This is a genomic window from Vibrio sp. CJQ_6, from assembly GCF_043106745.1.
GTDB classification, from domain to species: domain Bacteria; phylum Pseudomonadota; class Gammaproteobacteria; order Enterobacterales; family Vibrionaceae; genus Vibrio; species Vibrio furnissii.
Genome location: NZ_JBICMV010000008.1, coordinates 516443 through 747128 on the forward strand (window position 1 = coordinate 516443; position 230686 = coordinate 747128).

General features: G+C 51.1%; 210 protein-coding genes, 1 pseudogene, 2 riboswitches and 1 other annotated feature (1 of these 214 only partly in view). Of the genes and pseudogenes, 114 read left to right on the forward strand and 97 right to left on the reverse strand.

Annotated features, from left to right (window positions below):
• Positions 1-67: 67 nt before the first annotated feature.
• The 3 genes and pseudogenes from ACF8PK_RS04580 to ACF8PK_RS04590 all read right to left on the reverse strand — a co-directional run.
• Positions 68-181: pseudogene (locus tag ACF8PK_RS04580) on the reverse strand (EAL domain-containing protein); the annotation flags it as partial.
• Positions 182-314: 133 nt separating this feature from the next.
• Positions 315-1703, reverse strand: a complete 1389-nt coding sequence (locus ACF8PK_RS04585) for a carbohydrate porin (protein ID WP_392440279.1) — start codon at positions 1701-1703, stop codon at positions 315-317.
• A gap of 310 nt (positions 1704-2013) precedes the next feature.
• Positions 2014-2943 (reverse strand): aminoimidazole riboside kinase, encoded by a 930-nt coding sequence (locus ACF8PK_RS04590; RefSeq protein ID WP_392440281.1) that lies wholly within the window; start codon positions 2941-2943, stop codon positions 2014-2016.
• Positions 2944-3217: 274 nt separating this feature from the next.
• Here ACF8PK_RS04590 and ACF8PK_RS04595 point away from each other — a divergent pair, with 274 nt between their 5' ends.
• On the forward strand, positions 3218-3592 hold the full coding sequence (locus ACF8PK_RS04595; protein ID WP_086027286.1) for a DMT family protein: 375 nt from the start codon (positions 3218-3220) through the stop codon (positions 3590-3592).
• A gap of 82 nt (positions 3593-3674) precedes the next feature.
• Here ACF8PK_RS04595 and ACF8PK_RS04600 read toward each other — a convergent pair whose 3' ends face one another.
• Genes ACF8PK_RS04600 through ACF8PK_RS04680 form a run of 17 tightly spaced genes read right to left on the reverse strand, consistent with a single transcriptional unit; the run spans position 3675 to position 18983 of the window.
• Complete coding sequence (locus tag ACF8PK_RS04600; RefSeq protein WP_392440283.1) at positions 3675-4904, reverse strand: beta-ketoacyl-ACP synthase; 1230 nt, start codon at positions 4902-4904, stop codon at positions 3675-3677.
• Positions 4901-5626, reverse strand: a complete 726-nt coding sequence (locus tag ACF8PK_RS04605; protein ID WP_238821083.1) for a 3-ketoacyl-ACP reductase FabG2 — start codon at positions 5624-5626, stop codon at positions 4901-4903. The genes ACF8PK_RS04600 and ACF8PK_RS04605 overlap by 4 nt, the downstream gene beginning before the upstream one ends.
• Positions 5623-6087, reverse strand: a complete 465-nt coding sequence (locus ACF8PK_RS04610; RefSeq protein ID WP_004725234.1) for a hotdog family protein — start codon at positions 6085-6087, stop codon at positions 5623-5625. Before ACF8PK_RS04610 ends, ACF8PK_RS04605 begins: the two co-directional genes overlap by 4 nt.
• Positions 6080-7267, reverse strand: coding sequence for a beta-ketoacyl-[acyl-carrier-protein] synthase family protein (locus tag ACF8PK_RS04615; protein ID WP_392440609.1), 1188 nt, complete (start codon positions 7265-7267; stop codon positions 6080-6082). The genes ACF8PK_RS04610 and ACF8PK_RS04615 overlap by 8 nt, the downstream gene beginning before the upstream one ends.
• A gap of 10 nt (positions 7268-7277) precedes the next feature.
• Positions 7278-7892, reverse strand: coding sequence for a DUF3261 domain-containing protein (locus ACF8PK_RS04620; protein ID WP_004725237.1), 615 nt, complete (start codon positions 7890-7892; stop codon positions 7278-7280).
• Positions 7889-10228: an MMPL family transporter gene (locus ACF8PK_RS04625; protein WP_392440286.1), complete on the reverse strand. Its 2340-nt coding sequence runs from the start codon at positions 10226-10228 to the stop codon at positions 7889-7891. The genes ACF8PK_RS04620 and ACF8PK_RS04625 overlap by 4 nt, the downstream gene beginning before the upstream one ends.
• A 2-nt stretch (positions 10229-10230) precedes the next feature.
• Positions 10231-10863 (reverse strand): outer membrane lipoprotein carrier protein LolA, encoded by a 633-nt coding sequence (locus ACF8PK_RS04630; protein ID WP_004725242.1) that lies wholly within the window; start codon positions 10861-10863, stop codon positions 10231-10233.
• On the reverse strand, positions 10860-11306 hold the full coding sequence (locus ACF8PK_RS04635) for a thioesterase family protein (RefSeq protein ID WP_004725244.1): 447 nt from the start codon (positions 11304-11306) through the stop codon (positions 10860-10862). Before ACF8PK_RS04635 ends, ACF8PK_RS04630 begins: the two co-directional genes overlap by 4 nt.
• Positions 11307-11322: 16 nt before the next feature.
• Entirely contained in the window at positions 11323-12867 is a 1545-nt protein-coding gene (gene hutH / locus ACF8PK_RS04640) for a histidine ammonia-lyase (RefSeq protein ID WP_392440289.1), read from the reverse strand.
• The gene (locus tag ACF8PK_RS04645) at positions 12845-14575 is read right to left on the reverse strand and encodes a glycosyltransferase (RefSeq protein ID WP_392440291.1); all 1731 of its coding nucleotides are present in this window, start codon (positions 14573-14575) and stop codon (positions 12845-12847) included. The genes hutH and ACF8PK_RS04645 overlap by 23 nt, the downstream gene beginning before the upstream one ends.
• Positions 14568-14936: a 3-hydroxyacyl-ACP dehydratase gene (locus ACF8PK_RS04650; protein WP_172562298.1), complete on the reverse strand. Its 369-nt coding sequence runs from the start codon at positions 14934-14936 to the stop codon at positions 14568-14570. The genes ACF8PK_RS04645 and ACF8PK_RS04650 overlap by 8 nt, the downstream gene beginning before the upstream one ends.
• Before the next feature lie 19 nt (positions 14937-14955).
• Positions 14956-16341 carry an AMP-binding protein gene (locus ACF8PK_RS04655; protein WP_392440293.1) on the reverse strand — a complete coding sequence of 462 codons (1386 nt, stop codon included), beginning with the start codon at positions 16339-16341 and terminating at the stop codon, positions 14956-14958.
• Between the two features lie 46 nt (positions 16342-16387).
• Complete coding sequence (locus tag ACF8PK_RS04660) at positions 16388-16948, reverse strand: hypothetical protein (protein WP_172561477.1); 561 nt, start codon at positions 16946-16948, stop codon at positions 16388-16390.
• Positions 16948-17205, reverse strand: coding sequence for an acyl carrier protein (locus ACF8PK_RS04665; protein WP_004725256.1), 258 nt, complete (start codon positions 17203-17205; stop codon positions 16948-16950). The genes ACF8PK_RS04660 and ACF8PK_RS04665 overlap by 1 nt, the downstream gene beginning before the upstream one ends.
• Positions 17206-17220: 15 nt before the next feature.
• On the reverse strand, positions 17221-17481 hold the full coding sequence (locus tag ACF8PK_RS04670; protein WP_004725258.1) for a phosphopantetheine-binding protein: 261 nt from the start codon (positions 17479-17481) through the stop codon (positions 17221-17223).
• A gap of 18 nt (positions 17482-17499) precedes the next feature.
• On the reverse strand, positions 17500-18264 hold the full coding sequence (locus ACF8PK_RS04675; protein ID WP_199251383.1) for a lysophospholipid acyltransferase family protein: 765 nt from the start codon (positions 18262-18264) through the stop codon (positions 17500-17502).
• The gene (locus ACF8PK_RS04680; RefSeq protein WP_392440296.1) at positions 18261-18983 is read right to left on the reverse strand and encodes a beta-ketoacyl synthase chain length factor; all 723 of its coding nucleotides are present in this window, start codon (positions 18981-18983) and stop codon (positions 18261-18263) included. Before ACF8PK_RS04680 ends, ACF8PK_RS04675 begins: the two co-directional genes overlap by 4 nt.
• 75 nt (positions 18984-19058) lie before the next feature.
• On the opposite strand from ACF8PK_RS04680, the gene ACF8PK_RS04685 reads away from it, so the two are divergent.
• The 11 genes from ACF8PK_RS04685 (at position 19059) to ACF8PK_RS04735 (ending at position 31983) form a co-directional block, all read left to right on the forward strand.
• Positions 19059-19451: a hypothetical protein gene (locus ACF8PK_RS04685; RefSeq protein WP_041942523.1), complete on the forward strand. Its 393-nt coding sequence runs from the start codon at positions 19059-19061 to the stop codon at positions 19449-19451.
• A 27-nt stretch (positions 19452-19478) separates the two neighbouring features.
• Positions 19479-20549, forward strand: coding sequence for a class I SAM-dependent methyltransferase (locus ACF8PK_RS04690; RefSeq protein ID WP_004725265.1), 1071 nt, complete (start codon positions 19479-19481; stop codon positions 20547-20549).
• An 11-nt stretch (positions 20550-20560) separates the two neighbouring features.
• Positions 20561-21802 carry an NAD(P)/FAD-dependent oxidoreductase gene (locus ACF8PK_RS04695; protein ID WP_392440610.1) on the forward strand — a complete coding sequence of 414 codons (1242 nt, stop codon included), beginning with the start codon at positions 20561-20563 and terminating at the stop codon, positions 21800-21802.
• 550 nt (positions 21803-22352) lie between these two features.
• On the forward strand, positions 22353-23984 hold the full coding sequence (locus ACF8PK_RS04700) for an ABC transporter substrate-binding protein (RefSeq protein ID WP_014204847.1): 1632 nt from the start codon (positions 22353-22355) through the stop codon (positions 23982-23984).
• A gap of 100 nt (positions 23985-24084) precedes the next feature.
• On the forward strand, positions 24085-25005 hold the full coding sequence (oppB, locus tag ACF8PK_RS04705; protein WP_004725271.1) for an oligopeptide ABC transporter permease OppB: 921 nt from the start codon (positions 24085-24087) through the stop codon (positions 25003-25005).
• A gap of 15 nt (positions 25006-25020) precedes the next feature.
• Entirely contained in the window at positions 25021-25923 is a 903-nt protein-coding gene (gene oppC, locus ACF8PK_RS04710) for an oligopeptide ABC transporter permease OppC (RefSeq protein ID WP_004725273.1), read from the forward strand.
• A gap of 30 nt (positions 25924-25953) precedes the next feature.
• Entirely contained in the window at positions 25954-26925 is a 972-nt protein-coding gene (locus tag ACF8PK_RS04715; RefSeq protein WP_004725277.1) for an ABC transporter ATP-binding protein, read from the forward strand.
• Positions 26922-27914, forward strand: coding sequence for a murein tripeptide/oligopeptide ABC transporter ATP binding protein OppF (gene oppF / locus ACF8PK_RS04720; RefSeq protein WP_392440300.1), 993 nt, complete (start codon positions 26922-26924; stop codon positions 27912-27914). The genes ACF8PK_RS04715 and oppF overlap by 4 nt, the downstream gene beginning before the upstream one ends.
• 159 nt (positions 27915-28073) lie before the next feature.
• Complete coding sequence (locus tag ACF8PK_RS04725) at positions 28074-29477, forward strand: O-antigen ligase family protein (RefSeq protein ID WP_392440302.1); 1404 nt, start codon at positions 28074-28076, stop codon at positions 29475-29477.
• 125 nt (positions 29478-29602) lie between these two features.
• Positions 29603-30547, forward strand: a complete 945-nt coding sequence (locus ACF8PK_RS04730; protein ID WP_158140613.1) for a glutathione S-transferase family protein — start codon at positions 29603-29605, stop codon at positions 30545-30547.
• Between the two features lie 158 nt (positions 30548-30705).
• Positions 30706-31983 carry an MgtC/SapB family protein gene (locus tag ACF8PK_RS04735; protein WP_004725288.1) on the forward strand — a complete coding sequence of 426 codons (1278 nt, stop codon included), beginning with the start codon at positions 30706-30708 and terminating at the stop codon, positions 31981-31983.
• Between the two features lie 105 nt (positions 31984-32088).
• Here the strand turns inward: ACF8PK_RS04735 and pta are convergent, their stop codons facing one another.
• Positions 32089-34230, reverse strand: a complete 2142-nt coding sequence (gene pta, locus ACF8PK_RS04740; protein WP_038150995.1) for a phosphate acetyltransferase — start codon at positions 34228-34230, stop codon at positions 32089-32091.
• A 141-nt stretch (positions 34231-34371) separates the two neighbouring features.
• Entirely contained in the window at positions 34372-35568 is a 1197-nt protein-coding gene (locus ACF8PK_RS04745; RefSeq protein ID WP_014204852.1) for an acetate kinase, read from the reverse strand.
• Between the two features lie 349 nt (positions 35569-35917).
• On the opposite strand from ACF8PK_RS04745, the gene yfbV reads away from it, so the two are divergent.
• The 5 genes from yfbV to ACF8PK_RS04770 all read left to right on the forward strand — a co-directional run bounded on the left by yfbV (position 35918) and on the right by ACF8PK_RS04770 (position 41130).
• Positions 35918-36370, forward strand: a complete 453-nt coding sequence (yfbV, locus tag ACF8PK_RS04750; RefSeq protein WP_038150998.1) for a terminus macrodomain insulation protein YfbV — start codon at positions 35918-35920, stop codon at positions 36368-36370.
• Positions 36371-36624: 254 nt separating this feature from the next.
• Positions 36625-37590 carry an ABC transporter substrate-binding protein gene (locus tag ACF8PK_RS04755; protein WP_004725299.1) on the forward strand — a complete coding sequence of 322 codons (966 nt, stop codon included), beginning with the start codon at positions 36625-36627 and terminating at the stop codon, positions 37588-37590.
• A gap of 62 nt (positions 37591-37652) precedes the next feature.
• Positions 37653-38624 (forward strand): ABC transporter permease, encoded by a 972-nt coding sequence (locus ACF8PK_RS04760; RefSeq protein WP_392440306.1) that lies wholly within the window; start codon positions 37653-37655, stop codon positions 38622-38624.
• The gene (locus ACF8PK_RS04765) at positions 38621-39415 is read left to right on the forward strand and encodes an ABC transporter ATP-binding protein (protein WP_014204854.1); all 795 of its coding nucleotides are present in this window, start codon (positions 38621-38623) and stop codon (positions 39413-39415) included. The genes ACF8PK_RS04760 and ACF8PK_RS04765 overlap by 4 nt, the downstream gene beginning before the upstream one ends.
• Before the next feature lie 254 nt (positions 39416-39669).
• Positions 39670-41130, forward strand: coding sequence for a diguanylate cyclase (locus ACF8PK_RS04770; RefSeq protein ID WP_143678848.1), 1461 nt, complete (start codon positions 39670-39672; stop codon positions 41128-41130).
• A gap of 15 nt (positions 41131-41145) precedes the next feature.
• On the opposite strand, the gene dusC is transcribed toward ACF8PK_RS04770, so the two are convergent.
• Both dusC and ACF8PK_RS04780 read right to left on the reverse strand, forming a co-directional pair.
• A complete protein-coding gene (dusC, locus tag ACF8PK_RS04775; RefSeq protein ID WP_041942524.1) occupies positions 41146-42093 on the reverse strand; it encodes a tRNA dihydrouridine(16) synthase DusC in 948 nt (315 codons plus the stop codon).
• Positions 42094-42166: 73 nt separating this feature from the next.
• Positions 42167-42718, reverse strand: a complete 552-nt coding sequence (locus tag ACF8PK_RS04780; protein ID WP_208549980.1) for a type II secretion system protein — start codon at positions 42716-42718, stop codon at positions 42167-42169.
• 163 nt (positions 42719-42881) lie between these two features.
• Between ACF8PK_RS04780 and ACF8PK_RS04785 the strand changes: the two genes are divergently transcribed.
• The 4 genes from ACF8PK_RS04785 to serS all read left to right on the forward strand — a co-directional run bounded on the left by ACF8PK_RS04785 (position 42882) and on the right by serS (position 46995).
• Positions 42882-43502 carry a YecA family protein gene (locus tag ACF8PK_RS04785; protein WP_154180164.1) on the forward strand — a complete coding sequence of 207 codons (621 nt, stop codon included), beginning with the start codon at positions 42882-42884 and terminating at the stop codon, positions 43500-43502.
• A 103-nt stretch (positions 43503-43605) separates the two neighbouring features.
• Complete coding sequence (gene lolA / locus ACF8PK_RS04790) at positions 43606-44202, forward strand: outer membrane lipoprotein chaperone LolA (protein WP_392440309.1); 597 nt, start codon at positions 43606-43608, stop codon at positions 44200-44202.
• Between the two features lie 32 nt (positions 44203-44234).
• The gene (locus ACF8PK_RS04795) at positions 44235-45584 is read left to right on the forward strand and encodes a replication-associated recombination protein A (RefSeq protein WP_014204858.1); all 1350 of its coding nucleotides are present in this window, start codon (positions 44235-44237) and stop codon (positions 45582-45584) included.
• 103 nt (positions 45585-45687) lie between these two features.
• Positions 45688-46995, forward strand: coding sequence for a serine--tRNA ligase (serS, locus tag ACF8PK_RS04800; protein ID WP_014204859.1), 1308 nt, complete (start codon positions 45688-45690; stop codon positions 46993-46995).
• A 208-nt stretch (positions 46996-47203) separates the two neighbouring features.
• On the opposite strand, the gene ACF8PK_RS04805 is transcribed toward serS, so the two are convergent.
• Positions 47204-48571, reverse strand: a complete 1368-nt coding sequence (locus ACF8PK_RS04805) for a Na+/H+ antiporter NhaC family protein (protein ID WP_392440312.1) — start codon at positions 48569-48571, stop codon at positions 47204-47206.
• A gap of 345 nt (positions 48572-48916) precedes the next feature.
• Between ACF8PK_RS04805 and ACF8PK_RS04810 the strand changes: the two genes are divergently transcribed.
• The 9 genes from ACF8PK_RS04810 (at position 48917) to nirD (ending at position 60761) form a co-directional block, all read left to right on the forward strand.
• Complete coding sequence (locus ACF8PK_RS04810; RefSeq protein ID WP_392440314.1) at positions 48917-51532, forward strand: molybdopterin-dependent oxidoreductase; 2616 nt, start codon at positions 48917-48919, stop codon at positions 51530-51532.
• Between the two features lie 16 nt (positions 51533-51548).
• A complete protein-coding gene (gene cobA, locus ACF8PK_RS04815) occupies positions 51549-52454 on the forward strand; it encodes a uroporphyrinogen-III C-methyltransferase (protein ID WP_392440316.1) in 906 nt (301 codons plus the stop codon).
• Positions 52455-52463: 9 nt separating this feature from the next.
• Positions 52464-53417, forward strand: a complete 954-nt coding sequence (locus ACF8PK_RS04820) for a glycosyl transferase family protein (RefSeq protein WP_158140629.1) — start codon at positions 52464-52466, stop codon at positions 53415-53417.
• Positions 53418-53726: 309 nt separating this feature from the next.
• Positions 53727-54311, forward strand: coding sequence for an ANTAR domain-containing response regulator (locus ACF8PK_RS04825; RefSeq protein ID WP_222791364.1), 585 nt, complete (start codon positions 53727-53729; stop codon positions 54309-54311).
• A 366-nt stretch (positions 54312-54677) separates the two neighbouring features.
• Complete coding sequence (locus tag ACF8PK_RS04830; RefSeq protein ID WP_392440611.1) at positions 54678-56021, forward strand: CmpA/NrtA family ABC transporter substrate-binding protein; 1344 nt, start codon at positions 54678-54680, stop codon at positions 56019-56021.
• A gap of 91 nt (positions 56022-56112) precedes the next feature.
• Positions 56113-57081: an ABC transporter permease gene (locus ACF8PK_RS04835; RefSeq protein WP_014204866.1), complete on the forward strand. Its 969-nt coding sequence runs from the start codon at positions 56113-56115 to the stop codon at positions 57079-57081.
• A 12-nt stretch (positions 57082-57093) separates the two neighbouring features.
• Positions 57094-57921 (forward strand): ABC transporter ATP-binding protein, encoded by an 828-nt coding sequence (locus ACF8PK_RS04840; RefSeq protein WP_392440319.1) that lies wholly within the window; start codon positions 57094-57096, stop codon positions 57919-57921.
• Positions 57922-57936: 15 nt separating this feature from the next.
• The gene (gene nirB / locus ACF8PK_RS04845; RefSeq protein ID WP_392440612.1) at positions 57937-60423 is read left to right on the forward strand and encodes a nitrite reductase large subunit NirB; all 2487 of its coding nucleotides are present in this window, start codon (positions 57937-57939) and stop codon (positions 60421-60423) included.
• On the forward strand, positions 60420-60761 hold the full coding sequence (gene nirD / locus ACF8PK_RS04850; protein WP_143678863.1) for a nitrite reductase small subunit NirD: 342 nt from the start codon (positions 60420-60422) through the stop codon (positions 60759-60761). Before nirB ends, nirD begins: the two co-directional genes overlap by 4 nt.
• A gap of 118 nt (positions 60762-60879) precedes the next feature.
• On the opposite strand, the gene bioA is transcribed toward nirD, so the two are convergent.
• Positions 60880-62169 carry an adenosylmethionine--8-amino-7-oxononanoate transaminase gene (gene bioA / locus ACF8PK_RS04855; protein WP_392440321.1) on the reverse strand — a complete coding sequence of 430 codons (1290 nt, stop codon included), beginning with the start codon at positions 62167-62169 and terminating at the stop codon, positions 60880-60882.
• 209 nt (positions 62170-62378) lie between these two features.
• Between bioA and bioB the strand changes: the two genes are divergently transcribed.
• The 4 genes from bioB to bioD are packed head-to-tail and all read left to right on the forward strand — an operon-like array spanning position 62379 to position 66060.
• Entirely contained in the window at positions 62379-63431 is a 1053-nt protein-coding gene (bioB, locus tag ACF8PK_RS04860) for a biotin synthase BioB (RefSeq protein ID WP_055466159.1), read from the forward strand.
• The gene (bioF, locus tag ACF8PK_RS04865) at positions 63418-64572 is read left to right on the forward strand and encodes an 8-amino-7-oxononanoate synthase (RefSeq protein ID WP_392440324.1); all 1155 of its coding nucleotides are present in this window, start codon (positions 63418-63420) and stop codon (positions 64570-64572) included. Before bioB ends, bioF begins: the two co-directional genes overlap by 14 nt.
• A complete protein-coding gene (gene bioC / locus ACF8PK_RS04870) occupies positions 64565-65368 on the forward strand; it encodes a malonyl-ACP O-methyltransferase BioC (RefSeq protein WP_392440326.1) in 804 nt (267 codons plus the stop codon). Before bioF ends, bioC begins: the two co-directional genes overlap by 8 nt.
• Positions 65365-66060, forward strand: a complete 696-nt coding sequence (bioD, locus tag ACF8PK_RS04875) for a dethiobiotin synthase (RefSeq protein ID WP_004725346.1) — start codon at positions 65365-65367, stop codon at positions 66058-66060. The genes bioC and bioD overlap by 4 nt, the downstream gene beginning before the upstream one ends.
• A 66-nt stretch (positions 66061-66126) precedes the next feature.
• Here the strand turns inward: bioD and ACF8PK_RS04880 are convergent, their stop codons facing one another.
• Positions 66127-66294 carry a hypothetical protein gene (locus ACF8PK_RS04880; protein ID WP_004725348.1) on the reverse strand — a complete coding sequence of 56 codons (168 nt, stop codon included), beginning with the start codon at positions 66292-66294 and terminating at the stop codon, positions 66127-66129.
• A gap of 270 nt (positions 66295-66564) precedes the next feature.
• Here ACF8PK_RS04880 and htpX point away from each other — a divergent pair, with 270 nt between their 5' ends.
• From htpX to ACF8PK_RS04925, 9 genes are all read left to right on the forward strand, one after another.
• A complete protein-coding gene (gene htpX, locus ACF8PK_RS04885; protein ID WP_004725350.1) occupies positions 66565-67428 on the forward strand; it encodes a protease HtpX in 864 nt (287 codons plus the stop codon).
• A gap of 256 nt (positions 67429-67684) precedes the next feature.
• Positions 67685-68104: a nuclear transport factor 2 family protein gene (locus ACF8PK_RS04890; protein ID WP_392440328.1), complete on the forward strand. Its 420-nt coding sequence runs from the start codon at positions 67685-67687 to the stop codon at positions 68102-68104.
• On the forward strand, positions 68101-68847 hold the full coding sequence (locus ACF8PK_RS04895) for an SDR family oxidoreductase (RefSeq protein ID WP_392440330.1): 747 nt from the start codon (positions 68101-68103) through the stop codon (positions 68845-68847). Before ACF8PK_RS04890 ends, ACF8PK_RS04895 begins: the two co-directional genes overlap by 4 nt.
• Complete coding sequence (locus tag ACF8PK_RS04900; protein ID WP_158140645.1) at positions 68844-70121, forward strand: NAD(P)/FAD-dependent oxidoreductase; 1278 nt, start codon at positions 68844-68846, stop codon at positions 70119-70121. Before ACF8PK_RS04895 ends, ACF8PK_RS04900 begins: the two co-directional genes overlap by 4 nt.
• Positions 70118-70933 carry a DUF1365 domain-containing protein gene (locus ACF8PK_RS04905; protein WP_392440332.1) on the forward strand — a complete coding sequence of 272 codons (816 nt, stop codon included), beginning with the start codon at positions 70118-70120 and terminating at the stop codon, positions 70931-70933. The genes ACF8PK_RS04900 and ACF8PK_RS04905 overlap by 4 nt, the downstream gene beginning before the upstream one ends.
• Positions 70927-72171 (forward strand): class I SAM-dependent methyltransferase, encoded by a 1245-nt coding sequence (locus tag ACF8PK_RS04910; protein ID WP_392440334.1) that lies wholly within the window; start codon positions 70927-70929, stop codon positions 72169-72171. The genes ACF8PK_RS04905 and ACF8PK_RS04910 overlap by 7 nt, the downstream gene beginning before the upstream one ends.
• Positions 72168-72713 (forward strand): DUF2878 domain-containing protein, encoded by a 546-nt coding sequence (locus ACF8PK_RS04915; protein WP_283513100.1) that lies wholly within the window; start codon positions 72168-72170, stop codon positions 72711-72713. Before ACF8PK_RS04910 ends, ACF8PK_RS04915 begins: the two co-directional genes overlap by 4 nt.
• Positions 72646-73206, forward strand: coding sequence for a chalcone isomerase family protein (locus ACF8PK_RS04920; RefSeq protein WP_172561454.1), 561 nt, complete (start codon positions 72646-72648; stop codon positions 73204-73206). Before ACF8PK_RS04915 ends, ACF8PK_RS04920 begins: the two co-directional genes overlap by 68 nt.
• Positions 73203-73730, forward strand: a complete 528-nt coding sequence (locus ACF8PK_RS04925; protein WP_392440337.1) for a DUF3833 domain-containing protein — start codon at positions 73203-73205, stop codon at positions 73728-73730. Before ACF8PK_RS04920 ends, ACF8PK_RS04925 begins: the two co-directional genes overlap by 4 nt.
• A 136-nt stretch (positions 73731-73866) precedes the next feature.
• On the opposite strand, the gene purB is transcribed toward ACF8PK_RS04925, so the two are convergent.
• The 3 genes from purB to mnmA form a co-directional block, all read right to left on the reverse strand.
• Positions 73867-75237, reverse strand: a complete 1371-nt coding sequence (gene purB / locus ACF8PK_RS04930) for an adenylosuccinate lyase (protein WP_014204882.1) — start codon at positions 75235-75237, stop codon at positions 73867-73869.
• A gap of 168 nt (positions 75238-75405) precedes the next feature.
• Entirely contained in the window at positions 75406-76023 is a 618-nt protein-coding gene (gene hflD / locus ACF8PK_RS04935) for a high frequency lysogenization protein HflD (protein ID WP_014204883.1), read from the reverse strand.
• Positions 76024-76057: 34 nt separating this feature from the next.
• Positions 76058-77176, reverse strand: coding sequence for a tRNA 2-thiouridine(34) synthase MnmA (gene mnmA / locus ACF8PK_RS04940; RefSeq protein ID WP_004725373.1), 1119 nt, complete (start codon positions 77174-77176; stop codon positions 76058-76060).
• A gap of 383 nt (positions 77177-77559) precedes the next feature.
• Between mnmA and ACF8PK_RS04945 the strand changes: the two genes are divergently transcribed.
• Positions 77560-78864: an inosine/guanosine kinase gene (locus ACF8PK_RS04945; RefSeq protein ID WP_004725375.1), complete on the forward strand. Its 1305-nt coding sequence runs from the start codon at positions 77560-77562 to the stop codon at positions 78862-78864.
• Between the two features lie 287 nt (positions 78865-79151).
• Here the strand turns inward: ACF8PK_RS04945 and ACF8PK_RS04950 are convergent, their stop codons facing one another.
• Positions 79152-79556, reverse strand: coding sequence for an H-NS family nucleoid-associated regulatory protein (locus ACF8PK_RS04950; RefSeq protein ID WP_004725377.1), 405 nt, complete (start codon positions 79554-79556; stop codon positions 79152-79154).
• 410 nt (positions 79557-79966) lie between these two features.
• Positions 79967-80149, forward strand: a riboswitch (Lysine riboswitch).
• A gap of 111 nt (positions 80150-80260) precedes the next feature.
• Here ACF8PK_RS04950 and ACF8PK_RS04955 point away from each other — a divergent pair.
• Positions 80261-81856: a Na+/H+ antiporter NhaC family protein gene (locus ACF8PK_RS04955; protein ID WP_392440340.1), complete on the forward strand. Its 1596-nt coding sequence runs from the start codon at positions 80261-80263 to the stop codon at positions 81854-81856.
• Between the two features lie 42 nt (positions 81857-81898).
• Here the strand turns inward: ACF8PK_RS04955 and ACF8PK_RS04960 are convergent, their stop codons facing one another.
• Positions 81899-82840 (reverse strand): sigma-54-dependent Fis family transcriptional regulator, encoded by a 942-nt coding sequence (locus ACF8PK_RS04960; protein ID WP_208549964.1) that lies wholly within the window; start codon positions 82838-82840, stop codon positions 81899-81901.
• Positions 82841-83224: 384 nt separating this feature from the next.
• Positions 83225-83362 (forward strand) — a sequence feature (His leader region).
• Positions 83363-83416: 54 nt separating this feature from the next.
• On the opposite strand from ACF8PK_RS04960, the gene hisG reads away from it, so the two are divergent.
• From hisG to hisIE, 8 genes are read left to right on the forward strand one after another with little or no spacing between them, the layout of a single operon-like run.
• On the forward strand, positions 83417-84313 hold the full coding sequence (hisG, locus tag ACF8PK_RS04965; protein WP_004725383.1) for an ATP phosphoribosyltransferase: 897 nt from the start codon (positions 83417-83419) through the stop codon (positions 84311-84313).
• A gap of 5 nt (positions 84314-84318) precedes the next feature.
• On the forward strand, positions 84319-85611 hold the full coding sequence (hisD, locus tag ACF8PK_RS04970) for a histidinol dehydrogenase (protein ID WP_154180145.1): 1293 nt from the start codon (positions 84319-84321) through the stop codon (positions 85609-85611).
• A gap of 5 nt (positions 85612-85616) precedes the next feature.
• Entirely contained in the window at positions 85617-86657 is a 1041-nt protein-coding gene (gene hisC / locus ACF8PK_RS04975) for a histidinol-phosphate transaminase (protein ID WP_004725387.1), read from the forward strand.
• 52 nt (positions 86658-86709) lie between these two features.
• Complete coding sequence (gene hisB / locus ACF8PK_RS04980; RefSeq protein WP_055466173.1) at positions 86710-87783, forward strand: bifunctional histidinol-phosphatase/imidazoleglycerol-phosphate dehydratase HisB; 1074 nt, start codon at positions 86710-86712, stop codon at positions 87781-87783.
• A complete protein-coding gene (gene hisH, locus ACF8PK_RS04985) occupies positions 87783-88394 on the forward strand; it encodes an imidazole glycerol phosphate synthase subunit HisH (protein ID WP_392440343.1) in 612 nt (203 codons plus the stop codon). Before hisB ends, hisH begins: the two co-directional genes overlap by 1 nt.
• A 48-nt stretch (positions 88395-88442) precedes the next feature.
• The gene (hisA, locus tag ACF8PK_RS04990; protein WP_004725392.1) at positions 88443-89180 is read left to right on the forward strand and encodes a 1-(5-phosphoribosyl)-5-[(5-phosphoribosylamino)methylideneamino]imidazole-4-carboxamide isomerase; all 738 of its coding nucleotides are present in this window, start codon (positions 88443-88445) and stop codon (positions 89178-89180) included.
• Positions 89162-89935: an imidazole glycerol phosphate synthase subunit HisF gene (hisF, locus tag ACF8PK_RS04995; RefSeq protein WP_004725394.1), complete on the forward strand. Its 774-nt coding sequence runs from the start codon at positions 89162-89164 to the stop codon at positions 89933-89935. Before hisA ends, hisF begins: the two co-directional genes overlap by 19 nt.
• Entirely contained in the window at positions 89932-90561 is a 630-nt protein-coding gene (gene hisIE, locus ACF8PK_RS05000) for a bifunctional phosphoribosyl-AMP cyclohydrolase/phosphoribosyl-ATP diphosphatase HisIE (RefSeq protein WP_392440346.1), read from the forward strand. The genes hisF and hisIE overlap by 4 nt, the downstream gene beginning before the upstream one ends.
• A 49-nt stretch (positions 90562-90610) precedes the next feature.
• Here the strand turns inward: hisIE and ACF8PK_RS05005 are convergent, their stop codons facing one another.
• Positions 90611-91303 (reverse strand): pseudouridine synthase, encoded by a 693-nt coding sequence (locus ACF8PK_RS05005; RefSeq protein WP_206752278.1) that lies wholly within the window; start codon positions 91301-91303, stop codon positions 90611-90613.
• A 308-nt stretch (positions 91304-91611) separates the two neighbouring features.
• On the opposite strand from ACF8PK_RS05005, the gene ACF8PK_RS05010 reads away from it, so the two are divergent.
• A complete protein-coding gene (locus ACF8PK_RS05010; RefSeq protein WP_392440348.1) occupies positions 91612-93840 on the forward strand; it encodes an NADP-dependent isocitrate dehydrogenase in 2229 nt (742 codons plus the stop codon).
• A gap of 154 nt (positions 93841-93994) precedes the next feature.
• On the opposite strand, the gene ACF8PK_RS05015 is transcribed toward ACF8PK_RS05010, so the two are convergent.
• Positions 93995-94561 (reverse strand): PadR family transcriptional regulator, encoded by a 567-nt coding sequence (locus ACF8PK_RS05015; RefSeq protein WP_004725401.1) that lies wholly within the window; start codon positions 94559-94561, stop codon positions 93995-93997.
• Between the two features lie 198 nt (positions 94562-94759).
• Here ACF8PK_RS05015 and ACF8PK_RS05020 point away from each other — a divergent pair, with 198 nt between their 5' ends.
• Positions 94760-96034, forward strand: a complete 1275-nt coding sequence (locus ACF8PK_RS05020; protein WP_154180138.1) for an OFA family MFS transporter — start codon at positions 94760-94762, stop codon at positions 96032-96034.
• 13 nt (positions 96035-96047) lie between these two features.
• The gene (locus ACF8PK_RS05025) at positions 96048-97994 is read left to right on the forward strand and encodes an FAD-dependent oxidoreductase (protein WP_392440351.1); all 1947 of its coding nucleotides are present in this window, start codon (positions 96048-96050) and stop codon (positions 97992-97994) included.
• A 137-nt stretch (positions 97995-98131) separates the two neighbouring features.
• On the opposite strand, the gene cspD is transcribed toward ACF8PK_RS05025, so the two are convergent.
• Positions 98132-98353: a cold shock domain-containing protein CspD gene (cspD, locus tag ACF8PK_RS05030; protein WP_004725408.1), complete on the reverse strand. Its 222-nt coding sequence runs from the start codon at positions 98351-98353 to the stop codon at positions 98132-98134.
• Between the two features lie 531 nt (positions 98354-98884).
• On the opposite strand from cspD, the gene clpS reads away from it, so the two are divergent.
• Positions 98885-99205, forward strand: a complete 321-nt coding sequence (gene clpS / locus ACF8PK_RS05035) for an ATP-dependent Clp protease adapter ClpS (RefSeq protein ID WP_038151016.1) — start codon at positions 98885-98887, stop codon at positions 99203-99205.
• Between the two features lie 40 nt (positions 99206-99245).
• Positions 99246-101513 (forward strand): ATP-dependent Clp protease ATP-binding subunit ClpA, encoded by a 2268-nt coding sequence (gene clpA / locus ACF8PK_RS05040; protein ID WP_014204897.1) that lies wholly within the window; start codon positions 99246-99248, stop codon positions 101511-101513.
• 145 nt (positions 101514-101658) lie between these two features.
• Here the strand turns inward: clpA and infA are convergent, their stop codons facing one another.
• From infA to aat, 3 genes are all read right to left on the reverse strand, one after another.
• On the reverse strand, positions 101659-101877 hold the full coding sequence (infA, locus tag ACF8PK_RS05045) for a translation initiation factor IF-1 (protein WP_004725411.1): 219 nt from the start codon (positions 101875-101877) through the stop codon (positions 101659-101661).
• Positions 101878-101958: 81 nt separating this feature from the next.
• Positions 101959-102660 (reverse strand): arginyltransferase, encoded by a 702-nt coding sequence (locus ACF8PK_RS05050; protein ID WP_004725413.1) that lies wholly within the window; start codon positions 102658-102660, stop codon positions 101959-101961.
• Between the two features lie 2 nt (positions 102661-102662).
• Positions 102663-103391: a leucyl/phenylalanyl-tRNA--protein transferase gene (aat, locus tag ACF8PK_RS05055; protein ID WP_143678879.1), complete on the reverse strand. Its 729-nt coding sequence runs from the start codon at positions 103389-103391 to the stop codon at positions 102663-102665.
• Between the two features lie 66 nt (positions 103392-103457).
• On the opposite strand from aat, the gene ACF8PK_RS05060 reads away from it, so the two are divergent.
• Together ACF8PK_RS05060 and aroA are read left to right on the forward strand one after the other, a co-directional pair.
• The gene (locus tag ACF8PK_RS05060; protein ID WP_004725417.1) at positions 103458-103913 is read left to right on the forward strand and encodes a glycine zipper 2TM domain-containing protein; all 456 of its coding nucleotides are present in this window, start codon (positions 103458-103460) and stop codon (positions 103911-103913) included.
• 170 nt (positions 103914-104083) lie between these two features.
• Positions 104084-105364: a 3-phosphoshikimate 1-carboxyvinyltransferase gene (gene aroA, locus ACF8PK_RS05065; protein ID WP_004725419.1), complete on the forward strand. Its 1281-nt coding sequence runs from the start codon at positions 104084-104086 to the stop codon at positions 105362-105364.
• A 36-nt stretch (positions 105365-105400) separates the two neighbouring features.
• Here the strand turns inward: aroA and ACF8PK_RS05070 are convergent, their stop codons facing one another.
• Positions 105401-105649 (reverse strand): YciN family protein, encoded by a 249-nt coding sequence (locus ACF8PK_RS05070; protein ID WP_004725420.1) that lies wholly within the window; start codon positions 105647-105649, stop codon positions 105401-105403.
• A gap of 339 nt (positions 105650-105988) precedes the next feature.
• On the opposite strand from ACF8PK_RS05070, the gene topA reads away from it, so the two are divergent.
• From topA to ACF8PK_RS05095, 5 genes are all read left to right on the forward strand, one after another.
• Entirely contained in the window at positions 105989-108619 is a 2631-nt protein-coding gene (gene topA / locus ACF8PK_RS05075) for a type I DNA topoisomerase (RefSeq protein ID WP_392440356.1), read from the forward strand.
• Positions 108620-108795: 176 nt separating this feature from the next.
• On the forward strand, positions 108796-110463 hold the full coding sequence (locus ACF8PK_RS05080; protein WP_392440358.1) for a GGDEF domain-containing protein: 1668 nt from the start codon (positions 108796-108798) through the stop codon (positions 110461-110463).
• Positions 110464-110813: 350 nt separating this feature from the next.
• The gene (gene glgC, locus ACF8PK_RS05085; RefSeq protein ID WP_392440360.1) at positions 110814-112031 is read left to right on the forward strand and encodes a glucose-1-phosphate adenylyltransferase; all 1218 of its coding nucleotides are present in this window, start codon (positions 110814-110816) and stop codon (positions 112029-112031) included.
• Position 112032: 1 nt separating this feature from the next.
• Positions 112033-113487: a glycogen synthase GlgA gene (gene glgA / locus ACF8PK_RS05090; protein ID WP_158141415.1), complete on the forward strand. Its 1455-nt coding sequence runs from the start codon at positions 112033-112035 to the stop codon at positions 113485-113487.
• A gap of 145 nt (positions 113488-113632) precedes the next feature.
• On the forward strand, positions 113633-114442 hold the full coding sequence (locus tag ACF8PK_RS05095) for an alpha/beta fold hydrolase (protein WP_014204903.1): 810 nt from the start codon (positions 113633-113635) through the stop codon (positions 114440-114442).
• Between the two features lie 41 nt (positions 114443-114483).
• Here ACF8PK_RS05095 and ACF8PK_RS05100 read toward each other — a convergent pair whose 3' ends face one another.
• The 5 genes from ACF8PK_RS05100 to torD all read right to left on the reverse strand — a co-directional run bounded on the left by ACF8PK_RS05100 (position 114484) and on the right by torD (position 118502).
• Positions 114484-114807, reverse strand: coding sequence for a putative signal transducing protein (locus ACF8PK_RS05100; RefSeq protein WP_004725431.1), 324 nt, complete (start codon positions 114805-114807; stop codon positions 114484-114486).
• A 1-nt stretch (position 114808) separates the two neighbouring features.
• Positions 114809-115495, reverse strand: coding sequence for a TVP38/TMEM64 family protein (locus tag ACF8PK_RS05105; protein WP_158107456.1), 687 nt, complete (start codon positions 115493-115495; stop codon positions 114809-114811).
• Positions 115496-115617: 122 nt separating this feature from the next.
• Entirely contained in the window at positions 115618-116208 is a 591-nt protein-coding gene (locus ACF8PK_RS05110) for a TfoX/Sxy family DNA transformation protein (RefSeq protein WP_004725436.1), read from the reverse strand.
• Between the two features lie 117 nt (positions 116209-116325).
• A riboswitch (cyclic di-GMP riboswitch) is annotated at positions 116326-116411 on the reverse strand.
• 159 nt (positions 116412-116570) lie between these two features.
• Positions 116571-117581: an HTH-type transcriptional repressor PurR gene (purR, locus tag ACF8PK_RS05115; protein ID WP_004725437.1), complete on the reverse strand. Its 1011-nt coding sequence runs from the start codon at positions 117579-117581 to the stop codon at positions 116571-116573.
• A 273-nt stretch (positions 117582-117854) separates the two neighbouring features.
• Positions 117855-118502, reverse strand: a complete 648-nt coding sequence (gene torD, locus ACF8PK_RS05120) for a molecular chaperone TorD (RefSeq protein ID WP_004725440.1) — start codon at positions 118500-118502, stop codon at positions 117855-117857.
• A 221-nt stretch (positions 118503-118723) separates the two neighbouring features.
• On the opposite strand from torD, the gene torR reads away from it, so the two are divergent.
• Entirely contained in the window at positions 118724-119431 is a 708-nt protein-coding gene (gene torR / locus ACF8PK_RS05125) for a two-component system response regulator TorR (RefSeq protein WP_041942527.1), read from the forward strand.
• Between the two features lie 96 nt (positions 119432-119527).
• Here torR and elyC read toward each other — a convergent pair whose 3' ends face one another.
• The gene (elyC, locus tag ACF8PK_RS05130; RefSeq protein ID WP_004725445.1) at positions 119528-120337 is read right to left on the reverse strand and encodes an envelope biogenesis factor ElyC; all 810 of its coding nucleotides are present in this window, start codon (positions 120335-120337) and stop codon (positions 119528-119530) included.
• 114 nt (positions 120338-120451) lie between these two features.
• On the opposite strand from elyC, the gene cmoM reads away from it, so the two are divergent.
• The 4 genes from cmoM to mukB are packed head-to-tail and all read left to right on the forward strand — an operon-like array spanning position 120452 to position 127752.
• A complete protein-coding gene (gene cmoM / locus ACF8PK_RS05135; protein WP_392440613.1) occupies positions 120452-121243 on the forward strand; it encodes a tRNA uridine 5-oxyacetic acid(34) methyltransferase CmoM in 792 nt (263 codons plus the stop codon).
• 2 nt (positions 121244-121245) lie between these two features.
• Positions 121246-122583: a chromosome partition protein MukF gene (gene mukF, locus ACF8PK_RS05140; protein WP_014204908.1), complete on the forward strand. Its 1338-nt coding sequence runs from the start codon at positions 121246-121248 to the stop codon at positions 122581-122583.
• On the forward strand, positions 122564-123295 hold the full coding sequence (gene mukE, locus ACF8PK_RS05145; RefSeq protein ID WP_004725451.1) for a chromosome partition protein MukE: 732 nt from the start codon (positions 122564-122566) through the stop codon (positions 123293-123295). The genes mukF and mukE overlap by 20 nt, the downstream gene beginning before the upstream one ends.
• Positions 123292-127752 carry a chromosome partition protein MukB gene (gene mukB / locus ACF8PK_RS05150; RefSeq protein WP_392440365.1) on the forward strand — a complete coding sequence of 1487 codons (4461 nt, stop codon included), beginning with the start codon at positions 123292-123294 and terminating at the stop codon, positions 127750-127752. The genes mukE and mukB overlap by 4 nt, the downstream gene beginning before the upstream one ends.
• A gap of 351 nt (positions 127753-128103) precedes the next feature.
• Here the strand turns inward: mukB and ACF8PK_RS05155 are convergent, their stop codons facing one another.
• The 6 genes from ACF8PK_RS05155 to ACF8PK_RS05180 all read right to left on the reverse strand — a co-directional run bounded on the left by ACF8PK_RS05155 (position 128104) and on the right by ACF8PK_RS05180 (position 134259).
• Positions 128104-129069 carry an alpha-L-glutamate ligase-like protein gene (locus tag ACF8PK_RS05155; RefSeq protein WP_041942528.1) on the reverse strand — a complete coding sequence of 322 codons (966 nt, stop codon included), beginning with the start codon at positions 129067-129069 and terminating at the stop codon, positions 128104-128106.
• Positions 129070-129071: 2 nt separating this feature from the next.
• A complete protein-coding gene (locus ACF8PK_RS05160; protein ID WP_014204911.1) occupies positions 129072-130580 on the reverse strand; it encodes an inactive transglutaminase family protein in 1509 nt (502 codons plus the stop codon).
• Between the two features lie 16 nt (positions 130581-130596).
• Positions 130597-131340: an ATP-dependent zinc protease gene (locus ACF8PK_RS05165; RefSeq protein WP_014204912.1), complete on the reverse strand. Its 744-nt coding sequence runs from the start codon at positions 131338-131340 to the stop codon at positions 130597-130599.
• 110 nt (positions 131341-131450) lie between these two features.
• On the reverse strand, positions 131451-132422 hold the full coding sequence (gene cmoB, locus ACF8PK_RS05170) for a tRNA 5-methoxyuridine(34)/uridine 5-oxyacetic acid(34) synthase CmoB (protein WP_014204913.1): 972 nt from the start codon (positions 132420-132422) through the stop codon (positions 131451-131453).
• 90 nt (positions 132423-132512) lie between these two features.
• A complete protein-coding gene (gene cmoA / locus ACF8PK_RS05175; RefSeq protein ID WP_014204914.1) occupies positions 132513-133241 on the reverse strand; it encodes a carboxy-S-adenosyl-L-methionine synthase CmoA in 729 nt (242 codons plus the stop codon).
• A 151-nt stretch (positions 133242-133392) separates the two neighbouring features.
• Positions 133393-134259, reverse strand: coding sequence for a DUF72 domain-containing protein (locus ACF8PK_RS05180; protein ID WP_392440369.1), 867 nt, complete (start codon positions 134257-134259; stop codon positions 133393-133395).
• Between the two features lie 321 nt (positions 134260-134580).
• Here ACF8PK_RS05180 and aspS point away from each other — a divergent pair, with 321 nt between their 5' ends.
• Positions 134581-136356: an aspartate--tRNA ligase gene (aspS, locus tag ACF8PK_RS05185; RefSeq protein WP_143678888.1), complete on the forward strand. Its 1776-nt coding sequence runs from the start codon at positions 134581-134583 to the stop codon at positions 136354-136356.
• A 130-nt stretch (positions 136357-136486) separates the two neighbouring features.
• Complete coding sequence (locus tag ACF8PK_RS05190) at positions 136487-137065, forward strand: thymidine kinase (RefSeq protein WP_004725473.1); 579 nt, start codon at positions 136487-136489, stop codon at positions 137063-137065.
• A 110-nt stretch (positions 137066-137175) separates the two neighbouring features.
• On the opposite strand, the gene ACF8PK_RS05195 is transcribed toward ACF8PK_RS05190, so the two are convergent.
• From ACF8PK_RS05195 to ACF8PK_RS05205, 3 genes are read right to left on the reverse strand one after another with little or no spacing between them, the layout of a single operon-like run.
• Positions 137176-137808 (reverse strand): YdcF family protein, encoded by a 633-nt coding sequence (locus ACF8PK_RS05195; protein WP_195723468.1) that lies wholly within the window; start codon positions 137806-137808, stop codon positions 137176-137178.
• Positions 137801-138631, reverse strand: coding sequence for an NAD(P)H-binding protein (locus ACF8PK_RS05200; protein ID WP_154181269.1), 831 nt, complete (start codon positions 138629-138631; stop codon positions 137801-137803). Before ACF8PK_RS05200 ends, ACF8PK_RS05195 begins: the two co-directional genes overlap by 8 nt.
• Positions 138628-139518: a LysR family transcriptional regulator gene (locus tag ACF8PK_RS05205; RefSeq protein ID WP_014204917.1), complete on the reverse strand. Its 891-nt coding sequence runs from the start codon at positions 139516-139518 to the stop codon at positions 138628-138630. The genes ACF8PK_RS05200 and ACF8PK_RS05205 overlap by 4 nt, the downstream gene beginning before the upstream one ends.
• An 85-nt stretch (positions 139519-139603) precedes the next feature.
• On the opposite strand from ACF8PK_RS05205, the gene ACF8PK_RS05210 reads away from it, so the two are divergent.
• Positions 139604-140032 (forward strand): PACE efflux transporter, encoded by a 429-nt coding sequence (locus ACF8PK_RS05210; RefSeq protein WP_143678891.1) that lies wholly within the window; start codon positions 139604-139606, stop codon positions 140030-140032.
• Between the two features lie 58 nt (positions 140033-140090).
• On the opposite strand, the gene ACF8PK_RS05215 is transcribed toward ACF8PK_RS05210, so the two are convergent.
• The gene (locus tag ACF8PK_RS05215) at positions 140091-140324 is read right to left on the reverse strand and encodes a TIGR02647 family protein (RefSeq protein ID WP_004725482.1); all 234 of its coding nucleotides are present in this window, start codon (positions 140322-140324) and stop codon (positions 140091-140093) included.
• Positions 140325-140729: 405 nt separating this feature from the next.
• Here ACF8PK_RS05215 and focA point away from each other — a divergent pair, with 405 nt between their 5' ends.
• The gene (gene focA / locus ACF8PK_RS05220; protein ID WP_004725484.1) at positions 140730-141572 is read left to right on the forward strand and encodes a formate transporter FocA; all 843 of its coding nucleotides are present in this window, start codon (positions 140730-140732) and stop codon (positions 141570-141572) included.
• 212 nt (positions 141573-141784) lie between these two features.
• Here the strand turns inward: focA and ACF8PK_RS05225 are convergent, their stop codons facing one another.
• Entirely contained in the window at positions 141785-142585 is an 801-nt protein-coding gene (locus tag ACF8PK_RS05225; protein WP_055466196.1) for an ABC transporter permease, read from the reverse strand.
• Positions 142586-143003: 418 nt separating this feature from the next.
• On the opposite strand from ACF8PK_RS05225, the gene torE reads away from it, so the two are divergent.
• Genes torE through torA form a run of 3 tightly spaced genes read left to right on the forward strand, consistent with a single transcriptional unit; the run spans position 143004 to position 146900 of the window.
• A complete protein-coding gene (torE, locus tag ACF8PK_RS05230; protein ID WP_238825948.1) occupies positions 143004-143180 on the forward strand; it encodes a trimethylamine N-oxide reductase system protein TorE in 177 nt (58 codons plus the stop codon).
• 49 nt (positions 143181-143229) lie between these two features.
• On the forward strand, positions 143230-144414 hold the full coding sequence (gene torC, locus ACF8PK_RS05235) for a pentaheme c-type cytochrome TorC (RefSeq protein WP_392440375.1): 1185 nt from the start codon (positions 143230-143232) through the stop codon (positions 144412-144414).
• A 23-nt stretch (positions 144415-144437) separates the two neighbouring features.
• Complete coding sequence (torA, locus tag ACF8PK_RS05240) at positions 144438-146900, forward strand: trimethylamine-N-oxide reductase TorA (RefSeq protein ID WP_392440377.1); 2463 nt, start codon at positions 144438-144440, stop codon at positions 146898-146900.
• A 31-nt stretch (positions 146901-146931) separates the two neighbouring features.
• On the opposite strand, the gene ACF8PK_RS05245 is transcribed toward torA, so the two are convergent.
• Positions 146932-147696 (reverse strand): ABC transporter substrate-binding protein, encoded by a 765-nt coding sequence (locus ACF8PK_RS05245; RefSeq protein ID WP_242535990.1) that lies wholly within the window; start codon positions 147694-147696, stop codon positions 146932-146934.
• Positions 147697-147903: 207 nt separating this feature from the next.
• On the opposite strand from ACF8PK_RS05245, the gene ACF8PK_RS05250 reads away from it, so the two are divergent.
• Positions 147904-149643, forward strand: coding sequence for a glycoside hydrolase family 36 protein (locus tag ACF8PK_RS05250; protein ID WP_392440380.1), 1740 nt, complete (start codon positions 147904-147906; stop codon positions 149641-149643).
• Positions 149644-149759: 116 nt separating this feature from the next.
• Here ACF8PK_RS05250 and ACF8PK_RS05255 read toward each other — a convergent pair whose 3' ends face one another.
• A complete protein-coding gene (locus tag ACF8PK_RS05255) occupies positions 149760-150959 on the reverse strand; it encodes a putative manganese transporter (RefSeq protein ID WP_392440382.1) in 1200 nt (399 codons plus the stop codon).
• A gap of 182 nt (positions 150960-151141) precedes the next feature.
• Here ACF8PK_RS05255 and ACF8PK_RS05260 point away from each other — a divergent pair, with 182 nt between their 5' ends.
• A complete protein-coding gene (locus ACF8PK_RS05260) occupies positions 151142-152047 on the forward strand; it encodes a manganese-dependent inorganic pyrophosphatase (protein WP_004725500.1) in 906 nt (301 codons plus the stop codon).
• A gap of 88 nt (positions 152048-152135) precedes the next feature.
• A complete protein-coding gene (locus ACF8PK_RS05265; protein ID WP_004725503.1) occupies positions 152136-152525 on the forward strand; it encodes a DUF2750 domain-containing protein in 390 nt (129 codons plus the stop codon).
• Here ACF8PK_RS05265 and ACF8PK_RS05270 read toward each other — a convergent pair whose 3' ends face one another.
• The 7 genes from ACF8PK_RS05270 to pspF all read right to left on the reverse strand — a co-directional run bounded on the left by ACF8PK_RS05270 (position 152526) and on the right by pspF (position 159696).
• Positions 152526-153293 carry a DUF2927 domain-containing protein gene (locus ACF8PK_RS05270; RefSeq protein WP_392440385.1) on the reverse strand — a complete coding sequence of 256 codons (768 nt, stop codon included), beginning with the start codon at positions 153291-153293 and terminating at the stop codon, positions 152526-152528.
• A complete protein-coding gene (locus tag ACF8PK_RS05275) occupies positions 153293-154081 on the reverse strand; it encodes an ATP-binding cassette domain-containing protein (protein WP_154181262.1) in 789 nt (262 codons plus the stop codon). The genes ACF8PK_RS05270 and ACF8PK_RS05275 overlap by 1 nt, the downstream gene beginning before the upstream one ends.
• A gap of 2 nt (positions 154082-154083) precedes the next feature.
• Positions 154084-155073, reverse strand: a complete 990-nt coding sequence (locus ACF8PK_RS05280) for an oligopeptide/dipeptide ABC transporter ATP-binding protein (protein ID WP_038151042.1) — start codon at positions 155071-155073, stop codon at positions 154084-154086.
• Positions 155073-155960 carry an ABC transporter permease subunit gene (locus tag ACF8PK_RS05285; protein ID WP_004725509.1) on the reverse strand — a complete coding sequence of 296 codons (888 nt, stop codon included), beginning with the start codon at positions 155958-155960 and terminating at the stop codon, positions 155073-155075. The genes ACF8PK_RS05280 and ACF8PK_RS05285 overlap by 1 nt, the downstream gene beginning before the upstream one ends.
• On the reverse strand, positions 155947-156909 hold the full coding sequence (locus ACF8PK_RS05290; protein WP_004725511.1) for an ABC transporter permease subunit: 963 nt from the start codon (positions 156907-156909) through the stop codon (positions 155947-155949). Before ACF8PK_RS05290 ends, ACF8PK_RS05285 begins: the two co-directional genes overlap by 14 nt.
• The gene (gene sapA, locus ACF8PK_RS05295; RefSeq protein WP_014204927.1) at positions 156909-158531 is read right to left on the reverse strand and encodes an ABC transporter substrate-binding protein SapA; all 1623 of its coding nucleotides are present in this window, start codon (positions 158529-158531) and stop codon (positions 156909-156911) included. The genes ACF8PK_RS05290 and sapA overlap by 1 nt, the downstream gene beginning before the upstream one ends.
• Before the next feature lie 136 nt (positions 158532-158667).
• Positions 158668-159696, reverse strand: a complete 1029-nt coding sequence (pspF, locus tag ACF8PK_RS05300; RefSeq protein ID WP_392440389.1) for a phage shock protein operon transcriptional activator — start codon at positions 159694-159696, stop codon at positions 158668-158670.
• A gap of 288 nt (positions 159697-159984) precedes the next feature.
• On the opposite strand from pspF, the gene pspA reads away from it, so the two are divergent.
• The 7 genes from pspA to ACF8PK_RS05335 all read left to right on the forward strand — a co-directional run bounded on the left by pspA (position 159985) and on the right by ACF8PK_RS05335 (position 167257).
• Positions 159985-160650: a phage shock protein PspA gene (gene pspA / locus ACF8PK_RS05305; RefSeq protein ID WP_004725518.1), complete on the forward strand. Its 666-nt coding sequence runs from the start codon at positions 159985-159987 to the stop codon at positions 160648-160650.
• Between the two features lie 32 nt (positions 160651-160682).
• On the forward strand, positions 160683-160916 hold the full coding sequence (pspB, locus tag ACF8PK_RS05310; RefSeq protein WP_004725520.1) for an envelope stress response membrane protein PspB: 234 nt from the start codon (positions 160683-160685) through the stop codon (positions 160914-160916).
• The gene (gene pspC, locus ACF8PK_RS05315; protein ID WP_392440392.1) at positions 160909-161298 is read left to right on the forward strand and encodes an envelope stress response membrane protein PspC; all 390 of its coding nucleotides are present in this window, start codon (positions 160909-160911) and stop codon (positions 161296-161298) included. Before pspB ends, pspC begins: the two co-directional genes overlap by 8 nt.
• A gap of 126 nt (positions 161299-161424) precedes the next feature.
• The gene (locus ACF8PK_RS05320; RefSeq protein ID WP_392440394.1) at positions 161425-162465 is read left to right on the forward strand and encodes an efflux RND transporter periplasmic adaptor subunit; all 1041 of its coding nucleotides are present in this window, start codon (positions 161425-161427) and stop codon (positions 162463-162465) included.
• A 1-nt stretch (position 162466) separates the two neighbouring features.
• Positions 162467-163543 carry an efflux RND transporter periplasmic adaptor subunit gene (locus ACF8PK_RS05325; protein WP_232657884.1) on the forward strand — a complete coding sequence of 359 codons (1077 nt, stop codon included), beginning with the start codon at positions 162467-162469 and terminating at the stop codon, positions 163541-163543.
• Positions 163536-166634 (forward strand): efflux RND transporter permease subunit, encoded by a 3099-nt coding sequence (locus ACF8PK_RS05330; protein ID WP_392440396.1) that lies wholly within the window; start codon positions 163536-163538, stop codon positions 166632-166634. Before ACF8PK_RS05325 ends, ACF8PK_RS05330 begins: the two co-directional genes overlap by 8 nt.
• Positions 166635-166696: 62 nt before the next feature.
• Positions 166697-167257, forward strand: coding sequence for a DNA-3-methyladenine glycosylase I (locus ACF8PK_RS05335; RefSeq protein WP_004725529.1), 561 nt, complete (start codon positions 166697-166699; stop codon positions 167255-167257).
• A gap of 102 nt (positions 167258-167359) precedes the next feature.
• Here the strand turns inward: ACF8PK_RS05335 and ACF8PK_RS05340 are convergent, their stop codons facing one another.
• Positions 167360-168565 carry a cystathionine beta-lyase gene (locus ACF8PK_RS05340; protein WP_004725531.1) on the reverse strand — a complete coding sequence of 402 codons (1206 nt, stop codon included), beginning with the start codon at positions 168563-168565 and terminating at the stop codon, positions 167360-167362.
• Between the two features lie 81 nt (positions 168566-168646).
• A complete protein-coding gene (gene cls, locus ACF8PK_RS05345) occupies positions 168647-170101 on the reverse strand; it encodes a cardiolipin synthase (protein ID WP_014204933.1) in 1455 nt (484 codons plus the stop codon).
• 341 nt (positions 170102-170442) lie between these two features.
• Between cls and ACF8PK_RS05350 the strand changes: the two genes are divergently transcribed.
• From ACF8PK_RS05350 to ACF8PK_RS05365, 4 genes are all read left to right on the forward strand, one after another.
• The gene (locus tag ACF8PK_RS05350; protein ID WP_014204934.1) at positions 170443-171777 is read left to right on the forward strand and encodes a sodium-dependent transporter; all 1335 of its coding nucleotides are present in this window, start codon (positions 170443-170445) and stop codon (positions 171775-171777) included.
• A gap of 202 nt (positions 171778-171979) precedes the next feature.
• Positions 171980-173365, forward strand: a complete 1386-nt coding sequence (locus tag ACF8PK_RS05355) for a class II fumarate hydratase (RefSeq protein WP_392440399.1) — start codon at positions 171980-171982, stop codon at positions 173363-173365.
• Positions 173366-173576: 211 nt separating this feature from the next.
• On the forward strand, positions 173577-174272 hold the full coding sequence (locus tag ACF8PK_RS05360) for a TIGR01621 family pseudouridine synthase (protein WP_392440401.1): 696 nt from the start codon (positions 173577-173579) through the stop codon (positions 174270-174272).
• A gap of 8 nt (positions 174273-174280) precedes the next feature.
• Positions 174281-175213, forward strand: a complete 933-nt coding sequence (locus ACF8PK_RS05365; RefSeq protein WP_154181256.1) for a class I SAM-dependent methyltransferase — start codon at positions 174281-174283, stop codon at positions 175211-175213.
• 128 nt (positions 175214-175341) lie between these two features.
• Here ACF8PK_RS05365 and ACF8PK_RS05370 read toward each other — a convergent pair whose 3' ends face one another.
• The 6 genes from ACF8PK_RS05370 to ACF8PK_RS05395 form a co-directional block, all read right to left on the reverse strand.
• On the reverse strand, positions 175342-176235 hold the full coding sequence (locus ACF8PK_RS05370; RefSeq protein ID WP_392440404.1) for a dihydrodipicolinate synthase family protein: 894 nt from the start codon (positions 176233-176235) through the stop codon (positions 175342-175344).
• Positions 176236-176264: 29 nt separating this feature from the next.
• Positions 176265-176891 carry a CDP-alcohol phosphatidyltransferase family protein gene (locus ACF8PK_RS05375; protein ID WP_004725545.1) on the reverse strand — a complete coding sequence of 209 codons (627 nt, stop codon included), beginning with the start codon at positions 176889-176891 and terminating at the stop codon, positions 176265-176267.
• Positions 176884-177531 carry an ATP-binding cassette domain-containing protein gene (locus ACF8PK_RS05380; RefSeq protein ID WP_392440406.1) on the reverse strand — a complete coding sequence of 216 codons (648 nt, stop codon included), beginning with the start codon at positions 177529-177531 and terminating at the stop codon, positions 176884-176886. Before ACF8PK_RS05380 ends, ACF8PK_RS05375 begins: the two co-directional genes overlap by 8 nt.
• On the reverse strand, positions 177497-179197 hold the full coding sequence (locus tag ACF8PK_RS05385) for an ABC transporter permease (protein ID WP_392440408.1): 1701 nt from the start codon (positions 179195-179197) through the stop codon (positions 177497-177499). Before ACF8PK_RS05385 ends, ACF8PK_RS05380 begins: the two co-directional genes overlap by 35 nt.
• Positions 179198-179212: 15 nt before the next feature.
• The gene (locus ACF8PK_RS05390) at positions 179213-180358 is read right to left on the reverse strand and encodes an ABC transporter substrate-binding protein (RefSeq protein ID WP_392440410.1); all 1146 of its coding nucleotides are present in this window, start codon (positions 180356-180358) and stop codon (positions 179213-179215) included.
• Between the two features lie 182 nt (positions 180359-180540).
• Positions 180541-180984 (reverse strand): META domain-containing protein, encoded by a 444-nt coding sequence (locus ACF8PK_RS05395; protein ID WP_014204943.1) that lies wholly within the window; start codon positions 180982-180984, stop codon positions 180541-180543.
• Between the two features lie 201 nt (positions 180985-181185).
• On the opposite strand from ACF8PK_RS05395, the gene ACF8PK_RS05400 reads away from it, so the two are divergent.
• Complete coding sequence (locus ACF8PK_RS05400; RefSeq protein ID WP_004725555.1) at positions 181186-181434, forward strand: DUF1289 domain-containing protein; 249 nt, start codon at positions 181186-181188, stop codon at positions 181432-181434.
• Between the two features lie 51 nt (positions 181435-181485).
• Here ACF8PK_RS05400 and ACF8PK_RS05405 read toward each other — a convergent pair whose 3' ends face one another.
• The 5 genes from ACF8PK_RS05405 to ACF8PK_RS05425 form a co-directional block, all read right to left on the reverse strand.
• Positions 181486-181707: a hypothetical protein gene (locus ACF8PK_RS05405; RefSeq protein WP_038151051.1), complete on the reverse strand. Its 222-nt coding sequence runs from the start codon at positions 181705-181707 to the stop codon at positions 181486-181488.
• Between the two features lie 204 nt (positions 181708-181911).
• Entirely contained in the window at positions 181912-183009 is a 1098-nt protein-coding gene (locus ACF8PK_RS05410) for an ABC transporter permease (RefSeq protein ID WP_014204944.1), read from the reverse strand.
• A complete protein-coding gene (locus ACF8PK_RS05415) occupies positions 183006-183932 on the reverse strand; it encodes an ABC transporter ATP-binding protein (protein WP_392440414.1) in 927 nt (308 codons plus the stop codon). The genes ACF8PK_RS05410 and ACF8PK_RS05415 overlap by 4 nt, the downstream gene beginning before the upstream one ends.
• Positions 183933-183940: 8 nt before the next feature.
• Entirely contained in the window at positions 183941-184885 is a 945-nt protein-coding gene (locus tag ACF8PK_RS05420) for an HlyD family secretion protein (protein ID WP_392440416.1), read from the reverse strand.
• A 262-nt stretch (positions 184886-185147) separates the two neighbouring features.
• A complete protein-coding gene (locus tag ACF8PK_RS05425; protein WP_055466251.1) occupies positions 185148-186404 on the reverse strand; it encodes an aromatic amino acid transport family protein in 1257 nt (418 codons plus the stop codon).
• Between the two features lie 363 nt (positions 186405-186767).
• On the opposite strand from ACF8PK_RS05425, the gene ACF8PK_RS05430 reads away from it, so the two are divergent.
• Complete coding sequence (locus ACF8PK_RS05430; protein WP_143678914.1) at positions 186768-187628, forward strand: DMT family transporter; 861 nt, start codon at positions 186768-186770, stop codon at positions 187626-187628.
• Positions 187629-187709: 81 nt separating this feature from the next.
• Here ACF8PK_RS05430 and ACF8PK_RS05435 read toward each other — a convergent pair whose 3' ends face one another.
• The 6 genes from ACF8PK_RS05435 to ACF8PK_RS05460 all read right to left on the reverse strand — a co-directional run bounded on the left by ACF8PK_RS05435 (position 187710) and on the right by ACF8PK_RS05460 (position 193660).
• Complete coding sequence (locus ACF8PK_RS05435; protein ID WP_238809007.1) at positions 187710-188843, reverse strand: 5-methyltetrahydropteroyltriglutamate--homocysteine S-methyltransferase; 1134 nt, start codon at positions 188841-188843, stop codon at positions 187710-187712.
• A 977-nt stretch (positions 188844-189820) separates the two neighbouring features.
• Positions 189821-189961, reverse strand: coding sequence for a hypothetical protein (locus ACF8PK_RS05440; RefSeq protein ID WP_004725570.1), 141 nt, complete (start codon positions 189959-189961; stop codon positions 189821-189823).
• Between the two features lie 460 nt (positions 189962-190421).
• Positions 190422-190634, reverse strand: a complete 213-nt coding sequence (locus ACF8PK_RS05445) for a cold-shock protein (protein WP_004725572.1) — start codon at positions 190632-190634, stop codon at positions 190422-190424.
• Positions 190635-191068: 434 nt separating this feature from the next.
• Positions 191069-191401 carry a hypothetical protein gene (locus tag ACF8PK_RS05450; protein WP_125894547.1) on the reverse strand — a complete coding sequence of 111 codons (333 nt, stop codon included), beginning with the start codon at positions 191399-191401 and terminating at the stop codon, positions 191069-191071.
• 191 nt (positions 191402-191592) lie between these two features.
• Complete coding sequence (locus ACF8PK_RS05455) at positions 191593-192663, reverse strand: saccharopine dehydrogenase family protein (protein ID WP_392440420.1); 1071 nt, start codon at positions 192661-192663, stop codon at positions 191593-191595.
• A 64-nt stretch (positions 192664-192727) separates the two neighbouring features.
• Positions 192728-193660, reverse strand: coding sequence for an NAD-dependent epimerase/dehydratase family protein (locus tag ACF8PK_RS05460; RefSeq protein WP_392440422.1), 933 nt, complete (start codon positions 193658-193660; stop codon positions 192728-192730).
• A gap of 192 nt (positions 193661-193852) precedes the next feature.
• Here ACF8PK_RS05460 and ACF8PK_RS05465 point away from each other — a divergent pair, with 192 nt between their 5' ends.
• On the forward strand, positions 193853-194359 hold the full coding sequence (locus tag ACF8PK_RS05465) for a hypothetical protein (RefSeq protein WP_392440424.1): 507 nt from the start codon (positions 193853-193855) through the stop codon (positions 194357-194359).
• Between the two features lie 73 nt (positions 194360-194432).
• Here ACF8PK_RS05465 and ACF8PK_RS05470 read toward each other — a convergent pair whose 3' ends face one another.
• From ACF8PK_RS05470 to ACF8PK_RS05480, 3 genes are all read right to left on the reverse strand, one after another.
• Positions 194433-195317 carry a MurR/RpiR family transcriptional regulator gene (locus ACF8PK_RS05470; protein ID WP_392440426.1) on the reverse strand — a complete coding sequence of 295 codons (885 nt, stop codon included), beginning with the start codon at positions 195315-195317 and terminating at the stop codon, positions 194433-194435.
• Positions 195318-195529: 212 nt separating this feature from the next.
• Positions 195530-196309, reverse strand: a complete 780-nt coding sequence (locus tag ACF8PK_RS05475; RefSeq protein ID WP_392440428.1) for a DUF4886 domain-containing protein — start codon at positions 196307-196309, stop codon at positions 195530-195532.
• A gap of 9 nt (positions 196310-196318) precedes the next feature.
• Positions 196319-197362 (reverse strand): porin, encoded by a 1044-nt coding sequence (locus ACF8PK_RS05480; RefSeq protein WP_208549905.1) that lies wholly within the window; start codon positions 197360-197362, stop codon positions 196319-196321.
• 649 nt (positions 197363-198011) lie between these two features.
• Between ACF8PK_RS05480 and dcuC the strand changes: the two genes are divergently transcribed.
• Genes dcuC through ACF8PK_RS05495 form a run of 3 tightly spaced genes read left to right on the forward strand, consistent with a single transcriptional unit; the run spans position 198012 to position 202420 of the window.
• On the forward strand, positions 198012-199373 hold the full coding sequence (dcuC, locus tag ACF8PK_RS05485) for a C4-dicarboxylate transporter DcuC (RefSeq protein WP_055466220.1): 1362 nt from the start codon (positions 198012-198014) through the stop codon (positions 199371-199373).
• Positions 199374-199383: 10 nt separating this feature from the next.
• A complete protein-coding gene (locus ACF8PK_RS05490; RefSeq protein WP_392440431.1) occupies positions 199384-200748 on the forward strand; it encodes an adenylosuccinate lyase family protein in 1365 nt (454 codons plus the stop codon).
• The gene (locus tag ACF8PK_RS05495; RefSeq protein WP_392440433.1) at positions 200741-202420 is read left to right on the forward strand and encodes an NAD-dependent malic enzyme; all 1680 of its coding nucleotides are present in this window, start codon (positions 200741-200743) and stop codon (positions 202418-202420) included. The genes ACF8PK_RS05490 and ACF8PK_RS05495 overlap by 8 nt, the downstream gene beginning before the upstream one ends.
• Positions 202421-202554: 134 nt before the next feature.
• Here ACF8PK_RS05495 and ACF8PK_RS05500 read toward each other — a convergent pair whose 3' ends face one another.
• Together ACF8PK_RS05500 and ACF8PK_RS05505 are read right to left on the reverse strand one after the other, a co-directional pair.
• Positions 202555-203064 carry a GNAT family N-acetyltransferase gene (locus ACF8PK_RS05500; protein ID WP_014204960.1) on the reverse strand — a complete coding sequence of 170 codons (510 nt, stop codon included), beginning with the start codon at positions 203062-203064 and terminating at the stop codon, positions 202555-202557.
• Positions 203065-203066: 2 nt separating this feature from the next.
• Positions 203067-204239 (reverse strand): methyltransferase domain-containing protein, encoded by a 1173-nt coding sequence (locus ACF8PK_RS05505; protein WP_392440436.1) that lies wholly within the window; start codon positions 204237-204239, stop codon positions 203067-203069.
• A 281-nt stretch (positions 204240-204520) separates the two neighbouring features.
• Between ACF8PK_RS05505 and mdcA the strand changes: the two genes are divergently transcribed.
• From mdcA to ACF8PK_RS05545, 8 genes are all read left to right on the forward strand, one after another.
• Positions 204521-206176: a malonate decarboxylase subunit alpha gene (mdcA, locus tag ACF8PK_RS05510; RefSeq protein WP_392440438.1), complete on the forward strand. Its 1656-nt coding sequence runs from the start codon at positions 204521-204523 to the stop codon at positions 206174-206176.
• A 5-nt stretch (positions 206177-206181) separates the two neighbouring features.
• Positions 206182-207045, forward strand: coding sequence for a triphosphoribosyl-dephospho-CoA synthase (locus tag ACF8PK_RS05515; RefSeq protein WP_392440440.1), 864 nt, complete (start codon positions 206182-206184; stop codon positions 207043-207045).
• Positions 207046-207061: 16 nt separating this feature from the next.
• Positions 207062-208216 carry a biotin-independent malonate decarboxylase subunit beta gene (locus ACF8PK_RS05520; RefSeq protein ID WP_392440442.1) on the forward strand — a complete coding sequence of 385 codons (1155 nt, stop codon included), beginning with the start codon at positions 207062-207064 and terminating at the stop codon, positions 208214-208216.
• Positions 208209-209006 carry a biotin-independent malonate decarboxylase subunit gamma gene (gene mdcE, locus ACF8PK_RS05525; protein WP_392440443.1) on the forward strand — a complete coding sequence of 266 codons (798 nt, stop codon included), beginning with the start codon at positions 208209-208211 and terminating at the stop codon, positions 209004-209006. The genes ACF8PK_RS05520 and mdcE overlap by 8 nt, the downstream gene beginning before the upstream one ends.
• Positions 209007-209072: 66 nt before the next feature.
• Positions 209073-210026 carry an AEC family transporter gene (locus ACF8PK_RS05530; protein ID WP_055466227.1) on the forward strand — a complete coding sequence of 318 codons (954 nt, stop codon included), beginning with the start codon at positions 209073-209075 and terminating at the stop codon, positions 210024-210026.
• Positions 210027-210034: 8 nt separating this feature from the next.
• Positions 210035-210664, forward strand: coding sequence for a malonate decarboxylase holo-ACP synthase (locus tag ACF8PK_RS05535; protein WP_392440445.1), 630 nt, complete (start codon positions 210035-210037; stop codon positions 210662-210664).
• A gap of 10 nt (positions 210665-210674) precedes the next feature.
• Positions 210675-211598, forward strand: coding sequence for an ACP S-malonyltransferase (locus ACF8PK_RS05540; RefSeq protein ID WP_392440447.1), 924 nt, complete (start codon positions 210675-210677; stop codon positions 211596-211598).
• A gap of 40 nt (positions 211599-211638) precedes the next feature.
• A complete protein-coding gene (locus tag ACF8PK_RS05545) occupies positions 211639-212577 on the forward strand; it encodes a LysR family transcriptional regulator (RefSeq protein ID WP_082469494.1) in 939 nt (312 codons plus the stop codon).
• 101 nt (positions 212578-212678) lie between these two features.
• Here the strand turns inward: ACF8PK_RS05545 and ACF8PK_RS05550 are convergent, their stop codons facing one another.
• A complete protein-coding gene (locus ACF8PK_RS05550) occupies positions 212679-212879 on the reverse strand; it encodes a hypothetical protein (protein WP_154181234.1) in 201 nt (66 codons plus the stop codon).
• Between the two features lie 150 nt (positions 212880-213029).
• Here ACF8PK_RS05550 and ACF8PK_RS05555 point away from each other — a divergent pair, with 150 nt between their 5' ends.
• Complete coding sequence (locus tag ACF8PK_RS05555) at positions 213030-213899, forward strand: AraC family transcriptional regulator (protein ID WP_055466232.1); 870 nt, start codon at positions 213030-213032, stop codon at positions 213897-213899.
• A gap of 195 nt (positions 213900-214094) precedes the next feature.
• Here ACF8PK_RS05555 and rplY read toward each other — a convergent pair whose 3' ends face one another.
• The 5 genes from rplY to ACF8PK_RS05580 form a co-directional block, all read right to left on the reverse strand.
• The gene (rplY, locus tag ACF8PK_RS05560) at positions 214095-214373 is read right to left on the reverse strand and encodes a 50S ribosomal protein L25 (protein WP_004725590.1); all 279 of its coding nucleotides are present in this window, start codon (positions 214371-214373) and stop codon (positions 214095-214097) included.
• 291 nt (positions 214374-214664) lie between these two features.
• Positions 214665-216011 (reverse strand): ATP-binding protein, encoded by a 1347-nt coding sequence (locus ACF8PK_RS05565; RefSeq protein ID WP_392440451.1) that lies wholly within the window; start codon positions 216009-216011, stop codon positions 214665-214667.
• Positions 216001-216660: a response regulator transcription factor gene (locus ACF8PK_RS05570; RefSeq protein WP_014204965.1), complete on the reverse strand. Its 660-nt coding sequence runs from the start codon at positions 216658-216660 to the stop codon at positions 216001-216003. The genes ACF8PK_RS05565 and ACF8PK_RS05570 overlap by 11 nt, the downstream gene beginning before the upstream one ends.
• A 9-nt stretch (positions 216661-216669) precedes the next feature.
• Positions 216670-217059 (reverse strand): PepSY domain-containing protein, encoded by a 390-nt coding sequence (locus ACF8PK_RS05575; protein WP_004725598.1) that lies wholly within the window; start codon positions 217057-217059, stop codon positions 216670-216672.
• Positions 217060-217139: 80 nt separating this feature from the next.
• Positions 217140-218876 (reverse strand): DEAD/DEAH box helicase, encoded by a 1737-nt coding sequence (locus ACF8PK_RS05580; RefSeq protein WP_055466234.1) that lies wholly within the window; start codon positions 218874-218876, stop codon positions 217140-217142.
• Positions 218877-218962: 86 nt separating this feature from the next.
• On the opposite strand from ACF8PK_RS05580, the gene rsuA reads away from it, so the two are divergent.
• The 3 genes from rsuA to ACF8PK_RS05595 all read left to right on the forward strand — a co-directional run bounded on the left by rsuA (position 218963) and on the right by ACF8PK_RS05595 (position 221695).
• Positions 218963-219664: a 16S rRNA pseudouridine(516) synthase RsuA gene (gene rsuA, locus ACF8PK_RS05585; RefSeq protein WP_014204967.1), complete on the forward strand. Its 702-nt coding sequence runs from the start codon at positions 218963-218965 to the stop codon at positions 219662-219664.
• A gap of 163 nt (positions 219665-219827) precedes the next feature.
• Positions 219828-221036: a Bcr/CflA family multidrug efflux MFS transporter gene (locus ACF8PK_RS05590; RefSeq protein WP_004725604.1), complete on the forward strand. Its 1209-nt coding sequence runs from the start codon at positions 219828-219830 to the stop codon at positions 221034-221036.
• Positions 221036-221695 (forward strand): DUF2913 family protein, encoded by a 660-nt coding sequence (locus ACF8PK_RS05595; RefSeq protein WP_014204968.1) that lies wholly within the window; start codon positions 221036-221038, stop codon positions 221693-221695. The genes ACF8PK_RS05590 and ACF8PK_RS05595 overlap by 1 nt, the downstream gene beginning before the upstream one ends.
• Positions 221696-221831: 136 nt before the next feature.
• Here the strand turns inward: ACF8PK_RS05595 and ACF8PK_RS05600 are convergent, their stop codons facing one another.
• The gene (locus tag ACF8PK_RS05600; protein ID WP_392440455.1) at positions 221832-223268 is read right to left on the reverse strand and encodes a DUF2867 domain-containing protein; all 1437 of its coding nucleotides are present in this window, start codon (positions 223266-223268) and stop codon (positions 221832-221834) included.
• A gap of 100 nt (positions 223269-223368) precedes the next feature.
• Between ACF8PK_RS05600 and ACF8PK_RS05605 the strand changes: the two genes are divergently transcribed.
• The 5 genes from ACF8PK_RS05605 (at position 223369) to nhaA (ending at position 230558) form a co-directional block, all read left to right on the forward strand.
• Positions 223369-224745, forward strand: a complete 1377-nt coding sequence (locus ACF8PK_RS05605; RefSeq protein WP_038151056.1) for an MATE family efflux transporter — start codon at positions 223369-223371, stop codon at positions 224743-224745.
• A gap of 123 nt (positions 224746-224868) precedes the next feature.
• Positions 224869-225540 (forward strand): ABC transporter ATP-binding protein, encoded by a 672-nt coding sequence (locus ACF8PK_RS05610; protein ID WP_004725612.1) that lies wholly within the window; start codon positions 224869-224871, stop codon positions 225538-225540.
• Positions 225521-227974 (forward strand): FtsX-like permease family protein, encoded by a 2454-nt coding sequence (locus tag ACF8PK_RS05615; protein WP_004725614.1) that lies wholly within the window; start codon positions 225521-225523, stop codon positions 227972-227974. The genes ACF8PK_RS05610 and ACF8PK_RS05615 overlap by 20 nt, the downstream gene beginning before the upstream one ends.
• The gene (locus tag ACF8PK_RS05620) at positions 227974-229104 is read left to right on the forward strand and encodes a lipocalin-like domain-containing protein (RefSeq protein ID WP_143678930.1); all 1131 of its coding nucleotides are present in this window, start codon (positions 227974-227976) and stop codon (positions 229102-229104) included. Before ACF8PK_RS05615 ends, ACF8PK_RS05620 begins: the two co-directional genes overlap by 1 nt.
• A 302-nt stretch (positions 229105-229406) precedes the next feature.
• A complete protein-coding gene (gene nhaA, locus ACF8PK_RS05625; protein WP_004725618.1) occupies positions 229407-230558 on the forward strand; it encodes a Na+/H+ antiporter NhaA in 1152 nt (383 codons plus the stop codon).
• 82 nt (positions 230559-230640) lie between these two features.
• Here nhaA and ACF8PK_RS05630 read toward each other — a convergent pair whose 3' ends face one another.
• A protein-coding gene (locus ACF8PK_RS05630; protein ID WP_038151059.1) for an OmpA family protein crosses the window boundary here: on the reverse strand, positions 230641-230686 show its final stretch. It continues 566 nt past the right edge of the window; 46 of the gene's 612 nt are visible here — the last part of the coding sequence; the start codon falls outside the window, past its right edge; it ends in the stop codon at positions 230641-230643.

Genomic DNA, 230686 nt, shown 5'->3' on the forward strand with positions numbered 1-230686 from the left:
AAGACTAAGATTGAGACCAGACCAGACCAGACCAAGACCAAGCTTAAGGATAAGCTCGGCGCCAAGATCAACGGATAAAATTCACCGCAGGCAGGCATTCAAAACCAGGCTTGGCAAACAGATAACCTTGCATCAGGGCCACGCCCGCCTCCTTGAGCCATTGATACTCGGCCAGCGTTTCAATGTCGTAAATCGGCTGTAATTGTTTGCGGTGTTGGTTCTTTTCGGCTCTGCAACGGGCGGTCCCCGTTTTTGAACGCCACAAAAAACCCGGCCGAGGCCGGGTAGATAGAGGCAATGCGATATACGCTGGGCTAGAACCAAGTTTCCATTTGCAAGGCAAAGACGGTTTCGCCGCCACTGCCCATGGTGCTGGCATCGCTGTCGAGGCTCACGGCGTAATCATCCAGCGCACTGCTCCAGTCGACATAGCTCACGGCAAAGCGGATTTCTGGGCGGTCAAAGAAGCCCGCCGAGGTTGCCAGTTTGAAGGTCGGAGCAATCGTCGCTTTGTAGAAGCTGCCTTTGGCTTGGTCGACGCTGTTGTCCAAATCCATGTATTGGTATGTGCCTTCGTATACCATTTCAAAGTTTTGTGTCAGCTCTTGTGCCAAACGCACGTTGACGGAGGCCCATTTGAATTCATCGTTGGTTTTGATGCGATCTTGGCTGTATTCCGCCATCACCGCAGAGGCGATGCGCCAGTGATCCGCAAAGCGGGTCACGCCGTAGCTGAACACACGCATGGCTTTGGCGTCCTCGTTGAGGTCGCCGTTGGAACCGATGCCTTTGAGTTCAGCACCCAGACCCTGACCGACCAACACGCCTGATTTGGAAAAACCGTCACTCAGGCCATAGAAGCTTTGCCCATGGTAGGCAAACAGCGCGTGCACACCGGTTTCTGCGCGTTTGGTTGGTGAGGCACTGTCGGTGTCGCGATTTTGGTTGTCGGATGATGCCATGCCGCTGACCATCACTTGGAAGTTACCGAAACGGTTGTTCATGGTCGCAATGTAGTTTTCGACATCGGTGCTGGAGCTGTCGATTTCGCCAAAGTCGCGGCCATAGATAGAAAAGTTGGCTTTCCAGTGTTGGGTAAACTGCACATCATAAATCCCTGCGCCGGTGCCAGAAAGGAACACGATGTCCGAGTCAAAAAAGTGGATGTCAAAGTTATCGCGATCAAAGCGCTTACCAGCCCACAGCGTCGCGTGTTCAAACGGCCCCGAGAAAGAACTCAAGTTGCTCAGCTCAGCATACACCTGACGCACGTTGAGTTGGCTGTCATCGGCCGTCCATTCGTTGTTGGTTTCAACGCTGTCGGCCAGCATGATGTGAAAGCGCGCGCTTGAGCCGTCGTCCATGGTGCGATTGTGGATCAAGTTGGCTTCGAGATAGTTGTCATCTTCTAAACCAAGGCGGCCCACAGGCGCACCCAGCGCGCCAGCGGCGGTCATGTAAGGCCCAGTGCCGTTGGCGCCGTTGAGATCGTCGTTGACCAATAGGCCGGCGCGAGCGTAACCATGGAATTCAAACGAGGATGCCGTGTCTTGCGCTTGTTGCGCGGTTTGTTCCGTTTGCGCCAGGCGTGATTCCAGATCGTTGATACGCGCTTCCAGCGCAGACAGATCCGAAGTCGCCCAAACCGCAGTGGCAGGGAAGAGGGCAGCGGCAACGGCCAGCGTCAATGCTTTAGTTTTCATTATTCTGTTTCTCCACATTGGATGATAAATTCGAGAGATTTGCAAACGTTCCCAAATAATCGTGCGGCAGCGTGGAATTTTGAATCCCTTTACTCGGCTTTGTTGCACTGTTGACGTCGAATAAAGCCTTTTAAACGGACTCTTTGTGTGAAATGGACTATATCTAACTTTTAGGGAACGATCCCGAATTGTGTGTGAAAACTTTTAGCTGATTCACGATCTGAATGGAATTTGTGATCTGGCAATAGGTGTTCAGTCACGTGCTATGGGCGATAAAAAGGCGAGCACGCGGCTCGCCTGATGGACAGATTCAGCGTGATTCGCTCAGGAAGTGTTGCAATGCCGCTAAATCGGGCAGGGCGGTCATCGCACCCTTTTGCGTGGTAGCCAATGCGCCGCAACCGTGGGCCAAATGGATGGCTTGCGTGATCGCATCGCTTGATTGCCAGTGTTCACTGACGGAGAGTTGATACAGCAACCCCCCCACAAAAGCATCGCCTGCGCCTGTGGTATCCACCGGTTTGACGACTTTGCCGCTCACCAACGTTTGGCTGCTGGAGGTCACCACCAGTGCCCCTTTGGCCCCTTGGGTGATGACCACCAGTGGCAAGGCAAGCGGCGCTAAGGCTTGCAGGCCAAGTTCGATGGATTGAGTGCCGGTCAGTAACATCAACTCATCTTCGGAAAATTTCACCACATCTGCCAACGCGACCGCGCGCATCACCACATCAGTGAGTTGTTCGGGGTTGGCCCACACCTCTTCACGTAGATTGGGGTCAAAGCTGAAAAAGCCGCCCGCTTGTTTGATGCGTTGAATGGCCTCAAACGTACTGCTGCGGCTCGGTTCATTGGCGAGCGCAATGGAGCACACATGTAACCAGTCGCCGGCATGAAACGCAGGAATATCCGTGGGTTGTAGAAATTGGTCAGCGCTGGGTTTGACCATGAACGTAAAGCTGCGCTCACCGCGGTCATCTAAATCGACAATGACTGTCGACGTGCGTTGATCGTCGTCCAAGATCAGGTGTTGGCAATCCACGTGCTCTTGTCTCAGGGTGTGCTGCATAAAGCGGCCAAGGGGATCGTTCCCGACTCGGCCAAAAAATGCGCTGTTGCCCCCCAGACGTGCAATTGCAACGGCGACATTGGCTGGCGCGCCGCCGGGACATTTCAGGTAGTGTGCGTCCCCATCCGGAATTAAGTCGACGACTGCGTCGCCAGTGACCCATACTTTGCTCATCGTATTTCTCCACAAAATTTGCCTCAGTGTAATCCAAGCATTCGTGATGACCAGTGGTAAAGCCGCTTCGCTTGCTATTGTCATGCAGATTTGTGATCCATTGAGGAGAAATAAACCAATCCGGAGGCAATTTAATTTTATTTTCGGTATCGTTCCCAGTTTTGTTGTGGCCGTCTTTTGAATGAGGCCGGTGAATCCGATTGACGATCTGCGCCACTCGGCGCACACTGCGCGCGTTTTCGTGCGTGTTTTTTGGAGTCTCTGCATGTTCGCTATTCCTCCGATGCTGATCACCATTGGCCTACTGCTGATCAGTAACGTTTTCATGACTTTTGCTTGGTATGCCCATTTACGTGAATTGGGACATAAACCGTGGATTGTAGCGGCGCTGCTCAGTTGGGGCATCGCGCTGTTTGAGTATCTGTTTCAGGTGCCAGCCAACCGCATTGGTTACACCGTCATGAACCTCGGCCAATTGAAGATTTTACAAGAAGTCATCACGTTGTCGGTGTTTGTGCCATTTGCCTTGATTTACATGAAAGAGCCGTTTCGAATGGACTTTGTCTGGGCAGGATTGTGTTTGCTCGGTGCCGTGTTCTTTATTTTCCGCCCGCAGATTTTAGAAATACTCAGCCGCGCGGTGGCTTAATATCGTCTTGCTGACGATCAATTGAGACAAAAAAGCCGTCCAGAGGGACGGCTTTTGACCATTGGCGAGTGCGCTATCGGCGTTATTCGGTGTGGCGTTTAAAGATGATCGAGGTGTTGATGCCGCCAAACGCAAAGTTGTTGCTCATGACGTAATCGACGTTCATCTCGCGGCCGCTGCCGGTGATGTAGTCTAGATCGCCGCACTGCGGATCCAGATGGTCGAGATTGAGCGTGGGGTGGAACCAACCCGTGTGCATCATCTCAAGGCTTAACCATGCTTCAATTGCGCCGCATGCGCCCAACGTGTGGCCAAAGTAACTTTTCAATGAGCTGATGGGCACCTTGCCCAGCGCGTTTGCGGTGGCGTTACTCTCGGCAATGTCACCGCGGTCGGTGGCGGTGCCGTGTGCCGACACATAACCGATTTTGGCCGGATCCAATTGCGCATCACGCAGCGCCATCTCCATGCAGATCTGCATGGTTTCCATTTGCGGCTGGGTGACATGCGCTGCATCGCAGTTGCTGGCAAAACCAATGATTTCGGCATAAATTTTTGCGCCGCGCGCTTTGGCGTGTTCATATTCTTCCAGCACCAATGTACCAGCGCCTTCACCAATCACCAAGCCATCGCGCTCGCTGTCGTATGGGCGCGGTGTGGTTTTGGGGGCGTCATTGCGCAGGCTTGTGGCAAATAGGGTATCAAACACTGCCGACTCGGTTGGGCACAGCTCTTCGCCGCCGCCTGCGACCATCACGGTTTGGTAGCCATGTTTGATCGCTTCGTACGCATAACCAATCGCCTGACTGCCAGAAGTACAAGCGCTGCTGGTGGGAATCACACGACCGCGCAGGCCGAAAAACAAGCCAACGTTCACCGCGGCCGTGTGCGGCATCATCTGCACGTACGTGGTGGCGGTAATCGCTTTGGTGGTTTTCTCATTCAGCATCACCCCAAAGGCGCCAATGGCGTCGGTGCTGCCGGTAGACGAGCCATAGGCGATGCCGGTTTCACCGTTGGTTAATACGTCGTGACCAATCAATCCAGCTTGCATTAGCGCGTTTTCAGTTGCGACGGTGGCCAGTTGCGAGACGCGGCCCATGCCCCGTACCTGTTTGCGCTTGTAATGTTTGGGCAGTTCGAAGCCCATCACTGGCGCGGCCAGTTTGGTGTTCAACCCTTCATATTGTTCGTAGCTTGGCATGTACTGCGTGGCGTTTTGGCAATCACGCAGCTTGGGTTCAATGGTGTGCCAATCGTTCCCGAAAGCAGTAATACCGGACATCCCGGTGACAACAACGCGACGGCTCATAGCAGACCTCCATTGACTGAAATAACCTGACGGGTGACGTAACCCGCAATATCCGACATCAAGTAGCTCACCAAACCGGCCACTTCTTCGGGTTCACCCATGCGGCGCAGCGGTACTTGAGGTAGGGCGTGCTCTTTGACGTGATCGTCGATCATGCCGGTATCAATCAGGCCCGGCGCGACACAGTTGACGGTGATTTTACGCTTCGCCAGCTCCAATGCCAGTGCTTTGGTCGCGCCAATGACGCCCGCTTTTGCAGCGCTGTAGTTGGTTTGACCGCGGTTACCCATGATGCCGGATACGGAAGCCAGCGTGACGATGCGGCCCCCTTTGCGCAGTTGCACCATCGGCATCACGCACGGGTGGAGCACGTTGTAGAAGCTGTCGAGGTTGGTGTGGATCACGCCATCCCACTCTTCTTCGGTCATGGCCGGGAAGGCGGTGTCCCGGGTGATGCCGGCATTGTTCACCACACCGTAGTAGGCGCCGTGTTGTTCAATGTCGAGTTCAATTTTGTGGCGACACATGGCGCGATCACTGATATCAAATTGGATCAAACGGCCCTGTCCGCCGTTTTGAAAAATGGTGTCGAGCGTGTCTTGTGCGCCTTTTTCATCGCCCATGTAATGGACAACGATAGTAAAGCCATCCTTTGCCAACTGAATTGCAATGGCCTTGCCGATGCCTTTACTGGCGCCGGTGACGAGAACTTGTCGGGTCATGCGTGACTCCTGATTTTCATTTCTTGTAATTTTTCTTCTGATGGCACGTACACATTAAGCTGGCACTGTGCCACTAACTGACCCTGATACTCAAGACGAGCTGAGAACACGGCCATGCCGTGATCTTCCATGACTTGCTCGGCATGAATATCCAACGTTTGTCCCTGAGAAAAATGATCGCACTCTGCTTGGTAACGGCGACTGCCGAGCAGAAATCCGATCGGTGGTTCGGTTCCTTTTTCAAGGGCATGGAAACCGGACCACGCAGCGATGGATTGAGCCATAAACTCAATACCGACATAAGCTGGAATGGTTTGCGTCGCCTGATCAAAAAACATCAGGTGATCGCCGATGTCGACCTGACAATGAATCGACTCCGCACCGATGGTGAGCGCGCGATCGACCAGAATCATGGGTCTGGCGTGGGGAAGCAGTTGCTCTATGGCTGGGTATTCACGCATTGACGTATCCAAAAATCAAACTGATATTGTTGCCTCCAAAGGCAAACGAGTTACTTAAAATGGCTTTTCCTTGCAGCGTTTGGTCAGACTCCACCAAGGTGATGGCAATGTCTGGCGCTTTGTTTTGGCAACGCTGTTTGGGGAGCGGCAAATCGTAACGCAAGATGTGCCAAGCGATGGCCGCTTCCGTTGCGCTGGCTGTGCCCAGCGTGTGGCCGGTGAGCGGCTTGGTGGAACTCACTGGCACGCCGTCGCCAAACAAACGGAATATCGCTTTGCTCTCCATGCTGTCGTTCAGCGGTGTCGCGGTGCCATGGGCGTTGATGTAACCAATGTCCTGTGGCGTTAAACCGGCATCGGTCAGCGCTTTTTGCATCGCCTCATACGCGCCGAGGCCTTCAGGGTGCGGCGCAGAAATATGGTGCGCGTCGGAGCTGTCGCCCACGCCAAGCAAGGCGATGTTGCTGGGCTCGCGGCTGAGCAGCATCAACGCGGCCGCTTCGCCGATGTTGATACCATTGCGATCCGCGCTGAAGGGCTGGCAGAGTGTGTTCGACAGCGCTTCCAACCCGTTAAACCCGTTGAGCGTGAGTTTGCAGATGGTGTCGGCGCCACCGACAATCACCGCTTCAACCAAGCCGGCTTTGAGCATGCGCTTGGCGCTGATAAACACGCGGCCGCTGGAGGAACACGCGGTCGAAATAGCGTAGCACGGGCCGGTAATCCCAAAGTAATCGGCAATAAAATCGCTGGTGTTGCCGAGTTCTTGTTTACGATAGTGATAATCAGCAGGGAAATCGCCTTGGTCGAGTTTCTGCGCGTAGGCGTGTTCGCCGTCTGAGATCCCTGAGGTGCTGGTGCCGACAATCACGGCAATGCGGTCGGCGCCAAAGCGCGTGATGGCATGGCGCACACTGGCTTCGATTTGCTGTAACGCTGACAGCGCCAGTTGGTTATTGCGCGACGCGTGACGTGCCAATGTGACGGGAATCTCGGGCAGAGATTCGGTCACGCGACCAATAATGGTGGCGGTACCAGTGTTGAGGATGGTGTCGTCGCGCAGCATGTGCGCGCCATGGCCACTGGCCAGCGTGCTGTGAATTTGTGCGGTTTCACATCCCATTGCGGAGTGAAAGCCACAGTCATGAATGAAAATTGGAAACGAAGCATGCGAATTCATCATGGCTTATCTACTGTTGTGCTGCGGTTGGTGTGGATTGAAGCGTCAGCGTCTGAATCGTGATGTCGTAATTCAGAGGCAGATTTTTAAACTGAATGTCACCACTGAGCGGTGTGTCGCCAGCGTAGGTGATAGCCAGAATGGTTTCACCGTGTTCATTGATGACGAGGCGCTGATTCGCCTCATCAATCATTCGCCACCTTACCTGATTTAATGGGGCTTCCCAAGCATTTCGCGGCCAGAGCGTGATCATCAGGTTAAATAGTACCTGTTCTGGCTTGGGCAGGCTATTTTCTAACCCAGAAAGGACTTGAGTTTGGATTTGATCCCCGTCGTAGTCCAGCGAAAGAATACGCGTTCCCCACGATGAAAACCCCGCAAGCAGTACCTGCTGATCGCTCACTTGCAGTTGCACGGGCAACTGTTGGCTTTGCACGTTGCCATGTTCATCCTGCCAGCGGGCAGAAATGAGTTGGCTGGCCGTCAACGATTGACCAAGTTGCGACGGCTTTGGCAGTGCCGCCCAGACATCAGGGCCGATTTCGACCTCAGTGGTGCGGGTGTGAGGCTGCAAACTACAAGCCGTCAGCCATAGGCTGATGCACGCGGTGAAGAACCATTTCATGCGTCATGCTCCGATAAATGAGAGGGTTGAATCGCCAAAGGTGACAGCAACCAAGCCACAAAAATACCACTTAACGTCGTTACCCCAAAGCTGTGAATGGCGTGCGTCTGGCTCAGGGCCAGAAGGCCAAACGACAACAACGTGGTGGTGGCCGAGAGGGTGATCGCCAGTAACGTGCTGTGACTGCGCGCTTGCTCGGCAAAGAACAGCGTGTAGTCGATGCCGATACCAATCACCAACACCAAAGCCAGCAGGTTAAACAAGTTGAGCGCTGAACCGGTCATCACGGTCACAGCGAGGCCAACCATGCACGCAATCACGCACGGGAACAGAATTCGCAGCGCGTGTTGCCAGCGATAACGCCAGACCAACAGCAGTGCAATCCCCGCCAAGGCTGCCGCCAACAGTTCCATGACTTTACCGCGGTATTCGCCAAACAGTTGAGAAATTTCCGCCGCTTTGTCGAGGTAGGCGAGCTGCGCATCCTGGTTGGCAAATTGCTGAATCACATCGGCCTGCTCAACGCCTTTGAGCATCACCACTGATGCCACCGCATCGCCCACATGGCCCAAGTAGAGAAACCGCACCGGTTCGGACACGCTGGCGTTAAGATAATCGTGTAACGACACGGGCTGTAATGGGTCGCTCAACGTCGGTTGATGCGCCAGTTTCAGGCGCTGAGTCAACTGCGGCGCATGATGCTGATAGAGCTGCTCAACCAAGGCGAAATCACTTTGCTGGCGCTGTTGTGACGCCACATAGTGATGCAGGCTTTGGTAGCCTTGTAACACTTGATCCTGCTGCCATGCGCGTAGGGTGGTGTCGAGTTGTTCGAGTTTTTGCATCAAGGCTTCGTCATCTGCCGCCGACACCACCAACATCTGCTGTGATGAATTCATGCCGGTGACTTGGCTGACCAAAGCCTCTTGCTGTTTGAGCGCTTGCGGCATCGCTTGCAGTTGACGAATGTCGTCATCGTAGTGCACCTGAGTCAGCGCAATGGCACTGAGCACCAGCAGCGTTGATGGCAGCGTGATACGCAGCGGGCGATGTTGCCACCAATCGAGCCATCGACTCAGCAATGCCAGCGCAGGCAGATGACGAGATGGCGTCGGCGCACGTGCCAGCAGCGGATACCAACTCACCACGGTAGCGTAGGCTGCCAATAACCCAATGGCAGAAAACAGCGCCAGTTGTTGCAGGCCGGGGAACGGCGCAACCAGTAAGCCTAAGTAGCCGATTAAACTGGTGATTAATCCCAACGTAATTGCGGCAAGAATGTGTTTGAGCCCCACGACGCTGTCCCAGTGGCGGCCAGCCGCCAAGCGGTCGGTCAGATAATGGAACGCGTAGTCGATAGACACACCAATCAAACTCGCGCCAAACACCAAGCTAAACAGATGCACTTTGCCAAAGATCAACGTGGTGGTGGCCAGCGCAACCAATAACCCGACTGACACCGATAATAACGCCAGCAACAGTGGCGCAGCGCTGCGAAACACCAACATGACCAGCAGCACGATGCCGAGCAACGACACGCTGCCGATGGTGCTGATTTCCGATTTGGCGCTGCGGGTGCCAAAGTCGGCGTAAAACACCACGCCGGTGTACGCCATCTCGACATTAAATTGCTGCGTGAGCGTTTGTTGCCATTGGTTGATTTGGCTCACCACTTGCTGCGCTTGCAGGCTGTAGGGGGAGTCGGTCAACGCGGCCGTCATCAGAATGTAGGTTTGCCCTGCGTTTTGGGTGGTAAGAAACCCTTGCTGCAACTGAAATTGGGTCGACAACTGATTGAGATGACTCAGATAATCACGAAACAGCAAAAACGGGTCGCTGGCAAGCTCTTGTCCGGTGACGCCTGAAAACGGGTTGTAGAGCGCCTGAATCACGTGCTGCACTTGCTGTTCAGGGGCTTGGCGAAGACGTTCGCGCTGTGCATCCGTCAGAAACTGAAAGCGGTGTTGGAAATAATAGCGTCCCCACGCTTGTTGTTGGGTGGCATCAATTTGGCCGGTCACGTGGGTAAATTCGCGCGTTTGGTGCAGGTGACTTTCCAGCGTACGTGCTGCATCAAACAGGGCGGTGGTATCGGGGCCGGTAAGCACAAAGGCGACTTTATCGCTCATGCTGTCGGTGACTTTATCAAATGCCGCTTGCGCCAGTGGGTTCTGGCGCGATTGTGGCAGCAGTTTCATGATGTCGGTTTCAATCGGTGAGCTGGTCGAAAACGCCCATTGCTTGACGAGCAGCGCCATGGCCAGCAACACCAGCGCCAGCCATAACAAGGCAAGGCGCGATGAAGGAGCCGAACGAGAAGGGGACACTGTTGGCATGATTAAAACTCAAACTGCGCTTGTTCAGCGGGGCTTAATGTGGATGGTTCGTGGGTTTGAGCGCTGAACTGAATTTCTGTTTTGTCGCCGCGAACCTCTTGCAAGGACAACACATCGATATCGTCCTGACCTTGCAAGGTAATGTGTTGAAACACCGCGTTCAATGGCGCGCCTTTGGGCGTGAGCACCAGCGTCCAGTGGCCATTCTGCTCGGAGAAATCGAGTGCAAACTCGTTGGTAAGCTGCTCGGTATCGCCGTGAAACACGGACAAAAAAATATGGCTGAAATAGAACGCCATGGGATTTTCCTGCGCGGTAATGGTATGCGGTGTTTGACCGGCAAAGGTTTGACGCAATTTGTCTTGTGTCAGCACCAAATTGACTGGAAATGGCGTGGTTTGTTGCCACAGCAGACCGTGCGCTTTATCGAGCAGAAACGTCCCTTGCGACGACAGCGGCTCGGCAAACATGTCAATTTTTCGAGTTTGGGTGAAGTCGCCGCGCACGATGTCGAAGCGTTGCAACTGCGTTTGTAGCGACGCTAAATCGGTAACCTGCGCCATGGCAGGCGTGCATACGCTGATGATGCACAGCGCCAGCAACGCCCATAGGCGTTGCGCGAATCGAGTCATCATTGCAGACATTCTCCGGTTTGGTGCCAGTGCGTCACTTTGTCCGTGAAAATGGTCGGTGAGACAAAACACATGTCTTGCGTGTCTCGTTCCACCGCCACTTGCGTGGTGTGCGCTTTACACATGCGCTTGCCGCTTTGGGCATCGAAAATCACGTAATCAATCCGCAAGCGGTTTTCCCATTCGGTTAAGCGAGCATGAATGCGAATCGAGTGATTGAACGGAATGGCTTTGACGTACTTGACGTGCGCATCAATCACCGGCCACATGTAGCCGGAATCGTTCATCGCTAAATAACCATAGGCAATTTTGTCGAGCAGTTCGCGACGGGCTTCTTCGAAATAGCGGAAGTAGTTGCCGTGGTAGATCACGCCCATGGGATCCGCGTCCTGAAAGGAGGTGACCAACGTCACCTCAGTTTCCAGCGGGAAAGTGACATCACTCATACTTTCTCCTTCTCGATTAATACAAGGTCCAGTGTTGGGCCTGAATGCGTTCAATGAACAAACGGAGATCCGCTTCCAGTGGGCGATCTTCAACCACAAAATCGAACTCACTTTGCACCGCATCCACCATCTGCTTGAGGCTGTGGCTCATGTGCTGTTCATCCAGTTCGTTGTGGCGTTTGCGCAGCTCAATCGCTTGGGTTGCCGCCAGTAGTGAAGCCGCCGCCACCTGTTCGGTCAATTGCAGCACACGTAAACAGTCGCGTGCGGCGATGGTGCCCATACTCACTTTATCTTGGTTGTGGCACTCGGTGGAGCGGGAGAACACGCTGGCTGGCATGGTATGCTTCAATGCTTCTGCGGTCCAAGCCGAGATACCAATTTGCACCGCTTTAAAGCCGTGGTTAATCGGTTTGCGCGCGCCTTCTGCGCCCGTGAGGTTAAACGGCAGACCGTTGTTGAACTTGTAGTCCATCAATTGCGCCATTTGACGATCGAGCAGATCGGCCAAGTTCGCCACACCCGTTTTCAGTGTGTCCATCGCCATCGCAATGTGGCCGCCGTAGAAGTGACCGCCATGCAGCACACGTTCGTTATCGCCATCGATAATTGGGTTGTCGTTGGCGCTGTTGAGTTCATTTTCAATCAACTGACGCAGCCACGGCAGGGCATCTTGTACGGTGCCAATCACGTGTGGTGCGCAGCGCAGCGAGTAACGATCTTGCAAACGGTCGCTGTTACGTGGCGGACAATCGGCTTGCAAATCATCGCGCAACCATGCCGCGATTTGTTGCTGGCCTGGATGTGGTTTAACCGCAAACAGCGCTTCATCAAAGTGAAAGTCGTTGCCATGCATGCCCACCGACACCAAGGCGGTGATCTTGGTTGAGAGCTGCGCCAGATACTCGGCACGTTTGTAAGCCAAGCAAGCCAGCGCGGTCATCACCGACGTGCCGTTCATTAGGGCCAGACCTTCTTTCGGTTTGAGCTGAATGGGCGTGATGCCCAGTTCGGCAAACACATCGCGCGTGTCGCGCAGTTGCCCTTTGTACAGCACTTCGCGCTCCCCAATCAGGGTGGCAGCGACGTAAGAGAGTGGCGTTAAATCGCCACTGGCACCGACCGAACCTTCTTGAGGAATGCGCGGTGCGATATCAAAATTAATTAAATTGATCAGTTGGTCAAGGACGTCGTGCGACACGCCCGACACACCTTGCGCCAGCGAACACAGGCGCGTCGCCAGCACGGCACGTGACTGCTCGTGGGTCAAGATGTCGCCCAAACCACACCCGTGGAAACGTGTCAGGTTTAGCGGCAAATCGTCCACCAAACTGGGTGGAATCGCCACGGTGCACGAATCGCCATAGCCAGTGGTGACGCCATAAATGACTCCTTCTTCTTTCAGCAGTCGCTCAAGAAACGCGACACCGCGATCGATGCGTGCTTTATAAGCCTCTGAATCGTTCATTGCCGCCTGCGCGCCGTTGGCGATGGCGACCACATCTTCGATGGTCAGGCGCTCTGCGCCAAAGCGGATTTTATTGTTGTTGTTCATCGTCATGGTGTTGTGTGCTTAATGTCCAAAAGTTGAAAAAATTGTACCACTGTAGCGGTGCATTCAAAGTGTGGTGTTGCAGGCGATCGGCATAGCGTTGTACCACGCCTTGCAGCGCGGCTTGGCGCTGCGCGCGGGGCAGTGCAATACCGTCGCTAAAATGCTCGAAATAAACGTCAAAATGCGGCGTGGCTTGCGTGTCATCACGCAGGCCAAACAGCAGATACACCGGTGCTTTCAACACCGAGGCCAGCATGAATGGCCCTTGTGGAAAGGGCGCCGGTTGACCAAGGAAATCCGCCCACACCACGCGATTTTCTTTGCTGGTGGAGGTGCGATCGCCCACAATTACCACCCATTCGCCCTGTTCGATTTTCTGTTGCAACAAAATCGCGGTGTCTGGGCCAAGTGTGGAGACTTGCATCAGGTTGAGCTCTGATTTGGGGTTGACCGCTTTCATCACTGCATTGAAGCGTTCGGCGTGTTCGGTAAACACCAACGCGTTGATTTTGATGTGAGCGTGACGACGGCCAAGCGCGCGGCACAATTCGATGTTGCCGAGATGCGAGCCCAACAACAGCACGCCTTGTTTTTGTTCAACCATCGATTGAAACTGCTCCTGACCATGAATGGTCAGGTTATCGGCACTAAAGTCGCCCCGCCACGCGGCCAATTTATCCAGCATGGTTTCGCCAAACGAAAGCAAATGGCGGTAGCTGGTCAGCTTGCTTGGCAGGGGAATGTGCTGACTCTTGGCGTAGTCTGTCAGCTGCGCAAGGTAGTGCTCAGACGCGCTGCGCGCTTGTTTGCCAGTGAGGTAGTAATAGGCCATCACCACTTTGAGTATCAGTTGAAACGCGCGGCGGCCGAGTAGGCGATAAACCCACATCAACGTTTGAATGCCCAGCACCGTGCCGCGCTCCTGACGTTTTGACCAGTGCGCATCGCGGCGGGTTGGGCTGTGACTTTTTCTCATCAGTAATGCCGGGATTCTTGGCAGCATGCCAAAGAACAATCGCGTGTGCATCCAACTGATTTTGACGTTGTCCCACAGCGCATCGAAGTGGGAAATGCCGCCTTCTGGGTAGATCACCCGGGTGTCGACGAAATCAATCTCAACCCCTTGCCAATACATGCGCACCAGAATTTCAATGTCGAAATCCATGCGACTGCCGATGTCAAAGTGGTTAAGTACCTCGACCGTTTTGGCGACCGGATAGGCACGGAAACCGCACATGCTGTCTTTGATGGCAAACGACAGCGTTTCTATCCATACCCAAATATGGGTGGCGTAGCGGCCATAAAGGCGCGCTTTGGGAACACTGTCGTCATACACCGGTTGGCCGGAGATGAGGTGTTGTGGGTTGCCTTGCGATGCATCAATCAGTTTGGGCAGCGCATCGATGTCATGCTGGCCGTCGGCATCAATCTGAATCACGTGGCTAAAACCAAGCCAGTGGGCTTGGCGAATACCCGCCATCACCGCGCCGCCTTTGCCTTGATTGACTGGTAGCGTCAGCAGATGCACGTTGTCGCGCTGCGCGGCGTCATGCAGGGCCGCTTTGGTTTCCGCGTTGCTGCCGTCATCGACCAGCAACACCGGAAAATCGAAAGGAGCAAGCGCATCGATCACGGCCGCCACAGTCGCGCCGTGGTTGTAGCAAGGAATCAAAAAGCACGGATGATAAGCCGCGGTCAGAGAAGGTTCAGTCACTGCGTTCTCCCAGTTTCATTTTGCCAGAGGCATGCACCACCGGGTTGCCATCGCGCTCGGAACGGTACTGAAACGCCAGCTTCTGTTTATCAGCGTCCCAGTTGAGGACAAGCGCTACCGTCATGTCGGGTAAAATGGGTTCCTGAAACTTAATCACTTCCATGCCTTTAAATTGGGTGGGCGTAGCGAGGTATTGATTGGCGTAGAAAATCGCCCAATCGATTTGGGTGACGCCGGGCAGTAAGGCGAAGTTTGGAAAGTGCCCTGAAAAATCAAGAATATCGGCGTCCACTCGCAATGATAATGTTGCCTGCGAGGGGTGAATGTCGGTGGCCAGTAACGTCGGTTTTCTTTTGGTCATCATGATCGTGTTGAGTTCGTTAGTCGCTGATTGGCGTTGCGTGAAACAGGCGTTCGATTTCGGTATTTTGGCGTTTGCCCTGACTGTTGAGCGGAATTTCCGTGACGATGCGAAAACGGCGAGGCACCGCAATCGGCTCGAGCCATTGGCGCAGTTCGTTGCGTAGCTGCAGCCAAAATTTGCCTTTGCCTAGCATTTCAATTCGCTGTTTGCCTTGCTCGGTCAATACAATGGCGGCCAACAACACGGTGCGATTGCCTTCAGTAGCGGGAATCACCGCACATTCTTCAATCACGCTGAGCTGCTCGGCGCGCTTTTCCACTTCAACCAGTGAAACGCGTTTTTCTTCCACTTTAATGATGCGATCGGTGCGGCCTTTGAGTACAAATCGGCGCTCGTCAACAAATTCGCATTCATCGGCGGTTTGATACCAACCTTGGGGATCCACGTGAGCAGAACACAGGCGTAGGCAGTTCTCTTGGTTAAGCGTGGCTTGCACACGGGGGAAGAGTTGCCAAGGGGTCTGTGGCGTCACTTGCTGGCGATGGGCGATGCCGCCAGTTTCTGTACTGCCAAACACTTCGACGGGCAACGAGCCAAACAGGTCGTTGGCGTGGACAGCCGCAGAGTGGGGCAGAGGGCCGCCGGATGAAAAAGCGAGACGCAGCGCTTTGGCCTGATGCTCTTCAGACAAGCGTTTGAGGAGTGCCGGGCTGCTGATGAGTGCCACATCGTCGCCTGCGTGAGCGCTCACTTGTTCGGGAAACTCCAGATTGTGGCGCGCAAACGGACGCGCTGCGCTCAGCGGCCACAGCAAACGAAACAGCAAGCCATAAATGTGCTGATGGGAAACGGTGGCTTCAATGCGACAGCCTGTGAGCGCCTCGCCCCACAAGGATTGCAAAATACTGACCTCAACATCGAGTTGGCGCAGGGTTTTACGAATGGCTTTGGGAACGCCGCTGGAACCTGATGTAAACAGGGTCACGCTGGTGGTCTCGAGTTCAAGTGGTGCAAAGTCCACCTGCGGCGCGGGTTGCATCGCCATGCCCAATTCGAGATTGGGACAATCGGCAACCGCATCGAGCTCGCGGTCGTGCAACACTAGGTCGAAGTGGGTACTTAATTCCGCTAACGCCTGCGGTTGATAGTTGCCCGGCAGTACGATCGATTTATCGCTGTGGCACAACGCGAAAAATCCGACCGCAAACCAGTAACTGTCACGTGCGCACAGTGCAATGTTGTGTTGTGGGAGGCGTTTGAGGTGATGTGTGTAATCACTCACATCCTGCACAAACTGCGGCCAGTGAATGCATTCATCCCCTTGAAAAGCCACCACGTGATCGTCACGGGGCGCAAGTAGTAGATGCGACAGGGAACAAAACGGCGTGTTGCTGTGATTCATGGTGTTTCAGTCCTTGCGAACAGTTCATCAGGCGAACGCTTGGCGTTCAATCGTGTTGGCGAACAGCGCGGCGAACCAGCCATTCAATGGCAAACAGCGATCCGGCCAAGCAGTAACTGATTAGACCGTTGTACAGTGTCCAAATTTCCATCGGCAGAAAGCAGGTATACAGTGCTGTGATGGCGTTGAACAGGAAAAACAGACACCAGACTTGTGTCACTTTTCGTGTGTAACGCACGCCGCTTTCCGGTAAATCCGGTTCGTGTAAACGGGCCAGACGTTCAATGAGGGTTTGGGGTTGTTTGAGGCTTGCCGCGAAAAACACCAACATGCAGGCGTTGACCGCCACCGGGTAGAACATCAGCCACCCTTCTTGGCGAAACACCATGCCCAACACAATCAATGTGATCCCAATCAGACCACTCATTGCGGCTAACTGTTTGAATTCTTTTAGTTTGGTTCGGTTCGCTGTGATGATGCGTAGCGCAAACATCACAGCAAGTAACAGCCCAATGACACTTAAGCCGAATTTGTCGATGCCATAATAGACCGCGAACGGATAAGCGAGCAGAACAATTGCAGACAGGGCTGTCAGCAATTGGCGCATTAGGCGTCCTTCAGCAGTTCGCTGACCGCTTCCACCACGTCATCGACGGTGCGTACGGCTTTGAACTCTTCCGGTTTGATTTTTTTGCCGGTCACTTTTTGCAGATGAACCACTAAATCCACGGCATCAATGCTGTCCAGATCCAGGTCTTGATAAAGATGCGCGTCGGGTTGAATGTCGTCAGCGTCGATCTCAAACAGCTCTACCAGAGCCTCTTTTACCTGATCAAATACGTGTTGCTTATTTGTGTCTGTCATAGCGATGTCTATCAATTAGTTACTGGTTTGAGATGAGATGTATTGAGCCAGATTGGCGACGGATGAAAAATGTTGGCGAGTGTTGGTGTCGTCCGCGTCAATCACAATGTTGTATTTCTTTTTGATTGCCAAGCCAAGCTCAAGCGCATCAATCGAATCCAGACCTAAACCATCTCCAAAAAGGGGAGCTTCTGTATCAATATCATCAATGCTGATATCTTCCAGATTCAGTGCATCAATGATCAATTGTTTAATTTCGTTGTGTAGTGTTTCCACTGGGACCTACTTTTGTTGTTATTTATCGACTGGGAAAATCACTTCAGCTAAATGTCGATTTAATCGCCTAGCCGCCGAAGTTGGGTTATTAGTTTGCTCTATAAAGGGCGCGACCTCAACTTTATCCTTAACTTGTATCAGGAAAAACGGACGCGTGTCGGGAACTTGATACCACTTTTTCTCTTTGGTGAGAAAGCTCGGAACCACGCTGATGTGCACCACGCGCAAATCGCGTCCGGTGCGAATGGCGATCTGGGCTGCGCCGCGCTGCAACTTGGATTCGATACCCGGAGTCGTGCGGGTGCCTTCGGGAAATACCAGTAGCACGTTGCCGCGTTCAAACCGATCTTCACACAAGCTCAGCAGATCATCCGGCGTTTCATTGGGAATGTAACCGGCGGCTTTGACGATGTGTTTCATGAACGGATTGGACCAAATGGCCGATTTCACCAAGCAGTCGCATTGCGGTAATTGCGACGCAATCAACACGTAATCAATGAGGCTGGGGTGATTGGCGACAATCAGACAGTTTTTATCTTGTTTGAGGCGTTCGGCCCCTTCAATTCGATAATCAATCGCGCGCGTGCAGCGCATGAGCTTACAAAAGAAGTTGAACGTGGCTTGTATGACGCGTTGGACTCGATATTCACGCTGGATTTGATCAGGCGTGGTGAGCTGAATCAGCGGAATGATGACAAAGCTGAGCACCAAGCCGCCCAAGCCAAACAGACCAAAGCAGAATCCAGTCGCCAGAATTCGGTAATATTGAAACAGTCGGTTCATGCGTGCTGCCATCGCCACGCATGGCGCTCACCTTGAATCAACCATTCGGCATCTTGCTTGAGGTAGTGTTTCAGCACGCTGAGCCCATGGGGCAGGGCATCCACCTCGCCTGTGGCAGGCTGTTGCGTCACGCGCCATGTGTCGCCCGCTGTCAGCATCACACCAAAGGCGTAGCCGTGAAAGCATTTGTCTTCAAACGCTTGATAGGCTTCGGGTAAGGGCAGGTCAAAATCAACCAATAGCACGCGGTGATCCGGATGCTCGCTCAGATAAAGCCATGCGTCGGTCAGCGCGCTGTGGAAGGTGTTTTCTCCGGCAACAATTGAGGTCACGGGAATGGCTTGATGACTAGCGATGGTCGATAAGCCTGCCGCTGTGTTGTGCACCGACTGAGAGAAGCTCATCGGGGATGCTTCTTCACCGTTGAGAATATCTTTGATGAGGTCGGCACTGCGATGCAGTTCGCCATGACGGCTAGCAAACACCAGATAATCGACGCGGTGCGCGTTCATCAACGCGAGGGCCGTTTGCACGGCAAGTTTGCTGAGCGGGCTCATGCGGCGACGCATCATCGCAGGAATCAGCCCCGTCTCGATGGCACCTTGTGGCCACACACCCGTCTGACTCCACGCTTTCCATTCATCACCGTGATGGATTCCGGCAGCGTTGGCGGACCAAGCGTCAATATTGAACGACATGAATTGCAATTGATTTGGCATAAACGATTGATTTGTTGTCGATGGGGTTAAATACTATGGCCAACACGATGACCTCATTTGGCATAAGGACTAGCGATGACCGCAATTAAATTAACCCTTTCTGTTCTCTTAACATTTTTATTGGTTGCTTGTGGCCGAGTCCAGCCTATCCTGAACGTGGAGAATACTCCAGTTGCGTATAATCTTCAAAGCGATCAGGTTAAATTAGCGATCACTCAAGCAGCCATTCAGCGGGGTTGGATCATCAGTGAAGTGGAACCCGGTGTGCTGGACGCCAAAATTACCGTCCGGAGTCACTTTGCTGAAATTCATATTCCTTACAATGAAAAATACTACGCCATTCTTTACGTTAGGTCAGAAAACCTCAAAGCGGACGGTGATAGCATTCACCGCAATTATAACCGTTGGGTGAACAACCTGAACGTGGATATCAAGAAACAGCTCGCTCAAATGGCGGCTGCGCAATAATTTTGTCGACCAAAGCTAGGTTTTCCCGTGATTGAACAACAAGACCCCTTTAATGCTTTAGCTGCAAAGACTGAAGCTCAGAAACTCTCTTTTGCACCCATCGTGTTTCACACCGCTCGCACACTGCGTGATCTCGGTATTCTTCAAGTGTTGGATGACGCCGGAGAGGCGGGGCTTTCGGCCCAAGAGATTCATACACAAACGAGCGTGTCGGAATACGGGGTGAAAGTCCTGCTGGACATGGCGATCAGCGCCAATATTGTGTTGTGGAACAAACCGAACTATCGCTTAGCCAATCTCGGTTTTTTCTTGCTTCACGATGGTATGACGCGTGCGAACATGGATTTTACCGCTGACGTCTGTTACGCAGCGATGATGCATTTGACACAAGCCATCGAAGAAGGCAAACCGGCGGGGCTAAAAGAGCTGGGCGATTGGGAGACCATTTACCAAGGGTTGTCGCGCCTTCCTGAACAAGCCAAGCAGAGCTGGTTCCAGTTCGACCACTTTTACTCCGATCGTTCATTCCCCGTGCTGTTGGAACGCGTGTTTGCCGACAAACCCAAGCATTTGGTCGATATTGGCGGGAACACGGGGAAATGGGCCATTCAATGTTGTCAGCATGATGCGGATGTGAATGTCACGATTGTGGATTTGCCGCAGCAATTGGAGATGGCGATGCGGAATGCCGCCGATCACGGCTTTGAGCAACGCATTCATCCTTATCCGGCCAACATGTTAGACAAAGCGCAAACGCTACCAGAGAATGCCGACGTGTGGTGGATGAGCCAGTTCCTTGATTGCTTTTCTCCGATGGAAATTCTCAGTATCCTGCAACGCGTTCGCGCACAATTGACCGACGATTCGGTGATTTATGTGCTTGAGCTGTTCTGGGACGCACAAAAATACGATGCGGCTGCATATAGCCTCAACGCGACGTCGCTCTATTTTACTTGCCTTGCCAACGGCAACAGCCGTTTTTACCGCAGCGATGATTTTCTCGAAATCGTGGATGCCGCAGGGTTGATGGTGGAAGAGCGCACCGACAACATTGGCCTTGGCCATACCTTATTAAAACTCAAAGCAAAGTCAGAATGACAGAAAAAACAATGGATATTCAACAGCGTCAAGTGGTGATTATCGGCGCAGGACCGTCAGGATCGACGGCTGCTGCGCTGTTGCTCAAACAGGGCATTGATGTGCTGGTGGTGGAAAAATCGCTCTTCCCGCGTTTTTCCATCGGTGAAAGCCTGCTTCCCGCATGTATGGAAGTGATCGAAGAAGCGGGCATGGCTGAAGCGGTGCAAGCGGCGGGCTTCCAATTCAAAAATGGGGCGGCCTTTCGCAAACAAGGGGTCTACACCGAATTCGATTTTACCGACAAATTTACCCCGGGGCCGGGCACCACGTTTCAAGTTCAACGCGCCAACTTTGATCAAGTGCTGGCCAACAGCGCTGCAGCGCAGGGCGTCGAGATTCGCTATCAACATGAAGTGCTGGCGGTGACCTTTGAAGGGGCCAAATCGTCTCTGACTATCGCCGATGAACACGGTGTGTCCTATCAGGTTGAAGCCGATTACGTCCTTGATGCGAGTGGTTTTGGACGAGTGTTGCCCAAACTACTGGCGCTGGAAGAACCCTCCTGCTTGCCGCCACGCAAAGCGATTTTTACCCACGTGGTGGATCACATTCAATCCGACTTGCTGCCGTACGATCGCAACAAGATCCTGATTTCTGTTCATCCGGAAAACAGCGATGTGTGGTATTGGTTGATTCCGTTTTCCAACGGCACCTGCTCGCTCGGCGTGGTGGGGGAACCGGCGTTTTTCGAGCGCTATTCAGAAGACAAAATGAATGCATTGCAACACTTGGCGAATGAAGAACCAGGGCTTGCGCAGTTGCTTAAGCAGGCGGAATACCCGAACGCTGCCAATGAACTGCGCGGTTATTCGGCAAACGTGAAACACTTGGCGACGTCGCATTATGCACTGCTGGGGAATGCGGGGGAGTTTTTGGATCCGGTGTTTTCTTCTGGCGTGACCATTGCCATGAAATCGGCGCAATTTGCGGTGCGCTGCGTGCAACGTCAATTGAACGGTGAAGCGGTTGATTGGCAGCAAGATTATGCTGAGCCGCTGATGGTGGGTGTGAACACGTTCCGTACCTATGTGGAAGGGTGGTACGACGGTTCGCTGCAAGCGGTCATCTATTACGACAAACCTAACGCCCGTATTAAGCAGATGATCTGTTCGATTCTGGCCGGTTATGCGTGGGACACCAAAAACCCTTATGTGAAAGATTCTCGTCGCCGTTTAAGCAGCTTGGCTGAATTGATTCGCGACGCTCAATAACTCACGATTGCAGCGCTCATTCATCGCAAGTGAGCGCTGACTTCCTTCTTATTGCTGTTTTCCCTTTCTCCCTCTGGCCGTGCGGGCGATGTGCTGCAACTGTGCAGTGCTGACCATCCTAGTGCAACAGGTGATTGCCTTCACAAATCCTGTCATCTGACGAGTGGATCATCACTTTCAATTAGACGCCCATTACACTAAATGTTAAATTTTTGAGTAATTTTTAGCATAAGATTCTATAAATGCAATCTTAGTTAGATGAAATGGCACTTTGGTCTAAGCGTAAGTTGTTCTTTGTTCTAATAATCTGGCCAATAGAACAAGGTTGAAGTATTACGCTGATTATTGAAGTTGGCGCAGAAGATATTCAGTTTTTGCTACAAATTTATGGCAAATTACTTCGATGATTGCTAATGTGTGCCGCACTCTCTGTATGGGTTTAGGTTCTTTTAGTTTAGTTTTTGCACTAAGCAACCTAAGTGCTAGACGCTCCGTTCTAGAAGCTCTTCAGAGAAGTCATGGATGCAAAATGAAAACTTGGAGTTTATGCATGTATAAAAATAAGATCACACAAGCCCTTCTTCTAGGCGCTAGCCTTGCAGTGGCAACCACTTCTTTCTCAACTCTCGCTGCTGTCGTTCCAGCAGGCACTAAACTTGCCGATGTACAGGAATTCGTTCGTGGTAACGGTACTGAAGTGGCGTCTATCGATCCACACAAAACCGAAGGTGTGCCAGAGTCTCACGTGATTCGTGATCTGTTAGAAGGTCTGGTGAACCAGGATGCGAATGGTAATACCATTCCTGGTGTTGCTGAAAGTTGGGAAACGACAGACAACAAAACATTTATTTTCCACTTGCGTAAAAATGCGAAATGGTCGAACGGCGATCCTGTGACAGCGGAAGATTTCGTCTACAGTTTCAAACGTGCAGTCGATCCAGCAACGGCATCTCCGTACTCTTGGTACCTTGAGATGACCACGATGGTGAATGCAGCAGACATCATCGCAGGGAAAAAAGACAAAGAAACTCTGGGTGTGAAAGCATTGGATGCGAACACGCTAGAAGTGAAACTGGAAACACCAGTACCATACTTTGTGAAAATGATGGGTCACACCACCGTGAAACCTGTTCACCGTGCAACGGTTGAAAAATGGGGCGATCAGTGGACCAAACCTGAACACTTTGTGGGCAACGGTGCTTATGTTGTCGACAAGTGGGTAGTGAACGAGCGACTGGAGCTGAAACGTAACCAGAACTACTGGGATAACGAACACACCGTCATCAATAAAGTGACTTACCTACCGATTGAAAACCAAGTTGCGGAAATGAACCGCTTCCTGTCTGGTGAAATTCAAATGACGTATGAATTGCCACTTGAGCACTTCAAACGTCTGCAAAAAGAGTACCCAGAGTCAGTGAACGTGAAAGGCAACTTGTGTACCTACTACTACGGTTTCAACAACCAAAAAGCACCGTTTAACGATGTTCGTGTTCGTAAAGCGCTGTCTTACGCGATTGACCGTAACATCATCACTGATGCGATTCTTGCGCAAGGTCAGAAACCTGCGTACTTCATGACGCCTGAAATCACCGCAGGTTTCCACCCAGAAATGCCAGCTTACGGCAAGATGACTCAGAAAGAGCGTGTTGCTGAAGCGAAGAAACTGTTGGCGGAAGCGGGCTATGATAAATCAAACCCGCTGAACTTCACGCTGCTGTACAACACTTCAGAAAACCACAAGAAGATCGCCACGGCGATTCAATCGATGTGGAAAACAACACTGGGTGTCAACATCACGCTTGAAAACCAAGAGTGGAAAACCTTCCTAGATTCTCGTCGTCAAGGAAACTATGACGTCACGCGTGCTGGCTGGTGTGGTGACTACAACGAAGCATCAAGCTTCCTGTCACTGATGCAGTCAAACAACAGCTCAAACGACCAGAAATATCACAATGCAGAATACGATGCAGTGATGGAGAAAGCGTTGACAGCGAAGACGGATGAAGAGCGTGAAGCGTTGTACGTTCAAGCAGAGAAACTGCTGGCGCGTGATATGCCAATCGCACCTATCTATCAATACGTTACTTCTCGTTTGGTGTCACCAACACTTGGCGGTTACCCAGAGAACAACGCAGAAGATAAGATCTTCTCTAAAGATCTTTACATCAAAGCTCAGTAAATCCTGAGCAAATAAAACTATAAATATATAGACACTGTATGTGCAGCGCACATACAGCGTCTTTTCATTTCCTATTGTCACAGACTGAAAGAGTGAGTTTATGATTAAATTCATTGCAAAAAGGATATTTGAAGCGATTCCAACCCTGTTGGTGCTGATCACAATATCTTTCTTTCTGATGCGTTTTGCACCAGGTAACCCATTTTCTTCTGAGCGTCCTTTGCCGCCGGAAGTGATGGCCAACATCAACGCGAAGTACGGCTTGGACAAACCTGTGTCCGAACAGTACCTCACCTATTTGACCAACATCCTGCAAGGTGATTTTGGTCCATCGTTCAAATATAAAGATTATTCAGTGAACGAACTGATCGCCAGCGCACTGCCTGTGTCGGCGAAAGTTGGTTTTGCTGCGTTTGTCTTTACCGTCATTATGGGGGTCGGGGTCGGAACCATTGCCGCTCTGAAACACAATACCTGGGTCGACTACACGATCATGTCGACCGCCATGCTCGGGGTGGTGATGCCATCCTTTGTGTTGGCTCCCGTACTGATTTACATCTTCTCCATCAATCTCGGCTGGTTCCCCGCCGGTGGGTGGCAAGATGGCTCCTTCCAATACATGGCGTTGCCTGTGATTGGGATGTCACTGCTGTACGTTGCAACGTTTGCGCGTATTACCCGTGGTTCAATGATTGAAACCCTGAACAGTAACTTTATTCGTACCGCTCGTGCCAAAGGCTTGAGCTATAGCTACATCGTGATCCGACATGCGTTGAAGCCTGCGCTGCTGCCAGTTGTATCGTACATGGGCCCTGCGTTTGTCGGCATCATTACCGGTTCTGTGGTTATCGAGACGATTTTTGGTCTGCCAGGGATTGGTAAGCTGTTCGTTAACGCTGCATTTAACCGTGACTACTCACTGGTGATGGGTGTGACGATTCTTATCGGTTTCCTTTTCATTCTCTTCAATGCGGTTGTGGATATTCTGCTCGCGTATATCGACCCTAAAATTCGCTACTAATTGGACACGGATATTATGTTAACCAAAAAAGAAAACTTAGAAGCGATCGAAAAGTTCACGGAGAACTTGGAAATTGAAGGTCGCAGCTTATGGCAGGATGCGCGCATTCGTTTTATGCGCAACAAAGCAGCAATGGTTAGCTTGTTCATTCTGACATTAATTACATTGGCCGTGATTTTTGTGCCGATGTTCTCTGCTTACACTTACGAAGACACGGACTGGTACGCCATGCACGCGGCGCCAACGGCTGAGCACTGGTTTGGTACCGACGCTTTGGGTCGTGACCTGTTAGTACGAACTCTGGTCGGTGGCCGTATCTCGCTGATGGTGGGGATCATGGGTGCGCTGGTTGCGGTGCTGATTGGTACGCTGTATGGCGCGGCATCGGGTTTCATCGGCGGCCGTACTGACCGCATCATGATGCGTGTGCTGGAAATCCTGTATGCGATCCCGTTTATGTTCCTGGTGATCGTGCTGGTGACTTTCTTCGGTCGTAACATCATTCTGATCTTCGTTGCCATTGGTGCGATTGCGTGGCTGGACATGGCGCGTATCGTGCGTGGCCAGACGCTGAGTTTGCGCAGCAAAGAGTTTATTGAAGCTGCCCACGTTTGTGGTGTGAGCAAATGGCGAATCATTACCCGTCACATCGTGCCAAACGTACTGGGCATCGTTGCAGTGTACTCCACACTGCTGATCCCAAGCATGATTCTGACTGAATCTTTCCTCTCATTCCTTGGTCTGGGTGTTCAAGAACCGATGACGAGCTGGGGTGCCCTGTTGCAAGAAGGTGCAAACACGATGGAAGTGGCCATTTGGCAGCTTCTGTTCCCTGCCGCATTCATGATCATTACCCTGTTCTGTTTTAACTACGTCGGTGATGGCCTGCGCGACGCGCTCGATCCAAAAGACAGATAATCAGAAAATTATAAGATTAAGGAAGCAATGATGAGCTTATTAGATGTCAAAGATCTGCGCGTCGAGTTTACCACGCAAGATGGTACCGTCACCGCAGTTAACGATTTGAACTTCTCACTCAATCAAGGTGAGACATTGGGTATCGTGGGTGAATCCGGTTCAGGTAAATCACAAACGGTATTCGCAATCATGGGCCTATTGGCGAAAAACGGGATCATTTCCGGAAGCGCCAAGTTCGAAGGCAAAGAGATTTTGAATCTGCCTGAAAAAGAGCTGAACAAAGTTCGTTCTGAGCAGATTGCCATGATCTTCCAAGACCCTATGACGTCGCTGAACCCGTACATGAAAGTCAGCGATCAGTTGATGGAAGTATTGATGCTGCACAAAGGCATGGGCAAAGCACAAGCCTTTGAAGAGTCGGTCCGCATGTTGGAAGCGGTGAAAATTCCGGAAGCGCGCAAACGTATCACCATGTATCCGCACGAGTTCTCGGGCGGCATGCGTCAGCGTGTGATGATTGCGATGGCGTTGTTGTGCCGTCCGAAACTGCTGATTGCCGATGAACCAACCACCGCACTGGATGTGACCGTTCAAGCGCAGATCATGGATCTGCTGAACGAACTGAAGCGTGAATTCAACACCGCCATCATCATGATCACGCACGATCTGGGCGTGGTTGCGGGATCGTGCGACAAAGTGCTGGTGATGTACGCCGGTCGTACTATGGAGTACGGCAGTGTGAACGACATTTTCTACAACCCAAGTCATCCCTACGCGGAAGGCCTGCTGAAAGCGATTCCTCGATTGGATACCGAAGGCGAAATTTTGCCAACCATCCCGGGCAACCCGCCCAACTTACTGCGTCTGCCGGTGGGCTGCCCTTATCAAGAGCGCTGCCATCGTGTGATGGACCGTTGTAAGCGTGAAGCACCGATTCTGACGCCATTTGGTGACGCGCGTCAGCGTGCTTGTTTTTCTGATTGGGAGGCTTGGACGAAATGAGTGTCAATAAACCTGTATTGTTAGATGTCAAAAACCTCAAGGTTCACTTTAGTATCGCAGCGAAATCCGCGTGGCCATGGACAAAACCGTCCACGTTGAAAGCTGTTGATGGTGTCAATGTCCGTCTTTATGAAGGCGAAACATTGGGCGTGGTGGGGGAGTCTGGCTGTGGTAAGTCCACCTTTGCCCGCGCGATCATTGGTTTGGTGCAATCGACGGAAGGCGAAGTGGTGTGGCTGGGGCAAGATCTGACCCGCATGCATGAAGTCAAACGCCGCAATACGCGCAAAGAAATTCAGATGATTTTCCAAGATCCCTTGGCGTCACTGAACCCACGTATGACGGTGGGCGACATCATTGCTGAACCGCTGCAAACCTTCTACCCAGAGTTGCCGAAGCAGGAAGTCAAAGATCGCGTGAAAGAGATGATGGCCAAAGTGGGTCTGTTGCCGAACGTGATCAACCGTTATCCGCACGAGTTCTCTGGTGGCCAGTGTCAGCGTATCGGTATTGCGCGCGCGCTGATTTTGAAGCCAAAGATGATCATCTGTGACGAACCGGTCTCTGCACTGGACGTATCGATTCAGGCGCAGGTGGTTAACCTGCTCAAAGAGCTGCAAAAAGAGCTGGGCTTGAGCCTCGTGTTTATTGCGCACGATTTGTCGGTGGTCAAACACATCTCGGATCGTGTCTTGGTGATGTATTTGGGCAATGCGGTGGAATTGGGCGAAGCAGACGAACTGTTTGCAAACCCGCTGCATCCGTACACCAAAGCCTTGATGTCGGCGGTGCCGATTCCGGATCCAAACTTAGAGCGCAACAAAACCATTCAGATGTTGGAAGGGGACTTGCCGTCACCGATTAATCCACCATCCGGTTGTGTTTTCCGTACGCGTTGCCCACAAGCGACGGCGGAATGTGCGCAAACCAAGCCACAAATCGAAGGCTCGGATACCCACTCGGTCTCTTGCCTGCACGTCAGTGCCTAAATTCAGCCTGTGACGGGCTTAAGCGCGGCTCTCTCGTGGGGTCGCGCTTTTTTTGTCTCTGTTCATCCTTATTTGGGGGTTAATCTCAGCTTACATTTGCCATTTCTTGAATATCAATAATACTCAGGTTATTGAAAATCATCATGAAAGGTAGATGTGATGCGGCGCAGTGCGTTGTGGCAAACTCTCATCATCAAGCTGACACTGTGGTCGCTGATCATTTTCAGTTTCAACGTGTTCATTCCCCGCAATCAGGTGCTGCTGATTTACGATTCCAAACGTCTGGTCGTCTGTTTGTTGATCATGCTTTTCGCCGTCGGGTTACTGTGTTCGGCACGGCTACGGCAATCGGTCATTGCCCTGTATCGATCGCTTGAGCAACCGACTCGAACGTTCGCACTCGGTTTCATCGCATTGAGTCTCATCGCGACGTTACTCAGTGACTATCGCATCAGCGCGGTGACGCACTGGTTTTACCTCGTTGGGTTGTTTTTGCTCCTCAGCGTCTTTTTTGACTACTTTCGCGTGGCACGCGCGAACCTTATGGGCTTGGCGCTGCTGCTCAACGGCCTGCTTTTCTTCAGTGTCGCCAGTGCGTTTTGGTTGCTGCTTTATCATCATGAAGCGGTCAGTAACTCCACGTTTTTTGGATTTGCCAATCCGCGCTTTATCAATCAAGTGCACGTTTGGCTGGTGCTGCCCATGGCGTATTTGGCCGTACGCGCTCGTAGGCGAAACCGGCGTGCGCTGCTCCCCCTAATATCCGTCGCGATGGCATTTTCAATTGGTTTTACCCTCAATGGTCGCGGGGTCACGCTGGCGCTTATCGCCGGTTTTATTTTGATGGCGCTGGTGGACAGGGCGTTATGGCGTCAGTGGCTCGCGACTTTGCTCATCACTGGGGGCTTGGGCGCATTGATCTCATTTGCGTTGTTTAATCCGTTGCCTTCTTATCTCTTGGGGATAGACAGCGACGCCGTTGCGATTCGAACAACATCATCAGGCAGGTTAATTTTATGGTCACAATCGATCGAATTTGCTTCCTTTTGGGGACAAGGTGGCGGTGCATTCGCTTGTCAACCTTTTGCAAATGGTCGCCCGCATAACTCGGTGCTCAATGTGCTGGTGCATTGGGGATGGGGCGGTGTACTTTGTTATGTGTCGCTTTGTTTGCTGCTGTTGTACAAGGTGGCCATCTCCAAATCTCGAATCACACAAGTCTTGGGGGCAAGTGTGTTGACTGGGCTGCTGTACAGCTTGGTCTCCGGTGTGTTGGATTCGCCGATGAGTCAACTGCTGGCCATCATGTCGCTGGCTGCTTTCTGGGCGTCGTTAAATCCTTTACGGCGTTCGGAGGTGGGGTCATACCGTGTTGGCCTTGTCAGCCACGCAGTCGTGTGGATGCTGGCGCTGGGCGCCATCATGGCGTGTGGCTATCGAATTTACGAGCGTGTGTCACATTATCCTCAACAGTTCGATGAGATTGTCGATGTCAGAGCGCTGGGCATGAAAACCCAATTTTGGGTCGGACACAATTGCTTAGAGAAACCGGAGATGCCTTAAGTGAACAATGTTGGCTAGTTCAAATTTTTCGAATAACTAAGCCAGAACTCTCCGGTTATATCCAATTTTTCAATATCTATAATGGACTTAAATACAGCATGATTTGAATAAAAACGAGGTGATTCATGGGTAAACTGGTCGAAGGCGTGTGGCAAAACGTTTGGTACGACACGAAAAGCAGCGGCGGACGCTTTGTGCGCGAAGATGCAGGCTTTCGAGGTTGGATCGACAATGATGCAGATGCTCAGTTTGCGCCTGAGCCGGGTCGTTATCATCTCTACGTGTCGTTGGCGTGCCCGTGGGCGCACCGCACCCTGATTTTCCGTGCGCTAAAGCAGCTTGAGGCGTACATCGATGTCACCATCGTGTGCCCGGATATGATGAGTGACGGCTGGCAGTTCGGTATTCCTGAGCCGCTGTTTGGCCATACGAAATTGCATCAAGTGTATACGCAAGCCAAAGCCGACTATACTGGTCGTGTGACGGTGCCTGTGCTGTGGGATAAGAAAACCAATACGATTGTCAGCAATGAATCGTCAGAAATTATTCGCATGTTTAACTCAGCGTTTAATGCACTCACGGGGAACGAGGAGGATTACTATCCTGAGCATCTTCGTGCGCTGATTGATGAGTGGAACGAATACATCTATCCCAATATCAATAACGGCGTATACCGTTGTGGTTTCGCGACCACGCAGGAAGCGTATGAAGAAGCCTACGAATCCTTATTTGCGGCATTGGATAAAGTGGAAAGCCATCTTGCGACGCATCGATACTTGGCGGGCAATGTGATCACTGAAGCCGATTGGCGGTTGTTTACCACCTTGATTCGTTTTGACGCTGTGTATGTTGGTCACTTCAAATGCAATAAAAAACGCATTGCCGATTACCCGCATTTAAATGGCTATTTGAAAGAGCTGTATCAAGTACCGGGCGTGAAGGAGACCACCGACTTTTATCACATTAAACGTCACTACTATTTCAGTCACACCACCATTAACCCAACACAAATTGTGCCGGTTGGCCCAGATCTGGATTTGGAATCTGCGCATGGCCGAGACACACTGTAAGACTTGAACCGACACCCTATTGCAAAGCGCAGCCTGAGGCTGCGTTTTTTTGTGTGCTGATTGAATGCGCTGAAAAATAGTCACAATTTCGCTCTGCTCACGGATTCATACGCCAATTCGCATACACTGAAATGAAGCGGGGTGGATGGGAGAGGGCGATGGATTTCAGTGACATCATGGCCGGCCAGAGCGTGATCTGGAATCTATTGGTGGCGCTGCTGTTGGGCGCCATTGTTGGCACGCAGCGCGGTTGGGTGAACCGCAATCATGTGGAAGGCAGCCGAGTGGCTGGCATTCGCACCTTCTCGCTGGTCGGCTTATACGGCGGCTTGTCTGCGGTACTGGCGACCCATTTTTCGCCGCTCATCCTCGGCTTTGCTTTGTTGGCGTTGGTCGCACTGGCCAGCATTGCGTTCATCATGAAACAGCGAAACAGTCAGGACGTCAGCATTACCGGCGTGGTCAGTTTGTTGGTCACGTTTGTGATGGGCAGTTTGGCGGTTGCCGGAGAACCGGTATTGGCGGCTGCGTCTGCGGTGATCACCGCCGTGGTGTTGGATAACAAGAAAGAGCTTCATCAGGCCTTGCAGAAGTTGCAAGAGTACGAGCTGGATGCAGCGCTGCGACTGATGTTGATTTCGATTGTGATGCTGCCTTTGTTGCCCAACCAAAGCTTTGGCCCATGGCAGGCATTAAACCCGTACGAAATTTGGTGGATGGTGGTGTTGATTGCCAGTATTTCGTTTTTGGGTTACTTCGCCATCAAGATTGGCGGTGCGAAGCGGGGTGTGCTGTTTACTTCGGTCTTTGCGGGGTTCAGTTCTTCGACGGCACTGACACTGCAATTTTCCAATCTGTCGCGTGAGCAGCCGTCGATCAGTCCGCTCCTGGCTTCGGGCATTCTACTCTGTTGTGGCACCATGTTCCCCCGTTTGTTGATTGTTGCTTCTCTCATTAATACCGAGTTAACGCCGATTCTTTGGCCGGTGATTGGGGTGATGATGATTGGGCTCTATCTGCCGGCATGGTTTATCTGGCGTACCACTCAAGTCGATTTTACCGAGGAGCAGACGGGCAACCATAAAAACCCGTTGGCCTTACAGTCGGCGCTCTGGTTTGGGGTGATTCTGGCAGTGATCATGCTGCTGTCTCATGCGTTGTCGGATTGGTTCGGCCAGGTGGGGACCTTGGTACTGTCGGCGATCTCTGGGATCACGGATGTGGATGCAATCACTTTGGCGTTGGGGCGACAAAGTACACACACTTTGGATGCTTATACAGCGGCGATGGGGATCATCATTGCCGCGTCGGTGAACACGTTGGTCAAAATGGGCTTAGCGATGGGCATTGGCGGAAAAGCGCTGTGGATTCGCGTCGCGCCGGCGATGTTGCTGTCGGTGGTCGCGGGCCTGTTCACCCTGTGGTGGATGCATTAATCCAGTCACCTGTTTAGGCTGTATTTCCAAGCGATAAAACAGGATTCGGTGCCAATAAAAAAAGCCTTCGGAATCCGAAGGCTTTTTGACTCGAACGAAGAGCGATTATTTTTGCTCTTGGTCTGCTTGAATCGCAGTCAGAGCGATGGTGTAGACGATGTCGTCAACCAGCGCGCCGCGAGACAGGTCGTTCACAGGTTTACGCATGCCTTGCAGCATTGGACCGATTGAAACCAAGTCTGCTGAACGTTGTACCGCTTTGTAAGTGGTGTTACCTGTGTTCAGGTCTGGGAATACGAATACAGTTGCTTTACCTGCAACTGGAGAGTTAGGTGCTTTAGAAGCTGCCACGTTCTCCATGATCGCTGCGTCGTATTGCAGTGGACCGTCGATGATCAGATCAGGACGTTTTTCTTGTGCGATACGTGTTGCTTCACGCACTTTATCAACGTCTGCACCTTTACCTGATGTACCGGTAGAGTATGAGATCATCGCTACGCGTGGGTCGATACCGAATGCCGCTGCAGAATCTGCAGATTGGATTGCGATTTCAGCCAGTTGCTCAGCCGTTGGATCTGGGTTGATTGCACAGTCACCGTAAACCAGAACTTGGTCAGGCAGCAGCATGAAGAATACAGACGATACGATCGATGCATTCGGTGCTGTTTTGATGATCTGGAATGGGGGAACGATGGTGTTTGCTGTGGTGTGAACCGCACCAGAAACCAGACCGTCCACTTCGTTCGCTTCCAGCATCATGGTGCCTAGGAAAACGGAATCTTCCAGTTTTTCACGCGCCACAACTTCAGTCATGCCTTTCGCGCCACGTAGTTCAACTAGGCGAGCCACGTAGTTTTCACGAACTGAATCTGCATCGATGATTTCTACGCCAGCGCCCAGCTCAACACCTTGTTGCGCAGCAACACGGCGGATTTCATCTGGGTTACCTAGGAGCACACAAGTCGCGATACCGCGTTCAGCACAGATGGCTGCCGCTTTAACAGTACGTGGTTCGTCGCCTTCAGGCAGCACGATACGTTTGTTGGCACGACGTGCAAACTCAGTCAGTTGGTAACGGAATGCTGGTGGGCTCAGACGACGCGTACCTTGAGTACCTTCAGTCAGAGTTTCGATCCAAGCGCCTTCGATGTGGCTTGCAACGTGGTCACAAACAAATTCGATACGCTCTTTATCGTCAGCAGGCACTTCCAGGCTGAAGCTTTGCAGGTTCAGCGATGTTTGCCATGTGTTACCTTGTGCTTTGAAGATTGGCAGGCCAGTTTCAAACGCAGGTTTACACAGGCTCACGATTTCTTCTGGAATATCGTAGCCGCCAGTCAGCAGTACAGCACCGATTTCAACGCCGTTCATCGCAGCAAGAGACGCTGCAACGATCACGTCTGGACGGTCTGCTGAAGTCACCAGCAGTGAACCTGGACGGAAGTGCTCAATCATGTGCGGGATTGAACGCGCACAGAATGTGATGCTCTTGATACGACGTGTATTGATGTCGCCTTCGTTGACTACGTCAGCATTCAGGTGTTTTGCCATGTCGATCGCACGTGTTGCGATCAGGTCAACATTCCAAGGCACGCAACCCAGAACACGGATTGGGCTTGAGTTGAAGATCTGCATCACTTCGATGTTGGCTTGTTTTGCGCTGTCAGAATCGTCAAAGATTTCAGACAGGTCTGGACGAGTACGACCAGCTTCATCAACCGGTGCGTTCAGCTTGTTGATGATCACACCAGAAATGTTCTTGTTCTTCGTACCGCCGAAGTTAGAGCATGCCACTTCGATACGCTCTTTCAGCTGTGCAGGGTTGTGCGTGCCAGGCGTTGCGACGAACACAATTTCAGCACCCAAAGTTTTTGCGATTTCCGCGTTCACTTGGTTGGCGAATGGGTGTTTACGAGTTGGAACTAGACCTTCAACCAGCGTCACTTCTGATGAGTTGATTTGGTTGTAACGTTCAACCACTGTTTCCAGCAGAACGTCCATTTTTTCGCCACCGATCAGCGCTTCAGCAGACGACATTGACATTGGCTCACCAATTTTCATGTCGCTGTTGTGACCGACGATCGTTGAAGTCAAGTCGGGTTGGTCGCCACCGCTGCGAGGCTGTGCGATTGGCTTATAGAAAGAAACGCTTACACCTTTACGCTCCATGGCGCGCAAAAGACCCATGCTCACGCTGGTCAAGCCAACGCCAGTACTGATAGGGATAAGCATAATAGTACGGGACATTCGTAAAGTACCTCAACACTATTGATACAATCTAAGGGGTTTAGATTGAAAGGAACAAAGCCCAACGGCGTATTCGAGAAGAATAGGAGTTGAGCCCCTATAAAACACTGGCTAACTTTGCAGTTAGCCAGATGAATTTGATTAGATGTTGGTTAGGCGCGCTGTGTCTTCAGCGATAACCAATTCTTCGTTGGTCGAAATGACCATCGCAGGAATGTTGCTGTCTGCTGAAGTGATCACACCTTCGCCGCCGAAGCGTGCTTTCAGGTTCGCATCGCTATCGACTTTGATACCGAAGATAGACAGACGGTTCAGCACCATTTCACGGATTGGTGCAGAGTTTTCGCCGATACCGCCCGTGAACACGATTGCGTCCAGACGGCCGTCCATGCTTGCAGTGTAACCTGCAACATATTTTGCTAGACGGTGACAGAACACGTCCATGGCGCGAGTTGCTTCTTCTTTAGCACCGTAGTTGTCTTCAACGAAACGGCAGTCAGAAGTCACTTCAGTCAGACCCAGAAGGCCAGACTCTTTTGTCAGCATCTTGTTGATGTCTGCCACTGAGTAACCCAGTGTATCGTGCAGGTGGAATACCACAGCAGGATCGATGTCACCACAACGCGTACCCATCACCAGACCTTCAAGCGGCGTCAGACCCATTGATGTATCAACAGATTGGCCGTTCTTGATTGCACAAACCGATGCACCGTTGCCTAGGTGGCAGTTGATGATGTTCAGTTCGTTTGCTGGTTTGCCCAGGCGTTCAGCGGCTTCACGCGCGATGAACAGGTGAGACGTACCGTGTGCGCCGTAGCGACGAACACCGTGCTCTTTGTACAGTTTGTATGGCAGTGCGTACAGGTACGCTTCTTCTGGCATAGTTTGGTGGAAAGCAGTGTCGAATACCGCAACGTTCTGTAGCGCAGGGAATGCTTTTTGTGCTGCTTTAATACCCACGATGTGTGCTGGGTTGTGCAGTGGAGCGAAGCTTGCTGCGTCTTCGATACCTTTCAGAACGGTTTCGTCGATCAGTGCTGATTGAGTGAACTGCTCACCGCCGTGTACAACACGGTGACCGATGGCTTTCAGTTGCTCTGCCAGTTCTGGCTTAGAAGCAAGAATAGTTTCAACGATAAAAGTTAACGCTTCATCGTGTGCAGCGCCTTCACCCAGTTGTGCTTCGTGCTTGCCATCAAGTTTCCACTTGATTCGTGCTTCTGGAAGGTGTAGACATTCAGCAAGACCTGAAAGAAATTCGTCGCCATTTTGTGCATCAACAATAGCGAACTTGAGTGAAGAACTACCGCAGTTTAAAACTAAAACTAGCTTAGACATGAGTAACTACCTGTAATAGTCGGTTAGGATAAAAATCAACCACAAGAATAGCCGAACTGCCAAAGAGTGCGTACTAATCTTGGTCAATAAAACTTTAATTTCCGTATCGTAAGACGTGACAGTGTTAGTGAAATCGTCGGTGCATTCCGTGCAGCATTCGCCTCGGAGTTGCCTAATTTGTAAATAACGGCAACAATGAGATTGAGAGTTCGCAAAGGATAGCGATAATGGGCCAATATAACAAAAAAAATTTGAAACAATATTAGCTTTTGTCAAATTTTTACGCCATTTGTTGAATCATTCAACTATTTTTTAGGATGAATGTTCGCCAGAGAGTGAGGGGAATGGTATGAGTAATAGAGCCGGAATCGTTCTTAGCTTAAAAGATGGCCAGAGATACATGGATACATGGCCAATGCGCAAAGAATTGAACCTTCTTTTCCCGGAACAGCGCATTATTAAAGCGACGCGCTTTGGGATCAAAGTGATGCCAGCCGTTGCTGCAATCAGCGTGCTGACCCAAATGACATTTCAGAATGTGCAAGCGATGCCTCAGACGATTATCATCGCATTATTCGCCATCAGCTTGCCGTTGCAAGGTATCTGGTGGTTAGGCAACCGCGCCAACACACAACTGCCGCCAGCATTGGCCAGTTGGTATCGCGAGTTGTATCAAAAAATTGTCGAGACTGGATTTGCCTTGGAACCGATCAAATCCAAGCCTCGCTATAAAGAGCTGGCGATGGTGCTTAACCGAGCGTTCCGTCAACTCGACAAAACCGCGCTGGAGCGCTGGTTCTAAACAGCATAAAAAGGCCGTTTTGAGTAGTTCAAGACGGCCTTTTCTTCAAGTGAAAAAGCGTAAATAGTGAACTCCTCTTGATTTTGCGCTAAGTACCATATTCCCATCTCTCTTTTTGTTACTTTCCTGTTAAATCTTGCTTCCCTTTCCCCAAACTTACTGGTAATAATGTCGTTAGCTGCACGTTCCGTGCACAATAAAAACAAACAACACACAACATCAAAAATAATAATGCTTTAAATCAAGGAGTTAAGATGAAAGCAGGCAAAGCTATAGCTACCGCCGTTCTAGCCGGAGCTGCATTACTCTCTTCCCATACGGTGTTGGCAAATACTGCCAAAGTCGCCGTGTCACAAATCGTTGAACACCCTGCGTTGGATGCAACCCGTCAGGGACTTTTGGATGGCTTGAAAGCAAAAGGTTATGAAGAAGGTAAAAACCTTGAGTTTGATTTCAAAACCGCGCAAGGGAACCCAGCGATTGCAGTGCAGATTGCACGTCAATTTGTCGGTGAAAACCCAGACGTATTGGTTGGCATTGCCACGCCAACGGCTCAGGCATTAGTTGCTGCGACCAAATCTATTCCCGTCGTTTTTACAGCAGTGACTGATCCGGTCGGCGCCAAACTAGTGAAGAAGATGGAGCAGCCGGGCAAAAACGTCACAGGCCTGTCCGACCTGTCTCCTGTTGAGCAACATGTTGAGCTGATCAAAGAGCTGATGCCAAACGCCAAATCGATCGGTGTGGTGTACAACCCAGGTGAAGCAAACGCTGTGAGCTTGATGGAACTGCTGAAAGTCTCCGCGAAGAAAAATGGCCTGCAGTTGGTGGAAGCCACGGCGCTGAAAAGTGCGGATGTGCAATCGGCGACTCAAGCGATTGCCGCGAAATCAGACATCATCTACGCACTGATCGACAACACAGTTGCCAGTGCGATTGAAGGCATGATTGTGGCAGCAAACCAAGCGAAAACGCCGGTGTTTGGTGCTGCGACGTCTTACGTTGAACGTGGTGCAGTGGCGAGCTTGGGCTTTGACTACTACCAAATTGGTGTGCAAACCGCAGATTACGTGGCTGCGATTCTTGATGGGGCCAAACCGGGTTCTCTGGACGTGAAAGTCGCGAAAGGGTCGGATTTGGTTATCAACAAAACTGCTGCGGACAAACTGGGTATGACGATTCCTCAATCCGTTTTGGATCGCGCAACCAGCGTAAAATAATAAAGGATTAATTATGCCGGTGTGATCTCGCGCCGGCGTATTTAAGCAGAAAGGGAGTTTGTATGTCTGCTTTTGCGTTTTTTGGGGCACTTGAAGTAGGTCTCATTTATGGGTTGGTCGCGTTGGGGGTTTACCTGACATTCCGCGTCCTTGATTTCCCTGATCTTAGTGTTGATGGTAGTTTCCCCATGGGCGCTGCTGTAGCAGCGACAGCCATTGTTGCCGGGATTAATCCGTGGGTTGCCACAGGGATGGCCATTCTTGCGGGTGCTGCCACCGGCTGGGTGACGGCCTTTCTGACGGTACGTTGCGGTATTCTTCATCTTCTTGCGTCGATCTTGACCATGATTGCGGCGTTTTCTATCAATATCCGCATTATGGGGCGCCCTAACTTGGCGCTACTTGGCGAAGACACCATTCTGACCCCATTCGAAGCGATGGGCGATTCAATGTATGTTCGTCCGCTGGTTGTTGCGGTTCTGGTGCTACTCTCTGCGTGGTTTGTGATTCGTCTGCTGAACAGTGATTTTGGTTTGGGCTTGCGTGCGACAGGCGTCAATGCGCGCATGGTTGCGGCACAAGGTGCAAGCACCGCGTTTTACACCTATTTCTGTCTCGCCTTGTCAAATGGCTTCGTTGGCTTTGCGGGCGCACTGTTCGCACAAACCAACAGCTTTGCGGATGTCACCTCCGGTGTCGGCACCATCGTGGTGGGGCTGGCAGCGGTGATTTTGGGGCAAACCCTTATTCCCGGGCGAAAAATTTGGGTCGCCGTGACGGCAGTGATTGTTGGGTCAGTGTTGTACCGTTTAGCGGTGGCATTTGCGCTCAGTACGGGCATGTTTGGTCTGCAAGCGTCGGATCTCAACCTCGTGACGGCCGTGCTGGTGGCACTGGCGTTGATCATGCCGAAAATGAAAAGGAACCTAAAGTTAAAAAAGGGTAATGCACCTGCTCAGAAAACAGTGGTATCTCAGCAGGGGAGTGAAAAAAAGGATAAGCAAAAGCGTCAGTCGTCAGGAGAAGCCGTATGATCCGTTTAGAAGATATTCAAGTTACGTTTAACCCTGGCACGATTCTGGAAAACCGAGCGCTGAAAAGCGTCTGTTTGGAAGTGCCGGAGCATCAATTCTTAACGGTGATTGGCTCGAATGGCGCGGGTAAATCGACCTTGCTGGGCGCGGTGACCGGTGAAACCCCGATGGTGGGCGGTCAAGTGCTGATCGATGATATCGACGTGACGCGCCAAAGTGTCGATCAGCGCGCCAATGTGTGTGCGCGCGTATTCCAAGACCCGCTGGCGGGCACGTGCGGTGCATTGACGATTGAAGAAAATATGGCGCTGGCGTACATGCGCGGCAAACGTCGCAGTTGGACGCATGCACTCTCTTCCAACCGTCGTAAACTGTTTCAAGAGCGAATCAGCATCCTAGGCCTTGGTTTAGAAGACCGTTTGGGCGATAACATCGGATTGCTATCTGGCGGTCAACGTCAGGCTGTGAGCTTGGTGATGGCGACCTTATCGGACAGCAAACTGTTGCTGCTCGATGAACATACGGCGGCGCTGGATCCACGCATGGCCGCGTTTATCATTGACCTCACCAAAACGATCGTCAACGAGTTCAATTTGACGGTCATGATGGTGACCCACTCGATGAAAGATGCGCTGGCATGCGGCGATCGCACCGTCATGTTGCACCAAGGGCAAATTGTTCTCGATGTCGCGGGTGAGCAGCGTGCGACCATGCAAGTGCCCGACTTGCTGGAAATGTTCTCTAAAGTGCGTGGTGAAGAATTAAGCGACGACAGTCTTTTGTTAAGTTAAGTCTGTATAAACGCTCTAAAACCTCCTGTTTGAAATTCAACCTACAGGAGGTTTTTTTATGTCTTTGGCTTTTGACTTTATCAATATCATGTCAACAAATCGTCGGTTTGGTTAGGATTTAGCGAAATCTAATGTACATAACGCAGTCAGGATTAGCTTGTGTTATGGATTTTTTGGCATAATCTTTCTGGTACACTCATACGCCTGCATATCACAAGGCGCAAAGTCACCTTAATTCACGTTGATACTGATTAATGAAAAAGCATTACAACACCAAAACGGTCTTTCTAGCCCCTTTGTTTGTTGCCCTCATTCTGCTGATCGCGATGATCTCTTCCTACATGCGGATCTTGAACAGTGATATCGATGATGAGTACCGTAACGCCAACACCATGATGATGCGTGCCGGCAAGATTGTGGTTGCACTCGATTACGGTTTCACCAATTACTTTGAATCACCATCCATCATGTCGACCGGGTTTGTAAAGTCAGTGGCAGACGGGTTATGTCGCATTGTGCCCAAAGAGTCGATGTTACTGACCAACAAGAAAGCCAGCTCTTCGCCGCCGATCAGCATCAGCTACATGATGGTGGGCGATGAGTCCCTGTGTGATGAAGCGCATCCACTGTATGACTTGATGCGCCGTAAAGTGTCGTTGGCCCCCATCATCTCGTTTCTCAATGATTTAGATAACTACATTATCGGTGTGCACTACATCGACAATGCGGGCTATATCATTTCTGCGCCCGATTCGGTGCTCAAAGATGTCACCAAAGAACGCTTGATGACGGTCAAGTTGCGAGAGTTTTGGCAAAAAGCCGCAGACAACCCAGACATTATTACCGTGACTGGCCCAAGCGCATTCAGCGAAGTCCTGCATCAAAAGAACACCATGACGTTGGCGATGCCAGTATATATGGAATCGAATTTCATTGGCGTGGTAGCGCTGGATATTAGTGTTGATCGCTTGATTGATGATTCGTCACGCCTGACCGATAAAATTCGTCTGGTGCGTTCAGAAGAGCTACCGAAAGATGGCAGTGTGTACCGTCCGCACAAGCTAGAAATCAGCTACACCAAAATGGATCACTACTTGTATTACCAATGGAATTGGGCCGCTGAAATCAGTCGCTTCGTCAAAGAGAAGCAAACCAGTGTGTATGCCTTGGTGTTGGCTTATCTGGTCTCCGTGGTCGGCATGTTCTACTTCAACACTCGCATTGAAAAATCCTATTACGAAAACCTCGCGTCTCGAGATCCAATGACGGGCCTGCTCAATCGCCGAGGGATGGAAGAGTTTCTGCAAGTGAAGCAACACAGCCGCTATTTGTCGGTGGCGGTGTTGGATATTGATAACTTCAAGTCGATTAATGACACCTACGGGCATGATGTCGGGGATGATGTGATCTGCTATGTGGGCGATCAGATCGAATGCAACATCCGTGAAACCGATGCCGTCGCTCGCTTTGGTGGGGAAGAGTTCGTGGTGTATTTGACCAGCCCGGATCCGCTCCAGATCGAAGCGGTGATGCAACGGGTCAAAGAGGCCATTACGCGCGACTCAACCCGTGTGGTACCGAATGGCTTTACGATTTCTGGCGGTATTCAAGTGATTGAAAGCCATCAGGAATGGGACTTTGATAAGCAATTCAAACTGGCGGATGAAAAACTGTATCTCGCGAAAACAACTGGGAAAGATAAGCTGGTGTTTTAACACCAGCACTTCACTTTAGGCAAGGGAGTCGCGGTAGCGCTGAAAATGACTCACGATCGGGTCGACCTCGGTCATGGTGCGAATCTCGCGGAATAGGTCGGCCGCTTGTGGGTATGCTTGACGTAAATACGCAAACCACTGTTTGACACGGTTCGGGTAGTATTTACCTTTGTCACCGCGCACTTCATACGCTGAGTATTCCAGCAGCAAGTCGACCACCTCATGCCAAGGCATGGCGCTGTGGTTGTGTTTGACGATGTTGCCCAAGTTCGGCACATTCAATGCGCCACGACATACCATCAACGAATCAATGCCCGTGGTTTCGATACAGGCTTGCCCATCGGCATAATTCCAGATCTCGCCATTGGCAATCAGGGGGATGTGAGTCTTTTGGCGAATTTGATCAATATAGTCCCATTTGATTTCACTGGCTTTGTAGCCGCCCGCTTTGGTGCGCGCGTGAACCGTTAATTCGTCGGCACCGGCTTGCTGCACGGCATCGACAATTTCAAAACAGTCGTCGGGATTCTCCCACCCCAAGCGAATTTTGGCGCTGACCGGAATGTCTGCTGGCACCGCGTCGCGACACGCTTTGATCACCTGATAAATCAGCTCAGGATGTTGCAGCAGCGCCGCACCGCCTTTGCTTTGGTTCACCATTTTCGCCGGGCAACCAAAGTTGAGATCGACACCGCATGCGCCCAGTTCTGCGGCGCGAACTGCGTTCTCCGCCATCCAGTGCGGCTCTTGACCCAGCAACTGAACTTTCACCGGAACGCCAGCTTTGGTGCGCGAGCCTTGTTTCAGCTCCGGGCAAAGACGGTAAAACACATGGTCCGGAAGGGGCAAGTTGATCACACGGACAAACTCTGTCACACAGAAATCGTAATCGTTAATCTGTGTCAGCATCTCACGCATCAGGTGATCCAGCACGCCCTCCATCGGGCCTAAAATGACTCGCATACTCTGTTCTTGTCTTCGCCAAATAAAATTGAGGCGAGATTGTAGATGGAAGTCAGCGCGATGTCACGAGGGCTTATTGCGCGAATGTCGGGCTTTCCGTGGTCACGCGAGTCTCACCGGTGAGGGGCGCGTAATAGAGGATGGGCAGCTTGTCTGTGGTGCTGTAACCGGTGGTGTAGTAGTAATAGCACTCGTTGCTGCTGGTGTACCAACTGACGATATCACTCTCGGAAGGCAATACGTACCCGGTATCCATTTGCGATTGAATGGTGAGATCCGTTGTGAGAAGGGCAGGCCATAGCGCCACGCAGTCTTCACCGCGAATCGCGTTGCCGTCTTGATACGGGATTTGATCGACCGACATCGGGTAACCTGCCGCCGAGGGATAAATGTTTCCTTGTCCATAACCGACGGCTTGGGAAATCACGGGTTCGCCATCGACAAGCCAACGCGTGTTGTAGAGCGTCACCGCTGAGCGAAAACTCGCAAATGCCGCAGCAGCACGCTTTTCATGCGCGTCGCGTTGAAGATTAAAAAAGCGAGGTGCGGCCGTAACGGCGAGAATGCCCAGAATAACGATGACGACAACTAACTCGATTAAAGTAAAGCCAAAGTTACGTTTCATAGTGATTATTCGTAGTGATGTAATTTTGGCTGAAATAATGCTCCAGTGAATAAGTTTTTTAAAGCGAAATCTATCACAGTTATGATTTTTGCCAGCAAACTCGCCAAATCGACAGGCTGGGGTATAATGGCCGGCTAATCTGTCGTATTGATAAAGAGATTTCATGAGTTACCCGCTAGTGAATTTGGCTCAGATTGAGTGCAATGAATCCCCGTTGTTTATCGAAGGTGCGGTATATGCCGCCAACTTGGCGACCCAACCTTTGGAACCCGAAGCGTGGATTTCAGAGGTGTTTGGCGAGCATGCAGCGGCGCTTGAGCCGTTGATCGTGGCTCAAATCCATGCGCAGTATCATCAACTCAAACGCAGCGAATATGCGCTGCTGGCACTGCTTGCTGAATCTTCCATGTCACGCGAAGACGCGCTGGCTGATTTCGCCGAAGGTTTCATGAGTGTATGGCCGCAGGTGGAATCGCAGTGGCAGTCGGTGACACTTTCTGATGGCTCGATGCGAATGCTCCAAGCGTTGCTCACGACGTTGATGCTGGCGATTGATGAAGAACAAACGCATGCCCAAATGAAAGCGGCTGGATACGACGCTCTGCCAACACTGGCGGCGATGATTGACCAACTGGATCTGATGGTGCAAGAAGTGGCGCTGGCGGCCGATGAAGCAATGCTGGGTAATAAAGCGCAAAGCGTGAACCCGTTTAAAGACATTGGCCGCAATGACGCGTGCCCATGTGGCAGCGGTAAAAAGTTCAAACAGTGTTGCGGCCAGTAACTTTCGCGCCAAATTATCGAACTTTTCCCACACAGGATTGACACACTTAGGAAGTGAACAGCCTATAACTTCCTTAACCCCAATTGCTAGGAGCAGTAACAGAATGAAGAAATGGTTCGCACTGTTTTTTTGTAGTTTTTCCGTATTCGCGACGCCAAAAGAGACGCTGAGCGAACGTTTGGCGCTGACCGATGGTTTCAGCGCGAAGTTTGAGCAGCAAGTGATTAGCCCTGATGGCGATGTCGTCATGGAAGGCAATGGCGTGGTCGATATTGCTCGCCCGAGTCTGTTTCGCTGGGAGACGCTGGCCCCGGATGAAAACCTGCTGGTGTCGGATGGTCAATCCCTGTGGTATTACAGCCCATTTATCGAACAAGTCACGATTTACAACCCAGAGCAAGCGACAGAGCAAACGCCGTTTGTCCTCCTGACTCGTAACCGCGCCAGCGACTGGGATGCGTATCAAGTCGAAGAAAAAGGCGATGTGTTTACGCTCACGCCCACTGCGGTTGATTCGAACCAAGGCCAATTCCAAATCACCATCGACACACACGGTGTGGTGAAAGGCTTCAACGTAATTGAGCAGGACGGCCAACGCAGCCAGTTCACATTTGCGGATGTGAAACAGCAAAAGCCGCAAGCAAGCCGCTTTAAGTTCGACGTTCCTGACGGTGTGGAAGTCGACGATCAACGTAATTAAATCGGGTTCAACACACCCGGTAAGTGAGTCCCGTGAGCAACTACAGTTTTGATTTTGCCGGGGATGAAGATTTTCGTCCCCTCGCTGCGCGAATGCGCCCACAAACCGTTGAACAATACATTGGTCAGCAACATGTGCTTGGCCCGGGAAAACCGCTGCGCCGAGCACTGGAAGCGGGCCATATTCATTCAATGATTTTGTGGGGGCCACCGGGCACCGGCAAAACTACACTGGCCGAAGTGGCGGCAAATTACGCCAATGCAGAAGTGGAACGCGTGTCGGCGGTCACCTCTGGCGTGAAAGAGATTCGTGCTGCGATTGAGAAAGCGCGTGAGAATAAACTTGCGGGCCGTCGCACGATACTGTTTGTCGACGAGGTCCATCGCTTCAACAAGTCGCAGCAGGATGCGTTTCTGCCGCACATTGAAGATGGCACGGTGACCTTCATCGGCGCGACCACCGAAAACCCATCCTTTGAGCTCAACAACGCATTGCTGTCTCGAGCACGCGTGTACAAGTTGACGTCACTCAGCCAGACGGAAATCCGTCAGGCGTTGGATCAAGCCATTGCTGACCAAGAGCGCGGGCTTGGAAAACACGCGGCACATTTTCACGATAACGTTTTGGATCGTTTGTCTGAGCTGGTCAATGGCGATGCGCGCATGTCGCTCAACTACTTGGAACTGCTGTATGACATGGCAGAAGAGAACGAGCAGGGCGAAAAGCAAATCACGCTCAGCCTGCTGGCCGAAGTGGCAGGCGAAAAAGTCGCGCGTTTTGATAACAAAGGCGACATTTGGTACGACTTGATCTCGGCGGTGCACAAATCGATTCGAGGTTCGAACCCGGATGGTGCGCTCTACTGGGCGGCGCGTATGATTTCTGCAGGCTGCGATCCGCTCTACATTGCACGTCGCTTACTGGCGATTGCCTCGGAAGATGTCGGCAATGCCGATCCGCGTGCGATGCAAGTGGCGATGTCGGCGTGGGATTGTTTTACCCGCGTGGGGCCCGGAGAGGGCAATCGCGCCATCGCGCAAGCAATCGTCTATCTTGCCTGTGCGCCAAAGAGTAATGCGGTATACACCGCTTGGAAGCAAGCGCTCGATGATGCGCAGAATTTGCCCGAGTACGAAGTGCCAGTGCATTTACGCAACGCGCCAACCAGCTTGATGAAAGATCTCGGCTATGGCGCGGAATATCGTTACGCGCACGATGAACCCGGTGCATATGCGGCGGGTGAACGCTATCTTCCTCCGGAAATGACCGGAACTCGCTATTATCAGCCGACGAATCGGGGCTTAGAAACCAAGATTGGCGAAAAGTTAGATTATCTGGCGGATTTAGACGCAAAAAGCCCACAAAAGCGCTATGAAAATTAGTGGCTTTTCGTTATCGTTGACGGGTTAAATTTCTATACGCGTGGCTTTGATTAAAAAGGAAGCACACGCGTTTTTTCGCAACTTATAAAGCATAGGATTAGCAATGCTGGATTCTAAATTACTTCGTACTGAGCTGGAAGAAACAGCTGCAAAACTGGCGCGTCGCGGTTTTAAACTCGACGTGGACACAATTCGTACACTTGAAGAACAACGCAAGTCCATTCAAGTAGAAGTTGAAAATTTACAATCCACGCGTAACTCCATCTCCAAGCAAATTGGCCAACTGATGTCGCAAGGCGACAAAGACGGCGCGGAAGAAGTGAAGAAACAAATCGGCACACTGGGTGACGATTTGGACGCGAAGAAAGTGGAACTGGATGCAGTGATGAGCCAGCTTGACGCGATCACTCAAAGCGTGCCGAACCTGCCTGACGACGCTGTGCCAGACGGTAAAGACGAAAACGACAACGTGGAAGTGTCTCGCTGGGGCACGCCAAAAGCGTATGACTTCGACGTGAAAGATCACGTTGATCTGGGTGAAATGGGTGACGGCCTGGACTTTGCGAGTGCCACCAAAATCACCGGCGCACGTTTTGTGATCATGAAAGGTCAGTTCGCGCGTCTACACCGTGCTATCGCGCAGTTCATGTTGGATCTGCACACCGAGCAACACGGTTACACTGAACTGTACGTGCCTTACCTCGTGAACTCAGACACGCTGTTTGGTACAGGCCAACTGCCAAAATTTGGTAAAGACCTGTTCCACACCGAGCCTCTGGCAGAAAAAGCCAGCGATGAAGAGCCGCGTCGTCTGTCTTTGATCCCAACTGCTGAAGTGCCAGTGACGAACTTGGTTCGTGACACCATCACGGAAGAAGCGGATCTGCCACTGAAAATGACTGCGCATACCCCATGTTTCCGTTCAGAAGCGGGTTCATACGGTCGTGATACGCGTGGTTTGATTCGTATGCACCAGTTTGACAAAGTGGAATTGGTTCAGATCACCAAGCCTGAAGATTCAATGGCGGCGCTGGAAGAACTAACGGGTCACGCGGAGAAAGTTCTGCAACTGCTTGAATTGCCATACCGCAAAGTGATTTTGTGTACTGGCGACATGGGCTTTGGTTCATGCAAAACATACGACTTGGAAGTGTGGGTTCCGGCTCAAAAAACTTACCGTGAAATCTCATCTTGTTCAAACATGTGGGATTTCCAAGCCCGTCGTATGCAAGCTCGCTTCCGTCGTAAAGGTGAGAAGAAACCTGAACTGGTACACACACTGAACGGCTCTGGCTTGGCAGTGGGTCGTACGATGGTCGCGATTCTGGAAAACTACCAGCAAGCTGATGGTCGTATCGAAGTACCAGCGGTACTGCAAAAGTACATGGGTGGTGTGACTCATATCGGCTAAGCCTATCTGAGTGAATAGATACAAAAAACGGAGTGTGCAAACACTCCGTTTTTTTATGCGCGTTACGTCAGATGACGTGGCTTTGTTGTTCTTTGATCTTTGTTCTTTGAGCTGTGAACATCGTGGCGCTTTGAAGCCCGCGCTGCTCAATTGATTTCTCAAGATCATCTCTCAAGATTCATCGGGGCGGGCACTCAAATCGCGCGTTTTAGCGCGCTGATTTAGCAGTGTCTTGTCGTGGTTGGTGCTTGAGAAACACCGCGACAATGGCCGCAATCGCCAGTGCAAAACAGTAGTACGAGTTGGCCACGATGGCGAAGGGTGACAGCTTAAACACAGAGCCCAGCAGCAGCACTTGCGCGCCATAAGGCAGAATGCCTTGCACCACGCATGAGAAGATGTCCAGCAAGCTGGCAGAGCGGCGAGGTGAGACATCGTTCTCTTCGGCCAGCTGACGCGCCACGCTACCTGAGACAATAATTGCGACCGTGTTGTTGGCGGTGCAGCCGTTCACCAGCGATACCAAACCAGCAATGCCTAATTCACTCGCGCGGCTATTCGCGTGTTGAGAGTGACGAGAGCCGAAGGCATTGATCAGGCGACTTACTAAGTTCGTCAGAAAAGCCAGACCGCCTTGGCGGCGCATCAGCTCACTCAATCCGCCAATCAGCATCGACAGCAGGAAAATTTCCTGCATGTTGCCAAACCCAGCGTAGATGTCTTGTGCAAAATTGGTCATCGCGTAACCGTCAACGGACGCCAAGCCAATGCCACCGGCAAGCACAATGCCAATGGTTAGCACCACAAACACGTTCATTCCGGAAACCGCCAACACCAAAATCGTGATGTACGGTAGCACTTTCAACCATTCAATCGGGCCTGCGTCGGGCACTTGCGTTGCGGTGCTGTGATAAGCAAATACAACCAGCGCCACCAACGCTGCAGGCAGTGCGATGCGAATGTTCTCTTTGAACTTGTCTTTCATTTCGCAGCCTTGCGAGCGCGTGGCGGCGATCGTGGTATCCGAGATGATTGACAGGTTGTCACCAAACATCGCGCCGCTCAGAACTACGCCTGCTGTCATTGGCAAGCTCATGCCTGCCGACTGTGCAATCCCAAGCGCAACTGGAGCCACCGCAGCGATGGTTCCCATTGATGTGCCCATGGAGGTCGCAATAAACGCGGAGATCAGAAATAAGCCAGGCAGAATCATGTTGGTTGGAATGGCCGACAAACCGAGGTTGACGGTCGCATCCACACCACCAGATGCTTTCGCTACAGCAGCAAAGGCACCGGCCAGCAAATAGATCATGCACATCGCGATGATGTCTTGATGGCCCACACCCCGCATAAAATGTTCGATGGAGCGATTGAGTTTCTCTTTGCTCAAAAGGAAAGCGATGATGATAGCGGGCAGAATCGCAATCGGTGCAGGCAGTTGGTAAAAAGCAAACTCAACGCCTTGAAGGGACAAGTAAGTTCCCACGCCGATGAACAGCGCAAGAAAAATAATCAGGGGGATCAGTGCGACCGCAGAGGGTGCAACTGTTTTCGTAGTGTGTTGGGAACCGGACATGTAAACGACAAATCTAATAACAATCAAGGCGTGAAGACTAATCTTCTCGCTGGTGAATGTCAACGTCTAGACGTCTAAATGGCTGGTTGGTTTTTGCCCGGTTGCCAGAATTCCGCGGTTGTTGTGTTCATGCAATAGTGCCCATTTGCACAGCAATGTGCACTTTTCTGGTGCAATTTGACGGCATGTTCAGCGCTAACGCGTTGAAAGATGGGCAATCAAAAGTTGGCATGCACGTTGCTGTATTCATCGTGATTAAAGACATTCGTTAATACCTAGGCAAAGGCGCCTTACTTCTCGTAAGTAAGGCGCTTTTTTATTTGCCTTGAACACAAGGAAGTGAAGATGACACAAGCCAATATTCTGACCACGTGTCCTTATTGTGGGGTTGGGTGTGGCGTGTCAGCCAACCGCGAGGCGATCGATGGGGATTCAACCCACCCGGCGAACCGCGGCGCGCTGTGCGTCAAAGGGGCTGCATTGGCCGAAAGCCTCACTATGCCCAGCCGTTTGCTGTATCCCAAACTCAGGGGCCAAGAAATTCAGTGGGATGCGGCGATTGACGAGATTGCCACTCACATTCATCAGGCAATTGAGCAGCACGGACCCGATTCGGTGGCGATGTATGTCTCCGGCCAGATCTTGACTGAGGATTACTACGTCGCCAACAAGCTGATGAAAGGCTACGTGGGCAGCGCCAATATCGATACCAACTCTCGTCTGTGCATGTCGTCGGCCGTCGCCGCGCATGTTCGCGCTTTTGGCGAAGATGTGGTTCCCGTCAATTACGATGACATCGAGCAAACCGATCTGCTGGTGCTGGTGGGCGCCAACACGGCCTGGACGCATCCGGTGCTGTTTCGTCGTATTCAGCAGGCCCGTGAACGCAACCCCAGACTCAAGCTGGTGGTGATTGACCCACGGCGCACCGTCACCGCTGAGCAGGCCGATTTGCATCTGGCGATCGCAAATGATGGTGATGTCTTGCTGTATAACGGCCTGCTGCGTTTTATGAAAGACAGCGGTACGTTCAACCAGACGTATATCGACGAGCACACGCAGGGTTTTGAGGCGTTATTCACGGCAATTTCCGATGAGCGTTACCAGCTCAGTCGCGTTAGCCGAGCGTTGGATGTTGACGAAGAGGCGCTGCGCACGTTTTACCGCTGGTTTGCTTCCAGCCCAACGGCATTGACGCTGTTTTGCCAGGGCGTGAACCAGTCCGTATCGGGGGTGGATAAGGGCAACGCCATCATCAACGCACATCTGGCGAGCGGCAAAATCGGTCGCGAAGGCTGCGGGCCATTCTCACTCACGGGTCAGCCCAATGCGATGGGCGGACGCGAAGTCGGCGGGCTGGCGAATCAACTCGCCGTGCACCGCGGTTTCGATGACACCGCCTGCCAGCAAGTGCAGACGTTCTGGCAATCGCCAACCATCGCGGATAAACCGGGCTTGAAAGCGCTGGATCTGTTTGATGCCGTCGAAGCAGGGCACATTAAGGTGCTGTGGATCATGGCCACCAACCCGGTTGTCTCGTTGCCAGACAGCGATCGTATTCGCAATGCTTTGAAACACTGCGACTTTGTGATTGTTTCGGATATTACCGCCAGCAGCGATGTCGCCGAGTATGCGGATTTGTTGCTGCCTGCGGCAGGTTGGGGTGAAAAACAGGGAATGGTCACCAACTCAGAGCGCCGTTTGTCGCGTCAGCGCGCCTTTCTTACCGCGCCCGGAGAAGCCAAACCGGATTGGTGGGCGGTGAGCCAAGTCGGGAGCGCGTTATGTTCACGCCTGAACATCGCTGACGGGTTTGCGTTTCAAAGCGTAGCGGATGTGTTTCGCGAATACGCGGGGCTGACGGGCATCAACCGGGGTACGCCCTATCTGCTCGAACTGTCGATGTTTGCCACGATGAGTGACGATGAGTATGAGCGCTGGAGGCCGGTGCAATGGCCGCTGACACGCAGTGCGCCATATCGCGACGGCCAGTTTTCAACCCCATCCGGACGTGCCAATTTTATCGCCGTTGAGCCTCATGAGGTGCCAAGCGGTGAGTGGTGGCTCAATACCGGGCGTCAGCGCGATCAATGGCACACCATGACCCGCACCGGACACATTGCCAAACTGGCAGCGGCAGAAGTCGAACCGACGCTCTACGTCAACAAACTTGCGGGCCAGTCGATTGGCCTCAAGGAAGGGGAAATGGCCGCGCTGCGCAGTGATAGCCAAACTCAATGCGTGTTCGCGCGCGTGGCGTTTGATGAGGGGCTGAAAGGAAAGCAGCTGTTTATGTCCATGCACTGGGCCGGGCGTTACAGCGCGCACTCTCAGGTGAATCGTGCCGTGCTGCGCGCGGCCGATCCCATCTCCGGTCAGCCTGCGTTTAAATCGGCTCACGTGCATCTTGCGCCCGTCACCATGCAAAGTTACGGCCTGTATGTCGGCGCGTCCCGCACGCTACCAGAATGTGATTATGTCAGCTATCAGCAGGAAGAACGCCTAGGTGTGACGCGGTTTGCCTCACTGACGGTGCTAGGCAAAGGTCAGTTTGAATTGCTCAGCGGCGAGCAGGTGCTGCGTTGGGATCTGCCGCAAGGCTGGATGATGGTCATCGGGCGCGCAAAAGCTGATACGCCCGCGATGGAAGTGACTGGCATCCTGATGGTCTCCGTCCAACCCATCGAGCAGGACTACACCGCGATGGTGGCGCTGATTGGCAAGCCTCTGCAGCTGGGTTCGGTGCTCGCGCTTGCCGGGGAAACTGCGACCAGCCAGTTGGTGTGCAGCTGCTTTCGCGTCACGGACAAACAGATTCAACACGCGATGGCGCACGATGGCTGCGTGACGCTCAACCAGTTACAGAGCAAATTGAAGTGCGGTACGAACTGCGGTTCCTGCCTGCCGGAAGTCAACCAATTGCTGGCCAGCCGTTCTGTGCTGGTGATGGCGAAACCTTAATCTCAGGAGTCGAGCCATGAAAACCGATTCAACCCCACGATTTGCGCGCAGCATCCGCTCTGATGCGACCGCCTTTACAGTGCATGACCACTTCTATCAGCACAGCCCAAGCGCGCCGAAGACAAGCCAACCTGCGAGCCACAAAGGCTTTGTGTTTCTGGTTGGTGCGGGGCCGAGCGATCCGGATTTACTCACCGTCAAAGCCGTGAAAGTTCTGCAACACGCTGATGTGGTGGTCTATGACCGCCTGGTCGGCCGCGATATTCTCGAACTCGCCAATCCCGATGCGCAGATGGTGTATGTGGGTAAGCGTTGCGGACAGCCGAGTATGAAACAGGAAGCCATCAGCGCGCTGCTGGTCGATTTTGCTCAGCAAGGTAAACAGGTAGTGCGTCTGAAAGGCGGCGATCCGTTCATCTTTGGCCGCGGTGGTGAAGAGGCGCTGGCGCTGGTCAAACATAACATTGCCTATCAAGTGGTGCCGGGCATTACTGCCGCTATCGGTTGTGCGTCAAGCGCGTTGATTCCGCTGACGCATCGAGAGGTCTCGCGCAGCGTGACGTTCATCACCGGCCAAGTCGTCACGGGTGCATTGCCTGCCTGGGCGGGCTTGGTGAGCAGCGGTCAGACGCTGGTGTTCTACATGGGGCTGGAAAAAGCAGAGGCGATTGAACAGGGTTTAATGTGCGCGGGTCTCAGTGGTTCAACGCCGGTGGCTGTGGTCGGCCAAGGCTGTTCTGAGCAGCAAACGGTCGTGACCTTTGCGCTCAATCAGCTCACACAAACAGCAAATGCACTCAAAGGTCTCAGTCCGGCATTGATCATTATGGGAGACGTGGTAAAACTTCGGGAGCAACTGATGCAAACGGCGCACGCGGTGACCCAGTCACATTCGCAACCTGCAAGCGCCCCGGCTTATTAAGAGGACTCAATGAGCACAATTTTGGACTGTATTCGTACTGTCGGCCGCGGTGAACGCGGCCGCAAACCGCTCAGTTTTGAGCAGGCATTTCAGGTGATGGATGACTACCTGAACGGAGACGTGGGCGATGATCAGATGGCGATGCTGCTGATGCTGATCCGAGTGCAAAACGAAACCAATGCTGAAATCGCCGGATTTGTGAAAGCGTTTCAGTCCCGTGTGCCAAGTATTGGCGCGGAGATTGACTGGCCGTGTTACGCCGGAAAACGTGCCGCGGCGGGTCAGCCCTGGCATCTGCTGGCCGCCAAAATCATGGCTGATAACGGACACAAAATACTGATGCACGGCTACAACGACAAACCCGCGTCACGTGAGCATGCAGAAGCTTATTTGGCCGCGTGTGAGGTGCCGCTTGCCAAGGATGCAGCGCAGGCCAAAGCGCTGCTGCAACAAGGCAACATTGCATATCTGCCGCTGCGTCATTTTGCGCCGCAAGCCGAGGTGATGATTGGCTGGAAAAACCGCTACGGGCTGCGCACACCGATCAACACGGTCGTGCGGGCGCTGAATCCTGGCGGCGGTGAAATTGGTCTGCGAGGCAGTTTCCATCCGGGTTTTCAACAACTGCACGCCGAAGTTGAGCACGTAATTGGCAAAACCGCCCATGCGGTGATTTCATTTAAAGGCCAGTCCGGCGAGTCGGAGTACAACCCGAAGGTGAGCCAGACAGTGTGGCTCAGCCAGACCGATGGCGTGCACTCTTACTACTGGCCTGAGCAGTTTGTCTCAGACATCGCGCTGCCTCACGCTTGCCCACTGGGGACGCCGCAAGAAGAGTGGGTCCAGATGGCGAACAGTGTCGTTGCGACCATGACCGCTGTCCTGTTTGCGAAAACGCTCGATCGCGATACCGCGATGGCGACGGCCTTTCGCTATTGGCAAGCCTATGTCGACATGCACTGATTCACCCCCGCGTGTTTCTCCTTTGCCACATCAAACGGCGGATTGACGCAACCAAGCGACCAAGTCATTCAACTCTCACCTCGTGAAGTCCACATGCGTCACCGTTCCTGAGCGCGCCTCTGCAACAAGAGGGCGCCGGGAAGGTAGTGAGCGCTTTTGGGTGCACCGACCAATCTAGCCCTAAAGAGTTATAAATTCACAAATATTAATTTTATCTTATTGTTTTTATTGAGTTAAATTTCATCTCTTCAACATGGCGCACTCTTTGCAGTTTCATTCCATAGCGTTTGAACACAACAAGGAATGGCTATGTCTTTCTCTCACTCTTCTCAATCCATTGTGGTGTGCTGTGACAGCGTCAGCGATCAGGCCGGGATCAGTGCCAAACTTGCGTTGCACTACGACCAGATCCTGCTCTGCCAACTGGCTCAGTTGGAGCGCATGATCGACAAAGAATCCTCACCCACTGTGGTGGTGTCGTGGCGCCAACCGAGTGCAGAGCTGCGGCTCATTGTCGAGTTTTGTTCCCAGCGTCAGGTGCCGCTTTTGGTGATTCTTAAACAGCTTCAGGTGAACGATATCAATCGCTTACCTCAACATCACGATTTCGTTTTGTTGCCTTTTGACTCGGCGTTTGAGCTCAAGCCCTGGATTGATTATGCCAAGCAGGTACGTGAAACCAGTATGGCGATGGCGCAGGAAATCGAGTCGTTGACGCAAAAACTGGAAGAGCGTAAATGGGTTGAAAAGGCCAAAGGGATACTGATGCGTCTGCATGGTTTGGATGAAGATAAAGCGTATCGCGCACTGCGCAGTAGCGCGATGCAATCGAGCCTGTCACTGGCACAGGTGGCGAAGAACGTGATCCACACGATGGAAGGTCTGGGCGTCTGATAATACTTTGGGGTTAGGCGGAATTCTTGCCACTGGTGCACTTTGCACATAAACAAAGCACGAAAACAGTAAATATCTCAGAACTTCAACTTAACTTATTGATAAATAATAACTATAAAAACTGGCATGTAACTTGGATTGTCATCTTCAGTCACGGAAATGAAGTACATCCGACAATTTGGAATAAGCCGCAAGGCTGCTGACCCACATCATCAACGGCGGTGATGACGGAAATAGCATAGGCGCTACTGCTCTGAGAAGCAGTAGCGCCTTTTTTGTGGCTTTTTGAATCAACCACGTTTTGGAATCAAACAGGATTTGTAATCAAGGAAAGGGAGTATTGCGATGCAATCGAAAACACCATGGATGCGCAGCTTACTGTTGAGCGCTTCACTGCTGAGCGCCGGAGCGGATGCTCAGGTGGGTGAGCCAGAGTTGGAAGATTTGAAGTTCGGCTTTATCAAACTGACGGATATGGCGCCACTTGCCGTCGCTTATGAAAAAGGCTTTTTTGAAGACGAGGGACTGTACGTCACGCTCGAAGCGCAGGCGAACTGGAAAGTGCTGCTTGATCGCGTGATTGATGGCGAGCTGGATGGTGCACATATGCTGGCGGGTCAGCCGCTGGGTGCGACGATTGGTATCGGCACCAAAGCAGAAGTCATCACGGCGTTCAGTATGGATCTGAACGGCAACGCCATCACCGTTTCCAATGATACCTGGGCGCAGATGAAGCCGTTTTTGAGCAAAGAGAGCGATGGCAAAATCGTTCACCCCATTAAAGCGGATGCGCTGAAACCTGTGGTGCAGCAATATCGCGATCAGGGCAAGCCTTTCAACATGGGCATGGTGTTTCCGGTCTCGACGCATAACTACGAGCTGCGTTACTGGCTGGCGGCAGGTGGCATCAATCCGGGCTACTACGCACCGCAATCGGGTGACAACAGCGGCCAGTTGAAAGCTGACGTCCTGCTCAGCGTCACTCCGCCACCCCAAATGCCAGCGACTATGGAAGCGGGCACCATCAAAGGCTACTGCGTGGGTGAACCGTGGAACCAGCAGGCGGTGTTCAAAGGCATTGGTGTTCCGGTGGTCACGGATTACGAGATCTGGAAGAACAACCCGGAAAAAGTGTTTGGCGTGTCAAAAGCGTGGGCGGAGAAATATCCGAATACGCACATTCGCGTGGTGAAAGCCTTGATTCGTGCCGCGCACTGGCTGGATGAAAACAACAACGCCAACCGCAGCGAAGCCGTGGCGATGCTGTCGAAAAGTCAGTATGTCGGTGCCGATCAAGAGGTGATTGCCAACTCCATGACTGGCACCTTTGAGTACGAAAAAGGTGACAAACGCGAGGTGCCGGATTTCAACGTGTTCTTCCGTCATAACGCAACCTATCCGTACTACAGCGATGCGATTTGGTATCTGACTCAGATGCGCCGTTGGGGCCAGATTGCGGATGCCAAATCGGACGACTGGTACATGAATATCGCTAAAGAGGTCTACCGTCCGGATATCTATCAGCAGGCGGCGGCATCTCTGATTGAAGAGGGTGTGATGAGCGCAAAAGACTTTCCGGATTTCAACCATGAAGACGGTTTCCGTGCGCCACAGAAACACTTCATCGATGACATCGTCTACGACGGCCATCAACCGAACGCTTACCTCAACAAGTTCGCTATCGGTCTGAAGGGTAAAGACAAAGTATAAAACACGCGGTCTGGTGCTTTGGGTCAATGCCACACGGCTACGCCAGACCTGCTTTCACAGGGACGAGACGCAATAGCGCAAGGAGTTTGCTATGTCGAGCAATGTCATTTCACTGATCCCCAGTCGCGAAAAGGTGGTCAGCCGCAGCAAAGTGATGCTGATGCCACTGATTGGAATCCTGATTTTTCTGATGTTCTGGCACCTCGCCGCCAGACAAGTCGAAACGTCACTCGGTACGCTGCCAGGACCGGTACAGACGTTCACCCAGTTTAGCAACTTGGTGAATGAACATGTTAAAGAGCGCGAAAAAGCGCACGCTTTTATGGAACGCCAAGAGAAGCGTAACGCTGCCAAACTGGCCAAAGACCCCAATGCGGAAGTTCGCATTCGTCCGTACACCGGTAAACCGACCTTCTTTGATCAGATCGGGACCAGCTTGGTCACGGTGGCGGCGGGGTTTGCGCTGGCGTCGTTGATTGCAATCCCGCTCGGTATTGTTCTGGGGCTCAACCACGGACTGTATCAGGCCGTCAACCCCATCATTCAACTGCTGAAACCGGTATCGCCACTGGCTTGGCTACCGATTGTCACCATGGTGGTGAGTGCGACTTACGTCAGCGATGATCCGATGTTTGCCAAATCGTTCGTCAACTCGCTGTTGACTGTGGCGCTGTGTAGCGTGTGGCCGACGCTGATCAATACCGCGGTTGGCGTCACCAGTGTGGATAAAGACCTGATTAACGTGAGCAAGGTACTGCGCCTGTCGTGGTGGCAACATATCCGCACCATCGTGTTGCCCTCAGCGATTCCGATGATCTTCACCGGGCTGCGGTTGTCGCTCGGGATTGCCTGGATGGTGCTGATTGCCGCAGAGATGCTGGCGCAGAATCCGGGCCTTGGCAAGTTCGTGTGGGATGAATTCCAGAATGGCAGCTCAGCGTCGCTGGGGCGAATTATGGTGGCGGTGATTGCGATTGGCTTTATCGGGTTGCTGTTGGATCGCGGCATGCTGCAACTGCAAAAACATCTGTCTTGGAACAAACAGCAAGCGCTGCGTTAAGGAGAACGGCATATGTCCAAAGCATTTTTAGATTTAACCCAACTCGGCATGCGCTTTCCCACGCCACAAGGTGAGTTTGTCGCGCTGAAAAACGTCGACCTGCAGATCCAAAAAGGCGAGTTCATCTCACTGATTGGCCACTCAGGTTGCGGCAAGTCAACCGTGCTTAACCTGGTCGCGGGCCTTCACATGCCCACCGACGGCGGGGTGATTGTGGATGGACGCGAAGTTGATGGCCCGGGGCCAGAGCGCGCGGTGGTGTTTCAGAACCATTCGCTGCTGCCGTGGCTGACGGTGTATCAGAACGTTGAGCTGGCGGTGAAACAGGTCGCCAAAGGACAAAGCAAAGCCCAAATTAAACAGCAGGTTGAACATTATCTCGACCTGATCCAAATGGCGCACGCCTCGGATAAGAAGCCGGATGAGATCTCGGGTGGGATGAAGCAGCGCGTCGGTATTGCCCGTGCGCTGGCACTGCAACCCAAAGTGCTGTTGATGGATGAACCGTTCGGTGCGCTCGACGCCTTAACCCGTGCCCGTTTGCAGGATGCGCTGATGGAGATTCAGGCCGAGCTGAATAACACCGTCATCATGATCACCCATGACGTGGACGAAGCGGTGCTGCTGTCGGACAAAATCGTCATGATGACCAACGGGCCGGCTGCGACGGTCGGCGAAGTGCTCAACATTGAACTGCCGCGCCCACGCAATCGCGTTCAATTGGCGGATGACCCGACGTATCAGAAATATCGTCAGTCGGTCCTGCGCTTTTTGTATGAGAAACAATCGAAATCTGAAGGTCGTCAACCTGCCGCTACACCAGTCGCCAAAACTGCATAAGGAAACGCAAAAATGATGGAACATATTGTCATTATCGGTAACGGAATGGTCGGTCACCATCTGGTTGCTAAGCTGGTGGAAAAACAAGCCCACCTCGAAAAACGCATTACCGTGATTGGCGAAGAGCGTTTTATCGCTTACGACCGCGTACAACTGTCGTCACTGTTCTCCGGTAAATCGCATGATGATCTGATGCTGAGCAGCGAAGCGTGGTATCAAAAACACGGGATCAATCTGATTCTGGGTAGCCAGGTCACGGCCATTCACCGAGTGCAGAAAAGCATCATTTTGGATGACGAAGATGTGCTGGGTTACGACTCCCTCGTGCTGGCAACCGGTTCTTATCCGTTTGTGCCACCCGTGCCGGGTTCAGAGCGTGACAACGTCTTTGTCTACCGTACTTTGGACGACCTGTCTGCGATTCGCAATGCGTGTGAACATGCTCGCACGGGGGCAGTGATCGGGGGTGGTCTGCTGGGATTAGAAGCGGCCAACGCGTTGCGTCTGCTGGGATTAGAAACGCATGTGATCGAATTCGCGCCGCGACTCATGCCGGTTCAGCTTGATGACGGTGCGGGTGGTGTGCTGAAACAGAAGATTGAGCAGCTTGGCCTGACGGTGCATACCTCAACGGGTACTGAGCGCATCATTGATGGCGAAAGCGCCAAGCATCGCATGGTATTCAAAGATGCAGAGCCGCTGGAAGTGGATGTGATTGTGTTTTCTGCCGGCATTCGCCCGCAGGATGCATTGGCGCGTCAGTCCGGTTTAGCGGTGGGCGAACGTGGCGGCATTGTCATTTCCGACAGTTGCCAAACCAGCGACGAGAACATCTACGCCATTGGCGAATGTGCCCTGTGGCAACAACGGATTTTTGGCCTGGTGGCACCGGGGTACGCGATGGCGCGCGCCGTGGCTGACCAGTTGATGGGACACAATGGCAGTTTCACGGGTGCGGACATGAGTACCAAACTCAAACTGTTGGGGGTGGATGTGGCATCGATTGGTGACGCGCAGATGCAAACCGCGGGCGCTCAGGAACTGGTGTTGCAGGATACGGTACAGGGAACCTACAAAAAATTGATCGTCGATGCGAGTGGCACCCAATTACTCGGCGCGATTCTGGTGGGTGACAACAGCGACTACGATGCGTTGCTGCAGGCGTATCTCAACCAAACCGTGCTGCCTGATCATCCGGCGCACCTGTTGTTTGATACGTCGATGCTGAGCGGCGAAGTGTCGGACGACACCATGATCTGTTCGTGCCACAACGTCACCAAAGGCGCGCTGGTGGCTGCGATTCATGCTGGTGCGACCGAGCTCAATGAACTCAAATCCGTCACCAAAGCGGGCACGGGCTGTGGCGGCTGTTCCAGCATGGTGAAATCGGTGCTGGACGCTGAACTGGTGGCCATGGGCGTGGCAGTGACCAATCATATTTGTGAACACTTTGAATACTCCCGTCAGGCGCTGTTCCACATTTGCCAGGTGGAAGAAATCAAAGATTTCGACACCTTGCTGGAGAAACACGGCCACGGCTTGGGTTGTGATTTGTGTAAACCGACCGCGGCTTCGGTATTTGCCTCGTTGTGGAACGAGCACATTATGGAACCGAAGCTGAGTGCGCTGCAGGACTCTAACGATGCCTTTATGGCTAACCTGCAAAAAGACGGCTCTTATTCTGTGGTGCCACGCGTGCCGGGCGGCGAAATTACGCCGGACAAACTGATCGTGCTGGGGGAAGTGGCGAAGCAGTACGATCTGTACACCAAGATCACCGGAGGTCAGCGGGTCGACTTGTTCGGCGCGCAAATGGAGCAACTTCCTGAGATCTGGCGCACCTTGATTAACGCCGGCTTTGAGACCGGCCATGCGTACGGTAAATCGGTGCGAACGGTGAAATCGTGTGTCGGTTCAACCTGGTGCCGCTATGGCGTGGATGACTCGGTTGGGCTGGCGATTGAGCTGGAGAATCGCTACAAAGGTTTGCGCGCGCCGCACAAACTCAAGTTTGCCGTCTCGGGTTGTACACGCGAATGTGCTGAAGCGCAGAGCAAAGATATCGGTGTCATTGCGACCGAAAAAGGTTGGAACCTGTATGTGTGCGGTAATGGTGGCATGCGCCCCCGTCATGCGGACCTGCTGGCTGCTGACTTAACCAAATCGCAGCTCATCAACTTGATTGATCGCGTGTTGATGTTCTATGTCCGCACTGCTGATAAGCTGCAACGCACATCGGTATGGCTCGACAATCTGGAAGGCGGTCTGGATTATCTCAAACAGGTGGTGCTGGACGATTCGCTCGGACTGGGCGAGCAACTGGAAAAGCAGATGCAGCGTGTGGTCGATACCTATCAATGCGAGTGGAAAAGCACGCTTGAAAATGAGGACAAACTGCGTAAGTTCCGTCCGTTCATTAATCACGAACAGGGCAGCGTGAGCCTGCCATATCAGCGCCTGCGTGGTCAGCGTATTCCGGTTAGCGAGGAGGTCTCATCATGAAACAACGACTGTGTCATCTGAGTGAGCTGACGCCATTTCAAGGGTGTGGCGCGTGGATTGGCGATCAACAAGCGGCGCTATTCTATCTGCCCGGTGATGAGCCGCACGTGTATGCGCTGCAACACTGGGATCCCATTGGCAAGGCCTATGTGATGGCTCGCGGTATCGTCGGCGATGTAAAAGGAGAACCGTGCGTTGCCTCGCCGCTCTACAAACAGCATTTCAGCTTACGAACGGGGCAATGTATTGAACAGCCAGATGTAACGCTCAAGACCTGGCGCGTGCTGGTGGAAGCCGAGCAAGTGTACGTGCTGCTAAGCGAAACGGCGCTCGCTTAACTCCGCCAATGACATCACTCAAAAACCTGGCCTCAACCGCCAGGTTTTTGTTGTCTCTACGAATGACGGGACCTTTTTTCAACAACACGGCGCAAACGCGTCATTGAATCTGACTCAATCAGTTGGCATCACTCAAAAAGCATTCCGGAGATTGGAGCGCCGCTTCCACCGCTTGAATCAGTTGATCCAGATGCTGTGGCTCACTGATAAATGGCGGCATCATGTAAATCAGGCGACCAAATGGACGAATCCACACGCCATGCTGCACAAACAGCGCCTGAATCACTTCCATGTTGACCGATTGATGCGTCTCAACCACACCAATTGCCCCGAGCCAGCGCGTGGCTTTGACTTGCGGGTAGCGATTGAGCAGCGGCAAGCGCTCGGCAAAGCCCAACTCAATCTGCTTCACCTGTTGCTGCCAATGGCCTTCTTCAATCAGGCTCAGGCTGGCCGAGGCGACCGCACACGCCAGTGGGTTGCCCATAAAGGTTGGGCCATGCATAAAACAACCCGCTTCACCGCCGCAGACCGTATCGGCAACTTCCTTGGTGGTCAGTGCGGCCGATAAGGTCATGTAGCCGCTGGTGAGCGCTTTCCCGACACACAAAATGTCCGGCTGAATGTTCGCATGTTCACACGCAAACAATTTGCCGGTGCGACCAAAGCCCGTGGCGATCTCATCGAGGATCAGCAGCACGCCAAACTCATCACACAGCGCGCGTACCTGACGCAAAAACTCCGGATGATAAATGCGCATGCCACCCGCTCCCTGCACAATCGGCTCTAGAATGACGGCGGCGATCTGGCGATGATTCTCGGTGAGTTGATGGCGAAAATCTTCGATATCGCGCTCATCCCACGCTTCCCAGAAGCCGGTATTGGGCGATTCGGCAAATAGATGCTCAGGCAGAAATCCTTTGTACAGCGTGTGCATTGAGTTATCCGGATCAGTGACCGACATCGCAGCAAAGGTATCCCCATGATAGCCGTGGCGCAGGGTGAGGAATTTCGGGCGCTGTTCGCCTTTGGCGTGCCAGTATTGCAGCGCCATTTTCAAACTCACTTCCACCGCCACGGAACCGGAGTCGGCGAGAAACACATGTTCAAGATTATTCGGCACCAGAGAGAGCAAGCGCTGGCACACCTCAATGGCTGGCTGGTGGGTGATGCCGCCAAACATGACGTGAGACATCTTATCGATCTGCTGATGCGCTGCGGCATTCAGACGGGGATGATTGTATCCGTGAATGGCGGACCACCAAGAGGACATGCCATCGACGAGTGCTTTTCCATCTTCGAGATAGATGAAAACACCATCAGCATGCGTGACCGGATAGCAGGTCAGAGGTGTAAGGGTTGAAGTGTAGGGATGCCAGATGTGCTGGCGATCGAAGGCTAAATCCATGACAATTCCGCGATAAAAATAAGATTAAAAAATAACCAAGTGTAAACTTGTGATCGTTCTTGTTGTTGACAGTCTACCGTGTGTCAGTAGACTAGCCAAGCATAATCCCCATGTCACAGGGCGTTGCGAGGCATCGGCGACCTCAGTTCGCTGGCCTGAAACGCTCGGTCACTTGGGCATAAAACTAATAACGCCAACAAGGATTACACGTGGAAATTCGTCATAACTGGACAGTGGCTGAAGTCAAAGCACTGCTTGAAAAACCGTTTATGGATCTGCTGTTCGACGCTCAACTCGTCCACCGTCAGCATCATCCCCACAACCATGTTCAGGTGAGCACATTACTCTCCATCAAAACCGGCGCGTGTCCGGAAGATTGCAAATACTGCCCGCAGAGCGCGCACTACCGCACCGATGTCGATAAAGAGCGTCTGATGGAAGTGGAACGCGTGCTGGATGCTGCGCAAAAAGCCAAAAGTTCAGGCTCAACCCGTTTCTGCATGGGCGCGGCGTGGAAAAACCCGAAAGCGCGCGACATGCCGCTGCTCAAAGAGATGATTTCCGGCGTGAAAGGCATGGGGCTGGAAACCTGTATGACGCTGGGCATGTTGACTTCTGATCAGGCGCAAGAGCTGGCGGATGCGGGCCTCGATTACTACAACCATAACCTGGATACCTCGCCGGAGTTTTACGGCAACATCATCACCACGCGAACGTATCAGGATCGTCTCGATACGCTGTCTCATGTGCGTGATGCGGGCATGAAAATCTGTTCGGGTGGCATCATCGGTATGGGCGAAAGCACCAACGACCGCGCTGGCCTGTTGGTCGAGCTGGCGAACCTGCCTGTGCATCCGGAAAGCGTGCCGATCAACATGCTGGTGAAAGTCAAAGGCACGCCGCTGGAACAAGTGGACGATGTCGAACCGTTTGATTTTGTGCGCCTGATTGCCGTCGCACGCATCATGATGCCGCAGTCGGCGGTACGCCTGTCTGCGGGTCGTGAAAAGATGAATGAACAGATGCAAGCGCTGTGTTTTATGGCGGGTGCGAACTCTATTTTCTACGGTTGCAAACTGCTGACGACGCCAAACCCGGCGGAAGACAGCGACATGCTGCTGTTCAAAAAGCTGGGCATCAACAGCCAACAAGTGGCGCAAAAGCCTGACGAGATTACGGAAAACGAACTGCTGGACCGCGTGGTAGAACGTGTGGCCGCGCGTCCAACAGCGGATGATATGTTCTACGATGCCAGCCTTTAATTCGCGCATTCATCAAGCCCTTGCTGACCGCGAGCAGCAGGGGCTGCGTCGCTCGCTACAAGTGCTGGAGCGCAGCAATCAAACGCTGTTGGCGCAGCGCGGGCAACGATATATCAATTTTTCCAGTAACGACTACTTGGGGCTGGCGAGTGATACGGCCTTGGCTCACGCTTGGCAGCAAGGGCTCAGCCTGTATGGTTGCGGCAGCGGCGCGTCCCCCTTGGTGACTGGCTTTAGCGAGGCGCACCAAACCTTAGAGCGCACTTTGTGTGAGTGGCTGGGGTTTGAACGCGCGGTGCTGCTTGGCTCTGGATTCAGTGCCAACCAAGCGCTGCTGTTTACCCTGCTGCAAAAAGGCGATTTGCTGCTGCAAGATAAGCTCAATCACGCCTCGCTGATGGAAGCGGGCCTGTTGTCTTCGGCGCAGATGAAGCGTTTTCAGCATAATGATGTCGCTCATTTAACCCGTTTGCTCAATGAGCAGGTCACCACATTGGTGGTCACCGAGGGCGTGTTCAGCATGGATGGCGATCAAGCGCCGCTGGCGGAGATTCAAGCTGCATTGGGCAGCAATGCTTGGCTTGCCGTGGATGATGCGCACGGTGTGGGCGTGTTGGGTGAGCGCGGTGCGGGCAGTTGTCAGGCGGCCGGAGTCAAGCCGCAGGTGCTGGTGGTGACGTTTGGCAAAGCGTTTGGTTTGTCAGGCGCCGCGATTTTGTGCGATGCCGCGCTGGGGGATTTCCTCACTCAGTTTGCTCGTCATCATGTCTATTCCACGGCGATGCCTCCGGCGCAGGCGCATGCGTTAACGCACGCTGCTGGCATGATTCAAGGCGAGACATGGCGACGGGACAAACTGACCGAGTTGTCTGCGCTTTATCACGAATTGTTGTGCGACGTGCCGGGATTTGTCGCGACGCAAACGCCCATCAAACCGTTCGTGCTCGGTTCGGCGCAGCGTGCATTGCATGTCGCCAGCGCGATGCGTGAAGCGGGGTTATGGATGACGGCGATTCGGCCGCCTACGGTGCCAAGTGGCAGCGCGCGGCTGCGCATTACGCTGACAGCTCATCACACACCGCAACACATTCAGCAGATGGCCGACACCTTAAAGCAGTGTGTGGAGGCATCTCATGAGTGATATGGCGCAAGCCTTGAGCGCAGTCGTCAGTGACAAAGCCGCGATCGCTCAAGCCTTTGGCAAAGCGGCGCAGAGTTATGATCGCCACGCAGCATTTCAACGCGATGTTGCCCAGCGTCTGCTGGCAAAATTGCCGGACGATTTAAGCGGCTGGCATATTCTCGATTTGGGCTGCGGCACCGGCTATTGCTCGCAAACATTGCAACAGCGAGGCGCGCAGGTGACCTGCGCTGACCTGTCTCCGGCGATGTTAGCGCAGGCAAAACAGCGCTGCGGAAGCGACAACATGCGTTATGTCGAAGCGGATGCCGAGGCGCTGCCGTTTGCGGATGCAACGTTTGATTGCGTGTTTTCCAGCTTGGCCTTGCAGTGGTGTGATGACCTCTCGTTACCACTAAAAGAGATGCGTCGTGTTTTAAAACCCAGTGCAAGTGCTTATTTTTCAACACTTCTTGATGGTTCTTTGTTTGAATTGCAGCGTGCATGGATGAAAATTGATGCACATCAACACGTCAACCGATTCATCACACTCAAACAGGTAAAAATTGCGTTAGCGCAAGCTCATTGTGGGAAACATCACATAGACTTACCCACGATAACAGTCTGGTATGACACGGCGTTCTCTTTAATGCGCGATCTCAAAGGGATTGGTGCGAATCATGTGAATGGTCGCTCGCAAGGGCTTACCAGCCGTCGAATACTCGCACAGGTTGAGCGGGAGTATCAGCTATTTCGCAACCATCAAGGTCTTCTGCCTGCAACGTATCAGGTTTGTTTAGGGGTTATACATCGATGATAGATGCTTTTTTTATTGCGGGTACGGATACCGATGTGGGCAAAACGGTCGCTTCAAAAGCGATCCTGCAAGCTTTAGCTGCCAAGGATGTGTCGACAATTGGTTACAAACCAGTTGCCGCGGGATGTGACAAAACCGAACACGGTTTTCGTAACTCGGATGCGCTGCACTTATTGCAAGCTGCAACCCAAAAAATGGATTATGAAGACATCAATCCATACGCGCTGGAGATGCCAGCGTCGCCGCACATTGCGGCGAAACATGAACATGTCACCATTGAATACAGTGTCCTGAGTGAAAAATTGGCGAAACTCAAAGCCAATGCAGACGTGGTGCTGGTTGAAGGTGCGGGCGGTTGGCGAGTCCCTGTGTCAGACGATGATTGTCTGTCAACATGGGTGAAACAAGAGCAACTGCCTGTGGTGTTAGTGGTGGGGATTAAACTTGGGTGCCTCAGCCATGCGCAACTGACCGTTGAAAGCATTCGTGCCGATGGGCTGAATGTTGTGGGCTGGGTGGCGAACCGCATTAACCCGGGAACCGAACATTACGCCGATATTATTGAAATGTTGGAAGCGCGTATTGGCGCGCCGAAGTTGGGTGAAATTCCGTATATGCCAAGCGCGAAACGTCGCGAACTGGGTAAATACATTGACGTGACCCCTTTGATTGGGGAAGTCGTTCCGGCTTAATTGATCCGTTCATTTCGAACCAAGCAAAAGGGCTGCATTTCTGCAGCCCTTTTTTCATTCTCGCGATTAGTTCTCTCGGCCAATACCCATCAGCGATTGCTGAGTATCTGCGATCTGTTTTTGAATCACTTGTTCCGAACTGATACCCAGTTGCTTCTTAGCCTCTTCTTCGGTCAAACCTAAGTGACAGCAAAGTAAATCAATCGCCATTTGGTAGCTATGCGCTTCAGCCATGATGGTTTCCTTTCATTGCACGTTGAATTCCTTCGACCCATGGAATGTAGATGCTTTAACGCGCCGCCTCAATAAGACCAAAGTCTAAAACGAAACTCATCGGATCTGTCGAATTTCAGGATATCAAAACAGACATTAAATGTTTCAATTTACCGCTTAACCTTGAATATTAAATCTAAGACACTATGTATTAGAAAACCTTCGAAGCCATAGACGGTCGCGTTTAAAGGCTTCGAGATAACAAAAAAAGATTCCGATCGGAGAAAGGTAATGAAGCGAGTATTTTTATTCCTGGCAACCAACTTAGCCGTTGTGCTGGTGTTGAGTGTTGTTTTGAATATTGTGTATGCCGTGACAGGGATGCAGCCGGGCAGTTTGTCTGGTCTGCTGGTGATGGCGGCGGTGTTCGGTTTCGGCGGTTCATTCATTTCGCTTCTGATGTCGAAAGGCATGGCACTGCGCTCTGTGGGCGGTGTGGTGATTGAAAACCCGCGCAATGAAATGGAACATTGGTTGCTGCAAACGGTGAGCCGCCAAGCGCAGCAAGCAGGCATTGGCATGCCCACAGTGGCGATTTATGACTCACCGGACATGAACGCGTTTGCGACAGGTGCGAAGCGCGATGATTCATTGGTTGCGGTGTCGACGGGTCTGCTACACAACATGACGCGTGATGAAGCGGAAGCTGTGCTGGCGCACGAAGTGAGCCACATTGCTAACGGTGACATGGTCACCATGACGTTGATGCAAGGCGTGGTAAACACCTTTGTTATCTTCCTGTCGCGTTTTATCGCCAACTTGGTGGCGTCTCGTGATTCTGAAGAGGGCGAAGGTAGCAACATGATGGTTTACTTTGGCGTGTCGATGGCGCTGGAACTGGTGTTTGGTTTCCTCGCCAGCTTTATCACCATGTGGTACAGCCGTCATCGTGAATTCCATGCCGATGCCGGTGCAGCGCAACTGGTTGGTAAGCACAAGATGATTGCCGCGTTAGAGCGATTGAAAATGAGCTACGAACCACAACTGGAAGGTTCGATGATGGCGTTCGGCATTAATGGTAAACGCACCATGACCGAGCTGCTGATGAGCCACCCACCGCTGGACAAACGCATCGCAGCCCTGCGTAACGCTTAATCCAACCTATGATGTTGCTGAACTGATCAGTCATCAGTTTCGTCGATAAATGAAAAGCCAGCCTTCGAGCTGGCTTTTTTTGTGCCGATATCTCTTGCTTCCTCTCCTTCGATGTTGATCGATTTTCCCGTCACGCGCGTAAACCATTTTTACCAAAGTTGTACAAAAATAATTTTGTACAACTTTTCAAAGTGCACTATCTTATGCTTAAAGTTGTACGAAAATATTTTTTGTACAATAACGATGAGGTCAACACATGGATGTACACACGGTTGCGCAGTTCTATTCCCAGCTCAACAAACACAATCTTGAAACGCTGCAGGAGATCTATCATCCGAATATCGTGTTTGAAGACGCAGCCCATCGCATCGAAGGGTTTATGTCTCTGGCTGACTACTTTGCCAACCTCTATCAAAATGTCGACCGATGCGATTTCACCATTCATGAACAGCATCAAAATCAGAGCAATGCCTTTCTGACCTGGACGATGCATTTGCAGCATCCCAAGCTCGGCAATGGCAAATTGGTCAACGTGCAAGGTGTCAGTCATCTACGCTTTCACGAGGGCAAAGTGATTTATCATCGCGACTATTTTGATTTGGGCGAAATGTTGTACGAACAATTGCCGCTCCTAGGCAGCGTGATTCGTTCAATTAAGCGGAGGCTTGGGCAATGAATGGGGTGCTCATCACCGGCGCGACCTCCGGCATTGGCCGCCAGTTGGCGCAAGATTACGCTCGGCTTGGTTGGCAGGTGATTGCCTGTGGCCGCAATGAAACCGTGTTGCGTGAATTGAGTTCGCTGTATGCGTCGATTACGCCACGGCAATTTGATTTGACGGACTTGCAGGCCACAGTGGCGTCGCTCGAATCACTGCCTTTTACGCCGACGTTGTGGATTTTGAATGCTGGTGATTGTGAGTACATCGATGACGGCAAGATGGATGCGGCACTCATGGCGCGGGTCATGACAATTAACGTGGTGGGCATGGCCAACGCCATTGAGGCGATTCAACCGCACCTCGCTCACGGCCATCGGGTCGCGTTAGTCGGTTCGATTGCCAGCGAATTGGCCTTGCCGCGCGCTGAAGCGTACGGCGCTTCGAAAGCTGCCGTGGCGTATTTGGCGCGTGCGTTGCGATTAGATTGGGCCAGCCGGGGCATTGCGGTGAGTTGCGTATTTCCTGGTTTTGTTGCGACGCCACTGACGCAAAAAAATACCTTTGAGATGCCGATGATCATTTCCGTTGAACGGGCATCTCGTTCGATTCGCCAAGGGCTAGCGCAGGGCAAGGCGAATCTTTACTTTCCGGCTCGTTTTACTGGGTTGGTTCGGGTGTTGGGCATGTTGCCCTACGCTTGGCAACACCACATTGTCAGCCGGCTTTTTCGCACAAAGAACGAGAAGGAACACTCATGAAAATTGCGATTATCGGAACGGGGATTTCGGGCCTGACGTGTGGCCATTATTTACATCAGCAGCATGACATCACGTTGTTTGAGGCCAACGACTACATCGGCGGTCATACCGCGACGGTGGACGTGATGGTCGGCGGTAAATCGTATTCAGTCGATACGGGATTTATCGTGTACAACGACCGAACCTATCCCAACTTCATTCGCATGATGAACGAGATCGGCGTGAAAGGCATTCCGTCTCAAATGAGTTTTAGCGTTCGCAACGACGCCAATGGTTTGGAATATAACGGGCACACGGTGGCCACGTTGTTTGCGCAAAAAAGGAATTTATTGAAACCGAGTTTCTACCGCTTTATTCGCGAGATCCTGCGTTTCAATGCACTCGCCAAGGCGGAAGCCGACAACACGCAAGCCAGCGTACAAACCTTGGGGCAGTTTCTCGCTCACCATCAGTTTTCCGATTATTTTTGCCATAACTACATTTTGCCGATGGGCGCGGCGATTTGGTCGTCGTCTTTGGCAGACATGCGCGCGTTTCCGCTGATGTTTTTCCTGCGTTTTTTCGTCAACCACGGCTTGCTGGATGTCACGGACAGGCCGCAATGGTACGTGATTGAAGGCGGTTCGCGGGCATATATCGAGCCATTGACGCAAGGGTATGCCGATCGCATTCGTCTCAACTCGCCAGTGAAACGCGTTACACGTTCTTTGTTCGGGGTCGATGTGGAAACGCCACACGGCATTGAAACATTTGATGAAGTCATTTTCGCCTGTCATAGCGACCAAGCGCTGGCCATGCTCGACGACCCAAGTCAGAGCGAAACAGCGGTGCTGTCGTCGATGGCTTATCAAGCCAACGAAGTCGTGCTACATACCGACACGCGCGTGTTGCCTAAACGCAAAGCGGCGTGGGCGTCGTGGAACTATTGGTTGAGCGGCCAAAGCGGTGAAGAGCTGAAGTTGCCGTCGTTGACTTACAACATGAATATTTTGCAGCACATCGACAGTGAGGAAACGTTTTGTGTGACGCTCAACAGTACGGAAAGCATCGACCCTGACAAGATTCTCCGTCGCTTTGTCTATCACCATCCGGTCTTTACTGAACAATCGATTCGCGCCCAGCAGCGCAAAGCGGAAATCAGCGGGGTGAATCATACATGGTTTTGTGGCGCTTATTGGCACAACGGTTTCCATGAAGACGGCGTGAAAAGCGCGCTCGATGTGGTGACTCAGTTGCAGTCGAAAGCCGCTCGGGTCGACAAGGGCGTGGCATGATGGGCGCGCGCGCAAGGTTAGAAGGCAGCGCGCTGATGGTTGGGCGGGTTCGCCATCGCCGTTTTACGCCGGTGGCACATGCGCTCGACTATCCTTTGTTTATGCCGTGTATTGATTTGGACGACTGGCCTACGTTGCAAACACGGGTGTGGGGTTTGGGTGAGCGCTGGTGGCATTGGGCGCGCTTTCGCCGCGGGGATTACCTCGGCACGGGTGATTTGAAAACCGCCGTGCAAGACAAAGTCTTTGAGCTGACCGGTGAGTCCATTCGCGGCCGCGTTCAAGCGGTGGTGCATCTGCGTTATCTCGGACTCTATTTCAGTCCGGTCAATTTCTACTATCTTTATGATCAGCAAGGCGTTTGGCGCTACCTGCTTGCGGAGGTCAGCAACACGCCCTGGAATGAGCGACATTATTACGCCATTCCGGCAGAACGCGGTGAGCAGGGATTGAACTGGACACACGACAAAGCCTTTCATGTGTCGCCGTTTAACCCGGTTGAGCAGGTGTATCAATGGAAGCTCAAACCGCTGACGGATGCGTTGATGGTGCATCTGGAGTGCCATCGCAATCAAAAGGAATTTGATGCCACGCTGGCGTTGAAAGCGCAGCCATTTACGTCACGAGGTCTGATCCGGTTGTTGATCCGAACCCCAATCATGACGGTAAAAGTGTTGACTGGGATCTATTGGCATGCGCTGAAGTTGTGGGTGAAAGGCGCACCATTCTATGCTCATCCCAAGTCCTATGCGCATCCCAAGTCTCGCCAGCATGAGGCAGAGAACAATAACAAGGAGAACTCTCAATGCTAAATTCGTCTTCATTAGAGATGCCCAAATCACTCACGGCATTGCAGAAGGGTGCGCGTGCCATGGCATTCAAATCGTTGCAGCTTCTGCACATCGGGCACTTAACCATCGAAGAAGCTTACGACGACCAAGATAGCGTCATCGAACAGTTTGGTTTCGCCCATGAAGGGCAGCCTCAGGCGCACATTCGCATCACGCATCCGGGATTTTATGGCCGAGTGCTGAAAGGCGGCAGTATTGCCGCTGCTGAAGCGTACATGGATGGCTGGTGGGATAGCCCGAATTTGACCGCGGTGACGGAACTGATGGCGCGTAACTTGAGCGCGCTGGATCAGTTGGAAGCGCAAAGCAGCTGGATGACCCGAGCCATGAACAAAGTCGGCCATTGGCTCAAACGCAACTCCATCGTCCGTGCCAAGCAAAACATCGAAGCGCATTACGACTTAGGCAATGATCTGTACCAGACGTTTCTGGATGAACGCATGCTCTATTCTAGTGCTTTATATCTCAATACCAGTGATTCGTTAGAGCAGGCGCAGATTCAAAAGATGGACCGTTTGTGTCAGCAATTGCAGCTCACCGAACACGACCGGGTGATTGAAATCGGCACCGGGTGGGGCGCAATGGCGATCTATATGGCGCAGCACTATGGCTGCCATGTGACCACGACCACCATCTCTGAGGAGCAGTATGCGTATGCACAAGCCGAGGTGGCCCGTTTAGGGCTTGAAGCGCGTATTACGTTACTCAAACAAGATTATCGCCTGCTGGATGGCCAGTTTGATAAATTGGTGTCGATCGAAATGATTGAAGCGGTGGGGAAGGCGTATTTGCCATCCTACATTGCTAAGTGCCAATCCTTATTGAAACCGGGTGGCCTGATGGCGATTCAAGCGATCACCATCGCTGATCAGCGTTATGACTACTACAGCAACAACGTCGATTTCATTCAGAAATATATTTTCCCCGGCGGGTTCTTGCCCTCGATTACTGTGCTGACGCAGATGGCGACGCGACACACTGATTTTATTGTGCGTGATGTGTTTGATCTCGGGATGGATTACGCCAAAACGCTCGCTGATTGGCGCTTGCGTTTTGAAGCGGCCATCAACACAGTTGAAGCGTTGGGCTACGATCAGCGCTTTGTCCGCATGTGGCGCTACTATTTGTGCTACTGCGAAGGTGGCTTCAACGCGCGTACCATCAGTACCATTCACATGACGTTGCAGCGAGGCCAATGATGCGTCGTTTCCTGCTGATTTCACTGTGGTTTGAGTTCATCTGGCTCCTGGCAGTGTTGGGGCAGGAGCGATTGGAGTGGGTAACGGTGGGCGTGGTCACTGCGACCTTGGCGTTGACTGCGTTGCGGCGACCCGTTGCCCTTGAACGCGTGATTCTGGTTGCCGCTTGCGGCATTGCGCTTGATTACGCGAATCTGCACGTTGGGCTATTTTCCTTTACTTATCTGCACCTTCCGATTTGGTTGATGGGCTTGTGGTTCGCCTTTGCCTGGTTTGCCAGTTTTGCCGTTCCTGCAGTGAACCATTTGCCGCGATGGTTCGTACTCATCTGTACTGCATTGGGGGGCGCGCTAAGTTATTGGGCGGGTTATCGTTTTGGTGCAGTGCAATTTGAGTTGTCTGTTTTTTGGTCAGTGTTGGCACTGTTCTTGGAATGGTTTTTGTTGTCTTTGTTACTGATGAAGGTATTTAGGAATGAAAACATCACTCGTAACCGCTCAACTTTACCTGATGGCCGTCCTTTGGGCCGCGACCGCGAATAGTGCAGAAGTTCACGCCAAGTCGTCGGCGCAATGGACGGATTGGCCCGTGGTCGGGCAGGCGACCTTGTCTTGGTTTTGGCTCGATATCTACGCCTCGCAACTGCGCACGCCCGATGGGCACTATCAGCAAGACAGCGATGTGACCCCGCATCCGGTGGCACTGGAAATCAGATATTTGCGCGACATCAGCCGCGAGCAATTGCTGGAAGCGACGCAAGATCAATGGCACAAGCTGGGGTATGACGCATCTCGCAGTGACGCATGGTTGGATGCATTGACTCGCATGATGCCGAATGTCAAAGCTGGTGAACGCTTGGTCTATGTGTCGGATGGCGTCACGGGGCAAATGTACTATTTTACGCAGCAGGGGAAGCAGCGTTTGCTCGGTACGGTTGCAGATGAAGATATGAATGACGCGTTCTTGTCCATTTGGTTGTCGCCGAAAACCGAATATCCCAAATTACGGAATCAGTTAATAGGAATGAATCGATGAAATACACGCTGAAAACGTGGTTGCTGGCGACGGTGCTGCTGCTTGCGGGTTGTTCGGCAGAGCTAAAAGAGTATCAGGCGACTCAGCCAGCGTTTGATCTGTTTGGTTATTTTCATGGTGAAACCCGTGCTTGGGGCATGGTGCAAGATTACAGCAACAAACAGACTCGGCGTTTTCAGGTGGTGATTCAAGGCCAAGTCGCCGATGATACGTTGACGTTGGTTGAGGATTTTGTGTTTGATGATGGCGAGCAGAATCAACGCGTCTGGACGATTACGCGAACCGCTGACGGCCATTATCAAGGCACGGCAGATGATGTGATTGGCATTGCGACCGGGCAAGAGATTGGCAATGCGCTGCAATGGCAATACGATTTTCTGCTCAAGACGGATGACAGCGAAGTGACGGTTAGCTTTGATGATTGGTTGTTCCGTCAAGATGACAAGCGTTTATTTAATGTCACCACCATTCGCAAATTTGGTCTGGAAGTGGGCAAAGTGACGTTGTTTTTTGAAAAAGATTAAATACGAGTTTTTGAAAAAGAGTAGACGCGAGTTTTTGAAAGAGAATCGATGTCAGCTGTGCGTTTAAGCTTTGCCGCAAACAAAAAAGGGAGCCTAGGCTCCCTTTTCAATTTTTAGCGCTTTCACCGCGAAGGCATTACAGCTGATCAGTCAGCTCAATGGCGTAACCGATGTAGCTTGCTGGCGTCATCTCTTTCAGACGAGCTTTCTCGTCTTCAGGCAGTTCCAGACCATCGATGAAGTGACGCATCGCTTCGCCGTCGACACGTTTACCACGAGTCAGCTCTTTCAGCTTCTCATAAGGTTTCTCAATGCCGTAACGACGCATCACTGTTTGTACTGGCTCTGCCAGAACTTCCCAGTTTTTGTCCAGCTCAGCCAGCAGGGCATCACGGTTCACTTCCAGCTTGCTGATGCCTTTCATGGTTGAAGCATAAGCGATGATGGCATAGCCCACGCCCACACCCAAGTTACGCAGCACGGTTGAATCCGTCAGGTCACGTTGCCAGCGAGAGATCGGCAGTTTTTGCGCCAAGTGACCAAAGACTGCGTTTGCCAGGCCCAAGTTACCTTCTGAGTTTTCGAAGTCGATTGGGTTTACTTTGTGCGGCATGGTTGAAGAACCGATTTCGCCAGCAATGGTTTTTTGCTTGAAGTGGCCCAGTGCGATGTAACCCCAAACGTCACGGTCGAAGTCGATCAGAATGGTGTTGAAACGAGCCACGGCATCAAACAGCTCAGCGATGTAATCGTGCGGTTCGATCTGCGTGGTGTATGGGTTCCAAGTGACGCCCAGAGATTCGGTCACAAACTCTTCGCTGAATGTGTGCCAATCCACGGTTGGGTACGCAGACAGGTGAGCGTTGTAGTTACCGACTGCGCCGTTGATTTTCGCCAGAATCTCAACGTTTTCGATTTGCTTGTACTGACGCTCCATGCGGTACGCCACGTTCGCCATTTCTTTACCCATGGTGGATGGGGACGCTGGCTGACCGTGAGTCCGTGACAGCAGTGGAATATCACGGTATTCCACAGACAGCGCTTTGATCGCATCAATCAGGTTACGAATTTCTGGCAGAATCACGGTCTCGCGTGCTTCTTTTAGCATCAGCGCGTGAGACGTGTTGTTGATGTCTTCAGACGTACACGCAAAGTGAATGAATTCGTTGACAGCGTGCAGTTCAGGAACGCCCGCAACTTTTTCTTTCAGGAAGTATTCAACCGCTTTCACGTCGTGGTTGGTGGTGCGTTCAATCTCTTTGATGCGCAGCGCATCTTCTTCACTGAAGTTGGCGGCGAGGTCGTCCAGGAACTGGTTTGCTTCTGCACTGAATGCTGGTACTTCCTTAATCGCATCGGTGGCTGCTAATTTTTGTAGCCAACGGATTTCAACGATAGAGCGGTACTTTAGTAGGCCAAACTCGCTAAAGATGCTGCGTAGTGCAATAGTTTTACTTCCGTAACGGCCGTCTACTGGTGAAACAGCAGTCAATGCTGACAGTTCCATGGTGTTCTCCTGAATTGAGTTTCTAAATTTCGTGTGCTTTATACCAATAACAGTGGCAATTGTCACGAATATTGCGCAAACGTTTGCGCTAACGTTGTTTGGGTCAAAGAATCAGAATTGGGCGCAAAAAAGTAGCTCGCGACGGATCGCGAGCTAACGAGGACTTGATTACAGTCTGGCTAACAGGATCTTCGCCTGTTCAATCATCTTTTTGCGACCAAAAATTAAGTGGCGTCGTTTGCCGCCAACCTGCCGCCACAGCACAGCGCAGCGAATACCCGACAGCAGCAGTGCACGCACTTTTTGCTGGTTGGTGGTTTGCTGCAGGACTGCGGGCGTGCCCGTTACCTGAATGCGCGGGCCGATTGGGCTAATCACATCGAGGTAAACACTGGCGAGGTTGCTGATCATCTGATCATCAAACAGGTCGAAATGTTCGACCTGGCGTTCAATCATTTGAATGCGATCGCCAAGCTGCGACATCGCGTCGCGACGGCCGGTGAGTTTACGTTCTAAAGCCATCAGGCTGATGATGTAGCGAGTCACTTCGCTGCCAGCCGGGGTACTGTCGATGCCATTGACCAAGCATTCGAGGCCCACTTTGAGGTTGGCCTCGTTGCCGAATACATTCAGCGTATTCGATGGATTTGTCGACAGAATTGCTTTTAGTGAAGTTTCAAACGCGTCTGAATCACAGTAACCGTTTTTCGCCACTTGCTGAACCAAAGCAACAGCTTGGCAGATCCCGGCGAAAGCGATGGTACGGTCATAGTTTGTGTTAGCCACGTATATACTCCTAAAATTGACGAGCTGAATCGACTTAAGAAAGTCGTTCTTCGATGATGCCGCCACCAAGACATACTTCGCCTTGATAGAATACGGCTGACTGACCTGGGGTCACCGCCACTTGTGGTTCGTCAAACATCACTTTGATGGTGTTCTCATCCACAGGCGTCACGGTGCATTGGATGTCCGTTTGGCGATAACGTGTTTTCACCGTGCAACGCATCGGTTCTGTCATTGGCATGCGGTCAACCCAGTGCAACTGAGATGCGATCAGGCCATTGGATTTCAGCAATGGGTGATCGGCACCTTGCACGGCAATGAGCACGTTACGTTTCAGATCTTTCTCGGCCACGTACCACGGATCTTCCGAGCCGTCTTTCATTCCACCAATGTGCAGGCCTTTGCGTTGACCCAGCGTGTGATACATCAGACCCTGATGCTCACCAATGACTTTCCCTTCAGGTGTTTCGATTTTACCCGGTTGCGCTGGCAAATAGCGAGACAAGAAATCGGTAAATTTGCGCTCACCGATGAAACAAATCCCGGTCGAATCTTTTTTCTTCGCCGTGATAAGTCCTTGTTCTTCCGCAATTCGGCGGACTTCCGGTTTCTCAAGTTCACCCACAGGGAACAGGCTGCGAGCAACTTGCTCATGGCCCAGTGTATAAAGGAAGTAACTCTGATCTTTGTTGCCATCCAGACCACGTAGCATTTGCGGTTTTTCACCGTGTTCTGGGAACGTACGACGCACATAGTGACCCATGGCAATGTAGTCAGCATCGAGCACTTCATCAGCAAATTCGAGGAAGGCTTTGAACTTAATTTCTTTGTTACAAAGGATGTCTGGGTTTGGCGTACGACCGGCTTTGTATTCTGCGAGGAAATACTCGAACACGTTGTCCCAGTATTCTGCGGCAAAGTTGATGGTATGCAGATGGATACCCAGTTTGTCACAGACTGCCTGAGCATCGGCCAGATCTTCCGCCGCGGTGCAGTATTCTTCGTTGTCATCTTCTTCCCAGTTCTTCATGAACAGGCCTTCGACCTGATACCCCTGTTGCTGAAGAAGATAAGCTGAAACGGATGAATCAACGCCACCTGACATACCGACTATGACTTTCTTTTGGCTGTTTGCGTTGCGGTTCTCTGACATGACTAAACACCACTTGATTAACTAGGAGGCAGATTCTAACAGAAAGATTTTTTTGAGGACAGATCCGCGACCGCAATCACACTTCCTTGCCGTGTTATTTGCTGGAGTTTACGTCAGCGGTGAAATAATCAACAACCGTCTAGCAGAAATCACCGAAACAGGTGAGGGGGATGCTGAACCTTGAAATGATGCGATGTTGCAACGGCGAAAACTAAAGGGCAAATGAGGCCATATTAATAACGATGCATGATGTAATCGTTCTTATTTATCACGCTGATAAAAATATCCGCTCTGCAATCGTTTGCTATAATTGTGTGAGTTGCCGCCGTATAGGGTGCAAGGTAGAATCCCGCATCCTTTCATTCCAAGCCCAAATTGACGTTATGAAATTTCCTGGCCAACGCAAATCAAAGCACTATTTTCCTGTACACGCGCGTGACCCTCTTGTGATTCAAGCACAAGAAAGCAAAAAGATGTCGCGCACTCATATTATTGGTATCGACCAAACTTTGGTAGATATTGAAGCGAAAGTCGATACCGACTTGATTGAGCGTTATGGTTTGAGTAAAGGACATTCGCTGGTCATTAATGATGACGCCGCGGAAGCGTTATACAACGAATTAAAGTCTGAAAAACTGATCACTAACGAATATGCCGGTGGCACCATCGGAAACACGCTGCACAACTATTCGGTTCTGGCAGATGACCGTTCGACCTTATTAGGGGTGATGAGTCAGGACATTAAAATCGGCAGCTACGGTTACCGTTATCTGTGTAATACCTCCAGCCGTATGGATCTGAATTATCTGCAAGGTGTGGACGGCGCCATTGGCCGCTGTTTTGCATTGATCACTGAAGATGGCGAACGGACATTTGCGATTAGCGAAGGTCAGATGAACCAGCTAAGCCCGGAAAATATTCCTGAGAAGATTTTCCAAAGTGCTTCGGCTTTGGTGATCACTGCTTATTTAGTACGCTGCAAAGCTGGCGACCCAATGCCGGATGCCACCATGCGCGCGATCGAATTTGCCAAGAAATACGATGTGCCTGTGGTGCTGACTTTAGGCACCAAGTTCGTGATTCAAGACGATCCAACCTTCTGGCAGGAGTTCCTGCGTGACCATGTCACGGTTGTCGCAATGAACGAAGATGAAGCAGAAGCGTTAACCGGCGAGCGCGACCCACTGGCGGCGTCGAACAAAGCGTTGGATTGGGTGGACTTGGTGTTGTGTACTGCAGGTCCTGTGGGGCTGTTCATGGCCGGGTATACTGAAGATACCGTGAAACGTGAAACCTCTCTGCCGCTGCTACCGGGCTCGATTCCAGAATTCAACCGTTTTGAATTTAGCCGTCCGGCGAGCAAAGCGAGCTGCATCAACCCCGTGCGTGTGTATTCTCATATTGCGCCTTACATGGGGGGCCCTGAGAAGATCAAAAATACCAATGGTGCGGGCGATGCGGCTTTGTCAGCACTGTTGCACGATATGGCAGCGAATAAATACCACAAAGAAAACGTACCGAATTCCAGTAAACACCAGCACGAGTTTCTAACTTATTCTTCATTTTCTCAGGTTTGTAAATATTCAAACCGCGTGAGTTATGAGGTATTGGTTCAACATTCACCACGTTTGTCGCGTGGTTTGCCTGAGCGGGAAGACAGCTTGGAAGAAGCCTACTGGGAACGCTAATCAGTTGTTATTTAAAAACGTCACTCCAAAGGGTGGCGTTTTTTTATCGGTCAATGATTGGTAATAATTAGCGTATGCTATGCGTTGAAATTTGTTGATGTAGAAATTTACATATAGAAAATGTAGAAATGTGTCAGAATAATGCAACATGTAAGTCAGTATACACAATGAGATGATCATCAATTGGGAGTATATCGATTTGCTACAACATCCACGGTTATTTATTTCTGCGGTTAATAAAAAAGGCTCCTTTCGGAGCCTTTTTTCATTCGTTTGCTTAACATGCGTTATAGCGCGAACTCTTCAAGAGATTTGCCTTCATCCAGTGCTTTCTGGATAACAGAAGGTGTACGACCTTGACCAGTCCAAGTTTTCTCTACACCGTTGTCCATGTATTTGTATTTCGCAGGACGAGGCGCGCGTTTGCCTTTTACTTTTGTTTTTGTTTCGCCAGCAAGGGCAGTAATCAATGCATCAACGTCAATGCCGTCTTTTGCAATTTGTTCCGCGATCGCTGCTAATTTAGCTTCTTGCGCTTCGCGTTCTGCACGCTCTTCTTCTTCAGATTCTTTACGTTCTTGAACAACGATTGTTAATTTATCCAGAGCTTCTTCTAGCTGCTCCAGAGTCAATTCGCGAGCATAAGCACGTAGGCTGCGAATATTCAACAGAGTTTTCGTAACTTCCGACATTACCGTTTCCTATAAAATAGAATAATTAACAGTTCAATACTAAACCCAGTAATTTATTCTGGCAACATTGAAAGTGAAATAATATTGAAAATATTCAATATAAGCGAATTAAATGACATTGGTTATTATTGTGTGACGAATTCATCCATAAGTTAATTATGGTTTTATTGGTCGTTTGGTTAAATTGATGCATGTTTGGTGTGTCTTTATATATGGTGTTCGTGATATTTATTGCATAGTTATATGAAATGAGTATCAATGCCTACCTCTTCAGTGTGACCTTGTGTCGGCGAATTAAAGTAACAGGATATGTTGCATTGACAATCTCGATAAGTACAATAGCTCGCACCTAATGCGAAGTACGACGTGGGCATCAGCTGATTGCAGTCAGCCGTAGCGTATTGTCCTACTTTCGATGTAGAGGCGCGGTATCGAATAGTATTCATGGTTGGGGTGATGCCAATGAACCATGAAGAAAGGCTATATCGCCGAAGTCAGTTTGCACATCAAAGCGGCTGGCTGGGGTTGTTCGCGAATAGCGCCAACACTGCCATAGTCTATATTTTGTTAAACTATGGAGCGCTACTGTAGGGTTGGGTGAAGTGTTCGCTTCCCTTTCGCTTAGTTCAACATAAATTGCGTACTGCGTTGCGTGGTTTGTCTGCAGTAGATCTCTAGCCATTTATTACTGGTTTTTGAAGATCATGAATTTAATTGATTTTGCTTCCTCTCCTTTGTCTATCTTGCCGCCGTTGGTGGCTCTTAGCCTAGCGATTATTACCCGCAAAGTATTGGTATCCTTGGGTGTCGGTATTTTACTTGGTGCATTACTTCTTGCCGATTACTCTGTGGGTAGCGCATTAAGCTACGTCGGCACCAAAGTGTCGAATGTCTTTATTGAAGACGGTGGCCTGAACACGTGGAACATGAGTATCGTTGGCTTCCTATTGCTCCTGGGCATGATGACCGCGCTGCTGACGCTATCGGGCGGTACGCGTGCTTTTGCCGAATGGGCGCAAGTTCGCGTGAAGAGCAAACGTGGCTCGAAGCTGCTGGCTGCTTTTCTTGGCGTATTCATCTTTGTTGACGATTACTTTAATAGCCTCGCCGTGGGTTCGATTGCCCGTCCTGTGACGGATCGCTTCTATGTCTCCCGTGCGAAACTGGCTTACATTCTGGATTCAACGGCTGCGCCAATGTGCGTGGTGATGCCAGCGTCTAGCTGGGGTGCCTATATTATGACCATTATCGGTGGCATTTTGGTGTCACACGGTATTACGGATTACTCACCACTGGGCGCGTACCTGCGTTTGGTTCCGATGAACTTCTACGCTATTTTCGCCTTGTTGATGGTGTTTGCGGTTGTGTGGTTCCAAATGGACATTGGTCCAATGCGTCAACATGAAATCAACGCGTCTCAAGGCCGTGGCTTTGATGGCGACAACGATTCAGAAGTGGCTCACGATCTCAATGAAGAGTTGGATATACGCGAAAGCGAGCACGGCAAAGTGTCGGACTTGATCCTGCCGATCGTCTTGTTGATTGTCGCAACCATTGGCGCGATGCTCTACACCGGTGGTCAATCGCTGGCTGATGACGGCATTGCGTTTAACCTGCTGGGTGCATTTGAAAATACCGACGTGGGTACATCACTGATTTACGGTGGTCTGGTTGGCTTGGCGGTGGCGCTTTATACCGTACTGAAACAACGCATTGCGATGACAGAAATTGCAAAAACATTGTGGGTTGGCGCAAAATCCATGTTTGGCGCGATTCTGATTCTGGTCTTCGCGTGGACGATCGGTGCCGTGATTGGTGACATGAAAACGGGCGCATACCTTTCGTCGTTGGTGCAGGGCAGTATTAACCCGCACTGGTTACCTGTCATCCTCTTTGCACTGTCAGGGATTATGGCGTTCTCAACCGGTACCTCTTGGGGCACCTTCGGCATCATGCTGCCAATCGCTGGTGACATGGCCGGTGCGACCGATATTGCGCTGATGTTACCCATGCTGAGTGCTGTACTGGCTGGTTCTGTATTTGGCGACCACTGTTCACCTATCTCAGACACAACGATCCTGTCTTCTACCGGTGCGCGTTGTTGCCACATTGATCACGTATCGACACAGCTGCCATACTCTTTGGCGGTTGCGGGCGTATCCGCGATTGGTTTCGTGGTCCTAGGTATGACGGACTCTTTGGCGCTGTCATTTGCCGCGGCTACGGCGGCCTTTATTGCGGTATGTTTTGCTTTCATCAGCTTGTCAAAAGCGAAGATGTCAAAGTGCGAAACAGCTTAACGCCTTGATTGATTGACAAAGCTCCGCTTCGGCGGGGCTTTTTTATTTCTGCAAATCGTACTTTTTGAGCAATCGATATAAGGTGGTACGGGAAATACCCAAATAACGGGCTGCCGCACTCATGTTATGTTTATGCTCGCCAATCACCTGCAACAAATAATCTGAATCGATGGTGTCAAAGGCGGGAAGCATTTGCCGATCCGCCAGCTCCAACCCGAGGTCGGCAATGGCTATATTTTTGTCGCCACACATAATGATGGCTCGCTGAATCACGTTGCGCAGCTCACGTACGTTACCGGGCCATGAGTGGCGACTGAGATAATCCAACACAGGTTTGGTTAAGTGCTTCCTTTTACCGTCACTCAACACGTTGAGAAAGTAGTGAGCATACCCCGGAATATCGGTTTTTCGTTCGCGAAGCGGGGGAATAAATAGCGGTAAAATATTGAGGCGATAATACAAATCTTCCCGAAATCCGCCCTGAATAATGTCTTGTTTTAAGTCGACGTGGCTGGCTGCAATAATTCGGCAGTTGACGCTGACGCTGCTGTCGGAGCCCAAACGCTGCATCTTTTTCGACTCGAGAAAGTGCAACAGATGAATTTGCAGGTCGGTGGGCATATCACCAATTTCGTCGAGAAACAGCGTCCCTTGATTCGAGCGCTGAATATAACCGACGTGATCGGCGATTGCGCCCGTGAAGGCGCCTTTTTGGTGGCCGAATAATTCTGAGGCAATCAGGCCGCTGGCAATCGAGCCACAGTTGACTTCAATAAAGGGGGATTCTCGTCGTGAGGAGAGCTGATGAATCAGTTTGGCGCATAGCCCTTTGCCGACCCCGGTTTCTCCTTGAATGAGCACTTCAGCGTCGCTGCTTGCGTATTTGACTATCTTGTGACGGACGTCGGCCATGCTGGAACTTTCGCCAATTAACTCCAGCGTGTGGAAGGCCGAGGTGTCAACAGAATCGGCTTGAGGGTTCACGAGGTATACCAAGGCAACAGAATGACTCTTTAACCGTAGCGGTTCACAAACCCGTTGGGGGAATTGAGTTGTCTTATTTTTAAGAACGTCATGCGGATGGCGCATTTTTATGTGAAATTCATCACTGTGCATGTTGGTTTTTTAGCGTTCGCCGCGGATATCAACACGATGTGTGAGGGGAGATCAGCAGGCAAAAGAGAGGCCGGATTGGTGCGCTGAGTCATGATTGTGAATGCCCGAATACACGGGCGTTGGGCTACGAAAACAAAAGGTGAAAAAAAATTAAATTAGCGGTTGCAAATTTTCGTCAGCTTCGTTAGTGTTGAAAGCAATCCAGTTAACCAACGAAAAGTTGTTAAGTATGCGTAATTTTGTCATGAACATTCATCATCACCATCATCCCTAAGTTGTCTTTCGGGAGATGTACGCATACCCGGGAGGCAGGACTCTCCCGGTGGTTACATGAAAAGTATTTTAAGATTTCAGACCCTCGGGAGACCAATCTCTCGAGGGTTTTTTACTATTTGGTTTTCATAAATCTGAAATAAATTCAATAATTTGCAAAGGAAGAATGTAATGCAGACACAACGCCTAAGAATCGCAGTTCAAAAGAAAGGTCGCCTGAGTAAAGAGTGTCAGGAGCTTTTGAAAAAATGTGGTGTGAAATTCAATATCATGGGTGAACGATTGGTGGTTCATTCACTAAATATGCCAATTGACCTGTTGCTGGTTCGTGATGATGACATTCCAGGTTTGATCATGGATGGCGTTGTTGATCTAGGCTTTGTCGGCGAGAACGTGTTGGAAGAAGCACGTCTTGACCGTGTGGCGCTGAATCAAGCCAGTGAGTTTGTGTCGCTGCGTCGTATGGACTTTGGCGGCTGCCGTCTCTCCATCGCGATCGATAAAGAAGAACGTTACAACGGCCCTCAAGATTTGCGCGGTAAGCGCATCGCAACCACGTATCCCCAACTGCTAAAAGCCTACATGGACGAACAAGGCATTGATTTCACCACCTGTATGCTCACCGGTTCAGTAGAAGTGGCGCCGCGCGCGGGCTTGGCGGATGCGATTGCTGACTTGGTTTCTACCGGGGCAACGCTGGAAGCCAATGGCCTGAAAGAAGTTGAAGTGATTTATCAATCAAAAGCGGTTTTGATTCAACGCGGCGGCGATTTTGCAGCGGATAAAGTGGCCCTGATTGGCAAACTACTGGCACGTATGCAAGGTGTCCAACAAGCAAAAGAATCTAAATACATCATGCTGCACGCACCAGTGGATAAATTGGCACAAGTGAAATCACTGCTGCCGGGCGCTGAAGACCCAACGGTTCTGCCGCTTTCTGCGGATAAGACCAAAGTGGCCGTGCACATGGTGAGCTCAGAAAACTTGTTCTGGGAAACCATGGAACAACTGAAGGCATTGGGCGCGAGTTCTATTCTTGTTCTACCGATCGAAAAGATTATGGAGTAATCGCCATGAGAACTGTTGTTTGGCAATCATTGAGTGAGACACAGCAAGACTCCATTCTGGAGCGTCCAGCGATTGCAGAGGGTGCCAATATTACTGCGGCGGTATCGGAAGTGATTGCGAAAGTCCGCGCTGAAGGCGATGCCGCGTTATTGGCATTAACGGCGAAGTTTGACCGCGTGACGCCAGAATCGATTCGTGTCACTCAAGACGAAATTGATGCGGCGTCTGCACGGTTGAGCGACGAGATGAAGCAAGCGCTAGAGCAGGCTTACACCAACATCGCAAAATTCCACAAAGCGCAGAAACCGCAGCCGATCAAAGTTGAAACGATGCCGGGTGTGGTGTGTGAGCAAGTCACGCGCGCGATCAATAAAGTGGGGCTTTATATTCCCGGTGGCAGTGCGCCACTGCCATCGACGGTGTTGATGTTGGGTGTTCCTGCGCAAATTGCGGGCTGTCGCCAAGTGGTTTTGTGCTCGCCGCCGCCGATTGCTGATGAAATTCTGTATGTGGCGAAGCTGTGTAAGATTGATGAAGTGTATAACGTTGGCGGTGGTCAGGCGATTGCTGCGATGGCGTACGGCACGGAAACCGTGGCGAAAGTGGATAAAATTTTCGGCCCGGGTAACGCTTACGTCACCGAAGCTAAACGTCAGGTGAGTAACGACTTTCGTGGCGCAGCGATTGATATGCCAGCTGGCCCGTCAGAAGTGCTGGTCATTGCTGACGACACTGCGGACCCAGATTTTATTGCCGCAGATTTGCTCAGCCAAGCAGAACACGGCCCGGATTCTCAAGTGGTGTTAGTGACACCATCACCGGTGATTGCAGACCAAGTCACCGACGCAGTGCAAAAACAGCTGAAAGCGCTATCACGTTCCGGTATCGCTGAGAAAGCACTAGCATCAAGCTTAATCATCATTGCTGAGTCGTTAACGCAGGCTGTCGCGATTTCGAACTATTACGGGCCTGAGCACCTGATTGTGCAAACCAAAAATCCACGTGAATTAGTGCCACTGCTCGATAATGCAGGATCCATCTTTTTGGGCGACTGGTCGCCAGAATCGGTGGGGGATTACGCGTCCGGCACCAACCACGTGCTGCCGACGTATGGGTACACCCGTACCTATTCCAGCTTAGGATTAGCAGATTTTAGCAAGCGAATGACGGTGCAAGAGCTGAGCGCAGAAGGGCTACAAACCTTGGCGCCAACCGTTGTGGCAATGGCGAACGCCGAAGGTCTGGATGCGCACAAACGTGCGGTGACCATTCGGGTTGAAAAGTTACAGAAGGCTTAATCATCATGGAAAAACTCGCACGTAAACAAGTTCAAGGACTGACGCCTTATCTGTCTGCCCGCCGTATCGGTGGCAGTGGTGATGTGTGGTTGAATGCCAATGAATCACCGTTTGATAATGAATACAAAACGGACTTTACTCGCCTGAATCGTTACAGCGATTGCCAGCCCAAAGCGCTGATTCAAGCGTATGCTAGCTATGCCGGTGTGCAACCGGAGCAAGTGTTGACTTCACGTGGTGCGGACGAAGGGATTGAACTCTTAATTCGCGCGTTCTGTGAGCCAAATGAAGACGCGATTCTGTTCTGCCCGCCGACGTATGGCATGTACGCCATCAGTGCGGAAACCTTTGGGGTCGAACGCAAAAAAGTGCCACTCACCCAAGATTGGCAATTGGATCTACCAAGCATTGAAGCCAATCTCGACAACGTAAAGCTGGTGTTTGTGTGCAGCCCAAACAACCCCACCGGAAATCTGGTGAAACGCGAAGATATCATCGCGTTATTGGAGATGACCAAAGACCGCGCCATTGTGGTGATGGATGAAGCGTACATCGACTTCTGCCCAGAGGCGTCCACCGTTGACTTACTGGCAAAATATTCAAACTTGGCGATTTTGCGCACGCTGTCGAAAGCGTTTGCGCTGGCAGGATTGCGCTGTGGTTTCACGCTGGCAAACGACGATCTCATCAACGTTTTGCTGAAAGTGATTGCCCCTTATCCCGTGCCGGTGCCGGTGGCAGACATTGCGGTACAAGCGTTGTCTGAAGCCGGTTTGGCACGAGCGAAGTTCCAAGTGTTGGATCTCAATGCCAACCGCGCCTATCTTCAAGTCGGTTTGCAGATGATTGAAGGGCTGCAAGTGTTTGAAGGTTGGGGCAACTACTTATTGGTGAAATTCCCAGATGGCGATGCGTTGTTCAAAGCGGCGTGGGAACACGGCATTATTTTGCGTAATTCACCGATTGAAAACTGCGTACGAGTTTCTGTGGGCAACCGCGAAGAGTGCGAGAAAACCGTCGCGTTTATTCGTAACTATTACCAGTAATTACTGTGATGACAGGCAGCGCTAGCCGCTGCCTTAAGAAAAGGACATTCCCGTGAGCAACCAACAGAAAATTCTTTTTATCGACCGTGATGGCACCTTAATTGTTGAGCCGCCAGTCGATTTTCAAGTTGACCGTTTAGACAAACTCAAACTTGAACCGTACGTGATTCCGAGTCTTTTGACGCTGCAGGATGCGGGCTACCGTTTGGTCATGGTGACCAATCAAGACGGTTTGGGGACCGACAGCTACCCACAAGAAGACTTCGATGCGCCCCATAACATGATGATGGAGATTTTCGAATCTCAGGGCGTGAAATTTGATGACGTGCTGATCTGCCCACACTTTGAAAAAGACAACTGTTCATGCCGCAAACCTAAATTGGGCATGGTGAAAGCGTATCTGCAAGGCGGCAAAGTCGATTTCAAACACTCCGTGGTGATTGGCGATCGCATGACCGATCTGCAACTGGCAGAAAACATGGCGATTCGCGGCATTCAATATCATCCGCAAACCATGGACTGGCGCGAGATTGTGAAAGATCTGACCGTCAAAGCGCGCACAGCAGAAGTAGTTCGTAAAACCAAAGAGACCGATATTCTGGTCGCGGTGAATTTGGATGAAACCGGCGGCAACCAAATCGAGACAGGTTTGGGTTTCTTTGACCACATGCTGGATCAAATCGCAACCCATGGCGGTTTCCAACTCAAACTGAAAGTCGTGGGCGATTTGCACATCGACGACCACCACACGGTAGAAGATACTGCATTGGCGCTGGGTCAGGCTCTGAAAGAAGCACTGGGTGACAAACGCGGCATCGGTCGCTTTGGCTTCACCTTGCCAATGGATGAATGTTTGGCGCAATGTGCGCTGGATTTATCGGGGCGCCCGTATCTGAAGTTCGACGCAGATTTCAGCCGCCCGCAAGTGGGCGATCTGTCGACGGAAATGGTGTATCACTTCTTCCGCTCTTTAACCGACACGCTGGCGTGTACGCTGCACCTGTCGTCGGCGGGTGAGAACGATCACCACATCATCGAAAGCTTGTTTAAAGCCTTTGGCCGCACGCTGCGCCAAGCGATTCAGGTGCAGGGCAATGAACTGCCGAGCAGTAAAGGGGTGCTGTAATGAACCAGAAAGTTGTCATTATTGATACCGGTTGTGCCAATGTCTCTTCAGTGAAGTTTGCCATTGAACGTTTGGGCTACGACGTGTCGATTTCGAAAGACCCAGAAGTGGTACTCGCGGCAGACAAACTGTTCCTTCCCGGCGTCGGTACGGCCAGCGAAGCGATGAAAAACCTAGAGCAGCGCAACCTGATTGAGCTGGTCAAGAAAGTTGAAAAACCGATGCTGGGGATTTGCCTTGGCATGCAGCTGATGGGCAGACTGTCGGAAGAAAAAGGCCAGAAAGCCGATGAGATTGTCGACTGTCTTGGTCTTGTCAGTGGCGAAGTGCGCCTGATGCAAACTGGTGATTTGCCGCTGCCGCACATGGGGTGGAATACCGTGTCGGCCAACGCTGGTAATCCGCTGTTTAAAGACATCGAAGCGGGCGAGTATTTTTACTTCGTTCACAGCTTTGCCATGCCGGTTGGCGATTACACCATTGCGCAATGTGAATACGGTCAGCCCTTCAGCGCTGCGATTCAAAACGGCAACTACTACGGTGTGCAGTTTCACCCAGAACGTTCATCAAAAGCTGGCTCTCAACTGATTCGAAACTTTTTGGAACTGTAAGGATTGGCGCCTGACGACCCTGTCGTCAGGCCGGCATAAGGATTTAGAATGATCATTCCCGCATTAGATTTAATTGAAGGTCAGGTCGTCCGCCTTTATCAAGGCGATTATGGCCAAGTGACCGAATACAAAGTAGACCCGGCAGCGCAGTTCAACCTGTATCACCAAGCGGGGGCGAACTGGCTGCACTTGGTGGATTTAACGGGTGCGAAAGACACCTCTGCGCGCCAGCTGGACTTAATTGCCAAGCTCTTGGCGAGTACGCCAGCCAATATTCAAATCGGCGGCGGTGTGCGCAGCGAACAAGATGTGATTGACCTGCTGGAAGCAGGTGCGCAACGGGTGGTTGTCGGCTCCACAGCGGTCAAACAGCCGGAACTGGTGAAAGGCTGGATGAGCAAATATGGCGCGGAGAAAATCGTGCTCGCACTCGACATCAACATCGACGATAGCGGTGTCCGCCGAGTCGCTATCTCCGGTTGGCAGGAAGATTCAGGCGTGACCATTGAAGCGCTGATTGAGGACTACCTGACCGTTGGGCTCAAACATGTTCTGTGTACCGATATTTCACGCGACGGCACGTTGGCCGGTTCCAACGTGGACTTGTATGTCGACTTGTGCAAGCAGTACCCACAAGTGCAATTCCAGTCATCTGGTGGCATTGGCAGCTTAGCGGATATCGAAGCGCTGAAAGACACTGGCGTGGCAGGCGTTATTGTTGGCCGCGCGTTGCTGGATGGCAAATTCACCGCTGAGGAGGCATTCGCATGTTGGCAAAACGCATAATTCCGTGTCTTGATGTTCGTGATGGGCAAGTGGTGAAGGGCGTTCAGTTTCGTAACCACGAAATCATCGGTGACATCGTACCGCTGGCAAAACGTTACGCAGAAGAAGGCGCTGATGAGCTGGTGTTTTACGATATCACCGCATCAAGCGATGGCCGAGTCGTGGATAAGAGCTGGGTGGCTCGCGTTGCAGAAGTGATCGATATTCCGTTCTGCGTGGCGGGTGGCATTAAATCCGCAGATGACGCGGCGCGCATTCTGGAGTTTGGTGCTGACAAAGTCTCCATCAACTCACCCGCGCTGGCCAATCCGCAGCTCATCACTGATTTAGCGGATAAATTTGGCGTTCAATGTATCGTCGTCGGCATCGATTCCTATTACGACAAAGAGACGGGCAAATATCAGGTTTACCAGTTTACCGGTGATGAAGCGCGCACCAAAGCCACCCAATGGGAAACCAAAGATTGGGTGCAAGAAGTGCAAAAGCGTGGTGCAGGTGAAATCGTGCTGAATATGATGAACCAAGATGGCGTGCGAAATGGCTACGATTTAGAGCAGCTCAATATGGTGCGTGCAGTCTGTAAAGTGCCGCTGATTGCTTCGGGCGGTGCGGGCGCGATGGAACACTTTGCTGACGCGTTCAAGTTGGCGAATGTCGACGGCGCGCTAGCGGCATCGGTATTTCACAAGCAAATCATCAATATCGGTGAACTCAAACACTATCTAAAACAACAACAGATCGAGGTAAGAGGATGAGCCAAGCAGTAATGACAGCGCTCTCAGACCGCATTAATTGGGACAAGGTCGATGGTCTGGTGCCGGCGATCGTTCAAGATTTCTCATCCAGCCAAGTGTTGATGATGGGCTACATGAACCAAGATGCGCTGGCGAAAACGATAGAAACCAATCAAGTGACGTTTTTCTCGCGCACTAAGCAACGTCTTTGGACCAAAGGCGAGACATCGGGCAATGTACTTGAACTAAAAAACATCGCGCTTGATTGCGACCAAGATACGTTGCTGGTCAAAGTGAATCCAATTGGCCCAACGTGTCACACGGGGACAACGACGTGCTGGGATGGTGACGCACAAGAGGAGTCGCAAATGGTGTGGCTTCATCAACTTGAGCAGCTACTGGCTGCCCGCAAGAGTGCCGATCCAGAATCCTCTTACACCGCTAGCCTTTATGCGCGTGGCACCAAACGCATTTCGCAGAAAGTGGGCGAAGAAGGCGTTGAAGTTGCGCTTGCGGCGACGTCGGGCGATAAGGCGGAGTTGATTTGCGAATCGGCGGATTTGATCTATCACCTGTTGGTTTTACTACAAGACCAAGGGTTATCGATGAGCGATGTGATTGATAAGCTCAAAGAACGTCACAAGTAAACACAAAAAACGCCCCGAATTGGGGCGTTTTTTTATGAGACGTTGGACATTAAATCTCAATGTGTTTCCATTCTCCGGGCTGCAGATCGCCCAAAACAATGTCACCCATTGAATAACGAATCAGACGCAGGGTCGGGAAGCCAATATTGGCCGTCATACGGCGTACTTGGCGGTTGCGCCCTTCGATAATCGTAATGGCGAGCCAGGTGGTCGGAATAGCCGCGCGAAAGCGCACCGGTGGATGACGTTCCCACACCTCGGGTTCTGGCATGATTTCAACGATGGCAGGCAGGGTCAGGCCATCTTTCAATTCCACGCCGTTTCTGAGCTTGTCGAGATCGGCTTCCTGAGGCGCGCCTTCCACTTGCACCCAATAGGTTTTGGGTGATTTGGACTGCGGCTGGGTCAGCTTGGCTTGCAAAATGCCATCGTTGGTCAACACCATCAGGCCTTCACTGTCGCGATCGAGGCGGCCGGCGGCATACACATCTTTGACTGGAATGAAATCGGCCAGCGTTTTACGTCCATCCCCGTCGGTAAACTGACTCAGCGTGTCGAAGGGCTTGTTAAAAATCACCACTTGACGTTCTTGAGGTGACACTCTCGGTTTGTCAGTCCGTGAACGCGACGCGGATGTAGGCTGAGTTGAGCGTGCAGAACTTGGGCGTTTTGCCCGTTTAAAATGAGGTTTGCCTGCTGGACGAGGAGAAGAGGATGCAGCTCGCGGTGAGCGGGATGACATGTTAAGTACCTTGCAAAAATGTGAATGAGTTGTGTTTGAAAGTTTTCTGGCGAACGATTTTGGGCTATCATTTGCGCGCCCGAAAACAGGATTAACGAACAAGATGATAGACTATTATCTTGCTTTTGTTTAATTATAACTACCTTCACTCACGGACTAAACCGAACACAATGAATGTCGTTCGACCTGAGACTTGAAAGAGTGGGATTATCGTGCGCAAGTTTGAGGATGTAATACTTACTTGAGTACGGACATTCACACAGTGCCGTTTCATCCAATGGTGCTGTTAGAACACATAGGGAAAGTTCATGCCTACAGAAAAACCTACAATTATCTACACTATTACTGACGAAGCACCGGCACTGGCTACGTATTCATTGCTGCCAATCATTCAGTCTTTCACGGCATCGTCAGGCATCAACGTTGACACGCGTGACATTTCACTAGCAGGCCGCATTCTGGCCAACTTCCCTGAGCATTTGAAAGAAGAACAACGCATTGGTGACGCACTGGCTGAACTGGGCGAATTGGCTCAGACGCCAGAAGCAAACATCATCAAACTGCCAAACATTTCTGCCTCGATTCCTCAGCTGAAAGCTGCGATCAAAGAACTGCAAGAGAAAGGCTACGCGCTACCTAACTACCCTGAAGAACCAAGCACGTACGAAGAAGAAGCGATCAAAGCAACGTACGACAAAATTAAAGGTAGCGCCGTAAACCCAGTGCTGCGTGAAGGAAACTCTGACCGTCGCGCGCCAGCATCAGTGAAGAACTATGCGAAGAAAAACCCACACTCAATGGGCGCATGGTCCAAAGACTCTCAATCACACGTTTCAAGCATGGAAGATAAAGACTTCTTTGGCAGCGAGAAATCGGTGACGCTGAGCGGTGCAACGCAAGTTTCAATTGAGTTTGTTGGCAACGATGGCTCAACCAAAGTGCTGAAGAAACCATTTGCCCTGCAAGACAAAGAAATCATCGACACCAGCGTGCTCAGCAAAAAAGCACTGGTTGAATTCTTTGAAAAAGAAATTGCGGATGCGAAAGCGCAGAACGTTCTGCTGTCGCTGCACATGAAAGCGACCATGATGAAAGTGTCTGATCCAGTGATTTTTGGTCACGCGGTGAAGGTGTACTACAAAGACGTGTTTGCGAAATACGGTAAAGTATTTGAAGAGCTGGGCGTTGACGTGAACAACGGCTTGGGCGATGTGTACGCGAAAATTCAGACTCTGCCAGAAGCGCAGCGCACTGAAATTGAAGCGGCGATTCAAGCGGTTTACAACACTCAACCACCACTGGCGATGGTTGATTCTGACCGTGGCATCACCAACCTGCATGTCCCAAGTGACATTATCGTTGATGCGTCTATGCCTGCGATGATTCGTTCTTCTGGTCAAATGTGGGGCCCAGACGGTAAACAGAAAGATACGAAAGCGATGATCCCCGATCGTTGTTACTCAGGCGTTTACCAAGCGGTGATCGAATTCTGTAAAGAGAACGGCGCGTTTGACCCAACCACCATGGGCAGCGTACCGAACGTGGGTCTAATGGCTCAGAAAGCGGAAGAGTACGGCTCACACGATAAAACGTTCATCCTTGATGCAGACGGCGCTGTGCGTGTTGTCGATGCTGAAGGCAATGTTCTGCTTGAGCAAGTTGTGGAAGCAGGCGACATCTTCCGTATGTGTCAGGTGAAAGATGCGCCAATCCAAGATTGGGTGAAATTGGCGGTGACTCGCGCTCGCGCATCTGGCGCGCCAGCGGTCTTCTGGCTGGACGAAGCGCGTGCGCACGATGCAGAGCTGATCAAGAAAGTGAACCAGTACCTGCCTGAGCACGACACAGCTGGTTTGGACATCAAGATCCTGTCTCCGGTTGAAGCGACGAAGTTCTCACTGGTTCGTATCAAGCAAGGTCTGGACACGATCTCCGTAACAGGTAACGTACTGCGTGACTACCTGACTGACTTGTTCCCAATTCTGGAACTGGGTACGTCAGCGAAAATGCTGTCTATCGTGCCACTGATGAATGGTGGTGGTCTGTTTGAGACTGGCGCAGGCGGCTCGGCTCCAAAACACGTTCAACAAGTTCAGAAAGAAAACCACCTGCGTTGGGACTCACTGGGTGAATTCCTAGCTCTGGCTGCTTCTCTGGAGCACCTGAGCGTGGCGACTGGCAATGCGAAAGCACAGGTTCTGGCGGACGCATTGGACAAAGCAACGGGCAAATTCCTTGATACCAACAAGTCACCATCACGTAAAGTGGGTGAACTGGACAACCGTGGCAGTCACTTCTATCTCGCGATGTACTGGGCGGAAGCTCTGGCAGAGCAGACGGCTGATGCGGATCTGGCTGCGGAATTTGCCCCAATCGCGCAACAGCTGAAAACCAACGAAGCGACAATCGTTGCTGAATTGAATAGCGCGCAAGGCGTTGCGGGTGATTTGGGTGGGTATTACCTGCCAGTCTTTGAGAAAGTGGCGCCACTGATGCGCCCGAGTACTACGCTAAACCACATCGTGGATCGCGCGTAAGTCTCGTTTCTCGTCGACTCGATCGAGCAATAAAAACGGCCCTGAGATGGGCCGTTTTTTTATGTCAGTTTTTGCGCAAAGGAGAGGGCGCGGAAGCGCGTGTTTTCGGCGCTATTTCATCTTCATCATCTTCATTACCCTCATCGTCTCCATCTTAGTTTTCATCGGCGGATTGCGGCGCTGGGGTTGAATCGCAATACCCGATGACTTTATTAAGCCATTCGAGGGTCATCTCTTCGCGCATAATAGCGTTTTCCAGAATGATGAAGTCACCAAATCGATCGCTGTCGAGAGCCGGAACATCCGGGTATTGCTCCAAGGTTTTTTTCAACGCATTGAGGCGCTTGGTGTGTTGCATCTTTTGGCTTTCGAGCAATTTAACGCGGCTAGTCAAATCGATGTTATTGGAAAAATACATCCGGACGCGAAACACATCCTTCGCGGTTTTCCCCATCATTTCATCTTTGTGCAACCAGCGAATGAGCTGATCCCGACCTTCTTCAGTAATGGTGTAGGATTTTTTCTCTAAAATATCGCCGCTGATCTCAATATCAAACGTCACCAATTTTTCCTGATGCAGCTTCTTCAGCTCGGTATAAATCTGGCTGTGGTTGGCGTGCCAAAACTCCGCTAATTCGTAATTGAACTCTTTTGCTATGTCATATCCGGTCATCGAATGACGGTTTAATAACCCCAGAATGGCATATTTGAGTAGTCTCATTCGTACGTTCTCGTCGATCAATTTTCATCAAATCATATCAAAGCGCCCAAAATCGAACAATAAACCTGATTTCGAACAAAGAATGAGTCAATGAAAACATGTCAATATTGACATGTTTTCGAATAAATATGAATTTGAAGAGAAATTAGAGGGGTGAATGAACATGTACCGATGCGGCAGGATTCAGGGGAAGGCGTTATGACCGAAGCCTATACTCAAAAACGTTGGGCTATTTTAGTGGCCTGCTGTTTTATTAATTTATGCGTTGGATCGATGTACGCATGGAGCGTGTTTTCAACGCCCATGGCGCAATACTTGGGGGCGCTCAATGGCATCACGTTAACCGGGACAGACTTAGCCATTGTGTTTATTGTGTGTAACTCTGTCGGCCCCATTACCATGATTTCTGGCGGCAAAATTAACGACACATTTGGCCCGAAACTGGTGATTTTCATCGGTGGGTTGTTGTTTGGCGGCGGCATGTTCCTGTCGGGTTATGCCACACAACTCAATCATTTGGTGTGGAGTTATGGCATTGTCACCGGGTTAGGACTCGGCATGGTGTACGGGGCAACCATCAGCACCAGCATCAAATTCTTCCCTGATCATCGTGGTCTTGTGGGCGGTTTAACCACCGCATTGTTTGGCGTCAGTTCCGTCATCATTCCACCCATTGCCGCGGTCATCATTTCTTCGTTCGGCGTCATTGCCGCATTCAAAATCATTGGTGCCGTATTTACGGTGATTGTCTGTGCCAGCGGGTTAGTGATCACCAAATGTCCCGATGGATTCAAACCGGCGGGTTGGGCGCCAAAACACACAGCGGGTGCCCCTGCGATTGTCAACAAAGATTGGAAAGAGATGCTGGCCTCGCCAACTTTCTACGTGCTGATCTGCTTATTGATGTCTGGTGCAGTTGCCGGATTGATGTGCATACCGCTGGCTTACCCCATGGCACAAAACATGATTGGGATGGATGTCGCAGCAGCGACTGGCGCGGTCTCGACCTTGGCGTTCTTCAACGTGTCTGGTCGCGTGCTGGCTGGCGTGTTGTCTGACCGCATTGGCCGACTCAATACCTTAGCGTTGACCTGTTTACTTTCCATCATTGGCCTGTATCTGCTGTACATCGCCGGCCAAGGTGATGTGACAGAGTTCTACATCGGATTATCGATCGTGGGAATCTGTTTTGGCTCTTTTATGGGCGTTTTCCCTGGCCTGACTGCCGATCAATTTGGGCCCAAAAACAACAGCGTGAACTTTGGGATTATGTTTACCGGGTTTGCTGTCGCAGGTTTCTGTGGCCCAACCATCATGCGTAGCGTCTTTAACGCCACCCACAGCTTTGACCACGCCTTCTTAATTGGTATCGCATTTAGTGTTCTTGGTCTGATTCTATCTTTCGTGTTTCGCATGGTGAACCAAGCTTCAAATCAAAAGCTTGCTGTGCAAGCGCATCCAAAAAATTTGTAACGGGCATATCGCTATGAAAAGAAAATTTCCACACCTCAGCAAACCCATCAAAATTGGTAACGTGTACTTTAGAAACCGCATGTTTGGTGCGCCAATGGGCGGCACCGACATCACTGCAGATTGCACCATTGGCCCGGCATCAACCAAGTTTTATGAAAACCGAGCCAAAGGTGGCGTGTCGAGTGTCACCGTGAGTGAATTGGTGGTTCATCCAGAGACCGAAGGCTCGCACATGTACCACCTAGATTTACAAACACCGGGATCGCTTGCCAGCTTTACATACACAGCGGATGCAATTCGTCGCCATGGCGCGATTGCCAGCGTGGAGCTGTCTCACTCCGGCCAATACGCGGGGACGTACCTCACCGACAAGAGCAAAAAGGAAGGCTTGTGCCAATGGGGGCCAAGTAACACTACACGTCCTGATGGTCGTGAAGTGCGAGAGCTGACACAAGCGCTGATTGACGACATCGTTGCGGCCTACGGCGAAAAAGCTGCACTCGCCAAACGCGCAGGTTTTGAAATGGTGATGGTGCATGGTGGCCATGGTTGGTTGATCAACCAGTTCCTGTCGCCTTACTTTAACAAACGTACCGACAAATACGGCGGTAGCATCGAAAACCGCGTGCGTTTTGCACAAGAAGTGTTAGACAGCGTGCGTAAGGCGGTTGGTCCGGGTTTCCCTATTGAGTTTCGCTTAAGTGGTTCAGAGCTATTTGAGGGGGGCTACGACTTAGCGGAAGGGATCGAAATTGCCAAGCTGATTGAAAGTCGTATCGATTTGCTACACGTGTCTGCAGGCACGTATCAACGTGGCTTTGGCGTGACTCACCCATCCATGTTCTTGCCACACGGCAGCAACGTGTATCTGGCGGAAGCCATCAAACAACAGGTGTCTGTGCCTGTGGCAACGATTGGTGGTTTGAACGATCCAGCACAAATGGAAGAGATCATCGCTTCCGGCAAAGCGGATATCGTGGAAATGGCACGAGCGCTGTTGGCGGACCCAGAATTGCCGAAGAAAGTGATCACTAACCAAGATGACCGCATTGTGCGCTGTCTGCGTTGTTTCACTTGCATGGCCGAGCGCGCGCAAACCGCGACGCGTCGTTGTACCGTGAACCCAATTATCGGTCGTGAGTTGGATGGATTGGAAATTGTTCCAGCGGCAACGAAGAAAAAAGTGCTGGTGGTTGGTGGTGGTCCTGCGGGTCTGCAAGCCGCGCTAACCGCAGCGAAACGCGGTCATGACGTTATTTTGTGTGAAAAGGGCGATGAAGTGGGCGGCATCTTGATTGGTGAACAGGCCATTTCTTTCAAATACGAGATGTACCAGCTGGGTGTTACGTTGGGCAAACTGTGTGAAGACGCCGGCGTCGACATTCGTTTGAACACCATGGTGGATAAAGCCTATGCTGATGCGATTCAACCCGATCACATTATTCTGGCGGTCGGTTCCGCACCGTTTATGCCACCGATCAGTGGATTGAAAGAGAACGCTGTGCTGATTAATGACTACCATCATCACGTCAACGACATCAGTCACGACGTGATCGTGCTCGGTGGTGGCTTGGCGGGGTGTGAAGCTGCAATTCACTTAGCGCGTGAACACAATAACGTGACATTGATTGAAATGAACAGCGAGTTGTCACCTGATGCGAATATCCGTCATCGTCCGTTGTTGCTGGCTGAAATTGAAAAATCTGGCATTACTGTGTTGAAAAATCACAAAGCCGTTGAAGTGCGTGCTGATGGTGTGGTGTGTGAAAATGCGGATGGCGAAACCGTGCATATCGATGGGTCCAGCGTGATCTGCGCGCTAGGTCAGCGTTCTCGCCGTGCGAGTGTGGATGAATTGTGGGATTGCGCACCGCTGGTAGCGCAAGTGGGCGACTGCGTGAAAGTCTCAACCATTACAACCGCGATTTACCAAGGGCATCATGCTGCGTTAGATATTTAACGCACGATCGCCTCGCGTTTCATTCAAAAACAAAGAGCCAACACCCAATTGACGAAAAGTGACCACTTGACGAATGGGGGTTGGCTCATGTTACTCCGGTACAAATACCGTTTTTTATTTACAACAATTGGCAGCGATTATTTTGCTAATTGACCTTCAATCGGTACGACGCTGCTTGCGTGGTAGCCTTTCGGTCCTTGTTCAACCTCATACGACACTTGCTGACCCGCCTTCAACGTGCGGTAGCCATCCATTTTGATCGTTGAGTAGTGCGCAAAAATGTCTCCATCTTCACCTTCCGGACAAATAAACCCAAATCCTTTGGCGTTGTTGAACCATTTTACTGTACCTGTAGCCATGCTATACATCCCTCATGCATTTATTTACTGATGTTGTTGAAGAAAACCCTCACTATTTTCCATCTTGGCGTTTTCTCAATCGTGAATAGCCATTCAGCCGCTGCCAAATTTTTAGTCACTAATTGACCAATGTAGTCAATGATTGAACACAGTCAATAGGAAAAACGTATAAAGGTACGGAGTTTTATAAGTAAATCACTATTGTTGTCTCTCTAACTGACGTTCCCATCGTTTAATTGCAACTTCGTTAACTTTCGCGTTGCTATCGTCGCATTTTGATAAAGATGACATTTGCAAATAGCGATGCATATTGTGAATGGGTTTGCATAATGATGGCGGATTTTTAAACGTTCGCTTGTGTGATGAGCCCGGATAGCAATGTTTTATTTGCAGCGATACAATTGCTGCATTAGTCTCTTAGTAAGGGTTGTTTTTCACCTGAACTGACAGCATGTTAGGTTATGAAACCGTGCTGATAGAAGAGACTGAAATGTCTAATTTGTATGAGAAACAGTCTGAAACACGGCCGTCATGAGTAGAAACTTTGAATGGGTGACTCCAGGCTCAGATTTACTGGAGCGAGAAGAAACAGCAATTAAGCCACCGGCGATGTATAACGTAGTGTTAAACAACGATGATTACACACCGATGGACTTTGTTATCGAAATCCTGGAGCGTTTTTTCTCGATGGATATAGAACGAGCGACTCAAGTGATGCTGAAGGTGCATTACGAAGGGAAAGCAATTTGTGGCACATTTACTGCAGAGGTTGCAGAGACGAAAGTCGCACAGGTGACAATGTACTCAAGGGAAAATGAGCATCCACTTCTGTGTACCATGGAGCGAGCTTAATACTTGCAACGACAATGTGGTTGTTCCTTAAGGAGGCCTTATGCTTAACAAAGAACTAGAGTCGAGTCTAAACGGCGCGTTCGCTCGAGCGCGAGACAAAAGACATGAATTTATGACCGTCGAGCACCTCCTACTTGCATTGCTGGAAAACGATGCAGCGAAGGAAGCATTACTGGCCTGTCAGGCAGACATCGACATACTCCGTCGTGAACTTGACACGTTTATCGATCAAACAACCCCCCTGATTCCTGAAAACGATGAAACACGTGAAACCCAACCAACGTTGAGTTTCCAGCGTGTGCTTCAGCGTGCGGTGTTCCATGTTCAGTCTTCTGGCCGCAGTGAAGTGACTGGTGCAAACGTGCTGGTGGCGATTTTCAGTGAACAGGAATCTCACGCAGCATACTTGCTGAAGAAAAACGACATCAGTCGTTTGGATATCGTGAACTACATTTCACACGGCATCACCAAAGCATCGAGCTCTGGCGATGAATCATCACCGGATTCATTCGGTACGGAGAGCGGTGAAGAGATCAGCGCTGACGAACGTTTGGAAAGCTTTGCGACCAACTTGAACAATTTGGCGAAACAAGGTCAGATCGACCCGCTGATTGGTCGTGATAAAGAGCTGGAACGAACCATTCAAGTGCTGTGTCGCCGCCGTAAAAATAACCCGCTGTTAGTGGGTGAGGCGGGTGTCGGTAAAACGGCCATCGCGGAAGGCCTTGCATGGCGAATCGTGGAAGGCCAAGTACCGGAAGTGATTCAAGACAGCGTGATTTACTCGCTGGACATCGGTTCGCTGCTGGCAGGCACCAAGTACCGCGGTGATTTTGAAAAACGTTTCAAATCGATTTTGAAACAGCTTGAGAAAGAAAAAGACGCCATTCTGTTCATTGATGAAATCCACACCATCATTGGTGCGGGTGCCGCTTCTGGCGGGCAAGTCGATGCGGCGAACCTCATCAAACCGTTGCTGAGCAGTGGTAAGTTGCGTTGTATTGGGTCGACCACGTATCAGGAATACAGCAACATTTTTGAAAAAGAGCGTGCGCTATCTCGCCGCTTCCAAAAAATCGACATTGTGGAACCATCACTTGATGACACCACGAAGATTCTGATGGGGCTGAAACCGAAATACGAAGCGCACCATGATGTGCGTTACACCAAAGAAGCACTGCGTGCTGCGGTGGAATTGTCGGCGAAATACATCAACGAACGTCATCTGCCTGATAAAGCGATTGACGTGATTGACGAAGCGGGCGCGCGAGTTCGCTTGCTGCCAGCGAGTCGCCGTAAGAAAACCGTCGGAGTGGCGGATATCGAGGCCATGGTGGCTAAAATGGCGCGTATTCCCGAAAAATCAGTCTCTTCTTCGGATAAAGATATTCTGAAAAATCTTGATCAGAAAATGAAGATGCTGGTGTTTGGACAAGACAATGCCATTGATGTGCTGTCTGAATCCATCAAACTGACTCGTGCAGGATTGGGCTCGGATAATCGTCCGGTGGGGTCATTCTTGTTTGCTGGTCCAACGGGTGTGGGTAAAACCGAAGTCACTGTGCAGCTGTCGAAACTGCTGGGCATTGAGCTGCTGCGCTTTGACATGTCGGAATACGGTGAACGTCATTCGGTCAGCCGTTTGATTGGTGCGCCTCCGGGCTACGTAGGTTTTGACCAAGGCGGCCTGTTGACTGATGCGGTGATCAAGCATCCTCATTCGGTGGTATTGCTAGATGAGATTGAGAAAGCGCATCCGGATATCTTCAACTTGCTATTGCAGGTCATGGACAACGGCACGCTAACGGATAACAACGGTCGTAAAGCCGACTTCCGTAATGTCATTTTGGTGATGACCACCAACGCGGGTGTGGCGGAAACTGTGAAGAAATCCATTGGTATGATTCAACAGGATCACAGCCATGATGCGATGGCGGAAATCAAGAAAGTGTTCACACCTGAGTTCCGTAACCGCCTTGACCACATCATCTGGTTTAACGCACTGGACGAACGTGTGATTCATCAGGTGGTTGACAAGTTCATCGTCGAGCTTCAAGTCCAGTTGGATGCGCGCGGCGTGTCTCTGGAAGTCTCGGAAGACGCTCGTCACTGGTTGGCGGTCAGAGGTTATGACCGTGACATGGGCGCCCGTCCAATGGGACGTGTGATTCAGGAACAATTGAAGAAACCGTTGGCGAATGAGCTGCTGTTTGGCTCACTGGTTGATGGGGGCACGGTGAAGGTGAATCTGAACGATGACCAACTGACCTTTGAGTACATGGGAACCAAAGAAGAAGTGGTTCACTGATGGTGCGAAAGCATTTCGCTTAGGTTCAATCATCATCCATAAAAAAGCGCACTCTTTGTAGTGCGCTTTTTCTTTGTCGTTCTGTCTCTTAGGCAACAAAAACGGAGCTTATAGCTCCGTTTTTGTTGCATTCGAAAATCAGTGATTAACGAGCACGGAAGACGATGCGGCCTTTAGTCAGGTCGTACGGAGTCATCTCAACAGTCACTTTGTCACCAGTAAGGATACGGATGTAGTTCTTACGCATTTTACCAGAGATGTGAGCTGTCACTGTGTGACCGTTTTCTAGCTCAACACGGAACATTGTGTTTGGAAGAGTATCAAGGACAGTACCTTGCATCTCAATTACGTCTTCTTTAGCCATTTAATCCTCTTTAGAAATTAGGCAAAAATTAACGGTCGCATTCTGCCGTTAATCGATCAATAAGTAAAGTTGGGGCGTATTCTACCCTTGCCAACGCTGATTTACTAGCCTTTGATGAGGTTGGAAGCGCACTTTGTAGTTCATTGCAGGGCATTCATCGATTTGATATCCCAAATAAAGCCACTGTTTGTTCATCTGGCGACACAGTTCCAACTGAATGAGAACCCCTAAGGTCCCGATGGACAAGGTCAGATCAGGATCAAAGAAAGTATAGAACGCGCTGGCGCAATGGGGCATGAAGTCAGTAATGGCAACGGCAATTAACTTATCGTTCTGATAAATATGAAGATAACGGGTCTCTAACCACAGCGAATGGGCAAATTTATCAAACTCATCTTTACGAGGCGGGTACATGCTGCCATCGCGATGACGGGCTTTGATATAACGGGCGTAGAGTGCGAACCACTCGCTATCCATGGTCTCTTTGAGCTCCCAACGCACATCGTCCCGCGTCTTATTCAGCAGGCGTTTTTGGCTTTTTGAGGGCGTAAAGTCAGCCACGGAAACGCGGAGCGCTTCGCATGCGCTGCACGTATCGCAATGGGGCTTATAGATGGTGTCGCCGCTACGACGAAACCCGTTCGCCAGCAAAATTTCATAGTTCTCGGGGGTTTGCATCTGAGTGTCGATGGCCACTGCCACGCGCTCCATGCGGTCTTTAAGGTAGCTGCACGGGTGGTTGTTGGTGAGACCAATACGAATCTGTTGCAGATCGGAACTCATAATTACTCCTCAGCAGATGTTTCAACGGGGCACGAGAGCCACTGGGGTTGAAAACAACGTTCTGTGACATGCTGTTCTTTTAAAGATAGCAACGATTGCATAAAGTTGTCGCGGGATAATTCCTTAGCGCCCAATGATTTAAGGTGTGGGTTCATCACTTGGCAGTCAATCAGTTTGCCCTGATGGGTGCTGAAATGGTGGCAAAAATACCACAGGGCGATTTTAGAGGCGTTGGTCGCGGTACTAAACATCGATTCGCCACAAAATAACTGACCCACTTCAATGCCGTACAGCCCACCCACCAAGGTGTCGTGTTGCCACACCTCCACGGAATGGCATTTGCCTTCGCGAGCCAATTGCCCGTAAGCCTGGCGCATCGGCTCATTCAGCCATGTCTCTTGTGGTGAACGCACCGCGGCGCACATTTCGATGACATCCGTCGTGGCATGATTAATACTGACGGTATATTGATGCTTGCGCTGAAATTTTTTCACACTTTTTGCCGGTATGAAGGTCTTAGGATCAAACACGGCTCTTGGCGACGGGCTCCACCATAAAATGGGTTCACCGGGGCCAAACCACGGGAAGATGCCCTGTTGGTAACCCTGGTAGATGCGCTTTGGATTCAGGTCCCCGCCAAAGGCCAGTAAACCATTAGGTTCTTTGAGTGCGGAGTAGGGCGACGGAAAATCAAAATGTTCCAACGCCAGTTCGGTGAGATATATCGCCATTGCGTGATCGGTTTCCTAGTCGCTCAACATTGTCCCAATAACAGTCATCCCTTAAAGGAGATAAACATGAAACGCTGGTTATGGATCTTATTGATTTTTCCTCTGTTTGCCAATGCTGCCTATCAGCGAAATCAAGCGCGCCCGGTGAACGACGTGGTGTTTGGTCAAATTGAAACCGTTCGCTACATCTCTCAGCAAGACATGGTGCACTCCAAAGCAAACGGTTGGGAAACTTTACTTGGTGCCGTTGTAGGCGGCTTGATTGGCAACCAGTTTGGTGATGGTCATGGCCGAGAGGTCGCCACTGCCATTGGCGCGGTGGCTGGCGCAGGTGTGGCGCGTGCCAACGCCAATCAAAGTTATCAGGTCGAATATCGCTTGGTGGAAGTTCTGATTAAAACCGCCGACGGCAAGTTAATCGATGTGATTCAAGATGTCGATCGTCACATGTTATTTAGCCCAGGCGATCGCGTTCGTATTCTCTATTTTAATGATGGCGTCCGCGTTGATAAGGAATTATAACCCTTACAACATGCAATTTTGCTGGCTGCGTGGGCCTTGCAAGAATTTCATTTTAAACCGCAGATTAGCACTGGCGCTCCTTTGGGAATTTGGTTAGTCTGCGGTTACGAAGAATTTTCACTGCCCTAAATAAAAACAGGAATAGTGGCGGTGCAAGGAACACAACTTTAATGGAAAGCCTCACGTTACAACCCATTTCAAAAATTGACGGAGAAGTGAACCTTCCGGGTTCTAAAAGTGTATCAAACCGCGCTTTATTACTTGCGGCACTCGCCAAAGGTACGACTCGTCTGACCAATCTACTCGACAGTGACGATATTCGCCACATGTTGAATGCGCTGAGCAAGCTGGGCGTGGTGTATCGCCTGTCAGAAGATAAAACTGAATGTGAAGTGGAAGGACTGGGTAAGCCGTTTACCGTGTCTGAACTTCAAGAGCTGTTCCTCGGCAATGCAGGCACCGCGATGCGCCCACTGGCGGCGGCGCTCTGTTTAGGCGAAGGCGAGTTCATCTTAACCGGTGAACCACGTATGAAAGAGCGTCCGATTGGCCATTTGGTCGACGCGCTGCGTCAAGCTGGCGCGCAAATCGAATATCTCGAAAATGAAAACTACCCACCATTACGCATCACCGGCACTGGGCTTGAATCTGGCACCGTGACGATCGATGGGTCGATTTCTAGCCAATTCTTAACGGCATTTTTGATGTCTGCGCCTCTGGCCAAAGGTAAAGTGACCATTCAAATTGATGGTGAATTGGTTTCCAAACCGTACATTGATATCACGTTACACATCATGGAACAGTTCGGCGTTCAGGTGATCAACAACGATTACCAAGAATTTGTGATTCCGGCGGGTCAGTCTTATGTATCGCCTGGTAACTTTCTGGTTGAAGGGGATGCCTCTTCGGCGTCTTATTTCCTCGCGGCAGCGGCCATCAAGGGCGGTCAGGTGAAAGTGACCGGTATTGGGAAAAACAGCATTCAAGGTGACATTCAGTTTGCAGAAGCGCTGGAAAAAATGGGCGCGCACATTGAGTGGGGCGAAGATTACGTCATTGCTCGCCGCGGCGAACTCAATGCGGTTGATTTGGATTTCAACCACATTCCGGATGCGGCGATGACCATTGCCACGGCCGCGCTGTTTGCCAACGGCACCACCGCCATTCGCAATGTGTATAACTGGCGTGTGAAAGAGACAGATCGTTTGGCGGCGATGGCAACTGAGCTACGTAAAGTGGGTGCGACGGTAGAAGAGGGTGAGGATTACATCATCATCACGCCACCTCAAAAGTTGATTCACGCAGCGATTGACACGTATGACGATCACCGCATGGCCATGTGCTTCTCGCTCGTTGCGTTGAGCGATACCCCAGTGACCATCAATGATCCGAAGTGTACGTCAAAAACGTTCCCAGATTACTTTGATAAGTTTGCACAACTGAGTCATTAAAGTGATTGAAATAAAAGCCTCATAAAGAGGCTTTTATTATTTTTGCAGCGTAAACTCTTTTGAAAGCTGATGGGCGAGATATTTGAACATATTGAACACCGCCGTGGTTTTTGGTGTTGGCAGCCCTTTTTCATCGAGAAAGTAGTTGCCTTTAAACACCAGGACGCCGTCTTTCTCTTCCACACTGTCTGCACGCATGCCGTCCATGTAGTTTTCATGCTCCTGAATCAGTTGGTTGGCGATCAGCAGTAAATCAAATTCGCTGATGCTTGTCTTATCGCTCATAGTAGATCTCCTCAGGGTTGAACTGCCCACAGTTTAGGACTGTGACACGCAAAAACCATGATCAAAAACAGATAAAGTCACATTCTTGTTGATGATCAAACTGTGATTTGTTCCATATTTCACTCGTTTGCAGTCGCGCCTTCCGCAATGTCACTTTAGTATGTGCGGGTTTTCGATGCACCAATACGCTTTCGTCCAATTGTCGAGCAAATAAATGGTTTTTTAAAAAAACAAGTTGATCTTCTCTTTGTTCGGCTCGATAGTAAAAAAAGAAGCAATATTTTAGAACGTCAATGCGACGACTGTTCGCATAGTGATTAAGGACATTTGAGTCAAATTATGGGTAAATCACTCGTTATAGTGGAGTCGCCAGCCAAGGCCAAAACAATCAACAAATATCTTGGCAAAGACTTTATTGTGAAGTCTAGTGTCGGTCACGTCCGCGATCTGCCTACTGCCGGTCAGAGCAGTACGACTACGAAAAAAGCAGCACCTACGTCAACTAAGAATTTAAGTGTGGAAGAAAAAGCGCGCTTAAAGAAAGAGAAAGACAAGGCTGCACTGATCAAAAAAATGGGTGTCGACCCTTATCACGGTTGGGAAGCGAATTATCAAATCCTACCGGGGAAAGAAAAGGTCGTTGCCGAACTACAGAAACTAGCGAAAGACGCAGACAGCGTTTATCTCGCAACCGACTTGGACCGCGAGGGAGAAGCCATCGCTTGGCACCTTCGTGAGATCATCGGCGGCGATGAAGAGCGATATAAACGTGTTGTGTTTAACGAAATTACCAAAAACGCGATCCAACAAGCTTTCCAACAACCTGGTGAGCTGAACATGGATGGCGTGAATGCTCAGCAAGCGCGTCGTTTCATGGACCGCGTGGTGGGCTTTATGGTGTCACCACTGTTGTGGAAAAAAGTGGCTCGTGGTCTGTCGGCTGGTCGTGTTCAGTCGGTTGCCGTGAAACTACTGGTAGAACGTGAGCGCGAAATCAAAGCGTTTGTGCCGGAAGAATTCTGGGATATCCACGCAGACACCAAAACACCGAGCAAAGAAGATTTCCGCCTGTTGGTGGCACAGAAAGATGGCGTTGCATTCAAACCTTCGAATGAAGCAGAAGCAATGGCTGCCATGTCTGTGCTGCAAAAAGCGGCTTATGAAGTGTGCAAACGCGAAGATAAGCCAACCAGCAGCAAGCCTTCGGCCCCATTTATTACCTCGACACTGCAACAAGCGGCAAGTACCCGCTTAGGTTACGGTGTGAAGAAAACCATGATGTTGGCGCAACGTCTGTACGAAGCTGGTTACATTACCTACATGCGTACCGACTCGACCAACCTCAGTTCTGAAGCCGTTGATGCGGTTCGTCAGTACATTACGAGCGAATTCGGTGAGGCTTACCTGCCAGCTAAACCAAACGTGTACGGCAGCAAAGAAGGGGCGCAAGAGGCGCACGAAGCGATTCGTCCATCTGATGTGGCGGTGAAAGCCGATGCCTTGGAAGGTATGGAAGCTGACGCGCACAAACTGTATGCCCTGATTTGGAATCAATTTGTGTCGTGTCAAATGACGCCTGCAAAATACGATTCAACCACGGTGAGCGTGAAAGCTGCGGAATACACCCTGAAAGCGAAAGGTCGTATCCTGAAGTTTGATGGTTGGACACGTGTTCAGCGCCCACTGGGTAAGAACGAAGATCAGATCCTGCCAGTGGTTGAAGTGGGTGAGACACTGTCACTTGAGAAGTTGGATCCAAAACAGCACTTTACCAAGCCGCCCGCACGTTATACGGAAGCGGCACTGGTTAAAGAACTGGAGAAACGCGGTATCGGTCGTCCGTCGACTTACGCATCTATCATTTCCACCATTCAAGACCGCGGTTATGTGAAGGTGGATCAGCGTCGTTTCTACGCTGAAAAGATGGGCGAAATCGTGACAGACCGTCTTGATGACAGCTTCGAAGATCTCATGAACTACGACTTCACCGCGCGTATGGAACAGAAACTGGACCAAATTGCCGAAGGTGAAACCAGCTGGAAAGGCGTGCTGGATAACTTCTTTGAAGATTTCAGCCACAACCTTGAAACAGCTGAGCAAGATGAAGATCACGGCGGTATGAAACCGAACCATATCGTGATGACCAATATTTTGTGTCCGACGTGCTCACGCCCAATGGGGATTCGCACGGCTTCAACTGGTGTGTTCCTTGGCTGTTCAGGGTATGCGTTGCCACCGAAAGAGCGTTGTAAAACCACCATCAACTTGGGTGATGAAGATGGCATTATCAACGTGCTGGAAGAGGACGTTGAAACCGCAGCGCTGCGCGCGAAGAAACGTTGCCCTATCTGTGAAACGGCAATGGACGCGTACCTGATTGACGATAAGCGTAAACTGCACGTTTGTGGTAACAACCCGAACTGTGAAGGCTACATCGTTGAGCAAGGCGAGTTCAAAGTAAAAGGCTACGATGGTCCGGTTGTCGAGTGTGACAAATGTGGTTCAGACATGGTGCTGAAAAACGGTCGCTTCGGTAAATACATGGACTGTACCAGCGAAACCTGTAAGAACACACGTAAGATTCTTCGTAACGGCGAAGTTGCGCCACCAAAAGAAGATCCCGTGCATTTCCCTGAATTGCCGTGTGAAAACTCAGATGCGTACTTTGTACTGCGTGATGGTGCTTCGGGTTTGTTCCTTGCAGCGAGCAACTTCCCTAAATCGCGTGAAACTCGCGCGCCATTGGTGGAAGAGTTGGCGAAATACAAAGATCGCCTGCCAGAAAAATACCAATATTTGGCCGATGCGCCTGCGCAAGATCCTGATGGTCTGAAAGCGGTGGTTCGCTTTAGCCGTAAGAGTAAAGAGCACTACGTTCGTACGGAAACGGATGGCAAACCATCCGGTTGGACGGCGCTTTACAACGATGGCCACTGGGACATCACAGACAAACGCAAAAAAGCGAAGTAAACCTCGTTTTCGCATCAAAGGCAGCCGAAGGGCTGCCTTTTTTATCGCCCCAAAACCATGATCCAGATCTCTCTCTGATCAAAACGCAACTTTTAAGTGATATTTCTCATTTTAATTTTTTGAGAAAGTACCAACAGCTGTCTTTCTGAATCATCAATAAGCATGAATGGCTGGGTATGAAACTAAGGATGCGCATTTATTCCATCAACCTCATGTTGGCGTTGTGTATCAGCGTGGCGGGAACGTGCGCCGCGCGTTATCTTCTGCATCAGGTTGAAAATGAATGGCTCAGACAAGCGGCGGGCATGCTGGCTCGTTACGACAGCCAGAAAGCGCTTCAGCCCATTTTGCATCAAGTTATGTTGACGCGGCGCTTGTCAAACGAACCCACGTTGCACATGTGGATACAGAACAGTGCCGATATGTCGTTGCAGCACCGTGTTTCAGACATCTTGCGTCGCTACCGCACAACGATGGGCGAAACGCGCCTGCATTTGGTCCTGGATGTGAACGCCCCCATTGAGACCGCATCCGTCAGCGATGTGATCGACTTTCAGTACGCGGCCTTGGCACCCACGGTTAATGGACAGCGCCAACTTGATGAGACAACCTCGGTCTCTATTCTGCACCCCGATGATGGCCGTGAACCTTGGTTACAAGTACGTACGCTCATGATCGCCAATCAGCAAATCTTAGGGTTTGTCGAAACCGAGACGAATCTTCGTGATTTGCCTTTGCCGCCCGCCGAGTCACAGACACAAGGCGTGTTGACGTTGCTACTGAATGCTGATGGACAACCGTTGCTGACGTCGCATGCAGATGACGCATCTTCACCTGCCTCAGTGAAGATGTCACAGCCGCGTGAATTGGACTGGAATCAGGTCAACGTGATGATGCAGCGGCAGCGAGCAGGGCAGGAGCCGTTATCCATTTTGATGCATCATGACGACGCATCATCGTTGGTTGCACTCAATTACCTGCCTGAGCTGGATTGGTTCGAACTCAATATTCTGCAGGCGAAGCACATGCCCGTTCTTCAGCACTTGAATGCGTTTTATTGGTTGTTGATGGCCATCATTTGGGGCATGAGTTTCCTATGGGCGTTCACCATGGATACGGTGTTTATACATCCCATTCGGCGTATTCATCGAAAAATGTTCGGCTTTGTCCAATCACAAGCTTCCAGCCAGTTGCCGCTGGTTTCCCGCCAGTCGACGAGCGAAATTAGGCAAATCATGACCATGACGGAGCATTGTCACCGCATGGTGTTTGAAGCGAAGCAACAGGTGGAAACGCAGGTTGCGGAGCGGACGTTAGCCTTGAACCGATTGTCCACCGTGGATCCGCTTACACAACTGTTGAACCGACGAGGCATGGATACCGAATTGCGGGCGGAATTGGCTCGTTGTCGGCGAGAGTGTCGCGTGTTTGGCTTGTTGTGGGTGGAAGTTGGCCAGTTTCAATCCATCCAAAGTTCGCTCGGGCGCGAAGCCGCAGAGTCTGTTCTGCATCATGTGGTTAACATCATTCAACTCAATATTCGGGAATATGACGCCGCGTGCCGGTGGGGAGACAACGAATTTCAAATTTTGGTGCGAAACGACAGTGCGCAAAGTTTGCAATCACTCGCGGAACGGCTGTGCAAGCAGTGTGAGGTTCCGGTGCATATTCCCGCGATCAACACATCCCTCATTGTACCGCTATCGGTTGGTGGCACATTGGTTTCGAATGAAAACGACATCAATGACGTACTCGCGAAAGCTGACAGTGCACTCTATTTTGCCAAGCAAGACGCACGACAAAATATTCACATTTGGCGCTCGGAAAGTACAGGCGCCGCATAAAATGCAACATCAGCCATTTTTTGTCACATTCAGTTACTACTATGTTGATGGTTTTCTCAATTTTTTGAGCAAAAACCGTGAAGGAATTGTTGGGATTTATGTGCAACGAAATCCTTGTTTTGTGAGCGGGATTAGGAGTTGGAAAGGTAATGCGCAATTCCATTAGAGAATGCTGATTCTGAAATTGTATTCCTACACGGTTTGGATAAAGTAATAGCCAACTGGTTGCACTTTCGGTACGAACTTTGTGCTTGCTGCATGCATGCTGCGACCAGCGACTTAGGATAAGTATTGCCACTCCCCCCAACCCTCACTGTGGCGAATGAAATAACACATAATGGAGAACAATAATGACTGGTGTATTAGGAATGATTTTGGCTGGCGGCGAAGGCTCTAGACTGATGCCACTGACAGCATCCAGAACCAAGCCGGCTGTTCCTTTTGGCGGAAGCTATCGACTGATCGATTTCGCGCTGAATAACTTTGTGAATGCTGATCTAATGCGTATCTATGTGTTGACTCAGTTTAAATCCCAGTCCCTATATATCCACATGAAAAAAGGTTGGAATGTCTCTGGCATTCGTGACCGTTTCATTGATTCTATTCCTGCTCAAATGCGTGACGGTAAACGTTGGTATGAAGGCACCGCAGATGCCATCTACCAGAACCTGAGATTTATCGAGACGTCTGAATCGGACCAAGTGTGTATTTTTGGTTCGGATCATATCTACAAGATGGATATTCGTCAGATGCTTGATTATCACCGTCAGAAAGAGGCGCGTTTAACCGTATCTGCATTGCGTATGCCTTTGTCACAGGCATCTCAATTCGGCGTCATCGAAGTGGACGATGAAGGTCGTATGATCGGCTTTGAAGAGAAACCGAAGAACCCGAAATCAATTCCAGGCGACCCAGAATGGGCGTTGGTCTCGATGGGGAACTACATCTTTGAAACCGAGACCCTGTGTGATGAACTGCGCGCGGATGCGGTCAAAGAAGGTTCCAGCCACGATTTCGGTAAGGACATCATTCCAAAGATGTTCCTCGAAGGTGGCGTGTACGTTTATGACTTTTCGACCAACAAGATCAAGGGAGAGAAAGACTCATGCTACTGGCGTGATGTCGGTACGATTGAATCGTACTGGGCCGCGCACATGGACTTGTTGGAAAAAGAGCCGCCATTTTCTTTGTATAACCGCAGTTGGCCGCTGCACACCTACTACCCACCATTGCCACCCGCGACATTTATCGATGTCGAAGACAAAAAAGTCACGGTGACAGATAGCCTGATCTCGGGTGGTAGCTACATTCAGGGCGCAAAAATTTATAAGTCTGTTCTCGGATACCGCAGTAACATTGCTGCTGGCACTTACATTAGTGAATCTGTTATCTTGGGTGATGTGAAAATTGGTGCAGGATGCACAATTAAACGCGCTATTATCGACAAGAATGTTGAAATCGCCGCGGGTACCATCATCGGCGAAGATCTAGAACTAGACAGACAACGATTCCATGTGTCCGACGAAGGCATCGTTGTCATAGCAAAAGGAACAAAAGTTGGATTCTAACATTGAACATCTTAATGTTTGGTTTGTCGTTTCAGAAGCTGAAGGACTAGTAAAAAGCGGGGGCTTGGCGGATGTCGCCAAGGCTCTGCCAAAAGCGCTAGTTGAACTTGGTCATCAGGTAGCCCTTGTGCTACCTGGTTATCGTTCCATTGCAGATAAAGATGCTGCTCCTGTGATTCTGGAAACGGAACTGACTCACTGGCCCCATATTCGTTATCAAGTTCGCCAGCGCGACTTAGATGGCGTTCCAGTCTATTTGATTGACTGTGATCCGTATTTTGATCGTCCCGAACTGTACGCAGAAAGTAACCAAGCGTACCCAGACAACGGTGAACGTTTTGGTTTCTTCTCGGCCGCTTGCCTTGATGTGTTGCCAAAATTAAACATCAAGCCGGACATCATTCATGCCAACGACTGGCACACGGGCTTAGTCCCATTTCTGCTCAAAACACGTTACCGCGAAGATCCTTACTTTGATGGTGTGAAGAGCGTTATCACTATCCATAATGCCATGTTCAAAGGGATTTTCTCGTACCACCAGTTGGACGTGATCCCAGAACTCAACTTGTCTGGGATGGAGTTTCTACAGTATGGCCACGATCACATTAGCATGCTGCGCGCCGGTATCGCGTTCGCCGATAAAATCAATGCGGTGAGCCCGAACTATGCCTCGGAACTATTAACGCCATTGGGCTCTCATGGGTTGGTGGACGATTTTGTTCGACGAGCGCGCGATCTGCACGGCATCATTAATGGATGTGACTACACCGAGTGGAATCCGAAAACGGACCGTTACTTGCCGGCAACTTACTCTGACGATGCAACGTCGCTCAAGCAGGGAAAGATGGCGAGCAAAACGGCCTTGCAAGACGAGTTACAACTGCCTAAACGCGATGTCCCGCTGTTTGGCATGGTGTGTCGCCTGACCCATCAAAAAGGCTTCCATTACATTCTGCCGATTTTAGAACACTTCTTGCGCAACGACGTGCAACTGGTGATCGTCGGCACTGGCGAGCCAGAAGTGGCAGCGAAACTGCACAAGATCGCTGCGGCGCATGCTGACAAGTTTGCTTTCGTTGAAGCATACAGCAATCGCTTTGCACACTTAGTCGAAGCGGGTTCTGATTTCTTCCTCATGCCTTCCGAGTTTGAAGCGTGTGGTTTGAATCAGATCTATAGCATGGCCTATGGCACGTTGCCGATTGTGCGTGAAGTGGGGGGATTAAAAGATACGGTGCTGGATTACGATAAGTATCCCAACGAAGCCACCGGATTCGGTTTCCAAGAACCATCCCCTGAAGCGCTGCTTATCACCATGCAACGCGCTTTGCTGTTTTATCTGCAACATCCCGATGAAATGGTAAAAGTGCAGCAGCGCGCGATGCAGAAAGATTTCAGTTGGAAAGAATCGGCCCTTGATTATATCAAGATGTATCGGCTGGCGATTTTTGACTAACGACACACAACAGAGCGCCTCGGCGCTCTGTTTTTTTAGCGACGTAAACGATCCACCAAACAGATTTTTACATCTCCTGTGCAATTGAGGAGGCGCTTTGTGGTAGTCTTTGCGCCGTTAACAACTCGCATCTTCAGTGGTGTTCATGACTCACAGTTTGCTGTTTCACAAAACGTTCTTGCATCCGACCAGCCCAGAATGGGTGGTGTTTGTGCATGGTGCCGGAGGGAGTTCCTCCATCTGGTTCAAGCAGATCAAAGCGTATCGTCAGCATTTTAATTTGCTGTTGATTGACTTGCGCGGGCACGGACGTTCGGGTGAGTTGTTTAAAGATCTGATGGCCAATCGCTACACCTTCCAAACAGTCACTCTTGATGTATTGCGCGTGCTGGATCATCTTAAGATTCAATCGGCGCATTTTGTCGGCATGTCGCTGGGCACCATCATCGTGCGCAATGTGGCCGAAATGGCGGCGGGGCGCGTGCGTTCTATGGTTTTGGGTGGGGCTGTGACTCGGCTCAATGTGCGCTCTCAGGTGCTGGTGAAACTCGGCCATCTGAGTAAACACATCATTCCTTATATGTGGCTCTACCGGCTATTTGCTTACATTGTGATGCCACAACGTAGCCAAAAAGAATCTCGACATCTGTTTATTCGTGAAGCGAAGAACCTGTGTCAGAAAGAGTTTAAACGCTGGTTCACACTCACGGCTGAAGTGAACCCGTTGATGCGCTATTTTAAAGACCGCGAGCTGGCGATCCCAACGTTGTATTTGATGGGGGAGCGGGACTACATGTTTATTCAACCGGTCAAAGAGATGGTCGCGGCGCATCGCCAAAGTGAACTACATGAAATTCCGAACTGCGGCCACGTGTGCAACGTGGAACAGCCAGAGCTTTTTAATCAGGTGTCGATTCAGTTCATTCAGCAACAAGCTCGCCCGTCAGCGCATTGACACGGCTTTGCCGCGAGTTTTTCATACCGCGTCGTCATTGCTCATTCCGCGGGATCGTCGATATGGCCACATTGCCAGCAGATGGCAAACTGCCCTTCGTTGACCTCTCCGCAGTACGTGCAGCGCCAAGGCTGCGTGTCTTGCGCACTGAGTGGACGTTGATAATCCGCAATGATGGCTTGCGCTTTGGCATATTGGGCTTCATCTAGTAGCCAGATATATGGCTCGGTATCCTCACTCAGGGGCAATTCTCCCCGCAGACCAAATAATCCTTCACCCCGCACTTCACACTGAATGTGCGCCTGTTTGAGCAGTTCACACAACAGATGCGCGTCAGTGGGATTGTGAGCAATGTAAATCTTCATCTCAGGCAGCGTCATTTGTTGAGTGGCGCGTGATGCGGTTCATCACCCATTTCATGAGCAATGGAAACAACCCGAGCAACGCAAATGAGAGCAAAACGGCTGGTGAAATGATGCCAGAGAGTGAGTCGATCTGCGCTAGTTGTGTGCCAGCATTGATGTAGACCGCCGTGCCCGGCAACATGCCCAACTGACTGACCCAATAGTAGCGCGTTAGCGCAATCGGGCTTAATCCCATCAGCAGGTTGATCAGGAAAAATGGAAACACCGGGATAAGGCGCAGGGAGAGCAAATAAAAGGCGCCGTCTCGAGCCATGCCTTGATTGACGGCATGGAGTTTGTCGCCAAATCGAGTCTGTACCCACTCTTTTAACAGATAGCGGCTGCTCAGAAACGCGAGTGTGGCACCGATGGTGCTGGCAAATGAGACCAGTAACAGGCTGAGCCAAAAGCCGAATAATGCTGCGCCAAGCAAGGTCACAACGGCTGCACCGGGAATGGAGAACGCAGTGATGAAGACGTAACTGAGAAAGTAGATCAGCGCGGCAGTGACCACATGCTGATCAATATAGTCGGCCAGTAGTGCTTGCTGGGCTTTGGCATTGTCGAGTGTCAGGTATTGGCCAAACGTGGTCGCCAGCGCGACGATCACGGCGATTAAGATGAGGCCCAAAATCAGCTTTTTACTCATTGAAGATTCCCACGAGATGATGGTAATAGGTATACGTAACCAGACAGGGAAAAGCGATCTTTTCTTTCAAAGAAAAAGCATCCGCGAACGGATGCTTTTAGTGAAGTTGCTCTCAAAAAGGTTTACGACAAACGTTGTAACAACTCGTCGCGGCGAGTTTGAGGGATCACCGACCAGTGTTTCCCCTCAATTGCGCCTTCCAGTGCCCATAGCAGTTCTAAGCCGACATCTGAAGAATGTGATTGTCGAACGGCTTTGTATGCTTCTACGGCACCTTTCTCCTGCAGTGCTTCCACCGTTTCGATACCGGCTTTTTTCAGCATCCGTTCGGTCGCAAGGCGCAGGTTAGGGAGATCTTTCAAACGATCGGGTTTCGCCTGGGCTTGAGTCTCTCGCTCAGATTTTGCCACAGTGAGTGCCGATTTAGCGTCATCGAGAATACGGCCCGTGTCTGACCAGCAGTCTTCCGGCAAAGCGAAATACTTGGTCACTACGGGGAATCCGCGTTTTTTATAAACATAAGGCTCGTAGCCTTGTTGCTTGAATTTTGCGGTTGAAGCGTCGTCGGCGCGAATGTGGAGTCTGTCATTGACCACCAATGCGAACATTGTGTCATCGACAAAAATCCCAAAGCCACCAAACATTGAACGAGATTTAACGCGTCCAAGTTGCTCAAAGAGCCGCATCGAATCTTTTAGTATTGGTTTATCCATGCTGTAAGTCTCGGTGTATTAATTAATACGCCACCAAAGTCAGGTCCGAGAAAGTAGCAAAAGAATGCAATGAGTGTGTCAGTTAGGAGTCAACTTCTTAATATATGCATTTTTGCCATCGGTAACCCCGCTACCTACCCAAAATTGGGTTTAGGCCGGAGGCTTTGCGTCCCACCTTTTCAGATGGTTTGCCCTGTGCGTGACATTTCCTTTAGAAAAGGATAATCAAAAGTTTGAATAAGCATCACATTTACTTGATGTAAATGTGATGTCATTCAAATATATGTCTCTAACTATTGCAACTGAATTCACACGTTTTTTGTATGAGTATGCAACATTAGATAGACAGATTTTCGGCAAAGTTATTGTTTTGTCAAGTCTTTTACGGTGTCGCGTTCAACAATCTCAGGGTGCATCTCGAATATACGGCGTTCGTGCTCTTTATCCTTGATGCGTTCCAGCAAAATTTCGAAGGCGTTTTTACCCACACGGCGTTTCGGTTGGTGGATGGTGGTCAGCGGTGGTGAGAAGTATTCGGCCAGTTCAATGTTGTCGTAACCAATCACCGACATGTCATCCGGAACGCGAATGCCACGTTGTTGTAAGCGGCTGATTAGGCCCAGTGCCATGGTGTCATTGAAACAGAATACTGCGGTCGGACGTTTGTCCATCGCGATGATTTTATCCGCTGCCAGTACAGCGGTATCACATTCAAAGTTGCCTTCCAAAATCCAGTCTTCACGCACGGGCAGATTTGCTTCTGCCATGGCACGGCGGAAACCAGCAATGCGTTCCTGACACGCAGCTTTCACGAAGTGGCCGCTTAGGCAGGCGATATCCGTATGACCGCGATCAGTCAGGTATTTCGTCGCCAGGTAACCCCCTTCTTCGGAGTTATCAATGATTTTGTCGGCTTGTGAGGTTTCTGGGCCCCAGTCCATGATCACTTTTGGAATGTCTGAGTGACTTTCCAGCATTTCCAACAGTTCTTCGGTCAGGTCAGAACACATCACCAGAATGCCGTCCACACGCTTTTCTGCCAGCATGCGGATATAGTCGCGTTGCTTTTCGTAAATGCCGCCAGTGTTACATAGAATTAAGGTGTAGCCCTGACGGTAGCAGTAGCTTTCTACGCCATCGATCACTTCAGAGAAGAAGAGGTTGGTCGATTGCGTCACGAGCATGCCGATGGTGCGAGTGGTGTTGCATTTTAAGCTGCGAGCGACCGCGCTTGGCGCGTAGTTCAGCTCTTTTACCGCTTCCATCACTTTTTCTTGTGTGGTTTCTGCAACAAAACGAGTCTTGTTGATTACGTGAGATACGGTTGTTGTTGATACGCCAGCAAGGCGTGCAACGTCTTTAATCGTAGCCATAGGTTAGTCCTGTCGATGACTGCTGAATGCGAAAAAACTTCGCGCGATCAAGTCCAGCAGCGATTAGGCGGTACACAAAGTGAAGCCTATAAGTAGTAAAAACACAAAAACCGCTTTTAAACAGCGGTTTGCATCTTCAATTCATATTTTTATCGTTTGCGGTCAAGATTCTAGACTGCTACGCGTGAACTCGCAATGAAATTCATCGGATGAGATCAAATGATCATCACAAAGTTCACGGTATATTCGTCAATTTGTGAGCACGATAGCGAACTATTCGTCGGCTAAATAAGCCAAGTCGAGTTCGAGGAATGCCACCAACAGTTCGGTCACCGCAGCATAGAAACCGAATTGATCCAGTGACTGGCAGCGCGTGGCAAATTGGGGCACCCACCGCATTAAATGGGTTTGAATGAATGCGGCTTGTTCGGCGAATGCGCGCTCCATATGCGCCTCTTTTTCCAGCTCATTACTGCGAATGATGAGGTGGCCTAAAAAGTCGAGTTCAATCGCCAAATGGTCGGCAGGCTCATTCAATGTTTCATGCGTGGTGACGCCGTGTTTTTTCAGCAGTTCAGCCATTGCTTGCGCTGGCGTGTCGTTGAGTAATCCGGTTTGGCCGATGTACACCGAGGCGTAAGGCAGCGCGGAATCTTTGTCTGATTTTAAAAACAGATCGCAAAAGTCAGCGGCAAGTTCGAGGCGTGCATCCTCACGGTCCATCAATCGGTTGAGAGCATCCACCAAATGTGTGACGGCAGCGTGCAGCCCGGCGTTTTCGCCCAGCCCGCCGAGGAAGGCGCGAATTTGAGGGGAATGATATTGTTCAATCTCTTTGTCACTGAGTTCTTTACTAAATAAGCTCGATAGCCACCAATAAATTTCGGCACGCTTTTCGTTAAAGACTTTGATTTCCTGCATGGGTCGACTCCGAATACTCTCTTCCTCTAAGTCTAAACAATAATTGTGAATAGCAATAACGCAATGCGTGAAAAAATATGAACAAATAAGTCGGTAAATTAACGGTTTGTCAGGAGATTGCTTTGAATCAATAAACTCTGATGTTTTTGGTTGAGATGCTAGAATTATGACTGTTTATGAATAGAATGACGGGTATTCATAGTGGACATAAAGTGGTGTCAATGAGCTATCACATTTTAGTTGTTGAAGACGACATCGTGACCCGCAGCAAACTGGCTGGATACTTTCAAAAAGAAGGGTATCAAGTGACAGAAGCTGAGAATGGGGTAGCGATGCGTCAGGCGCTCAGTGAGCATGACATCGACCTGGTGATGTTGGACATCAACTTGCCGGGTGAAGATGGATTGCTGCTGACGCGAGAACTTCGCAGTCAATCAGATATAGGAATTATTCTGGTCACTGGACGCACGGATAGCATTGATCGAATCATTGGCCTCGAAATGGGCGCCGATGATTACGTCACCAAACCTCTTGAACTGCGTGAACTGCTGGTTCGCGTAAAAAATTTGCTGTGGCGCATCGCCATCGCGGGTCGCACATTGCCAGAACCGGAACCGGACAACGATAAATTGGTGCGTTTCGGGGAGTGGACGTTTGATATTCAGCGCCGCTCATTAACGCGCAATGGCGATCCGGTTCGACTCACCAAAGCCGAGTATGAGCTATTGGTTGCGTTGTCGGCGTATCCCAATCAGGTGCTCAGTCGCGAGCGCATTTTGAATATGATCAGTCATCGAGTGGATGCGCCGAATGATCGCACCATTGATGTGCTGATCCGTCGCATGCGTGCGAAGATGGAATTTGATCCGAAGAACCCACAGATCTTTGTGACAGTTCACGGTGAAGGTTACATGTTCGCTGGCGATTAATGCCTGCGAAAAGTCGCCACCGATGCGCGTAAAGATGCACATAAAAAAGACCAGCAATTGCTGGTCTTTTTTTGTCGCTTGCGCAGCATGCCAAAGTTAGGGCAGTGTGGTTTCTGCGTTGTTGATTGGTGCGGTTTGTTCATGACCGGCAACCCAATCACGCAGCGATTGCCATAGCATGCCCATGCTTTCGTACCAGTAATGTTCCGTCTGTTCTAAGTACAGCGCTTTTGGCGTGTACTTATCCCACGGCTGGCTAATGCTGGCTTGCGCCAAGTAGTTGGTTGGCGCTGGGATCGGCTGTAAACCGGCGGAATGGAATTCATTTAGTGCGCGCTGCATGTGACTTGCTGACGTCACGAGCACCAAACGACGTTGTTGTACAAACGCCGCCGCTTGACGCGCTTCTTCCCACGTATCTTTGGCTGTTTCCAGCAAGATGATATCGGATTTGGCAACGCCCAGCGCCAATGCGACACGCGCTAACATGCGAGCATGGCTGAACTCACTGCCACCGGCGTAGCCTGAGAGAATCAGTTTGGAGCCTGGATACATGCGCATGACACGAATGCCTTCGGCAAGGCGCATTAACGCGGCACGACTTAACTCTGACGTGGGGGGGATCTGGTCATCGACGACATGACCATTGCCCAGCACCATGACGTAATCAATTGTACCGTCAACCGGCAAAAAGGCGGAATACTGACGTTCTAACGGCATCAGCAAACGACTTGAGACGGGTTGGAATGAAATAAGGAAGATGCCAAACAGGGAAAACAAAACAACAAGGCATCCGGTTTTGCGTTTGGCCGTGAACATGATCAGCATCAGGCCCACAAAACCAATAATCAACAACGCCGGAAGAGGCATCAGTAAAGAAGAAACAATTTTTTTCAGCTCAAACATAAACAAATAGTCCGAAAAAACAGCACTTGATAATAAAAAGGGCTAAAGCCTCTTTATTCCTGCCATTCCTATGACAGAATAGCAGCACGATTGATTATCATAACTCAAGCCACTGTGACAGAAGATCGCAATTTCGACGATATTGCCCACAAATTTGCAAAAAATATATACGGCTCTGACAAAGGCGAGATCCGCCAAGTCATTGTTTGGGAAGATTTACTGCAATTGCTATCGCATTTTGACAAAGCTAGCGCCCCTTTGCACGTATTAGATGCAGGCGGGGGGCTTGCGCAAATGTCACAAAAACTCGCCAAGCTAGGCCACCGGGTCACCTTGTGTGATCTGTCTTCTGAAATGCTGCAACTGGCAGAGAAGGATATTGCAAATCACGGACTGCTTGCGCAGTATCGCTTGGTTCATTCACCGGTTCAGTCCATTCAGGACCACCTATCCGACCCGGTGGATATTGTCATGTTCCACGCCGTGATGGAATGGTTAGCGGAGCCAAAACCCGCGCTGGAGAATTTGCTGACGCAAGTCCGACCGGGCGGCATGGTGTCGGTGATGTTCTATAACTATCACGGTCTGGTTTATAAGAATGCGGTTTGCGGTAACATTCCTCACGTTTTGGAAGGCATGCCTCACCGCAAACGTTTTAAACTTCAACCGCAGAAAGGCTTAATCCCGACGGACGTCTATCAATGGATAGAAGGCGCCGGTTTTGAAATTTGCGGTAAGTCAGGTATTCGTTGTTTCAGTGATTACATCGGTAACATGAAAAACATGGGCGAATACCAATATGAAGATGTACTGGCTTTAGAACGCAAGTTCTGTCGCCAAGAGCCGTACCGCTCATTAGGTCGCTACATTCATGTATGGGCCAAGAAGAAACAAGAACAGGAATAACAATGAGTGAGTTAACTCAGAACGCTGCAGAGCAGCCAATCGATGAATTGGTCAGCTGGGTCAAGCAGCATGATTTCTCATTGAACCTGACGCCTGAGCGACTTGCGTTTCTTATCGCTATCGCAGTGCTGAGCAACGAACGGTTCGATGAAGAGCTAGGTGAAGGAGAGTTGCACGATGCGTTTATCATCGTGACTCGTATGTTTGAAGACACGGGTGACGCGTCTGCATTCCGTGCCAATAACGCGATTAATGAACTGGTGAAACAGCGCTTGATTAGCCGCTTTACCAGTGAAGTGACCGACGGCGCCAGCATTTACCGCATGTCGCCGTTGGCAGTCGGTATTACCGATTACTACGTGCGTCATCGCGAATTTTCTAAGCTCAAGCTTTCTATTCAGCTCTCGATGGTTGCCGATGAAATGGCCAAAGCCGTGGAATCTGCGCAGCAGGGCGGCACCCCAGGCCATTGGAAGAAAAACGTCTATGGCGTTTTGAAATATTCCGTGGGCGAGATCTTTGATCGCATCGACCTCAACCAACGGGTGATGGATGAGCAGCAACAGTCGGTGAAACAACAGATCGCGGATCTGCTGAACAAAGACTGGCGCGATGCAATTCACAACTGTGAAGATTTGCTGTCTGAAACCTCATCGACCTTGCGTGAGCTACAAGACACCTTGCAAGCGGCAGGGGATGAGCTGCAAACACAGATCCTCGATATTCAAGAAATTGTGTATGGCGATGCCGAACTGGACTTCATCGAAGAGACGCTGTTTGCGTTGCAGATGAAGCTCGACCGCATTACCAGTTGGGGCCAACAGGCGATTGACCTGTGGATTGGCTACGACCGCCACGTGCACAAATTTATTCGTACCGCCATCGACATGGACCAGAACCGCGCGTTCAGTCAGCGCCTGCGTCAATCGGTGAACGATTACTTCGAGCAACCTTGGTACCTGACCTTTGCCGATGCAGAACGCCTGAGCGATTTGCGCGACGAAGCCTTGGTGCTGCGTGATGACGAAGTGACGGGCCATGTCCCAGCCGAAGTCGAGTACGAAGAGTTTCAACAGGTCAATGATGAGCTGGCCGAGCGCATTGGTGACATGCTTAAACAGCATAAAGAGCAAGGACAAGCGATTGACCTGGGCGTTGTGCTGCGTGATTACCTCGCCATCCATCCACGAACTCATCATTTCGATTTAGCCCGAATCGTTGTCGACCAGGCCGTACGTCTGGGTTACTCCGACTCAGATTACCGAGCCATTCAGCCAGATTGGCAAGCAATTAACGATTTTGGTGCAAAGGTACAAGCAAATGTCATCGACCGATATTAATGAATACATGCCAGAGAATCTGGCCAAAGCGATTGCCAACCCGCTTTTCCCGGCGCTCGATAGCCTGTTGCGTGCAGGCCGTCATATCTCCAGTGACGACATGGACAATCATGCATTTTTGTCTGATTTTGAGCCGGAATTGGCGCTGTTTTATCAACGTTACAACACCGAATTGGTGCGCGCGCCGGAAGGGTTTTTCTACCTGCGTCCGCGTTCAACCTCGCTCATCCACCGCAGTGTCTTATCAGAACTCGACATGCTGGTGGGCAAAGTGCTGTGTTTCCTTTATCTGAGCCCAGAACGTCTGGCGCATGAAGGCATCTTCACCAATCAGGAGTTGTACGACGAACTGCTGACCTTGTCGGACGAGAAAAAACTGATGAAGCTGGTGACCAACCGAGCCAGTGGGTCAGACCTCGACAAAGAGAAGTTGTTTGAAAAAGTACGGACGTCCCTGCGTCGCCTGCGCCGTCTTGGCATGGTGATCAACATTGGTGAAACGGCCAAATTCCGCATTACAGAAGCGGTGTTCCGCTTTGGCGCCGATGTGCGTGTGGGTGATGACGTACGCGAAGCGCAATTGCGTTTGATCCGCGACGGTGAAGCCGTGGTGCACGCGCAAGAGCCAAGCCAACAAAGCCTGCTCGATAACGATGAAGAAGCAGAACAACATGATGATGACGAGCAAACAGAGTTGGAAGGTGAAGCATGATTGAACGAGGTAAATATCAATCGCTGACCATGATCAATTGGAACGGCTTTTTTGCGCGTACTTTTGACATTGATAATTTGGTGACCACCCTGTCTGGCGGGAACGGTGCCGGTAAATCGACCACGATGGCGGCGTTTATTACTGCGCTGATCCCAGACCAAACCTTACTGCATTTCCGTAACACCACTGAAGCGGGCAGTTCGCAATCGTCTCGCGACAAAGGTTTATACGGTAAATTGCAACCGGGTGCGTGTTACGCAGCACTTGATGTGGTCAACTCCCGTAAGCAGCGCTTGCTGTTTGTGGTGAAGTTGCAACAGGTCGCAGGTCGTGACAAAAAAGTCGACATCAAACCCTTTGTGATTCAAGGCTTGCCAAGCCACATCAAACCAACAGATGTATTGATTGAAAGCGTTTCGGACAAACATGCCCGTGTGCGCCAAATCAACGAAGTGAAAGATTCCGTGGCCACCATTGAAGGCGCGCATTTTAAAGCGTTCCCGTCAATTGTGGATTACCACAGCCAAATGTTTGAATTCGGTGTGATTCCGAAGAAACTGCGCAACAGCAGTGACCGTTCAAAATTCTACCGTCTGATCGAAGCGTCGCTGTACGGCGGTATCTCCAGTGCCATCACCCGTTCATTGCGTGACTACCTGCTGCCACAAAATGGCGGCGTGAAGAAAGCGTTCCAAGATATGGAATCAGCGCTGCGTGAAAACCGCATGACGCTTGAAGCGATCAAAACCACGCAGGCGGATCGGGATCTGTTTAAACATCTGATCACCGAATCGACCAACTACGTGGCGGCGGACTACATGCGTCACGCCAACGATCGCCGCAACAAAATGGATCAAACGCTGGCACTACGTAGCGAGTTGTTCAGCGCGCGCGAAACCTTGATCGAACAAAACAGTCTGCTCAATCGGGTTCACGAAGAGCTGGAAATGTTGGTCGAGACCGAATCGGTACTCGAACAGGATTACCAAGGCGCGTCGGATCACCTGCAATTGGTGCAAAATGCACTGCGTCAGCAGGAGAAAATTGCGCGTTACCAAGATGACTTGGAAGAGCTGAGTGTTCGTCTCGAAGAGCAGCTGATGGTCGTCGAGGAAGCGCAAGAGCGCATGATGATGGTCGAAGAGCAGGCCACGGTCGCAGAAGATGAAGTCGACAGCCTGAAGACGCAGTTGGCCGATTATCAGCAAGCGTTGGATGTGCAACAAACCCGTGCGCTGCAATACCAACAGGCGCTAAATGCGCTTGAAAAAGCGCAGCAACTGCTGGGCGACGACACCCTCAGTGCCGACAGCGCGCAAGCGTTAGTGGCGCAATTGAAGGATCAGCAAGACGAACGCACATCAGAACTGCTGGCACTCAAACACAAGCTGGATATGTCCTCTGCGGCGGCTGAGCAATTCGACAACGCCTTTGCGTTGGTAAAAAGCGTGCTGGGTGATGTTGCGCGCAGCGATGCTGCCAGCAAAGCGCAGCAACTGATTCGTCAAGCGCGCGATGCCGAACAAATCACGCAAAACGAACACCAATGGTACGCGCAGCAGCGCGATCTGGAACGTCGCATCGAGCAGCAACGCAACGTGCGCCAACTGGCTGACAGCTACCAGAAACAGCATCAGGTCACCTTGGCTGATGAAATCACGCTGGAACAAGAGCGTGAACGCCACGAAGTGTTGATTGAAAGCTTGGAATTTAGCCAGGAAGAGCTGCGTGAGAAACGCAGTCAGCAGCGCCGCAGTGAGCAAGATTACCAAGCGCAGATTTCGCGTTTAGAAGCGATTGCGCCTGCGTGGATCAAAGCCAACGATGCACTGGAAACGTTACGTGAGCAAAGTGGTGCCGAATTGGCAGACAGCCAATCGATCATGGCGCACATGCAGCAGGTGCTGGAAGAAGAAAAAGCACAGTCGATTGCGAAAGACAAGTTAGCGGAACGCCGCGCAACACTGGAAAGCGAGATTGAGCGTCTGGCGTCTCCGGGTGGTTCGAATGATTCGCGCCTCAAAGGCTTGGCAGATACGCTAGGCGGTGTGCTGCTGTCGGAAATTTACGATGACATCACCATCGACGATGCGCCGTATTTCAGTGCGATGTACGGCCCGGCTCGTCATGCGATTGTCGTGTCGGATCTGTCTGGCATCAAAGAGAAGCTGGTTGAACTGGACGACTGTCCGGAAGACTTGTACCTGATCGAAGGCGACATCGATGCGTTCGACGACAGCTCCATCAATGCCGAAGAGCTGGAAGGGGCGGTGTGCGTTCAACTCAACGATCGCCAAATGCGTTACTCCCGTTTCCCGAAAATCCCACTGTTTGGCCGTGCGGCGCGTGAACAACGCTTGGAGCTGTTACGTGAAGAGCGTGACGATGTGGTGGAAGCGCATGCGAAAGCGGCGTTTGATTCACAGAAACTGCAACGTCTGTACAGCAACTTCAACCAGTTTGTGGCGCAGCATCTGCAAGTCGCGTTTGACGCTGATCCAGAACAAGCGCTGATGCAAGCGCGTGACAAACGCAATCAACTGAGCCGCACGTTGGCGGAGCTGGATGGTCAAGAGCAGCAACAACGCAGCCAATTGCAATTGAGCAAACAGGCGATTGCCGCCTTAGCGAAGATTGCGCCAAACATGTTGCTGCTGGAAGACGATTCGCTTCAAGCGCGCTTTGAAGAAATTGAAACCAAGATTGCCCAACTGTCAGAAGCCAAATCGTTCGTCGCGGCGCACGGTAAAGCCATTGCACAGTTGGAAAAAATCGCCTCCGCCTTGGATGCCGATCCAGAGCAGTTTGATGCACTGGAAGCGCAATACCAACAAGCGGATACCGCGCTGCAACAACTCAAGAAACAGATTTTTGCCTTGTCGGATCTGGTTGAGCGTCGTCATCACTTCGCCTATGCCGATTCTGTCGATCTGCTGAGCAAGAGCAGTGAACTGAGCGAACAGCTTAAAGCGAAGCTGGTGCAGGCGGAAAACCTGCGTAACCGCAGCCGTGAAGAACTCAAACAAGCTCAGGCGCAGATGAACCAATACAACCAAGTGTTGGCGTCGCTGAAGAGTTCACACCAAGCGAAGCTGGAAACGGTTCAAGAGTTCAAGCAAGAGCTGCAAGACTTTGGTGTTCACGCCGATGAAGGCGCGCTGGAGCGTGCCCAACGCCGCCGTGATGAGCTGCAAGAGCGTTTGCATACCTCTCGTGGCCGGAAGAGCGAATACGAGCGTACCATCACCTCGACAGAGCTGGAGATGAAAGCGCTGGCGAAACGCATGAAGAAAGTCGAGAAAGACTACAAAGATCTGCGTACATTCGTGGTGAATGCGAAAGCGGGTTGGTGCTCGGTGCTGCGTTTGGCGCGTGAAAACGATGTTGAACGTCGCCTGCACAAACGTGAACTGGCGTATTTGTCGGCCGATGAACTGCGTTCTATGTCGGACAAATCGTTGGGTGCATTGCGTCTTGCGGTCGCCAACAACGAAGACTTGCGTGATTCACTGCGTCAGTCGGAAGACAACGCACGCCCTGAGCGCAAAGTGTTGTTCTACATTGCGGTGTATCAGCACCTGCGTGAACGCATTCGTCAGGACATCATTCGTACCGACGATCCGGTCGAAGCAATTGAAGAGATGGAAGTGGAACTGGCGCGTCTGACGGAAGAGCTGACACAACGTGAAAACCGCTTGGCGATCAGTTCTGATTCAGTGGCGAGCATCATTCGCAAAACCATTCAGCGTGAACAAAACCGCATTCGCATGTTGAACCAAGGCTTGTCGAACATCGCCTTTGGTCAGGTGAAAGGCGTGCGTCTGAACGTGAAAGTGCGTGAAAGCCACGAAATTTTGCTGGCAGGGCTGTCGGAGCATCAAGCGCAGCACAAAGATCTGTTTGAAAGCGCGCGCTACACCTTCTCAGAAGCGATGGCGAAGCTGTTCCAACGTGTGAACCCGCATATCGATATGGGGCAACGTTCACCGCAAGTCCTGGGTGAAGAGCTGTTGGATTACCGTAACTACTTGGAACTGAGCGTGGAAGTAAACCGTGGCTCAGACGGTTGGTTGCAAGCAGAATCGGGCGCTTTGTCAACGGGTGAAGCGATTGGTACGGGTCAGTCAATCCTGCTGATGGTGGTGCAGAGCTGGGAAGAAGAGTCTCGTCGTCTGCGCAGTAAAGACATCATGCCATGTCGTCTGCTGTTCCTTGATGAAGCAGCGCGTCTGGATGCGAAATCTATCGCCACGCTGTTTGAGCTGTGTGAACGTCTGGATATGCAGCTTTTGATCGCGGCACCAGAGAACATCAGCCCAGAAAAAGGCACTACTTATAAACTGGTGCGTAAAGTGTTCAAAGATCACGAACACGTGCACGTGGTGGGTCTGCGTGGCTTTGGCCAGACGGAGAAACCCAAAACCGATGAGCAGCTACTGGCGGAAGAATTAAGCTAACGTCGACGCGCTTGACCTTGAATAAGGTCATTTAAATCCATGATCAAACGCCTTCCTTGTGAAGGCGTTTTTTTATGCCGGTCTTTGGTTGGTCTCTGGTTGGTCGATGACATCGGGCGCCACACGCTGAGCACGGGCTCGCAATGGTGGTGCTTTGTGTTCGGACTGATGCTGTTGAATGTGGCTTATTTACGGTTGTGGAATGCAGCGTGGGCGAAGGGGGATATGGCAAGGGAAGGGTAGTTCTGGGCAGGCGCTCGTGCGTTGACACGGCCATCAGGCATGTGATTCAAGGTAAAAAAACGGGGCACTTGCGCGCCCCGTTGAAGTTTCAGATACCAAGTTGAAGTCTCAGATACCAAATTGTTTGACCGCGTAGGCGACGCGCTCAGCGGGCGTCGGCGCAATCAATGGTGAACCTAAACTCTCAATGTGATGCAGACGGGGCAACAATCCGGCGCCGTTGGCAATTTGAATTGCCAAGCCGGGGCGCGCATTCAGCTCCAGCACCATCGGGCCTTCTTCTTTGTCCAGCACCATATCGGTACCGATGTAGCCGAGTCCGGTCATTTCCCACGCACTGGCCGCGAGCGTCAATAAGCGCTCCCATTGTGGCACTTGTAATGTATGAAGCTCTTTGCCGGTATCCGGATGATGGGTGACCGGGCGGTTAAACTGCACGGCACGGACCGCTTTGCCGGTGGCGATGTCGACACCCACACCGACCGCACCTTGGTGCAGGTTGGCCTTACCGTCTGAAGCAGACGTGGAAAGACGCATCATCGCCATGACCGGGTAGCCTTTAAAGACGATGATTCGAACATCAGGCACACCTTCATAACTGAAACCGTCAAAGCAGTCGTCAAACTTGATCAAGTTTTCTACTACCGCCACGTCGTTTTTCCCACCAAGAGAGAACAACCCCGCCAGCGCATTACTGATGTGGCGCTCGACGTCCTCTTTACTGATGGTTGAACCGGACGGCTTGGTGTACACGCCATCTTTGTGAGACACGATGACCAAAATACCTTTACCGCCACTGCCGCGAGCTGGCTTAATCACAAAGCCAGGCCACTCTTTGACCATGTCGTGAATGCGTTTCACATCCCCTTGGTTGCTGATCACGCCAATCAGTTTAGGCACCGTACAACCAGCGCGCTGCGCAATCAGTTTGGTTTTGAGCTTGTCATCCACCAACGGGTATTTGGAACGATCATTGTAGCGCCCAATGTAGCTGTGGTTACGCTTGTTCATTCCCATGATCCCCTTCCGACGTAACTTGAAAGGGGAGGTGTATTCAGAAAGAGAGAAAAACATAATTAATCTCCGTCTGCGAGGGGTTTAAAGCGGCGCAGCTCAGTAATTCGGTAACCAGTGTATGTTCCCAACAGCAAAATAGCCGCTAGAACAATCAACTGAAGTCCGATGAAGTTAAAGGTCAGGTGCTGCACGTATGAGTTGGTCATCGCCAGATAAATCAGCACAGCAGTCAGCAGCGAACCGCCACCTTGCATGATGACTTCTTTCGCGCCTTCTTCTTCCCACAGAATCGACATCCGTTCGATGGTCCACGACAAGATGATCATCGGGAAGAACGTAATGGTCAGGCCTTCCGTCAAACCGACTTTAAATGCGACTACGGTAAAGACGGAAATAATCAGGATGACCGAAATGATGACTGCGGAGATCCGTGCAACCAACAGCAAGTTCAATTTGGAGAGGTAACTTCGAATGATGAGGCCGGTGCCGACAATCAACAGGAAGCCGACGATACCGGTGGTCAGTTGCGTTTGTACGAAAGCGACGGCAATCAGAACCGGCATGAACGTACCGGAAGTTTTCAATCCAATGATTACGCGCAGGAAGACCACAATCAACGCCCCGATTGGAATCAACATGATGGTTTTGAACATCGCCTGTTCTTCCAACGGCAGGCTGTGGATCGACAGGTTCAGCAAGCCGTCAGACTGAACTTTGCTGTCCGTGGCCTGTTGCGGTGACACGTCTTGCGCAATCATGCTAAACAGCACTTGGCTGTTTTGACCGCCCATCACATCCAGCAATGAGATGTTTGATTCGTCCCACACCAAGAGATTCGGGTGAGTCGGTTGCGTACCGGTTTCTGGATTAAACAGCACCCATTTTTTGCCATTCCACACTTCGTTCATGTGTTGAATCGCTTGGCGACGGCGACCATCTTCCAACTGAATGACGCCAACCACTTTGTTTGGCACTTGTGCGTACGACAACAGTTTCTGCGCGGTATCCACCTTGCTCATTTTGTTCAGCAGCAGGGCTGCATTCTGGCTCTCGCTATCGTTTAGCGTTTTGATGAGTTCGCGAGTGAAGGTGACATGATCGGCAGACAGGCGTGTGGCTTGGTCAATCACGGCAATCGCCGCTGCTTCTTCTGGGCCATCAAACGTTGGCTTCACGATTTCGCCTGTAGGGGGAACCGGAATCGTTTTCGCTTGAGGGTCGACCAGAAATTGCGTCTTGTAATAGATGGTTTGAGGGCCGGTTGCTTGACGAATCGACCACTCAGCGCGGCGGCCGGAATCGGTGCTGACATATGAAATGCCGTAACCGGGTGAAGATGCGTTCTCGCCAACCAGTGTGTAGCCGTCTTGCGTGTGCGGTGCGGCAAGTGACACTTTGGCTTCTTTGCCCTGAGCTACAAACTCAACGCGGGCTTCAATATCCCATACTTGACGGGTTTCGCCTGGGGTCCACGGTACACCGTAGCTCTGATGACGAATGACACTTAACGTAATGCCGACCGCAACCAACAAAAGTATGGAGAGATAAAACGGAACTCGTGACGTCATAAGTGAGTGACCTTATTTATTTTATTTTGGTTTCTGTCTGAATATATTTACGACTTACATCCACTACTGCGATATCGCGAATGAACTCGCGACCAAGAAGGATAGGATGGCTCATCTGAGAACGGTCGGCCAGTGTGAACTGTGTTTTTTCGTGGATATCACCCAGTTTGACCCACAGTTCAACCACCGCACGGCGTTCACTTTGGTCGCTGGTGGATTGACGAATACGGACATAACGTAAGATAGGCGCTTCAATCCAACCACTGTCATCTTTGGCACCGGTTTCATCAGAAAGATGGAAACGAACCCAATTTTTGCCATTTCGCTCAAACTCTTCCACATCCACAGCATTCAGAGACGACGTGGCGGCACCTGTATCGATGCGTGCGTCGAAGTTTTTCTTCAGCGTATCAATGGTGACTTTTTCAATCTCACCCAACACCACTTCGTGACGCGGTTTGGTTTGCACGGCCATGGCCTGAACTTCGGCCGGTGGGGTTTCAATCACCGTATGAGTTTGCTCGGCAACCGATTTGAGTTCTTTCACTTCGGACTTGAGGGAAACGACCTGACTTTCGAGGCTATCGATGTAGTCCATTTGATTGCTGATGTGCAGCTCGAGGTTGGTCATTTTGTTGGAAAGCGTGGATTCGGACTGTTGAATCGCGTCCAGCGTAGCTTGGTGGTACTCGTCGCCCTTTAATAATGTGCAGCCAGAAAGCATGGTAAGTGCAACGACGGGTGCTATTCGCTTAAACATTTGCGACCTTATTCTTGATTATCGGTTGATGTATTTATAGCAGAGGATGCATCGCGCATCCCGTGCTAGGTTAGTCTTATCCATGAATTGACGAGTTAAAACTGTGTCAATTATGGTTTCTTCGCCACCAAAATCGCGCGACGTGGCGCTGGGTAGCCTTCGACCGTTTTACTTGGATCGTTCGGATCGATGTAATCCGGCAGCGAATTGTGTGTCATCCATTCCGTTGTGCGCTGTTCACCCAGCGACGTGACGTTCTCATCCACGATGCGCACGTCTTCAAAACCGACTTTTTCCAGCCACACTTTCAGTGCCGGTGCTGATGGGAAAAAGTACACGTTGCGCATCTGTGCGTAGCGGTCGAACGGAACCAACACCGCGTTTTCGTCCCCTTCAATGACCAAGGTTTCCAAAATCAGTTCACCGCCGGAAATCAGCTGGTTTTTCAATTGGATCAGGTGATCGAGTGGGGAACGACGGTGATACAGTACGCCCATACTGAAGACAGTGTCAAAGGCTTCCAATTCAGGCAACTGTTCAATGCCCAGTGGGAGCAAGTGAATGTGCTGATTGTTGCCCATTAATTTGCGCACCGCTTCGAACTGGATCAAAAATAGCTCAGAAGGGTCGATGCCAATCACTTGATGCGCGCCTTCACCCAGCATGCGCCACATGTGATAGCCATTACCACAACCCACATCCAATACGCTGCGGCCTTTCAACGGCGAGATGTGCGGTAGCAGACGATCCCATTTCCAATCTGAGCGCCATTCGGTATCAATGTGGATGCCATGCAGATGGTATGGGCCTTTGCGCCACGGGTGGAACATTTTCAGCAAGCTTTCTAGCTTCTTCTGTTCACCGATGGGCAACGGTTCTTGATTGCAGACACTCACCGAGTCTTTCAGGTCAATTGTGTCTGGTGTGAAGTCGGGAATCTTCTTCAAAGCACGCAACCAGCGATCAATATCCCCGTGGCCTTTTTCTTCCCAATCAGCCAATTGCTGTGGCAATACTTTGAGCCAAGGCTGCAGACGCGTGTCTTGCGCTAGCAGTGAATAAACGTTACCAAAGTCAAACATGGTGAGTTCCTAAATAGCGACATCATGCCCTGACATGATCAACAAAAAGCAAATCGGTTCCGTCAGGGCGAGGAACGCTTGCGAATTGATTTATTTAATGGCGAACATGGAGCCGAAGTTAAAGCATTGGAACCACACTTCGTAGCTCGAAAAGCCCAGCTGTTCAAAGCGTGCTTTATGCGTTTCGACAGAATCCGGACGCATCACGTTTTCAATCGCACTGCGTTTTTGGCTGATTTCCAGCTCGCTGTAGCCGTTTGCGCGTTTGAAGTCGTGGTGTAGGTCAATCAACAGTTCGTGAGCCGCCTGATTTTCGAAGATGAATTTTTCCGACAGGATCAAAATGCCGCCCGGGCGCAAGCCTGCGTAGATTTTCTCTAGCAGCGTGTAGCGGTCTTCTGGCGACAAGAATTGCAAGGTGAAGTTGAGTACCACCACTGAGGCGTTGGTGATATCAATGTTGCGAATATCCGCTTCAATCACCTCGACGGGGGTGTCAGAACGGTACGCATTGACGTGTAGTTTGCAGCGTTCCACCATGGCGGCCGAATTGTCGACACCAATGATCTTGCAGCCTTCCTGTTTGATGTTGCGACGCATGGAGAGCGTGGCTGCGCCGAGTGAACAGCCCAAGTCATACAGGTTGCTGTGAGGCTTGGCAAAGCGTTCGGCTAGCATGCCAATCGCCGAAATAATATTGGCGTAGCCGGGGACCGATCGCTGAATCATATCTGGAAAGACTTCAACCACACGTTCATCGAACGTAAAGTCTCCGATCTTATCGATAGGGGCTGAAAAGATAGTGTCTTTGTTGCTCATGGTAACCTCACGGCAGCTCGCGTCAGCCTGAAGATCGCTTCAGGCTCAAGAAAAGGCGCGTATTTTATGAAAAATTTTGCCTGCTGTCATTAAGCGGGCGGTGTTTCTCATCAGCAAATGTCCTGCCATGAATTCAAGTGCAAGTGACGGGTTAGAACATCGCCAGTTGGTTGTTGCCATCTTGCGCTGGAAACGGTGCCAAGTCAGGCAGCGTCAGGGCTGCCTGCAATGAATGATAAAGTGTCGCTGCAAGCTCTGGCGCAAAATGATTGTCCGGCGTGTGAATCATCACATAAGGTTGTTTTCCGTCGCGGATCCACTGTGGTAACTTATGCAACCACGGTGCAAAGAAGGGCAGGTTTGCGTCATGCTCCGGGTGGCCGATGAATCGGATCATCGGTTTGCTGGCGGTCGCGATGGCATGTACGGGCACTTTGGGCTTCTTCATTTGCGCATCGATGATGACTTCGTTAGATGGCGGGGCGGCAAAAACGGGGCGACTGTCCATGATAATGCGGTCAATTTGCTCTTCCATCAGCCATTGATTGAGCGCGCGTTCGGCGTCGCCTTTGGCAAAATACGCCATATGACGGACTTCGACGCCCAGTGGAAATTCACGCGGAAAATAACGGCGAAACTTTTTCAGCTGGTCAAGGTGCTCGGGGCCAAATGCTGCGGGCAATTGAATCGTCCACATTCCGACTCGGTCGTGCAGCGGTTCCATCAGTGTCATGAAGGTTTTTAGTTCATCCTGACACCCCTGCAGCAGGTGCTGATGCGTGATGTTTTTAGGCAGTTTAAAGGTAAAGCGGAATGCATCGTGGGTGGCCGCTTTCCAGTTCTGTACCGTGGCCGGCGATGGGGACGCATAAAACGTGGTGTTACCTTCGACGGTATGAAAAACCTGCGCGTATTTCGCCAAACGTTCAGCCGCTTGCGTGCCGCTGCCATAAAAGCCGCTCTGCCAAGCAGGGTGCGACCACATCGTCAGTCCGAGTCGAAGAGGTAGGTCATTCATGGTAATGGCTCAAATTCCGTTGCGGTTGGGCTGGTACGGGGCAGGATACGACAGATTGCGTCTTGACCCAAGTGACCTCGCATTTCGTCGACACTTGGGTATATAATCAGCGCCAATTTTACAGGGCGTCGATGCTTTAATCGCTGATTTGGCGGATTATTGTACTAAAAAACAGCGGCGCTTGATAAAACACAACAAATTGTATTCTGGAAGGTCGATCTTGATCGCCTTTCAGCGTATAAATGGAACTTTGCGCTGTGGCTTCAACGAGGAATCCACAGCTTAGAATTTGATGATTAATTAGAGATTGGGAATTTCATTATGCGTAGCCATTATTGTGGTCACCTGAACAAGTCCCTCGCAGGACAAACTGTTGAGCTTTGCGGTTGGGTTAACCGCCGTCGTGATTTAGGCGGACTGATCTTCATTGATATGCGAGATCGTGAAGGCGTCGTTCAGGTGGTTGTTGATCCCGATATGGCAGACGTTTTTGAAGTGGCAAACCAGCTTCGTAATGAATTCTGTATCAAACTGACTGGCGAAGTACACGCTCGTCCTGACAGCCAAGTGAACAAAGACATGGCGACAGGCGAAATCGAAGTCTTGGCGAAAGGCCTACAGATCATTAACCGTTCTGACGTTCTGCCACTCGACTTCAACCAGAAGAACTCGGAAGAGCAACGTCTGAAATACCGTTACCTAGACCTGCGTCGTCCTGAAATGAGCGATCGCATTAAACTGCGCGCGAAAGCATCAAGCTTCGTTCGCCGTTTCCTAGATACCAACGGTTTCCTCGACATCGAAACCCCAGTTTTGACTAAAGCAACGCCAGAAGGTGCACGTGACTACTTGGTACCAAGCCGTGTTCACAAAGGTAAATTCTACGCGCTGCCACAATCTCCTCAGCTCTTTAAACAGCTGCTGATGATGTCAGGCTTTGACCGTTACTACCAAATCGTTAAATGTTTCCGCGACGAAGATTTGCGTGCTGACCGTCAACCAGAATTCACTCAGATCGATATCGAAACGTCATTCATGACGGCGGATCAAGTGCGTGCTGTGACTGAAAAAATGATTCGCGAAATGTGGCTTGAGCTGCTGAACGTGGATCTGGGCGATTTCCCGGTCATGCCATACAGCGAAGCGATGCGTCGTTTCGGTAGCGACAAACCAGACCTTCGTAACCCGATGGAACTGGTGGATGTGGCTGATCTGCTGAAAGAGGTCGATTTCAAAGTCTTCTCTGGCCCTGCGAACGATGAAAAAGGCCGTGTTGCGGCACTGCGCGTACCAGGTGGTGCGGCGCTGTCTCGTAAACAAATTGATGAGTACACCGCGTTTGTTGCGATTTACGGCGCGAAAGGTCTGGCATGGTTGAAAGTGAACGACCTAGCTGCAGGCATGGAAGGCATTCAATCGCCAGTAGCGAAATTCCTGAACGAAACGATCGTGTCGGCTATCCTTGAGCGCACTGGCGCACAAACTGGCGACATCATCCTGTTCGGTGCCGACAAAGCCAACGTGGTTTCTGAAGCACTGGGCGCGCTGCGTCTGAAAGTGGGTAAAGAGCTGAACATCACCAACGAATCCACTTGGGCACCACTGTGGGTGGTTGATTTCCCAATGTTTGAATCGGACGACGAAGGCAATGTGGCTGCAATGCACCACCCATTCACGTCACCACTGAACATGACACCGGAAGAGCTGAAAGCGAATCCAGAAGGTGCGCTATCAAACGCGTACGACATGGTTCTGAACGGCTACGAAGTCGGCGGCGGTTCGGTACGTATTCACGATGCAACCATGCAAGCGGCGGTATTCGACCTGCTGGGCATTGATGCGGCAGAGCAACAACTGAAATTCGGCTTCCTGTTGGATGCACTGAAATTCGGTACACCACCACATGCGGGTCTGGCGTTCGGTTTGGACCGTTTGGTGATGCTGCTGTGTGGTACCGAAAACATCCGTGATGTGATCGCGTTCCCTAAAACAACCGCAGCGGCGTGTCTCCTGACCGATGCACCGAGCCTTGCAAACCCAGCTGCGCTGGATGAGCTGGCGATTGCCGTGACTGCGGCGAAAGAAAAAGCAGAATAAGCATTTGATAGGGTGGCTTAGCCACCCTTTTTTTATTGATGATCGCGCAAATGTGAAGCGAGTGATGGCCGTGATGCGGCCTGTTTGCTTATCATTGCGCGAATTTTAGTTTTAGACAGGAAACAGCACTTTGGCTCAGATGTATTTTTATTACTCGGCAATGAACGCGGGTAAGTCGACCACACTGCTTCAATCATCGTTTAACTATCAAGAACGCGGCATGACGCCCGTGATCTTCACCGCGGCGATCGATGATCGTTTTGGCGTGGGTAAAGTGAGTTCTCGAATCGGCTTAGAAGCGGATGCACATCTCTTTACCTCGGACACCAATCTGTTTGATGCCATCAAGCAACTGCATCAAAACGAAAAACGTCATTGTGTGTTGGTGGATGAGTGTCAGTTTCTGACCAAAGAGCAAGTTTATCAACTGACTGAAGTGGTGGATAAACTGGATATTCCCGTACTCTGCTACGGTTTGCGCACTGACTTTTTGGGGGAGCTGTTTGAAGGCAGTAAATACCTGTTGTCGTGGGCAGATAAACTGATTGAGCTGAAAACCATTTGTCATTGTGGGCGTAAAGCCAACATGGTGATCCGCACGGATGAGCATGGCAATGCGATTTCCGAAGGTGACCAAGTGGCGATTGGTGGCAACGACAAGTACGTGTCGGTGTGTCGTCAGCATTATAAAGAAGCGTTGGGGCGCTAAGCTGCCATTGTCTTTCTCGATAAAAAGGATGGGGTGACCCATCCTTTTTTGCGTTTGGTCCCCGAACTACTGAATCCCTGAACCAGTGAACCGATGGCGGGTGACTTGGTTTATGCAACCAGCGGTTTGAGTGCCTGATAGGCTTGCATCACCGCTTCCGGGATCGGCTGCTCAATTTGATAGCCTTTTTCGGGGTAGTGCTGAATGCGTTCGAAATCGCCAATCATGGCGTAGAGCACGAAATCGAGCGTCAAATCTTCAGTCAGGTAGTCAAAGAAGGTGCCGCCCATGGAAGTGACTTGTAACGAATCAATCGTGTCAGGCCATTGCTTCATGAAGGTCGCGTAAGCGCGGCGTTCCATGTACGGTTTTTGCACCAGAATGATTTTACGAGGGTGAATGCCTTTTTTCTGCAGCAGTTCATGCGTGAAGCGCACGTTCTCGCCGCTGTTGGTGGAACGCGGTTCGAGTAACAAAGCGTCAGAAGGCACGCCGCAATCTTTCGCCACTTGGGCAAAGGTGACGGCTTCGCTGTGTTTAAAAATGCCATCGGTAAAACGACCGTGGCCGCCGGAGAACACAATCAGCGGCGCCAAGCCTTTGTGATAGGCAGCGGCTGCGATTTCAGCGACTCGGGTATCGTTGCTGCCCGGGACGAAAATGACATCGGCAGCGGTCAGCTGATGTCCCATTTGCATGTATTGCCAAAGCGTTTCGAGATGCTGATATAGATGTTTACTCATCGCCATTGAAGGCCTCCAGAGTGTGTGAATAGTGAAACTGATATCCCGCCTGAACCAATTTGTCGCTGACAATGTGTTTATCGGCAATCTGGACCACTGGCGGCAGTGCCTCGTTGGAAGCGGCGGCTTGCAACGCGGCTTGATAAAATTCTGCTTTGCTCACGGTATTGGGCGTCGTGGCATTGACCACCTCCCGAGACAGGTGTTCAACGGCAAAGGTCACGGCGCCGACAGCGTCGGTCAGATGCAACATGTTCGCTGGTGCTAATGCACTGACTTGCTTTAACCGGGCGGCAAAGCGAGCCGGGTGACGGCTTGGGCCAATCAGGCCGCTACAGCGGACAATCGCATAATCTAGCCCTGAGTCTATGATGCTTTGCTCGGCTTGCAACATCACTTTTGCGTTGGCTGAGAAATCTGGCTCAGAGAGTGCCAGCGCAAGCGTTGCTTTTGCTTCATTCATCGGTTCAGCTCGGTCTGGATAGACGGTGGTTGAGCTGACCATCACCAACTTTTTGCACTGCGCGACTTGGGCTGCATTGGCCAGGTCTTGCCACTGCTTGGCGTATTCTGCCCCTTGTCCGCGTCGAAATCCCGGAGGGAAACTACCCACCACAGTATCGCAACCCAATGACGCGATTATGTCAGCTAAATGATCCGATTGACTGAGATCGCAAATAAACCCGTGGATGCCGTGTTGTGTCAGTTCGTCAACGCCTTGTTGAGATGTGCGGCTCGCACTGACCTGATACCCAAGCGATTGAAGATGTTTCGCCAGTGGCAAACCCAGCCAACCAGCACCGATGATGGCGATATGCGTCATTGTGATTGTCCTTTAAACAGTTGGCGCAGCAGTTCACGAGTGCGCTGATGAATGGAATCTTGAGCGTATTGATGATGTTGAATGACATCGACGTTGGTGTACCAAGCCAGTTGCTCAAAAGCAACCGGCACACGCACCAGCCGACCGGCCTCGACTTCCGCTTGTGCGAGGTGCGTTGGAAGTAGGCACCAACCAAAACCATGAATCGCTAAGTCCAGCAACAAATAGTAGTTGTCAGCGTACCATACATCTGGACTGTGCGGCTGATGAAAACTGCTGGCGGTGTAGTTGCGCGAACGAACCGCCAATTGCCGGTGCAGGCGCAGTGTGTCGATGTGCGGGGCGACGGATTGGGCGAGGGCGTGTTGACTCGAAACGTAGACATCAAACTTAATCGAACCGATGGATTCAAAATCGATCGTCTCAGGCAGCGCTAACTCACTGAAAATTAACCCGCACGTGGCGCGGCCGCTTTCAATCATTTCAATCACGTCTTTGCTCGAAGCACTTAAGCATTCCAGTTCTATCAAGGGAAATTCGGTTTCGAGTGCAGTCAGCAGTGAGGTAAGCCCCGACAGTAAAATGCCTTCATCGAGCGCCAGTGTCAGTTGCTGGCTGCCTTGTAAAGACAGCCCCGTGGCTTGTTGGATCAGACGCTTGTGCTGCTGCACCGTCGCTTGGGCGTAGGGCAGTAGCTTATGCCCGGCAGGGGTTAGTACCGGATAACGTCCTTGGCGTTCAAACAGTTGGCTGTTGCAATCGATCTCCAAATTCATCACGTGTTGACTGATGGCCGATTGCACTTTGCCCAGTTTACGTGCAGCGCTGGAAAAGGAGCCACACGCTGCGGTGGCGATGAACGCTTCAAGCTGCTCAATACTAAACATATCGCTTTTACCGATGGTATCTAACTTATATCTATCGCAATACTAGATGAAAATGATGTCATGTCCACAGTCGGAGCGACGAATCATGTCTAACCAAGAGCGTTTATTTCACGCCATCAGCTTTGAGTTGATGGCTTTACTATTTGTCGTGCCATTGGGCGCGTTGTTATCGGGGAAAAGTGGCGGCAGCATGGCCGCGATTGGGATCGGGTTGAGTCTTTTTACCGTGGTTTGGAACTACCTTTATAACGTGGGGTTTGATCGCCTGTTTGGGGCTGATCGCACGCAGCGCAAAGCAAAGATTCGAGTGTGGCATGCGGTGGGCTTTGAAGGTAGCTTGGTGTTTGTCACGGTGCCTGTGATTGCGTGGTTCTTGCAAGTGTCGTGGTCGACCGCGCTGCTGCTGGAAGCCGGATTCCTGACGTTTTTCTTCTTCTATACGATTGCGTTCAACTGGGGCTACGACAAACTTCAACCTTATCAACGTTGGGTGATTGCCACCAAAATGCAGTAGACACAAAAAGAGCGCCGATTGGCGCTCTTTTCAGTTCGTTCGTGAAGTTATGAGATCGTTAGGCGCTCAGCACGCGCAACAATCGATCGGCCTGTTCGGCCATGGCAATTCCTTCGTTGGTGAGGTAGCCACCATCGGGTTGAGTACAAAGCTGCTTCTCGAACAAGCGCTGAGCGGCACTTTGCGCCGCATCGGAGGCGTCGGTGTGAACTTTGATTCCTGTCGCGGCACTGCCGATATCAAACTGAAGTAGCAGGTTCAGTTCGTCGAGATGCTGTTGAGAAAATTTCATCGTGAGCCCTTCTTAATGATTGAATTAGGTTCACCATAGTCGTGTCATTTCGATCGCGCAATCACTCCGAAACAGAAGTGTTATATCGAACTGTTATGATGCTTTTTTCGTCAGGTATTTCGCCAGTTTTGTAATCAGTCTGCTCAATGATATGAATCATCGTCATGTCGAAATATGTGGCAGTGGGTTTGGCGAAATGTGAATTAAATTGTCTTGTTTATCAGTGTAGTAAATTGATTTTTATCAAAGTCAGGTTGAATGAATAAGAAACTGAGGTGCTATGAAAAAATTTAATTGGTCTCACGATAAAAACAAATTGAGTAAACATGCAAAATAGCCCTTGAATAAAAGAGGAAATCGGGCGATTATCCGCCACTCTTCTGAATGTATCAAAATGTAACAACTATGAACCTCAACCAATTCGACTCTTTATTGCCGCCGCAAATGGCTGAACGTGCTGCAGATACGGGGGTGGGCAAAGCGACTAAAGCGGCCTACAAATCGTTCCTTCTCGCTATCTCCGCAGGTATTCATATCGGTATTGCTTTTGTCTTCTATACAGTCGTGACCACAGGCGCGCAGGACATGCCTTACGGCGTGACCAAGCTGCTGGGCGGACTGGCTTTCAGTTTAGGCCTGATTCTGGTTGTGATCACCGGGGGTGAACTGTTTACCAGTAGTGTGTTAACGCTGGTGGCCAAAGCGAGTGGTAAAATCTCGTGGATGCAGTTGGTTAAGAACTGGATCGTGGTTTACTTCGGTAACATGGCGGGCTCCATTCTGCTGGTGATTATCATGCTGGCAACCAAACAATACATGGAAGATGGCGGTTTGCTGGGTCTGAACGCGATGGCGATTTCCCAACATAAACTGCATCACACCTTTATTCAGGCGTTTTCTTTGGGCCTGATGTGTAACATTCTGGTGTGTCTGGCGGTTTGGATGACGTTCAGTGCGCGTTCCCTGACTGACAAAGTGATGGTGATGATTCTGCCTGTGGCGATGTTTGTGTCGTCCGGCTTTGAACACTGTATTGCGAACATGTTCCAAGTGCCTATGGCAATCGGCATTAAATACTTTGCGCCGGAAGCGTTCTGGCAAATGACGGGTGCTGACATTGCACAGTATGCCGACCTCAACTTTATGACGTTCTTCGTCAACAACCTGATTCCGGTGACGCTGGGTAACATCGTCGGCGGTGGGGTGTTTGTCGGTATGTGGTACTGGCTGATCTACTTGAAAGACTGATGCGATAATCGCGAGTTGATGATCAAATGAATGAAAAACGCCACTTTGTGGCGTTTTTTGTTTTTCACGGTTATCCACATTTTCTGTGGATAACTTGTTTTAAAGCAGGTGCGTAACCTTAAATGGATGATTTATGTTGCAAAAGCTGCACAAGGATTGTGCGTGATCTGCACTGGGTTGGCGCGTGTCGTGGCAGCTGTCCCCCTTGCATTTTATTCACTGTTTTCATCGGTAAAGCGCACTTTTACTCGTCCTTCTTTGCTCAATGCAACGCGTAGCGTGAGATGCACGGATAAAGTGAGCGAAATATTCAGCATCACGAAAATGGCGATCATGATCAGCAATTGGTACTTGATGGCGATGAGGGGGGATGTGCCGCCTAAAATTTGACCAGTCATCATGCCGGGGAGGGTGACCAACCCGGTTGCGGCCATCGACGCCAGCAGTGGCGCACTGGCTTTGCGCAGCGCGCTGCGTACAAAACCGCGTGATGCATAAATCGGTGATGCGCCTAATGATAACGCGCCTTCGTATTCCGCGCGCCGCTCTTGATATGCGGTAAATAGATTTTGCAGCGCAACGATGTTGCCACTGAGACTGTTGCCCAGCAGCATGCCTGCCAGCGGAATCATGTATTGTGCGCTGTACCAAGGTGTGGGTTGTACCACCGCCACACACAGCAAAATAATCAGAGGAAACAACCCGACCGCCAGCCCGATGACAATCGGCCCGATGAGCAAGGTCACGGGCAGTTTGGCTTTGGAGACAATTGAACTGGCACCCACCCCAATCATGACCATTAACCATGCCAAATTGACCCACAGGCTATTGTGCTCGAACAGGTATTCCAGATAGATCCCCACCAGAAGCAGTTGCAATGCCATGCGTCCAATCGACCACAACATCTCTTTGCCGATATCCAGTTGGTGGTAGGCGTTCACCGCGAGCGGAATCGCGAGCAGGGTGCTAAATAGCGCCAATTGCCACCACGAAATATCGACCACACCGTTCATTTTGTTCTCCTCTGTTTTTCTGCTTAATTTAGCAGGAAATGAGGACGTTTATCAGAAAGTTTTTAAAACATCACTGAAACAAAATAATAACTAATTCGATAAAATTGAACTCGAAAAGAGAATGGTTTTGATGATTTTACGTCGCTCTGGAATACGGAAAGTTAAAAAATATGATGTATTTCCCTGCGGTAATAACAATATTATTTTTTCATATCTGTTCATATTCTTTAACACGATTTTTTAATTCAACACATCTCCGTTCAAACTCAAAAAACTATTGAATAACAAGGGTTGAACGTAGTAATTCGATTGAACCTTACTAATTTTATGGTTTAGCATTTTGCCCAATAAATAACGAACAGGTGATGACTTAATTCGTCAGTTGTTCAAAATACCTTCAATTTAAATGGGCAATTGTATGCGTGATGTTAATAAAGTTGAGGGCGGTGAAAAACGCTCTCTGGAGTGGAAGTCATTCCTCTTCATCACTGTCGTTCTGTTTCCGATTTTGAGTGTCGCGTTTGTCGGCGGATATGGATTCATCGTTTGGATGCTTCAAATGTTCGTCTTCGGACCTCCGGGCGTGCACGGCTAATGGTCGTTCACTTTTCCCTCTGCTCAACGACATTTTAAGAGAACGAAACATGAAATCTTTAATCGTAAAAATGTGGCGTACCATGACGCGACCAGCAGTACACATCAGTTTGGGTGTACTGACCATGGGTGGTTTTATTGCTGGGGTGATTTTCTGGGGTGGGTTCAACACCGCGCTGGAAGCCACCAACACCGAAGAGTTTTGCATTAGCTGCCATACCATGCGCGACAACGTGTATGTTGAGCTGCAAGAAACCGTGCACTGGAAGAACCATTCCGGCGTGCGAGCCACTTGTCCGGATTGTCACGTACCGCACGACTGGACCTCTAAAATCGCCCGCAAGATGCAGGCTTCGAAAGAGGTGTTTGCCCAAGTCTTTGGCGATCTGGGCACGCCTGAGAAATTCGAAGAGCGTCGCATTGAGTTAGCCAAGCATGAATGGGATCGCTTCTCGGCGAATAAATCCCTCGAATGTAAAAACTGTCACAACTACGACTCGATGGACTTTGAACAAATGTCGCCAACCGCGCGCATTCAGATGAAGCAAGCGGCAGAGCGGGATCAAAGCTGTATCGATTGTCACAAAGGCATCGCGCACAACCTGCCGAAAAATATGGACAGCTCTGGTGGCCTGATTGGTGAACTGGAAGGCATGGCCTCGAACACCGATTATGCTGGCGGCGAGACGCTGGTCAGCGTGCGTCATCTGCCACTGTATGAAGATGCGCAAGCCCAAGTTGAAGCGGGGCTGCTCAACCCAGCATCGCAAGTCAAAGTGTTGTCTGAGAAGGGCGACATGATGCAAGTCGAAATCTCGGGTTGGCGTAAAGCGAAAGGCTTTGGCCGCGTGATTCAGGAAGATTTCGGTATGAACATCGCGGTGGGTTCACTACTGAAAGACGCCGCGCAATCCGATGCGATTGTGACTGTGGGCGAGAAGAAAGTCGATGATCTGACCGGCCTGCCTTGGGAAGAAGTGACCGCCAAAGTGTGGATGACGAAAGAAGCGATGCTCAATGATGTGCAACCGGTGTGGGAAAAAGCGCGTGAAGCTTACAAAACCAACTGTTCTGTATGTCACACCCAACCGGATGAAGCGCACTTCGATGCCAACACTTGGCCGGGCATGTTCGACGGTATGCTGGCATTCGTGAACTTCGATACCGACAGTGAAGCGCTGGTTTTGAAGTACTTGCAAAAACACTCTTCAGATTTTGCTGAAGGTCACCATTAATCTGCGTCTTACGGAGTCAACCCATGGCGATTACACGAAGAAGTTTTCTAAAAGGTGTGGCAACCACCAGTGCGGCGTCGATTATTGGCCCAAGCTTGCTGACACCAATCACGGCTCAGGCCGCTGAAACCACCGGTTCCTGGAAAGTGTCGGGTTCACACTGGGGCGCGTTTCGCGCCCAGATCTATGGCGGCAAGGTTCAGGCCATTCAACCGCTGGAAACCGACAAACACCCGACCGAGATGCTCAACGGCATCAAAGGCATTATTTACAGCCCATCGCGCGTGCGTTACCCCATGGTGCGCCTTGATTGGCTGAAAAAGCATAAATACAGCGCTGAAACGCGCGGCAATAACCGTTTTATCCGTGTGACGTGGGATGAAGCGATTGACCTGTTCTACCGCGAATTGGAACGCGTACAGAAGCAATATGGCCCTTGGGCACTGCACGCAGGTCAAACCGGCTGGAACCAAACCGGCGCATTCCACAACTGTACGGCGATGATGCAGCGCGCGGTAGGCATGCACGGAAACTACATCACCAAAGTGGGTGACTACTCGACGGGTGCCGGCCAAACCATCATGCCGTACGTGCTGGGTTCGACCGAAGTGTACGCACAAGGCACCTCATGGACGGAAATCCTTGAGCATTCCGACAACATCATTTTGTGGGCGAACGATCCGGTGAAAAACCTGCAAGTGGGTTGGAACTGCGAAACGCACCAATCCTTTGGCTATCTCGAACAACTGAAAGAGAAAATCGCCAAGGGCGAAGTGAATGTGGTTTCTGTCGATCCGGTGAAGAACAAAACGCAGCGTTTCCTGCAGAACGATCACCTGTACATCAACCCACAGACTGATGTGGCGTTTATGTTGGCGGTCGCGCATGTGCTGTACACCGAAGAACTCTACGACAAGAAGTTCATCAGCACTTACTGTTTGGGTTTTGATGACTTCATTCAATACGTGTTGGGGAACACCAAAGACAAGATTGAACGCACGCCAGAATGGGCGGCGAAGATTTGTGGCGTGACGCCAGATTCCATTCGCGATTTTGCTCGTATGTTGGTGAAAGGTCGCACGCAGTTGCTGTTCGGCTGGTGTATTCAGCGTCAGGAACATGGTGAACAGCCGTATTGGATGGGCGCAGTGTTGGCGGCGATGATCGGTCAGATCGGCCTACCGGGCGGCGGCATTTCGTACGGTCACCACTATTCGGGCATCGGCGTACCTTCGACCGGTTTTGCAGGCCCGGGCGGTTTCCCGCGCAACTTGGATCAAGGCGCCAAACCGAAATGGGACAACACTAATTTCAACGGTTACAGCCGCACGATTCCGGTCGCGCGCTGGATTGATGCGATTCTCGAACCGGGTAAGAAAATCAATCACAACGGTAACACCGTGACGCTACCTGGCTTCAAAATGATGGTGATTTCGGGCAACAACCCGTGGCATCACCACCAAGATCGCAACAAGATGAAACGTGCGTTCCAGAAGCTGGAAACCGTGGTCACGATTGATTTCAACTGGACGGCGACTTGTCGCTTCTCCGACATCGTACTGCCAGCCTGTACGCAGTGGGAGCGAAACGACATTGACTCGTATGGGTCGTATTCCGGCAAAGGTTTGATTGCGATGCACCGCTTGGTGGATCCGATGTTCCAGTCGCGAACCGACTTTGAAATCATGACCGAGCTGACACGTCGTTTCGGCCGCCATGAAGAATTTACACGCGGTATGGACGAAATGGAGTGGGTACGCTCGCTCTACAACGACTGTAAAAAAGCCAACGAAGGCAAGTTTGAGATGCCCGAATTCGATGAGTTCTGGGAACAGAGCGTGCTGGAATTTGGCGAAGGCAAACCGTGGGTTCGTCATGCCGACTTCCGTAAAGACCCAGAGATCAACGCCTTGGGTACGCCGTCTGGCTTTATCGAAATCACCTCTCGCAAGATTGGTCGCTACGGCTACGAACATTGTCAGGAACACCCGATGTGGTTTGAGAAAACTGAACGTTCACACGGTGGCCCGGGATCAGACAAATATCCGTTCTGGCTGCAATCTTGCCACCCGGATAAACGCCTGCACTCACAGATGTGCGAATCCGAAGCGTTCCGTGCCACTTATGCGGTACAAGGTCGTGAGCCGGTTTACATCAACCCGATGGATGCCAAAGCCAAAGGCATCAAAGCCGGTGACTTGGTGCGCGTGTTCAATGGTCGTGGTCAGCTACTGGCGGGCGCGGTGTTGTCAGACAGCTATCCACGCGGCGTGATTCGCATTGAAGAGGGCGCGTGGTACGGTCCGTTATCTGAGAAAGAGGGCGCGATCTGTACTTACGGTGACCCGAATACGTTGACACTTGATCTGGGTACGTCAGAGTTGGCGCAGGCCACCTCAGCCAATACCTGTATCGTGGATTTTGAGAAGTTCACCGGTAAGGTGCCGCCTGTGACCTCTTTCGGTGGCCCGATCGAAGTCGCCTAGCGTTGCCGTATTCTTGATGATAAAAGCCAGCTCAGTGAGCTGGCTTTTTCTTGTTCGGCACGTCAGTGTCGTACTTATGCAAGATGGCCAAATAGGCCCCGCTGGCTTGAATGGTTTTCAGCCCGCGGTTGAACGCATCCAGATACGTTTGGGCGTTGGGGTTGTTTCGGGCCACCATGATGTACAACGGGCTCAAAGACACTGGTGGCTGAATATAGTTGAAATCCTCGGGGGGAATATTATTTTCGGCCATGGTCCAGCGCGCCACACGTTCATCTTCAATAAAAAGATCGACCCGCCCGGTGTGAACTTTGCGAATGTTGGAGAGAAGATCGCTCGACGGCACCCGCTTAAACCATGGACTGGCCATAAAATCATCGTCATACGCGTAGTTTTCGACAATCCCGACGGTTTTGTCTTTCAAATCTTCAAAGTTGCCGAAATAGACCTGTTGGTCTTTGCGTGCGATCAAATGGATTTCCGTATAGAGGTAAGGATCGGAAAAGCGCAATTGAGGCTCGCGTTGCGCTGAATACCATGCCGCGATGACAATCTGGTCGCGACCATGTTGAATCTCTTTTAATGCGCGTGACCAAGGCTTGATGTCGAGTTCTAACTGATAACCTTGGCTGGCATAAGCTTGCTGAGCGATTTCAACTGAAATGCCCGGATAATCTGATGTATCAATGATATACGGTGGCCATGCATCTTGCACCGCATGAATGATGGGGGCTGACCATGCAGACGATGAACATGAAAGTAGCGCGCTGAGCAGAAAACAAAATCGGGGTCGCAAAACACATTCCTAGCCTGAGAATATGACGCTGAGTGTAGTTCAATTGTTCAGTCCTCGACGAGTTTGCATCGTCGATTGTGACTAGAATCACCGCTGGCTTTTTCGCCAAACGAACCAACGTTTTTGTATTTCGTGACGTTGATAACTTATAGCGTGGACCAATCACACGATACTCAATCAGTAAAGACCATGAATTTTGAGGATGATATGACTCGACTCACACTCGATAATTTACGTGAGGTGGCGATTTTGCAGCCGCTGGATGTGGGCGTTCATCGGCATCGCAATGAGCTTCACTTTGAATATATCGGCCTGCATAACACACCGCTGAGTGCTCGCTACCCACTGTGTAAAACGGTGCTTGATGTGGAATCGGACGCCAAGATTTTAGGCGACGGATTCCAAATGTTGGCGCAAACGGCTGGCACAGTGAGCCAAGTCGAAGATGTTGGCCGCTGCCCAGACAACAACCTCAGCTACCGTATTTATGCCGCCGATGCGCCGAAACGCTTTTACAACTATTTGGTGATTGAACACGCCAACGGCTACCTGCTGTTTGGCTTTACCTCGTGTCAGCGTTTTGCTGGGTATTTTGAGATTGAACCGCACCAAGGACAGTACGGCGTGACGGCTTATCTTGATGGCGAAGGCAGTGAACCGCAATCCTGGGCATCGAATCGGTTGGAATCGGTCGTCATGTTGGAAGGCGAGTCACTGCCGCAGCTTTACCGTGACTATGTGCGTTATATTCATGCGCATCATCCGCCGCGGCCGAATTGTCAGTCCGATGCGCCTGTCGGATGGTGTTCGTGGTATGCCTATTATGCGGATGTGAATGAGCAACATATTCGAGATAACGTTGACGCCATGCAAGGCGAGTTGGACGCATTGGAATGGGTGCTGCTGGATGATGGCTATCAAGCGTTTATGGGCGATTGGCTCACGCCATCGACTAAATTCAGTGCCGGTGTGAAACAAGTCGTGGCGTCTATTCGCCAACGCGGGAAAAAGCCCGCGATCTGGATGGCGCCTTTTATTGCTGAACCGAATTCAACGGTTTTTCGCGATCATCCGGAATGGTTTGTGCGTCATGCCGATGGCACGTTGTTGAAGGCTGAAGATGTGACCTATGGCGGCTGGCGCTGCACACCTTGGTATATTCTCGATGGTTCCAACCCGCACGTACAAGAATACTTGACGCAGGTGGTGCGCACGATGCGAGAAGAGTGGGGCATTGAGCTGTTCAAGCTGGATGCCAACTACTGGGGAACGTTGAAAGGCAAGCGGTATCAGGCAGGCGTCACAGGCGTAGAAGCCTATCGCATGGGGATGCAGGCGATCATTGACGGCGCGCAAACGGCGTGGATTTTGGGGTGTAACGCCCCCATGTGGCCGTCGCTGGGGCTGGTGGATGCGATGCGCGTCTCGGATGATGTTGAGCGTCATCCGCATCGGTTCCATCAAATCGCCCGCGAAACGTTTTACCGCAGTTGGCAGCATCGCCAGTTGTGGCAAATTGATCCCGATTGCTTAACGCTCACGTCTCTACCTAATCAGGCGACCGATCGGAACGCCTATGAGTTTCATCGGAACGTCATACTCTCCGCCGGCGGTCTATTGTTATCCGGCGACCCACTGCCAGAGCTCACCGCATTTGCCAAAACCAGCCTGCAAAAGCTGATTGCACGCCATAGGCAGACGCAGGAAACGGCCAAAGTGACGTCGCTCTCGCTCAATCGCACGTTCTTAAAACTCAATGAAGTGAACGATCTGCATTGCTTGTTTAACTTTGGCGGGGATGCGTATGAATTTACGTTGATTGCCAGTCAACCTGTGCATTGGTACGACTTTTGGAGTGGCGAATCGCTGAGTGATGAGGCGACGCAAGTCCTGCTGGTGACGCTGCCAAGTGGACTACACAGCCGAGCCATTGTCACCGCATGCTGAATGCAAAGGGAGCGTGGCTCCCTTTTTCTTTGTTTAGAGAACATCAGGTTTAGAGAAAATCAGGTATAGAGAAAATTAAGGCGCGAGAAAATCCCCCAGCTTGGCTGGGGGCGGTTTCAGAGTTCAAATAACCAGTAATAGCCGTAGCCGACCACAATGGCGGGTATGGCGGTGTAAAGCGTGGCAAAAAGCGCAGCTTTGGGCGCGAGAGCGATGGCGGGAAAGAGTGCATCGCCGTCGTTGGAAATCGCATTCGACAACTGGGTCGACAGCGGCACACTGCCCGCCAGATACAAACTGGTGATCAGAATTTGAGGGCCGCAGCCAGGCAACATGCCCACTAAAATGCCAACCGCTGGCATCCAAACGCCCCAATGTTGCCACTCTTGGCTTACTTCCCAACCGGTGAAATGGTGGGTCAATTCAAACGCGAGAAATGCCAGAATGACCCAAGCACTGACGAAGTTGGTGTCTTGCGCGGCCTTTTGTAGGGGATGCGCTTGGCGGGTTTTGCAATCTTCACTCACGGCATCTTGGTAGGTGTCGAGTTCGCGTGTCAGCGCCCACAGCAGCATACTCACCACCGCCAGCAGTGCGCCCAGCCATTCGATGGTCAACTCAGGGAAACCCAGCTGCGCATTGATATCGATTTGGAACGATTGTGCAAAGGCGACCAGAGAAGCGGGCACAAGCAACCATTTCCAGAACGCGCCTTGCAGATTGAGCGCAGTTTGCGCCAACGGTGTTTCGGGGGCATGCGACACCGAATCAGGCAGCTTTTCTTGCTTGGGGCGCATGAAATCATCCCGATGCAGCGCGTTGACAACCAACCCCGTGACGCAACCGGTCACAATGCCGACGCCGATAACGCCCAGCCCGGTTAAGGGCTGACTGGCGAGCAGCAGAAACGCGGCATCGCCCATGGTGGCAGTGAGCACTGCCACCAGTGACCCAAAGCCCACTTTGCCACTGACAAACTGTGTGGTGACGACAATGGCACCGCCACACCCGGGCAGAGCGCCGAGCAATGATGCGATGAGTACTTGCACCTGACGTGATTGATGAAAGGCAACCACAAAGAGGTTGGTTCCATTCACCCAACGGGATACATAGTGATAAATGGCTAATGTCAGCGCCACATAAGTGGAGACGGCCCAGAACGAATCGGATAAAGTCTGCACCGCGAGTTCGCGTGTGTTTTGGCTGAGTAACAGCATCATCAACGCAACGGGCAGCAACAAGCGTTTGTATCCCAAATGGAGCGGAATGAGCTGCTGGGAGAGCGCGGAGAAGTTAGGCAGTTTGATTGAAAACATAATGGCCACCACGAGAATGCGAATAATTCTCATTATATGCAAATGCGTTTAATTCGCAATAGCGTAAGTTGCGTCCAATATCGACTTTTTTTGATTTAGCTCCATGCACAAATCATTCAGTTGCGTACAGTGACAGCCTTTGTGAGTGATGCCCTCAAAACGGGAAAAGAATAGGAAAGACAATGATTTTAGTAGTAGGTCATAAAAACCCGGACAGTGACAGTATTTGCAGTGCGTTGGTTGCCGCTGAATTATTAAAAGCTCGTGGTTTGGAAGCAAAAGCGATTCGCCAAGGTGAAATCAACCGCGAAACCCAACACATTCTAGCGGCGGCGGGTGTGGAACAGCCAGAGCTGCGCACCAGCGTGGCGGGTGAGCAAGTGTGGTTGGTGGATTACACTGATTTAGCGCAAGCACCGGATGACTTAAATGACGCTGAAATTCTGGGTATTGTCGATCACCACCGTTTGGGTGATGTGATGACGGTGAACCCATTGGAAGCGTGGATCTGGCCTGTTGGCTGTACCAGCACCATTTTGTTTAACCTGTTTAAGATGGAAAATGCCACCATCAGCCAGCCAATGGCGACCCTAATGATGTCGGCGATTTTGTCTGACACGGTCGGTTTTGCATCCCCAACATGCACCCAAAAAGATAAAGATGCCGTGGCGGCGTTGGCACCACTGGCGGGCGTGACGGATCTGGACGGTTTCATTCGCGCGCTGCTGATCGCAAAAACTGACATCGCAGGTTTGAGCGCGGCTGAACTGGTCGAGAAAGACCTGAAAGCTTATCCGTTTAACGGCCGTGAGCTGGTTGTGGGTCAAGTTGAATTGGCCACGCTGGATCAAGTTAGCGACATGATCGATGCGCTGGACGCGGATCTGCAACGTCGTTGCGACGCTGACCAACTGGCGCTCGCGGCGTTGATGCTGACCGACATCACCACGGCGCAAACTCGTCTATTGTTTAAAGGCGAGTGGGCTGAAAAACTGGAAAAACACTGTGTCGATGGTGTGCTGATGATGGAAAACACCCTCAGCCGTAAGAAACAAGGTTGGCCTTGGCTACAGGGCGAACTGGCTTAATTGTTCAATTCGGGTATCATGCCCACGTAAATTGACGGTTTGAACGCTCGCAGCCTGTTGCTGTGAGCGTTTTTATTTGGAGACCAACATGGCCAATGCATTGAGCGCGGAACAAATCGCGACCATTAATCAGTACGACCAAGAGCAGCGCTTTACGTACTGCATCAAAGAAATCGTTGCCAATCAACAGGTGTGGATTCTGAAAGATGAACACGGTTGTGTGATGCTTAACACCGAAGATGATGACTGCGTGCCCGTATGGCCAAACCGTGAGTTTGCCGAAGCGTGGGCGACCGGTGACTGGGCGGAGTGCGAAGCGGAAGCGATTTCACTCAACAAATGGCGCAGCCGCTGGACCAGTGGTCTGGAGCAAGACGATCTGTCGGTGGTGGTGTTTCCAAACGACAATGAAGAAGGTGTGGTGCTGTTCCCTGATGAGTTTGATTTTGAACTGAACAAGCAAAACGCTCGCCGTTAATTACGGCAGCCAGTCATACAAATCTGACGAATGTGATATCTGGACGGCCTGCGCAAGCACGCCGTCTTTTTTATAGCGTTGAATCAGCGTTCGAAGAATCGGGCGAACTTGCTGCTCGCTCATGCCGGGTTTGAGTGCCGGTTCATACAACAGTTTGAGTAGAATCACGTCGAGTGGCGACAGCAGAGAGTCCGGAGTTTTATCGTTAAAAATCGAGGGGTAAGCTTGCTCTGAATCGTTCGGCAGCCCCATCACTTGAGTCACTTCTTCCACCACGCACGCCAGCAATTTACCGTGGCTACGCGCTTGGTCGGCGGGAATCACCACCGCCGCCGAAACAATCTCATGTGTGTCGCTGCGCGTCCGATAATTCCCTAAGCATACGGCGCCATAGATGTGTTTGGCTGCGGCAGCGCCCATTTCACGCTGCACATCGTTTTTCCAATGGGATTGCTGAGTGAAGACCCAAATCAGATTGGCGTCCCGACGATGGGCGACTTGGGTGATGGAGTGACCCGTCACCCAAGCCAAATGTTTGAGCTGCGCCAAGGCCAACGCTTCATGCAGATCGCGATCGGCCACTTTGTGTTCGAACCAGACTTTGATGGGTTGATGCCATTTCACCAGCGGTTTAGCGCCCGCAGCGTATTCGTTACGCAGCGCGACCTGAACAAACGCCTGTTCAATGAATGCCGGGTCTTCCCACGTATTGGCACTCCAGGCCTGCGGCGAAAAGAGCAGGGCAGTCACAACCAGCCAAATACGCATTACTTAAAGCACGGCGCCTTGTTAAAGTGGCTTTCCACCATCCGTTGTGTGATGGGGTGCTGCGGCTCGGAAAGGACTTCAAGTGTGTCACCAAATTCCACCACTTCGCCTTCATGCATCACCATCACTTTGTCGGTAATGTGCTTGATGACCCCAATGTGTTGCGACACATAGATAAACGACACGCCCATCTCTTCTTGTAGCTCTAGAAACAGGTTGATGATTTGCGAGCGCATCGCCATGTCCAAACCATTGAGCGCTTCATCCGCGACGATGATAGACGGTTGCAGGATCAGTGCGCGCGCCAAGCAGACACGCTGCTTTTGGCCAGTTGCCAGCATTTGTGGGTAGAAATACGCATGTTCCGGCAGCAGGCCGACACGTAGCAGCGTATCTTTGACTCGTTTCATGCGCGCTTCGGGTGTCATGTTGGTGTTTCGCTTCAACGGACCTTCCAGAATCCGACCAATCTGAATGCGCGGATTCAGCGAGGTGTTGGGATCTTGGAAAATCATGCGAATCAATTTACAGCGCGTTGAGTAATCTTCGTGCTCTAACAGCTCGCCGTTCACGCGGATTTCACCGCTGGACGGTTCCACCACGCCAGCCAACATGCGCGCCAGCGTTGATTTCCCGGAACCGTTCTGGCCGATAAAGCCGATGGTTTGCCCCGCATCCAACGTGAAGCTCACCGGTTTGACGGCGTGATGCACTTTCTTGCGGAAGATGCCGGAGCGGGTAACGAAGTCTTTGGATAAGTTACTGACTTCTAACAGTGAATCACTCATGACTACGGCTCCATGTTCAACGGAAAGTGGCAAGCAAACTTGTGGTTTTTCACCCAGCGCGTGTGCGGCACTTCAACACATTGACGTTGTGCGTACGGGCAACGTGGGCCCAAACGGCAACCAATGGGTAAGTGTTGCAGCGGGGGAATGGAGCCGGGCAGCGATTGCAATTTCTCTTTGTGGGGAATCCAGTCGCTGAAGTCGGGCATGGCGCGCAGCAGCGCAACCGTATACGGGTGTTTGGGTTCGGCCATGATCTTTTGCGTGTCGGCTGATTCCACCGATTGACCGCAATACATCACGGTAATGCGGTTCGCCCACTGCGTAATGGTGGTCAAGTCATGCCCGATCAGCAGAATCGAGGTATTGTTGACCTGATTCATGCGGCTCAGCAAACGCAGAATCTGCGACTGCGTGATGGGGTCAAGGTCGTTGGTTGGTTCATCGGCAATCAAGAGTTTTGGCTTGGCCGCAATGGCCATTGCAATCATGATTTTTTGACACTCACCATCCGTCAGTTCGTACGGATAACTGCCCATCACACGGCGGTGATCTTTAATGCCGACTTTATGCAGCAGGGCGATGGCTTGACGTTTACGCCAAGTAAATCGCTCCCACCAACGGCCTTCAAAGGTACGAGATGGAATCGATTCGATGAGCTGTTTGCCGACCTCTTCTGACGGGTCAAGACAGGTGGATGGTTCTTGGAAAATCATGGCAATGTCGCGCGCAATCACGCGGCGGCGTTCCCGAGGCGTGAGTTGCAGCAAATCAATATTGCCAAGGCGCATGCGATCGGCAGTGATGCGCCAGTTCTCTTTGCCCACGCCAACGATGGCTTTGGCCACCAAACTTTTACCCGAGCCGGATTCACCCACCAAACCACGGATTTCCCCTTCGTTCATGGTCATGCTCATGCGGTCAACCGCTTTCACAAGACCTTGCGGTGTATCTATCTCAATCGTGAGGTGACGAATATCAAGTAACGGCATCATTCGACTCCTGCATTCAGTGCTTGACGGACGCCTTCGCCCACCAAGTTAATCATGACCACGGTGTACATAATCGCAATCCCCGGCAGTGTGACCGTCCAAGGGGCCAGATAAATCAGCTCGACGGAATCACCCAGAATCGCGCCCCATTCGGTGCTCGGGGCTTGCGCGCCCAAACCCAAAAAGCCCAGCGCCGTGATGTCTAAAATCGCAATCGACAATGCCATGGTGATGTCTGCGGCAATCACGGGCAACACGTTGGGCAAAATGGAGTGCCACAACAGGTACGAATCATTGGCACCATCGAGGCGTGCGGCCATCACGTAATCTTTCTCTACTTCATTATGTACGGCAATGTAGAGCGAACGGATGAATCGCGGGATCAAAGCCAAGCAAATGGCGAGCAGAATATTGAATTCACCAAAGCCAAGGAAAGCGACGAAGATGATCGCCAGCAGCAGCGACGGAATCGACATCACGGTATCCAGCAGGTGATTCAACGTGCTCGACAGCAAACCGCGCGTCATGCCTGCCAAAATGCCGATGCCACAGCCAATCACGGTGGCGATGAGGGTAATGATGACCGCCGCACCAAAGGTAAGGCGCGAGCCATCAATCAGGCGCGACAAAATATCGCGGCCTAAATCATCGGTGCCGAGGAAGTATTCAACGGTGCCGGCAGGATCCCATGAGGGCGGGATCAGTAACTCGCCCGATTGCATGTGTGGATCGTGCGGCGTAATCCAGTACGACGTCAGGGTGACGATGACAATCAACACCAAGCACCACAGGCCAAACATCGCCAAATTGTTCGCTTTATAGCTGCGCCAGAAGCGCTCGAACTGAGTCGGGATATGCTCTTCCTGATACACGCTATTTGTTAGCATACCATTCCTTCCTTACCAGCGGGTTGATCATCGCGCCAATCAGATCTGAGAGAATATTTGCGGTGAGCACCAAAGCGCCGACGGCAATCACGCCAGCTTGAATCGAAACATAATCGCGGTTTGACAAGGCATCCAACAACCAGCGGCCGATGCCCGGCCAGTTAAAAATCGACTCGGTGATGATCGCCAGCGTGAGCATGCTCGATAGCTGAACGCCGAATTTGGGAATGATGGGAGGAATCGCGTTGCGCAGCACATGCTGAATCACGATTTGGTAGTAAGACAAACCTTTGATCCGCGCTGCACGAATGTAGTTTTGGCTCATGATGTCGGCAACGGACGAGCGCATCAGTCGAATGACCTGTGTCGTCGGGGCCAGTGCCAGCACCAAACATGGCAGAATCATATGCTCAATTACGCTTTGCAGGGCGTAGTTGCGATAGGCACCTTTGGCCAAAAACGCATCGATTACCGCAAAGCCCGTCACGTGTTCGACTTGGTAAAGCAGGTCATAACGCCCTGCAACCGGCAGCATTTCATATTGCAGCGAGAACACCATGATGAGCATCAGGGCGACCCAAAACAGCGGCGCAGAATACCCAGACATTGATGTGAACGAGATGAGGGTGTCGAGCCATTTCCCTTGCTTCATGCCAGCAATCGTGCCGATAGGAATCCCCACCAACAGCGACAGAATGAAGGCGATTAAACAGAGTTCCAACGTGGCGGGAAACACCAATGCCAATTCTTCTATAATCGGCACGCCACTTTTGTTGACGCCAAAGTTCAGTTGCAGCAATTCAGAGATGTATTCTGACCAACCCGACCAAAAATCGGCAATGGCCCACGGCGATTGGGGATCAAGCCGCAGCAAGCTGTAGCCAACCAGCGTCAGGATCAGCAAGGTAATGACAAAGAGGTTAAAGCGGCGGACTGTGTAGTTGAACATTATTCCGTAACCCTCTCAACATGATTGAATGGTTCGACGTTGAAAGGGCTGAGACGAAAGCCCGTGAGCGTTTTGTTGTACGCTTTAAACTGCATACCGTGAGCCAAAGGAATCACAGGAAACTCCTGATTCAGAATATTTTGCGCCTGTTTGTAGAGGTTGAGGCGATAGCGTGGTCGTTCCACTTCCAGCGCCAAATCGAGTAAGAAGTCAAAGTCGCTGTTGCACCACATAGCCACATTCAGCCCAGCGCGATTGGCATCACACGACAGCAAGGGGCGCAGGAAGTTGTCAGGGTCGCCCGTGACGCCAGTCCAGCCCGTCAGGAACAGATCGACATACGAACGCTCAGAGAGCTCAGTACGGTCGAGACGATCTTCCGGGATTAAATGCAGCGTCACACCAATATCGGCCAAGTTGGATTGAATCAGTTCGGCGGTTTTGCGTGGGCTTGGATTGTAGGCGCGCGGCTCCAGCGGCACCGACATGGTCAGCTCCAGCCCAGACTCAAACCCGGCATCACGCAGCAGCGCAATGGCGTAATTGCGATCATAACGGACTTGCACGTTGTCTTTTTGATAGGCCCACGACGTCGGAGGAAGAATGTTGTACGCCATGCTGCCCGTTCCGTAGTACACCGAATCAAGGATGTTTTGGCGGTTGATCGCAAAGTTTAGCGCTTTGCGCACACGCACGTCGTTCAAGGCCGGATGAGAGGTATTGACCGCAATAAAGGCGACGTTCATGGCCGGTTTTGAATTCAACACGATGTTGGATTGCTTTTCGATGATTGGAATTTGGCTCGAAATCGGTGAACTCAGCACGTCACACTCATTGCGCAGCAATTTGGCCAAGGTGCCGGTGCCGCGTTGAGAAATATCAAACACCACCTGTTCCATTTTGGCCGGGCCATTCCAGTATCCGTTATGGCGACGCAGGCGCACTAAATCGTGAATCTGATATTCGTCTAGATAAAATGGGCCAGTGCCAACCGGGTGACTATCGATCAACGATTTTTCATCACGCAGGGCGAGTTGCTGAGCGTATTCAGCGGACAGGATGACGGCATGCGTGGTGGAAATATTGGATAAGAAACTGTTGTCGGCACGACTGAGCGTAAATTTTACCGTGTGATCGTCTAGCGCAATTACATCAATCAACAGATTAGAGAAATCGATGCCCACAAACCAAGGGTAGGTGCCGTGGCTGACGTAATGATAAGGATTGGTGGTATCAATGATGCGGCGGAAACTAAACACCACATCTTCGGCATTCAGCGTTCGTGTTGGGGTAAACCATTGCGTGGTTTGGAACTGAACACCCGGACGCAGTTTGAAAACGTATTCGGTGCCGCTACTGTTGACGGTCCATTCGGTGGCCAGATTGGCGATCGGCAAATGGGTTTCAGGGTCGAGTTTAAGCAGCGTGTCGTAAATCTGTGGGCTGAGTGCTTCAGAAGTGATACCGCTATCAACGAGTTGCGGGTTGAATGTACTCGGGCTTCCCTGACCGCAGTAGACGAATCCGCTCTGGCGAATTTTGCTATGGTCGATTTTCTCTCCACAACCTGCAAGCAGGCTAAGGCCGCATAATCCCAGCGTGAGTCGTAATAAAGTTTTCATATTGAAAATGAGTGTGAGAAACGAGGCAAAATTCAGCGCATTTGTGCCTCAAAATCCCGCTAATTTACCATTCTTTGACGTTTGAAACCAAGTGAAAAGGTTGATCTGTCTAGCTAAATCGCCAAGGAAGCTGCGCTTACTCCGACAGATCGCTCAGCAAGTCATATTTTCTGACCATGCCTCGAAATTGATGATAGCTCAATCCCAGCAGCTGTGCGGCTTGCCTTTGATTAAACTTGGCGCATTTAAGCGCATGATTCAACAGCGCCTTATCTTGATCTTCCTGCCACTGTTTGTAGTCCATCGGTAAAGTGAATTCTGCCGAACGATTTGCGTTGGGCTCGGCGCTCGAATCAAGAGCATCTTGGGTTTGAGGGTGCATTGTTGATTCGGAAAGTGTGGGGCGACCAAAAGGGTCAAACACCAGTTGTTCAATGGGATCGTCGCTTGCGCCATGTTGGTACACCGCACGTTCAATCACATTTTTCAGCTCACGCACATTCCCCGGCCAAGGGTAGTCGAGCAGGGATTGAACCGCGTGGTCGGTGAATCCCACAAACATGGGCAGCGACAATTCGCGGCACATGCGAATGGCAAAGTACTCGGCCAGCAGCACAATGTCGTCGCGGCGTTCACGTAGCGGCGGTAAATGAATGACATCAAACGCCAAGCGATCGAGCAAATCGGCACGGAACTCACCGCGCTGCGCCAGTTGGGGAAGATCGGCGTTGGTGGCACACACCAAGCGTACGTTGGCGCTTAGCACCTGCGATCCGCCCACGCGCTCGTATTGGCCATACTCGATCACCCGCAATAATTTTTCCTGCACGGCGAATGGCGCGGTCGCCAGCTCATCCAGAAACAGGGTGCCGCCTTCAGCACGTTCAAAACGCCCTTGATGGCGACCTTTTGATCCAGTAAATGCGCCAGACTCGTGACCAAAAAGTTCAGAATCAATCAACCCTTCGCTCAGTGTTGAGCAGTTCAGCGCCACCAGCGGTTGGTCCCAGCGCTTGGATAAATAGTGCAGCCGTTGGGCAATCAACTCTTTGCCGGTGCCCCGTTCACCCATCACCAGCACCGGACGCTCAATGGGCGCGAGGCGCGACACTTTATCTAAAACAGCCAGAAACGCAGGGGATTCACCAATCAAGTTATGCTGCATGCTTCATTCCTCGCATCGATTCGTCGGGTTGGTTGATCGGGTTGGCGAAATTTACCAATAGTTAGCCAAATTTTTATCAGCATAGTGGAGCCGCCGATATGAATCAACTTAAGTGACTGAAAAATAAAGATTGAAAACTTGGCATGGATATTGGAATGGAGATAGGAAACGCTATGAAGATCGATGGGAAAGATTAGCAAAAGAGGCGGTGAAGCTGCCGCGACCACTTACCACGATTTCTCGGAGTTAGGCCTTGGGCGTAACCCCACAAGATTAAGGAGCACTATCATGGGTATTTTTTCTCGTTTTGCCGACATTGTGAATTCCAACATCAGCGCGCTACTCGATAAAGCGGAAGATCCGGAAAAAATGATTCGTCTCATCATTCAGGAGATGGAAGACACGCTGGTGGAAGTCCGAACCAACTCCGCTAAAGCGATTGCCGATAAGAAAGAGTTGGCGCGTAAAGTCGACAGCATCGATCAGCAAATTGAAGATTGGCAAGCCAAAGCCACGTTGGCACTCAACAAACAGCGCGAGGACTTGGCGCGCGCGGCGTTGATTGAGAAACAAAAATTGCAAAAGGTACTCAAAGGTTTGCATACTGAGCAAACATTGGTTGAGGAAACCATTGATAAGCTAACGGGCGAAATTGCCAAACTGGAAAGCAAGATCACGGAAACGCGCGCGAAGCAGCAAGCGTTGGCGATTCGCAGCCAAGCCGCAAGCAATCGCCGTGATGTGCAGCGCCATTTGCACACCAATCGTACCGACGAAGCGATGGCGAAGTTTGAACAGTATTCTCGCAAGGTGGATGAACTGGAAGCCGAAGCCGATCTGTACGCGCAGTCAGGCCAGGGCAAGTCACTTGAGCAAGAGTTTGCTGAGCTGCAAGCACAAGATGAAATTGAACACGAGTTGGCAAAGCTCAAAGAACAGATGAAACAAGACTAATCAACACCAGTTCACGAATTTAGGAGCGAGCTATGGCCTCATTTTTCATTGCAGGACCTTTGGTTGTTTTTTTGATATTTGTAGCGCCACTTTGGCTGCTGCTGCATTACCGCAACAAACGTAAAATGGAAAACGGCTTGTCACAGGATGATTTCGATGCGCTGCAAGCGCTGTCGCAAAAAGCCAAAGGGCTGGAAGCGCGCATCGACACGCTCGAACGCATTTTGGATGCGGAAGCACCGAGCTGGAGGCGACATTATGAGTAGTCGTGAACTGTATCGCGACCCGTTTAACGGCAAGTTGACGGGCGTGTGCGCGGGCATTGCCAACTATTTCGGTTTGGAAGTGTGGCTGGTGCGCATTCTGGTGATTACAGTTGCGTTGCTGGGCGGTTTCGCGCTGGTGATCATTGCGTATCTGGCGTTGTCATTGATGCTGGAAAAACAGCCTGAACAATATCGTGATTCGCTGCGCAGTCAGCAATCGCACACGTTAAAGAGTAAACCTTGGGAGCAAGGACAAACCGCACAAGCGCTGCTGCAAACGCTCGAACAAGACTTGCACCAAGTGGAGAACCGCGTGCGTCATATGGAAGCATATGTGACATCGGAAGCGTTTAAAGTGAACCGTGAGTTCAGTAAACTATAAGTCATCGGCTCCATCTGAGCGGTATTGGATGCCGCTCTCATTTCCCTGAATTTTCTGTGTGTTTGACGTAGCGATAACCCGCTGATTCACCTATGTTTGATCTATCAATCATCATGGGTGATGAATATGCGCAAAACGATAACTTTCCTAATGGTTTCATCTGCGTTCCTCCACGGATGCAGCAGAGAACTTCCGCCCGTTCCAGAACCGGAATCTCGTCCCGCCAAGTTAACCACCGTCTCGGTGGGCAATAATGAATTTACCCGTCGATTTCCCGCGACCAGTGAAGCGGGTGATCGCGCCGTGTTGGCGTTTCGTGTGCCCGGTCAGTTGCAGTCGATCGATGTGAATGCCGGGCAGGCGGTGAAAAAAGGTGATGTTCTGGCGACCGTGAATCCTGACGAATACGCTTTGTTGGAGAAACAGGCCAAAGCGAATTTCGTTTTGGCGGATGTGCAGTACAAGCGTTATCAGAAACTGCGTCAGGATAAAGTGGTTTCCGAACAAGATTTCGATCAGGCGCAAGCCAATCACAATTCAGCCAGAGCAACGTGGGAACAGGCAAAAGCCAATCTCAGTTACACCCAACTGCTCGCGCCGTATGACGGCACCATTTCAATCATTCCCGCTGAAAACTTTGAATACGTTGCCGCCAAGCAAGGGGTCATGAATATTCAGACCAACCAAATTCTCAAAGTGATTTTCTTACTGCCGGATCGTCTGCTTAATCGCTTTGCCAGCGGCGATGGCAGCGACGTGCAAGCCAGCATGGTCTTCGATTCTTTTCCTGACATGACCTTTCCGCTCCAGTTTCAGGAAATCGATACCGAAGCGGATCCACAAACCGGCTCTTATAAAGTCACCATGGTCATGGAACGACCGACTGATGTGGGCATTTTGCCCGGGATGGCGGGCAGCGTCAAAGCGTCGGTCGCCAAAGGCAGTGCGTCCACCGTACCCGTGACGGCGCTGTTTGAGCAAGACGGTCAACAATTTGTTTGGCGCGTCGACAGTGATGGCGTGGTCAGCCAAGTGCCCGTCGAACTGAATGATCAACGTCAGGTCTTGAACGGGTTGAACGATGGTGACCAAATCGTGATTTCGGGTGTCAGCAGCATTGAAGCAGGCATCAAAGTCCGCGAATGGGTGAAGGAACGGGGGCTATAACATGACGCAGTGGCAAACCTATCTATTGACCTCGCTGGTGGTGCTCGCCGGTTGTGGTCATCCCGACTCAACGCCGCGTGATATGACGCCAAAAGTCAAAGTGGCCAATTTAGGTAACAGTAGCAAAGACAGCCTTTATTTCCCTGCAGTCGCCAATGCTGCCGAGCGTTCTCACCTGAGTTTTCGGGTCAATGGCGAAGTTCGCAAAATCAATGTGAAAGAGGGGGACCGAGTGAATGCGGGCGACGTGATTGCCGAGCTGGATCCGACCGATTACCGACTCGATGTGGATAACGCGCAAGCACGCTATTCGGTGATCGATAGCCAGTATCGCCGTTCCAGTCCTTTGGTGGAAAAAGGCTTACTGGCGAAATCGCAGTTCGATGAAATTGCCGCGCAACGTCAAATTGCCATGGCGGAGCTGGATCTGGCGAAGTTGCGGTTGTCGTTTACCCAACTCAAAGCGCCTGTCGATGGGATCATCTCACGGGTGAATGTTGACCAATTCGAAAATGTGCAAGTGGGCCAGCGCGTGGTCAATATTCACAGCCTCGACGATATCGAAGTGCTGATTCAATTGCCGGATCGCTTCCATGCCACGCAACCCACCACACAGGAACTCTCCAAAGTGCAGGCGCTGGTCAGAGTCCCGAGTGGTAATGAGTATGACGCGCGGGTCAAAGAATTCACCACCGAGCCCGATCCGGCCACGGGGACGTTTACCGTGACACTCACGCTACCGATGCCGGAGAAAGAGTTGATTCTCGATGGCATGGCAGTGGAAGTGACCGCCAAACAGGGCGTGGAGCATTTGAACCCAACCAGCACTGCGGTGGTGCCGGTGGAAGCCATTTTTAATGGGGATGGGGATGCGCTCGATCGCACGCAAAAATTTGTCTGGGTGCTGAATGCAGACAACAGCGTGTCGAAGCATTTAGTACGCTTGGGTAACGCCTCGAAAACACGGGTGCAGATTGTTGAAGGGATTACGGCCGAGGATTCGGTGGTGGTGGCGGGGCTTTCCCGATTACGTGACGGCATGACAGTGAGTGTGGTGAAGGAGATGGCCCATGAGTGAGCAAAACAATAAGCCGCAGACCGACGATGAGATTCAAGGGGTGGCTGCTTACTTCATTCGCAACCGAGTGATCAGTTGGATGGTGTCGCTGATTTTTCTGATTGGCGGCACGGCTGCATTCTTCAATCTTGGCAGACTCGAAGACCCGGCATTCACCATCAAAGATGCAATGGTGGTGACATCGTATCCGGGGGCGACGCCACAGCAGGTTGAAGAAGAGGTCACTTATCCGCTGGAAAAAGCGATTCAGCAACTGACCTATGTGGATGAGGTGAATTCGATCTCCAGTCGCGGGTTGTCGCAAATTACGGTGACCATGAAAAACAAATATGGCCCAGACGATTTACCCCAGATCTGGGATGAGCTGCGCCGCAAGGTCAATGACCTCAATGGAACGTTTCCGCCAGGGGTTAATTCGCCGCAAGTCATTGATGATTTTGGCGATGTGTACGGTATTTTGTTGGCGGTGACCGGTGACGGTTACAGTTATAAAGAGCTGCTGGACTACGTCGATTACCTGCGCCGTGAATTGGAACTGATTGACGGGGTGAGCAAAGTTTCGGTGTCCGGTCAGCAGCAACAGCAGGTGTTCATCGAAATCTCCATGAAACGTATCAGTGCGCTCGGGATTTCGCCCCAAACTGTCTTTAATTTGCTGTCGACACAGAACGTGGTGTCGGATGCCGGGGCCATTCGCATTGGCAGCGAGTACATTCGCATTCACCCGACCGGGGAATTTGACGACGTAGATAAACTCGGTGACTTGATCCTCAACGAAGGTGGCTCCACAGGGCTGATTTATTTACGCGACGTGGCGGAAGTGAAGCGTGGCTACGTGGAAGTGCCGAGCAACATCGTGAACTTCAATGGCAAACTGGCACTCAACGTCGGGGTGTCGTTTGCTCAAGGAGTCAACGTGGTTGAAGTGGGCGAGCGGTTTGACCGCCGCTTGGCTGAGTTGAAATATCAACAACCCGTGGGCATCGATATTTCCGAAATCTACAGCCAACCGAAAGAAGTGGATAAATCCGTGAGCGGCTTTGTGGTCAGCTTAGGCCAAGCGGTCGCCATCGTGATTATCGTTTTGTTATTTTTCATGGGGCTGCGTTCTGGCCTCTTGATTGGGTTGATCTTGCTGCTGACAGTGCTAGGCACGTTCATCTTCATGCAGTATTTCAAAATCGACTTGCAACGCATTTCGTTGGGGGCGCTGGTTATCGCTCTCGGGATGTTGGTGGACAACGCGATTGTGGTGGTCGAAGGGATTTTGATTGGTACGCAGAAAGGGCGAACGCGATTGCAAGCTGCGACTGACATTGTCACGCAAACTAAATGGCCACTGCTGGGCGCGACGGTCATTGCGGTCACCGCGTTTGCTCCGATTGGTTTGTCGGAAGATTCCACCGGTGAATATTGTGGCACGTTATTCACTGTGTTGCTGATTTCGCTGATGTTGAGCTGGTTTACCGCGATCTCCCTGACCCCATTTTTTGCCGATATCTTTTTCCGTGGTCAGAAAGTCCCGCCAAGCGATGAAGAAAACGACCCGTACCAAGGGATGATTTTTGTGCTGTACAAATCGTTTCTTGAGTTCTGCATGAAACGCGCGTGGATGACGATGATGGTGTTGGTTGCGGGCATGCTTGTCAGCTTGTACGGGTTTACTTTGGTGAAGCAGGCGTTCTTTCCATCGTCAACCACACCGATGTTTATGGTGGATGTATGGATGCCGGAAGGCACCGACATTCGTGCCACCAACGACACGTTACAGAAACTGGAACATTGGTTGGCCGAACAAGATGAAGCGGAAGCGGTGACCACCACGGCGGGCAAAGGCTTGCAGCGTTTCATGTTGACTTACTCGCCGGAAAAAAGTTACGCCGCCTACGGTGAAATCACCACGCGTGCAACCAGCTACGACAGCTTGGCACCGCTGATGCAGCGGTTTCGCGCTCACCTGGATGCCAATTATCCGGAAATTAACTACAAGCTGAAACAGATTGAATTGGGGCCGGGGGGCGGCGCGAAGATTGAAGCGCGTTTGGTTGGTTCGGATCCCACTATCCTCCGTGGCATTGCCGCACAAGTGATGGACATCATGTACGCCGATTCGGGAGCCTACAACATTCGTCATGATTGGCGTGAACGCACCAAAGTGTTGGAGCCGCAATTTAACGAAAGCCAAGCACGACGTTACGGCATCACAAAATCGGATGTGGATGAATTCTTGGCCATGTCGTTTTCGGGCAAAACCATTGGCGTGTATCGTGACGGCACCACCTTAATGCCGATTGTGGCGCGGCTGCCAGAAGCCGAACGGGTAGATATTCGTAACATCGAAGGGATGAAAATTTGGAGCCCAGCGCTGAGTGAATACATTCCGCTGCAACAAGTGACACTCGGGTATGAGATGTTGTGGGAAGATCCGCTGGTGGTGCGTAAAAATCGCAAGCGTATTTTGACGGTCATGGCGGATCCGGATTTGCTGGGGGAAGAGACGGCGGCAACGTTGCAAAAACGCCTTCAACCCCAAATCGAAGCGATTCAACTGCCGCCGGGCTATTCGTTGGAGTGGGGCGGGGAATATGAATCGTCTCACGACGCGCAGGAATCGCTATTCCAGACCATGCCGATGGGTTACCTGTTCATGTTCCTCATCACGGTGTTCTTGTTCAATTCCGTGAAAGAACCGCTGATTGTTTGGTTGACGGTCCCGCTAGCGGTGATTGGGGTGACGACGGGCTTATTGGCGCTCAATACGCCGTTTGGTTTCATGGCGCTGCTCGGGTTTTTGAGTTTGTCGGGCATGCTGCTGAAAAACGGCATTGTGCTGCTGGATCAAATCGAGATCGAAATGCATTCAGGCAAAGACCCGTACTTGGCGGTCGTTGATGCATCGCTCAGTCGTGTACGCCCTGTGTGTATGGCGGCCATCACCACCATTTTGGGGATGATTCCTTTGTTGCCGGATATTTTCTTTCGTCCGATGGCGGTCACCATCATGTTTGGTCTCGGTTTCGCGACAGTGTTGACCTTAATTGTGGTGCCGGTGTTGTATAGATTGTTCCACCATGTCAAAGTACCTGATTAAATGAACAGGTATTTCAAGCGGCCTCTTTGAAGGCCGTTTGTGTCAGTGGCGAAAGGACAACAATGACAACACACGATACGACTTGCGCGTGGGCGATGAACCATCCGTTGGAACGTGAATATCACGATGCAGAATGGGGAAAGCCAGTACACGACGACCAAACGCTGTTTGAATTTCTGACTTTGGAAGGCGCGCAAGCCGGGCTGAGTTGGATCACCATTTTGCGTAAACGAGAAGGTTATCGACAGGCGTTTGAAAATTACGACATTGCCAAGTTAGCGCAATACGATGAATCGCATGTCGAAGCGATCATTGCGGGTTACGATGTGGTGAAACACCGTGGCAAAATCGCTTCGGTTTTTTCCAATGCGCGAGCCACGTTAGCACTGCAAGCTGAGTTCGGTTCGTTGGATGCTGCACTCTGGCAGTTTGTGAACGGGCAGCCGCAAGTGAACCACTGGACGGAGATGAGTCAAGTACCGGTGTCGACCGAAGCGTCCAAAGCCATGAGCAAATTTCTGAAAAAACGTGGCTTTAAATTTGTGGGCGAAACGATCTGTTATTCGTTTATGCAAGCGATGGGATTGGTGAACGATCACTTGGACAATTGTCCGAAGAAATAGTGTGAACGATCGGCATTGAGAATCGACATTGAAAAAGGGAGCATGGCTCCCTTTTTTGCCTTCATCGGCGCTTGTTATTTCTGCGCCTGCTTCTGAAGCGGCTTATGCCGTCGCTTCATGTTCGAGAATTACGGCGTTGTAACGCGCCAGACCCGCTTCTAGATCCGCAATCAAATCGTTCACATCTTCCAGCCCAATGTGTAGGCGAATCAATGTGCCTTCAAAGTTTGGATTAGCGATAGTACGTAAGCTGTTGAAGCTCTTGGGTTCGTTGGCCAGAATCAGGCTTTCGAAACCGCCCCATGAATAGCCCATGCTAAAGTGCTGCATGCCATCCAGGAGCGCTGTGGTCGCTTTGGGATAACTGCTTTTTAGCACAAATGAGAACAAGCCATTGCCGCCGGTGAAATCACGTTTGAAGATGTCGTGCCCCGGACAACTTGGCAGCGCGGGGTGGCGCACATGGTCCACTTCTGGACGTTCTGCCAGCCACTGCGCCACTTTCAAACTGTTTTCAGCGTGCTGACGCAGGCGGACGTCTAGCGTGCGAATGCCACGCAGCCCCAAATAAGCGTCATCGGGTGAAACGCATTGGCCCATCAGGTAGCTCTGCTCACGCAGTTGGTCCCAGTATTTCTCACTGGCGACTGCGGTGCCCAACATCACATCCGAGTGACCCACGATGTATTTGGTTGCCGCTTGAATTGAAATGTCCACGCCATGCTCAAAGGGGGAGAAGTTCACGCCTGCACCCCACGTGTTATCGAGCATCACAATGATGTCGTGTTCGTGAGCGATGCGTGCCAGCGTCGGAACATCTTGCACTTCCATGGTGATCGAGCCGGGTGATTCGGTGAACAACACTTTGGTGTTCGGCTGGATCAAAGTACGAATCTCTTCACCAATCATCGGATCGTAATAGGTGGTCTCAACGCCGAATTTCTTCAGAATTTTGTCACAAAAATCGCGGGTGGGTTCATAACAGGTATCCACCATCAATAGATGATCGCCGGATTCTACAAACGAAAGAATCGCGTTGCTGATGGCTGCTGTGCCGCAAGGGTAGAGCGCGCACCCTGCGCCGCCTTCGATGTCGACCATCGCGTCTTGAAAGGCAAAATGAGTCGTGGTGCCGCGACGTCCGTAGAATAGAGTTTTGTTGGCGCGGTTAATGGTCGCGTGGTTTTTCTCTGCGACGGTATTAAATACGACGGTTGAAGCCCGTTGTACGGGCGGGTTGACCACGCCGTTCGTCCATTTTTTATTGCGGCCGGCGGTGATGAGTTTGGTCTTTTTGCCTTCTGACATTTGCGATCCTTGTCTGGAATTACGAATGTCCTATTTAAAACATGGAGCTGCATTTAAATGCAACCCCATGGCACAAAAAGATTAAAGAAGCGGGTTGAAAAGGTAGAACAGGCGTTCTAAGAAGCGATGTCCCAGCGAGCGCGTCTCCCACGTCTCGTGATCAATGGCGCGTGATTGCTCGATATAGTTTTGCTGTTGCCAGTAAAGTTGTTGTGTGAACTCTTCGTCATCCACGGCCAACGTCACTTCAAAGTTGAGCCATAAACTGCGCATGTCGAGGTTGACCGTACCAACCAGACAGAATTGGCGATCAATGACCACCGATTTGGTGTGCAGCAGGCCGCCATGAAATTCATAAATTTTCACGCCCGCTTCCAGCAGTTCGCCATAGAAGGCGCGCGACGCCCATTGCACCATAAATGAATCGTTCTTTTGCGGAATGATCAGTTCAACATTGATGCCACGTTGTGCGGTCATTTTTAGTGTGGCCAGCAAATCGGCGCTCGGGACGAAATATGGCGTGGTGATGCGTACGGAGGCATTGGCCTGATTAATGGCAAGGGTCAGCACCTGAGAAATCAGATTCTCTGGCATGCCAGGGCCGGAAGGCACAACTTGCACGGGGTGCTTGGGCATGCGTGGATCCAAACGGCATTCCGGCACGTTTGGCATTTGCCGCTCACCAGTTTCAAATTCCCAATCCCAACAATGGATGGCAGATAACACGTTCACCGACGGGCCGGTAATGCGCACCATAATATCAATCCACTGACCAACACCGGAATCTTGTTTGAAGTATGCCGGATCGACCAAGTTCATTGAGCCGGTGTAGGCAATGGTGTCGTCGATGACGATAATTTTGCGGTGTTGGCGAAGGTCGAGGCGACGCAGGAAAATACGCCATGGGCTCACTTCCAAGGCTTGAATCACCTGAATGCCCGCATCTTGCATCATGCTGTACCAGTGGCTACGAAAGAACCTCGGGCTGCCTGCTGAATCGAGTAGCAGTTTGACGTCGACGCCGCGCTTCGACGCTTGGATCAGCGCAGAAGCCACGGAATCGGCAAGGCCGCCCGGGTGCCAGATGTAAAACACCATGCGGATGCTGTGCTGCGCTTGTTCTATGTCTTCAATAATGGAATGCAGAATTTCGTTGGGCGAGTTTTGCAGTGACAGCGTGTTGCCGCTTAGTGCGGGAATGCCCATGCGATGGTTACACAGTTCATCAATTTTATAGATGTGCGCGCCCACGCCTTCCAGTGTGTGGGCTTGGCAATCGTTCAGTGAACGGAACCATGTTCCAAAGGGCTTAAACATTTCTTTGGCACGTTCAGCGCGCTTGCGGCCTAAATTGAGTTCGCCAATGAGGAAATAACAAATCACGCCGACAATGGGCAGGATGTAGATCACCATCAACCAGGCCAGTGAAACACTCACCGCGCGTCGTTTTAATACGACACGAAGCGTGACCCCTGCGACCAAGAACCAATATATCGCGATGCCCGCGAGCGTTAAGAAGTGATAAATCTTATCCATGCGTCAACTTTTGTGAAAAACGTCTTCTGGGATAGTAAAGCGAAAGCATAAGGGAAGAAAGGAAACGACCGAAAATAATATGAAACAAATGCCACAGATTAGTTGCTAATTGTGTATCAAGGCAGAGAGAAGTAATGGTCGTGAGCTTAAAAAAGCAACAGATAATCTATAAAAAGACAGATATAGACGCAAAATAGACTGTTCGGGCTTCCAATTTTATTCTTAAACTGGTCTACTTGCTACACCTCTGATGTGAGTCGGATTTTTTGTGGTTGTACATTTTATTTTACACCCGTATTTGGCCACACTCAGCACAACAAATTAGATTGGTAGTAAGTAGCATGGCGAGTAGTTCACGCGGTCAATTCACTTCACGATTTGGCTTCATTATGGCAGCAGCGGGTTCCGCTGTAGGTCTTGGTAACGTTTGGGGATTCCCCACACAGGCAGCAAGTAACGGCGGCGCAGTCTTTTTGATTGTGTACCTTTTGATGGTGTTCCTGTTGGCATTTCCCATGCTGGTCGCGGAACTGACCATTGGTCGTTACGGTCAATCCAACCCAATTCGTTCGTTCAATGCGGCATGGCCAAAAGGCAAAGCGGGCGCAATTCTGCTCGGCGTGATTGGCATGATTGTCGTGTCGCTCATTCTCAGCTTTTACGCGATCGTGGCCGGCTGGTTGGTCGGCTCATTCTTTAACAGCGGTTTGGATCTGTTTGGCCTCGATAGCGCAGGTCACTGGCTGACCACTTTTGGCACGGAACGTAACCTTGTGCTGATGATTGCCTTTATGGCACTCACCATGTTCGTGGTGCGCAACGGTGTGGCGAACGGGATTGAGAAGTGGTCAACGCGTTTGATGCCTTTGCTGTTCGTACTGTTTGGTCTGCTGACGATTTATATCTTCACGCAGGACGGCGCATGGGAAGGTCTGAAAATGTATCTGGTTCCAGACATCTCTCACTTCACGCCAAAATTGGTGGTGAGCGCGATGGGTCAGGCTTTCTTCTCGCTGTCTCTGGGTGTGTGTGTGATGACCACGTACGGTTCTTACCTGAAGAAAGACACCAACTTGCCAAAAACAGCGGCGCAAGTGGCGCTGATTGATACCGGCGTTGCGTTCATTGCGGGTCTGATGGTGTTGCCAGCGATGTTTGTGGCGAAACACAACGGCGTGCAGATTTTCTCGGACACGGGTGAGCTGCTGAACTCTGATACCTTGGTGTTTACGGTTCTGCCGGCCATGTTTGATACCATGGGTGTGATGGGCGCGGTGATTGGCTTGGTGTTCTTCCTGCTGATGATCATTGCTGCGTTAACTTCATCTATCTCGATGCTGGAAGTGCCGGTGGCGTGTGCGACGGAAGAATTGAAGCAGAGCCGCACGACCGCGGTGCTCTGGATCGGCGGTCTGGTGACCATCGTCTCTGCGGTCATCGTGATGAACTTCTCAAGCTTGTTTGGCTTGGTGATTCAGTTCACTACCGTTTACTCACAACCAATCATTGCACTGTTGATTACGCTGCTGGTGGGTTGGATTTGGAACCGTAACCAGATTCTGAATGAACTGAAACAGGGTTACCCAGAGATTGAAAACAGCTGGTTCTGGAAAGTTTGGCCAATCTACGTACGTCTTGTTTGTCCGGTACTGATGCTGCTGGTGTTCTTCGCGTAAACACGACAAGATTGAAATGAAAGCCACTTGGGGAAACCCAGTGGCTTTTTTGTTTTCTATTCCGAACCTTGTTTTATAGACCGAACTTGGTTTTACACACCGAATGCGCGCCGATTCGAAGTGCTTGCGCTTCCTTTTGTTAAATGATAGCTATTATCATTAAATGGTAATAAGGCTTTCATGAGACGTTAAGGAGTCTGACATGACACGAGAATCTCGGATCGAAAAAGACAGTATGGGCGAAGTACGAGTTCCCCAAGATGCCCTGTATCAGGCGCAAACGCAGCGCGCGGTGGATAACTTTGCCATCAGTCGTTACACCATGCCGCAGCCGTTTGTTCAGGCGCTGGCGTACATTAAGCAAGCTGCGGCGGTGACCAATGCGCAGTTAGGACTGCTGGAAGGGGACATTGCAGTGGCGATCGATGAAGCGGCGCAAAGCATCATTGATGGTCAGTACCTCGACCAGTTTCCCATCGATGTGTTCCAAACGGGTTCTGGCACCAGCTCGAATATGAATGCCAATGAAGTTATTGCGACGCTGGCCTCTCAACATTTGCATAGTACGGTGAGTCCAAACGATCACGTTAACATGGGGCAAAGCAGCAACGATGTGGTGCCCACCGCCATTCAGGTGAGCTGTACGCTGGAAGTGGAGCAGCGCTTATTGCCTGCACTGACACATCTCAGTACGCAACTGGCCGCAAAAAAACAGAGTTTAGCGAACGTGGTGAAAACCGGGCGCACACACTTGATGGATGCCATGCCGATGACCTTTGAGCAAGAGCTGGGGGGATGGCAGGCGCAGATCGACCATGCGAGACACAACATCATCCACGCCATGACCGCTGTGAAAGCGCTCGCGCAAGGCGGCACAGCCGTGGGGACGGGGATCAATGCTGATCCACGTTTCGCCGCAGCGTTTGCGGATAATTTATCGCAGGCCACGCGTCTATCGTTTGTGCCAAGTGAGAACTTCTTTTTTAACCTCAGCAGTCAGGATGCGATTGTCGCGTTGTCTGGCCAATTGAAAACTACGGCGGTGGCGATGATGAAAATCGCCAACGATCTGCGCTGGATGAATTCAGGCCCGCTGGCGGGTATTGGCGACATTGAATTGCCAGCATTACAACCGGGCAGCTCCATCATGCCGGGGAAAGTCAATCCGGTGATCCCGGAAGCAGCCGCCATGGCGTGCGCACAGGTCATCGGCAATGACACCACCATCACCGTGGCTGGGCAGGCGGGGAATTTCCAGCTCAACGTGATGTTACCCGTGATTGCGCATAACATTCTGGAGAGCATTGAGTTGCTCGCCAACAGCGCTATTGCGTTGGCGGATAAAGCGATTGCGGGATTCATCGTCCGCGAGGATCATATCAATATTGCGCTGGGCAAGAATCCGATTCTGGTCACTGCGCTCAATCCGGTGATTGGTTATCTCAAAGCGGCAGAAATTGCCAAACAAGCCTACAAAGAAGGTCGGCCAATTATCGATGTTGCAGCGGAGAAAACGTCGCTGACTCGCCAAGAGCTCGAACACTTGCTTGACCCGGCGACGCTCGCCAAAGGTGGCATTGTCGAGTAACCGCAGCGGCTCAAATGTGGCTCTGATAATGGGCAGCGAAAAGCGACCCAGGTTGGAGCCGCGCCTGCCCTCTATCACGTTTCGCACGACAAAACGGTGAATTGACCAGCAACCGAAACGGTTTGAACACGCTTTCAGCGCCCAGCGGTGGATGCATGGCTGACCTTTCACGCCAATTGAGTATAATGAGCGTCCATTTTTGCGAGGTCGTATGTTCGATATACTCTTAACCCACCCTGATTTTCTGCTGATCAACAAGCACCCGAATGTGTCCGTCCATAAAGACGATGGTGACACGATGTTGCTGCAGGAAGTGGCGAAACAAAGCGGTGATGCACAGCTATATTTGGTGCACCGATTAGACAAAATGACGTCGGGCATTTTGCTGCTCGCGCGCAATGCCAAAGCCGCCAGTGAGTTGTCGAAAAGCTTTGCTGAGCGTCAGGTTGAAAAGTTCTATTTGGCGCTGGGCAGCAAAAAGCCGAAAAAGAAGCAGGGCCTGATTAGCGGCGATATGGAGCGTTCACGTCGTGCGTCGTGGAAGCTGTTGACCTCACAAACCAATCCGGCAGTCACGCAGTTTTTCTCTTTGGCTGCCGAGCCGGGCGAGCGTCTATTTCTGTGTAAACCGTACACGGGCAAAACGCATCAGATCCGTGTGGCGCTCAAATCTGTCGGCTCCGGTATTGTCGGTGATCCGATCTACAATGCGGGAAATCAGGCCGACCGTGGCTATTTGCACGCGTTTGCGCTGCGATTTTCGTACGCAGGCGAGACGTACCAATGGGTATGCGATCCGCGCCATCAACCGGCGCTGGGCGAAAAATGGAACAGCGATATTGTCAGTCAGGGCATTGAATCCTGGCTAGAACCCTGGTCACTTAGTTGGCCCTCAGTGAAAAAGTAAACATAGCTATGCAAGCATCTGCTTTATCTCAATTCTTTTCTGAAATGACGGCACAACTGGCGCAAGCGCCCAATGAAGTGCGTCGCCTGTTTCATGGTCGTGGCCAACGCTGGGAAGGTTTAGAGCACCTGACATGTGATTGGTTACAAGGGCAACTGATTGTCAGCGTGTTCAAAGAGGTCGACGAAGCCTTTTTGACCCAACTGACCGACGGTTTACAGCAATTGGCGGTTTCCCCGTTGTGGGCCGAGAAAAACGGCCAGTGCATCGTATTGCAGCACCGCTATGCCGATGGCGCACCATCAGAAGTGCTGGTGGGCGAGCTCAACGCACGCCCGGTGGTGGAAGAGAACGGTTTGAAGTTCCAACTCGATATCGGCAGAAACCAGAACTTTGGTCTGTTTCTGGACATGCGTTTGGGACGTGACTGGGTGCGTGAACACGCGGCGCACAAAAATGTGCTGAACTTGTTTGCTTACACGTGCGGCTTTTCAGTGGCTGCGATTGCCGGTGGCGCAGACCACGTGGTGAACGTCGACATGGCCAAAGCCTCGTTGTCGAAAGGGCGTGAGAACCATCTTCTGAACGATCACAACGTCAACCAAGTGAGTTTTCTGGGACATGACATCTTTAAATCTTGGGGCAAAATCAAGAAAGCGGGCCCATACGATTTGATCATCATCGACCCACCATCGTTCCAAAAAGGCAGTTTTGCACTGACCAAAGATTACGCCAGAATTTTGCGTCGTTTGCCGGATTTGTTGGCGCCGCAAGGTGAGGTGTTGGCGTGTGTTAACTCACCTATGGTTACCAGTGAATTTTTGATTGATGGCATGAAAGCGGAAGCGCCAGCGCTGAACTTCCAATATCGTTTGGACAATCCGCCAGAATTTGCTGATATCGACAACGAATCAGCATTGAAAGCGTTGGTGTTCAGTTAAGCCATCGACGTTTTGAATTCATCGCTAGGATTGAAGACGCAAAAAGCCACGTAGACACGTGGCTTTTTTTGTCTGCTGAAAACAGATGCGAAAAACAGATGCTGAAGATTGATGTTGAGGGCAAATGTTTAAGACAGATGAAGCTGCTCGATCAGTGTTGCCAGTCGCGTGCGATCCTCGCCTTGAACCGACATGAGCGGCAATGGCAGGCAAGGCGTGTCGACCAAATTTAACAGCTCGGCACCTGCCGCGATGCAGCGCAGGCTGCCATTGTGACGGCCAAACATCGCCCACAAATCCTGCAAACGGCGGGAGAGCTGTTGCGCCTGGGCATGATTTCCAGATTGCGCAGCGCGAGTCAGTTCCAGCGCGGTGTTGGGAAACAGGCCGCCCATGACGGAATACCACACATCGCAGCCCGCACTCAGGCCTGTTGCTGCAAAGGCATCGCCACTGACGCCGATGGATACATGGCTTGGAATCAGCGCGCGCAAACGTTCGACGCGTGCTTTGGCTTCTTGTGGGTCGTTGGGTACACCGGGAATCTTAATCGAGGCGATATGAGGCAGCTCGGCAATCTGACCATGCAGTTCATCACTGAAGTGAAAATGAGTGGTTCCCGGATTGTCATAGACACACAGGGGAACTGAAATCGCGGCTGAGACGGCTTTGAAATGCTGGAACACTTCTGCATCGCTCAGTTTCTGATAAGACATCGGTGCCAGTAACAGCCCGCTGGCGCCAGCTTTTTGCGCGTCGTCTGCAAGGTTCAATACATCTTTGGTTCTCAGCGCGCCAATGCCGATGATGACTGGCGTGTTTCCCGCATGCTCAACAGCAATCTTGGCCACACGCGCGCGTTCTTCACGCGTCAGATAGGCATAACTGCCGGTTGACCCGAGGGCGCCAATTGAATCGACACCTGCGGTGGTCAGACGCTCAATCAGGCCGACGAACGCGGCCTCATCAATGCGCGTTTCATTCATGGGGGTGAGTGGGAACGCGCTCAATCCTGAGAACATAAAGGAACTCCTTGTCGTATGGTCATTGTTTATGAAGGCTGGCTTTCTGCCTGATGCAGCGTGTGATAGCCCGAATAGATGCGGGTCAGCGTGGTAAACCAACAGGCCGCGCCAAACAGATACGCAATTAGGCTAAAGTGCTGCGGTAGCAAGCAAATGAGCACGAAGCAGCCGATGGTTTCACTCCCTTCGGTCAGCCCGCTCATGTAATACAGCGATTTATGTTGATAGACCGGATTTTGAATGCCGCGTTTGCTCGCCATGACCGCGAATGCAAGAAAGCTACTGCCAGTGCCGATGAACGAAAAAATGAGAAATGCACCAGCCACGGCGTTTGTTTCTGGGTTAGCAACCACAAAGCCGAACGGGATCAGCGAGTAAAACAGAAAATCGAGGCTGATGTCGAGAAAGCCGCCAGCGTCGGTTAAGCCTTGAATGCGCGCCAGCGCGCCATCGAGGCCATCACATAGGCGGTTGATCGCAATCAGCAGTAAGGCGAGTAGGTATTGCTCCAACGCCAGTGCTGGAAACGCCAGGCAGCCCATGGCAAACCCAAACAGCGTCACTTGGTTGGCGCTGACGCCAATGGCATCAAGCACGTCGGCCGATTTCGACAGCGGCCAGCGAATGACGGGAATCACGTAACGGTCAAGCATGAGAAACCTCCGTAGGCCAGTGAATAATACGTCCGCCTGGTGGCGCGTCGTCTTCATCGTGGGTGACCATTAACGTGGGGACACCCGCCTGAGCCAGTTGGCTGAACACCCAGTCACGAAACTGGCTGCGCAGCGATTTATCGAGCTTATTGAAGGGTTCATCCAATAAGGCCAGTTTGGGGCGCGCAAGAAGCATGCGGATCAAACTGATGCGCGCCCGTTGCCCACCAGAAATTTGATCGGGAAACGAATCGGCCAGTTCAGTCAGCGTGATTTGCTTGAGTGCCGTCAGCGCTGCGGTTTTTCGCGCCGCACCTTTGACCGTGTTGGGAAGGGCAAACGCGAGGTTTTCCCACACGGTTAAATGTGGAAACAACAAATCATCTTGAAACAGCATGCCAACATGGCGTTGATGCGCTGCGATGGTACTCAGTGCATTGCCTTCTAATCTCATCTCGCCGCTGTGAGTAAATTCCGCATGAAGATGCCCGGCGATGGCGCTGAGCAGCGTGGATTTCCCACACCCACTCGGCCCCATTAACGTGACGATTTCCCCTGCATGGATGGCTAGGTTAAATCCCGTCAATAATGAATCGCCGTTGGTTTTACGGATGGTGAGGTTTTCGAGGCAGAAGGTCATGCAAAATCACTTGTGGTTGAACGCTGCGGTGGCGTCGAATTTGAACTCGACTTATCACGACCGCAAGAGAGAAGAAAATAAACGGCAACAAGGCTTGCCAAAGGGCATAAATGGCCATCACGCGGCGGTCATACCCGCTGGATAACGCGACCGCTTCGGTGGTGATGGTCGCAATGCGCCCGCCACCCAGCATCAAGGTCGGCAGGTACTGCGCCAAACTGACGCTGATGCCAACCGCCCACGCATACAGTAAGCCCGGCAGTAACATCGGTACTTTGATCTGCCAGAACAACTGCCAAGGCGTTTTACCCAGGCTGAGGGCGACGCGAGTGTAATTCGGGTTGTAACTTTGCCACGGCCCATCCAGTGCCAAATAAACCAATGGGAAGGCAAAAAAGACATGCGACCAGATCACCCACAAGGTGTAATGTTCGGCCGCGATAAAGAGCGTTGCGATTTGCAACCCAAATAGCAGCGAGATTTGCGGCAGCAACATCGGCAAGACGATTACCCACGCAGGCAGTGCGAGGCGGGAGCGGGTGCGAAACTCGTGAGCAATCACGCCCAGAAGCAGCGCCAATGTACCGCTGAGCAGTGCAATCCACAAACTCTGCGACAGTGTGGGCAGCATGTTCGGCCATTCGCTGAGCCAAAACCGGTCGCTGAATTGGCTTGGCCATAGGCTTGGAAACCGCCAGCGCTGGGCAACACTCCACACCAGCATGAGCGGAAAGATGATCGCCGCGCAGCTCAGCACAAGCATCATTACCGATTTGCCCGGCAGTGACATGCCATGCCGACCGCTGGAGAGCCAGCCACGGAAAACGCGCAGAATGAGCGCTTCGATAAGTACGACCGACAATAACATCAGACCCGCCAAACCCAATAAGACGACGGCACCGGCAGCAGCACGGGGTAACTGGTTTAAATCTGGATCGCTAAACCATTGCCAGACCAGAACGGCAAAGGTCGGTGGCGTTGTCGGGCCGAGGATCAAACTGACGTCGACCACCGACACGGAATAGGCGATGACGGCAAACAAGGCAAAGCGCATTTTGCGTAGCCATTGAGGCAGCACGAGTTTCCACCAACTCTGCATTGGCGAATAGCCGAGTGACGCACCACTGGTGAGTAGGGTTTGCACATGGAGTTGCTGTAAAACGGGAATACTCATCAGCAGCAAAAATGGGGTTTCTTTCAATGCCAGAGCAAGTGTCAGGCCGAATGCATGGGGATCGTGCACCAGCCAGGCTGAATCTTGGGTTGAGACTTGATAATCAAACAGCGCAACAAATGCGCGCGCCATCATGCCGGTGGGCGCGAAGAGAAACGCAAACCCAATTGCAAACGCAACGTGCGGCAGCGCCAATAACCCCGACAAACAGTGCTCGACCCAATGCCAGCGTTGATGACTCCAGAGCGTCATCAACACCGCGAAGCTGAGCAGCAGGGCGCCATACGTGCTGAGCAGCGCGGACCCGGCTGAAAGTAGCAGCGATTGGCCAACGCCCGTCCAGCGCCACACGTCAGCAAATCCTGCAACCGAGAACTCGTGCAAACCCACCGCAGGAATGTAACCCAGTGATGAGAGCATCACACCCATCATGCCCGGTAGGATGGGGGCAATACCGATGAGCAGTAGTAAGCAATAACCGAAACGAATCATGGCAAGCTCAACGGGTTATTTGGCCGCGCCATAACGTGTTTGCCATGCCGCTTCGAGCGCGGCTTGCCAGCTTGGATGCGGTTCGGCAATTGATTTGAACAGTTTGGTGTTCGCTGCAGAACCGGTTAAGACGTCATGTCTCAGCACCGATGGATCGCCCCACACATTTATGTCGCCCTTGCGTGATTGCGCCTCAGGACTCATCAGGAAATTAATGGCAACCAGCGCGCCTTCTTTGGCGGTGGCGTTCCATGGAATCGCCAGGAAATGAATATTCGACAGTGCACCAGCTTGCATCGCGTGACTACGCGTGGTTTTGGCCAGCTTGCCAGACGCCTGTGCAGAATAGACCGCGTTCGGGTTAAACGTCAGCGCCAAATCGATTTGGTCATCATCCAATAATTGAATCATTTCAGACGAGCCAGACGGAAACTGTTTTCCCGCGCGCCATGCGACAGCATGCAATTCGTCGAGGTAGTGCCACAGCGGCGCTGTAATTAGCGCAAAGGATTGGGCGTCAACCGGTTTGGACAATGCCGCATCGTTGTTTGTGAGTTCAATCAGCAGCGCCTTTAAAAAGCTGGTGCCGTGAAACTCAGGTGGGCGAGGGTAGGTGATCCGATTGGGAAATGCTTTGGCGTAACTCAGTAGTTCAGCAAACGATTGTGGGGGATTGTTGAGCTTTTGATGATCATAAATAAACACCAACTGGCCGACACCCCACGGCGCTTCTAGCCCATCGGTAGGCTCTGAAAAGTCGCTGTCGATGGGCAACGATGTGTTGATGTATTGCCAGTTGGGTAAAGTCTCGACAAACGGCCCGTATAGTAGGTCGTTGTTTTTCATTGATTTAAAGTTTTCACCGTTGATCCACATCAGATCGACGCTGCCCCCGCTCTCTTTACCTGCGGCCTTTTCGGCAATCAGTCGCGTCACGGTTTCTGCGGTGTCGGTGATTTTGACTTGCTTGAGCTCGACACCATATTGCGTTTTCAACTGTTCACCTGCCCAACGGATGTACTGATTGATCTCTTGGCTTCCGCCCCAAGCGTGAAAATAGACTGTTTGCCCACGGGCTTTGTCACTGATGTCTTGCCAAGATTGAGCAGATGCCGACAGAGAAAGTACGCAGGCACTAAAAAGGGTAAGCAGCTTTTTCATAATTGTCCTTTGAGATCGCTGATATCGGTTCGTATAAGGCTAGAGACCGGAACAGGTAGCGGTTTCATTCATTATGTATGAAAAAAGCCAAAAGATCTGATTCATAAGGAAAATGATTAGCAGAAATACGCAAAAGGCAGCCGATGGGCTGCCTTTGAATAGAATCGATTACTTGGTGGGGATTAGTTTACCCAGTCACGCAACGTAAATGTGAGCGTGTGAACATCGTTTTTCAGCGTCAACGCGTCTTTGGTGAGCGTTACGTCGTTCCAATCCATCAAAGATTGAGATACCGCTTGTTCCGTATCCATCACGTCGCCAATACACATCTTCATGGTCATGCCCATTTTTTCAATGCGTAGGCGGTTGTCTTTCAGCTCTGCTTGACCAAAGAAGTTGTTGCAGCCAGCGTTACCGCTTGCCATCATTTTTTCACCAATCTCAAGGCGAGGTGCATCGTAGTGTTCATTTTTTACGATGTCTTGGCCATCAATTTGAGTCAACTGCCAGTTATGATGTTGCAGATCCGCTGCGGTAATTTGCACATCGTCACCATTGCTTGCACAAGCCGCTAACAGAACAGGCATAGCCATTGCGGCAAGTAATGATTTTGAACTAAGCTTCATAGGATTCACTCCAAATGTGGAAAACGCGGTCAGTATAGTCAATAAACCCAGCATCATGTCAGCATAAGGTCATAGTTTAATATGCAACGTGATGTAAAAATTAATGGAATTGTTATTGATAACAGTGGCTTATATTTCATGGCGCGCGGAGAGTGATTCGCAGTCGTGCCCCAAGTCGGATGGAAGGACAATCGCGTATTCATGGAACAACTCGAGTTTTTTCAAGTCCCAAGCCCATGTGTTGGCATTTGCACGGTGGATGAAAAAGGTTACTGCCGTGGCTGTATGCGTAAGAGGGAAGAGCGCTTTCGCTGGTTAGAGATGACGCCGGCGGAGCAGTTGCATGTGATTAAGTTATGTCGCCAGCGCTATTACCGAAAACGCATGGCCGAGCGAAAAGGTGCTGAACCTGCTGCGGAACCAAGCAGCCCGCAACAAGAGCTGTTTTAACGCTTAGGCTAGGGCTCTGGATGCACTAGCCTAAACATCATTCATCGCGGCTTATGACTTTAAACCCCAGTTGTCATCGACCCAGCCGCCTGCGTGCTCATCAAAGTGCACACCGCTGAAATTCCGTTTCGCTTCTGATTGAGGTTTAGCTTTCTTGGTGTCCGAGAGCATCGTTCGAATGTAGTTCGCCATTGGGTCAATACAGTCCGATTGCTTTCGAGTAGCAACCTCTTTGATCATTTGAAGACGAAAACTAGGGCTAGCGCGTTTCATTGGGGACCTCCACTTTATTATGACGACTAGTTTAAAAAGTTAGATCTTGGTCACTAATTCGTCAATAGGAGGCTTGCCATATATTTTCTAATGCATTTTGGTGCTCAATTAAACAGCAATTCCAGTCATTGGCTGGGATGATGTATTAGATGGCGATGATTCGTTTGCCGCGATAAAAGGACAAAATTGCATGGCACACTGGTGTCAGTCGAGGGACTTTTTAAAGCGCATCGAAGCAAAAAACAGACCAAAGAGGGTGAAAACACCAAGCCACAGCGTGTCTTTCCACAGATCCATCAAATCAGCGCCGCGCAGCACAATCCCGCGAATCAAGCGCATGAAGTGCGTGGCTGGCAACACTTCGGCAATCCACTGCGCCACCACAGGCATGCCTTCATACGGAAACATAAAACCCGACAGCAGAATTGAAGGCAACAGAATAAACACCGTCATCTGCATCGCTTGCAGTTGGGTTGACGCAACGGTGGAGATCATCAAACCCAGCGTCAAACTGGCAGAAATAAACAACAAGGTGCCAAACAGAATCTGACTCAGTGAACCGTTAATCGGCACATCGAAAATGGCGTGCCCCAATCCGAGAATAATGAACACTTGAATCAGCCCGACAAAGATATAAGGCACGATTTTGGCGATCATCAACTCAATCGAATGCACTGGCGTGGTGATCAGCAGTTCAAGGTTTCCCCGTTCCCGTTCGCGAACGATGGCCGCGCTGGTAAACAAGATCATCGTCATGGTCAGAATTACGCCCAGCAAACCGGGCACAATATTGACGGCTGCTCGTCGGCTTGGGTTGTAGAACAGGGTGACTTCAAACGTCGGTGTCGCGGCGGGTTTGATGTCGAAATCGAAGTCTTGCAGCGGCATATTTTTCAGCCCCGAAATCGCGCTGGCGATCATGGTGTCGGAGCCGTCTACAATCCACTGACCCAATTCGCGCCCATCTTGCACTCGTCGGGTGAGGTCTTTGGGCAGAATCAACGCCGCGCGCACCTCGCCTTTGGCAATGGCTTGCTCCGCCTCGGCGGGTGTGGTGTAAGCATGAGTCAAGTCAACCACTTGGCTGACTTTGATCGATTCTGTCAGCAAGCGGCCAAACGTCGACTGGCTTTGATCAACCACGGCAACCGGAATGTTGCGCACATCGGTGTTGATGGCAAACCCAAACAGAATGAGCTGAATGAGTGGAATCATCACCACCATGCCGAAAGTAATGCGGTCGCGGGACAGCTGACGAAACTCTTTCACCATCACCGCTTTGATACGATAGAGAGAATTCATTGGCGGCCTTTTCCTGTCACGGTCACGAACACATCTTCCAAACTGGGGCGTGCAATCGCCATTTCCGCATGCGCCAATTCGGGCACGGTTTGGCGCAGCCACGCAATCGGGTCTTGCACCTGACGATGGATCAATACACGCAGGCGAATGCCCAGTTGCGCGGCGGAGCGAACTTCCGGTTTGCTGAGTAACATTTCTTTGAGCTTGCGCAGATGAGGCGCTTTCACTTCTACCACCGTCACGCCCATCTGTTGCATCAGTTTTTCGGGTTCATCGTCGGCGCGAATCTCGCCCGCTTCCATGATTGCAAGTCGATGGCAGCGCTCGGCTTCGTCCATGTAATGTGTGGTGACCAAAATGGTGGTGCCTTGCGAAGAGAGATCGAACAACTGTTCCCAAAATTCGCGCCGATTTTCCGGATCGACTGCGGAGGTAGGTTCATCCAAAAACAGCAATTCAGGACGGTGCATGGTGGCCGCCGCTAAGCCTAAACGCTGCTTTTGGCCGCCGCTCATGCCGCCCACGCGCTGTTTGCGGCGTTCATCCAGCCCGTAGGTTTTCAGTTGTTCGTTGGTTCTGGCGTTGAGTTCTTTGCGGTTCATGCCAAAAATCTGGCCGATGAATTGCAGGTTCTCCTGCACACTCAGGTCGTCATAGAGCGAAAATTTTTGCGTCATGTAACCAATCTTCAGCCGCAATGCTTCCGATTGACGTGGAATGTCGAGCCCCAACACGTTGACGTGGCCTTCGGTGGGGCTCAACAGCCCAGTGAGGACGCGAATGGTGGTGGATTTGCCACAGCCGTTTGGGCCAAGAAAACCGTAAATGCTGCCTTTGGGCACACGAAGATTAATGCCTTCAATGGCGGTGAAATCACCGAATTTTTTCATCACGTCTTGAGCGTGAATGGCAAGATCGCTCATACCCACTCCTACGGTAAATCCACTTGGGCTGGAATGCCCGATGGCAACGATTGAGCCGACACGGGTAAATCGACTTCCGCAAGGTACATCAGGCGCGCGCGTTCGTTTTCGGTGAGGGCGTAATAGGGCGTGAACGAGGGTTCATTCGCGACCCAGCGTACGCTGCCTTGAAAGTCTTCGGCAACGCCATCGACATGCACGGTCACGTTTTTGCCGGCGGTCCATTGTGCGCGAAAACGCTCTGGAACGTACACGCGCGCGTAAGGCACGCTGTCGGCCTGTACCACGGCCACGATGCTGCCGACGGAAACCCGTTCGCCTAAGTTATACGGCAGGTTGTCGAGAATACCGTTGCGGGTGGCGACCACGGTCAGCTCACTCAATTTCTGTTGCTGCAACGTCACATTGGCTTCGGCCGCCGCAAGTTCAGCTTTGGCTTGTTCGATCTCTTCAACACGCGCACCTGCGGTGAGTTTGGCAAACTCCTCTTTGGCGGAATCGAGTTCAGCGCGTGCAGAATCACGCACTGAGACGGCGCTGTCTTTTTCCGACTGACTGATCAAGCGTTTGGAGACCAGTTCCGAGATGCGGCGAAAGTTCTTCTCCGCTTCAGTGAGTTGCGCAGTTGCTCGTGAGACGCGAGCTTGTGCCACAGCAATGTCTTCCGGGCGTTCACCATTGGTGAGTTTGGCCAGCGACGCGGCGGCTTTGGCTCGCTGCGCAATGGCTTGTGCGAGCATGGCTTGCTGCGTGGCGTCATCCAATTGAACCAATACATCGCCCACTTGGACTTCGCTGCCTTCTTTGACGGGCAGTTGGCGAATGATTTCGTTACTGGTTGCTGAGAGCGTCACGCGGTCGCGTTCCAGCGTTCCCAACGCTTGATTGTCGTTGTCTGGGCTGCAACCGGAGAGCAGCAGAATGAAAAGCGACAGCGTTAAACCTCGTTTCATGATCTGCTCCTTAGAAAAATAGTTATGGGGCACAAAGTGCAAAGGGATTCGTTTCATCGTTACAACAAGTTTATGTTAGATAAGCCATTTGTCGCATTCATTATTGGCGAACTCTGTGAATTACCAAACCAGATTTATTCATCAAAAACGTGTTGTTGTGGAATAGCGAGAAGCGGGAGCGAAGGATGAAGCGAAGAGAGGGAGCGGTTTCGGCGTGTTAAAACGTGAAACGGCCCACCGAGTGAGCCGTTTGAGCAGGGGATTAGCGCGTCAGGCTGAACACCAGCGCGGAGACGGCCAATACACCGACGAATAGCACAAAGTAAGTGCTCAACCGTTGCTTGTAGGGGTGCAGGGCTTTCACGCGGTACACCGCAATCATCGGCATGATAAACAGAATCATCGCAATTACGGGGCCAGAGAGCGCCTCCATCATGCCAAGAATGCTTGGGTTCATGACGGCTGCAAACCAGATGGCGACAAACATAAACGCGATGCCCACTTTATCGGCGGTGCGAGCGGATAAGCGTGTGTGCTTGGTGATTAGACCATTGAGGCTTTCACGCGCACCCAAGAAATGACCGAGGAATGAGGAGGTGATCGCCACAAACGCCACCAAAGGCCCCAAGGTGGCAATGAATGGATTGTGCGTCGCGTTCGCCAGATAAGACAACACCGATACGTTTTGTGCTTTGGCTTCAATCAACTGCTGTGGGGACAAGGCCAGCACGCATGAGAAGACAAACAGCAGCACGAACGCAATCAACATGATGCTGGTGCGTTTGAGAATTTGCTCTGATTTGCTCACCGCGTCTGCTTTGTAGTGACGACGTTGAATGTTGGCAAAACTGGAAATGGCCGCGGCATGGCTAAAGGAAAACACCACCACTGGCACCGCAAGCCACACGGTTTGTGTGAAATCGCTCAGCGGTGGCAGTGCCAACGAGGGCATGGTCCAGTAAGGCACGAGGTAAAACGACAGCGCCGCAAGAATGGCCGCCAGTGGATACACCATCGCCGCAAACGCGCGTAGCATGATCTTTTCGCCACCCAGCATAATGGCGATCAGGCTAAACACCAACACGCCCGACAGCAGTTCGCGCGGTGGCGGACTCATCTGCGCTTGGTTGACGAGAAAACTATCCACGGTGTTGGTGAGCCCGACACCATAAATCAGCAAAATCGGAAAAATCGACAAGAAGTAGAGCAGGGAGATTAAACGGCCCGCTTTGGCGCCAAAGTGTTCTTCTACAACGTCGGTGAAATCGGCATCGGCCCGTTCAGAAGATAGAACGAAACGCGCCAGCCCTCGGTGTGCCAGAAAGGTCATGGGAAAAGCCAGCACGGCCATGAGGACCAACGGCCAAAAACCACCGAGACCAATGTTGATTGGAAGGAAAAGAATGCCGGCGCCTACTGCGGTTCCGAACAGGCTCAGTAGCCAGTGTGTGTCGTGTTTATTCCAGGAGGATGTCGTTTTAGAAACACTAAAATCCAAAACGTCTTGAGATTCTTTCACTGAATGGAAGTCCATATAAGAATAATAATGTTGAGAATCCTACTCCTTTTAGTTGATGTGATCATATTGTGATACTGGTCATATCCACTGGTGCAAAGGCGATGTGCTAATGTTTGAAACTATGAATTTTTCATAAAACCAGTATATAGTTCTGGTTTTTGGAGCTTAAACTGGAATTTAAATCTAAAAATTAACTATTTTTCAGATTGTCTGAGATGTTAACGCGTTGTGTCGTGAGAAGTTGATTGTTCTGTCGCCACGCTTTTCTAACGTGCAGAAATAAAAGCAATTTTACCTATGGAGTTGTTGTGCAATTTGCCGCACAATCGTGGTCTGCCTCATTTACAATTATAACAATTCACCATGTTTGCTAACCTGCGCGCCGAAATCATTCTTGTCTTGACCACACTGCTTGCCGCAGCTGGGTGGGTATTCTCTAAACAAGCCATTCAGGGGCTGCCTCCATTTGGCTTTATCGGGTTACGATTCGTGACCGCGTCACTTATTCTTTTGCCGTTCTGCCTGCCAGCGCTGCGCAGGGCGTCACTGGGCGATATTCTGCGTTCAATGGGGGTCGGCGTTTTTCTCGGCGGTTCGATCTTCTGTTGGATTTACGCCATCGCCATCAGTGACACACTCGGTGAGGGGGCCTTCATCATGAGCTTGTCGATGCTGTTTGTGCCGTTGGTGGCTTGGCCACTGTTTGGCAACAAACCGAACCGCGCGTTCTGGACATCCTTGCCGATCGCGATTGTGGGGCTATTTTTGTTGGCATGGAACGGTGAATGGCGTGTTGCCGCTAGTCAGTTGTGGTTTTTGCTTGCTGCGGTTGGTTTGGCAATGCATTTCAATTTTAACAGTCAATATTCAGCCAAGCTGCCACCGATGTTGCTGACCACGTTGCAGCTGTTTACCACAGGTTGCTTGGGGTTGCTGCTCTCTTACGCGGTTGAAGATTGGCCGCAGGTGGTGAGCGGCGAAACCTGGAAATGGTTTGGCCTGAGCGTGTTGCTGGCGACCAGTTTGCGTTATCTGATGCAAACCGTCGGACAAAAGCACGCGAACCCAACCAACGCCGCAATCTTGATGCTGCTTGAACCGGTGTGGACGATGTTGCTCAGCGTTTGGATTTACAGTGAATCTATGCCGCTGAACAAAATCGTGGGTTGTGTGCTGCTGCTGAGCTCACTGTTGCTATATCGCATCAGCAACTTGCGACGCTAATGGCTGAAAGGTATTGCCCATAACGGCATGTCGCTTGATGGCGGCGTCATCTGAATAACGCCGCTGTCACATTCAATGGGCTTATGACGCCCACACTTGATGTTCAATTTCTTTGAGGAAGCGAATCTTCGCCCATTGCTCCTCGGCGGTCAGTTTGTTGCCCTCTTCAGTCGAGGCAAATCCACATTGCGGGCTGATGCACAGATTCTCTAGCGGCACGTAGCGTGTGGCTTCGTGAATGCGAGCTTTGATCTGCTCGGCCTGTTCTAATTCAGGAAACTTCGAGGTGATTAAGCCAAGGACAATCTGGCTGTTGGTGTTTGACCAATGGCGCAGCGGGGCGAAATCGCCGGAACGTTCAGAGTCGTATTCCAAAAAGAAACCATCGTAATGCGTGGCGAACAGGGCTTCGGCGACCGGTTCATAGCCACCGGAAAACAGCCAAGACGAGGCATGGTTTCCGCGGCAAATGTGCGTCGTTACAATCAGATCGTTTGGTTTATCGCGCAGGGCATCATTAATGATGCGCGTGCAGATCTGCGCTATCTCATCGGGATTGATGCCTTTTGCTTCTAGGCTCTTGCGCTTGTCGGCATCAATCAGAAATGCCCAGTTGGTGTCGTCGAACTGTAAGTAACGGCAGCCATGCGCGTAGAACGCTTGAATCGCATCACGGTAGGTTTGTGCGAGGTCTTGATAAAACAATGCCAGATCAGGGTAGATGTCATGAATGCGTGACGACCCATCGTTGGCCAGAATCTCTTGGCGCAAAATCATCGTTGGGCTTGGAATTGTCGCTTTGGCCAAGTTGCCTTCATCGTCACCAACGGCTTTGAGCAGAAAGTCGAAATGTGCGAGAAAGGGATGCTCAGGATTGAACGCGATTCGTGAAGTCGCGCGAATGTTATAAGCGGGCGCAGCTTTGCCATGAAAGGTTTGGTTGTAACCAGCATCAGGCGTGTAGCCTTCAATCCCATGCAAGTTTTCTAGAAAATCGATGTGCCAGAAACCTCGGCGGAACTCGCCATCGGTGATCGCCTGAATGCCCGCCGCTTTTTGTTGTTCAACCAAGTCTAGAATCGCTCGATCTTCAATTTGGGTGAGTTGTGTGCGGTCGATCTTCCCTTGAGCGAAATCACGGCGTGCCTGATGGAGAAAAGCCGGGCGTAGATAACTGCCGACGGTGTCAGTGCGAAAAGGGGGGCGTGAAGCCATGATGGTTACCTCTAGTGTGTCGTATCAATGAGACTAGATTAATGGATGGCTAGACGTCTTGTTAATCCGTTTTTGTTCATGCGCACCATGAAATAAATTCACCTTGCGGCACGAAGGGGATGCATATTTGGAAAATGGTAGTGTGTTTCTAAAGAGATGAATGTCATGCCATTCAATGACGAAGTCTGAAATTGGCGGTGGAGCTCGTTGGGGAAAATAAAAGAAATGTTGGTGACGTATGTACCTTCATTTCGAGCTCTCATACACCCTTTGGGCTGCTGTCTGATATGACGGAATCAGAGCGATGTGAGGAGCCAGAGTGGCGTGAGTTCGAAATGAAGGAGGGTGATTTGAACTGGTAATGATGTGAGGTTTCGGTATTACCAGTTCTCGAGTGCCTAACGGCGTTTAACTATGATTTTTTCTCTGCTTTGGTGTCTTTCCAGTACTGGATGCGAACACGATGCAGCTGAGCACGTCTCATTTTTTTCATAGTAATCTCCTTTATAAGTAACGCTCTTTTTGAGCTTATTGTTTAAGGTTTACTGATTTGCCCCCGTTTCTTTTTTCTGGGAGCGGCTTACATGTTATGGAATATCCATAACGGCTTGAGTGAGTTTATTTTGACTCACCAAATTTTGTTTCGATGACGTTTGTCTTCATTCGGGTTTACGTTACCCATGTCGTATGACAGAAAAATGTCAATCAAGTTCCGTGCCTACTTGTCACCGAATATTCATATTCTTACACCAAAGTGCGTACAAAAAGCAAGAAGTTGTTTCATTGCGGGTAGTTACGCCTAACATGCTTGCTACTGATTGTTAACGTTCACTTCAGTGAAAACGCGTTCTCGCGTCTATATCACCGTTCGCCGCGCAAAAAAGGGCACAGAATTGCCGCTTGCTGTTCACCAATACGGTGCAGTGACACGCGAGGTCACGACGACGAACGTTGACGTGTGATAATCGTTTTCGCGTTTATAGCTCGAACAAATCATCGAATTTACGTTGCTCTAGAATATCCTCGATACGTTTTCGAGTTTGATGTTCCGTGAGCGTTTTTTTATCTTCCGGAAGTATCACTTTATCTTCCGCTTTCTTTTTTTCTTTCTTCGGCATAAGTTAATTTCTGTCTTGTTGAATAAATCGATTCTAGACGGTTAAATTCGAAAGGACAGAAAACTCGCCTAATTTGTGACCTTTGTTCGACAAGTATTTTTCAATTCTGATCGCCAACAAAAATCAACATTCTATTTTTATGTCCGGTCTTTAGAGTTTTTCAGACACGACAAAGTTCCGCGACAATTGTTTAATTGAAGACTTTCAATTGAATTGAATGTTTTCAAAGTTCCACGAAATATTATTTTATCGAGATGACATTCAGATGAATCAATCACCAGATCGCTTGTTCGCTCTTCGAACCTAAAAAAGGCAAGACGACAAGTGGGCTTTGGAATGTACGATCGAATAAAACGGGGGTTAGAACGGAATTATCGTTGGACAGGTAGAGCCGGGGAAGGTGTAAACGTGAATCGCTTTTGGGTAGATAGCGTGGCGGCAGGCGCCACGCTACTGGCACTTATAGTGCTACTACGTTTGCCGCTTGAGGGCCTTTTTTGCCCTGTTCAACGTCAAAGCTTACACGCTGGCCTTCAGCCAGAGTTTTGAAACCTTCAGAAACGATAGAAGCGAAGTGTACGAATACATCATTGCCACCGTTGTCTTGAGTGATGAAACCGAAACCTTTAGTTTCGTTGAACCATTTTACAGAACCAGTCATTTTGTTAGACATAGATACCTCTATATATATTTTAAATTGTTACAAAGTTTATATGCGCTGATAACAAAAGCTATTAAATGGACTATCTATTGGAGCTGTCGCAGGAGCTATACGAAGGGTATCGAAAGATGACTGAGAGAACTTTAAATGTATCACTAATAGCTCAGTGGTAAGAGCTGAGCGCTACTATACAGGTTAAACGCATAATGAACAGCATTATTTTCAATCGTTAGGTAAATATTTGTTACTCGGATGTAAGGGTGGGCTTTAAAAGCAGATAAAACTCCGATAAAACCAGTGCAATCTCAAGGTTCAACAGATGCAACAGTGAAGCAAAAGGGCGCCAATGCTGTGGCAGCATCATTCTGCGTGCCCTTGTGATTCGAAACAAAAAGCGCCGTCTGGACGGCGCGGATGTTAGCATGTTGGCATGATGATATGGTTAGTTAGGGCAGGTACATGCCCAGAGACACCATCATGTCGTCCAGCTCTTCTTGATGCTGAACCGAGGTCTCGAGCAATTCGTGCAGTTCGTGTTCGGGTAAGGACGATCCAAAAATCATAAAGCAGCGCCACTGATTTTCCGGTTTGCTGAGCTGGGCAATGAAGTGCTCAAAACTCAATTCTCCTTCTTCGTACACCAAATAATAGGTGATGAGTGTGGTGAGTCGAGGAAGGCAAGCTTGTTGTGCGAGTGAGGAAGCCGCCAGCAATGTGGTCAAGCGCTCTCTAAGTTCAAGACGAATTTCATTGAGTGAGTAATCGATGATATCAGCCATAGCTCTTCTCCAAGCGAGGGGGTTCTTTGAACGTAGCGCAAATTGACGCGCGCGGATACGTTTAACGAAGACTGGTGATTCATTACTTAATATACACCACATTTTGCAGCGCTTCCTTTGGGCTGAATACAGGCAGAAATGCGTTCTGACGATGCGCCAAGGTTTGCCACTTGACCTGTTACGGTTGGTCTTCAACAGATGACAAGTGGTCCAGACTCGGGCAGTTGCGTGACCAGTTCTGCTCCCATTAAACGCGCTGGCGTATAACTGCCGCCGTTTGGCGCTTGTTGTAATACGAAGTCGACCACCGCAAGTGAGCCTGTGATGGTTAAGCTATAGCCGTTGGCCGTTTGTATTCGCGCAGTTTTGTGTTCCCCACGGGCATTCGTCGCTTCCCCCCACACATACGTTGGCATGGATGAGCGCGTTTGTTCATTGGGGCCTTGAACCGTTCGTGCGATGTGAGCCTTGATCACATTCTGAACCCAACGCAAGCCAAGGAATGGACGCAGATAGTTGGCGCGTTTGGCATTGGCGATCATGGCGTGCGAGCCGGGAATAAAGACGTCGATGTTTTCAATCCCCGTGGTGTGATAAGCGGTTGAAACATCGCCCCAAGGAATGGTCATGGCGGGTTTTTCGCCATCGCCGAAATCTATGGTTCGTACCTCGTAGGCGAGCGGTACGTTGATGATGCGACCGTCACGACGAACTTTCCCTCCTTGTGCCAAGCCTTCGACGGACGTCTTTGCGGTGCCTGGAGAAAAGCTGGATCGAGAGTCAAACCCAAGGCTTAAGTGTGTGGCGTCTGGTAATGCCGCTTTCAAGGCCGCTGCCACGCAGTCGGTCGGAATGACATCAAACCCGACACCAGGACATAAAATGACGTTGGCCGCTTGGGCGTGTGAATGATGTGATTGCGCCCATTCAAACACGTCAATCTCGCCTGTGATATCCAGATAATGGGTCGAGGCGTTTAAGCATGCAGACATCATTTTATGGGCGGTGGACGAAAATGGCCCCGCACAGTTAAGAACCAATGCACAATCTTGTAGTTGTTCCACCACAAGGGCGTCGTCATCCAAGGCGAATGCTCTTGCTTCCAAGTGAAGTGCTTGTGCCAACCGCTCAGTTTTTTCTGCATCTCGCCCAGCCAAGATAGGCGTTAGGCCACGTTTGACGGCTTCGCGGGCAATGAGCTCTCCGGTATAGCCGTAGGCGCCGTAAATCATCCAGCGCTTAGTGGGTGTTTGGGTGGTCATCGAATCTTCTCCAATCGGCTCTGCTCGCTCCCGTGTGAGTTCGGGGGCGGTTTGGGTTTGATGTTTAGGATGCTTGGCGCTCTTGCGCAATGGTTGCCAATCCTTGTTCAAAACGTGTCACGGTAAATTCGGGGAAACGGCGCTTAAACTTGTCGGAAATAAACACGTTGTCGACGTGATAGCGAGGTAGCAGCTCAGCCGCGTCGCGCACGGTTGGGTTGAATTTCCCCGCGATCCAGAGCAGCCAAGGTTTGAGGACACGATAGTTCGGTTTGACGCCAAAGGTTTTCGCTGCCAACTGGACGAATTCTTTATACGTCAGGCGTTCATCATCGCAAGGTAGATGCCACGTTTGACCATACGCATCGGGCGTGTTGCCCAGTAGAGCCATCGCTCGGCTGGCATCTGGCGTGTAGATCAGGCTGCGTTTGACATCATCGCGAATAAATAGCTTGGCGGCTTTGCCTGCTAAGAGGTTATCGATGACGGTGCTGTTGGTGATGCTTTGGGTTTTCCCCGGGCCATAAAACTCCGGCGCGCGACAAATCATGGCGTCAAGTTGGCCTTGCTGCATGGCATCAAGCAAGAGGGTGGTGATCTGCGCCCGCACTTTGCCTTTGGCACCATAAGGTTCAAACGGTGCATCTTCTCGTTGCGGGGCGGCCGTTTGTGGGTACATGTATGTGTTGTCGAAGTAGACTAACTTCGCACCGTGTTCGATGCACGCATCAATGACGTTGCGCATCAGTACCGGCCATTGTTCCACCCACAACTGTGTATCCATGGGGAGACCAGCGGTGAGATAGACAATTTCAGAGCCCGCTACTGCTTGCGAAGTTTGTGCGCGATCCAGCAGGTCGGCAGCCATCAGTTGGTCTGAATCATTCACTTTTTGTGGGTGGCGGCTGACCAAACGAATCTCGCTGGTAAAGTCGCGTTTCAGGCTCAGTGCTAACTCGCGGCCAATCTGACCGTTGGCGCCTAAGATGGTTTGCATACAGGATGTCCTCAATTACGCTGGGTGTGATGCTTATCCTAAGGTTAAAGTGAAGTTGAAGGTCAAGCGGCAATGTTTAAATTCCCTTGTCCCTAAAGCAAGATTAGATAAATTCCGCAGCACAAGAAGCAGTATTTTGCTTACGAGTGCTTTATAGTCGAGTCATTGCCGACTACGAGAAAGGAGCACGGGATGTCCATCAAACATTGGCTGGTCAGTTTTACCCTGCTAGTGCTGAGCGGCTGCAGTACTCACGTTATTCCTTATACGCCAGAGCCCGGCGCATTGATGGAGTCGCCGGATGTGATCATTGAAGAGGTCATCATGGCGCAGCCAGTCAACCTTCGCCCAGAAACCATCGTCGTGACGGAAGAGTACCTGATGCTGGATGACGGTGTGGTGCGCGAAACGATCACAACATCCCACTCGACGTTTTCCGGCAGTGTGGCCGTTGGGGGCGTTGCGATTCGCGCCAAAGAGAGAAGCTTAAACGTGCAGCTCTATTTCAATGCATTGCAGACGCCGATGCTGTATCGCCAAAACGAGTGGTACATCGTGCAGCTCAACAATGATTCAGGGCAAGTGGTGAAGCGCTTTTACGTGCGTGATCAACGCAAAGCCGAAGTGCTGATTGATGCGATTACGATGAAAATTCAGCGGGCGCACGCCCTTGCCGAGCAAGCCGCCGACGAGTCATAAGGACCGGCAATCAAGGCCATGAGGCAGGCGCGGGACCTGCTCATGGCGTTATCATGCGGCGTGAAGGGAAGCGCTATTTAAACTCAAGCGATGAAAAGGTGCCGAAGAACTTGAACAAGCTTTCCAGTTCTTCGAAGTTATCATCGTTGCGCGACTCACGCTGAATCAAAAACAGCAGCAATTCAACGAACAAAAAACCAATGGTTCGACTGTGGAAGATCGAATCGACGTCACTCGGCAGCACATATTGCGCGTCACTGTAGATGGCGTACGGGTTGGAATAGGTGTTGGTCACCACCGTGACGTAGGCTTTTTTACTGTGAAAGTATTTGGTGATATCCAGCACCACTGGGTTGAATCGGTAATACGAGAACGCCAGCAACACGTCATTTTCTTTAATACCCAGCAACGCCTTGGGTAGTTCACCTTTATCTAACGGCAGCAACACCACTTCCGAGCGATTATATTTCAAGAGGGTGGAGAAATGGATGGCCAGCGCTCGCGATGATGCGGGCCCGACCACGTAAATGGTGCGGCGTTTGTCGGCAATCCGTTTGGCGAGCGCTTCCAACTCATCAATTTTCAATTCTGCGGCAAATTGATCGATCAGCAGACTCACGTTACCAATATAGCGTGACGCTTCTTCTTTGGTATCGGTGCCTTGAACCATCGCGCGTGCTTTATTGGCTTCGATAGGGGCGACGAAGGTTTGGGCGATCTGATCTTGCGTCAGGGCGCTTTTAAATGCGGCGTAGCCGGTGTATCCAAGCTTATTGAGATAGCGCCCGATGGTGGCTTTACTCACTTTCACCTTTTGCGCCAAATCGATAATGCCGTAGTAAGAGAGCTCTTCGAAATGTTCGACAATAAATGAATGAAGTAACGTTTCAGATTCGGTAAACGGTTTGAGCTGTTCTGCCAACCGTTTGTAGGTGGTTAAATCGAGAGGATCTTTCATAAAACTCAGTCACCGCTTGCCTCATGTCGCCGCAGATTAACACAGCGTGTGCTCTGTGTTGTGTTTGCTTACCCGAAAGGTGATCGCCCTAAAACAAATGGTCTTCTGGTGTGGTGGGACACAAGAAGACCATTTGGGCGGCGCTATGGGTTAGACGAAACCATTAACCAGATGACGCCATTGATTAGACGAAACCATTGCCGCCGGTTGCGTTAGTGATCCGCGTGAAACGCCTGCACCGTTTCCCACGCCACGGTTTGCAACTGCTGAGCGGTTGCTGGGGTCATGTTCGAATCCACTGGCAGCGCGCCGCCGACAGGCGACTGGTTATAGAGTGTGGCGAAGAACACACATGCCGTAAGATAAGTGCCTTCCAGAGATGGGTGTTTTCCGTCGCTGTGGTAGAGGTTGATGTCTGGGTGCTGTTTCAAACTGCGTTGAAATGCCAACCCCACCGGCGCCACGTACCCACCGGTCTCTTTGGCGACTTTTTTGTACGCTTTAGACAGCGCTGCGGTTTGCTCCGGACGTGCTTTTTGCGCCCATGTCATGAAGTACACCACTTTAGACCCGGCATCATGCGCGATCTTGGCCATCGATTTGGCTGCCTGTTCGAAGTTGTCTCGTGATGATTTCTTCTTCGAAATGGGTTCCATGGAGTTGCCTTGGAACACCACAACATCCCACGATTTTAAGCCGTTTTGGAACCGCAGATTGGGTTCATGCCACCCGAGCTGACCACTGGAAATGGTGATGCCGCGGTAGCTGTATCCTTCGGCCTGATTGGGCAGTAATGAACGGGTTAAATCGCGCAAACGGGTATTTAAGTTGTTGTTGTAATGGGTGTAGGAGTTGCCATACATCGCCACCACCTTGTTGTCGCCATCCATTTTGGCGGTGGGTGACGGTGCGATTAACGTATCGGCGTGGGCGGCGAGGCTGCCCAGTGCCAGCGAGGCTGCGAGCAGCGACGTTTGAATGAGAGGGTTCATGTGTACTCCTTAGAAGTCGTAACGTAGGCCGAGGGTGATTGCATCGTCATCGCTGTCTTCGTTCTTCGCCGCGAGTTCACGTGCGTAGGTGAGCGACAAGTACGTTCCGCGAGATAACGTCCATTGGCCTTCCACGCGCCAATCTTCTTTCTCGTAAATGGCTTCATCTTTTTGATCGAGGAAGCTGTAACCAGCCAGCACTTTGAAGCGTTTCCATTGATAGGACGCGATGGTGTCCATGCCGAAGTATTTGTCTTCGTCGCCGCTGTCGAGATCGATTTTGACGTAGTCGGCAGTGACACCGAATGCGAACCCTTTGAGTGACAACTCAACCCCGGCCATGATTTGGTCGTGCTGTTTGCGTTTGGTGTCGGTATTGTCGTCATGGCGCTTAAATTGGCTCACCGCAATGGCGGGTGACAGTTTAAAGCCGTCGCCTTTATAGTTGAGGCGATAACTGGCCATCATGGCGTGGTCGAGGCGATCATTCTCACCATTGCCCATCACATAAGCGGCTTGAATTTCATGCATGCCAAACTCAGCGTTATATTGCAGCGTGGCATCTTGGCGATTGTATTTATAAGATGTGTCGATAGACGAGACGCCGAAGTTATAAATGCCCGGCGTGTAGTTCTTATATTTGTCGGTCATTTTCATGACTTGATAGAGCGGGTTCTTCGTCCGGCCAAAGATCACCATGCCCCAATCATCGTGTTCGATCCCTAAATAGCTGTATCGCGCTTCCAGATCGTCGCCTTCATCCAAGCGTGAATCGTTCACTTCAGTGCGAATTTGCCATTCAATTTTGCCGACCACGCGGCTGTTGTCGATCGCATCCAGTTCACGACTCATGTTGAAGCCCAAGCGGCCATTCATGCGCCCCAACCAGTCGTTTTCACCGGCGAAGCTCGCGTCACCTTTGGCCACCTGACCTTCGAGTCGACCATAAATATCCAGCTTATTGGTTTCATCGTCATAGACGGTTTGTGCCTGAACAAACGAAGCGATGCAGAGGGTAGGTAGCAGAGTCAATAGATGTTTATTTTTTATCATTATGCGTATTCCATGCTTGTTATAAGAAACAAATGCATCGTAATAACGCGCGTCATGAATGAATAAGGGAATTAAATCTTCCCTAACGAAATATTGATGAAGGTCGAAAATTGAATTGGATTTGATGGGTTAATTTATTGCAGGCGATATTTTTAAATGAGTGTTGAGAATAAATGCCAACATGAATGAGAAATAGAAGTTTAATAATGTGACCCACATAAATATTTGGCGGCGAACAGCCCCTGTTTTTCGCTGCGATGAGAAATGTCATTTCCCGCCATGAGTACGGCTTGGGTTCGAATTGGGTGGTTTTTATATTGTTTATTTTTCAATGTTTTGTATGTTGTTTTAGACGGTGGGACTGGGAAAGAACGATTCCCATTGCCCCTGTTTTTCGAGCCTCAATGCCTGATGGAGCACTGATTTTTTCCTTTGGTGTGTGATCGATGTCGCTATCGTATGTGATACATGAACCTCTTGATTCAAAATAAACGCAGGATTTTGGGTAAATAAAAAATTGATGGGCTCGTGAGGCGATGATATACCCATCGCTTCACACTTTTTTTAGAGAATAATTAATTCCCATATTGTCTAGGTCATGGGCGGAACAAGATGTAAGCGACGTAATACTATAAAAAAGGTGAAACTTATGGTCGCTCTGCTCGCTCTGCCAATTGTATTTGGGGCAGGTTTTCTAATCGTAAAAAAATACAACACACAAGCCATCTTGTTTGGTTCGGGTATCTTGATGATGCTGGTCGGCGTTCTTGCTGGTGGCGCTGAATTTTTGCCGAAAGGCGTCAGCACATCCGGTGCCACGGTCGTCGATTTCTTCCTTGTGATTAAAAGCATCTCATCGTCAACGTTGGCGAAATTGGGGTTGATCATCATGGCCGTGGGTGGCTTCTCCAAATACATGGGGCATATCGGTGCGGCAAACGCACTGGTTAAAGTCGCGACCAAACCGCTGTCGGCGATTCACAACCCTTACATCATTCTCGCGTTAGCCTACATTCTCGGCCAGTTCTTGAACGTGTTTATCCCCAGCGCGGTCGGTTTGGCGATGCTCCTTTTGGTCGCGCTTTATCCCGTGTTGGTTGGCATTGGTTGCACGCCTGCCTCTGTTGCGGCGGTGCTTGCGACCACGGCATGTCTCGATTTAGGCCCCGCATCTGGTGCATCGAACAAAGCGGCGGAAGTGATTGGCATTGATGCGGCCTCGTACTTTGTGGAGCACCAACTGTTCGTTGGGATTTGTTCGGCGCTGGTGATTGCACTGCTGCATTTTGTTTGTCAGAAATGGTTTGATAAGCGTGATGAAGTCAATGGTGTTTCTTATGAACTTCAAGCTAAAGAAGACACCTCGCGCGACGCACCATTGTGGTTTGCTATTTTGCCTGTATTGCCGTTGGTGCTGTTGCTGACCTTTAGTAAATTTGCCATCACATCGATCAAAATCGACGTGGTGACCGCGATGTTCTTCAGCCTCGCGGTGGCCATGTTGTGTGATTACCTGTATTCGAAAAATGCCAAGGCGGTGGCAGCGTCACTCAAAGTCTATTTGCAAGGGATGGGCGATGTGTTTGCCAGCGTGGTGTCGCTGATCATTGCGGCGCAAACCTTTGTAGTGGGCTTGGGCGCGATTGGCTTTATCTCCGGCATGCTCGGCGTGGCTGATCATTTGGGCTTTGGTTACACCATGATGGTGGTGATGCTGGTGGCGATTATTGGCGTGACCGCGCTGATGTCGGGTTCGGGCAACGCTGCGTTCTTTAGCTTCTCCAACCTCGCACCAGACGTCGCGGCCAACGTGGGTGTTGCCACTGCGGCGATTGCGATGCCAATGCAGCTTTCTGCGGGGATTTTCCGCTCATTCTCGCCAGTGGCCGGGGTGGTGATTGCGTGTGCAGGCGTGGCCGGTATTCCGCCGATTGAGTTGGTGAAACGCACCACCATTCCTATGCTGGGCGGCTTAGCCACAGTACTTCTCATCACATTCATCGGCGCGTAGGACAGTTGATATGCAAGGTTCAAATACTTCCGTTTTCGACTCCATGCTTTATTCACCGCTGTTTACGCAGGCAGAAATGAAGCAGGTGTGGTCTGATGAAAACTTAATTCGCACGTGGTTAACGTTTGAAGTTGCGATTGCCAACGTACAGGCGGAACTGGGGATCATTCCACACTCTGCGGTGGCGGCCATTGAACAGGTGTGCCAAGTGGAGAACATCGATTGGCCCCGTTTGGCGCAAGACACACAAATCGTCGGCATGGCGATCAAACCGCTGGTGGAACAATTGGCCGATCGGGGCGATGACGCGGTGAAGAAATATCTCCATTGGGGATGCACCACGCAGGATCTGCTTGATACCAGCCTAGCGATGCGCGTGAAGCAGACACTCGATATTGTGCGCGGCCAGTTGATTTCGCTGGGCGACCAATTGGCGCAGATGGCATTGGATCACAAACACACCGTGATGGTCGCTCGCACCAATGCGATGGATGCCTTGCCCACCACGTGGGGGCTGCACGTCAGCGGTTACCTGCAAGAAATCACGCGTCATGTGGCGCGTTTGGATGCGCTGTATCCGCGTGTGACCGTCGGCATGTATGGCGGCGCGGTGGGGAATTTGTCGTCGATTGGTGAACAAGGGTTGGTGGTTCGTGAGCGTCTGTTTCATCGGCTCGCGCTGCAAGAGCCGAAAGGGTTCAACAACGCCAGTTTGGATCACATTGCCGAGTTGATTCAGTTTTTCGCCCTCATTCATGGCACGTTATGCCGCATCGCCAACGATACCGAAACCATGGGGCGCGCTTCGTTGGGTGAAGTGCGTGAAGGCGAAGCGGGCGGTGGCTCTAGCACCATGCCGCACAAAGCCAACCCGCGGGCGGCGAACATGATTCAAACGCTGTCACGCATGGGGTGGATGTATGCCAGCGGCGCGCCAAACTTGATGGACCAGCACGATGTGCGTTCTGCTTCGATGCGCGTGTTGAACTGGAGCTTGGTGCCTGAAGCGTCGTTGGCGGTCGCCACGTCCCTTGAACGTGCCGAACGCCTGATCGCCAACCTCATTGTGGATGCGCCCAAGATGCGAGCGAATTTTTCTGCATCGCGCAGTTTCATTATGTCGGAGGCGGTGATGATGAAAGCGGCAGAAAAAGTGGGGCGCGGAGAAGGCTACGCCAAAGTGAAAGCGGCGCTTGCCAATGCCCCGGCATCAGGCGACTTGGTGCCCGTATTAAAACAAGACCAAGGCGTGGCGGCGATTTTGTCGGCGCAGGAGATTGAGGACGCGTGCGAACCTAAGCATTATTTGGGATGCAACGACGCACTCATCGACGAAGCGATTGCGCTGTATCGCGAGGAGGTCACGCATGGCTAAGAAGATGTTCATTCGCCAAGCGGGCAACACGTTGTTGAATACGCCGCTGCTGAACAAGGGCAGCGCGTTCACTCTGGAAGAGCGCAAAAGCTTTAATTTGATGGGGTTGTTGCCAGCCAATATTGAATCCATCGACGATCAGGCTAGTCGTGCGTACGACCAGTTTTCGGTATTTGCGTCGCCCATGGATCAACACATTTATCTGCGCAACATTCAAGACACCAACGAAACGCTCTACTACCGGCTGCTCAATCAGCACATTGAAGAGATGATGCCAATCATTTACACGCCGACGGTGGGGGATGCGTGTCAGAAATTCTCGCAGATCTATCGTCGCAATCGCGGTTTGTTTTTGAGTCTCGCCGATCGCGATAATTTGGACGAGCTGCTCAATAATGCGCCCAACACCGAGGTGAAGGTGATCGTGGTTACTGACGGTGAACGCATTCTCGGTTTAGGCGATCAGGGCATTGGCGGGATGGGCATTCCCATTGGCAAGTTGGCGTTGTATACCGCGTGTGGCGGGATCAACCCAGAGCACACTTTGCCGATTGTCTTGGATGTTGGCACCAACAACTCAGCGCTGCTGTCTGATCCGATGTACATGGGGTGGCGTCATCCACGCGTGACGGGTGAGCTGTATGATGAGTTTGTCGACGATTGTCTGAACGCCATTCGCCAACGTTGGCCGGATGCACTGATCCAGTTTGAAGATTTTGCGCAAACCAATGCGATGCCACTGCTGAACCGTTATCACGATCAGTGCTGCTGTTTTAACGATGACATTCAAGGCACGGCGTCGGTGACGGTGGGCACCTTGTTGTCGGCGGCGCATGTGACGGGGACGCCACTCTCCAAGCAGCGTATCGTGTTTGCTGGTGCGGGCTCTGCGGGGTGCGGGATTGCCGAAGCGGTGATCGCACAAATGGTGTCGGAAGGGGTGCCTGAAGCGCAGGCGCGCAGCCAGATTTATATGGTGGATCGCTGGGGACTGCTGGAGCAAAGTATGACCAGCTTACTGCCGTTTCAGAAAAATTTGGCGCAGCCTTCTTCGTTGAGAGCGCAGTGGCAGCTGGATGACCACCAAGCGATCAGCTTACTGGACGTGGTGCAGCAAGCGAAACCGAATGTGCTGATTGGCGTGACGGGCGTGCCCGGCTTGTTTAGCCAAACGGTGATTGAAGCCATGGCGCACGGGTGTGAGCGTCCGGTAGTGATGCCGCTGTCTAATCCCACCAGCCGGGTGGAAGCCACACCCGCCGATATTGTCACTTGGACACAAGGCAAGGCGATCATAGCCACCGGCAGTCCGTTTGATGATGTGGTGTATGACGGCCAGCGCTATCCGATTGTGCAGTGTAATAACAGCTACATCTTTCCCGGTGTGGGGCTTGGGGTCATCAGTGCCAACGCCAATCGCGTCACCAATGAGATGCTTCAACAAGCCAGCATCGCGCTGGCGTCGATGTCGCCGATGCGCTCGGGGGGAGACCGATTGCTGCCACCATTGAGCGACATTCAAGCGGTGTCGCGCCACATTGCACTGGCGGTCGCGAAACAAGCGGTGGCGCAGGGCAAAGCACCCGACAGAACGGAAGAGCGATTGTTGGAACGCATTGATGAGGCGTTTTGGCAGGCACAATACAGTGAGTACCGCCGCGTAGCGTCGTAACCGAGTTTGATATGTGGGGTATGTCCTGACATTTGTTAGATGCCCTGAAATTTTGTACATGCTCTGAAACAGGCCGCTCCGTGGTTCACTGAGCGGCCTGATTACATGCCTTCGTTGACGCTTACAGCGAACGATTAATGTGTAAAGAATGCGGCGTGATAAGTTACCTCACCACTGGGTATGGCGTCTGCCAGCGACAGCGCCATAAAGTATTCCGCAGGCACGCCAGGGTAGGTCAGGTTGGGCTGAGATTGAAAACCAAAGCGTTGGTAGTACTGCGGTTCGCCAAGCAATACGACACCCTGAGCGCCTTGGGCTTTCAACACGGACAGTGATTCACGAATCAGCGCGCCACCGATGCCTTCCCCTTGTCGTTCTGGCACCACCGAGACCGGGCCTAATCCGTACCAATCACATGCGGCACCATCAATGTGAATCGGAGAGAACGCGATGTGCCCAATGATGCCAGTGTCGTCTTCGCAGATAAGCGACAGCGACAGCGCGCCTGCCTCACGCAGTGTCGCGACGATGCGATGTTCCGTCGGTTTCGCGCCCGGTTCGTGGTGCGGGTGGTTTTCAAATGCGCGATAAGTGACCTGTTCAATCGAGGTGATGTCAGCAGGTGTTTCTGGTCTGATGTTCATGATTAACCTTTATTTTTTAATACCCAAATGTGGTAGCCATATTGGCCTAAATAGTGTTGGTGAATGTGCAGCTCTTGGCGTAAATCGTTGAGTGCTTGAGAGGTCAACGTTGCCTCGCTGAGTTGCGCCAGTTTTGCGTTGAGCGGCTCCAAGTAGTTGCGCCATGCCTGCGCGCTTTGAGGAAAGCTTTCCACCACCTCGTAACCCGCCGCTTTTGCCTCTTTAAGCCGCTGGTTCTCGGTGACCATCCCCGGATAATTAACCTGCCAAAACTGCTCGGCTTGGGCATCAGGCGTGTGGGTCAGCCACACTAAATCACTGAGAACCAAGTAGCCTTCAGGCTTTAGAAAGCGTTTCCAAGCTTTCAGAGCATGCGGAACCCCCATGATGTACGCACTGCCTTCTGCCCAAAGCGCATCAAATTGTGCCGAAGCAAAGGGCATGTCGGTCATACTGGCGCAGCAAGTTTCGATTCGATGGCCCCATGGATGGCCTGCTACGGTTTCTTTCAAACAACTGAGGCTGTATTCATCGTTATCCAGTGCCGTAATGTCGAAAGCGGTGTGCTGTGCCAGTAAGCGCGTGGTGGGCCCTTTACCGCAGCCAATCTCCAATAAGTTGCCGTCATGACGGGGCAGTGCTTGCAAAGCGCGTAAACTGTCAGCGTCATCGCCGGGACCCAGCCTGTCGAGGCCTTGGAAAATCGACTCAAAATCAATCATGTACTGTTCGTGTTCATTCATGTCTTTGGACAACCATTTCAATCTCAAGGCATTTTTTTCGCTAAATCCTTGTTTCATGAGCCACTCTAAATGCGCCGCTGGCGCACTTTGTTCAACGCTTTGATGCCATGGCCGCATTGAACTCTTGCCAAGTAAGGCGGCGAGAAGATCTCTTGCGGACTGCTTTTCGGTGATCGCCGCATCGAGGATCGCAAGCCTTGCTTCTAGCGTTGGTTTATCGATGTTGCCTTCTAAACATGCTTGACACTCTTTGAGCGAAAGCCCACCGGCCTGCAACTGCTGCAACAGTTTGATGCGTTGTCGATCGTGCTCCGAATAGATTCGGTAACCATTGCTTTGTCGCCGGCCAGTAATTAATCCCAGTTTCTCGTAATAGAGTAACGTGGAACGGCTCAAGCCGACGTGCTGCGCTAACTCTGAAATTTGATACATGAACTTGGGATCCTCTGCGTTGATGAAGTGAACGATAAACTATGAAGCTTTAGACAGGTCAACCTACTTTTCAACAAAAAGTGAAAAGAAAATGAGCGCGTCACGTGTTGTGCTTTCTCGACATCAAAACATTATCACTTTTTGTATATAGAGCGTTCATTCGTGCAGATTTTTCGATTCGGTCAGACTTGTATGATGGGTTCACAGAGTTACTGAGGTTCAACGCGAAGCGGTTGTTTGCTCGGTAACGTGTATTCATATCTCAACAAGAAGGTGTCTTAATGTCTACCAAACAATGGACAACCAAGAGAGCAGAGAAGCTAGCGCGTCTTGAAGCGGTAGCGTCCTTGGCTGATGGGAAAGTGCTGCCAACTGACAACATGGTTGAAGCACTGGAACTGCTCATTAAACCAAACGATCGCGTTGTTCTCGAAGGCAATAACCAAAAGCAAGCGGACTTCTTGGCCCGTGTTCTTGAACAAGTCAATCCAGACAAAATTAATCATCTTCATATGATCATGCCAAGTGTCAGCTTGCCCTCTCATATGAATATTTTCGAAAAAGGCATCGCCACGAAGTTAGACTTTGCCTTCGCCGGTCCACAAAGCGTGCGTGTTGCACAAATGCTGGAGGATGGCCTGTTAGAAATCGGTGCGATTCACACTTACATTGAACTGTACGCGCGCTTGTATGCCGATTTGATCCCCAATGTAGCATTGGTGTGTGGCTACAAAGCCGACCGCAAAGGTAACCTTTACACTGGTGCATCAACAGAAGACACCCCCGGACTGGTAGAAGCGCCAGCATTTAAAGACGGCTTAGTGATTGCACAAGTTAATGAAATTGTTGAAAACACCGATGACTTGGATCGCGTGGATATTCCAGGAGACTGGGTTGATTTCATTGTTCAAGCCGACAAGCCTTTCTATATTGAGCCTCTGTTTACTCGTGATCCGCGTCTGATTAAAGACACACACATCCTGATGGCAATGATGGCGATTAAAGGCATCTACGCCAAACACGGTGTGCAAACCCTCAACCACGGCATCGGGTTTAACACCGCCGCCATTGAGTTACTGTTGCCAACCTACGGTGAACAGCTTGGCCTGAAAGGCAAAATCTGCAAACACTGGATCCTCAACCCACACCCAACGCTGATTCCAGCGATTGAATCTGGCTGGGTAGAAACCGTGCACTCGTTTGGTGGCGAACTGGGGATGGAAGAGTACGCTCGTGCTCGTTCAGACGTATTTTTCACCGGCCCAGACGGTTCGATGCGTTCAAACCGCACCATGTCTCAACTCGCGGGTCAATATGCCGCGGACATGTTCATCGGTTCAACGCTGCAAATGGACCCAGAAGGTAACTCTTCAACTGTCACGCATGGTCGCTTAGCTGGTTTCGGTGGTGCGCCAAACATGGGACATGACCCACGCGGTCGCCGTCACGCGACGGACGCATGGCTCAACATGATCACCGAAGAAGAAAAACAGCATGACGTGGTAAAAGGCCGCAAGCTGGTGGTGCAAGCTGTAGAAACATTCCAAGACGGTTCGAAATCGACTTTTGTTGATCGTCTAGATGCTGTGGATGTGGCGAAGAAAGCGGGTATGCCTGTTGCGCCAATCATGATTTACAGTGACGACGTGACCCACTTGCTGACTGAAGAAGGCATCGCTTATCTCTACATGGCCAAAGATTTAGAAGAGCGCAAAGCAATGATCGCAGCCGTGGCTGGTGTCTCTGAATTTGGTCAACGAGTCACAGCGGAACGTGTGAAAGCGTTACGCGATGCGGGCAAAGTGGTCACACCGGAAGATCTTGGCATCAAACGCAGCGATGCAAACCGATCACTTTTGGCGGCGAAAAGCGTGTCTGACCTTGTGAAATGGTCTGACGGCTTGTACCAGCCACCAGCCAAATACCGTAGCTGGTGATCACGATGCAAAGTCGTCAGAGAACCATCTCATCCAATCCGATGTGTGATGTGATCGGCACGCTTGCCCAGCAAGCACTGATTGCTGAAGTGACACTGACACCCAAACCGGGTTTGGTGGATGCCCGCAATACGGGGGCGCATACCGACCTGACCGTTGATCTGATGGTGCGTTCTGCGATTTGTCTGGGGCCTTATTTTTCACAAATGGCCGCGGCAGCGGAACAACAACCCGTGTCGGTTTGGTTGCGTGAAAAAATTGGCGCGCTCGGACGTGACGCAGAAGTCGCGATGATGGCTGAAACCGGCGGCGTGAACACACACCGCGGCGCAATTTGGGCATTGGGTTTACTCAGTACCGCAGCGCGGGTTTCGTCATCAAAGCCTCGCACGGCTGAACAGTTGTGCGCCCTCGCTGGTGAAATTGCCAGCTTGGAAGACCGACACGTCCCCACGACGTTCAGTAAAGGGAAGCGCGCCAGCAATCACTATCAGGTGAATGGGGCTAAACAACAAGCTCAGCTCGGCTTCCCGGCCATCACTGACCATGCTCTGCCTACTTTGCGTCTTAGTCGTTTACTGGGCCATTCAGAAACAGAAGCCAGGCTCAACGCGCTGCTGGCGTTGACCGCGCATTTGACTGACACCTGTGTGTTGAGTCGAGCGGGGCTCGCAGGGCAACACCTGCTGCAAAGCCGCAGTCGCGCCATTTTGAGTGCAGGCGGCGTGAGCACTCGCGAAGGCTACGCCATGTTGGAGCAATTAGACCACGAGATGATTGCGTTAAACGCATCTCCGGGCGGTGCTGCAGACTTGTTGGCAGCCACTCTGTTTGTTGACTGGGTTGAACACTCAGAATTATCCAAATAATTGGGAGGTTCCACTTATGGAACAACTGCATTTTTCCTATCAGGGACAACCATCGATTCGTAAGATGGTCCGTGTAGGTAACGTCGGTTCAGGCGATCTAGAGATCTTGCTTGAACCTACCGACAATACTCAAATTGATATCGATGTGATGACGTCCGTCGATAACCGTCAACCGCTATGGCAAGCGATTTTTGACCGTCAACTGGACGCGCAAAAAGCGGCCATGAAAGTCACCATCAATGACTTTGGTGCCACGCCCGGTGTGATTGGCTTGCGCTTGATTCAAGCGTTAGAACAAATCACTGCAGATGCGTCAGCCCCGGTGGCAACGCCCCTAGGCACCATCTCATTTATTGAAATGGGTGCTCGCGACCGTGCGAAATTCATCCTCGAGCAAGGTTCATTTCGTGAAGTTTTGGGTAATGAATACCACTCATTCTCGCCATGGCTTGTGCCGCAAGGCATCGTGCCACAAACAGACGATGGTTGCGTGGTGGCAAAAGGCACCATCGATGGCAAACCTAGTGTCGTGATTGGCATTGATGGCACATTCCAAGGCGGTGCGATTGGTGAAATATCCGGTGCCAAAATGGCGGCTGCGCTGGAGCTGGCTTTAGCGGATGCGCAAGCGGGTAACCCAACCCAAGTGGTTCTGCTGCTGGAAACGGGTGGTGTGCGCTTGCAAGAAGCGAACCTTGGTTTGGCTGCGATTGCGGATATCCATTCCGGCATTATTGCTCTGCGTGAATACGTGCCTGTGACTTGTGTGGTTGCCGGTACTGTGGGGTGCTTCGGAGGGATGTCGATTGCAGCGGGTTTGTGCAGCAAATTGATTGTGACCAAAGAAGCGCGTGTGGGGCTAAATGGTCCTCAAGTGATCGAACAAGAAGCGGGCATTGATGAGTACGACTCTCGTAACCGTCCGTTCATTTGGTCGATGACCGGTGGTGAAGCACGTTTTGCAACGGCGTTTGCAGATGTGTTTGCCGACGATGATGCGCAGCAAATTCGTAGTGAAGTGATGCACATCATTAATCAGCCGCTGCCTGAAAGTGCGCGCTGTGAACACGTTGACCGTTTCCTATCGGTCTTTGCCGAGATGAATAAAGCAGAACAAGCGACGCCAGAACTGGTTCGTCACTACTTTGCCAAAGGAGAATCCAATGAGTAATCGTGGTCTGACTTGGCTTCATGCCTTAACCGCCAATGGCAACGTTGCCGACGGTTACACGCCATCAGTCCAAGTGGTTGATGATACTATCGGTGACCAACGCGCACGTTATATCGCGGTGGTAACGGATGAACACAACGCATTCCCTCGCGCACGTCACGGTGAAGTGGGCTTGTTGGAAGGGTGGAACTTAGCGAAAGCGATCCGCGACGTGGTTGACCAAGACAAACACAGCGTGAACAAAACCGCGATCGTGGCTGTGATCGATGTACCTTCTCAAGCGTACGGTCGTCGTGAAGAAGCGTATGGTATTCACCAAGCGTTGGCTGCTGCGGCAAATGCTTACGCGACAGCGCGTCGTGCGGGTCACCCAGTGATTGGCCTTATCGTGGGCAAAGCGATGTCTGGTGGCTTCTTGGCGCACGGTTACCAAGCGAACCGACTGATTGCTTTGGATGATGAAGGCTGCATGGTTCACGCCATGGGCAAAGCGTCGGCAGCGCGTATCACCTTGCGCTCGGTTGCTGAACTGGAAAAACTGGCTGCAACCATTCCGCCGATGGCCTATGACATTCAAAACTACAGCACGCTGGGTTTGCTGTGGAAGAAAGTTGCTGTCCAGAATGCCGAAGCGCCAAATGCGCAAGACGTTGACGATATTGCAGGCATGCTTGCTCTCGCACTGGATGACATTGTCAAAGACACCAACCGGGATCTTTCAGGTCGTCTTCATAGCGAAAACCGCAGTGCGTCACTGGCCGTTCGTCAACAAATGGCGAAAGTCTGGTAATCGTTTAAACCGCAGCGTGGCCCGTTGGTTCATTCCGGGCTGCGTTGCCCTTTAAGGTAAAAAATTATGTTTCACGCTGTACTTAACGCCATCGCCCCTATCTTTGTTGTGCTGGGTTTGGGGTATTTTTGTGGCTACCGCAAAATTGCGGACAATAAAAATGTCGCGGTATTGAATGTGTTTGTGATGCGTTTTGCGTTACCAACCGCTCTCTTCACTGCAACTTGGCATACGCCGATGGCAGGCTTTATCGCAAAACTGCCTTTGATCGTGATTTTGGTTCTGGCGATGTGGATTCTGTGGGCATTCACTTATTATGTGGCTCGCAAATGGTTCAATAAAGCACCGGCTCAAGCTGCGGTTTATGCGTTGACCATTTCACTGCCAAACTACGCCGCACTGGGTGTGCCAATTCTGAGTGAAACCATCACAGGTGCGAGCGGCAGTGACATCGCGCTGAACGTGGCGATTTCGATTGCGTGCGGTTCCATCTTCCTTTCACCACTGACTTTGATGGTGTTGGAAAAAGAGACCAAGGCCGAATACAGAAAAGCCTCGATGGGTTCATTGATTGTGCCATTACTGATCAAAGCACTGAAAAATCCAATCGTGCTTTGGCCGATTCTGGGTACGATTTTCTCTTGCTTGGGCACCACCATGCCAGAACTGTTGACGCACGCACTTAAACCGCTGGCAACTGCTGCGGGCGGCGGCGCACTGTTCCTGACCGGTCTGATTGTGTCTGCACGTAAACTGAATGTGAATGGCGCGGTGATCTTCGGTTTCGTGCTGAAAAACTTGGTGCAGCCAGCGATTGCGTTCGTGATTGCATCCGTATTGGGACTGCCTGCGACATTGCTTGCGGCTTCGGTATTCCTTATCGCACTGGCAACCGGTTTCTTTGGCGTGATGTTTGGCAACGGCTTTGGCGTGCAAGACGAAGATTCAGAAGGCACTTTGCTGCTGTCGACGATTCTGTTTGCAATCACAATGCCTCTGTTTATGTACTTCCTGCTATAAGGGGTGACATGATGGCGCTCGTCTTTCAACCACACGATTTATTATGGGTGACCGATCTGGACGATGATGGCACATTGCCTGAGTGGTTTGATCGTCAAGATCTCCAACTGCGTCCTGTAGTCGTTAGACGAGAACCGACACCTGTTGGTCGCATCGCGGTCGGATTGCGAGGCAGCAACCGTTCGCAGCGCCATGCCAGTTATGTGAACGCAGCGTCTGTGCTGCGTGTGCTGACACCCGAACAGATCGTCAATCAGCAGCGCTGGCATGATCGCAACGCTGTTCATCCTTTACCCCATTGGGCAACGCTTTCCCAGGTGGCTCAAGTGATGGCGCAAGCGCATTTAAGGTGGGGGATTACCGGTAGCTTGGGGTTTGAGTTAGCCACTGGCATCAATACCGCGAATCACCACAGCGACATCGATTTACGCGTCGTCAGTGCCACGCCACTCAATCGAGATGCGTGTCGCGACATTGCATTGCAACTCGCCCAACGAGACCAAAGACCCGATATTCAAATCGAAACGCCGTATGGCGCCTTTGCGATGAGCGAATGGGTCGTTGGGGAAGGCCGCGTTTTGGTTAAAAGCCAGCAAGGACCGTATCTCACTCACACGCCCTGGCAACCTCACTATTAAGGAGTTTCTCGTGGCTACACTGTTTACTTTTCCAGGACAAGGTACGCAAAAAGCCGGCATGTTGACCGAGCTTCAATCGTTTCCCATCGGCCAAGCGCTGCTCACTCGTGCCAGTGACCATCTCGGCCAAAATGTGTTGGAACTCGACAACGAAACCGCTTTGCTGGATAACCGAAACACGCAAGTGGCGCTGACCATTTGTAGTTACGCTTATGCCGAAATTCTACGCGCGATGGCGATCAAGCCTGATTACGTATTAGGCTTGTCGATTGGTGCATTTCCTGCCGCCATCAGTGCGGGTATCATCACATATGAACATGGGCTGGATTTGGTGTCTCGCCGCGGTGAATTGATGTCGCGCGCATACCCGCAAGGGTACGCGATGGCAGCCGTGATTGGCTTGCCTTTGCCGGTGTTAGAGCAACTGCTGGAAGCGGCGAGGGCAGCGGGGCATGTGGTGTATATCGCCAATATCAACACCGAATCTCAAGTGGTGATCTCCGGTCGCGTGGATTCACTTCAAGCGGTGTGCGAGATGGCGCTGGCCAAGCAAGCAATCAGCGCTCGTTTGCTCAAAGTGAATGTGCCATCACACTGCCAACTGCTAGCAGACCAAGCTGCGCAATTTGCTCAAGCGTTTGATCAGGTGAGCATCCAACGGCCAAAAATCACGTATGTGAGTGCCAATGCCGCCCGCGTGCTAGTTCCGCTTGAGCGCATTCGTGACGACCTGACTCACAACATGGCGCGCCAAGTGCATTGGTGGGAAACGGTGGCGATGCTCAAAGAGCGTGGCGTGACCTTGGCGATTGAAATGAAACCCGGCAGCGTGCTAACAGGCTTGTGTAAGGCCAGCATGCTGGATACTATTTCGGTGGCTGTTGAGTCAGAAAGCCTTGATAATCTGGCTGCGCTGATGCGCAAATATGGCTAAATAGTTGCCAATCAATCCCCCTTTCGATCTGTGAGAAGGCATGAATAGACGCATCCCAACTACCATCAAACGTCTGGAAATATTCATTCATTACATGGAACAGACCAACATGAACCAAGTCGCAGAAGCCTTGGAGATCAATACGTTGTCTGTGTACCGTGCGATTCACGCGTTGGAGGAAGATTTAGGATGCGTGCTGTTTGAAAAACGTGGTCGCAGCTTGGTGCCGTTGGATGCGGCCAAGATCCTGTATCAGCAGTGTGTGTCGGCGCTGAGCGACTTGTCGCGCGCCATTGATAACACGCAAATTGCGGCCGGCATTACGCCGAAGAAAATCCGAGTGGGTTCCGTTAATTCGCTGACCGTGGATTTAGTGCCGCATTTGCTCAAAGCTTATCGCGAGCGGCGACCAGATGTACAACTGGAGTTCCATTCCGGCTCAAACACGGACTTGGTCGACCGCCTGAAACGTTCCGAACTGGATGTGCTGATGATTTATGGCGACCATCACCTCGAAAACAATGCCAGCTACACCGCGATGAAACTGTTTGATGATCAGATCAGTTTCACGGTGGCAGCCACCAGCGAACAACCGCAACCCGCACAAATTCCCATTCAAGCGGACTACCTGCTTCAGCAATCGTTTATGACGCTTACCAAAGGGTTTGGTCTGCGTGAAGCATTTGATAAGGTCATTGACAAGTTGGGCGGGAAGGTGACGGTGCAGTCTGAATTCTCCAGCATCTTCGGGCTCAGTTTTGCGCTGCGCTCTGGTGATTATGCGGCGTTGTTACCATCTCGGCTCGCTGATATTTCGACGCAAATTGGTTTGAAGTTTTACCCGTTGGCGCCTGATATGGCTGAGTCTCACGGCATCTATTTGTTGATGAACCGAGCCAGTGAGCACAACCCCGCCATTCGTGCGTTGATCGCCGAATGCCGGATGTATAGCCTGCGCTGGCAACCGCATCAAAATTAGCAACTTGCTTTCTCAATGGTGGCGAGTTGTTAATGTTTAGCGGCACGTTCACCATTCAGTTCACACATCTTCTACCATTTCTCCCCACATCTTCACGCACACTAGGTGTCGAATAGGCGCTGTTCATGCTCAAGCAACTCATCCTGCTCGTTGAGATCTCGCGCCAGATCGTCTGGTGATTGATAACCATAATATTTCCACAGTCCGTCTTGGGGTAAATGGTATCTGCTGACCATCTCATTGAGCCATTCCTTTCGGGTGTCCATCAGCATCTGTTTCAGTTGTTGTAATAGTGCGTGCATCGCATACCTCCTGACCTGTTTGTGAGAGGTGCATTGTATGGTGCCATGTAACGGTGCAGGAGTTACATTCGCCTGATGATCAATACTTTTCGCTTATGTTTTGCTAACATCCGCTTCATTGTGGGTTAATCAATACTTTTTGAGTGATGTATGAAGGGGAAGTTAGAGCGCGTTCCACAGCGGATTGGTGTGTCATGGCGTTATCGAAAACTCCGTGAAGCGAGTAAAAGCTACGGGTGGCATTGTCACCATGAGTATGAAATTGCCATTCATCGCAACTTCATCGGACGATGTTTTGTCGGCAACTACGCCAGTGACGTTGACCACAATCACATGGTGCTGATTGGCCCAGGATTGCCGCACACCATTTATGCCGACGCACTGATTGATGCTCATGATTTGTGTGAAACTCACGTCATTTGGTTTCAAAAATCATGGGTGGAGGGGTTGATCGCCCAATGCCCCGAGTTGTCAGCGCTGAACGAGTTATTGGCAAATGCCCAGCAAGGCTTACAGTTTTCGCCGCAAACCGGGGAGCAGGTTTGTACTTTATTGGCCGATGTCCTGGAACTGCCGCCCGCTCGACAATTGGCACGGCTGATTGAGACGTTGTGTTTGATGTTGGAAGATGAGGAAACGATTCGATTAATCAATCCCATGGTGACGCATTCAGGCAAAGCGCAACGCCGAACAAACAGCAACATTGAGAAAATCGAAACCTATTTAATGGCGCACTTTGGCGAAAATATTTCACTCAATGATTTGGCTGAGCATCTGTTTTTAAGTGAAAGCAGCATACGACGTTTATTTACGGATCATTTCAATGAAAGTTTCACGCAGCGACTCAAGAAGATTCGTTTGAATGTGGCCTGCGACATGCTCGCTCATACCGATGTTCCGGTGAATGTGATTCGAGATAAGGTGGGGTATACAAACCAAGCCAATTTCAATCGCCAGTTTAAAGCGTATAAACGCGTCAGCCCCAGTGAATACCGGTCGGCCATGAAGCGCTATCGTTAGAGAAAAAAGAAAGGGTAGTGAGAAAAGCGATGGGATTGGTGAGGTGGGCCGTGCCTATTTGGGGAGCCCAGAAACGGTGAAAGCCCGATGTTGGTAGCATCGGGCTTTCGAATTTCTAGATTCTCGGATGGTAAGGCCGATTGTCTTATATATGCAAAAGGTTGGATTTAATCCAACTAATTCCTTGGTAGGGAATTAGATACGGATGAAGTCCATGTGCTCAACTTTTGGCTTGAACGCGTGACGTTGAACGTCTTGTGGCTTAACCTTAACTTCAGCGCCATCGATCACAAGAACGATTGCTTCGTAGAATTCAGGTTTGTCCATCTGGTTCACGATGTCATCGTGGTTCAGAGTGATTGATACTGGCGCAGCTTCACCACCGTAAACGATAGCAGGGAAGTTGCCAGTGTTACGTAGGCGGCGGCTCGCACCTTTACCTAGCTCAGTACGTACTACTGCTTCAAATTTCATAGTATTTACTCTCAAATTAGTAAATTAGTCATGTCACAGCGACAATGCGACCTTGTCACCGTGGTAAAGTTTCGATGTCAACAAAGCGTTAGCACCAAAACGAGCGCGGATACTACCATTCAAATGCGCTTCCGGCAATAGAAAAACATGGGCAAACACGCTGTTGGGCGTGGATTTAACCAATGTTTGCTGCTTTCACCACCTCGCTCTGTTTCAAGACGGCTTTTGGGGGCGACAATCACGCCGCGCCCGTTGCCTCAAACAATCACGAGGATATGGGGTGCAAGGGCGTCACAAAGTCGGTTGTTTGAGCCTTAAAACGGCGGACAATCCGCCCAGCTTGCTGCGTGAAAGAGTGAGCGCGCCCTGATAGCTGTGCGCCATTTCACTCACAATGTTCAAGCCCAATCCGGTGCCGGGCTGTGTTTCGTCGAGGCGCACGCCGCGTTTGACTGCGTCATGAAGTTTGCTGTCGTCAATGCCGGGGCCATCGTCCTCGATACAGATCTCAACCCATTTTTTATCGACGATGCGGCTATGCACGCGAATCAGCGAATGCGCCCATTTATAGCTATTTTCCAACAGGTTCCCCGCCATTTCATCAAAGTCAGTGGCGTCGACGGCAACTTCGACGTCAGAGTCGAGTTCGTTGACCAACACAATCTCTCGTTCTGCGTAGACTTTATCGAAGGCCATGGCAATCCGATCGACCCGCTCGCCGGGGCAAGTTTTCACCGCCAGAATATTCGCTGAACCGGCCATGCGGGTGCGGCCAAGGTGGTAATCAATCTGGTTTTGAATCTGCGTAATCGGCTGTAGCAAGGTGTCGCGTTGCTCTGGCGGCAATGACGCCACCTCGTTCTTTAACACCGACAGCGGCGTTTTCAGTGCGTGTGAGAGGTTGCCTGCATGATTGCGAGCGCGTTCAAGCAGCTCCTGATAATGAAACAGCAGGGCGTTGAGATCGTTCACCAATGGTGAAATTTCTTTCGGATAGGTTTCATCCAGCCCCGATTGTTCCCCTTTACGCAGCGCCACCAGTTCTTTTTGCATTTTACCTAATGGCCACAACGACCAAGAGATCTGCGCCGAAATTAACACCAAAACACCGATAAACAGCATGCCCAAAATCACCCATAACTGGCTCACAACTTGGTTTAGGGTCGCCATAATGGGGGCTTCATCAACACCGATCACAATCGAAATCGGGTTGGAAAACTCGGGCAAGTACACCGTGCGCGTTAAAATGACCAGCGGTTCATCTTTTGCGCCCAGATAGGTGGTTTTCAAACCATGGTCGTGCTTGGTCAGCGCTTTATCCCATAACGAGCGAGAGCGCAATTCTTGGCTGCCGACACTAGCGGTCCAATACAGGCCGCTGTAGGGTTGATAAAATCGAGGGTCAGACAAACGAATCGCAAGGCTCAAACTGCCGCGATTGTTGGCTTCGAGGTTGGCGGTGATTTCGTCCATCGACAGACGCAACTGGTTTTTGACATCTGACACCAGATAGTCTTTCACCAAGCTGGGAATGATGTAACCGGCAGATAGGATCATCGCACTCAGCCACAACGTGGCCGCTAACAATAAGCGGCTTTTGAGGCTGAGACGCTTGAACGGCGACGTTCTATTCGGCATGCAGTTGATACCCTAAACCGCGCACGGTTTTGATGATGTTCGGCGCGATCTTTTTGCGAATTCGGCCGATAAACACTTCAATGGTGTTGGAGTCGCGATCAAAATCTTGCTTGTAAATGTGCTCCACCAACTCAGTGCGAGAAATGACCTTTTCGGGGTTATGCATAAAGTAGGCGACCACCTTGTATTCCAACGCGGTGAGGTTGATGGCTTGTCCACGCCACATCACTTTGGAGCTGCGTGTGTCGAGGCTCAAATCGCCAATTTGCATTACCGGTGAGGCGTTGCCTGATGCTCGACGTAGTTGCGCACGAATGCGCGCGATGAGTTCCACCATTTCAAATGGTTTAGTGAGGTAATCGTCGGCCCCTGCGTTCAACCCTTCCACTCGCTGGGTTAAGGTATCGCGCGCGCTGAGAATGACCACCGGCGTGTTAATGTTCTCATCACGAATGCCTTTCAAAACGGTCAACCCATCAAGTTTGGGCAGGCCAAGGTCGAGGACAATCACATCCCATTCTTCAGACGTGGCGCGGTAAAGCGCATCAATGCCGTCTTGCGACAATTCGGGCACCCAGCCGGTCTGTTCAAGCGATGCAATGATTTGTTCACCCAGGCGAGCGTCGTCTTCCACTACCAATATTTTCATGATGTTACTCTATTTTTTGATGACGTCGAGGACGTTACGTCCACGAATAGACATTAGCTCAAGGGTGGCGGCGTTGTATTCCACACGAATCACTTTATTGTCATAAACCAGTTTCAGTTCATAAACCCATTCATCATCGTCTTCATCCAGTTCTACCTTAATGACGCGTCCATTTAACTGTTGGTCGATGGCGGCATACAACTCGGAAAACGGGCGAATTTTGCCTTGGCGAACGGCTTCAAACACTTCGTCTTGGTCTTCGTCGATTTTGACGCGCGCCCCTTCTTTGTAGGCGTCTTGGATAAATTCATGCGATACATCGTCGCCCGCGAAAGCTGGCAGAGAAAGGCTGCTGCAAAGAGCAAGGCATGCGAACGCTTTCATGTGTCGATTCAACATATTAGCTACCTGTTCAGTCACATGCCGTCAGTATATAAAAATGAAAATGAATAGAAAGTGAATCAACCGTGTTGCGGCGATTAACTCAGTTCATCTGCGAAGATTTTGTCACGCATTTTCCAGAAGCGGCCCGATTTACGGGCAATCACAAATTGGGGCGGGCGAAAGCGGTGTTGATTGTTGACCACTTTGCTGGGCGACGCTTCCTCGAACGGGCGGTGTTTGTCGGCCAAATGCGGACGCACAAAGCGCTCTTTGAACGTGGCTTTTTGTTTGGCTGTCGTGAGCGACCAAAACTCATGCACCTGCGCGTTGTTGTCTCCGCGGTAGGTCACTTTGAGTTGGGACTTGCCTTTGTCGTCTTTCAACACCGACAAATCCATTTCAAGGCACTCAAATACCAACGCATCTTTCAGATTCAGCGCTTCTTTGAGTTTTTTGTCGGGATCCACCAACGTCGCATCGCACTCGTGGCAAATACGTGCTGCGATGTCGTTGTCTGCACCGCATTCGCCGCAGTATTTGGCGCGAAAGCGATAGCCGCAGTGTTCGCGCTCACCGGTTTCTTCATCGGTGAAATACCCTTGGCAGCGGCGGCCGTAGTGTTCAATCAAAAAACCGTTGCTGTCGAGTTTGCCCCAAAAGTTGTTGTTAAAGCCGCAAGCCGGGCAGGGAATGGTGATGATTTCACTGTCGGAATCGGGTTTGGGATCGCCAACTTCCGGCTGATATAAATCGTAGGTGTTGCCCGCATAATCAAGCACCAGACATTCGGTTTTCCCCGGCGAAAGGCGCAAACCCCGCCCGACGATTTGTTGATACAAGCTGACCGATTCGGTGGGGCGCAAAATGGCAATCAGATCCACGTGCGGCGCATCGAAACCGGTGGTCAGCACCGACACATTGACGAGAAACTTTAACTCCCGTTGCTTGAAGCGTTGAATGATCGCATCACGCTCGGGCGATGGCGTATCGCCAATCACAATGTCGGATTCCGACTCTGGCAGCAAGCTGAGAATTTCCTGCGCGTGGCGCACGGTGGCGGCGAAGACCATCACGCCTTGTTTGTCGGCGGCGAGTTGAATGATTTGCGCGACAATTTGCGGTGTGGCGCGTTTTGACTGCTCGATCACCAAATCCAAGTCGGATTCTTTGTAACGCCCAGTGTTGGCAGGTTTCAACTGCGAGAAATCATAGCTCAGTACGGGCGCGTCAATCAGCCGCGCTGGGGTGAGAAATCCTTCATCCAACAGATAACGAATCGGCAATTCAAAAATGCAGTCGCGGAAAAAACGTGGTTCTTCGCTGCGCACCAAACCGCGCGTGTGGTACTGATAAATCCAACCCATGCCCAAACGATACGGCGTGGCGGTCAGGCCCAACACTTTCATGCCCGCATTGAGTTCCAGCAGGTGGGTGATAACTTTTTGATAGCTGCTGCTTTTTTCGTCTGGCACGCGGTGGCATTCGTCGATCACCAACAGCGAAAACTGGTTTTTGAATGCGTCGAGGTTGCGTACCACCGATTGTACTGAGGCAAACACCACTTGTTGATCGGTCTCTTTGCGGCCAAGGCCTGCTGAGAAGATGGCGCCTTTGAGGCCATAGCCTTCGTACTTGGCGTGGTTTTGTTCCACCAACTCTTTCACGTGTGCCAACACCAACACGCGACCTTTGGCTAAGCGCGCCAATTCGGCGATCACCAAACTTTTACCAGCGCCGGTTGGTAGCACAATCACAGCGGGGGTTGCGTGTTGACGAAAGTAGTGGATCACTGCTTTCACGGAATCGGTTTGATAGGGGCGAAGTGTGTACATGCGGGCCAGCGATAATATCGGTGAAATAGTTCAACTATTTGGTGTCAGCCCGCTATAATACCCGACTTCAAGCAGATGAGGTATTCATGCGTTTAGATAAATTCTTGTGTGATGCGCTGGGCAGCACACGAAAAGAAGCCACTCAGATTCTAAAAAGTGGCGATGTAACCGTTGATGGTAAAGTTCAAAAAAGCGGTTCAGTCCAAGTGACGGAAGCATCCGTGGTGGCATGGCAAGAGCGCCAACTGTCTCTGACGGGGCCACGTTACATTATGTTGTATAAGCCGGAAGGGTTTGTTTGCTCGCATGAAGATGGCTTTAACCAAACGGCATTTGTTCTGCTCGATGAAGTGAATATGCGCGGCCTGCATTTTGCGGGTCGTTTGGATGTGGATACCACGGGCTTGGTGCTGATCACCGATGATGGCCAGTGGTCTCACCGGATTACGTCGCCGAAGCACAAGTGCGACAAAACGTACCGTGTGTGGTTGGCCGATGCGGTGCAAGCGGATTACGCTGAGCAATTGGCTCATGGGATTGAGCTACGTAACGAGCGTGAACTGACGCTGCCTGCGCACATGGAATTGGTCAACGCTGATGAAAACGAAGTGCTGCTGACCATTCATGAAGGCAAGTACCATCAGGTGAAACGCATGTTTGCGGCGCTCGGAAACAAAGTCGAAGCGCTGCACCGCGAGCGCGTGGGCGAGATCGTGCTGGATGAGTCCTTGGAACCGGGCGAATACCGTTACCTCACGGAAGCGGAAGTGGCGTCCATTTGGAAGTAACTGATGACTCTGTCAGGAAACAAAAGGTAAATTAGGAAATAGTTTGTTTCCTAATAAGAACTAGAAGTTTACGCGTATTTCCCTAATCTGTGACGCGTTTACTCAATGATCGAAGTGCGGCACCTTGTTGTCGCACTTCGTATTTTTATCAAAGTGGAGATTTATGACCTCGAATACTGCTTCCCCTCAGCATGATGCTTCGAAGCTCGGTTTTCTGTTGTTTGTGGTGCTTGGCGCGATTGGCGCGTTAACCCCATTGGCGATCGACATGTATCTACCCGCGATGCCGGCGATTGCTCGCGATCTCGGTGCCAGTGCCGGCGCGGTTCAAATTACGTTAACGGCCTATACGGCCGGGTTTGCTATCGGCCAACTTTTGCATGGCCCCCTTGCCGATAGTTACGGCCGTCGTCCGGTGATGCTGTGCGGCATTCTTCTGTTTGCCATCGCATCCATGGTGAGTGCGACCACCGATGGCATTGATGCGTTAACCATGATTCGTGCAGCGCAAGGGTTTGCTGGCGCGGCGGCGGCAGTGGTGATTCAGGCGGTGGTGCGTGATATGTTCGACCGCGAAGACTTTGCGCGTGCGATGTCGTTTGTGACGCTGGTGGTGACGTTAGCACCGCTGTTGGCGCCGATGATCGGCGGGCACTTAGCGGTTTGGTTTGGCTGGCGTTCAATTTTCTGGGCGTTGGCGATTTTTTCTGCGGTGGTGATCGCGATGGTGTTCTGGAAAATTCCGGAGACGCTGTCTGCCGAAAATCGTCAGCCGCTGCATTTTAAAAGCACCATCAAAAACTACGTTCAACTGTGTCGCAATAGCGAAGCGATGGGGCTGATTTTCGCTGGTGCGTTTTCGTTCTCCGGTATGTTTGCCTTCTTAACAGCCGGTTCGTTTGTGTACATCGATATTTATGGCGTCACGCCGAATGAGTTTGGTTACTTGTTTGGCCTGAACATTGTCGCCATGATTGCGATGACCAGCCTCAATGGCCGCGTGGTGAAGAAAGTGGGTTCACATGCCATGCTGCGCTTTGGTTTGTTCGTACAGTTGCTGGCGGGGATTGGCTTGTTCGTCGGTTGGCTCATGGGCGTAGGATTATGGGGCACGGTGCCGTTTGTGGTGCTGTTTGTCGGCTCCATTTCTACCATTGGTAGTAACTCCATGGGGCTATTATTAAGTGGTTACCCGCGCATGGCGGGAACGGCATCCTCTTTGGCTGGAACGTTGCGCTTTGGTACGGGGTCGCTGGTGGGCGCGCTAGTGGCCGCGATGCCCGGTGACGTGACGTGGCCAATGGTTTTCGTGATGGCCGGATGTTCGGTATTATCAGCAAGTTTTTATTGGATCTTAGGAAGAAAAGCGTAGTGGCAGATTACTACTTGGAAATTCAGAATGTCGTCAATACGGCATTGGCAGAGTTAGATGCTGAACATCGTTCAGGCAAGCTGGTGAATGCACCAGTGGCCAATAATCATTTTTTGGTGCATTGGGTAACCAAGGCACTTAAAGGCCAACGTTTCCATCGTTGTGTGGTGGATGATCTCACGCGCTGGCAGAAAGCAGGGCGTTCTAAAGGCAATCAATCTGAATTGCTGTTTACCTTCAAACGTATTTCCGCATATTACGCGTCGTTTTTTAATGACGCACGCGACAACACCATCACCGATAAGAAAATCGAGCAGTTCCTCGACACGATGGAGCAGGACGGTTGGGAAGTTTCGACCTCTGAGCCGCTGGTGAACTGTGGCAAAGTGCAGATTTTCACGGATGGACAAAACTCACTGGCGCTGTGCGCTGCACAATGTGAGTCCTGTTTTGAAGGGGAACTGCTGACCAAACCAATGAGCTGGTTTGTCCGTGGTCATCATGCTGGGTTTGTTGAGAAAGCGGCAGCGGCCGGATTCATGCTGCACAAGCGCACCGATTATAAATCCAACGTGAAATATCACGGTGAATACCTTGTTTACCCGGGCAATATGGGACTGCAGGTGGCGGAAATTCCGCTGTCATTCAAAGCGGACTGATGCCCAAACAAGCTGATGTTCGACACGGATTGACATGAACGGGGTCGATTGAAGGAACGCTTTGCGGCATTCCTCTAACATCAGGTAAAAAGTAACATCAGATAAAAAGTAACATCGGAGAAAAAGGCGCTGAGATTCAGCGCCTTTTTTGTTGCGCTTTTTTCACGATGGCTTTCACCATGCCGTTAAAAATAAACAGATGCGCGGGCATCATGGCAAACCAATACAACAAGCCCAGAAAACCTTGTGGATGCCACCACGCGGTGACGTTGAGCTCGCGTTTGCCGTTCACCTCTTTGATAGTAAATTCAAGGCGCCCCAGCCCCGGGCCTTTCATGCCAAAGAACAGCGACAAAAAGCGATTGGGTTCGCTGCGAATGACTTTCCATGAGTCGATAAAATCTCCTACCTGCAACTCTGGCCCCGGCGGACTGCGGCGCACTGGCTTGCCACCGCCGAAGAACAGATCGAGCCACTCGCGCGTGCGCCACAATACGTTGGCAAAGAAATATCCTTCTTCACGGCTACCGATGGTACGAATCACCGCCCATAATTGCTGTGCACTCACGTCGGTGGTGATGGTGGCTCCCGCTTGTTTGGGGTAGTAGCCAAAACCCGGTTGCCAACGGTTGAGGGCATTGGGATCAAAGCCCCACACTTCGGTGCGTACAAAGACCCCTTCCTGATCAATGGTGTGTTTGGTCGCATCGTAATAACTGATCAACGGTTGCGGATAACGCTGCTGAATCTCTTCTGCATGGGCGACATAGTCGTGTGATAAGCCGTCAAGCAAGGCACGACCGATACTCGATGGCACTGAGGTAACCAACCCAAGCCAGTACGACGCCATGCGCGGCGTGAGGAGTGAGGTCGACCACAGGCGAAACGGCTTTTTCGCCAATTCGCAAATCACGCGAAATTGTTCGCGGTAGGTGAGGGTATCCGGGCCACCTGCTTCAAATAGCTGATGTGTGGTTGGCGTCTCTTTCGCTAGATTGAGCAGGTAATGATTGAGGTTTGCCAGCGCAATTGGGTTGGCTTTGGAATCTACCCATTTGGGCGCAATCAAAACCGGTAAGTTATAGACAAAATCGCGCATGATCTCGAACGCCGCCGAACCGGGGCCGATGATCACGCCGGCGCGCAGCTCGGTCACAGGTACTTGACTTTGGCGCAAAATATCGCCGGTTTCACGCCGTGCTTGCAAGTGCTCGGAGTGACCCGAGTGTGGTTGCAAGGCACTCAAATAGATGACGTGCTGAACCTCGCTTTGATCGAGCGCGTGTTTAAAGTGATGCGCGAGTGAAAGTTCGTAATCGACAAAGTCATGGCCTTGTGCCATGCCATGAACCAGAAAAAACACCAAATCAAATTGTGGCACCAGCGCCAGCGTGGCTGCTTCATCGGCAAGATCCAATGGGGTGATGGTGAGCTGAGGATGGGGCGCAATGCGCATGGTGAGATAGTCGGTGTGGCGTGACGCTGCAGTGACTTGGTACCCTTCTGCCAGTAGCAGGGGCAGCAGTTGAGAGCCAACATAGCCGGACGCACCCAGCACGAGAACTTTCTTCATTCGTCATCCTTTGAATGGAGTGGTGTGATTATGAGCATACGCGTATAATAGCTGCTCATTTTTCCCCTTGCTATCAAACTCTTGCCTTTGAGGTGGTCTGTTGTCTGTTATCTCTCAAGTTTTACATCACACTCGGGGTGATTTTTTCCGCCGTTTAGTGGCGATTGCGCTGCCCATCAGCCTGCAAAGCATCATGTTTTCGAGTCGTGGTCTGGTCGACGTATTAATGCTGGGCCAATTGGGAGAAGCAGAGATTGCCGCCGTGGGCGTGGCTGCGCGCGCGACGTTTGTCACCACCATTATGTTGGTGGGCGTGACCACCGGCGGCGCCTTATTGACGGCGCAGTATTGGGGTGCAGCGAACAAGCAAGGTGTGCGTGAAAGTACCGCACTGACTTGGTTGGTCTCGATGTTCTTTGCCCTGTTTACCGTGGCGCTGTTTTTAATCTTCCCCACTCAGATCATGGGATTGACAACTGATTCGGCGCGAGTCAACGAACTGGGCACGCAATACTTGGTGATCACGTCATTTAGCATGTTTGCGGTGGCGTGCGTCAGCAGTATGGCCGTTGGTCTGCGCGCAATGCACAAACCGGGCATCAGCACCTTCTTCAGCGGCATTGGGATTTTATCCAACGTCTTCCTGAACTGGATTTTGATTTTCGGGAAGTTCGGTTTTCCGGCAATGGGCATTCAGGGCGCGGCGATTGCGACGCTACTCAGTGGTTTGATTGAAGTCGCAACCTTGTATGGTTACCTCTACGGTAAACATCACTTGTTGGCCTTCCACCTTGGTGACATTCGCGCCGTGATAGTGTGGAAAACCATTGCGCGTTTTCTTAAGCTCTCGCTGCCGACCACCTTTAATTTCCTCGGCTGGGCAGGGGGCTTGTTTGCTTATCACGCCATCATGGGGCAAACCGGCGTGCAAGGCTTGGCGGCGCTGTCGGTGATGACGCCCGTTGAATCTATTTCTCTGAGTTTGCTGATTGGTATGTCGAATGCGGCGGCGGTGTTGGTGGGGAACCAACTTGGCGCGAAGAATTTTGAGGCTGTTTATTATCAAGCGCTGGGGATCACCTTCCTCAGTTTGGGCGTGGGAATTGTGGTGGCGATGCTGCTGTTTGTTGTACAAATTCCGATCCTCAACTCGTTTAGTGCTCTAACGGTTGAAACCCGTGAGTTGGCTGAAGAATTCATCATGATCTTGAGTTTGGGCATTGTGCTGCGCTCGATTCCGATGACGATTATCGTGGGGGTACTGCGCGCGGGTGGGGATGTAAAATTCTGCCTCGGCCAAGACATGATCGCACAATGGGTGATCGGCATTCCTTTGGCGGCGTTTGCAGCAATTTATCTCCATGCGAAACCAGAATGGATCTATTTACTGTTTTTAACAGAAGAAGTGGTGAAATGGTTTGGGTCAATATGGCGCATGAAAAGCAAGAAGTGGATGCGCAATTTGATTGAAAACTAGACGTAAAACCATTTTGTAATGCATTTAAGTGCATATTTTGTGATCTGATATCCAAATTACTTCCTGTTGAAAGGGATTTAGTGTAGATTCTCAGTCCACTTTCCAATGACGACGAGCGATTTAATGTTACAGCTGATAGACCTGTCCAAAGGCTATGTGGATGGCGATGAATTCCACCCTGTATTGCAGGGAGCGCAGTTGACGTTAAATCAAGGCGATCAGTTGGCATTGATGGGCGAGAGCGGCTCGGGCAAGAGCACGCTACTCAACCTGATTGCCGGGCTGGATACCGCAGATTCTGGTGAAATTTGGTTTCCCGGATTTGGCATGCATAATAATGCCGAACACAAACGTACTGCCTTTCGTCGTAATAACATCGGTCACGTCTTTCAGCAGTTTAACTTGCTTCCCACCCTGAACATTGCCGACAACATCCGATTCTGCCGTCAGCTCAAAGGCTTGCCGGAAGATCAGGGGTTATGGCGTCAAATCCTGTCCGCGCTCGATCTCATGCCGCTGCTGGGACGTTATCCTGAAGAGGTGTCTGGTGGACAACAACAGCGTGCAGCCATTGCGCGTGCGCTGTATATGGAACCGACGCTCTTGCTTGCCGATGAACCGACCGGAAGTTTGGATGAGCGTAATGCAGAAGCGGTGATGCGTCTGTTAACCTCGTTGGCAAGGCAACTGGAGTGCACATTACTGTTGGTGACCCACAGTGAAAAAGTAGCGCAACACATGGAAGGTTGCATTCGTCTCCAGGGAGGACAACTTCATGTTATGGCCCGTAGTTAAAGCACTACTTGGGCATTACCGTCGCTACCCACTGCAGATCTTTCTTGTTTGGCTGGGACTTACGCTCAGCGTTTCGCTATTGGTGGGCGTGACCGCCATTAACCAACATGCACGTCAAAGCTACGAGCATGGCGAAAAATTATTCTCCAATCCATTACCTTATCGCGTTCGTACCAAACACGCGGCCAATAAAATCCCGCAAGGTTTCTACGTTCAATTACGCCGTGATGGCTTTATTCAATGTGCCCCGTTTGATAACTATCGTTTGACCACCAAATCTGGCGTGGACATGACGCTGATCGGCATCGACCCGGTGGCCATGTTGCCGCTTGGCAATGGCAAAACCCTGAGTGAAATGCACACACTGGCGTTGATGACGCCGCCGTATCCGATTATGGTCAGCAAAGATTTTGCCTCCATCCAAGGTTGGGCGAATGGTGACTTTATCAAGTTGGATGACGGCTCGAAACTCGGCCCCGTATTGATTGACAGCAATAACCTGATCAACGGCACGCGCGTGATCGCCGATTTGTCACTGGTGCGGATGCTGAAGAAAAGCGCGGGTCTATCGGTGATTGCGTGTAGCGACATGCCGCCAGAAAAACTAGAAGCGCTGAAAAATTCGCTGCCCAACGGCATGACATTGGTGCGCAGCACGCGCTCAGAGCTGGAATCACTCACTCGCGCGTTTCACATGAACCTGACCGCGATGGGTATGCTCTCCTTCTTGGTGGGGTTGTTTATCTTCTATCAAGCGATGTCACTTTCGTTGATTCAGCGTCAGCCGCTGGTGGGAATTTTGCGCCAAACCGGTGTGTCAGGTTGGCAATTAGCGAAAGCTTTGTCGATTGAGCTATTTGGCCTCGTTGTTTTGAGCTGGGTGTGCGGGAACGTGTTTGGTCTGATTCTGGCCAATCAACTCATTCCATCCGTATCGGCGAGTTTGGCGAACCTGTATGAAGCGAACGTTGGGTTATCGATTCGTTGGGATTGGTCGTGGAGCAGTTACAGTCTGTTCATGGCAATTTTCGGTGCATTTGCTTCGTGCGCTTGGCCTTTGATTCGCTTGTTACGCTCACAGCCGGTGCGTTTGACGACGCGTCTTTCTCTGGTACGTTTTGCTGGCTCCGAGTTTACGTTGCAGGCTTTGGTGGCGTGCGGCTTGGGAATTGCTGCGTTTGCAGTCTACCAAGCGCCGAAAACCCAATCTTCGGGTTTTGCGATTATTGCTTTGATGTTGCTCAGTGCCGCGCTGGTCACGCCATTCTTGATCTGGAAAGTGTTCCTTAGTTTTTCCTACACGTTACGTTGGGTCAAAGTGCGTTGGTTCTTTGCTGATGCAGCGGCGAGTATGAGTTACCGCGGTGTGGCAACCATGGCATTCATGTTGGCGATGGCGGCGAATATTGGCGTCGAAACCATGGTCGGCAGTTTCCGCGACACCACCGAAAAATGGCTGACACAACGTTTGGCGGCGGATGTGTATCTTTATCCAACCAACAGCTCGGCATCGCGCATGAGTGATTGGCTGATCAAGCAACCTGAAGTGCAAGATGTGTGGTGGCGCTGGGAGAAAGACTTCTCCACCGACAAAGGGGTGTTGCAGGTCGTCAGTACCGGCGCATCCGACGGTGAGCTGGATTCACTGACGGTGAAGTTGGGCGTGCCAAACTATTGGTATCATCTACACAATTCGCGGGGCGTGATGATCAGTGAATCGATGGCGATCAAACTGGGCATTCGCCCGGGCGATTACATCGATTTGTCGATGCCGTTGGGGCAGGGCTGGCTGGTTGTCGGCGTCTATTACGATTACGGCAACCCGTACAATCAGGTGCTAATGTCGCATCGCAACTGGCTGTACGCCTTTGCGGGCACAGGGAATGTCGCTTTGGCAGTCAAACTGCACGAAGGCATTCACGGCGAAGGACTGAAGAAACGTTTGGATACCGTCTTCCGCCTCGACTCGGAACGTATTTTTGATAACACCGGCATCCATCAACAGGCGATGCGCGTGTTCGACCGCACGTTTGCTATTGCCGGAACACTGGGTAACATCACGCTCTTGATCGCTGTGTGCGGTATCTTCTTTGCTACCTTGGCGGGAGAAGTGTCTCGTCAGCGTCATATTTCGCTGCTGCGTTGTTTGGGCGTATCCGGCAAAGAGTTGGTGATCATCGGCGCGTTGCAACTGTTTGTATTCGGCGCCATTGCGTTGCTGATTGCGATGCCGCTTGGGATCGCGCTAGCGAAATTGGTGGTTGATGTGGTTATTCGTCAGTCGTTTGGATGGACCATGGAACTGCAACTGATCCAAGGCGCGTATGCGCGCACGGCCTTGTGGTCGATGTTGGCCTTGATTGTCGCAGGCGCACTGCCCGTGATTCGCTTGGTGAGACAGTCAGCGATGAAGTCGTTAAGGGATGCGCTGTAATGAAGACGCTGAAGAAAAACATGAAGTTAGCGGCGGCAACGCTGGTGTGTGTGGGCATCATTGCGTTGATCGGCTACCTGACGTACTTGCTGTTTTTTACTCAGAAACAGGAAAGTCACGGCGATGACCTTCATTCGACGCTCACTTCGCAGCGCCATCAGGTGTACGAGCCGGTTTTACCGAATCATCCGGTGACGCTGCCTAGCGATTTTGCATTTCATCCCCAGTTTCAACATGAATGGTGGCATTTCTTCGCCAACGTGACGGACGAAAATGGCCAACATTACGGCGTGCAATGGAACTATTTCCGCATCGCCAATGACGACAGAAACACCATCGGTTGGCAAAGTCCTCAGCTTTATTTATCGCACACCGTGATTTCGACGCGTGACCACGTTTGGCGCGAACAGCGGATTGCGCGTGGTGGTATTGGTCAAGCGGGCATGAATAGCCAGCCGTTTCGTTTGTGGATCGATAACTGGAATTGGCGCTCACTGGGCAATGGGCCGCTACCGGGACTATTGAGTGTCAATACCGATTCCTTTGCGCTGTTGCTGCAAATGACCGCGTCAGGTCCTTACGTGCTGCCGGGCGATAAAGGGTATCAAACCAAACACGATTTATTACCAGTGGCATCTTACAACATTCAAGCGCCTTTCATTCAAGTGCGTGGCAAACTCCAACTGAGTAAAAATACCCCACCAGTGACGGTTGAAGGAACAGCGTGGGTGAGTAAAGAGTGGGGCAGTGGCCTGTTGGCTGAAGGGCAACAAGGTTGGGATTGGTTTGTGTTGGAACTTGATGACAGTACCACGTTGACCGTCAGTCGTTACCGCCATTCATTGCAACTGCCTTACGTGTTTGGCACGTTGTCGACCAAGGATGGCAAGGTGATTGCGCTGAAAGAGTCTGACATTCAGATCAAGCCTGTGCACTTAACGTCACTTGCGAATGGGAAATCGGTGCCGCTGCAATGGCATATTTCAATTCCAAGCCAGAACATCAACATCTCTACCAGCGTGCTCAATCAACATTTGTGGTTGCCGTTTGCACTGCCATATTGGGAAGGCCCGATTTACGCCGTGGGGTCACATCGCGCTAAAGGTTTCATGCAGTTAACCGGTTACTGAACCATGTTTGCGAACGTGAGTCGCCATCAAACATGAGCTATACATCAAACATGGGTTATATTTTATTGGGAACCACTCAGTGGTTCCCGTTTTGTTATGTACGCGTTCGAAAATGTAGCGTTTTATTTCCTATACTTATATTTCGGCCTTTATCGACGGAATATACGTACCATTGGCTTTAATTGTTCGGTTTTTCCGATGCTAAGCTTCATTACAAGCGATTTTTCAACCAATCTGCGAGTGGCTACACTATTTGCCTATTCTTAAGTATCGTTTATTAACATAACAATAAGGACGATGAAATGACTGATATGATTCGTGACTTCTTTAAATTGGAGTCCGCCGGGGGAATTATCCTAGTGATTGCCGCAGTGGTCGCTATGACAATTGCCAACTCTCCTTTAAATGACGTTTACCAAGGCGTACTGCACAGTTACGTGATGGGTATGTCGGTATCTCACTGGATTAACGACGGCCTGATGGCGGTGTTCTTCCTGTTGATCGGCCTCGAAGTCAAACGTGAATTATTGGAAGGTGCATTAAAATCCCGTGAAACGGCGATTTTCCCAGCGATTGCTGCAGTGGGCGGTATGCTGGCACCGGCACTGATCTACGTTCTATTTAACGCAGGCGATCCAGAAGCGATCCAAGGCTGGGCAATCCCAGCGGCGACGGATATCGCATTCGCACTTGGTATTATGGCATTGCTGGGTAAGCGTGTCCCTGTGAGCCTCAAAGTCTTCCTGCTGGCATTGGCCATCATTGATGACTTGGGTGTGGTTGTCATCATCGCGCTGTTCTACACCAGCGACTTGTCAACCATGGCGCTTGTGGTCGGATTTATCATGACAGCCGTGCTGTTTGTGATGAACGCAAAACACGTAACGAAGATCAGCTTATACACCGTTGTGGGTCTGATTTTGTGGGTAGCCGTACTGAAATCTGGCGTCCACGCAACACTTGCGGGTGTGGTTATCGGTTTCGCGATTCCACTGAAAGGCAAAGCCGGTGAGCATTCACCACTGAAACACATGGAACATGCGCTGCATCCGTACGTTGCATTCGCTATCCTGCCTCTGTTTGCCTTTGCAAACGCAGGGATCTCACTGGACGGTGTGTCGATGTCTGGTCTTGCGTCAACATTGCCTCTGGGCGTGGCGTTGGGTCTGTTGGTTGGTAAGCCTCTGGGTATCTTCAGCTTCAGTGTGGCTGCCGTGAAATTGGGTGTGGCGAAGTTGCCAGAAGGCATTAACTTCAAGCATATCTTTGCGGTGTCTATCCTGTGTGGTATTGGTTTTACGATGTCGATCTTTATCTCATCACTGGCATTTGGTAGTGCACATGCCGACTACGATACCTACGCACGTTTGGGTATTCTGATGGGCTCGACGACCGCCGCCATTCTTGGTTACGTCCTGCTGAGAATGTCTCTACCAAAAACAGCCGCTCAGTAATTCGACCGGATGCATAGAATCAACAAAGGCCCCGATGTTCGGGGCCTTTTCTTTTTAGAACCATTGTCGAATGTTGGAAAGACTACTTTTTCAAGGTCGAGAAAATCGTCCACTCTTCGACCACTTTC

Coding starts and splice junctions, on each gene's coding strand:
- oppC (WP_004725273.1), top strand. CDS start 25,021: ATGTTAACCAAAAAAGAAAACTTAGAAGCGATCGAAAAGTTCACGGAG.
- ACF8PK_RS04900 (WP_158140645.1), top strand. CDS start 68,844: ATGAAAATTGCGATTATCGGAACGGGGATTTCGGGCCTGACGTGTGGC.
- ACF8PK_RS05520 (WP_392440442.1), top strand. CDS start 207,062: ATGGAACAACTGCATTTTTCCTATCAGGGACAACCATCGATTCGTAAG.
- cmoA (WP_014204914.1), bottom strand. CDS start 133,241: ATGAGCAACAAAGACACTATCTTTTCAGCCCCTATCGATAAGATCGGA.
- ACF8PK_RS04910 (WP_392440334.1), top strand. CDS start 70,927: ATGCTAAATTCGTCTTCATTAGAGATGCCCAAATCACTCACGGCATTG.
- ACF8PK_RS05505 (WP_392440436.1), bottom strand. CDS start 204,239: ATGTATCAAATTTCAGAGTTAGCGCAGCACGTCGGCTTGAGCCGTTCC.
- pspC (WP_392440392.1), top strand. CDS start 160,909: ATGAGTAGTCGTGAACTGTATCGCGACCCGTTTAACGGCAAGTTGACG.
- ACF8PK_RS05380 (WP_392440406.1), bottom strand. CDS start 177,531: ATGACCTTCTGCCTCGAAAACCTCACCATCCGTAAAACCAACGGCGAT.
- ACF8PK_RS04920 (WP_172561454.1), top strand. CDS start 72,646: ATGAAAACATCACTCGTAACCGCTCAACTTTACCTGATGGCCGTCCTT.
- glgC (WP_392440360.1), top strand. CDS start 110,814: ATGACTGGTGTATTAGGAATGATTTTGGCTGGCGGCGAAGGCTCTAGA.
- bioC (WP_392440326.1), top strand. CDS start 64,565: ATGAGTGATATGGCGCAAGCCTTGAGCGCAGTCGTCAGTGACAAAGCC.
- ACF8PK_RS05280 (WP_038151042.1), bottom strand. CDS start 155,073: ATGCCGTTACTTGATATTCGTCACCTCACGATTGAGATAGATACACCG.
- bioA (WP_392440321.1), bottom strand. CDS start 62,169: ATGGATTTAGCCTTCGATCGCCAGCACATCTGGCATCCCTACACTTCA.
- torA (WP_392440377.1), top strand. CDS start 144,438: ATGGCGATTACACGAAGAAGTTTTCTAAAAGGTGTGGCAACCACCAGT.
- ACF8PK_RS05165 (WP_014204912.1), bottom strand. CDS start 131,340: ATGTTTAAGCGAATAGCACCCGTCGTTGCACTTACCATGCTTTCTGGC.
- mdcE (WP_392440443.1), top strand. CDS start 208,209: ATGAGTAATCGTGGTCTGACTTGGCTTCATGCCTTAACCGCCAATGGC.
- cls (WP_014204933.1), bottom strand. CDS start 170,101: ATGGATAAGATTTATCACTTCTTAACGCTCGCGGGCATCGCGATATAT.
- dcuC (WP_055466220.1), top strand. CDS start 198,012: ATGGTCGCTCTGCTCGCTCTGCCAATTGTATTTGGGGCAGGTTTTCTA.
- ACF8PK_RS04895 (WP_392440330.1), top strand. CDS start 68,101: ATGAATGGGGTGCTCATCACCGGCGCGACCTCCGGCATTGGCCGCCAG.
- clpS (WP_038151016.1), top strand. CDS start 98,885: ATGAGTAGAAACTTTGAATGGGTGACTCCAGGCTCAGATTTACTGGAG.
- ACF8PK_RS05225 (WP_055466196.1), bottom strand. CDS start 142,585: ATGAACGGTGTGGTCGATATTTCGTGGTGGCAATTGGCGCTATTTAGC.
- cobA (WP_392440316.1), top strand. CDS start 51,549: ATGAAAACCGATTCAACCCCACGATTTGCGCGCAGCATCCGCTCTGAT.
- ACF8PK_RS05155 (WP_041942528.1), bottom strand. CDS start 129,069: ATGTTTTTCTCTCTTTCTGAATACACCTCCCCTTTCAAGTTACGTCGG.
- ACF8PK_RS04880 (WP_004725348.1), bottom strand. CDS start 66,294: ATGGCTGAAGCGCATAGCTACCAAATGGCGATTGATTTACTTTGCTGT.
- ACF8PK_RS05415 (WP_392440414.1), bottom strand. CDS start 183,932: ATGAGCGATCTTGCCATTCACGCTCAAGACGTGATGAAAAAATTCGGT.
- ACF8PK_RS05610 (WP_004725612.1), top strand. CDS start 224,869: ATGTTACAGCTGATAGACCTGTCCAAAGGCTATGTGGATGGCGATGAA.
- torR (WP_041942527.1), top strand. CDS start 118,724: ATGAGCTATCACATTTTAGTTGTTGAAGACGACATCGTGACCCGCAGC.
- ACF8PK_RS05400 (WP_004725555.1), top strand. CDS start 181,186: ATGGAACAACTCGAGTTTTTTCAAGTCCCAAGCCCATGTGTTGGCATT.
- hisH (WP_392440343.1), top strand. CDS start 87,783: ATGAACCAGAAAGTTGTCATTATTGATACCGGTTGTGCCAATGTCTCT.
- pta (WP_038150995.1), bottom strand. CDS start 34,230: ATGTCCCGTACTATTATGCTTATCCCTATCAGTACTGGCGTTGGCTTG.
- ACF8PK_RS05340 (WP_004725531.1), bottom strand. CDS start 168,565: ATGTCAGAAGGCAAAAAGACCAAACTCATCACCGCCGGCCGCAATAAA.
- ACF8PK_RS05250 (WP_392440380.1), top strand. CDS start 147,904: ATGACTCGACTCACACTCGATAATTTACGTGAGGTGGCGATTTTGCAG.
- torD (WP_004725440.1), bottom strand. CDS start 118,502: ATGCAGGAAATCAAAGTCTTTAACGAAAAGCGTGCCGAAATTTATTGG.
- ACF8PK_RS05255 (WP_392440382.1), bottom strand. CDS start 150,959: ATGTTTTCAATCAAACTGCCTAACTTCTCCGCGCTCTCCCAGCAGCTC.
- ACF8PK_RS05600 (WP_392440455.1), bottom strand. CDS start 223,268: ATGAAGAAAGTTCTCGTGCTGGGTGCGTCCGGCTATGTTGGCTCTCAA.
- ACF8PK_RS04680 (WP_392440296.1), bottom strand. CDS start 18,983: ATGCCAAATCAATTGCAATTCATGTCGTTCAATATTGACGCTTGGTCC.
- ACF8PK_RS05465 (WP_392440424.1), top strand. CDS start 193,853: ATGTCCATCAAACATTGGCTGGTCAGTTTTACCCTGCTAGTGCTGAGC.
- ACF8PK_RS04745 (WP_014204852.1), bottom strand. CDS start 35,568: ATGTCTAAGCTAGTTTTAGTTTTAAACTGCGGTAGTTCTTCACTCAAG.
- ACF8PK_RS05395 (WP_014204943.1), bottom strand. CDS start 180,984: ATGAAGCTTAGTTCAAAATCATTACTTGCCGCAATGGCTATGCCTGTT.
- nhaA (WP_004725618.1), top strand. CDS start 229,407: ATGACTGATATGATTCGTGACTTCTTTAAATTGGAGTCCGCCGGGGGA.
- ACF8PK_RS05360 (WP_392440401.1), top strand. CDS start 173,577: ATGTTCGATATACTCTTAACCCACCCTGATTTTCTGCTGATCAACAAG.
- ACF8PK_RS05200 (WP_154181269.1), bottom strand. CDS start 138,631: ATGACGCATATCGCCATCATCGGTGCTGGTTGGCTGGGTTTGCCACTG.
- hisA (WP_004725392.1), top strand. CDS start 88,443: ATGATCATTCCCGCATTAGATTTAATTGAAGGTCAGGTCGTCCGCCTT.
- bioF (WP_392440324.1), top strand. CDS start 63,418: ATGCCAGCCTTTAATTCGCGCATTCATCAAGCCCTTGCTGACCGCGAG.
- oppF (WP_392440300.1), top strand. CDS start 26,922: ATGAGTGTCAATAAACCTGTATTGTTAGATGTCAAAAACCTCAAGGTT.
- ACF8PK_RS05195 (WP_195723468.1), bottom strand. CDS start 137,808: ATGAGTAAACATCTATATCAGCATCTCGAAACGCTTTGGCAATACATG.
- ACF8PK_RS05480 (WP_208549905.1), bottom strand. CDS start 197,362: ATGATAAAAAATAAACATCTATTGACTCTGCTACCTACCCTCTGCATC.
- ACF8PK_RS04925 (WP_392440337.1), top strand. CDS start 73,203: ATGAAATACACGCTGAAAACGTGGTTGCTGGCGACGGTGCTGCTGCTT.
- pspB (WP_004725520.1), top strand. CDS start 160,683: ATGGCCTCATTTTTCATTGCAGGACCTTTGGTTGTTTTTTTGATATTT.
- ACF8PK_RS05545 (WP_082469494.1), top strand. CDS start 211,639: ATGAATAGACGCATCCCAACTACCATCAAACGTCTGGAAATATTCATT.
- ACF8PK_RS05205 (WP_014204917.1), bottom strand. CDS start 139,518: ATGTTTAGTATTGAGCAGCTTGAAGCGTTCATCGCCACCGCAGCGTGT.
- ACF8PK_RS05335 (WP_004725529.1), top strand. CDS start 166,697: ATGACAACACACGATACGACTTGCGCGTGGGCGATGAACCATCCGTTG.
- ACF8PK_RS04830 (WP_392440611.1), top strand. CDS start 54,678: ATGCGCAGCTTACTGTTGAGCGCTTCACTGCTGAGCGCCGGAGCGGAT.
- ACF8PK_RS05275 (WP_154181262.1), bottom strand. CDS start 154,081: ATGAGTGATTCACTGTTAGAAGTCAGTAACTTATCCAAAGACTTCGTT.
- ACF8PK_RS05070 (WP_004725420.1), bottom strand. CDS start 105,649: ATGAGCGATAAGACAAGCATCAGCGAATTTGATTTACTGCTGATCGCC.
- ACF8PK_RS04835 (WP_014204866.1), top strand. CDS start 56,113: ATGTCGAGCAATGTCATTTCACTGATCCCCAGTCGCGAAAAGGTGGTC.
- ACF8PK_RS05555 (WP_055466232.1), top strand. CDS start 213,030: ATGAAGGGGAAGTTAGAGCGCGTTCCACAGCGGATTGGTGTGTCATGG.
- serS (WP_014204859.1), top strand. CDS start 45,688: ATGCTGGATTCTAAATTACTTCGTACTGAGCTGGAAGAAACAGCTGCA.
- ACF8PK_RS05290 (WP_004725511.1), bottom strand. CDS start 156,909: ATGTTCAACTACACAGTCCGCCGCTTTAACCTCTTTGTCATTACCTTG.
- ACF8PK_RS04780 (WP_208549980.1), bottom strand. CDS start 42,718: ATGAAACGTAACTTTGGCTTTACTTTAATCGAGTTAGTTGTCGTCATC.
- ACF8PK_RS05160 (WP_014204911.1), bottom strand. CDS start 130,580: ATGACGTCACGAGTTCCGTTTTATCTCTCCATACTTTTGTTGGTTGCG.
- ACF8PK_RS04625 (WP_392440286.1), bottom strand. CDS start 10,228: ATGCCAACAGTGTCCCCTTCTCGTTCGGCTCCTTCATCGCGCCTTGCC.
- ACF8PK_RS05365 (WP_154181256.1), top strand. CDS start 174,281: ATGCAAGCATCTGCTTTATCTCAATTCTTTTCTGAAATGACGGCACAA.
- focA (WP_004725484.1), top strand. CDS start 140,730: ATGAACCTCAACCAATTCGACTCTTTATTGCCGCCGCAAATGGCTGAA.
- ACF8PK_RS05020 (WP_154180138.1), top strand. CDS start 94,760: ATGACCGAAGCCTATACTCAAAAACGTTGGGCTATTTTAGTGGCCTGC.
- ACF8PK_RS04890 (WP_392440328.1), top strand. CDS start 67,685: ATGGATGTACACACGGTTGCGCAGTTCTATTCCCAGCTCAACAAACAC.
- hutH (WP_392440289.1), bottom strand. CDS start 12,867: ATGACGATGAACAACAACAATAAAATCCGCTTTGGCGCAGAGCGCCTG.
- ACF8PK_RS05375 (WP_004725545.1), bottom strand. CDS start 176,891: ATGCTTGACCGTTACGTGATTCCCGTCATTCGCTGGCCGCTGTCGAAA.
- ACF8PK_RS05420 (WP_392440416.1), bottom strand. CDS start 184,885: ATGAAACGAGGTTTAACGCTGTCGCTTTTCATTCTGCTGCTCTCCGGT.
- ACF8PK_RS05450 (WP_125894547.1), bottom strand. CDS start 191,401: ATGGCTGATATCATCGATTACTCACTCAATGAAATTCGTCTTGAACTT.
- ACF8PK_RS05265 (WP_004725503.1), top strand. CDS start 152,136: ATGGCCAATGCATTGAGCGCGGAACAAATCGCGACCATTAATCAGTAC.
- ACF8PK_RS04755 (WP_004725299.1), top strand. CDS start 36,625: ATGAAAGCAGGCAAAGCTATAGCTACCGCCGTTCTAGCCGGAGCTGCA.
- ACF8PK_RS04715 (WP_004725277.1), top strand. CDS start 25,954: ATGAGCTTATTAGATGTCAAAGATCTGCGCGTCGAGTTTACCACGCAA.
- ACF8PK_RS05470 (WP_392440426.1), bottom strand. CDS start 195,317: ATGAAAGATCCTCTCGATTTAACCACCTACAAACGGTTGGCAGAACAG.
- ACF8PK_RS05005 (WP_206752278.1), bottom strand. CDS start 91,303: ATGTCATCCCGCTCACCGCGAGCTGCATCCTCTTCTCCTCGTCCAGCA.
- ACF8PK_RS04615 (WP_392440609.1), bottom strand. CDS start 7,267: ATGAATTCGCATGCTTCGTTTCCAATTTTCATTCATGACTGTGGCTTT.
- ACF8PK_RS05110 (WP_004725436.1), bottom strand. CDS start 116,208: ATGGATAAACCAATACTAAAAGATTCGATGCGGCTCTTTGAGCAACTT.
- ACF8PK_RS04730 (WP_158140613.1), top strand. CDS start 29,603: ATGGGTAAACTGGTCGAAGGCGTGTGGCAAAACGTTTGGTACGACACG.
- ACF8PK_RS05210 (WP_143678891.1), top strand. CDS start 139,604: ATGTCTAACCAAGAGCGTTTATTTCACGCCATCAGCTTTGAGTTGATG.
- ACF8PK_RS05565 (WP_392440451.1), bottom strand. CDS start 216,011: ATGCCGAATAGAACGTCGCCGTTCAAGCGTCTCAGCCTCAAAAGCCGC.
- ACF8PK_RS04820 (WP_158140629.1), top strand. CDS start 52,464: ATGAGCACAATTTTGGACTGTATTCGTACTGTCGGCCGCGGTGAACGC.
- aroA (WP_004725419.1), top strand. CDS start 104,084: ATGGAAAGCCTCACGTTACAACCCATTTCAAAAATTGACGGAGAAGTG.
- mukB (WP_392440365.1), top strand. CDS start 123,292: ATGATTGAACGAGGTAAATATCAATCGCTGACCATGATCAATTGGAAC.
- ACF8PK_RS05535 (WP_392440445.1), top strand. CDS start 210,035: ATGATGGCGCTCGTCTTTCAACCACACGATTTATTATGGGTGACCGAT.
- ACF8PK_RS05620 (WP_143678930.1), top strand. CDS start 227,974: ATGAAGACGCTGAAGAAAAACATGAAGTTAGCGGCGGCAACGCTGGTG.
- pspF (WP_392440389.1), bottom strand. CDS start 159,696: ATGCAGCATAACTTGATTGGTGAATCCCCTGCGTTTCTGGCTGTTTTA.
- ACF8PK_RS04945 (WP_004725375.1), top strand. CDS start 77,560: ATGAAATTTCCTGGCCAACGCAAATCAAAGCACTATTTTCCTGTACAC.
- ACF8PK_RS05350 (WP_014204934.1), top strand. CDS start 170,443: ATGGCGAGTAGTTCACGCGGTCAATTCACTTCACGATTTGGCTTCATT.
- ACF8PK_RS04620 (WP_004725237.1), bottom strand. CDS start 7,892: ATGAAATGGTTCTTCACCGCGTGCATCAGCCTATGGCTGACGGCTTGT.
- lolA (WP_392440309.1), top strand. CDS start 43,606: ATGAAGAAATGGTTCGCACTGTTTTTTTGTAGTTTTTCCGTATTCGCG.
- ACF8PK_RS04650 (WP_172562298.1), bottom strand. CDS start 14,936: ATGACCAAAAGAAAACCGACGTTACTGGCCACCGACATTCACCCCTCG.
- aat (WP_143678879.1), bottom strand. CDS start 103,391: ATGGCGATATATCTCACCGAACTGGCGTTGGAACATTTTGATTTTCCG.
- pspA (WP_004725518.1), top strand. CDS start 159,985: ATGGGTATTTTTTCTCGTTTTGCCGACATTGTGAATTCCAACATCAGC.
- ACF8PK_RS04600 (WP_392440283.1), bottom strand. CDS start 4,904: ATGAGCCGTCGCGTTGTTGTCACCGGGATGTCCGGTATTACTGCTTTC.
- ACF8PK_RS05285 (WP_004725509.1), bottom strand. CDS start 155,960: ATGCTAACAAATAGCGTGTATCAGGAAGAGCATATCCCGACTCAGTTC.
- hisC (WP_004725387.1), top strand. CDS start 85,617: ATGGAAAAACTCGCACGTAAACAAGTTCAAGGACTGACGCCTTATCTG.
- hisF (WP_004725394.1), top strand. CDS start 89,162: ATGTTGGCAAAACGCATAATTCCGTGTCTTGATGTTCGTGATGGGCAA.
- ACF8PK_RS05325 (WP_232657884.1), top strand. CDS start 162,467: ATGACGCAGTGGCAAACCTATCTATTGACCTCGCTGGTGGTGCTCGCC.
- ACF8PK_RS04675 (WP_199251383.1), bottom strand. CDS start 18,264: ATGAACCGACTGTTTCAATATTACCGAATTCTGGCGACTGGATTCTGC.
- ACF8PK_RS04955 (WP_392440340.1), top strand. CDS start 80,261: ATGAATTTAATTGATTTTGCTTCCTCTCCTTTGTCTATCTTGCCGCCG.
- mnmA (WP_004725373.1), bottom strand. CDS start 77,176: ATGTCAGAGAACCGCAACGCAAACAGCCAAAAGAAAGTCATAGTCGGT.
- dusC (WP_041942524.1), bottom strand. CDS start 42,093: ATGCGAGTCATTTTAGGCCCGATGGAGGGCGTGCTGGATCACCTGATG.
- hisD (WP_154180145.1), top strand. CDS start 84,319: ATGAGAACTGTTGTTTGGCAATCATTGAGTGAGACACAGCAAGACTCC.
- ACF8PK_RS05100 (WP_004725431.1), bottom strand. CDS start 114,807: ATGAAGATTTACATTGCTCACAATCCCACTGACGCGCATCTGTTGTGT.
- infA (WP_004725411.1), bottom strand. CDS start 101,877: ATGGCTAAAGAAGACGTAATTGAGATGCAAGGTACTGTCCTTGATACT.
- ACF8PK_RS04765 (WP_014204854.1), top strand. CDS start 38,621: ATGATCCGTTTAGAAGATATTCAAGTTACGTTTAACCCTGGCACGATT.
- ACF8PK_RS05515 (WP_392440440.1), top strand. CDS start 206,182: ATGCAAAGTCGTCAGAGAACCATCTCATCCAATCCGATGTGTGATGTG.
- hisIE (WP_392440346.1), top strand. CDS start 89,932: ATGAGCCAAGCAGTAATGACAGCGCTCTCAGACCGCATTAATTGGGAC.
- ACF8PK_RS04905 (WP_392440332.1), top strand. CDS start 70,118: ATGATGGGCGCGCGCGCAAGGTTAGAAGGCAGCGCGCTGATGGTTGGG.
- ACF8PK_RS05025 (WP_392440351.1), top strand. CDS start 96,048: ATGAAAAGAAAATTTCCACACCTCAGCAAACCCATCAAAATTGGTAAC.
- torC (WP_392440375.1), top strand. CDS start 143,230: ATGAAATCTTTAATCGTAAAAATGTGGCGTACCATGACGCGACCAGCA.
- ACF8PK_RS05370 (WP_392440404.1), bottom strand. CDS start 176,235: ATGTTCTCAGGATTGAGCGCGTTCCCACTCACCCCCATGAATGAAACG.
- ACF8PK_RS05475 (WP_392440428.1), bottom strand. CDS start 196,309: ATGAACCCTCTCATTCAAACGTCGCTGCTCGCAGCCTCGCTGGCACTG.
- ACF8PK_RS05180 (WP_392440369.1), bottom strand. CDS start 134,259: ATGAATGACCTACCTCTTCGACTCGGACTGACGATGTGGTCGCACCCT.
- ACF8PK_RS05320 (WP_392440394.1), top strand. CDS start 161,425: ATGCGCAAAACGATAACTTTCCTAATGGTTTCATCTGCGTTCCTCCAC.
- ACF8PK_RS04805 (WP_392440312.1), bottom strand. CDS start 48,571: ATGTCCGGTTCCCAACACACTACGAAAACAGTTGCACCCTCTGCGGTC.
- clpA (WP_014204897.1), top strand. CDS start 99,246: ATGCTTAACAAAGAACTAGAGTCGAGTCTAAACGGCGCGTTCGCTCGA.
- ACF8PK_RS04840 (WP_392440319.1), top strand. CDS start 57,094: ATGTCCAAAGCATTTTTAGATTTAACCCAACTCGGCATGCGCTTTCCC.
- ACF8PK_RS04655 (WP_392440293.1), bottom strand. CDS start 16,341: ATGAATCACAGCAACACGCCGTTTTGTTCCCTGTCGCATCTACTACTT.
- purR (WP_004725437.1), bottom strand. CDS start 117,581: ATGGCTACGATTAAAGACGTTGCACGCCTTGCTGGCGTATCAACAACA.
- ACF8PK_RS05095 (WP_014204903.1), top strand. CDS start 113,633: ATGACTCACAGTTTGCTGTTTCACAAAACGTTCTTGCATCCGACCAGC.
- aspS (WP_143678888.1), top strand. CDS start 134,581: ATGCGTAGCCATTATTGTGGTCACCTGAACAAGTCCCTCGCAGGACAA.
- ACF8PK_RS05060 (WP_004725417.1), top strand. CDS start 103,458: ATGAAACGCTGGTTATGGATCTTATTGATTTTTCCTCTGTTTGCCAAT.
- ACF8PK_RS05385 (WP_392440408.1), bottom strand. CDS start 179,197: ATGATTCGTTTCGGTTATTGCTTACTACTGCTCATCGGTATTGCCCCC.
- ACF8PK_RS04950 (WP_004725377.1), bottom strand. CDS start 79,556: ATGTCGGAAGTTACGAAAACTCTGTTGAATATTCGCAGCCTACGTGCT.
- ACF8PK_RS05105 (WP_158107456.1), bottom strand. CDS start 115,495: ATGAGTAAAAAGCTGATTTTGGGCCTCATCTTAATCGCCGTGATCGTC.
- ACF8PK_RS05490 (WP_392440431.1), top strand. CDS start 199,384: ATGCAAGGTTCAAATACTTCCGTTTTCGACTCCATGCTTTATTCACCG.
- ACF8PK_RS05435 (WP_238809007.1), bottom strand. CDS start 188,843: ATGGCTTCACGCCCCCCTTTTCGCACTGACACCGTCGGCAGTTATCTA.
- elyC (WP_004725445.1), bottom strand. CDS start 120,337: ATGTTTGAGCTGAAAAAAATTGTTTCTTCTTTACTGATGCCTCTTCCG.
- topA (WP_392440356.1), top strand. CDS start 105,989: ATGGGTAAATCACTCGTTATAGTGGAGTCGCCAGCCAAGGCCAAAACA.
- ACF8PK_RS05260 (WP_004725500.1), top strand. CDS start 151,142: ATGATTTTAGTAGTAGGTCATAAAAACCCGGACAGTGACAGTATTTGC.
- ACF8PK_RS04630 (WP_004725242.1), bottom strand. CDS start 10,863: ATGATGACTCGATTCGCGCAACGCCTATGGGCGTTGCTGGCGCTGTGC.
- ACF8PK_RS04660 (WP_172561477.1), bottom strand. CDS start 16,948: ATGCGCCAATTGCTGACAGCCCTGTCTGCAATTGTTCTGCTCGCTTAT.
- hisG (WP_004725383.1), top strand. CDS start 83,417: ATGCAGACACAACGCCTAAGAATCGCAGTTCAAAAGAAAGGTCGCCTG.
- rsuA (WP_014204967.1), top strand. CDS start 218,963: ATGCGTTTAGATAAATTCTTGTGTGATGCGCTGGGCAGCACACGAAAA.
- yfbV (WP_038150998.1), top strand. CDS start 35,918: ATGAGTAATAGAGCCGGAATCGTTCTTAGCTTAAAAGATGGCCAGAGA.
- purB (WP_014204882.1), bottom strand. CDS start 75,237: ATGGAACTGTCAGCATTGACTGCTGTTTCACCAGTAGACGGCCGTTAC.
- ACF8PK_RS04725 (WP_392440302.1), top strand. CDS start 28,074: ATGCGGCGCAGTGCGTTGTGGCAAACTCTCATCATCAAGCTGACACTG.
- torE (WP_238825948.1), top strand. CDS start 143,004: ATGCGTGATGTTAATAAAGTTGAGGGCGGTGAAAAACGCTCTCTGGAG.
- ACF8PK_RS05215 (WP_004725482.1), bottom strand. CDS start 140,324: ATGAAATTTTCTCAACAGCATCTCGACGAACTGAACCTGCTACTTCAG.
- ACF8PK_RS05430 (WP_143678914.1), top strand. CDS start 186,768: ATGTTTGCTAACCTGCGCGCCGAAATCATTCTTGTCTTGACCACACTG.
- ACF8PK_RS05390 (WP_392440410.1), bottom strand. CDS start 180,358: ATGAAAAAGCTGCTTACCCTTTTTAGTGCCTGCGTACTTTCTCTGTCG.
- ACF8PK_RS04760 (WP_392440306.1), top strand. CDS start 37,653: ATGTCTGCTTTTGCGTTTTTTGGGGCACTTGAAGTAGGTCTCATTTAT.
- ACF8PK_RS05590 (WP_004725604.1), top strand. CDS start 219,828: ATGACCTCGAATACTGCTTCCCCTCAGCATGATGCTTCGAAGCTCGGT.
- nirB (WP_392440612.1), top strand. CDS start 57,937: ATGGAACATATTGTCATTATCGGTAACGGAATGGTCGGTCACCATCTG.
- ACF8PK_RS05570 (WP_014204965.1), bottom strand. CDS start 216,660: ATGAAAATATTGGTAGTGGAAGACGACGCTCGCCTGGGTGAACAAATC.
- sapA (WP_014204927.1), bottom strand. CDS start 158,531: ATGAAAACTTTATTACGACTCACGCTGGGATTATGCGGCCTTAGCCTG.
- ACF8PK_RS05050 (WP_004725413.1), bottom strand. CDS start 102,660: ATGAGTTCCGATCTGCAACAGATTCGTATTGGTCTCACCAACAACCAC.
- ACF8PK_RS04785 (WP_154180164.1), top strand. CDS start 42,882: ATGAGTTACCCGCTAGTGAATTTGGCTCAGATTGAGTGCAATGAATCC.
- ACF8PK_RS05355 (WP_392440399.1), top strand. CDS start 171,980: ATGACACGAGAATCTCGGATCGAAAAAGACAGTATGGGCGAAGTACGA.
- ACF8PK_RS05615 (WP_004725614.1), top strand. CDS start 225,521: ATGTTATGGCCCGTAGTTAAAGCACTACTTGGGCATTACCGTCGCTAC.
- ACF8PK_RS05405 (WP_038151051.1), bottom strand. CDS start 181,707: ATGAAACGCGCTAGCCCTAGTTTTCGTCTTCAAATGATCAAAGAGGTT.
- ACF8PK_RS04695 (WP_392440610.1), top strand. CDS start 20,561: ATGGATATTCAACAGCGTCAAGTGGTGATTATCGGCGCAGGACCGTCA.
- ACF8PK_RS05495 (WP_392440433.1), top strand. CDS start 200,741: ATGGCTAAGAAGATGTTCATTCGCCAAGCGGGCAACACGTTGTTGAAT.
- ACF8PK_RS05530 (WP_055466227.1), top strand. CDS start 209,073: ATGTTTCACGCTGTACTTAACGCCATCGCCCCTATCTTTGTTGTGCTG.
- ACF8PK_RS05270 (WP_392440385.1), bottom strand. CDS start 153,293: ATGCGTATTTGGCTGGTTGTGACTGCCCTGCTCTTTTCGCCGCAGGCC.
- ACF8PK_RS05460 (WP_392440422.1), bottom strand. CDS start 193,660: ATGCAAACCATCTTAGGCGCCAACGGTCAGATTGGCCGCGAGTTAGCA.
- ACF8PK_RS05445 (WP_004725572.1), bottom strand. CDS start 190,634: ATGTCTAACAAAATGACTGGTTCTGTAAAATGGTTCAACGAAACTAAA.
- ACF8PK_RS04605 (WP_238821083.1), bottom strand. CDS start 5,626: ATGACCCGACAAGTTCTCGTCACCGGCGCCAGTAAAGGCATCGGCAAG.
- rplY (WP_004725590.1), bottom strand. CDS start 214,373: ATGAAATTTGAAGCAGTAGTACGTACTGAGCTAGGTAAAGGTGCGAGC.
- ACF8PK_RS04665 (WP_004725256.1), bottom strand. CDS start 17,205: ATGACAGACACAAATAAGCAACACGTATTTGATCAGGTAAAAGAGGCT.
- ACF8PK_RS05410 (WP_014204944.1), bottom strand. CDS start 183,009: ATGAATTCTCTCTATCGTATCAAAGCGGTGATGGTGAAAGAGTTTCGT.
- cmoB (WP_014204913.1), bottom strand. CDS start 132,422: ATGTTTGACTTTGGTAACGTTTATTCACTGCTAGCGCAAGACACGCGT.
- ACF8PK_RS05550 (WP_154181234.1), bottom strand. CDS start 212,879: ATGCACGCACTATTACAACAACTGAAACAGATGCTGATGGACACCCGA.
- ACF8PK_RS04825 (WP_222791364.1), top strand. CDS start 53,727: ATGTCTTTCTCTCACTCTTCTCAATCCATTGTGGTGTGCTGTGACAGC.
- ACF8PK_RS05440 (WP_004725570.1), bottom strand. CDS start 189,961: ATGCCGAAGAAAGAAAAAAAGAAAGCGGAAGATAAAGTGATACTTCCG.
- ACF8PK_RS04700 (WP_014204847.1), top strand. CDS start 22,353: ATGTATAAAAATAAGATCACACAAGCCCTTCTTCTAGGCGCTAGCCTT.
- ACF8PK_RS04610 (WP_004725234.1), bottom strand. CDS start 6,087: ATGCGTGAATACCCAGCCATAGAGCAACTGCTTCCCCACGCCAGACCC.
- htpX (WP_004725350.1), top strand. CDS start 66,565: ATGAAGCGAGTATTTTTATTCCTGGCAACCAACTTAGCCGTTGTGCTG.
- ACF8PK_RS04635 (WP_004725244.1), bottom strand. CDS start 11,306: ATGAGTGATGTCACTTTCCCGCTGGAAACTGAGGTGACGTTGGTCACC.
- ACF8PK_RS04585 (WP_392440279.1), bottom strand. CDS start 1,703: ATGAAAACTAAAGCATTGACGCTGGCCGTTGCCGCTGCCCTCTTCCCT.
- ACF8PK_RS04915 (WP_283513100.1), top strand. CDS start 72,168: ATGATGCGTCGTTTCCTGCTGATTTCACTGTGGTTTGAGTTCATCTGG.
- mukE (WP_004725451.1), top strand. CDS start 122,564: ATGTCATCGACCGATATTAATGAATACATGCCAGAGAATCTGGCCAAA.
- ACF8PK_RS05500 (WP_014204960.1), bottom strand. CDS start 203,064: ATGAACATCAGACCAGAAACACCTGCTGACATCACCTCGATTGAACAG.
- ACF8PK_RS04590 (WP_392440281.1), bottom strand. CDS start 2,943: ATGAGCAAAGTATGGGTCACTGGCGACGCAGTCGTCGACTTAATTCCG.
- ACF8PK_RS04810 (WP_392440314.1), top strand. CDS start 48,917: ATGACACAAGCCAATATTCTGACCACGTGTCCTTATTGTGGGGTTGGG.
- ACF8PK_RS05455 (WP_392440420.1), bottom strand. CDS start 192,663: ATGACCACCCAAACACCCACTAAGCGCTGGATGATTTACGGCGCCTAC.
- ACF8PK_RS05010 (WP_392440348.1), top strand. CDS start 91,612: ATGCCTACAGAAAAACCTACAATTATCTACACTATTACTGACGAAGCA.
- ACF8PK_RS05080 (WP_392440358.1), top strand. CDS start 108,796: ATGAAACTAAGGATGCGCATTTATTCCATCAACCTCATGTTGGCGTTG.
- bioD (WP_004725346.1), top strand. CDS start 65,365: ATGATAGATGCTTTTTTTATTGCGGGTACGGATACCGATGTGGGCAAA.
- mdcA (WP_392440438.1), top strand. CDS start 204,521: ATGTCTACCAAACAATGGACAACCAAGAGAGCAGAGAAGCTAGCGCGT.
- cspD (WP_004725408.1), bottom strand. CDS start 98,353: ATGGCTACAGGTACAGTAAAATGGTTCAACAACGCCAAAGGATTTGGG.
- ACF8PK_RS05580 (WP_055466234.1), bottom strand. CDS start 218,876: ATGTACACACTTCGCCCCTATCAAACCGATTCCGTGAAAGCAGTGATC.
- ACF8PK_RS04770 (WP_143678848.1), top strand. CDS start 39,670: ATGAAAAAGCATTACAACACCAAAACGGTCTTTCTAGCCCCTTTGTTT.
- ACF8PK_RS04735 (WP_004725288.1), top strand. CDS start 30,706: ATGGATTTCAGTGACATCATGGCCGGCCAGAGCGTGATCTGGAATCTA.
- ACF8PK_RS04685 (WP_041942523.1), top strand. CDS start 19,059: ATGACCGCAATTAAATTAACCCTTTCTGTTCTCTTAACATTTTTATTG.
- ACF8PK_RS05330 (WP_392440396.1), top strand. CDS start 163,536: ATGAGTGAGCAAAACAATAAGCCGCAGACCGACGATGAGATTCAAGGG.
- oppB (WP_004725271.1), top strand. CDS start 24,085: ATGATTAAATTCATTGCAAAAAGGATATTTGAAGCGATTCCAACCCTG.
- ACF8PK_RS05575 (WP_004725598.1), bottom strand. CDS start 217,059: ATGTTGAATCGACACATGAAAGCGTTCGCATGCCTTGCTCTTTGCAGC.
- ACF8PK_RS05015 (WP_004725401.1), bottom strand. CDS start 94,561: ATGAGACTACTCAAATATGCCATTCTGGGGTTATTAAACCGTCATTCG.
- nirD (WP_143678863.1), top strand. CDS start 60,420: ATGAAACAACGACTGTGTCATCTGAGTGAGCTGACGCCATTTCAAGGG.
- mukF (WP_014204908.1), top strand. CDS start 121,246: ATGAGTGAGTTAACTCAGAACGCTGCAGAGCAGCCAATCGATGAATTG.